We start from the raw sequence: 226,199 nt of genomic DNA, 5'->3' as shown, positions 1-226,199 counted from the left end.
CACGTCGCTGCCGATCGTGATGGGCGCGACGTCCAGCGCGGTCAGGCCGAAGTTGGCGAACGTGCCGGAACCGACGGTGATGGAGGAGCCGTAGTCGACGTGCAGGGGCGGACGTATATGGGCGTCCGGCGCGATCGAGCCGAGGAGGTCCTCCAGGATGGGGCGGGCCGCGTCCGGGTCGGTGGCGTAGACCTCGCCGTACCGGTGGGCCAGGGCGACGGCGCGTCTGGACGCCGCCTCCAGGTCGGGGTCGTCGGCGATGTAGAGGTCACCGGCCAGCATCCGCTCGCGGTTGCCGCGCGGGTCCCCGGCGAAGAAGTCGGTCACCGGCGCGAGCCTAGCCGGGCGCGTGCGGCAGGTTTGGCGCGGATCAGGCGTGGGAGCACTCCGGCCAAGATCGTGACCGGCGTACTTACCGCATCATGGCGCGAACCCGTAGTCTCGTGGGACGGACGTCCGGCGGCTGGCGGAGCGCCAGAGAGCAGGCCCTCGGGGGCCGGAAGTAGGGAGTGCACCGTGGAACCCGGTGGTCAGTTGAACATGCAGGAGCTTCTGCAGCAGGCGCAGGCCATGCAGCAGCAGCTCTTCACCGCGCAGCGCGAGCTCGCGGAGGCCGAGGTGCAGGGCACCGCGGGCGGCGGGCTCGTCACGGCGACGGTCAACGGGCAGGGCGAGGTCACGGGCCTGGCGATCGACCCGAAGGCGATCGACGCCGACGACCCGGCCGACACGGCGGAGACGATCGCCGATCTCGTCCTGGCCGCGATCCGCGACGCCGGGCGCGCGGTGCAGGAGCTCCAGCAGGAGAAGATGGGACCGCTCGCGCAGGGGCTCGGCGGCGGCATGCCCGGCGGGCTGCCCGGCGGCGGGCTGCCCGGCGGCTTCCCGGGTCTCGGCGGCGGCCAGGGCTCCTGAGCGGGACGACTAGGAAAGGAGGGTCCGTTGTACGAAGGGGTGGTCCAGAACCTCATCGACGAGCTGGGCAGGCTGCCCGGCGTCGGCCCCAAGAGCGCGCAGCGGATCGCCTTCCACCTGCTCGCCGCCGACCCGGCCGACGTCGAACGGCTCGGGAAGGCGCTCAAGGAGGTCAAGGACAAGGTCCGCTTCTGCCGGACGTGCGGGAACGTCGCGGAGGAGGAGGAGTGCCGGATCTGCCGGGACGCCCGCCGCGACCCGCACGTCATCTGCGTGGTGGAGGAGTCCAAGGACGTCGTCGCGATCGAGAAGACCCGCGAGTTCCGCGGCACCTACCACGTGCTCGGCGGCGCGATCAGCCCGATCGAGGGCGTCGGCCCGGACGACCTGCGCATCCGCGAGCTGATGCAGCGGCTCGCGGACGGGACGGTCACCGAGCTGATCCTCGCCACCGACCCCAACCTGGAGGGCGAGGCGACCGCGACGTACCTCGCCCGGCTCGTCAAGCCCATGGGCCTTACCGTCACCCGTCTGGCCAGCGGCCTGCCGGTGGGTGGCGACCTCGAGTACGCGGACGAGGTGACGCTGGGCCGCGCATTCGAAGGACGGAGGCTGCTCGATGTCTGACACCAACAGCCCGCAGGACTGGAACGCCCTCGCCGAGCGCGTGGCGTGCCATGTCGACAACTACCTGAACGGACTGGAGGCGGTCGCCCGCGGCGACGGCGGCAGGCGCACGATCCCGCTGCTCCTCCTGGAGGTGTCACAGGTCATCCTGGCCGGCGCGCAGCTCGGCGCCAGCGCCGACGTCATCCTCCCGGACAACTGGGAGCCCGAGGTCGGCGACGACCCGGACCTGGACGCCGTCCGGCAGGGGCTGTCCGAGCGCCTCGTCGCGCTGGACGAGTACGCCGAGGTCTTCGACCCGTACAAGGACACCGAGACCACCGCGTACCGCCTGTCGGACGACCTGGTCGACGTCGCCAGCGACCTCGTCCACGGGCTGCGCCACTACAACCAGGACCGGCCCCTGGAGGCCCTGTGGTGGTGGCAGTACTCCTACTTCAACCACTGGGGCAACCACGCCGGCGCCGCCCTGCGTGCCCTGCACGCCTTCGTGGCCAACGCCCGCCTGGACGTCGCCCCGGAGGCCGAAGCGGAGACGGAGGCCGCGCCCGCCTAGCCGCGCCCGCCAGCCGTGCCTGCCTGACCGCGCTCGCCTAGCCGGACGCGCCGGGGCTCACCGGCGCGTCCAGCGACGCCGCCACCGCTTCGGCGGCCTTCTCGACGTCGGGTCCGATGTGCTCGCCGTCGGGCGCGTCCCAGGCGAACACCCCGAGGTCGCCGTCCCAGACGACCTGGGCGGTGCGGCCCCGGTAGCCGACGTTCAGGACGCCGCCGTCCGGACGCGCCGCGGACATCTGCGGCGCGCGCCGCCGCAGTGCCGCGTACAGCGAGTGCAGCGGTCCCCTGCGCACCCTCGGCAGCTCGTCGAACGCGCCCATCGGCTCTCCCATCAGCTCGGACACCACGGCGCGCGCCCGCGCCCGGCCCAGGGCCGCGGACGCGCCGGATCACCGGCGGGCGGCACGAACCGGGCGCACCGACCACACCCCGCCGCTACATAGACGCTTTGCCCCGTCTTGTGGTGGTCCGCCGGGAACGTTTGGCCGCTCGGGGTCAGAGGGACGGGTCCAGGAGCCGGACCGTCTCCGTCGCGTCCGCCAGCAGATCGGCGAGCGACTCGGCGTCGTGGTGGCCGCCGGGGTCGGCGCGGTCCGCCCAGCCGGTCTCCGCCAGCCGGGCGAACGCCGCGGTGAAGTCCCGGTGGAGCCGGCGGGGAAGCGTGTCGACGTCGGCCAGCAGGTACTCGAAGACGCCGACGATCTCCCAGGGGACGCCGGGGTCGCGGACCTCGCGCAGCAGCCGCTCCAGCGCGTCGGCTCGTCCCATCCGGGCGCCCCAGCGCAGCGCGTGCGCGCGGATGCCGGGGTCGGGGTCGTCGAAGTGGCGGGGGAGGGCCTCGGCGAGCAGGTCCTCGTGGCCGGGGGCCAGGTCCCGGTCCGCGAGGCCGGCGGCGGCGTTCGCCCGGACGGCCGCGTCCGGGTCCCGGTCGAGCGCCTGGACGACCCGCCGCACGGCCCGCTCGCCGCCGATGATGGGCCATACCGCGTCGGCCCTGACCCGCGGGTCCGGATGTTCGAGGAGTTCCAGGACGAACCGGTCGAGCTCGTCGGCGGCCTGGTCGAGGAGGCCCCTGCTGAGGAGACCGCTGTAGGTGCGCAGCATCGCCGCCAGGAGAACCGGGTCGTCCGGGCCGGCGGCGCGTAGGTCGGCGAGCGCGGCGCGGATCCGGCTCGGTCCGGGTGCGCCACCGAGGGCCGTCAGGAACGCCAGCACCTGGACGCCCAGGGTCGTGCCGTCGTCGGCGGGCGGGCGGCAGAGGGCGAGGGCCTCGTCGATCGCGACGCCGATGGGGCGGCGGTCGTTCCAGGTCCGTGGCGGAACCGGGAGCAGCCGGACGACGTGCTCCGCACGCTCCTCGCTCTCCGCGGGGAGCCGCCGAGCGCTGTCGAGGGCGTCCCGTACCGCCGCCCGCCGGGCCGCCTCGTCCCAGTCCGGGGCGGGAGCGTGCCGCCGCGCCGCCGCGTTGACCTCTTCGATGAACGCGCTGAGGTTCACCGCACGGTCCTGCGCCGACGGCCAGTCCAGCCGGCGAAGCCCGGTGATCACCTCCGTGAGGTCGTCCAGCAGGTCGGGGTCGGTCGCGTCGGGCGCGGCGTCCGGCTGCGGTTCGTCGAGCAGGGCGGCTCTCACGCGCCGCCACGCGTGCGACGCCCGGGCGGGGTCGTCGAGGCCGGCGACGAACAGCGCGGTGACGTCGGGTTCCATGGACGGGATGCGGACGATGATCGCGCCGAGGCCGGCGGCGGCGCTGTCCGCGACGTCCGGCAGGGGATCGGCGTCGAGGAGCGAGACCAGGCCGGGGAGCAGGGGCCGGGGTTCGTCCAGTATCGGGACCGTCAGGGCGGCGGCTGAGCGGACGCGCCCGTCCGGGTGCCGCAGCGTCTCCGCCAGGAAGGCGGCGGAATCCTGTGGATCCTCCCGGTGGAGCGCGCGGGCGTGGGCGGTGAGCGCGGCGGCGAGGATCCCGGCGTCCCGCTGCTCCGGGCCGCACAGAACCCGGGTGACCTCCCCGATCCGCCGCCACAGCGCGCGGGAGGGCCCGTCCAGTTGCAGGCGCCCCAGTGCCTCGGCGCCGACCAGCACGTCCTCGGGACGGCCGGAGCCGCACAGCGCGAGCGCCTGCTCTGCGACCACCGCCACGTCGTGCTCGGTGAGGCTTTCCAGCGCCGTGAAGCGCTGCGTCGAGTCCGGGGGATGCGCGCGAGCCTGGTCGAGGAGTGCGGTGACCTCCGCTTCGCGCCTGCTCCTGCGTCCGAACACGCGCGGCTCCTCCGGCGTCGTCGTCCCGGGCGATTCCAGGTCGATCTTGACATGTCCGGCGCCGCCCGCGCGGCAGGACGCAGTTACCTGGTCGTGATCCATCGGGGCGGGCTCGGTAGACTCGTCGTTCGGTACGCCTGACCCCGATCCGAGGAGCGCCCACTCGTGGCTCTTGTCGTGCAGAAGTACGGTGGCTCCTCCGTCGCCGACGCCGAAGGCGTCAAGCGGGTCGCCCAGCGCATCGTCGCAACGAAGAAGGCGGGCAACGACGTGGTCGTCGTGGTCTCCGCCATGGGCGACACGACGGATGATCTCATCGATATGGCCAAGCAGGTCAGCCCCCTGCCGCCGGGCCGTGAGCTGGACATGCTGCTCACCGCCGGCGAGCGGATCTCGATGGCGCTGCTGGCCATGGCCATCGCGAACCTGGGCCACGAGGCCCGCTCGTTCACCGGCTCCCAGGCCGGCGTGATCACCGACGGCTCGCATGGCAAAGCGAAGATCATCGACGTGACGCCGGGCCGGATACGCACCGCGCTGGACGAGGGCTCGATCTGCATCGTGGCCGGCTTCCAGGGCGTCTCGCAGGGCACCAAGGACATCACCACGCTCGGCCGCGGCGGTTCCGACACCACCGCGGTGGCGCTCGCCGCCGCGCTGGACGCCGACGTCTGCGAGATCTACTCCGACGTCGACGGCGTCTTCACCGCCGACCCGCGCATCGTGCCCGCCGCCCGCAAGATCCCGAAGATCTCCTACGAGGAGATGCTGGAGATGGCGGCAAGCGGTGCGAAGATCCTGCACCTGCGCTGCGTGGAGTACGCGCGCCGCTACAACATCCCGATCCATGTGCGGTCCTCGTTCAGTCAGAAGGAGGGCACGTGGGTCGTCGACAGCAGCGAGATCGAAGGACAGGACATGGAGCAGGCGATCATCTCCGGCGTCGCGCACGACCGGAGCGAAGCCAAGATCACCGTGGTCGGGGTGCCCGACAAGGTCGGTGAGGCCGCCGCGATCTTCTCGGTGCTGTCCGAGGCCGAGATCAACATCGACATGATCGTGCAGAACGTGTCGGCGGCGTCCACCGGGCGCACCGACATCTCGTTCACGCTGCCGTCCACCGACGGGCAGAGCGCGCTGACCGCGCTGAACAAGCTGAAGGAGCGGATCGGCTTCGAGTCGCTGCGCTACGACGACCGGATCGGCAAGGTGTCGCTGATCGGCGCCGGGATGCGCTCGCACCCGGGCGTGACCGCGAACCTGTTCAGCGCGATCGCCGACGCCGGGGTGAACATCGAGATGATCTCCACCTCGGAGATCCGGATCTCGGTCGTGGTCGCTCAGGACGACATCGACACCGCCGTCGCCGCCGCGCACCACGCCTTCGACCTGGACTCCGACCAGGTCGAGGCCGTCGTCTACGGAGGCACCGGCCGCTGACGCCGCGCGCGGGCCGCGCCGTCCCACCCCGGGGCGGCGCGGCCTTTCGCATGTCCGCAGGCTGGACGATTTCGCCGTGATTCCAGGTGGTGTGGGCCGTTTTGGGAACCAGGGGTGGACGGCGGTAGTTCTGTGGTTGTGAGTGCGACGACGGGCTCCGCCTCCGGGCTGCCGACCCTCGCGGTCGCCGGCGCCACCGGGACGGTCGGTGCGGTGCTGCTCGACCTGCTGTCCATCCGCCGGGACGTCTACGGGGAGATCCGCCTCGCCGGGTCGGCGCGGTCCGCCGGGCGCGTGCTCCAGGTGCGGGGCGCGCCGGCCGAGGTCGTGCCGCTCGCGCCCGAGGTCTTCGCGGGCGCCGACGTCGCGATGTTCGCCGTGCCGGACGCGGTGGCCGCCGAATGGGCGCCGGTCGCGGCCGCGCACGGCGCCGTGGCGGTCGACGGGTCGCGCGCGTTCCGGACCGCCGCGGACGTCCCGCTCGTCGTCGCGGAGGTGAACCCCGAGCGGGTCCGGGACCGGCCGCGCGGCATCGTCGCGGGCCCCGGCTGCGCGACCCTCACCATGATCGCCGCGGTCGGCGCGCTGCACGCCCGCTACGGGCTCCGGGAGCTGGTGATCGCGTCCTACCAGGCGGCCTCCGGCGCCGGGCAGGACGGCGTCGACACCCTGTACGCGCAGCTGGACAAGGTCGGCGGCGACCGCACGCTCGGCCATCGCCCCGGCGCGATGCGCGGCGCGGTCGGCGACCTCGGCCCGTTCCCGGCGCCGCTCGCGCTGAACGTCGTGCCCTGGGCGGGGACGGGCGAGGACGGCGGCTGGACGTCCGACGAGATCGCCCTGCGCGACGAGACCCGCCGGGTCCTCGGCCTGCCCGAGCTGCGGGTGTCGGCGACGTGCGTCCGCGTCCCCGTGGTCATCGGGCACTCGATGGCCGTGCACGCCGTCTTCGAGGAGCGCACCGACCAGCGGGAGGCGCAGGGGATCCTCGCCCGCTCGCCCGGCGTCGTGCTGTGCGACAACCCGGAGACGCACGAGTTCCCGACGCCGTCCGACGCCGCCGGCACCGATCCGGTCTGGGCGGGCCGCGTCCGCCGCTCGCTCGACGACCCGCACGCGCTCGACCTGTTCCTCTCCGGGGACAACCTCCGGAAAGGGGCCGCGCTCAACACCGTCCAGACGGCCGAACTCGTCGCCGCCGAACTCACCGCCTGACCCCGGCGGGCGAGGCGCCGGCCGCGCCGGGCGGCTCCCGGGCATGAGCGGACGCCGCGGCAGGGACTTAAGGTGGCATGCGTGACCGAGACGAAGGCCGTGAAGTCCGAGCAGACGCGGGCCGCGATCGTCCAGACGGCGCTGCGCCTGTTCCGGGAGCGCGGATACGAGGCGACGACGATGCGGGCGATCGCCAAGGAGGCGGGCGTCTCGGTCGGCAACGCCTACTACTACTTCGGGTCCAAGGAAGAGCTGATCCAGGCCTACTACGACGAGCTGCAGGACGAGCACGTCGCGGCCTGCCGGGCCGTCCTCGACACCGAGCCGCAGTTCGCGGCCCGGCTGCTGGGCGTGCTGCGGGCCCGGGTCGACACGATGGTCCCCTACCACGAGTTCGCCGGGAAGTTCTTCAAGTTCGCCGCCGAGCCGACCAGCCCGCTCAACCCGTTCAGCGCCGAGTCGGGCCCGGCCCGCGACTCGGCGGTCGCGATCTACCGCGAGGTCGTGGAGGGCTCCGATCTGAAGATCGACAGGGAGTTCCGGGCCGAGCTGCCCGAACTGCTGTGGATCTACTCGATGGGCATCGTCCTGTACTGGGTGCACGACAGCTCCCCCGGCTGCCGCAAGACCTACCTCCTCGTCGAGCGGACGGTCCCGCTCGTCAACCGCATGGTGTCGATGTCCCGGCTGCCGGGGTTCAAGTCGGTGACGCGGGAGCTGGTGGGCATCATCCGCGAAGTCCGCGCCTGACCCTTTTGTACGGGGTCAGCGGAAGGTGATGTCCCAGTGGTCCTTCTCGCGGGCGAAGAGCGTGCCGTCCGGTGAGCGGTAGAGGCGGGCGCCGTCGCTCCGCCGGCCGGCGGACGGATGGCGCTTGATCGCGGCGTCCACGCAGCGGGTGGGGGAGATGTCCAGCTTGTAGCCGTTCGCATGGCTGTAGGTGCCGCTCGCGTGGCCGTGCTCGGTGCCGCCGGTCACGGTGATCTTGCAGCCGCTCGACCTCGCGAAGCGGATCAGGCCCTTGACCGTCCCCCACCGGACGCCCTCGAAGGAGGTGCACGTCCGGACCGTCCGGTCGGAGCAGCCCCCGGTCGAGCGCCACCGGATGCCGTTGCCGCGCAGCGCGTACTCGGCGAACCGCTGCTCCAGCCGCAACGACTCGGGCAACTCGGGCAGGGCGTTCTGCTCCGGCAGGGCGTTCTGCTCCGGCAGGGCGTTCTGCTCCGGCAGGGCGTTCTGCTCCGGCTGCCGTGGGACGTCCTGCTTCGGTGCCTTCGGGACGTTCACCTGTGGGACGTCCTGCGCGGACAGCAATGTCGCGGGCTCGTCCGCCGCCGTGGTGGTCGGGGGTGGTGGCTCGGGGGACTTGCGTGCGTTTGTGGGGACGCGACCTGGAACCCGCTGGGGTGCCGGTGCGGACAGCAGTGTCGCGCGCGGGGGAGCGTCGGCCGGTGCGGCGGGCCGGGCGCGAGGCGGGTCGTCGCTCGCGGACGCGGCGGCGGCGGACGGGGCGGGGACGAGGGCCGTAGCGGCGGCGCCCAAGGCCATGACCAGTGCGGTCAGGCGGAAGGCGGGGCCGTGCGGCCTCGGTATTCGTTCACCGAAGGCGTGCCGGACGAGCGTATGGGCGTGCCGAAGTCGTGTCACTGGGATCCCCCCGATCGGTGTTCTCCTGTATCGGGGGGCGGCCGGGGCCTGCCTGATGGCCGCCGAACCGCTCGGAGGGATGCCCGGGGTTCGATCTTGTAAACCGGGGGACGGGCGGCCGTGTCGCCCGTCCCCCGGGATAGATCACGACATACCGAGATGCTTCCGGGCGAAGCCGATCTCGGCGGCCATCTGGGTGATCCGCTCCTCGACGACCAGGGAGCCGTGCCCCGCGTCGTACCGGTACACCTCGTGCGGGAGGCCCAGCTCGGCGAGGCGGCCGAGGTAGTTGTCGATCTGCCGGATCGGGCAGCGCGGGTCGTTCTCCCCCGCCAGCACCAGCACCGGCGCCTTGACCGCGTCGGCGTAGGTGATCGGGGACGACTCGCGGTAGCGGTCCGGCACCTCGTCGGGCGAGCCGCCGAACAGGGAGCGGTCGAACGCCTGGAGGCCCTCCATCTCGTCCTCGTACGCGGCGACGTAGTCGGCGACGGGGACGGCGGCGACGGCCACGCTCCAGTCGTCGGGCTGCGTGCCGATGCCGAGCAGGGTGAGGAAGCCGCCCCACGAGCCGCCCGTCAGGACGAGCCGGGACGGGTCCGCGAGGCCCGACTCGACCGCCCAGTCGCGGACGGCCTTGATGTCCTCCAGCTCGGTGAGCCCGACGCGGCCCTCGATCGCGTCCCGCCACTGCGAGCCGTACCCGGTGGAGCCCCGGTAGTTGACGCGGACGACCGCGAACCCGTGGTCGACCCAGGCGGCGGCGGTCGGCACGAACGAGTCGTCGTCCTGCGCCGTCGGCCCGCCGTGGACGTCGAACACCGTCGGGTACGGGCGGTCGCCGTCCGGCCTGCTGACCAGCGCGTGGATGCGGCCGCCCGGGCCGTCCACCCACACGTCCTCGACCGGGACGGACGGCGGCGCAGCCGGTCCGGGCGGGGTGAGCACGACCGCGCCGGACGTGGAGCGGATCACCGGCGGCTCGGCGGCCGACGACCAGGAGAACTCGACCGTCCCGTCCGGCCGGACGGCGGCGCCGCCGATCACGCCGCGCGGGGTGTCGATCCTGGTCAGCGCGCCGCCGTCCAGGTCGTAGCGGTACAGCTCGTCGCGCGCCTCGTGCGAGTGGGAGACCAGCAGCGCGGTGCCGTCGGGGTACCAGTCGGCGCCGATCTCGCCGGGCAGGTCGAGGACGATCTCCCGCTCGGTGCCGGCGACCGGGTCCCAGATGAGCATCTCGTCGCGGCCGCGCCGCTCATGGTTGACCAGCAGCCGCGAATCGCCATCGACCGGGGCGAATCCGGCGCCGTAGACGCCCTTGCCGGGGCCGTCCCAGAGGTCGGCGACCACGGACCCGTCGGGGCGCAGCACGCGCAGCGCCATGTGCCGGCTGTCGCCGTGCTCGCTGTGCCCGATCGCGATGAGTGCTTCATCCCGGGACAGAGCGGCGATGTGCGCGTCCTCCGCATGGTGGTAGAGCACCTCGGGCTCCGCGTCGGGACGGCACAGGTGGACGGTGTTGCCGTCCTCGGTCGTCCGTCCGATGACGGCGAGACCGCTGCGGCCCAGGGACAGCCCGGACGGGTACGACGGCTCCAGCCCCGGAACGGCCGGAGCGCTGTCCGCCTCCCCGAACCGCGCGCGGTTCCAGACGCCGAACTCGTCGCCGTCGGTGTCGGCGAACCACCACACCCAGTCGCCGGTCGGGTCGATGGTGGCCATCCACGTGCCGTTCGGGCGGTCGGTCACCTGGCGCTGCGCGCCGGTGTCCCGGTCCCAGGTGTAGATCTCCCACGTCCCGGTCGCGTTCGACCGGTAGATACTGCGGTCCGCGGCGTCGCGCGCCCAGCGGGGCAGGCTCATCCGGGCGGCGCGGAAACGCGCCTTCCATCGCTCGTCATCGACCATGCCACCAGTATCGCCGCCGATCACCGGCACCGGGCCGCGCGACGGCACGTGACGGCACGCGACGGCACCGGGCGGTCAGGAGCCGGACAGCCGGCCGAGCAGCTGGTCGAGAGCGGCGCGGACCTGCCGGTCCATCGCCCGCGCGAACCCCGCCTCGACCGACACCTGCGCGCCCGGGCGCAGCTGGGCGAGGGTCTCGGTGAGCTCGCCGAGGTCCTGGTCGTCGACGCTCTTGACGACGTGCGCGGCGATCAGCCCGACGAACATCGCGGCGAGGTCGTCCATGCTGCGCTGGAGCTCCTTGGCCACCGACAGCACCGCGTCCAGCGGCACCCCGGCCCGGACGAGCGCGACCGTCGCGTCCAGCTGGCGGCGGCTCCAGTGGGTGACGCGGTCGCCGTCCACCTCGATGTGGCCGAGCGCGACGGCCCGCTCGACGGCGTCGGGCCCGACGGCCTCGCCGGGGAACAGCGCCGCCAGCTCCGCCAGCGTCATCGTGACCGGGACCTCGTTCGACCACGGCGTCGTGACGGCCTTCTCCACGCCGAGGACGGTGCCGATGTCGCGGCCCTGCTCCCACGCCGACAGCAGCTCGCGGATGCCCTCCAGGGTGTGCCCGCGTTCGAGCAGGTTCCCGATCATGCGGAGGCGGGCCAGATGGTCCTCGCAGTAAAGGCCGATGCGCCCCTCCCGGCGGGGCGGCGGCAGCAGCTTGCGCTCCTGGTAGTAGCGCAGCGTCCGCACGGGGACGCCGGCCGCCGCCGCGAGTTCGCCGATGCGGTACTCGCGGACGCCGTCGCCGGGATGCTCGTCCGTCGCCTCTTCGTTCACGGGCGTCAGCATAGTTCGCGGCCGGAGACGGACAATCCGGTGCCGTCCGGCGGCGGAACGCGATCCCCGCCGCCCGCGTCTGACCTGCGTTTCACTCAGGCAGAGAAAGGCCGACCATGCCGAAGAGCCGTTCCGCCGCACTCGCGCTGACCGTCCTGGTCGCCGCCTTCGGGCTGACCGCGTGCGGCCAGAACCGGTGGTGCGAGCATGACGCGACCGACACCAAGGTCAGCGACAGCTACTGCAAGAAGAACACGCCCGGCTACGAGTGGGAGTCGGGCAGCGGCTCCAAGCACAAGTCCAAGCACAAGAAGACGAGCAAGACCCGGCACTGAGAGCCGGGCACGCACCGGCCCTGTCGCGGGTCACGGGGCCCGGCGGGCGGTCCTGACCTTGCGCTGCCGGTGCCGCCGCCTCTCGTCCGCGACCTGGGCGCCCGCCTCGGCGGCGATCAGGTCGCGCAGCGAGCGCGGCAGGATGTCCGATCGGGGAAGGGTGTCCTTGCGCCGGTCGATGAGCGGTGAACGCATCGGATTCTCCCTGATGAGCGATGGCCGTCCGGGATCAGGCGGCGGTGGTGCCGAGCCCCCGGTACGCCCGGGACACGGTGCTGAGCGCCCAGCGCATCCGGGGGCGGTAGGTCTCGGGGTGGTCGCCCGCCTCCTGCGCGACGAGGGCGACGCAGCCGGAGCGGTCCCCGCCGCAGGCGCCGATCCGGTCGCGGATCGCCGCGCGGACCTGCTCGGCGGTGGGATGGTCGGACTCCTGCAGCCCGCAGCAGAACAGGACTTCGGCCAGGTCGGAAGTGGTCATCGGGGTGAGGGTCGGCGTGTTCGACATCGTGTGCCTTCTTCCCGGGGAGGAGCCGCTGTCCCCTGCTGCCGGATACGACTCTGCCCGCAGCGCGAAGTAATCGCCATAGGGGAAAACCCCTAACCGCGGTGGGGTCATCCCCCGATCCGGGCATTCCGGGCCGCGAATCCGCGGCCGAGCGCCGTCCGGAACGCCCGCACGGCCGGATGGCCGCCGCCGCCCCGCCGGGACGCGGTGAACAGCCGCCGGGTCCGCTGCCGCGCCGGCAGCCGGACGACCGGCACCGCGGGCGGGCGGCCCGCCCACACCAGGCCGGGCAGCAGCGCGGCCGCGTGGCCGTGCTCCACCAGCCGCAGGTGGAGGAGCAGGTCGGTGGACTCGAACCGCACGTCCGGGTCGAACCCGGCCTCCCGGCACAGCCGCGTCGCCCACTGCCGCGACGCCGTCCCCGGCGGCTCCAGCACCCACGGCACTCCCGCCGCCTCCCGCAACCCGCCGCCGCTCTCTCCGGGGAGGGCGAGGTGGATCTCGTCCTCGCCGAGTTCCTCGTACTCGACGCCCGCCGGGCGCGGCCCCGGCTCCCCCGGGTACTCCTCGGTGAGCACGAGGTCGAAGTCCCGCGCGAGCAGGGCGGGGAGCGCGCTCTCCGGCTCCCGCTGGGTGATCTCGATGCGCAGCCGCGGGTGCGCGGTGCGGAGCAGGGTCAGCGCGTCCGGGACGAGCGCGAGCGCCGCGGTCTGGAACGCGGCGACCCGCAGCACGCCCGTGATGCCCTCCAGCGACGCCGCGAGGTCGGCCTCCGCGCGTTCGAGCCGCTCCAGCACCGCCTCGGTGTGCGCGACGAGGATCTCCGCCTGCGCGGTCAGCCGGACCCGGCGTCCCACCGGCTCCAGCAGCCGCACCCCCGCCTCCCGCTCCAGGACGGAGAGTTGCTGCGAGATCGACGACGGACTGTACGACAGGGCCTCCGCCACCGCGGCGAGCGTCCCCCGGTGCTTCAGCTCGCGCAGCAGGCGCAGCCGGTGCAGATCCAGCAAGGCAGGGCCTCTATTCATCGGCTCGACTGACGAATATCGCTCGGAAACATTCGCTGGACCGACCATAGACCGCTGCGGAACCGTGGTCCCATGGTCACCGCTCCCGCCACGGCCCGCCCGTTCACCCGCCCGTTCACCCGTCCCGCCGCCCGCGCCTGGACCTGCCCGCCCGCGCCGCACGGCGTCGCCGCCTTCCACTGGACGCTCCCCGGCCATGCCCCGACGCCGCTCGTGGAACTGCCGTCGCTGGCCGCCGACCTGGGCGTCCGCCGACTCTTCGTGAAGGACGAGTCGTCCCGCCTCGGCCTCCCCGCCTTCAAGATCCTCGGCGCCTCGTGGGGGATCGCCCGGGCGCTCCGCGACAGGTACCGCCTGCCGGACGCCCCGCTGGAGCGGCTGCGCGAGGAGGGCCCGGTCCGGCTCGTCACGGCGACGGACGGCAACCACGGCCGCGCGGTCGCCGAGATGGCCCGCCTCCTCGGCGCGCCGGCCGACGTCTACGTCCCGTACGGCGTGCACCCCGCGGCGATGGCCGCGATCAAGGAGGCGGGCGCGGGCCTGACCGAGGTCCCCGGACCCTACGACGAGGCGGTGCGGACCGCCGCGAAGGAGGCCGCCGCCGACCCGCCGGCCCTGCTCGTCCAGGACACGGCCTGGCCGGGCTACGAGCGCGTGCCCCAGTGGATCGTCGAGGGCTACTCCACCCTCTTCACCGAGATCGACGAGCAACTGGCCGAGGCGGGCGCCGCGCCGGCGGGCCTGGTGGCCGTTCCGGTGGGCGTGGGCTCGCTGGCCCAGGCGGCCGTGACGCACTACAGGTCGGGCCTGGCCCGTCCTACTGTCCTCTCGGTGGAGCCTGATGCCGCGCCCTGCGTCTTGACGAGCCTCCACCACGGTGGGCCGCTGACTATCGAGACGGGCTCGACCACCATGGCTGGCCTCAACTGCGCCACACCGTCCAGCCTGGCCTGGCCCGTCCTACAGTCCGGCTTGGACGCGGCCGTGACCGTCACCGACCCCGATACGGCCCGCGCCGCACAGGACCTCGCAGCCCTCGGCCTGTCTGCGGGCCCATGCGGCGCCGCGTCCCTAGCCGGAATCCGGGCAGCTCTAGCCTCGTCCCACCGCCGCGACCTGGCGACCGAACACACCGAGACGGTCGTCCTGCTGAACACCGAAGGCAGAGCAGCAAACCCTGCCCTGCCGTAGGCGGGCATGGGGCGAGCGTCGTGTCAGCGCCGCTTCAGTAGGTCGACAACGAGGGCTCGGCTGTCCTCTGGGGAGAGGGACGCTGCGCGGAGGCGGTCCCAGGTGTTGTAGTACGCGGCGGTCTCTACGGCCCTGCTGAGGTAGAGGGCTGTCGTCAGGAATTCGATGTAGACGACGTCCGGGATCTCCGCCTTCTCGAACCGCAGCATGGTGAAGGGCTGGTGGACGATCGGCGCCGACGGGCGGCCGAGGGGAATGACCCTCAGCTCGCTCCCCGCCGTTTCGTTCGCCCCCGCGAGGCGTTCCAGTTGGCCGCGCACGATGTGCCGGTCGCCCGTCAGGCGCAGCAGCGCCGCCTCGTCGACCACGGCCGTGAACGTCCGGTGGGCGGCGCGGTGGAACCGGCGGTGCATGAGGCGGACGTAGAGCCTCTCGTCGATCTCGGACGCGCCGGCCTGCCGGCTCCCGCTGTGGAGGCAGGCGCGGGCGTACTCCTCGGTCAGCAGTGCCTCGGGGATGCCGCCGCAGGTGTACGTCCGGATGTGGTCGGCGTCCTCCTCCAAGTCCAGGTACCGGTGCCGCCAGGACGGGACCATGTCGCCGTAGCGCCGCCACGACGCGCGCTCGGCGGCCTCCCGGGCGAGCCGGAGGAGGGGTTCGCGCTCGTTCTCGGCGACGCCGTAGAGGGCCAGCAGGTCGGCGACGTCCCGCTCCTTGACCGCCGCGCGCCCGAGCTCCATCCGGCTGATCTTCGAGGCGCTGCCCCGGATGAGGTATCCGGCGTCCTCACGGGTGACTCCGCTCAGCACGCGCAGCCTGCGCAGCTCCGTGCCGAGGAGCAGGCGCCGCGCCATCGGCCCCCGGACGAGGCCGGTTCGCGGCTCCTTGCCCTGCCCTGCGGACACTGCGGCTCCAAGCTCTCGGACGGACTTCTGCCAGGGCGGACGCGGGCGCCGCGCATCGAGCATCCTACGCCGGAAACCGGCTCACGCGTGCAGATGCACGTGCATTTGAACAGTCGGGCAATCTATGCACGTGCAGAGTGCCTTGCGGATGCACGAACGATGCAGGAGGATTGCGGCGGTTCGACGGCCCCGACCCAAGGGCCCTCCAGACAGAAGCAGGCGGCCTCCTGTGGTTGAGACAGAAGGCCGCCCTGGCCCGTCCTAGCAGTCGACGCAAAGAGAAGGGCGTAGTTCATGAGGCTATCTCGGCATGGTCGCAAGCAGCACGAACCCCCCGACGAGCCGGCGCCGTCGCCCGTGCGGTGGAGGCTGGTCCTGGCGCTCGTGCTCGTCCTCGGGCTGGTCGCCGCCGCGGCGTCCCGTCGGCAGCGCGGCCGGCGCCACCGCGGGGCGCACCGTCACCGCCCCGCCGCACACGATCACCGACTGGTGCCCAGGCGGGCGCGACGCCTGACCCGAGCCTGACCCGAGCCTGACCCGCGCCTGGCCGTCGTCCAGCCGGTGTCCGGAGTCGGCCTGGAGTGCCGGCCTGGAGCCTCGCCTTGGACCTTTGCGGCATGCTCTCTCGTTGATCGGTTGGTAAGCGGGCATGCGTATGCATCCGTACGGCGCCCGGCCGTTTCAGGGACGAAGCAGAGCCCATGGGGCGGCCGGGGCGACGGATGCGGCGGCATCCGATCGAGGCGATCGGTCGCCGTGCGCCGGCCCGTGCCGACGAGAGACGTTCTCCCCTGAGCGGCTCCCGACGCTGACAGTGCCGATCGTTACAGTGCGGATTGTTAAGGTGAGCGCGACATGGGCGAGGACGGGCGCGGCCGTGCGAACGGGCGCGGGCGCGAGTACCGGGTCGGGGAGCTGGCGGCCGAGGCGGGCGTGCCGGTCCGGACGCTGCGCTACTACCAGGAGCGGCGGCTGCTGCCCATGCCGCGCAGGCAGGGCCGGATCGCCCTCTACGACGACTCCCACCTGGAGCGGCTGCGGCTGATCGCGGAACTGCTCGACCGCGGGCACCGGCTGGACGGCATCGGGGAGCTGCTCGCCGCGGCGGACGCGGGGCGCGGCGTCACCGAGCTGCTCGGCTTCGCGTGGGCGGCCGCCACCCCCTGGGCCGACCGGACGCGGGCCGAGGTCGGCATGGACGAGCTGACCGCGGCCTTCGAGGGCCGGCTGACCCCGGAGCACGTCGCGGAGGCGGTCGAGCTGGGGCACCTCACGGTCGCCGGCGACCGGGTCGTGATCAACAGCCCGCGGCTGTTCGACGCGGCCGTCCAGCTGGTGCGCACCGGGATCCCGCTGCCCGCGATCCTCGCGATGAGCTGGGAGCTGGAGGCGGCGTTCGACCGGATGGCGTTCGGTTTCGTCCAGCTTGTCCGGGGGCATCTCCTGGACCGGCGGGACGGCGATCCGTCCCCGGCGGACCTGGACAAGCTCGCCGAGCTCGTCGAGCGGCTGCGCCCGATCGCCAGGACCGTCGCCGACGAGCATTTCGCCCGCGCGATGGACCGCCGCCTCACGAAGGACATTTCGGAAATCGGGCAGCGAATCCGGCCTACGCGCCGGTAACATACCCCTACCGCAGCCCCGCGGGATTGGTTACTCTCGGCCAACAGTCCCAGTCAGAACTGGGAACGAGTCGCGAGGGGGTACGCACGGTGTCAGGGACGAACGACGGTCGGGCGGCGCTGCACCGCTTCCTCGCCGACCGGGCCGACGAGATCACCGCCGAGGTCGCCGGCGAGGTCGCCGCCCGCGTCCCCGCCTACACCCACCTGGGCCCGGACGAGATCGCGAACCTCGTCACCGAGGCCATCGCGGTCTACTCCGGCACCCGCGAGGCGCGCGCCGTGCTGCCGGTGTTCCGCGCGCTGGGCGCCGGCGAGGCCTGCGCCGGGCACGACGTCCGCCACTTCGAGTCGGCGCTGCGCACCGCCGCCCGCGTGCTCGTCCGCCGGACGGCCGGCGCGGCGTCCCGCCTCTACCCGCCGACCGCCGAGTTCATCGCCGTCATGCGGACCGCGTTCACCGCCGAGATCGCGATCGTCGAGGCCGCGATCGACGGCCACCGTCGCGCGACGCGCCCCGCCGTGGCGCGCCGCCTCTACCCGCTGCTCAGCGACAACTAGCCGCGCGAAGACCTCCCGGCACCGGCCGGGAGGTCCTCGGTCGCGCCGTCGCGGCTAGCGGTGGACGACGGCCCGCTCGTTCGGCACGCAGTGGGTCATCTTCAGGCCGCTGACGTCGCGAGACCCGTTCCTGCCGAGGTTCGCGAGCCGCTGCCCGTCCTCGTCGGTGAGGGTCTGGCCGGGCAGCGGGTCCAGGTGCTCGACGTCCTCCGGCTTGATGCCGAGGCCCTCGCCGACGCGCAGCCCGAGGTCGTCCTCGACGAGCAGGAAATGCCACACCATCCGCTCCTGGACGGGCCGCGCGCACTCCGAGATGAGCTCGACGAAATTGCGGACGAGGTCGTCGCGCTCCCATTCCTCCATCAGGCAGTAGCGCTGGCCGGCCTGCTTGTAGTCGTTCGCCCGCGCGATGCGCATGCGCGTCAGCCGACCCCGGATCTCCGGGCCCTGCTCGTCATGGGTCGGGTACTGGGCCTCGCGCAGCCCGCCCGTGATGGACGGCTCGTAGTTCACGTGCGGGTTCTCCCCGCCGCCGTCCACGTCGTACGCCATCTGGCCGTCGCGCTGGTTCGTCCGCACATTCGCGCCCTTGGCGCGGTTGACGGGCAGTTGCAGATAGTTCGGCCCGACCCGGTACCGCTGGGTGTCGCTGTAGGAGAACGTCCGCCCGACGAGCATCTTGTCGTCGGAGAAGTCGAGGCCGTCCACCAGGACGCCGGTGCCGAAGGAGATCTGCTCGTTCTCGGCGAAGTTGTCGTCGACGTTCCGGTCCAGGACGATCCGGCCGACCGGCTGCGGCGGGAAGTCGTTCTCCGGCCACACCTTGGTGTCGTCGAGCGGGTCGAAGTCGAGTTCCGGATGGTCGTGGTCGTCCATCATCTGCACGACCAGCTCCCATTCCGGGAAGTCGCCGCGGTCGATGGCGTCGCGCAGGTCCTTGGTGGCGTGGCCGAGGTCGCCGGCCTGCACGTTGGCCGCGTCCTCCCCCGTCATGCTCCGCACGCCCTGCTTCGGGATCCAGTGGTATTTGACGAGCTTGGTCTCACCGGTCGCGTTCACCCACTTGTAGGTGTTCACGCCGAACCCCTGCATGTGCCGGTAGTCGGCGGGGATGCCGCGCGGGCTGAACACGTTGACGAGCATGTGCATCGACTCGGGCGTCTGCGACATGAAGTCGAAGATGCGCGCCGGCTCCTGCCGGAACGTCACCGGGTCCGGCTTGAGGGAGTGGATGACGTCGGGGAACTTGATGGCGTCCCGGATGAAGAACACCGCCAGGTTGTTGCCGACGAGGTCCCAGTTGCCGTCCTCCGTGTAGAACTTGATGGCGAATCCGCGCGGGTCGCGGGCGGTTTCCGAGGAGTCCCGGCCGCCGATGACCGTGGAGAAGCGCAGCGCGACGGGGGTGCGCTTCCCGGCGCCCTGGAACAGCTTCGCGCGGGTGTAGGTCTCGATGGGCTCGTCGCCCCATTTCCCGTACGACTCGAAGAAGCCGTAGGACGTCGCGCCGCGCGCGTGGACGACCCTTTCCGGGATCCGCTCCCGGTCGAAGTGGCTGATCTTCTCCAGGAACTGGTAGTTCTCCAGCGTGGCCGGCCCCCGCGACCCGACCGTCCGCTGGTTCTGGTTGTCGTAGACCGGGTGCCCCTGCCGGTTGGTCAGTACCGGACGATCGTCCCCCGGCTGCGGCCCCATGCTCGATACGTCCGTCACGACGCGCTCTCTCCTCTCCACCACTGCTTCGGGTGCGCACCTACCCGAAAAGAAGCAAGTGAACGGCCCGAAACAGGTAAACCCCGGGATCGCGCCTCACCTCCCGGCGGCGCGCCCGAGGTCGTCCAGGTGGCGGGAGACCGGGCCGAGGGTGAGGACGCCGCTGCCCGCGCCCGCCAGTTCGCCGGCGGCCGGGGCGAGCGCGTCGCGGGCGCGCCGCATCGTCTCGCGGTCGTCCACGGCGAGGGCGGCGGTGGCGGTCAGGCACCACAGGGCCTCGAACAGCAGGTCGTGCGGCGGCTCCGGGACGTCCCGCAGCGCCGCCGCGGACTCGTCCGGACGGCCGTGCGCCAGCAGCACCAGGGGACGGGCCCACGGCTCGTACGGCCCCCAGTCGGCCGGGTCGGTCTGGGCGGGCTGCCGGTGCTGGACGCGCAGGCAGAGGAGGGCCAGCGCAAGAAGCCCGTCTTCCAGGCCGGGCATGCCGGAGCCCCGCATGCGTTCGGCCGCGTCGCGGTAGGCGGCCTCGGCCTCGGCCATGGGGGCACCGGACGCGGCGAGCCGCATCGCCCGGTACCAGGTGGTGAACACGCCGACCAGCGGACGTTCGTGGTGCTCGGCCAGCCGTTCGGCGGCGGCCGCGTGCTCGTCGGCGCCGGCGAAGTCGGCGAGCGCGCCGCGCGCCTGGAGCCGGATGAGGTGCCCGAGCACCTCGTAGGTCGCCAGGTCGTGCCGGACGGACAGCTCGACCAGTTCGGCGCCGATCGCGTCCCGCCGGGGAGCCAGGCCGGCGTGCTCGAAGGCCTGCATGTAGACGCCGTTCAGCGCGAAGGCGAGCAGCGCCGGGTCGTCCAGGCCGCGCGCGATCGCCTCCGCCTCCCCGGCCGCCTCGCGCGCCCGCGGCGCGCCGGTGCCGCGCGACTCCAGCGCGATCGTGGCCAGCAGCCGGGCCCGCGCGGCGGCGCGTCCCGGCGGGAGCGCGGCGAGGGTCCGCTCCGCCGCCGCCGCGACCTGGGCGGCCTGGCGCGGGTCGTCCGACCGGGTCCAGTTCGCCGGGACGTCGTAGGCGCCGATGACCCGCGCGGTGAGGTCGGCGTCGCCGAGCTCCTCCGCCGCCAGGATCGCCGGCAGGCGCTGCTCGCGGGCCGCCTCCAGGCCCCCGCCCCCGGTCATCGCGAGGTTGCGCAGGATGCCCACGGTCGACTCCAGCCGGGACCGGGCCCCCGACGCGACCGTGCGGTCGTACGTCTCGGCCGCCCTCGCCCATACCCGCGTCGCCGCGTCCTGGGCGGCGTCCAAGCGGTCGGCCTGGCGGAGGATGTCCTCCTCTAGGCGACGCAACTCCGGACCCGGGTCGACACCCAACTGCTCTACGAGAAGGCCACGCGCTCGGCGAAGAACGGCCAGCGCGTCGCCCTGACGGCCTGTGCGGTAGAGGGCGAGCGCGAGCAGGCGCCACGCGTCCTCGCGCCACGGGTGCTCGGCGACGTGCGCGTCAAGGTCCGGGACGGCGTCGGCGGCGAGGCCCAGGGCCAGCAGCGCCTCGGCCCGCCGCTCGACCGCGCGCAGCCGCAGCTCCGCCAGCCGGGACCGCTCCGCGCGCGCCCACGGCTCGTCGGCGAACTCGGCGTAGGCGGGCCCGCGCCACCGGCCGAGCGCCTCGTCCAGCGCGGTGAGCAGCTCGGACGGCGGACGGCCGTTCGCGGTCACGGCGCTCTCGAAGCGCCAGGCGTCCACCCCGTCCGGGCCGGGGTGCAGGGCGTAGCCGGGGCCTTCGGTGACCAGCAGCCGGGACGGCGTCCGGGGCGGACGGTCGGGTTCCAGGACGCGCCGCAGCGCCGCCACGAAGGTGCGGACCGCTCCGACCCCGTCCGAAGGGGGATCGATCCACAGATCGTCCACCAGAAGGGACACCGGGACGACGCGCCCGCGCGCGATGATCAGCCGGGCCAGGACGGCGCGGTGCCGCGGCCCCTTCAACGCGATGGGGTTCCCGCCGCCGTCCCAGGCCGTGACCGGCCCCAGCACCCCGAACAGGACGTCCACCCAAGCCACCGTATAGCGCGCTCATTGGATGCTCATTGGCGCCGGGCAACCTGAGGTCATGGCAGACATCAACGGATTCGAATACAAGCGCGTCCCCGTCGCCGAGGGCGTTTCCCTGAACGTGGCCGTCGGCGGATCGGGCTCGCCGATCGTCCTTCTGCACGGCTTCCCGCAGACCCACCTGATGTGGCGGCACGTCGCCGGAGACCTTGCCGCCGACCACACCGTCATCGTCCCCGACCTCCGCGGATACGGGGACAGCGACAAGCCGGACGGCGCCGGCGCCGACTACTCCAAGCGGACCATGGCCGCCGACATCGTCGCCCTGGCCCGCGCCCTAGGGCACGAGCGGTTCGCGCTGGCCGGGCACGACCGCGGCGCCCTCGTCGCCTTCCGCGCCGGCCTCGACCACCCCGACACCATCACCCACCTGGCCATCCTGGACGTCCTGCCCACCCTGGACATGTGGGACGTCATGCACGGCACCACCGCCGCCGTCGGCTTCCACCTCTACCTGATGGCCCAGCCGCCCGGCCTCCCCGAGCAGCTGATCGCCGGCGCCCCGGACGCGTTCTTCGGCCACTTCCTCGACCTGTGGGCGAACGACCCGGCCGCGATCCCGGCGGACGTCCGCGCCGCCTACCTGGACGCCTGCCGCGCCGCGATCCCGTCGATCGTCGCCGACTACCGCGCGTCCGCCACGATCGACGTCGACCACGACACGGTCGACCGCGACGCCGGGAACCGGCTGCGGATGCCCGTCACCGTCCTCCAGCAGGACTGGGGCGCCGCGCTCGGCTACGACGCCGTGGCCCTGTGGCGCGCCTGGGCGTCCGACCTCGACCACGGCACCGTGACCTGCGGCCACTTCATGGCCGAGGAGGACCCCGCGCAGATCGCGAAGGCACTCCGCGCGCTGGTGGCCCGCTAGGAGACGGTGGGGCGGGCGGCGCGCGGCGCGGCGTCGCCCGTCACCGCGGCGTCGCCCGTCACCAGGGCGGGCCGCCCTGCGTTGCCGCCCACACCCACACATAGAGGATGAATCCGAACGCCACCAGTCCCAGGAGCATCTCCCAGTTGAGCGGTGCGCCGTGTGTCCGTCTACGGGCCATGGTCATCGTCCGTTCGTCCGGCGTCGGTGTCGGTGTGGTCCCCGTCGCTGCACGTATAGCCGGACAACCAGCCCTATAAGCCCAGTGAACGGCAAACAGCGCCCTTGTCACTGGAAGTACGCATCGAAGCCCTTGGCCAGAGAGTCGGCCATGCGCTGCCGGAACGAGGCACTGGACATCTTGGCCGCGTCACCCGGGTTCGCCATGTTGCCGCACTCGATGAACGCGGCCGGGACCGTGGACAGGTTCAGCCCGCCCAGGTCGTCGCGCCGGTCCAGGCCGTCCTTGCCGATGTAGGTGGCGAAGGGGAGGCCCGTCCCGGCGCGGAAGGCGTCGCGGATGTCCAGGCCCAGCCGGCGGGACGCGTCCACGATGCCCTTGTTCTCGCCGACCGGCGCCGGAACGATCACATGGAACCCGTGCCCGGAGGCGGCGGCGCCGTCGGCGTGGATCGACAGCGCCGCGTCCGCGTGCAACCGGTTGCCGGTCGCCGCCCGCTCCGTGACGCACGGCCCGACGCCCGTGTCGTTCTCGCGGGTCAGCGTGACCTTCGCGCCCTCGTCGCGCAGCCTGCGCGCGAGCCGGTTCGCCACGTCCCAGGTGAAGGCGTGCTCGGCATAGCCCTCCGGCGTGCTCGTCCCGACCGTGTTGCACGGCTTGCGGCCGTTCCCGACGAAGACCTGCTTGTTGATCACCTCCGGGTGGTCCGCGTTGCCGCCGTTGTGACCGGGGTCGAGCACGATCACCTTCCCGCTCACCGGCGAGGCGCCGCCGGTGCCGGACGCACTGGTCTCCGGCGTCCCGCCCCTCGGCGTGCCGTTCCCCGGCGTCCCATCACCGGACGTCCCGTCGCCCGACCCTCCGCCGCACCCGGCCAGTGCCAAGCCGAGGCACAGGACCATCCCGGCCTTGAGGCCACTTCCGAACCACCGCACAAGCCCGCCTCCCCCGAAGACCCGCTCGCCCTGATTCACTCAGAGTAACCGTGTGGGTTCGTTCTGGATTGGGCAGGTCGGGTCGGTGTCGGGGCTGGTGTCGGCGTCGGCTTGCGTGCTCGGGACGTCAAAGCGGGACGTCCCCCCGAGGACGTCCCGCACGGTGTGTTCTGTCGTGGTTCGGGTCAGCTCTTGGTGAACTGAGCGATGGCACCGAGGACGATCGCGTCCGCGAGGTAGCCGAGGTGGGTCTGGCAGGGGATGTAGTGGTTGTTCGCGCCGCTCAGGCGGGTGCTGGTGTAGGGGATGATGATGCCGTCGCACGGCGAGTACCAGGTGGCGTACCGCGTGCTGCCGGGCGTCTCGTCCCCCGCGCTGATCTGCAGGATGAACGACGAGCCGGGGAGCATCTGGCGGCACGTCTCGAAGATGGTGCAGGCGGCGGCGTACGTCGTCCCGTGGTTGGCGCCCGCGATCGACGCCAGGTGCGCCACGTTCGGGTTGCCGTTCAGGACCTTCAGGTAGTACTGGCTGACCAGGCCGCCCATGGAGTGGTTGACGATGTCGACCTGCGACGCGCCCGTCCGCGACTTGACCTGGTTCACGTACGACGCCAGCCCGGCGGCGTTCTGCCTGTTGTCGCCGTAGGAGTTGTACTCGTAGGCGAACAGCTGGTCGCTGCTGTAGCCGGCGGCGCGGAACACCGACATGGCCGTGACCCAGTTGGACGCGCTGCCGGTGTAGCCGTGCACGAAGACGACGGGCCGCGGTCCGGCGGCGTTGGCCGGTGCCGCGAGGCCGAGCCCGAACGTCGCCAGCGCCGCGCAGAGCGCGACGAGCGACCCGAGGACCCGTTTCATGAAGCCTCCAGGGGTGGGGGGAACCGAACCCCTGAACTGTGACCCGCCCCTGCGCCGCACGCATCGGCGAAATCACCGGCCTCGACCGGTCAGATCGACCAGATGAGCCCCTTGGCGGTGCCTCCGGTGACCCGTCCCGTCCCGGTGCCGTGCTGGATGACCTGGAACCGGACCCGGCGGCCGTTGCCCACGACGTCCGCCGCCACGTCGTGATGCAGGAACGTCGCACCGTCGAACGCGACGTGCTCGGAGGTCGCCCCGACTTCGACGCTGCCGTCGGAGTCGGCGCGCTCGACCACGCGCGCCTGGAGCCGCGTGCCCTGCGCCAGCCCCTCGACGCGGACGTTCGCGAAGAGCGCGTACTGGGCGGGCCCTTCGACGAAGGACGGACCGCCCGCGTTCCGGTGGTGGTGCGCCGAGTCGGAGTACTCGTCGTCCCAGCGGACCGTGACCCACTCGCCGGGCGGCAGGTCCTGCGCCGCGGCCATCCCGACGGACACGTAGTCGGGCGTGTCGCCGCCGCCGGAGCCGCCGCCGGAGGCGGGCATCCCGGCCCGCACCCACGCGTACAGCTGGTCGCCGGGGCAGCTCGTGGCGTACACGTCCCGGTGGCCGAGCTTCTTCAGGCCGCCGCCCTTGCGCCGCACGGCCTCGTCGTAGACGGCCCGGATGGACCGCTTGGCCGCCGCGGTCGCGTCGCCGTCCCGTCCGATCATGCAGACGCCGATGCCGGAGGAGTTGTGGCCCGGCGCGTGCGCGCCGACCGTCAGCCAGCCGCGCCCCTCGTAGATCCGGCCCTGGACGTCGACCAGGAAGTTGTAGCCGATGTCGGCCCAGCCGTTGCCGTCCATGTGGAAGTCCTGGATGGACCGCACGGTCTGCGTGGTGGGGCCTTCGGAGTAATGGACGACGAACTCGGTTCGGGTTCCCCACGACACCGTCGAGCGGGACCGCGGAGCGCGGGCTCCCCACTCCTTCCGGCTGATGATGTCCACGGTCGGCCTCCATACGGATTCAGAACGTGACACGAGAGCCTAGGGCCCTCGTCACCGGCTTTCACCTGGAACGGCTGGATAGGCCCGTGGAGCGGGCGTGGAGGGCGGTCGCCCGACCTGAACGCGGATGGTGAACGGATGGTTACGGAGAGCCTCGGGTGGGCACAGGGGAAGGCGGGGCGGCCTGCCTTGGCGACGGCGGGCCGCCGGTTTCGGGGAGGCGCCACATGGCCGGACGGTCGGAGAAGGCAACGCCAAGGACTCGCGTGCTCCGGGTACTGCTCTGGTGGCCGCCCCTCTTCGCCCTCTGGATGCTGTTCGTTGGTGAATGGTCCTGGCTGACCGCCGTCTGGGGAGCGGCCATGGCGCTCGCAGCGGCGGTGAGCGCCTCGCTGGTCATCGAGGAAGGGCTCCTGGACGCGCGCGGACGCTGGTCCTGGTGCCGCGAACTAGGCGCGGCCACCACCGCGATGGTCGTGGACTTCGTCATCGTCATGCGCGTACTGACCGCCTCCATCGCCACTGGACGGCGCAGAGTGGGCACCTTCCGGGAGGACACGAGCGCGGCCGGCCACGGCCCCGTGCCCTCGGGACGCCGGGCCTGGGTGGCGTTGGTGGCCACCTGGTCGCCGAACTGCTACGTCCTCGACATCTCGCCCGAAACGGGACGGCGACTGCTTCACGACCTGCGACCGGACCGGCGATCGGAGCGTCCGTCGTGACCGCGACCCGGCCCCTGTTCCTCCTCGCGGCGGCCGTGCTCCTCGCCGGCTGGCTGCCGCTGCTGGTCGTCGGCCTCCGCGCGAAGGCGGCCGACGGCGTGGCCGCCCTCCAGACGGTCGGCGTGCAGGCGACGCTCGTACTGATCTGCCTCACCACCGGGTTGCAGCAGTCGTCCTTCGCGTCCCTCGCGCTGATCACCGCCGTCTGCGTCGTCGTCAGCGGCCTGGTCTTCGCCCGCTTCCTGGACCGGCCGCCGTGAGCGCCGCCGAACTCGCCGCGCAGGTGCTGCTCTGGGCCGGGGTGGCCGCCCAGCTCGCGTCCTGCGTCGGCGTCTGGTGGATGCGCGACGTCTTCGACCGGCTGCACTACACCGCCGCGTCCGCGACCGTCGGACCGGCGCTCATCGGCACGTCGGTGGTGGTGACCGGCGGCGCGGGATCGGTGTCCGGCACGGTCGAGGTGGTCGCGGCGGCCGCCGTGCTCCTGCTGCTCAGCCCCGTGGTCACCCACGCGGTCGGACGAGCGGTGCGGCGCATGGCGCACGACCGCGAGGGCGGCCCATGACCGCCGCGACGCTGACGACCGTCCTGCAGGCGATCGCGCTGACCCTCGCCGGAGTCCTGGCGGTGGGGACGGTGCTGGTCCGCGACCCGCTGCGCCAGGTCGTCGTGTTCAGCCTGTTCGGGCTGTCGCTCGTCATCGTGTTCGCGCTGCTCATGGCGCCGGACGTGGCGATCGCGGAGGTCGCGGTGTCGTCGATCGGCGTCCCGATGGTGCTGCTGCCCGTCATCTACAAGACCCATGGCGGGGGAAGGGGATGAAAGCGGGGTGGCGGCGGGCGCTGGTGCTGCCCCCGCTCGCGGCCATCCTCAGCGTCCTCATCTGGGGCTATACCGGCCTTCCGGACTTCGGTACCCGAATCGGCGAGTACGGCCGTCTCATCAACCACAACGCGCAGGGGCAGCGCCACATCACCAATTTCGTGACCGCCGTGATGTTCGACTACCGCGGCCTGGACACGATGATCGAAGAGTTCATCCTCTTCACGGCCGTGATGGGCCTCGTCCTGCTGCTGCGGTCGAGCCGGGAGGCCGCCACCGGACGTCCGCCCCCGGACAGCGTCACCAGCGACGCCGTCCGCACCGCCGGCGGCGTGCTCGCTCCCGTGCTGCTCCTGTTCGGCCTGTGGGTGATCAGCTTCGGATACATCACGCCGGGCGGCGGCTTCCAGGGCGGCGTGCTCGCGTCCGGCGGCGCGCTGCTGCTGTGGCTGGCAGGCGGCCACCGCCATTTCCGCCGCCTCGCGCCGACCACTCTGCTTGACGCGACCGAGGGGCTGGGTGCCGCCGCCTACGTGGCGCTGGGTTTCCTGGGGCTGACCGCAGGCGCCGCCTTCCTGACGAACACCCTCCCCCTGGGATCGGCGGGGACGCTCGCCTCCGGCGGTACGACCGCAGCGCTCAACTGGGCCGCCGGTGTCGAAGTCACTGCCGCCTTCGTCCTCATCTACCGCGAGTTCATCGAGGAGTACATGCAGCCGTCCGACGCACGGGCGGACCAGTGACCTACTACCCGTATGCGGTCGCCGGTGTGCTGTTCGTCGCCGGGCTGTACGGAGTGGCGACCAGCCGCAGCTACATCCACCTTGGCGTGTGCCTGAACATCATGCAGTCGTCCACATACCTGCTGCTGCTGGCGGTCGGCTACCGGAACGAGGCGTCGCCACCCGTCACCAAGGGGCAGGCACCGGGCACGCCGCTCACCGACCCGGTGGTCCAGGCGCTCACCCTCACCGACATCGTGGTCAGCCTGGTCGTCCTGGCGCTCGTCCTGTCCCTGGCCCTGCAAGCGCACCGCCACGCCGGGACGGTGGACCCGGAAGAGATGCGTCCGACCCGCGGATGAACCAGCTCGTTCCCCTCGTCGTCGCACTGCCGCTGATCTGCGCGGCGCTGCTGGCCGCCGTGGGCCAGCACCTGCCCCGCCTGCTCCCGGACGCGATCGCCATCGCCTGCGCCGCCGCTGTGACCGGCATGAGCCTGGCCCTCACCCTGCACTCGACCGACGACACGATCGTCTACTGGTTCGGAGACTGGTCGCCGGTCCAAGGCGGGTTCCCATGGGGGATCGGCTTCATCGTCGACCCACTGGCCGCCGCGGAGGCGACCCTGGCAGCGGTGGCCGTGCTCGGTGCGCTGGTGTTCTCGTGGGGGCATTTCGAGAACATCCGCCACCTTTTCTACTCGCTGATGTTGGCCTTCCTCGCCGGCATGGTGGGGTTCGTCCTGTCCGGGGACCTGTTCAACATCTTCGTGTTCCTGGAGCTGATGAGCGTCGCCGCGTACGCGCTCAGCGGCTACCACGTGAAACGTCCGGAAGTGCTGCAGGGCGCACTGGACTTCGCGGTCCTCAACACCATCGGCACGCTCACACTGCTGATGGGCATCGGCGTCCTCTACGGGCGGACCGGCAACCTCAACCTGGTCGGCATCGGCACGGCGCTGGAGAACCACCACCCGTCTGGGCTGCTGGTGCTTGCCCTCACCTTCATCACGGTCGGCTTCCTGGTGAAGGCGGGCACGGCCCCCTTCCACTTCTGGCTGACGGACGCCTACAGCGTGGCGACCGCCCCTGCCGCCGCCATCTTCACCGCCGTGATGAGCGACCTGGCGTACGACGTGTACTCCCGCGTCCACGCCACAGTCTTCGCCCCGACACTCGGCGACGACGACGCCGTACGCCACGCGCTGCTGGGCTTGGCGCTGCTCAGCGCGCTCTTGGGCGCCGTCATGTGCTTCCTGGAAGCAGACCTGAAACGCCAGTTGGCCTTCATGACCGTCAGCAATGGGGGTGTGGTCCTGGCGGGCATTGCGACCCTGACACCTGCTGGCCTGGCGGGGTCGGTCATGTACATCATCACGGCCGGGCTGCTGCGGGGCGCGCTGATGCTGTGCCTGGGAATGCTGATCGTGCGGTTGGGCTCAGCGGACGAGACGGTCTTGCATGGCCGTGGCCGACGCCGGAGCCACTTCGCCTTGGCCGCATTGCTGACCATATGCGCCGCCGGCCTGGCAACCCCTCCCGGCTTCGGCCCTTTCCAATCCGCGACCCTCGTCTACAACGCGCTGGCAACCGCCGGCTACGCGTGGATAGCGCCCGTTCTGGCCGTCTGCATAGCCCTCAGCGCTGCGGCGGTACTGCGTGCGGCGGCCCGCATCTTCCTGGGTTGGGGCCCCGGACACGACCCGACCCTGACCAGCCAAGAGACCGAACCCCACCGCGTGGACGGCCACCACCGCCTATGGCCCCTGACCGCCCCCTTGGCCCTAGCCGCCACCGGCTACTTCCTGGCCTTCGCCCCCGACCTCCCAGCCCACGCGATAAAGGCAGCAGCAGACCTGCACGACCACACGTCCCACGCCCGCCTGGTAACCCAAGGAATCACCCCGCCACCACGCCCCCTCCCCGCGCACGACATCCCCTTGCGCGACTGGCTCTACGGGGCACTCTCCTTCACAGGGGCCTTCGTATTCGCAGCGATGGGCCTCTGGTGGCAACGCCTGCCAACCCGCCTCCAAAAGCCTCTACGCGCATGCATCAGACCGCCGATAATCGCGGTCAAAACCATCCACAGCGGCAGCATCGGCGACTACACGACCTGGCTGATAGCGGCGACCGCAACCCTCGCTCTGGCCTGGGCGGCCACCCTCTGACCGCCGCATGTCGTGCGCCGGCCGGGCGTCAGCGGTAGTCGGGGCGGTCGGTGAAGTGGCCGGGCGGCTCGCCGGGGAGGGCGCCGGGATCAGGGGTGCGCAGGCCGTCCAGGACGATCCGGAGGTTGCGGTCCCACTGGCGGGCGCCCGCTTGGAGCCCCAGGGTGTGGGGCCCGGTGGAGGACGCGGCGACCATGAGGAACGCCACGTCCTGCCAGGTCACGTCCGGACGCATCACTCCGGAGTGCTGGGCTCGCTCCACTAGTTGCCGGATACGGTCGCGCAGCTCGGCTCTGGAGTGGTCTAGAAGGTCACCAAGGCGCTTGTTGACGTCGCACAGCTCGTTGCGAAGGTGGATGTAGGACAGGGCGAACGCGGTGAAGCCCGCCCAGGGGTCCGGGTCGGCCAGCCCTTCGTCGCCCTTGGCGACGATCTCTCCCAGCACCTCGTCGAGGACCGCCTCGAGAAGGGCCTCAAGGGAGCCGACCCGGCGGTAGAACGTGCCAATGCCCACCCCGGCGCGGCGCGCGATCTCGTGGGCGGTGATCTCACCGCCCCCGGCGGCGGTCTGACGGGCGGCGGCGGCGGTCTGACGGGCGGCGGCGACGAGGCGTTCCACGTTGCGCCGGGCGTCGGCGCGCGGGCGCCGGCCCGAGCCGTCGTCCAGGAGCCGGTCCACCGCGGGTACCGCTGACGTCATGTGGCCAGCCTAGCAATAACTGGACGGATCTAGTCCGGTTTAAGTGGACGCCATGCGTCCGCTTGTATTAGCGTCTTGATCCGGACGCAGAGCGTCCGCTTCGTTCGGAGAACGCGAGGTCGATCATGTCCAAGATTCCGTCCGGCGCGATGAAGATCACGGCGCTGGCCGCCGGGTTCGTCATGGCCAGCCTGGATACCACCGTGATGCAGGTCGCCGGGGCCACCATCCAGGAACGCCTCGGCGCCAGCTTCTCCCAGCTCACCTGGGCCGTGGACGGCTACGTCCTCACCTTCGCCGCCCTGCTGATGCTGGCCGGCGGCCTGGCCGGCCGGGTGGGCGCCAGACGGGTCTACATGTGGGGCATGGCGATCTTCGGTGTCGCGTCGCTGGCCGCCGCACTGGCACCGGGCATCGAGGTCCTGATCGGGGCGCGGCTCCTGCAAGGGGCCGGGGCGGCGCTGTTCATGCCGAGCTCGCTCGCGCTGCTGGTGCGGGCCTTCCCCGACGCGCGCGAACGCACCAAGGTGCTGGGCGTCTGGTCGGCGATCGTCTCCACGTCCATGGCGCTGGGCCCGACGATCGGCGGCATCATGGTCGACGCGTTCGGCTGGCCGAGCATCTTCCTGATCAACCTGCCCATCGGCATCGCGGGCATGCTCCTCACCCGCCGGCACATCGCCATGACCGAGGGCGGCGCCCAGCCACTGGCGGTTCCCGGGCACGCCGCGGTCATCGTCGGGCTGGCCGCCATCAGCTTCGCGCTGATCGAGGGACCGCAGCTCGGCTGGACCGCGCCCCCGGTGCTCGCCGCCGTCGCCGCCGCCACGCTCGCCGCCGTCCTGCTCATCGGCCGCGAGCGCCGCACCGACAACCAGGTGATGCCCTGGACCCTGTTCCGCGGCGCCCGCTTCGCCGGCGCCAACGCCGTGGGCTTCCTGTTCAACGCCGCGTTCTACGGCTCGCTGTTCACGATCGGCCTGTACGTCCAGCACGCCCACGGCGCGAGCCCACTCCAGGCCGGGCTGGAGATCCTGCCGCTGACGGTCTTCATCCCGGTCAGCAACATCGCCTTCGCCCGCATCTCGGGACGCGTCGCGGCCGGACCGGTGCTGGCCGTCTCCTTCCTGGTCGCGGGGGCGGCCTCGCTGGCCCTGGTCACCCTCTCGCCCTCGACCCCGTACTGGATGCTGGCCGTCGCCCTCGGCCTGGCCGGCATCGCGGGCGGCTTCATCTCCCCCGCCATGACGGCGGCCACGGTGAACGCGGCGGGCACCCGGCACGCCAACACCGCCGGTTCGGTCCTCAACGCCAACAGGCAGATCGGCTCCCTTGTCGGCATCGCCTCCACCGGCGCCGTCCTGGCCGTCGCCCCCGGCTGGACCGCCGGAGCGGCCCTGTCGTTCCTCCTCGTCGGCGCCGCCTACATCGCCGGGGCCCTGATCGCCTGGCGTCTCATCCACCTGCCCGAACGCCGCGAGGCCACCGCCGCGACCGCAGCCGCCGTAGCTGCCGCGACCGCAGCCACCGGGGCCGGGCAAGCCCCTGACCTGCGACCTTGCCACGCCCGGCCCGCCTGACGGACGGACCACACGACCTGGCTGATCGCGGCGACCTCGACGCTTGCGCTCGGGTGGGCCTCAGCGGTAGTCGTTCTCCTTCAGTTCGATGACCCAGGCGCGGCGTTCGGCGATCTTGCCGGCGCGCATGACGAAGACCTCCGCCATGGACATGCGCATCTCGCCGCCCGCGGCGCGCTTCACCGTCCCGGTCATCTCCGCCATGATGACGTCGTCCTGCTCGACCATCCGCACGATCTCCAGGTGCGGAGGGTTGAGGAACTCGGGCGGCCCGTCGATGGCCTTGTCGTAGGCGTCCTTACCGGTCAGGTGGAAGCCGCCGAAGACCGTCCACTCGATGTCGTCGGTCAGGCAGGACAGGATCTGCTCGTGATCGTTCTTGCGGAAGCCGTCGATGTACCTGGTGACGGTGTCGGTGTTCCGTGACATGTCGCTCCTTCCGATTCGGGTGCGTCCGTAGGTGGCCGCCGGCCGGATCCGGCGGCGCCCTCCCGAGTAGGTCGGAGCGCCCGAGACATCCTCGACATCACTCCGGCGATCAGCGGCCGGTCTTCGCGCGCTCGTAATGGCGGGCGGCCTTGGCGCGGTTGCCGCAGATGGCCATCGAGCACCAGCGGCGGGTGCCGCTCTTGGTCGCGTCGAAGAAGTGCAGCACGCAGTCGGGGTGCGCGCAGTGTTTGACGCGTGCGGGGGCGTCGGCCATGAGCCGGAGGTAGTCGGCGGCGGCCAGCCAGGACGGGAACCACGCGGGGTCGTCGGTCCGCGAGTGCTCTTCCCGGCCGTTGGGGCCTAGCCGGTAGTGCAGTGCTCCGTGATCGAGGACGCGGTTGAACGCGTCCAAGGTTTGGGGGGACGGGCCCTGGGCGAGGAGCGCGCGAAGAATCTCCCGCGTCTCCAGCGTGGCGTCGAGCGTCGCCTGGTCGGCTACGGCCCGATCGTCGAGTCCTGCTGAACGCAGCCAGACGGCCAGGCCCTCGGTGGAGTCGAGCAGGTCGCGATGGGCGCGATCGTCCACCCATCGGGTGTTGACCAGGTCCAAGCTGAGCGGCTCCCCGACCAGCAGCCGAGGATCCGCGCTCTGCCGCCGCTGCGAACCGTGTTCTTCCTGCACGGCGCTGATTCTACCCGTCTATCGCAACTTAGCCGGTTGACGATCAATCTCTAACCATCTATCTTTCGATAGACAGTTAGCCGAGCCTGGGTGAGACAGCCCGGGGGTTTGCGAGGTGCGTCATGCAGACAGCCGCCATCAAGGCACTGCGAACGGGACACGTCGGGTTGAACGTGAACGACCTGGACCGGTCGCTGCCCTTCTACCTGCGCGTCTTCGGGTTCGAGGTCCAGGCGGAAGGCAAGGAGCCCGGCAGCCGCTGGGCTTTCCTGGGACGGGACGGCCAGCTGGTGCTGACCCTGTGGGAGCAGAGCGACACCACGTTCGCGACCCGCTCGGCGGGCCTGCACCACCTGTCGTTCCAGGTCGAAACGATCGACGAGGTGAAGGCCGCCGAACGGGTGCTGCGCGAACTGGGCGCCGAACTCGTCCACGACGGCGTCGTCCCGCACGGCGAGGGCGCCGCGTCCGGCGGGATCTTCTTCACCGACCCCGACGGGACGCGCCTGGAGATCTACGCGCCGACCGGCGCCGACACCGCGCCAGCGCCCAGCGGGGCCGCCCCGACCTGCGGTTTCTTCTAACCACTCAGCCGGAAGGAGGCCGCTGTGGCGGTCGACGTCTACCACCGGGGCGAACGAGCCGCCCAGCGGCGCGCCGGTCTGCTCGACCAGGGCGGGTTCTCCGCACGCGCCATCCGTGCAGAGATCCCTGAAGTGGCGCGCAAGTTCCTTCTCCAGCAGCCGATGCTGGTGCTCGGCGCCGCCGACACAGACGGTCGGCTATGGGCGACGCTGCTCACTGGTCAGCCCGGCTTCCTGCACGGCGAGGACGCCGGCACGCTCACCATCGATGCCCGTCCCGGCGTTGGCGACCCGCTTCACGAGCGACTTCGCACCCCTGCGCCGGTCGGGATGCTCGCGATCGAACCGTCCCGGCATCGCCGGATGCGGCTGAACGGGCAGGCCGTCCCCACCGAGCACGGCCTGCACGTCAAGCTCGATCAGGTGTACTCGAACTGCCCCAAGTACATCCAGAAACGCGAATACGAGTGGGAGCCGGCCGCCGTCTCGGGGCGTCCTCAACGTTCCGGAACTCTGACCAGCCACCAGCAGCAGTGGATCGGCGGTGCGGACACGTTCTTCATCGCTACCGCTGATGGCGAGGGCAACGCCGATGCCTCCCACCGCGGGGGCAACCCGGGATTCGTCGAGGTGGTGTCGCCGACGGTGCTGCGCTGGCCCGACTACGTCGGCAACGCCATGTTCAACACGCTCGGCAACCTGGAGGTGAACCCCCATGCCGGGCTGCTGCTCCCCGACTGGCGGTCGGGCGCCGTCCTGCACCTGACCGGCACCGCCCGCACCGACTGGGATCCGGCGAACGCCGCCGCCGTGCCGGGCGCCGAACGACTGGTCGAATTCACCATCACCGACGTCATCGAAATCGCCGGCGCCGTCCCCCTCCGCTGGAGCGACGCCGTTTCTTCCCGCTTCAACCCGCCCATCCGCCGGCGTTGAGGCGGCTCGTGATCCGTTGCCGCAGGGATTACGAGCCGCCCCAAGCCGAGCAGCCTTCGCGCGACGTCCCTACCCGCGGATGGCGTAGGCCCGGATCACGGTCTGGTCGAGGACACCCGGGACGGCCGTCCGCAGGGAGACGAAGCCCGCCTTCGGATTGGTCACGGTCGCGACCCACGCATCGCCCCTGCGGGTGACCCTCGCGGCCTTCCAGGTCTTGCCGTCATCGGACGAAGCCCAGAGCCTCGGCCTGGCGCTGCCCGTGCGGTCGGTCGTCATGGTGATCCGCTGGCGAGCCCCCGCCTTACCCCTCGACTGGGCGTCGAGCGGAGTGCGGTAATTGAGGGACGGCAGGGCGATGACCTTGTCGTCCCGGACGGTGAAGTGCCATTCCGCGTGCTGGCGTACGGCCAGCGGAGAAAGGGGGAAGGCGCGCTTCTCGTCCACCGTGAGGCTGTACTCGCCCGGCTCGGGCACGGGCCATGCCCAAGCGGCGCCGGGCTGGTCGTAGGAGTAGACGACCTTCCCGTCGGCGTTCCGCAGGATGGAGGTGCCGGACGCCCCGACGTACGGCGCCATGAAGCTCTTGCCCGCACTCGTCGAATGCATCCCTATCGTCAGGGCCGGTTCCCCGCCCTGGTACTCGCCCCAGATGAGGCGTCCGCCACGGGGACTGAACGGGGCGGGAATGAGGCGACGCTTGTACGAGCCCGGCTTCGCGAAACGGTCTACGCGACTTCAGATCTCCGTCGTGCCGTACTCGAAGTTGCAGCCCGGCTCGGTGTTCATCCAGTCGATGTCCCAGGCGATGCCAGGCGAGTAGTACTCGGTACGAGTGCCGGGCACCGAACCCACCCCGGTGAAGTAGCCCGTGGAGATGCCGCCGTCCGGCCAGAGGGGAAGGGCATGGCCTCCGACGCATGCCGGACGCCCTTCGGTGCCGTACGCGGTCTTCGCCGCGGCCATGTCCCCGGTGCGTACGTTCAGCTGCGGCTTCTGCGGCACGCCGCCTGAGATCCGGGTCGCCACGTTGTAGACGTACGGGCTGCCCATCTCGGCGGCCTCGCGGGTGAAGACGGCTTGGAGATCGAGCGCCAGGCCCGGCGTGTCGCCGGTGGGAGTGATGTAGGCGTTCTTGAGCGACAACATGTCCGAAGTGACGACGGGCTGCCCCGCGATCTCCTGTACGACGCGTACCCCTCCATTGAGGAGCCCGGCATCGGCGCGATCGACCACCGCCGACGTGATGGGCACGGCGCTTCGCGCGTCGAGCAGAAGCCCAGTGGCCTCATTGATCGCCACTTCGGGCCGATAGACGAGGGCCCACGACGTCTCGCCATTCCCTTCGACCGTGCCGACATGAGTCAGCACCGCGTACTTCCCCGCCGGCACCTCACCCTCGGCGTGGCCGTCCACCAGATCGGCGTAGAACGGCATGTCCCCGTTCAGCGGGTACAACACGACACTCGTCTCGCTCGCCGGCTTGCCATGCCGATCAACTACATCAAGGGTGAGCCGCACTCCCGCCTCGGCACTCAGCCGCCGCGCCTTCGCCGGACGAGGCGTCCCCTTGTGCACGGCCTTACCGCGCAGCCCGTGCGGATACCGCTCTTGAACCCCCTGCGAGGCCTGCGACGCCACCCGTGCCGTGGCCGCGACCTGCCCCGCGCTCACCCGCTCCGGACCGCTCAGCAGCCCCGTGCTCAGCGTCCCCGCCATGACGGCCGCGACTGCCGTTGCGCTGACGATCAGACTCTTCTTCCTGGCCAACGCATCTCCCTCCACAAGGCCAAACCCGCACACCACACGGGCTTCAGAGAGGAGATGTCCGCCTCGGCAAGATCATTTCAGATCGCTGTTTCCACGCTCCCGCCTTCACTGCTCACCGCCCTCCGTCTGTTGGTAGTGACGGCTCATCGCGGCCACAGTTTCGGCCATTCGAGAGCGGAGCTCGGCCGGAGCGAGGACCTGGACGTCAGCGCCCAGGCGCAGTAGTTCCTGGATCGTCTGCTCGTCCGACTCGATCGGCACGGTGACGCGCGTCCAGCCGTCCGATTCGATGACGGTGGTCTTTCGGGCCGCACTCACGACCGCCGGCTCGGCCAGGTGCGGCAGTCGTTGCATGCCGTCTGGCGACAGGCGCAGCACTGCCCGGCCCTGGTGCCGCCGGGCGTCATAGTCGTCGAGGTAGTCCTGCCAGTAACCGCTCAAGTCGAAGTCGGCCGCGCGCTCGAAGGCCTGGTCGAGGACGTCCGCAGCGATGATCCGCGAGACCCGATAGGTGCGGAACCGCCCCACCCAGCGAGCCACGAGGTACCACCGGCCGCCTTTCAGCACGACGCCGTATGGTTCGACCGTCCGCGTGACCTCATGCGGGGCCTCCCAGCGCAGATAGCGCAGGCGCACACGACGCTGATGCCACGCCGCGTCGGCGACCACCGCCAGATGCGGTGCGGCGTCGGCGTCCTGATACCAGGCCCGCGCGTCGAGGTGGACTCGCTCCCTCAGCCGAGCCGCCCGCTCACGCGACTCGGGCGGAAGCGCGGCCATCAGCTTCAACTGCGCCTCGGCCATCGCCTCGCCGAGACCGAGATCGGCAGCGGCGACGGGCAGTCCGGTGAGGAAGAGCGACTCGGCCTCGGCGGCGGTCAGCCCGGTCAGCCGGGTGCGGTAGCCGCGACCAGCCGATATCCGCCCTCATGACCGGCCTCGCCGTACACCGGGATGCCGGCCGCGCTCAGCGACTGGACGTCGCGGTAGACCGTCCGCTCCGAGACCTCCAACCGTGCGGCCAGTTCCCGTGCGGTCATCCGTTCACGGGTCTGCAGGAGCAGCAGGATCGACACCAGCCGGCTCGCGCGCATGCCGGAAAGCCTGCCAGGGTCCACTGACAGTCGGTGTCAGTGGACCGCCCCTACCGTCCCGGCATGGACTTCGACTTCGACATCGCCGAGTTCGTCGACCGCTACATCGCCGTGTGGAACGAGCCGGACTCCGGCGTCCGCCACAACCTAATCACCGCCCTCTGGGACGACGAGGCCGTGGAGTTCACCGACTCCGCCGAATATCGCGGCCTCTCAGCCATCGAGGCCCGGGTCACCGAAGCTCACGAGCAGTTGGTGAAGCAGGGCGGATTCACGTTCCGGGCCGCTGAGGACGCCGTAGGGCACCACGGCGCCGTCCGCTTCACCACCTACATGACCCCCGCCGGGGGTGGCGAGGCAGCCTGGACCGGCTTCGTCTTCGCCAGCCTCGGTCGTGACGGGCGAATCCATCAGGACTACCAGTTCGGAAACCCGCCGCCTCCCGTAGTGTCCGAGAAGCCCCAACCGACGACCCGAGCCATCGTCCACGAGTTCCTGCGCAGGAGCCGGCAAGGCGACCCCGACCACATCGCGGACCTCTACGCGTCCGAGGTCTCCTGGCGAGTGAACTGGCCGGTCGAGCACCACCCGGCAGTGCCGTGGATCCTCCCACGCTCCACCCGGGCCGACGTCGCCGACCACTTCCGCACATTCGCCGAGCACTGCCTACCCGCCGAAGGCAACGTATCGATCGACGACGTACTGATCGACGGATCCAACGCCATCCTGTTCGGCACGAGCACCCAACGCCTGAAGGACACCGGCAACCGCTTCACCATGACCTTCGCGCTACGCCTCACCATCGAAGACGGCCGCATCACACGCCACCACATGTACGAGGACAGCCTCGCGGTCGCCGAAGCATTCCCAACGAACTGACCACGTGAGTCGGTTAGGTGGGGTCGGACGGCGCCGACTGTCCGACCCCCTCGACGGGCCACTCGGAGCAGGTTTCCGGGGTGCAGGTGGAGGCGTGAAGGATGAGGTTCCCGAGCTGGCCGTACCAGGGCTCGATCGTGGCCCGACGCCCCGGGAACGCGCGCTCGGCCGCCTCAGCGTCGGCCTTATTGAACGAGCCGTAGAACAGGGGATGCCCGGAGAGGAGTTCAATCTTCTCCGACCCCATGGGCCAAATAGCCCGGTACATGTCGCCATCAAAGAACTGGTCGGGAGCTGGCCGGTTAGTCACGATACCCAACTCTATGACGGACGGTAATCGCCTGATGGCGGAACGGTGAAATGAACGCACACTGCCTGACTGCTCACCGCCGCCACCCCCTCATCCGCTGGTCAGCCAGATGGCCGCGGCCGAGGCCGGGTGCAATTGGGACCAACAACTTCTTCGCCCCAGACCCCAAACAGTCGGGCAGTTCGGATATGGCACGACGCCACCTGCTGCGCGATATGACCGCCGCACACTTCACGAACTACCCTGCGCGCGTGACCAGCGCACCGGGCATCGACGTCCTGCAGTTGCACAACGACGCCGAACGCGACGGCATCACCAAGCTCGCATCCGGTGCCATCGTCCATGCCGAGGGTGAAGTGCTCATCCTGCGCCGCTGCGCCGAGGACGACTTCATGGCCGGCATCGAAGAACTCCCCTCAGGTGGCGTCGAACCGAGCGAGAACCTGCTCACCGCTCTGCAACGCGAACTCACCGAAGAAATCGGCTGGACCGGAGCGCTCACCCTTGATCCCGGCTTCGTTGCACACTTCGACTACATCTCCGGATCCAGCCGCAAAACCCGCCAATACACCTTCGCCGTGCCCCACCAAGGCCAGCCCATCGTCCTGAGCAGAGAACACACCGCCTACAGATGGCTCCACCCCACCGACTTGCCCGACTCCGACCTCACCCCCGAGACCGCCCAAGCGATCAGAGCTTGGGCCGCCTCCTGAGCCCGGCCACAAGCGGTGCCCGAAGAAGCGCACTGAGCCGGTCGACCCGCACCACACGTGCGCTGCTCTCGCTAATGCCCTTCATCCCGGACGACACTGGCACCCGGCAGCGGCACGCCCGCGCGAGGTGAAGCCCTTAACTCACTGGAGGACCCGCAAGGGAGCGCCAGCAGCTCGCGAAGAAGACGTAGCGGGAGCAGTTCGCCGCACTCCTCCGCGAGCCCCGATCAGCCCTGCTCAGAGCACGCCTAATCCCTGAGTGCCTGGACGGCGGCGATGATCCCCTTCTTGTCGTATCCACTGGTGGGCATAGTGGCGACATTGGAGTGGCGTATGACGCCCTGGCGATCGAAGAGGACGCTGCCCGACTGCTGCATCGAGCCGAAGACCTTCCTGCTCAGCCCGAGCATCTCGTGCGGGGTGCCCTCACGTCCCACCAGGACGGGGAACGGGACCCGGCGCTTGTCCTTCCATGCGACGGCTTCCTCCCGAGCGGCCGGAAGCGCGACGAGCACCTGCACATCGGCACCCGCGACCTCATCCCAAGACCGAACCAGGTCTTGGACGTGCCTGTTGCAGACGGGGCATGAGGTCGACCGCATGAAATAGATCAGCACGGCACTGCGCCCCTGGTAGTCAGAGAGGCGAACATCCCGACCGTCGGTGTCCTCCAACAGGACATCGGGCATGGTCGACCCAATTTCGAGCATGACAAAGACTCCTCTTCAGTCTCAACGAGGAAAGCAGGACTACGCGGATCAGCTGATCGACGAAGAACGAGGGCCCTCAGCGGAGCCGGCCCCGTCGCTCAGCCCGACCCGCACCTTGCTGCGGGCCCGGTGCAGGTGGGACTTCATCGCCGCGTTGCTCAAACCGAGCGCGTCCGCGACCGTCCGCCCCGGGTACCCCAAGATGTCTCGCATGATCAGCACCCTGCGCTGAACCTCCGGCAACTCCTGGATCGCCTGCGCGACCAGCGAAGCTTCGAGACGCCGGATGGCCTCATCCTCAGCGGACGCCGCCAGATCATGTTCGACCCCGTCATGACGCTCGACCAGCAGCCGGGCGCGGCGCAGACACTCGTGCCGGACGATCCGGAACATCCACGATGCCAACGCGCCGGTCGCCCGCAGTGTGCCGATCTTCCGGTACAGGATGATCAGCGCTTCCTGAGCAGCGTCTTCGGCATCCTGCGGCGACGCGCAGAGCCGCTCGGCGAACCGCCGTACATGCGAATGAGCGCCATAGACCACCGCGGTGATCGACTCGCGATCACCCGCCTGCGCCGCCTCGATGACCTGCGCACTCACCCAAGGCCGCCCGGTCACGTCGCGTCCCTCACCAGCACTACCGGCATCCCGCCGCCCATCCACATCTCCTCCGCAGGGTGACCCCGACACCCATAAGAGACCCCCACCCCCGAAAGGATTCACCCCACCCTCGACCCCCATCGTCCGCTGCTCGGCCAATGCCAGGAGTAGGCAAGACGAGGCCGGACAGCGCCGAAGGCCAGACTCCATCCGAGGACTACTCGGGGCAGGTAACCCAGGTGCAAGATGAGGGGATCGCGGCTCGACGACCTGAGAACCTCACCCCGAGACCGCAAAAGCCATCCAGCACTGGACCGTCTCACGAGCCGGAGACGTCCATGCCTCAGCCGAAGGGCATGGCCTGATGGACAGTGATCACCGCGCTGACCGGTGGCGTCGCAGATGTGTGCGCCGGCAACGAGAAGCCGGAGCGCCGCCTCGGACTCCATGGGTCGGACTCCGGAATTGGAGGTCCAGGCCTCACCTGCGCCGGATCGTCTCAACTCGGATCGAAAGCGCCGGCCTTGATCTGACGGCTGAACCTTCGCCAGGCCTGACCTGTGAACACGAGCTTGAAACCATCCGGATCCTTGGAGTCCCGTACGGCCACGTAGCCACTGGCACCAGCCAGCTCGACGCACTGGTCCGTCGTCTGCTGGCTGCGTGTGCTCTTGGTCCAAGAAGCTTGGCAAAAGTCCGGAATCATGCCTACTTGTCTACCCGGTCCGGTGGCGGCGGGCCATGTCTTCGATCAGGTCGACGGATGCCGCAGGGCTGAGCGCGGTCGCGCTGAGATGCTGGAATGCGGTGCTCGTAGCCTGAACATCGGCCGCACGTTCTAGAAAGAGAGTGCCCGGGACGGTGTCGACATAGGCGACGTCCGGGTCCTGACCGGGAAAGCTGAAGACGCCGATCATGCCGCTTAGCGAAGCATGCGGTCCGGCACTGAACGGCATGACCTGGATGTCGACCCCCGGGTTGTGAGCCATCTCCACCAGGTGCATAAGTTGCTCGTGCATGACATCGAGGCCACCGATCTCGCGGTGGAGCGCCGCCTCGTCCAGCACGGCCCAGAGCCGGAGACTGCCCGCCTCGGTGACGACGGCTTGCCGCTTCATGCGGAGGCTGAGCCGGCGTTCGATCTCGTCCTCTCCCAAGGTCAACGGACCAGCGCGCATGATGATCGCTCGCGCGTACTCGGCGGTTTGGAGCAGCCCTGGAACCGAAGACGGCTGGTACGTCCGGAGCGACTCGGCCGCCGACTCCAGGCCGATGTAGGTCCGGGCGTTCTTGCTCAGCATGTCGCTGTACGGCTGCCACCACTCCTTCTGCCTCGCCGCCTTGGCCAACTGGACGAGCGCCGCACGAGCGGCGGGATCGCCCACCCCGTAGAGATCGAGGAGATCTACGACGTCCGACCACGGGACGGAGATCCGCCCGTTCTCGATCCGCGAGACCTTCGCTCCGTACCAGCCCAGGCGCTCCGTGACCTGGTCACCCGTGAGTCCCGCCGCCTCGCGCAACTGACGGAGTTCCATACCGAGCTGTCGGCGTCGGACTGTCGGAGAAGTCACCGCTGCACCTCTTCCTTCTCAAGAGAAATTTCACGAGAGCAGTTGCACGCGAGTATGTCACCCAGCACACTGACGGTGTGCGGCGAGTCACAGATTGTGGCGGAAGTTGTCGGCGGGGCGTTGATCTCGCCCGACGCTGCATCACGTCGCCGATCAGACCAGAGAGACTGCCGCGCGGCGGGGCTATGGATTGGTGCCCCTCGCCCTGCCGCGCGGCCTCACCCTCCAAGGGAGGTATGCATGAGAATAGCTTCGAGGGCGCTGTCAGCACCCCAACTCCAAAGCCCCCAAGGAACCGGGACACCCAGGACGACAGGTGGCGACACCCTGGCGATCGTGCCGAGCCTGGCTGGCGCTGCGGTCGACCCCACACACCCCGGGAAAGCTCCCGCCGACGGTGCGAGCACCGAAGGCAACAGAGACGATCAACTCTGGCTCGTTGACGTCCCTGGCGTCACCAACGCGGTGTCCCTGCTGCGTCGTTGGATCCGACTGCTCCTTACTGACGACACGGCACTGACCGAGGCGTTCGAGTTGATCCTCAGCGAATACGCCACGAACGCGCTGTGGCACTCGGCCAGTGGCGCGCCCGGCGGCCGGATCAGGGCTGAACTCTGCGTCAGCGGCCGGCAGACGTGCCTCACCGTGCTGGACGACGGTCCCGCCCCTAGCCGCATCGACCAGGAGACGGATCCCGTCGAACACGGCCGCGGGCTGATCCTCGCGGAGGCGTACGCCGACGAGACCGGTCACTACGACAGCGTCGACGGCCACGCCGCCTGGGCGCTGATCAACCGCTGAGACCAGGACGCGCACCACACCCCCAGAGGTGCACGTCCTCTGCCGGCCGTTCCGGCCGGTGTGTCGTGCGGTCGGTGACTGTTCCCCGGTTTCACCGGCCGCACGACTCCTCAATGGGCCAACTTGGCCCTCCATCACCTGACGATCGTGCTCAGCGCGTTCGCTCTAGAGGTGACACTGTGACTTCCCAAGAGCACGCCACCAGACCTATCGCCACCACTCGAAGCCTGCCCACCGAGTCGCCCCTCGGTCTGGCGGCAGAAAACGATCTCGACCAGGCGGTTGCCGAACTTGAGCGACGCTACCCGGACCTTTGTTGCTGGTGGGGCGAGTACACCGGCTCGCTCTGGACCCTGCTGCCCGGTCAGCTAGTCGAGGCGAAGAATGTCCCTGAACTGGTTCGACGCATCGACGCGATACTCGAACGCTCTTCCCTCCCGGACGCCACGACCCGCCCCGCTGGTCGTCAGGCGCCTCCGCCTCGAACGTCCGAAGGCACCTGGGACGTCCCGAGGCATCGAACGCCCTCCCCACCGAACCGGCTGCGGCTCACCAACCCGACGGAGAGAGTTCGGCAGCACGGCTTCCCGAGCCGTCTTGCAGCAGCTTGTCGACGCATCCTCCTGGGAGGAGCACGAGCACTAGCTCACGCTCGATGAGCGATGTCGGCTGCGCCCGTCTAATGGCATCTGCGCGAGACGAGCCTGTAAGACCCGTGGCGTGCGACGAACTGTGCACTGCAAGCCAGCCATTGCTGACGAGACGCCGTGGTGAACAACAGGAAGTCAGGCTTGCCCGACCCAAGTAAGGTGCCTCGCCCGAGCCTCCTTCAGGAGGAGGTGCCGCAGCTGCTCGCCAGTCCGCCCCCTTGTCTTGATGGCGTGGCAGTTGGGGCAGAGAGCGATCATCTGAATCGGGTGGTCACGGCCCCACTGTGCGCGATCCTGAACATGGTCGACCTCAAGGATCGGATCGCCGTTCGTGGTCACATCGTTGGGCTCACCGGTGCACAGAGGGTTCTCGCAGCGCCCTGCGCTTCGGATAAGCACGGCTTCGACGGCGGCTGCTGAGCGCACCGGCTGCTCACGCATGGTAGTCGAGGTGCGCTCGTGGGCACCGCGCGTTTCGGCGGCTTCGATCCTCCAGCAGAGACGCCGATAGAGCTCCAGCGGACTTGATTCGGCAGACGCCGCCGTAGCCGCGGGTCCAGGGGTCTGCAGACCGACCTCTACCAGCAACTCCTCCGGAGTAACGCCTCCGAAGAATCGCGTGCCGAGTGTCGCGACGGCCTCAGACCGCACCTCATCGCTACACACGATGAGTTCATACGCCCAAGCCATGAGGCCGCAGTGAGGCTCTTGCTCTTCAAGCCAAGCGATCGGCTTGCCATGCGCTGCCGGGACGGCTCCACCATGCCCAGCCAATTCCCAAAGATCGGTATGTGCGAGCGCGACAATGGGAAACTCGGGCGTCGGTCTGGAACTGGGTTGCCCGTACTCACGCATGAGGCCGCGCAACTCTGCATGGGCTGCTCGCCAGTGCACGAGTCGTGGACGGCGTTGCGCTGCCCGCCCGAACGCCCAGAGCAGAGTGATGGGTTGATGCCGCGCGGGCCCATCACGGGTACTGGCGATACGCAGTGACTCGAGGACCTCGATCAGAAGTCGCTGAGGCGAGGCCGGCTCATCGTTGACCACCTCGAACCCCAAGCGTGTGAGAAGCCGTCCGACGGTCTGACGACCGCCAGAGAACTGATCGGCGGTCAGCGGCCGCCCTGCCACGTAACGGTAGGCCACGCCCACGATGGCCTTGGAGTCGTAGTAGACGCCATCGTGGTGAATGAAGTACTGGCGGGCGGGCTCGAAACCGTAGAGCTCGAGGAAACGGTGACGCCCGATCTCATCGCACTCGGCAAGCGCGCTCAGGACGGCCTCGCGCGTGATCACCGATAGATCCATGTGGGCATGCTATGCCCGATATGAGGAGAGATCAGTGTCTGTTGGCCACTGGGAGGCCCTCGCCACGAGAACCGAGTCCCGGCCTGCCTGTAGACGTCGTCCCTGCGACCTCGGCCGAACCGACGCGAGTTGTCGGCACACATACCTCGGCCAAGGAGCGCGAAGGATGTGTGCCACGGGTAAGTCGTCAGCATCGGACGTGATCCGTGAACCGACCTTCTTCTTGCTCCCATCGTGAGCGATAGCGTGATCCGTGTGGATGCGCTTGAGGATCGGCTGTCCGACGAGGAGTTTCAAGGCATGCTGCGCCTGCTGCGACGCTTCGCTGACACCGAGATGGACCAGTTCGCACTCTGGCAACTCCGGAAAGGAGAGGACGAACCGGTCTACGTTTCGGTCAGCCTGAAACCCGTCGGCGCCGCAGAGTCCTCCTTCATCCGGTTCGAAATCCCTGCGGAGAATCGCTAGGTCCCTCGGCGGTCACGCTGCATGCCGCTCCCATAGCGGCAGGCGAGTTGGCCGAGTTCGATGCGAGCTCTTACGCCGGCGAAGCCTGCGAGACCCTGACGGCGTCGTTGCTGGTAGGAGCTGCGCGCGCATGGGTACTGTGCGATCGGGGGGTCGGGGAGATGCTTGATCGGAGGCCAAGGTGATGGCTCGGCGTTCACGGCTTTCTCCGTGCGGTGACGTGCGGCCGGCCGATTGGGTGGTCGCAGGTGTCGGACCGTTCGGGTCCGGGGTGGGCGGTCTGGTACCGCACGGCTTCGAGGCCTACGCCCGAATTCTGCATCCGGCCTACGCGGCCGACCGTAGCCCCGTGACGTGGGCACAGGTGGCCGCGTGGTCGGGCGGGTCGGTGCACCCGCGCGTGCAGTTCCAGGCACTGGCCGGCCCCATACCACGTTCGGACACCGTACGGCCATGGGTGGAGGAGCCCGACCCAGGGACACTGACTCCGGCGCTCTTGACCGCACTGTGCGACGTCCTCGCCAGGCACACCAGATCACCTGGTCACTGCTGGTTCTGCGTCTCGGACGTGTACGAACCGGCTGAGGAAGGGGCGACCGCCACATTCACGGCGGACTCAGACCCGGACCTAAGCGCGGAGTGGGAGCCCGACGTGCTTCCGCCGGAGATCCCGCCAGAGATCGCCGAAGGCCCTCGAGTGGAGTTGTCGGAACGCGCATACCTCCTACTCGAGGGCCCTCTAGACGCTGCCGGGGAACTCGCGATGCCGCTCTTTCCGCAGTCACCCGACCTGTTCTGGCCCGACGACCGAGCCTGGTGCGTCACCTCGGAAACGGATCTGGACTCCACCTACCTCGGAGGGACCGCGGCGCTCATCACCGAGATACTGGCGGACGAGCGCCTGGAAGCCGTCCCGGTGGATGTGACCGACCCGGTGTGGGCGGACACCGACGAAGTCAACCGGTGATTCGCGTCAGCAGTGGATGGAAACCGTCGGGGTCTTCTTCCCGACGGTGACGACCCTGGGGGAGTATCCGGGCGGCGCGTAGAGCGTGGCGACCGCTTCGCCGTGGTACCTGCCGGTCCTGCAGACGAGCGCCGCGTTGCCCTTGGCCGTACGTGCCCCGGTGCTGCCGAACGCCTTGATCTTGCTCCCCCGGTTGCTGAAGAGGCCGACCTTCCCGCGGATCATCCGGATCGGCTGACTGCAGGTCACGCCCGTCCGGACGTTGATGGTGCCGTGCACGTGACCGGACTTGTGCGGGATGCCCCCATGGGCCCCGATGAACCGAATCTCGCAGTGGATGACCCTGGCGCTCTGAGCCTTGGAATGGGTCGAGAAGTCGACGCTGGACTTACCCGGTACCGGGTCGGCGGGCGTCGCCGCCGCCTCCGCCACCGCCGCGTTGCCGGCGACACCCATGACGGCGACGGCCCCCACGACGACCAGCTTCCGCCGCAGACCCGCGACGGCCCCCCGATGCTGCTGTCCCATGCACTACCTCCAAGCAATTGCCGAACCAAGACCCCCGTCAAGAACAGCAATGCTCGCAGCGCAAGCGAATTGCTGTCAATGAATTTCCCCTGATCGAAAGCGACCATGATTCACCATTTTTAAGCATATGGCGAACATCTACTTCGGGTAGAACGAAGATGTAACCAGCGCGTCCCGCACGACGAAGCGCCGACTGCTCGACAACACCCGCGCCGAGGCACCGGCACGACAACGTCGCGTACATCTTCGGCCTGCGAGGGTTTCGACAACTTTGTGTGCTGGCCATGGCCATCGGGTCGGAAGTAGCGACTTGCAGTGTGGTCCTGCAGTCCACGCGTTGCCGACGGCGTCATCGTTCGGGAGCTCGCACACCGGGACTGTCTTATCCCCAACCGGCCGGTCACAGGTAGTCCGCAACCTCTTGCGCGAGCGCGCCCTATGGCGGTCGAGAGGATCTCGCGCCTGGAGCATCCCTGTTCCGGGCCAGTTGGGGGCGCTGGAGTTCGTTCTGGAAAGGGGATCTCCGAGACGGATCAGCCCGCCTGGCGTCAGGGGCGCGCAACTCAAAATGGACGGCTTGGGTGGATAGATCCCGCAGAGGTGGCCAGGAGCGCGGAGCGTTGAAACGTGTTGCCGGAGACCAGGAGGTTTTTCACGAAGGTGCGGACGGCGAGGCGGAGTGCGCTCTTGAAGTATGCCGGATTGGGGGAATTTCGATAACCGGTCTTCTTAATTAAGGCTTAGTCTCCGGGCTTTGGAAGTGTTGCCGGACTAGCTGATTCTGAACCCACGACTTTCTCGTCCCGAACCGATGATCACGCAAATACCTGGACGCGTGATCAACGTCGTTTCACGGTAAAGTCCCAGGTAGATGGCCTGCCTCGTTGTCAGTGAGTGATGGCTAGGATCCCGCCGTCATTCATAGTCCGGGGTCAAATGAGGGTCAGATGATCAAGCCTGGGAGGTGGGGAGCCCATGGGGCAGACACGCAAGAGAGTGGGCAAGGACGGTAAGCCTCGCTACACGGCCTACTATGACGACATCCGGGGCCAGCGGAGATCGGCCGGAACCTACGCGAGCAAGAAGGAAGCAGAAAAAGCATGGCAACGCGCCGAAGTGAAGGTCTCCGAAGGCAGAACCGGAGAACCCGCACGCGGAAGGCAGCGCTTCAAAGACTACGTCGAGGACACCTGGCTCCCGAACCATGAAATGGAGGCCAGCACCCGATCGGGGTACACCTACACAATCTACAAGCACATCATGCCGGAGTTCGGCCGTATGCGGATGGTCGACATCCTTCCCGAGCATGTCCGCGCCTGGATCGCCAAGCTCAAGAAGCAGGGCATGACGCCCGTGACCATCCGCTGCACCAAAATCATCCTCAGTGCCATCTTCACCACGGCGCTCGAGGACCAGGCCACGTTCCTCCACCCTTGCCGCGGCGTGAAGGCCCCGCCCGTCGTCCGCAAGCCGCTCAAGATCGTCACGCCCGAGCAGTTCGACGACATCTACCACGCGCTCCCCGAGGGGACCTTCCGTCTCCTCACCGAAACCGAGATCGAGAGCGGCCTCCGCTGGGGCGAACTCAGCGAGTTGCGTCCCAAGGACCTCAACCTCAGAACCCGCATCCTCACGGTCAGCCGCACGGTCGTGGAGCTCAACCCGAAGTTCCACCCGGACGGCGGCCACTTTCTGGTCAAGGACTATCCGAAGGACAAGGAGTACCGCCGCTTCAAGCTCAGCGCCCAGATGGCCGAGAAGCTCGAAGACCACATCAGGACGGCGCGCCTTACCCAGGACGACCTCCTCTTCCACATGCCGCCCCAAGACAAGCCCCGGGCCCGCATCACCGAGATCCCTGACCCGGCCACCCTCGGCCGCACCGAACCCAACGACAAGGGCCGTACCTACAACCATGGCACCCTCAGCGCCTACACCGCCGGCAGATGCCGCTGCGACTACTGCCGCGGAGCCTTCGCTCTCTACCGAGCCGCCCGCCGCTCCAAAGGCAAGGACAACCCGCGTCCCCTCCGCACGCGCATGACGGACGGCCACATCCCCAACGACTGGTTCCGCCGCAATATCTGGTACCCGGCCATCGCCGCCGCCGGACTCGACTTCAGACCGACCATGCGCGACCTACGCCACGCCCACGCCTCCTGGCTCCTCAACGGCGGCGCCGACCTCCAGATAGTCAAAGAACGCCTCGGCCACGCCTCCATCGCCACCACCGAGCGCTACCTACACACCCTCCCCGACGCCGACGAAACGGCCCTGGAGGCCCTCGCCAGAACCCGGAGCAGGTCAAGTCCTCGATAGCCGCGACAGTCGCCCCGGCAAGGCATGGTGCGTAGCACCGATCACGCGTGCTGTGCATCAATGCACTGACATGCCGACGAGCGGACGCTTGCGGCTACAGACAGCGCCGAGTAGTCGAGCCCAGATTGTGGAGAAGTACTCGATGTGCAGGGTTCGGGTACTGGTAGCGATCAACGCTGCCACGCGCCGATCACCATCGGACATCCAGGCCGCTGGTGACAACGCGGGAAGACATGTGCGCTCCTTACCACGCCAACCCGTTCCTTCTGGCAAGCGGACTGCCTCCAAGTGATGACACAAGCCCAAACGAAGGCGACAAAGCTCCTTAGGAGAGCAGGAAATCGACAGTACAGTTGATGCGATTGGCAAGGTCTTTATGTGTGTAGGGAGCACTTGCATTCAGCGTGCGCAAGTTACCTTCGAGGCCGTATTGAACGCGCCGGTGGTGAGCGCCGATTCCCTGAAACACTATCGGTACCATCTTGACGACATGGAGATCGGTCCATCCGGGGGTGACGAACCAGTCGCCCTGTCCTGGAAAGAAACGGTCGAACGCTTCAAGTGCCGTCGGTATCTCCTCGATAGGAATGCCCGAGTATTTCGACATCCATGCAAACTCCTCGTTCTGTCTGTCCTTTAGGTAGAATCCTCCCCATCCCCATAGAAATTGCTGCCAGAAGGTTGCGTAGCGTCTAAAATTGGGCTGCTCCCGTAGCCAGTCGATGCCCTCATGGAGCGAAGCCGGAAGTGTGTGATAGGTCAAACCCCGGAATATCCATTTTCCGTCATCGTGTATCAGTGGCGGTGGGCCATCCGGGTTGGCGAGTGCGTAGTCTACAGAGGCCTTAAGGATCGTGAGCCGGGCACGATGCTCGAAGTACATGCACGCCTGCAACTCTGGGTATCTCCCCTCCCGCAGAGCCGCCCTGTAACTGACGCTCTCGGTCGACGGCGTATGCGGGTCGAAGGCCCCGCCGTCGAGTTCGAGCGCATAGCCCAGCGTTAGCTTTGGATGGTCCCGGTATGCCTCATAAAGCATTGCCAGGGATTCTTCTGGCGCCCTGGCGAAAAAGGTTCCGCCATTGACTAGGCGATAGTACTTCTTCGCCTCCACGGCCCCTTCAGCTCCAGCCTTAGCATGAGCAATGATGGTCTTGACTAGCTTGCGCTCAACACTATACGAGTGCCGCCAGAGCCCAATGAGGTCAGGTTCGATAAAGGACCCGAAGCCATTGCTCTCAAAATGCTGTGGCGCAGAGCTGAAGTCGTCAAAACAGACGACATCCAGACCGAGAGGCGCCATACGTCTCGGCGCGGTCTCACGATCGCCCCACTTGGTGACAAAGAAGGCGCCGCGCTTGAGCTCCAAATATCTCATCCAGCCGATCACCTTAAATAGATCGTTGTACCCCCAATTACCGCCCTTAACTTCGATGAGCCGATGCAAGAGCTCATCCGAACTATAATCAGTAGTGAAGATGTCGAGCTCAAGGACGTCAGCCGGATCGGACTCCACAATCTGCTTCTCTACAAAATGACCCGATGCTTGAAATAGTGCAGCAATATAGTCTTCCAGTTCGTTGCCCGCTCCCGGTATGTTCGGCAGCGTTACGACCTTTCTGTCCATCAGCAATCCCTTCCTGACCTTACCGATTCTCAGATGATGTCAATTGAGGTTCGGATCGGACAGCATTAGGCCTAGGCGCATGCCGGGGGCGGTTCTGGTTTCCAGGCGTACACGTAGGGACGGGCCCGACTGTGGGCTGACCACGCCAGTGCATGCTCAAAGTCGGCTTCTGAGTGGAACACCGGCCTACGCCGCCGCAGATGCTCGACCCAGGTGCGATATCGCCGGTCCAACCGCTCCTCTCACACAAGCTATGGCCCCCTGATCGAGCGGTCCGGCGAACGCAGACATTCGCCGCGGTGGGGCCTGTTGTGGTCACGGTGTACTGAGGGACTTGGTGCCCTCCAGCGCTTCGGCCAGGCTGGGGCTGGTGAGTAGTTGATCTAGAAGGACCCAGAGCCGGCTGGCACGGTACTGCTTGCCGGTTGGAATGGGCATGCCCGGCAGTGCGGGGCCGAGTCGGTAGATAGCCACGGGTTGGGTGGTGTCCGGTGTGGCGGGAATATCGGGCCAGTGGGTTTGCAGGTTCGGTGCGATCTCGTAGTGCTGGACCCGGTTGACCTGCTGTACGTGCGCGTCCCACCGGAATGCCAGGAAGTTCGGTGCCGTCTTGGGCCAACCGCTGCCCCACCCGTAGGGATGGAAGTAGACGCCTTCGTCGACGACGAAGTCTCGGTAGGTGCGCAGCCCGCCATCGCCTGGGCGGCTGGTGCTGATAGCCACGCAGTAGGTCCAGGCGTCGGCAGGGTCAAGCACTTTGATCGCTCTCCTAAGGAAGCTGTGAAGTTCGTCCAACCACAGCCGCTGATGGCCGTGCGCCTCGTGGCGTGCCGCATCAAGGTCCTCGCGGATCAGTGCCCATGGCAAGTGCAGGAGCGGAACGCCTTCGATCGTGTCCGGAAGTATCTGTTTCGCCCAGGTCACGCTCGCGTCCGACAGGCTTACGAGCATTCCGCCGCCACGTTCGATGACTCGCGGCGCGTAGGCGCTCAGCTGTGTCTGATCGGGCAGTAGCCAACCTCGTTTGGCTTCAAAGACGATCAGTTCTGAGCCACAGTCGATCTCCAGATCGGTCCGGCCGAGCTCGTGTCTTGCTTCTAGCCGCAGCGAGGCGACGTTCGCGCCGACTCCGGGCCGTATCCGTAGCACCAGCCGGTGGAGCAAGCCCGGGCAACGCGCAAGTGCGAAGGCCAGAGCCGACGTCAAGTCGTTCTCGCTTAGGCCCAGCAGGTCGAAGACGGACACCACTCCATGGCCGTGGCGCGTCAACACTGGTGAGTCGTCTGTCACGTATCAGAGTGTTTCATCGCGAACCCGACCAAGCCGCCCTTACGGACGTTCTGTCTAAACCAGGCGTCAAAGTCCGCTCGTGCCGCCAGTCGGATGATTGCCAGCGATCTTGAAACCCCATCTCAGGACCAAACGCCGCCCTCCTGCCGATGAGCGCGTGTCGCGGGGTTGGTCAGGAGCGAAGCGAGCCGGCGATGCCGATGACGCATGCGAGCCAGCGAGGGGCGGCCCGATCACCGGGCGACCACATTCGCCGTCGACGACAAGCGCTCGGGCTGCTCGCGAAAAGTGGCCCCATGTTCGCGCGCTGGCAGCAGGCTCGCAGTGAGCGGGAGCCCCCTCTCCGCGGACCGGCCACGAGCCAGCCGGCGGATCATCAGCATGACCGCGGCCCAGACGATGTGCGACGTGGCGGTCTGGGCCAATCGGCGCGGGCCACGGCAGTACGCAACGCCGAGACCGAGCAACGCCAGCGGCTGCGGGATTCGGTTGGGGGCGGGAGACGCAGCCAAGGCGGACCGCGGGCAGGCGCCAGTTGGTGGTAGGACCCAATCCAGCCATGCTGACCTGGCCAATTTGGCGGGCATCGCCCGCGAGACCCTGCCCGCCGCGGTCCCGGGCGACTGCGGGGAGTGACCCACCGCCATCGCGCCGGGCGGCACGAGGTCGGTCGCGTTCTGGCCACCGGCGAAGCGCATGCAGGTCCGGCCCGTCATAAGAAGGGGACCGGACGAACGCAGTCCTTGTGGGGGACGCGTGTCTGGATGTGGATTCTCACGGGGCGGTGACGTTGCGGGCGTGGAGGGCGCATGCTCGTGGCAGCGCGGTCTTCGCCTCGGCCCAAGGAGCGTCGCCGTTCACACGTTCTTGTCCTGACCGCGCTGACCGCTCCAGCTGGTTGTCCCGCCGACCCATCGGTGCGGATCTGTGGTGGGAAATACCTTTTGGAGAAACTGTGGTCGAGGATATCGCAAGCCGCATCTCGCGACATCAGGACTTCCAGCGGCTCGTGGCCGCGGCGATGGAGCTTGCCGCCGCTCAGGCCGGCATCGTCAGAAACATGGATGCCGCTCAGCGCCAGGAGTACGCCGACAAGGCCGCCGCGCTGCGAGCCAGGTTGACGCGCGACCCCGAGTCGCGGCAGGAGACCCCTTTTCCGGGAGCTGGGCGAGCTTGTCGGTATCACCGACGCTCAGACACAGGCCCTGGTACAAAAGGCCGGGGCCGCGGCCAGGGCGTTCGTTCCCGCCTTTCCAGAGCTCAGGTCCATGGACGAACGCACCAAGCTGGACACGCTGACCACCGCGATCAAAGGCGACCCCGTCCTGGCCCGCACGGCAGAACAACTGGTGGCCACCCCAGTCGGCGCCGCAGAAGAGTCACCTGAGGCCTGCCAGACGATGTGCCAGGCGCTGCTCGTCCTTTTCATGTCCGCCGCCACCGCCATGCTGGCCGTCGGACTGCTCGGATGTGTTTGGCTGGGCTGGATCCCGCCTTTCATGGCGTTGTGCATCATGGGAGCGATCACCGCCTACACCGCGTTCAGGCGATCGTCTGGACCGTCTGCAACGGCTGTATGGCCAATTGAGGGCAAGCCGACATCGCCCGGTGACCACCCGGCGGGCGCGGCCTGCCCCGTACAGCGAATCAAGATTCGGCGAAGGCCCTCGCGTATCGCGGCCGATTCCCTAGACTCGATGGCATGTCGAGTACAGGCGAGGGTGCGTCCGGTGTCGGTGAAGGTTCTTCCGATGACGGGGTAGCGTCGTCGCTGGATTCGTCCGTGGTGCGCCTGCCTGAAGAGCGCACGAGCGACGAGTTGGACGGGATTGAGCCTGACCAGATCGTCGTTCGGATTACTGATGACCGTGCAGTCGTATTCGCTACTCAGAACGAGGCGCCGTACGCACGATGGGGGCGGAGACTCACCAACATCACTACTAGCGAGATGCAGTCTCTGCTGCAGAAGATGGACCCGGTGGCTCGTGCTGTCATCGAGACCAAGCGCTTGACCGGTGCTCTTGTTGAACTCCACCCCGAAGATCGCGAGATGTTCAAGCGCGGCTTCACAGCAATCAGCGAAGAGGGAGGTTGGCTTCAGGCGAACCTCCGCGACCGGGGTCAGGTCGCCCGGTTGATGCGGATCCGTCCAAGCACGGGCGTCGCCGTCATGTCGGGTGGAGCCTTGGTTCTCGCTGCTGTGGCGGCTCAGGCTCAGGCCGCCGAGATGGCCCAGGATATCAAGGCAATCGGGCAGCAAGTTGATCTGATCTACAAACACCAAAAGGACGACCAGATAGGCGCGGTCAACCATGCGGTCGAACAGGTCGAGGATCTAGTGGAGCTGCTTCGTGCCCATGCTAAGGACGGTATCCGCAAGAGTGATATTTCGGTGGCTCGAGACACCCTAGGTGATGCGAGGCACAAGTGCATGCAGCATCTGAAGACGGCGGTGCAGACCTTGGAGGACCAGATTCAAGGTTCCGTACGCCAGGCAGAGCAGGTCCTGAGTACGGACGCCGTAAAGGACGTCGTGCTCTATCTCCATCTTGCAGGAAGGCTCGATTCGGCAACCGTTCAGTTCGGTTACGCTCAGGTCGCCTTCGACTGCCACGAGGAGAAACCCGACGTTGCTGCGACCCGGGCCGCGCAGGTCACCAGGACCATTGACAGGTTTCGGGCCGAGATCGAGGACGTGCTGAAGCAACTCGGTCGGCTTGACGAAGACATTCGCGCGCAGTTCTTGCCGCTTTGGAAGCACGCCGGAAAGGAGATCGGCGCGAAGGTCGGCCTTGGGACAGTCGCCGGCGCAGGCAGCGGCGCCGCTCTGGCAGCCACGCCTGTCGCCGCCGAGGCAATCAAAGACAGCGTCGATGGAGCCGAGGGCGAGGGTGACGACACGAGCGCCGAGGGACAGCCGATTGCAAAATTTGCCGTTTACGGCGCTGTGGTCGGGTTCGTGGGCGGGTTCGTCTTGGGTACCAGAGACACTGTCCGTGAAGTCCGAGCGAGGAAGCCCCTGGAGGAACGACTTGGGCAGCTCGCAACTGCCAGCAGTCGAAGCCAGGAGATCACCGGCAAGGCGACGCCAAGTCTCGACTGGTTGCGCGCTTTGACCAGAGAGCTTGCTGAACCAGGTGGTTTGACCGACCCGATGATGTTGCCCGTCAGCGCAGAAGCGTCACCTGCCCTTGCCGAAGACGACAACTGAGAACGCTCGGCCAGGTGCTCCCGTTCCGGATTCAAAGCGCACGCACCTGGAACTCCTCCGCTGCCACTGTCAGTACAAGAACGGCCTGAAGTCGAAGTTCACAGGCAGACGTCCTCAGGGACAACGCACAGGCTCGTATCAGGGAGTCGTGGACCGATCTCGCGTTGCCTCTGCTAACGTCACCGAACGAGCCGCTCAGGTTCGCGGTCGAAACTGTGCGGCCTAGCGTGACGCAGGGGAGGGTTGAGGAGCTCCGGTTCAGGTTCTGGCCACCCGGTTCGAGACGTCGACCACGACGACTACGAGTGCGGTTGCGGTAGGCCCGGTGGTGAGCTGATGGACGGTCCCGGGCATTGGGAGCATCGGGTGAAAGCCACCCACGATGACCCGGTAAACGGCGTTTTGTAAAGGCCTGCGGGGTCTACTCGTCTCGTTCTCTGCGTCTTAGCTCGGCGAGCATCTTCTGCGTCTCGTTCGGCTCGCCCTTAGCCCGAAACGCCCTTTGTGCAGCTTCGACAGTCCGGGTTAGGTCGGTGGAGTCGGCGTCTTGGAGTTCAAGGGTGAGCTTCGCCAACTCCCTAATCCAATGGTCGCGCTTCGCAACCAGCGGGGATTCGATGTACTCGAACCCGGTGATCTGGAGCAGGGTCCATAGGTCTAGGTTTAGGTGTTCCTTCTCGGCTGCAAGACCGAGGGTGACGACCTCGTGGTGTCTGGGTTCGCCCTGGGCGCGCCCGTTGTCCCAGTCGGTGCGCGCTGGTAGGTGACGCCGGCCCATTCGGCGATCTGGGTGTTGGTGATCCCAGGACCTGCTCGCGAAGGTAGATGACGAGAGCTCGTCCGTTAGCTGGCGTGCCCGGACTGTAGAAGCATGAGCGTACGCAGCGGCTGGACAGCGGGGATGTGGCCTGAGACGGCCACCCGCACCACAGCGGGCGTGGGCCTTCTCACTGGCTTGAGATGCTCAGCCGCCTTGCCGCATAGGCGCCAGATTGCCTGAGCATGCAGATCCTGTTCGGGCATCAGTCCACTGTCTCCTCAGGGATAGCGGCATCTCCGGTCGTGATGGCGGGTAGCGACTTAAAAGCTTGGATCGGTACGGTTGGCCAAGCGGCCGGTGCTCCGAGTAACTCAGAGCCTCTTGCTGCGCCTCCCCGGTGGGGGGAGCGAGCACGTCGTACGGTTGGCGGTATGGGGTCGAACCTGCCCGCTGGGTGCGATCTGGTCGCGTATGGCGGGAACGCCGAGGACGTTGTGCTGATGCGGGCCTTCGGCGACCGGTCTGGTGGGTTCTTCGTGGATGTTGGGGCCGGAAACCCGGTTCAGGGATCGCTGACCAAGAACTTGGTGGATCGGCTCGGATGGCGCGGGGTCAACATTGAGCCGCTGCCCGAGCGTTTCGAGAGCTTGCGGACTGCCCGGCCGGGTGATGTGACGCTGGACGTGGCGATCGGGGAGCGGCCCGGTCCGGCGAGCTTCTTCCGGATCGTTCCAGGGCCGGGGAAGACCGGTGGCGGTGGCCTGAGCACGCTGGAGCGGGATGTGCTGGCGTTGCACCTTGCCGATGGATGGCGGTGTGAGGAGCTGCGCGTCGAGGTGACGCGGCTGGAAACGGTGCTGTCGGAGTATGCGCAGCCAGGGTTCGATCTGTTGAAGGTGGATGTCGAGGGGGCTGAGGCGTCGGTATTGGCCTCGGCGGATCTGGCGGCGTGGCGGCCGCGGGCGATCGTGATCGAGGCGACGGTGCCCTTGACCTCGCGTCCCAGCCATCATGAATGGGAGCCGGGCGTGCTGGCGGCGGGGTATGAGTTGACGCTGTTCGACGGTCTGAACCGCTTCTACGCGCGTGACGACGAGCCTGAGCTTCGTGAGCGGTTGTCGGTGCCGGCCAACGTGCTGGACAACTACATCCCGTATCGATGGGCGGTGCGGCTGGGCCTGGCGGTTTAGAGGCTCAGCTCGTCTTCCACTAGTGCCAGTAGGTCCGGATGGTTGTTGCGCAGATGACGGGCTATCCACTGGCCGTCTGTATCGAATAGTCCCAGGGGTACGGTGTCGACGAGGCGGCGCAACAGCATGAGCGGAAGTAGAGCGTTCAGGGCCGCGCGATCGACTTCGCCGTAGCCCTCCAGGAGTGGCTCGGTCGACCCGCCGTGTGGAAGGTCTACGGCAAGGGCCCAGGCCAGGTCGAGCATCGGCGGGCCCTGTTCGACGGCGCCGGGGTCCAGGACGCCGGTGAGGGTGTCGCCATCGAACAGCGCGTTATGGCCGACGGCAACATCCCCGTGGATCGGCGTCATTGGCATCGCTTCGCAGGCGTCGCTGAGATGTTGGGCGAGAACGGGGTAGGCGCGGGGGACGGCGCGACGTGCCCAGCCGAGTAAGACGCCAAGCGCGCCGGGGTCGTCCAGCCGCAAGCCGGCGGCCGGGCTGTGCGAGTGCCACGAGCGCAGCATGCTTCCCAGCGCGCGCTGCTGCTCGAATGTCGGGTGGTCGTTGTGTGTTCCAGGTAGCCGTTCGAGGACAGCCCACCAGGTGCCGCCAGGGGCGGTGCCGTAGTCGAGGAGCTGCGGGGCCGGGATGCCGGTCGCGGTGCGGAGTTGCTCCAGGTGCAGAGCGGTCTCCAGTCGCTCGTGGGCGCGGCGCTGGAGTTTGATGATGGTGCGTTCCCCGTTGATGATCCCGTCGTCGTCGGCTTGCTGGACGGGCGGCCCATCGAATGCCGGAGAGGCGGACGCCGACCGCACAGTGCGATCGAGGACATCGCCGGGTAGCCGGTTGGTGGGGATGAACGCCTCTTGGTCAGCCACGTCGAGCGGTGCGCACACACTACGGTGCTGGCGCCGAAGCCGGTCTAGGGGCTCCTTCCAACGCTGTAGGGCGGTGTCGGTGCTGTCCAGCCATTGCAAGGCCGCATCCCGTGGGGCAGGGATGCTGGCCCACCAACTGGTCACTTGGACCCAGACGGGTAGGCACTCGGGTTGCAGGCCTTGGGAGGATGCGGCGAGTCGCGTGGCGATGGCCGTGGCTTGGTCGATGCGTCCGTCGGCGGCGTATTGCAGTACCCGGATGGCTTCCGCGGGGGTGAGTTCCCCGGTGGCGCCGAGGTCTTCGTACTGGCGGGCTGCGCTTTCCAGGAGGTCTGTGGCCTGAGCATGCTCGCTGCGCAGGGCGTGAGCCATGGAGGCGGCCAGGTCGCACTGGGCCACACCGATCAGTTCCCCGACGGAGGAGTTGAGGTCGCGGGCGCGGGGGACGAGGGCGAGGGTGCGGTCGGGGTCGTACCACATCAGTGCGAGGGCCAGGTGGCGCAGGGCGCGGGCTTCCCACAGAGGCGTTCCCGCAGCTTGGGCGGCTTCCAGCGTGGTCTCGAAGAGACGGGCGGCGTCGGCGAAGCGGGCGTTGTGGATATAGGTGTGGCCGAGCATGTCGGCGACGCGGATGCGGTCGAGGCCCTCGTCGGTGGCCTTGTCCATCAGTTCGGCGACCTGCCGGTAGTCACCGCGGCGAAGGGCGTTGTCGGCCAGGCCGAACAGAGCGCTCGCGCCGATCAGCGAGCCGTCGGGCGTGATCGCCGACAGGTGACCGATCGCTTCGTTGAGGTGTCCGGCGACGTGGGCGCGGGTGCCCAGCTCCCAGCGGTAGTAGTCGGCGAATGGGTCGGTGGACTCGGGCGTTGCGTGCTCACCGACCAGCCTCTGCATCGCTTGGTAGCGGTCCTCGGCGTTGAGGTCGCCGCGGGTGGTCAGCCGGGCGACGGCGGACAGGCGCGTCAGCTCGGGTATCGCTTCCGGTGCGGGTAGGGACGCCAGGACCTGCCAGTGGCCGGCGACGCTCAGGCTATAGGCGAGGTCGGCCAGCACTGGCGGCAGTACGTCGTGCTCGATCGCGGCACGCAACAGCAGTAAGAACGCGGCGACGGTCCGGCGGCTCCGCTCAGCCAGCGAGGCCGACTCATCCTCGTCCCAGATCGACAGCGCGACCTTCGCGAGGTGGCTGATGGCGCGCTGCAGGTGTTCGCGGCGCTCGCCGAGTGTCCATCCGTCGGGGGTGTGGGCGTCGCAGTCCAGGACACTGCGGCGCAGGTTGTCATGCAGCCGATAGGCAGGCCACACCGACTCCTCGCGCCGGACGAACGGGCGGGAGGTGAAGGCCTCGATGCGCCGGCGGCGTATGCCCGGGAGCATCGCCTGCAGCAGGTCGGCATCGAACGCTTCGAGCAGCGCGGCGGCACGCAGGAGGTCACGATCGGTCTCCGACAGGTCCCTCATCGTCCGCAGCACCAGCTCGGGGAATCCGAGTCCGAACATCTCCGGGGGTGGCGTCTGGCCGCGCGCGAGGTATTGCCCGTACAGGCTCGCCGACAGGTCCAGATACAACGGTGACCCGCCGGATCCGGCGATCATCCGGTTCCGCACCCCCTCGTCGATCGCGGGGCGGTCGTCCACGGTCAGCCGGGTCGTCAGATACTCGTCCGCGGACACCGGATCGAAGCCGTCCAGCCTGAGCTGGACCGGTCCGGCGAGATCGGGCCAGCGGTGCGCGCCGCCGTAGGTCAGTCCAAGGGCACGGACCGGGTCGTGCCAGCCCAGCGGCAACCGGCTGGCCGCCAGGAACGCCACGTTCGGCATCAGGTAGACCAACCGCGACACCAGGTCCTCCAGGCCGCCGCGCTCGGACGGCAGCCCTTGGACGATCTCCAGGGTGTCGAGAACGCACACCGCGAGTACGGGCCTCTTGGTGCGGGCGCGTTCCAGGTCGGCCGACAGCAGAACGGGCATGTAGCCGAGCATCCGGTCGGGGTCGGGCTCATCAAGGATCGGGTCGAGCGCGGGCAGCTCGTTACGCAGTGACTTCAGCTTGGCCTTCTGCGCAACGGTGCGTCCGAGCTTGTCCAAGACCTGATAGGTGACGCTGATCGCGCCGAACCCGCCGAGGAGCTGGTCGACGGTCCCGCTCACCTGATCCGCTGCCCGCCGTCCGTCCACCGATCCCTTGCCGAGGAAGGCGGCGAGCGACTCACCCGGATGCTTGCGCTCCCAATAGAGGGCCAACGCGACGTCGAACGCCGGCCAGCTACGCGCCAGCGGTCCCAACCCAGCCCGGACGCGCAACAGCAGAGACTCGAAGCTGGAGGTGTCGGGGTCCGCGAAATCCAGGACGGCGCACGCCCGGTTCTTCGGAAGCCCGTCCAACTTTCCCTGAACCGCGAGGTCGGCGACGTGACGCGTCAGCGTGGACTTGCCGATGCCGCCCTCTCCAGCCAGCGCGAGGATGTTGGCCGCGGGCCGCTGGAAGTCCATCAGCGCCGGGACAGGCCACTCACGTGCGGAGTGCTCGATCAGCCAGCGATGACATCGACCGATCTGCTCTTCCCGGTTGGTGAACACCTCATTGGTGGCGAACGGCGCCTCAGGCCCGTAGCCGAAGAACTGATCGATGCTCACCGGAACACCCGATCACATGCGACCACCGATGACAACGCCGCCTGCAGCCCGTCTGGTTCGGCAGTCTCCTCACCCTTGAGGGCCTTCTATGAGGCAACTGCGCGCTATGTCGACGATTTCGCCGCCCACGCACGCCGGTGCCCTCTGTGTCAGGCTCAGATGGGACACGAGGGGATGAAGTTCCCTAGCTGATGTAGACAGGGCGAGAACGGGTACTGAGCAGAGTGACGATGACCAGCCACGATCTTCCTTCCGGTGACGGGCCGCGGACCGGCCGGCCCAAGCGGCGGACCTTCAGTGCCGCCTACAAGTTGCGGATGGTCGAGGAGTACGACGCGGCCGAGCATGGCGACAAGGGCGCACTGCTGCGCCGTGAGGGACTTTATGAGTCCAGCGTTCAACTGTGGCGCCGGCAGCGCGACGCCGGTGAACTGACCGCTGCGGGAACGAGCCGCCCGGCCGCCAAGAAGGAGAAGACGCCGGAGCAGGCCGAGTTGGAGCAGTTGCGCAAGGAGAAGGCGCGGCTGGAGCGGCAGAACGCCGCCATGGCCAGAAAACTCAAGCAGACCGAGGCCGCCCTGGACATCATGGGAAAAGGTATCGCGCTCTTGGAAACAATGTCCGAGAGCGCGGACACCGAGAATTCGTGACCCGCTGCCGCCACGAAACCCTTTCCCTGCTGGTCGAGCATCTGCCGATTCGCTTCGCGTGCGCATTGTCGGGTGTGCCGCGCAGCAGTTTCTACCGACGGCGGAACCCGGCGCCGGGAAACAGTGAGCCGGCGGAGCGGCCGGCGCCGCCGAACGCGCTGAGCGAGAGCGAACGGGCCGAACTGGTCGAGATGCTCAACAGCGACCGGTTCGCCGACAAGGCACCCCGACAGGTGTGGGCTGCGCTGCTGGACGAGGGGGTGTACCTGGCGTCGGTGTCGACGATGTACCGGGAACTACGCAGGCGTGACCAGGTCCGGGAGCGGCGCGCCCACGCCCGGCACCAGGCGCGCACCAAACCGTATCTGGCCGCGCACGCCCCCAACCAGATATGGAGTTGGGATATCACGAAACTGCCAGGTCCGGGGCCACGCCAGTTCTATGACCTGTATGTGATGCTCGACATCTTCTCCCGCTACGTCGTGCACTGGGAGATCCACCTGCGCGAGTCAGGTGAGCTGGCCGAGCAGTTCATGCAGAACTCGTTCGCCGCCAACGGCGGGATCGTGCCCGGCACCATCCATTCCGACAACGGGACCTCGATGACCTCCAAGCCGGTGACGGCACTACTGGCAGACCTGGACATCATCAAGTCCCACTCCCGCCCGAAGGTGAGCAACGACAACCCCTACAGCGAGGCGCAGTTCAAAACCTTGAAGTACTGCCCGGTGTTCCCTGCCAGGTTCACCTCGCTCGACGAGGCCGAGACGTTCTGCCACCATTTCTTCGACTACTACAATCACCGGCATTACCACGCCGGGATCGGGCTCCACACGCCGTTCACCATGCATATCGGCACCGCACAGGCGATCCAGCACAACCGAGCCGCCACGATCGCAGCGTTCCGCGCGGCCAACCCGCGACGGTTCACCCAGCCGCCCACGCTGCCCAAGATCCCCACAGTCGCGCAGATCAACCGACCCGACGAAGACCCCACCGACCCGAGCAGCTCTGACCAGGAGAAACAGGCCGCCTAACGATCACTGGCCCCTGTCCCGTTTGACTTGACACCTACCGGTGGGCCGATGCATGAGTCGCCGAGGAGGCATCTAGCGTCATCGACCGCGTGACCACCGTTGAGCGTGACCTCGCGTACGAGGAAGCGCCCATGCACTGCGACGTCTGCAAGAAGGCCAGCACCGCCCTCCTCTACCTGGACGAGTAACAGTCCGCATGGTCCCTCCGCTGCTGCAGGGGAAGGACCCCAAGTGCTTGCGGGAGCTCGGAAGCGGCCCTCTGCGCCGGCTCACCTCCGGTCGAAAGTCCCAGCCTTGATCTGATTCCGGAGATTCCGCCAGGTTCGACCTTCGAGGACGAGCTTGGGACCTTCCGGATCTTTGGAGTCGCGTACGGCCGCGTAGCCGCTGACACCGGCCAGCTCGACGCACTGATCCGTCGTCTGCTGGCTGCGCGTGCTCTTGATCCAAGAAGCTTGGCTGAAATCCGGAATCATGCTTACTTGTCTACCCGGTCTGGTGGCGACGGGCGATGGCTTTGATCAGGTCGACAGATGCCGCAGGGCTGAGGGCGGTCGCGCTGAGGTGCTGGAATGCAGTGGTTGTGGCCTGGACATCGGCCGCACGTTCCAGAAAGAGGGTGCCCGAGACGCTGTCGACATAGGCGACGTCGGGATCCAGGCCGGGGAAGGTGAAGACTCCGATCATGCCGCTCAGTGAGGCGTGTGGACCTGCGCTGAACGGCATGACCTGGATGTCGACCCCCGGGTGGTGCGCCATCTCCACCAGGTGCATGAGCTGCTCGTGCATGACGTCGAGTCCTCCGATCTCGCGGTAGAGCGCGGCCTCGTCCAGCACTGCCCAGAGCCGAAGGCCGCCTGCCTCAGTGATGACGGCTTGTCTCTTCAGCCGAAGGCTGAGGCGGCGTCCGATCTCGTCCTCTCCCAGCGTCAGCGGGCCAGCACGGGTGATGATCGCTCGCGCGTAGTCGGGGGTCTGCAGGAGACCCGGGACGGAGGAGGGCTGGTACGTCCGTAGCGACTCGGCCGCTGACTCCAGGCCGATGTAGGTCCGGGCGTTCTTGCTCAGCATGTCGCTGTAGGGCTGCCACCACTCCTTCTGCCGCGCCGCCTTGGCCAACTGGACGAGTGCCTCACGAGTGGCGGGATCGTGAACCTCGTAGAGATCAAGGAGGTCCATGACGTCCGACCAAGGGACGGAAATCCGCCCCTTCTCGATCCGAGAGACCTTCGCTCCATACCAGCCCAGCCGCTCGGTGACCTGGTCACCCGTGAGCCCTACCGCCTCACGCAACTGACGGAGTTCCATGCCGAGTTGTCGGCGTCGGACCGTCGGAGAGGTCACCGCGCCACCTCTTCCATCTCAAGAGAAATTTCACGAGAGCAGTTGCACACGAGTATGCCACCCAGCACACTGACGGTGTGCGGCGAGTCACAGTATGTGGCGGACGTTGCTTCAGCAGACGTTGATCTTGTCGACGCAGAGGCTGTCGTCGCTGATCAGAGACCGCCGCGCGGCCGGGCTATGGATTGGAGCCCTCGCCCGGTCGCGCGGCCTCACTCCCAAGGGAGGTATGGATGAGGATAGCTTCGAGGGCGCTGGCAGCGCCCCATCTCCAGAGCCCCGAGAGATCTTCCAAGACACTCGGCACTACGGGTGGCAGCACCCTTTCCGTCATGCCGGACCTGGACGGCGCATCGGTTGCCTCAACGGCACCAACGCTGTGCCAGGCCACCGCCGACGGAGGGAACAGCGAAGCTGACAGGGATGGTCACTTCTGGCGCGTTGACGTCCCGGGCGTGACCGATGCGGTGCCCTTGCTGCGTCGTTGGGTTCGCCTGCTCCTGGCCGACGACGCGGAACTGACCGAGGCGTTCGAACTGATCGTCAGCGAGTACGGCACCAACGCGCTGTGGCACTCGGCCAGTGGAGGGCCCGGCGGCCGGATCGGGGCCGAACTCTGCATCAGCCGCCGACAGACGCGCCTCACGGTGTTGGATGACGGCCCTGTCCCCGCTCGGACCGACGAGGAAGTCGATCCCGCCGAGCACGGACGCGGACTGATCCTTGCGAATGCCTACGCCGACGAGACAGGCCAGTACGACTGTGCCGACGGCCACGCCGCCTGGGCCTTGATCAACCGCTGAGACCGGGACGCGCGCCGCACCCCCATGGTGCGCGTCCTTTGCCGGCCGTCCCCCCGGCCGGCCCGTCGTGCGGTCGGTGGCTGATTCCCCCCGGAATTCACCGGCCGCACGACACCCATGAGCCATCCATCACCTGACGAGCGCGCTTGCCGCGTTCGCTCTGGAGGTGACGTCATGACGTGCCGCGAAAACGCCCTCCGTCCCAGCGGCTTCTCTGTGGCGCCTGCCGCTGCGTGGAACCGTGCACTGGCAGAAGAAACCGATCTCGACCAGGCCGTGGAGCTCCTACGGCGGCGTTACCCCGGCCTGTGCATCTATTGGGGCGAGTACACCGGCTCCCTTTGGGTCTTGCTGCCTGATCAGCTGGTCGAGGCGAAGACCGCCTTTGACCTCGCGCGACGCCTCGATGCGATCCTTGAGCGCTCCAATACCGCGAGTGTCGGAGACCGCCATGTCCAGCGCGAGAGTCCGGCCTCTCGGGCAGCGGACGGGACCTGGGCCATGCCGGAGAGGAAGGCGCCTTCCACGGCAGGTCAGCCCCGACGCATCGTCTCGGCATCACGCCGTCGGCGTAGCAGCCTCCTCCGTCGCGTCCTGGTCAGTTGCCATCGCATCCTGACGGGACATTCGAAGGCGGCGCCTCACCCCTGTTGAAGCGCCGCCACGAGGCGGCGGCTTCTTGGCCCTCGGAGCCGTGACCAGACCTACGGCTGACACGCCGTGGGTGAGGTAGAGGGCCGTGACCATGAGGAACAGCCATATCGGCTAAGAGGAACCCGGCCTCCTCAGGGTTTGCGTGACTCGATCGCCTCGGGCTTGAGGTTGAGGGCAACGCAGGTAGCACCCTCCAACTCCCCTGGCCTCCATCGGGTACCAGAACCCGTACTGCTCGGCGTCTCCGTCGACCGTTCTGGCGATGAGGTATACCGCATCCGGGGGACGCAATGCACGCTTGCTGTTCACCAGAGAACAAACGTCGGCAAGTTGAACGGCGCTTTGTATTCGAGGAGAGTTAGCCTGTTGGCGGCCTCAAGGAGAGCCGAATTAGCCATAACTCTGTGGTCCGCCCCGACCCGCCGCAACAGCATAAGATATCGAGAATCACGCGCTGGCACATTTGGCAGCTCCGGTGGTTAGAGGCTGCAAGGTAGGACTGTGTCGCGACACGTTGTGGATTAATAGAAATCCATCGCGCACACTCATGTGGTGCGGACCGGGCGCGGTCCTGAACGAGTCGATCGGAGGTGGAGCGACGAGCGACGAGAAGCTCAACCAGTCACGCAAGCTGCAGCGACGTTCTCAGCTTGGCGGAGGGCGCCGACGGGACCGGGAGATGAGGTTTCGAGTCAGCGACCAGGAGTACTCGGAAATACGCGCAGCCGCCCAACGAGCAGGAACCGCCTACGGAACATTCATCGTCCACACTGTACAGGCTGCCACCCGGCAGAACAGATTGGGACAGCAGTCGACGGAAGAATTGTGTGAAGAACTACGCGGCATCGCGCGACAATTGAACCGAATCGGAGTGAACCTCAATCAGCTGACGCGCATCGCGAACGCGACAGGACAGGCGCCTGGCGAACTGACTGCCGCATTGTCGTATCTGGAGATCGTCCTCCGCAGAGTGGACGCCTCATCTGTCGAGATCGGTCGGCTCCTACGTTGATCGGCAAGGTGACCCGCGGCCAGGGCGTCGCAAGGCTGCTGTCCTACCTCTACGGCCCCGGCCGCCGCAACGAGCACATCGATCCCCACATCGTCGCGGGTTTCCGACTCCCCATGGCTCTGGAACCCGGCACCGACGCCAGAGGAGACTGGGACTTCCGCCACCTGGTCGGTGTCCTGACCTCCCCGCTCGACACCCTCCGGCACACGCCCCTGGCGTTGCCGATCTGGCAGTGCTCGATCAGAGCGGCCCTCACAGACCGAACCCTGTCGGACGACGAATGGGCCGACATCGCCGAGGAGGTGATGCACCAGACCGGGTTCGCGCCGCGGGGCGATGACGAAGCATGCCGCTGGATCGCAGTGCGGCATGCCGACGACCACATCCACCTCGTCGCCGTCCTGGCGCGCGAGGACGGACGCAACCCCAACGTCCACCGCGACTACTACAAGGTCGCCGACGCCTGCCACATCGCCGAGGAACGCTACGGCCTCACCCGAACCGCGCCCGCCGACCGCACAGCAGCGCCCCGACCGACCCGAGCCGAGAGAGAACTCGCCGACCGCCAGAACTGGCCAGAGCCGCCTCGCACCACCCTCCGCCGGCACGTAGCCACCGCAGCCGCCGGAGCCGAAACCGAGGGCGACTTCTTCGCCGCGCTCGAGCATGCAGGAGTGCTGGTGAAGGTACGCCATAGTGCTCGTACACCCGGGGAGATCACTGGTTACGCCGTTGCGCTCCCGCATCACCACAATGGACAGAATCAGCCAGTCTGGTTCTCCGGCGGACGGCTCGCCGCCAACCTCACGCTCCCCAAACTCCGCAAGCGCTGGTCGGTGCCGCAGGAAGGCAACCGCTTCGACCGCCGGCCCTTCGGCGGGGTGGAGCTGACCCACGAGGAGCGATCCGCTGCCTACCAGCAGGCCGCCCGAGCCACCGCGACTGCCACGTGGCAGATGCGCCATATCCAGGACCCGGCCGTCCGCGCCGACGTGGCCGCTGCGACCTCCGACGTCCTACACGTGACCGCGGCCGTCACCGGCAACCAGGAACTCGCCCGTGCCGCCGACTTCTATGACCGCGCAGCTCGCGAACCTTACGGACGCCAACCACCCCTGACTCCCTACGGCACGAACCTCCGCACGGCTGCCAGAGCACTGGCCCTATCCGGTATCCGAGGACAACGCGGTACCCGTCCCAGCCTCGCCGGCGTCCTATTCCACCTGGTCGTGCAGCTCGCCGCCCTGATCGAGGCGATCGCGGAGCACCGGCAGTTGCAACAACGCGCTGCCCAGGCAGCTGCTGCCCGCAAGGCCGCCGCTCAGCTCAGCAGACTCAGCCGACCAACTCCGCGGCCACCTTCTCCAACGCTGCCACGGACACCATCGAACTACACGGCGGAGCAGAACGCGGCGCGCCTCGCTGCGACGGGCTTTCCAATACCCCTCAGCCACCAGCTCGCAGACAGCCCGTACCGGATCAGCGCTCCCACACCAACGCCCCCTGGCCCTCACCGCCGCAGTGGCCCATCGCCGTAACCCGATCACGCAAACCCCGGCGCCACGCCGTCATGGTCGTAGCGCGAAGATCAGCGCCTCTGCATACTAACGGAGCGTAAACGACGCCAACGATGCGCAAGCAGTGCATCGGTGCAGCGTCCGCACAGGTAGAGCTGCACCACCTCACGACCAACACGCAAGAGAGGCGAAGCCATGACCGACCACAGCCCCCAAGCGGGCCTCGTATCTACAAGGACACATTCACATGACCGACTACAGGCGGGCTCCCGCTGCCGCTCGTAACGACGACCAAACGGCGGACCTCGCGAGCAACCTCTACGAACACGTCCGCCAGCTCAACTACGCCACGGCTGGCCCTCCGAGTCTCACCCTCCCCGGCACCGCGTACACCATCCTCGGCAACCTCAGCGCAGCCACCTATGGCCTCGATCAGGTGCTCGACCAGATCAACCACTTCTTCCTCCGGGAGCTGCAAGCCGACCGTCTCGGCCACGACCAGGCCGAAGACCTCGCTGACGTCCTGAGCCGTCACGTCCAAGCTCTAGCCGAAGCCAGGCAGCACGCCCGAGCTCTTTGCGCGGCCCTCAGCGATGCCCAATCGGCCATCAACGCCGTCCACTCCCGCGCCACCCGCGGACGAGAAGCGCCCCCCACCATCGAGACCAAACCCCATGTGGACGACGCTGGAGTGGCGGCGGCGGCCAACGACTTCCCCAGACCGATCACCGATCCGACGCTCCTCGCACCGCCTCCTGCCGGCGCACAAAACCGTTTCCTCCGCACCCGCCGCGCGAACACTCCGGAGGCCTGAGCATGGAGCCGATGACCCACGAGGAGCTCGCAGCCCTCCCCACCACAACGACCATCGAGGCCGCCGCCCGAGCCCTCGGCCTCGGCCGAACACGCGCTTACCAGCTCGCCCGCGAGAACCGCTTCCCCTGCAAGGTCATCCGCATAGGCACCACCTACCGAGTCGTCACCGCCGACCTCCTGCGCCTCATGTCGAGCAACGACGACGCCCCAAGGAGTGTCTAATAGACGGCGGATCGGTGATCAAGGAGACACCAGGTGACCGACGCCGTCATTGAGGATGAGTCTGAATAGTCGGTCCAGGGGCCTTCGAGCGTGGCCTCGGACGAGCAGTTGATCTCGATGCAGGTGGAGGTGCTCGGGCGCAGGGGCTGTAGCTGACCGGAGAGGGCGAGCTGCTGCATAAGCTGACCAAGCGGGGTGCTTGAGTCCGCCCTGGAGGGCGAGATCACCGACCACGTCCGCGGCTTCGCGGCCATGATGACCGAGCTCGGAGGCGACCGCCTCCTGGATTGGATCAGCACGGTCGAGAACGACTCACTGGCCGCGCTCGCTGCCTTTAGTTTAGCCTGCAACCTACGCCGTGACGTGGAAGTTGTGCGCAACAGTCTGCCCCTGCCCTACAGCTCCGGCGCGGTCGAAGGCCACGTTAACCGGTCTGCCACGTCGAAGGTCATATCCATTCCTGGCTCCGCGGTGTTCTTGACCTCATCTTGCCTGGTGACGGCTGTTGAGTCCTCAATAATTATTCTGCAGAATACCCTGCCTTCTCAAAGAGAGAATGTGGGCTCGAATTGAAGCCGGATGGTTGCCGCCACGGATGAGCATGCCGCATTCTAGATTGATTTCCATGGCGCGCTGAGTAAAATTGGCGCTGCCGACCAGGGCGATGTCAGAGTCGATCAGCAGAATCTTCGCGTGGAGGGCTGCGCCGGACTCCCTCTGTGTCGCAGGCCATGTCAGACGCTGAGCGTCGAGGTTGGGAAATGGCGCCGAATAGTTAGTGTAGTTGGGGTTTTCTGCGTTGCTTTCCAAGAGGAGAAGTATCTCAACGCCTCGTCTAGCCGCTGCCGTCAGCGCATCCGTAAGTGTTTTGTCTGAGTGCGTCGCGTAACTGACGAGGATGATCTCCTCGTGCGCCTCAGCGAGGAGAGATACCACGACCGCTGAGGTAAGCCTGCTAGTGGTGACGGCGGAATGCGGACCCGTCCATACAACGTCGAGATTTGGGCCACGGTCGGCGCTCTGACGTGCCGCCGCTGCTCCGGCGAGTGCCCCTGCGAAGAACTCACCTGAACCGCTGCCGATGCAGGTCAAAACTTCGGTGCAGGCACGTTGCATCGCGATGGAGCCGCTACTGGCACGTAGGGAACGGACGTCCTCGGAGCCGCTAAACGCCGCCCGGACGAGAGTTTCGATATCGGCCGCGGGGAGTTTGGACACTAGCCTGCGGGCGACGTCCACGGAATCCGCGCGAGTCATGGGAAAGCGTAACCATCGGCCGTGAGGTCCACGAGAACGGCTCGATCAAGCCACCGGTTGTTGATTTCGCAGCTGGTCTCGGAGGCGAAGAGACAAGCGTGGCAAGCGGCAGCGTGCAGTGTGTCCGAGGCGTCCGTGGGGACGTGCTCGGCGCAGAGCGGGTCGGAGGAGCAGTGGCGGGCTTGTTCGAATGCCTGGTCGAGTAGCGGCTTGAGGTGGGCGGCGTTTCCGAGGGAGACGAGGCCGCCTAGTGTGCCTTCGCTGTCACTGGCCGCAGTGGATAGCAAGATCCCCGCCATCGGGCTACTGGGGGTGCCGTAATAGATACGTTCTTGCAGGCTTGCTGAGGAGTATCCGCATTCGAGCGCCATCTGTCGCATCAGAAGGTGGCTGAGCGTGTGCAGAAGGGTATAGCGGGCGATCGGGAAGTACCTGTCCGGTGCGAGGCCCCTCTTGTGTCGCCACTGCGCGTAGGCACCACCCAGTGCGGCGATGCGCTCGTGTCCGGAGACGCGCCCTGCCCAGGCTCGTATGGCCTGTTCGTTGAGTTCGAGGAAAATGCCCTCACCACGTTTTTCTGACGCGGGGACCCACGTGGTGTTCCGGGCGAGCGGGACGATCGGGACCGCGTTGGGAGATTCGGGGTCGGGGGCGGAGATGCGAGTGAAACCGAGTAGAGCGCTGACCTCCCGCAGCCGGGGCACCTGTACCACCTGAATCAGCATCGGTTCGTACCCTGCTGGCGTGCTAGTCGGGACTGCCTTGAAGTCGTCATCCTGTTTGTCGGTGGTGGGATGGCACAGCAGGTCCCATTCGGCATCTTGAAGACTGTCGGCATCCCCGCCCTGCTGCGGGCCACCTGCGGCACGAAGTTGCTCGATGGCGGCCCAGACGTCAGCCAAGTCCTTCTCTCGTAGGGCCTTAAGGCCGTCCATTCGGTCGATGAGGAGCTGGACGACGGTGGCGTCAGGCTGGACACCGAGGATGTCCCAGTTCGCGGCGACGAGCTCGGTGATGGTCTGGCCCTGTGGTAGGTGCAGTGCGCTGGCACTGACGTTGAACCACAGGTTGCTGGCACCGAGGACCATCAGTTTGAGGTTCCGGCCGCAACGGGAGAATCGCTGTAGGTGCGGGTGACGACCTCGGCAACTGGGGAGATGCTCCCACCCATCAGAGCCTGCGGTCTCCTGAATGTTGCGGTTCGCACCGCACTCGACGCACTCGACGAAAACCCGCGGGCCGAGGGTACTCGCCGCGTCCCTCATGGTCAGCTTCGGGCCCATGCACGGGGTGGCCCTGCCCGCGTGGACAAAGTCGACGTAGGGGAAATCGTCGAGATGGCCGTTCTCGCAAGCGACGACGAAACGTGCGGGCACGCAGGCACGCTTGTTCTTGTCACGGGTCTTGACCTGCTGCAGGCACGTCTTGTGGATGATCTTCGCGAGGTCCGGGCGGTGACCGGTGGTGTGGATCAGTTCGAACTGGCCAGCTGGGTAGAGAGAGCCGAGACGGTGGCAGCGAGGGCAGCGAACCCAACCGGGGAACGGCGTGACCGGCACACCAGTCCGGGTCCACGGATCGTCGGACTCTTTGGGATCCCATGGTGCGGCCCGTAGCGACCGAATCTGCGGGCCCAGGCGTCGCTGCACGTCGGCCAGTAGCCGGGGCTCTTCGATGGTGGCCTGGTGTTCGGGGCTCCACGCGTCCAGCCCGCGTACAACGACGCTCATCGATGGCAGGTCCGCGATTGCGCCGACGCCGGTGGTCACCATGAGATGGCTCGGCCGTACCTGGCCGATCCGGGTAGGCGCGGTGCCGTTCTTTCGGGTCCGGCCGGCGGACGTGGGCAGGCTGGTCATGACGAGCTCCCTGGACGGCGGTCGTAGTCCCAGCCGGGAGCGTCCATGAGGCTCCGGTCGGTCCAGTCGAGTTGAAGGAGGATCTCGGGTTCTACTTCCCGCAGGCTCATAGGAGCCGACCATAGGTCCCAGGTTCCTTCGTCGGGTTTGCGGAGTAGCCCGGTCACATCTGCGGCCTCCCGGTAGCCGAGACTGCCCGTCGGCAGCTTCTTACGGCGTAGTTGCCATCGGTCGAGACGGTGCTGGGCTTGCGCGACGGTCACTGCGGCGGTGTCGTTGTCGTGAGTGACCCTCTCAGCGCGAGATCGGAGCAACCCGGCGAGGGCGTCAGCAACGGGGCCGTTCAGCGGCACCGCAGCGTTGTCGTGGGCCCCAACGTTCGGGAGGGACGCCATTCCGGCTTGGCGCAGCGCGGCGACGACTACGGCGGTCAGACCGCGATCGAGCGCCCGGTCGCTGAACGGCGTGGTGGTAAGGCCTTCGACACGCATGCCGAAAGTAGCGTGGTCATAGCAGAACGTCTCGTAGTGGGCCAGGTCACGCGGCCGGGTCCACTGGTAGATCGTGACGATTAGACCCGGCTTCGCAGGTTTACGGCCGACACGAGAGGTCGCCTGGATGTACTCGGCGGTGTTCTTCGGCTGACCAGTGACCAGCATCAAACCGAGACGGGGCACGTCCACTCCGACCTGCAGCATGCTTGTCGCCAGCAGCACATCAAGGGGGCGGGGCCGACCAGCCAGAAGCTCACGGGCCTTATCCCGATCAGCGCGGGCCATCTGCGCGAACGTCTGTATAGCCGTGGTCGAGTCGTGCGCGGGATCGAAGCGGTTTTCCAGGTCGGCGAGGGTAGTAGAAATCCGGTCGCTGGGCATCCGGCTGGTTAGCTCGCTGACCGTTGGGCGGCGCCGGCGCGTACGCACCTGCCGGCTTGCGAGCCTGTCGGAGATATCGTCATCGACTAGCCGGCGCATCCCGGCAAGCTCACGCGTTGAAGTGAAGTAGTCGACCAGGGTCATATAGGGATCAGCCGCTTCCCCGTGCCTGTCGAACAGGTACTGGGCGTGCTCAAGAAGCGCCGCTCCAACCCTGATCTCGACGGCCTTCAGCCTCTCGCCGGGTGCCATGATGCCGCGGTAACGGCGGCCGGGTGTGCGGGGGCTGGGCGTGGTGACGGTGGAGAAGAACGTCTCGTTCGCGTCCAGAACCTGAGTCGGGAAGACCGCGAGGTCGCGCGCGAACACCTGCTCCACCTGTGAGCGCGCCCGCCGGACGGTCGCGGTGGAGGCGACGAGGACCGGGCGGATGGTCTTGCCGTTGACAGTGCGGGAGGCCAGTTTATCGACGACGGTCTCATACAAACCGACCATGGAGCCGAGCGCGTCGCTGATGAGATGCAGTTCGTCTTGGATGATCAGATCGGGTGGACGGAGCCGCATTGCCGGCTCGGCCCTGACTGCGGGCAAGGTCGGTCCGGCGGCAGGGTGATGGCTGCGGCAAAAACCGGTGAAGTCGGGGTTCTGCCAGCCGTGCCGTGGGCAGCGCGAGTCGACCGTGCCGAAGAGCGTGGCGGTCGCGGCCTTCCAGGGAAGCTGAGCGAACTTGTCAACGGTGCTGATGACAAGCGCCGGTGTCAGCCGGTAGACCTCCTCGTCCACGGTCAGTACCGGGATCCCCTCTCGAGGGGAGTGACGGGGGGTGAATTGGCACTCGCCATTCGGATCACTGCAATGCAGCAGGATCCGACGCGCCCCCTCGACGGCCTTCATGTCACGCGATCGGGACAGAGCGGAGCCGCACCATGGGCACGCGACCAGTTGCAGGGGTCCACCGACCTTGCTCTCGTCGTCGCGATTGCTGTTGTTGACGACCGTCCGGGCGTCCTCATAGGTGTTCGGAGTGACCTTGCTCCCCACCCAGAGACCAAGCCGGAACGGCACGGTGCCCCACCGGGTGTCACCGTTGTCGATTCGCTCCTGCCGCAAGACCTCGCACGCGCACACCAGCGCGGCGGCTCGCTGGAACTGCTGCGCCGTCAACAACCGCAGCGTGTACCGCATCAGTACCGCGACACCATCGGAGCCATCACGGGCCTCTGCGTCGACCCCGACCACGCCCTGCAGTCTGCGGATCGCGAACGTGTACGCCGTCAACCCCAGGTACGCCTCGGTCTTACCACCACCAGTAGGGAAGAACAGGAGTTGCGCCTGGCCGTCATCGAGACCGCGGTGTGCGTCGCGATGGTTCGGATCGGTAAGGCCAGGCAGGCACAGGAGCACGAACGCGAGTTGGAACGGCCGCCACGTCCGGTTCTCGGGCACCTCCAGCTCATGCAGGAGCGCACTGACAGTATCGTCCGGCCGGTTGCGGCGCTCGCGAACGAGTTCGCTACGGACCCGCTGACGAGCCATCGCCTGGTTGGCGAATCTGAACGCCTCCCGCGCTACCCCGTTCTCGTTGAGCAGCTTGATCGCCCGGTCCAGCCGATCCGCCATATCCTTCGCATCTTTCAGCGCCCTTTCGGCGGCGTCGGCGTACCGGGCGATCTCCGGGTCCTGCGCAAGACGTGTGGCCTGGGTGGTCAACCAGGTACGGTACCCGGCTGCCAGCGGCCGAAGCTTCCGGATCAGATCGTTACGGGCCAACTCCGTGCTGCCGAGCTGGGTCATGTCCAGCTCCACACCCGGCATCGCGGCTGCTGTTACGGCCTCCACGAGCGGCACCTCGGCCTCGGGGAAGCTCGTTGTACTCAGCCGCCAGGCCCGCAACTCACCCGCCCGAACCTCAGCGTCCACCGCGCACTGTCGACCATGTGCGTACTGACGGTGCTCTCGGTACAGCATCTTCAGGTACAGCAGTTCGGGATCTTCATACTGCGGTGGCGGCGCGGACAGTTCGGGATCGTTGTGACCGACGAACACCGCGGCATGGCCATCGAACGCGGTCACGGTCATGCCCGCCTGATAGAGACGGGCCTCGTCCGCCGTGCGCTGTGGAGGCGCTTGCTCGTTCACGAGCATCACATCGACGATCCGGGTCCGGTCCCGATGCCGCACCGTATATCGAACAACGACGCCGTCCTGCCGACCGTCTGGAACCAGATAGTCCTTGGCTTCCTTCCCCAACGGGATCTCTACGGTTCCGCCAGCGGGGTGGCGCTTCCAGACTGTCCGAGGGTTGCCCTGCTCCGTCACCTGAGTCTCGGACTTTACCCTCCGGTACCAGCCCCACTTTGCTTCGACCAACACCGCGTCGATGTCATCGGGAACGGTGAAGGACAGCCCTAGAGCCGAGGCCGCCATTGAGCCGGAGCGCACTGCGGCGGTGCTGTCGGTGTCGCCGTCCCCGTCCTCCCCGAGGCCGGCCTGTTCAGCCAAGTCCGGATCGTCGGAGAACCTCAATGGGTCCTCGTCATCGGCAAGCTGCCCAGCTGAGGCGGGAGGGACGATTGGAGTATCGCGAGGCACCAAGCGCCCAAGGAGGTAGCGCTCCGCAGGAGTGGTACCAGCTTCCAACTCCTCGTCGTGTTCACCCCACGGACCAAGCAGATCCCGCTCCAGCAGCCGTTCGAGCTTGCCCCGTACATCGACCGAAGAGACCTTGGCTTCGCCTTCTGACCCCATAGGGACGACCTTACGCTGGACTACGGACAACCCGAGTGAACATCAACGGCTCAGCCCTGTGTCGCCTGGAACCGCTCCTCATTCAGGACTCGGAGCCGGTCCAGCATCTCGAACCGGGTATCGCGATCTACAGTCCATCGCATCCCGATCTTGGTCCGGTGGAACCCGACGTCGGGTTGCAGATCAGACCAACTGTACGCATCGAGGACCGCCAGGTCGATCTCCGCGTGCAGATCCCGTAGTGCCCGCACCTCCGGGTCTCTGACCGTCGAATTGTTCACGTTGTTGTACGTAGTAGTCAGGCCCCAGCTGCGGCTCAGCATGAGGGCGCGCCGTTTTTCGTCCAACTGCTCCCCAAGCTCTTCAAGCCTCTGAGTCATGGCCGGTCGGGGCAACGTTTCAAAGACGTTGGATGGCGCATACCGGATATCTGTCCGCATGAACGATGTCCATCGGATGACCCAAGAACTATGCAAACTTGACGAAAGAAACGCCAGACTCGCAAAGTCTTCAAGTGCGAAAACAACACATGCTTCGGAAAAGACGGGACCTGTAGGGACTCTCGCGGGAATCAAAGTGTTCCCTACTCGCGAGAGCGCAAGGACATTTTCCAGATTACTGATAGCCTCATAGAGTTCCGGTGCCAACCGTGTGAATCTCCACCAGATTTCGCGGCGCTGCCTGTCCTTCTTCTTGTCCCGCTCCGGCTTTACCTTGCGGCGTACTATCTCAATTAGGTCCGGGTATTGCTCTGCCCGTTCGAGGGGCCAGTTCCGAAAATTAATAACTTGCCTGCTGGCATCACAGCGTGGCCGTTGAGTGAGATCCTTGCCAATTATATATGGCTGTATGATTTCCGCATTGCGTGGATTGAGGGCGACAAGATCGTTTCGTTCTTCGTCGGTCAACGTGAACCCGAGGCCCAGAATGTTCGATCCCTGGAAGGCTAGGCCCGTGTTTTCGTACAGTGGGTGCGGACGCCCGGCGACTGTACCAACTACCTCAAGGTCTGGGCCGAGAGAAGGAACTTCCTCACCATCACGCCAGAGCGTACCTTCCGCCGAGGGGCTGGTTCGGCTCATCCACACTTCGACAATCTGTAGGCTTGCGCTCTTAGTCGGCCACGGATGTGTGGTGCGCGCTCGCCAGAGGCGCAGTTGCTTGCTGACCTGTTCGATGCCCACCTTCGCGGTGGCCCCTTCGACCAAAGTTTTCGTGGTGACGAATCCGAGTTGCCCGCGATTGTTGAGCAGTTTTTCTGCACGCAGCAAGAACCTGGCTGCCAGGTCGGCGCTGCCGGCCACCGCGTTGCCGTCCCAGCGTTGCAGCCACTTAAGGTAGTCGTCTCCCATTGGGCGACTGATCTTCTGTCCTCCCAGGAACGGGGGGTTCCCGACGATGGCGTCGAATCCTGGTTGGGGGGCGTCCACGAAGATCTCGGGGAACTCCAGCGGCCAGTGCAGGGGTACGCGTGATGCTGCTCCGGCGGGCTGCCCCCGTTGAAGATCAGCATCTGCCTCCGCTCGGAGTTTGGCCATGGCCTCACCATCGCTGGCCACAGCGAGGGCGAGATTGATAAACGGCGGATCCTGGTGCTTGCCCTTCGCACTCGCAGAGGTAAGACCGACACCAGTGATGGCGTCGGCGATTGTTGCAAGGTCCTGCTGCGCCCCCTGGGCTCGCTCGAGCAGCCTGGTTTTGTGTTCAATGTCGCGGATGGTGACCGCTGGCGTTGCAGTGATCGAGCGCCTGAGATCGGCGGTTTCTCTGAGTTGGGTCCGCCATTCTTCGGCGAGGTCGACCGTGCCATCGTTAAGCTTGCGACCTTTGGCCGGGTCGATGTGGAGCGCCTCAAGTTGTGCTAGGGAGGTGAGTCCGAGAAGGGAGTCTCCGCACGCGATCCGGTCGTCGAGGAATCCGAACGGTCGTTCTCTGTCCATGGTGATCAGCCACAGCGACAGTTTGGCCATGGAGACAGCAAGCGGGTTGATGTCGACCCCGTACAGGCAGTTCTCGGTCACCAAGCGGCGTGCGCCGAGGAGCACCGCATCGACCTCACTGTCGGCAGCGACACGTTGACCCGCCCGTTGCTGGGCGGCGCGGATCGCGTCCTCGCGGCCCTCATATTCCCAGGCCAGGACAAGTTTCTCCGCGAGGTATCGGCATGCTGCGACGAGGAACGCGCCCGACCCCATCGCGATGTCGGCAACCCGCAGGTTACGGATCTCAGGCGATGGGCGAAGCCGCCATGCTGTCGTATCAGCCGTTTCAAGCGGACCTGGCCGGTGAACGAGCGGATCCAAAGCGTGCCTGACGACCTCCTCCGCCAACCGTCGCGGAGTGTAGTGGGTACCCGAACTGGCCCGGCGAGAACTGCGCGCGACGTATCGGCCGCCCGCAAAGGTGACAGCGGGCAGACCGAGCTGATTGGTGCGGATGATCGGCAATAGCGGTTCAAGTGCCTGGTAATCGGAACCTTCTCCGACGAGGCGCTTCAGCGCCTCCCTCTGGTCTGGGGTCGGTCCGGCGGCGAGCGCCTTGCCCAATGCTTTCGCGTCCCAACCGGATCGTTCGGCGAGCCACACGGAGAAGCCTGTCTCAGTCAGAGTCTCGCGTTGCCTGGTTACTTCGCTGAGGCTGGCCTCGCAGACATCGGATTTAAACTTCTCACGCGCGCTCTTCCCTTGCCTCGGCCAAGTGCTGGGTCTAGGCAGAGAGAGGATTGTCTCCTGAGCGGTCTGCGCTTGGAGTTCGAGGAGTCCCTCGTAGACATATCCGATCTGTTCGACGTCGAGGGCCCGAAAGGTCAGGCGTCGGCGTTCACCGTCAATTTCAATGTACTGAACGGCTCGGAGGACCTTCAGGACGGTCTGGTCATCGATGGCGGGCGGCTCCGCCATCGAGAGAGCGTCACCGGGGCGGCGGCCTTCAAGCCACGGGTAGGCATCGGGGTCGAACATCTCACCGCCGTAGGCGGGGAGCCGAAGGTCCTCGTGTGCAATGCCTCCGAACAGCGCACGGCTGACAGCCAGGAGTCGATGCCAGGCCGCGGTCCGGTTGGCGAGGGCTTGCTCGCCAGAGACAGCAGCGCGCTTCTCGAGCTGGTCGACGAGGTACCCGACACTGTAAGCGGTGACGTAGGCATCCTCGTCGCTGGGCAGGAGCTGGCGTTCCTCAGCGAACAGTAGGAACACCACGCGCATCATGAAGGTGACGACGCCGGAGTAGAGGGCTTCGTCGTCGACCTCGCGCAGGAGGTTGCCGCCGCTGTCGCGGTCGAGTTGGTCGAGTCTTGCGGTGAGCATCTCGACGGCGTCGCGAACCTGAGCGCCAAGAGTCTCGGTGACCTCTTCTTGCCGGTTAAGGCTTTCCCGGAGGAGGTGCGGGAGAGCGTCGCCTGGCTCAACGGCCAGGAATTGGAAGCGACGCAGGAAGGCGACGAACGCGTCCAGTGTGCTCGGTTCGGTGCTGAACAGGTCAGCGTCCCAAACCGCGGCGCCGGTGGTGCCGCCGGTCGGCGCCCACACCAGGCCCCACCAGCGGCCGTCGGTGAGCAACCCAATCGGGACGTCACGGGCGCGTAGGAGCGCCGCGAGCCGGTCGACGGCGGTGCCGGCCCCGCTGCCCGTCACGCGCTCAAGTGGATGGGTCCCCCACGGAAGGACCATTCCGAGGAGCCGCCATTCCGATTCCTCTGCGTCCTGCAATCCGTCAGACTCCTCCGACGCGTCGGAGGAGTCCTCATCTGATTCGTCTTCGTCGTCGGAGGTGTCGTCCTCGATACTGAGGTCAGCTCGGAAGGCGAAGTCGGGGCGCAGCGGGGTGCCATGGCCGGGGAGTGCCTCAGCAAGGTGGACGGGGACGTCCGCGTCGATCAGCAGGTGGTGCTGCCAGTCCAGAATATCTCGCAGCATCGTCTCGATGACCTTGTGGCGGGAGACCCCGTGGGTGTTGAGCATGTCCTCGACGAGGAGCCTGAGGTCGGCGCGATGCTGATTGGGGACCGGTGGCAACCCACTGGGGAACACTCGATGCACGACGGGTAGGGCAAGGAACGGTCCAGACACTGTCAGGAGGTCCAGCCACGCATGCCGTCTGCGGATCTCCTCCGACACTCCCCCGGATGCCTTACGGCGACGCTTCACTGGCCGGTCCATCCCTGGGGAACGCACAAGGCGACGGCGAAGGGGAACACCAGGTCCTTGACGCCCTGGTAGCGACGTTCGACCGCCTGCAACTCGCGCTCCGTTTCTGTTCCTAGCCCGTCGATGCGGGCTTGCCAGGCGGCCCGGTCGCGCTCCACGCGGGTCCGTTCCTCCGTGAGGAGGTCCTCGATGCTCAGCTGAGCGTAGGTCGGGCTAGCCAGTGCGGACCTCAAGGTCGCCTCAAGTTGACTAAAGGTATCGCGGACACGGGCCTGCTCTTCGGTCTTACGGCGACCGAGTTCCTTGTCCAGGTCGGTGAGCCGTTCCTGCCCAGCGTCCTGAACGTCACGTGCAAGAAGGCGTTCGACGTTGCCCCACGCACGCAAGAACTGCTCTTTGGCCGCCTCGGGCGCTGGGAAGCACGCCTTGGGTCCGAAGCCGTCCTCGATGGCCCGGCGCAGCCGTTCTTTCGAGTCGTCTTCTTTGGGATCTTGTTTGCGAAGCTGCCCCAGGTCGATGCGCCGGGATCGGCCCGTGGCCGGGATGGCGCGGGCGACCGGCAAGACCTCCTCGTGGAGGCGATGCCCGTCGGCGCCGACGACGACGAGGCGGGCAAACGCCACGGCGAGTAGATCGGTGATGCCACTGTCGTCTGGCAGGGTGACCCGTACGGCAGCAACCCGGTGTAGGCGAGTCGGGCTGCCCCAGATGGCGCTGCGCAGCAGGCTGCTGCTGTGCGAGACGAGCGGGTACTCCAGGTGTGCTTGGACGACGTCGTCTCGGCTCTCGGCTACCGAACCGTTGAAGGTCAGCGGCAGTGTCTCCCCTGACAACGGATCGGTGAGGCCGATGAGAGTGCGTTCCCAACCGTGGCGTAGTTCGGGGACCTCGACAAGGTCTGGCCCGACATCGACGAGGGCGGGCTGATCGGCCAGCGTCAGTGCAGTGTCGACGACGCGCCGGATGTTATCCGGAGCAACGTGCAGTTTGCGTTCGCTTCGGTTGAGCTGCTCGCGCAGTCTCTGGGCGTGGGCGCGCATGTCCTGCTCAGCGGCCATTAGCCCGGTCTCGACACCCGGCATGGGTTCGAGGACGAGCGGGTCGTCGTACACCTTTCGTCCGAGCATCCGCGCCTCGACACCGGCCGCGAGGACGGGGTTCACGCTGCCCAGGTCCCGCCGCTCGATCGCGATCTTCTTAGCGACGCGACTCAGATACTCCAGGTCGTTCTTGTACGACTCGGGTTCGGCGGTCTCCCAGCCAGCCCCGACGAAATGGACAACGTCGACGGGGTGGCGCTGGCCGAGCCGGTCGACCCGCCCGATGCGTTGCTCGAGCCGGTTGGGGTTGAACGGGATGTCGTAGTGGATGATCCGGTGGCAGTGATTCTGTAGGTCAATGCCTTCGCTAGCCATATCTGTGGCCAGCAGGATCCGCAACGGATCCCGGTGCGGCGCGGCCTGGAATGCCGCCTTCAGATGCTCGCGGCGTTTCGGGTCCATCCCGCCGTGCAGCAGGCCGAGCCGCTCGCCTCCGAGTCCGCGTGAGGTGAGGATCTCCGCCAGCCATGTCTGGGTGGCCGTATACTCAGTGAAGATGATCACGCGGTCTGCGGGGTCCGTGCTGAGGATCCGCTCGATCTCGGCGACCAGCGCCTGGGCCTTGCTGTCGGATCGGTCGGCGAACCTCTCACACCAGACCCGCATCTCCTCCAGCAGCAGGTGGCCGTCCTCGCCGACCGGGTTGGCCGTATGGACCAGGCGCAGCAACAACTCCTGTTCGACGACGCTGCCGGGCTCGTCATCAGGGGTCTCAGCATCCCACTCTGCGGCTTCCTCGAGCCAGTCGAGGGCGCCATCATCGGTGACCGCCTGTCGGCCCGAGCCGAGCACGGTGGCCGTATGCGCGGTCAATGTGCGGTGGAACGCCGCGGGGGAAGAGAACAGCCGCTTCTTCAACAGCAGTGTGAGCAGGTCGTTCGTCTGGATGCTCCGGCCGGAATGACTGATCCGTGCGTGTCGGTACCGCTCCAGTAGGTTGTGGATCTGTTCCTCATCCTGTGAGTAGTGCACGTCGATCGCACGGGGCACCCGAGGCTGGAACACCGGCTTGTTGCCCTCGTCCATGATTTCGGTCTTGAGCCGGCGGACCATCACCTCCTCCAGGACGCTGCGCTCCGGGGCGACACCAGGCATGAAACGTTGCGGCTCGAGCATGGCCAGAAGGGCTCGCCAGGCGTCCTCGTAGCCGTTATGTGGGGTAGCGCTGAGGAACAGGCGATGCTGGCTATACTCGGCGACCTTTCGGACCGCTTGTGTCTGCTTACTGTCCACCGCGAGCCGAGCACCGCCTCGCGGCACCGCAGGCGTGCAGTGATGCACCTCATCGACCACGAGCAGGTCAAAGAACCCTGTATGCCGGTCCTTAGGCTTCAGGACGGCTTCGAGGAGCCGGTTGACGCGGGGTGTGCGCAGCCACTGAAGGCTGATGATCGTACGAGGGAAGACCGTGAAGGGATTCGCCTCTGGGCCATGAGTACGGCGCAGGTCCCGGAGGGCCTCAGCGTCTAGGACAGTGAAGTCGAGGCCGAACTTCGATCCCATCTCCTCACGCCACTTGCCCGTCAGCGGGGCCGGGCACACGACCAAGATCCGCCGGGCACGGTGGCGCAGCAGCATCTCCTGAATCACTAGGCCCGCCTCGATGGTCTTCCCGAGGCCAACATCATCGGCGATCAGGAGATTCACCCTCGGCATGCTCAAAGCTTTGGCCACTGGAGCCAGTTGATGGGTGTGCAGGGAGATCCCAGCCCGGAACGGCGCCTGCAAAGTAGTGGTGTCCGCGCTGGCCACGGTGCCCCAACGGACGGCGTCCAAGAACGCTCCTAGTCGCTGCGGATCATCCCACCCCTGCTCGGTCACCTCCGGAAGCTGATCGCTCGCAACCACTCGGTGCCCCGGCTCGATCTCCCAGATGAGGCGAAGCTCCTCACCGACGTCGTCGCCGCTCACATTCATCAAACTGACGAGGGTTCGGCCAGGTAGCCGGACCGACGCCAGCTCATCGATCGGCTGCCTGCTCCGCTTAACATCGACGACGACCCAGTGCTCACCGCGCACGCGCACGAGCTCGCCCTGCTCAGGGGCCACATCCAGAGAAGTCATCGCCGTCCGCTCCCATGCCCATCCGAACAGTCTCAGCAGAAACCTCGGCACTATGGCCGCACCCTCAGAAACAACAGGACTCTTACTTCTACCAGGACCGACTGACGCAATGTGACGCAGTGGGGCGCATTGGACATTTTCGGCCGTGATCATTTTGTCGGGTCGAGAGGCCCATCGACGTAGGACAGAGTGGGCCGTCGGCATCCACGCGGGGCCCAGCCGGCGCTTACACCCCGTGCCTCACAGCAAGGGGGCACAGTGACTAAACGACGCTCCTATCGTGCAACTGGTGCGGCGATTGCCGTTGCGCGGGCGAGGACCTGGTAGATCTCACGGGCGACGTAGCGTTTGAGGCACCGGATGATCTCCTTTTTGGTCTTGCCCTGGGCGGTGCGGCGAGCGAGGTGGTCCTTGGTGCGCTGGTCCATGCGGACCGGACCAGGACGATCGTCCAGAGGGCGTTGTTGCCGCCGCGATATTGAGACGGTGACGGCCGCCGGTGAGGCCGCGCTGCCGGTGGGCAGGGGCGCGGCGCCGGCCATGTGGGCGAAGTCGACTTCACTGCGCAGCCGGTGCGGATTGTCGCCCGCCGCGACCAGCAGTGTCGCGGCGACGCCCGGCCCGACACCGGCCAGTTCCAGGAGCGCCGGTGCGCAGCGGCGGACGAGCGCCTCGATCTCGGCGTCGACATCGGCCAGTTCCTCGTTGAGTATCTTGCAGCGGCGGGCGAGCCAGCGCGTATCGCTCTTGCCGTCGTTGCGCTGGGCCATGCGGTCGCGGCGGGGCCGGCTGGCCTCCAGGCCGAACTGGCCGTGTGCTTGGAGGCGACGGGTCTGGCCGGCGCCGTAGCTTCCGGTTCCCTCGACGGCGAAGCCGCGCAGCTCGTCCCCGAGCGAGCATGCCCAGAGTCCAGCAGGGTGACTCTGCCGTCGCGGGTGGTCGGGACCGTTATGTCCCCGAGCTAGCGGCCGCGCTCGTCCAGAGCGACTGCCACGTTAACGTCCCGGTGGGTGTCGACGCCGACCCAGACCTCCAGTGGGGCGTCTAGTGCGATGACCGCGAACGTTCACCGGGTTGGGTGACACGCCGGGCAGGGTCCGGGACGGGCAGGTTGATCGGCTTCACCCTCGATGAGGACAGGTCGTTGTCGAGAGGGGAGTCGGGTTGGTGGCAGAACCGGTCAGAGCACGGCAGTTGACCGAGGACGAGGGGCGCCGGCTGCAGCAGATCATCCGGCGGGGCGGGCACGAGTCGATCCGGGTCCGCCGGGCGATGATCATCCAGGCGTCGACGGCAGGGACACCGGCCCCGGCGATCGCCCGGCTGGTCGCCGCCCACGAGGACACCGTCCGGGACGTGATCCACGACTTCAATCAGCGGGGACTGGCCTGCCTGGACCCTAACTGGGCGGGAGGCCGCCCCCGCCGCATCTCGGGCGATGACATCGCGTTCATCATCCAGACGGCCACCACGCGCCCGACCAAGCTCGGCCGCCCGTTCACCCGCTGGAGCGTCCGCAAACTCGCCGACCACCTCACCGGCCACAGCGACCGGAAGATCCGGATCGGACGCGAGCGGCTGCGGCAGATCCTGCATGAGCATGGGGTCACCTTCCAGCGCACCCGCACCTGGAAGACCTCCAACGACCCCGACTTCGACACCAAGCTCGACCGCATCGAGGAGGTCACGACCCGGTTCGCGGACCGGTGCTTCGCCTTCGACCAGTTCGGGCCACTGTCGATCCGGCCCTGCCACGGCACCGGCTGGGCCGAGCAGGGGCGCCCGGACCGGCTGCCGGGGACCTACCGGCGCACCCACGGCGTCCGCTACTTCCACGGCTGCTACTCACTCGGCGATGACACCCTGTGGGGCGTCACCCGCCGCGGCAAGAGCGGCGCCAACACCCTGGCCGCGCTGAAGTCCATCCGCGCCGCCCGCCCCGACGGCGCCCCGGTCTACGTCATCCTGGACAACCTGTCTGCGAACAAGACACCACAGATCAGAGCCTGGGCGGCCCGCAACAACGTCGAACTGTGCCTCACACCGACCTACGCCTCGCGGGCCAACCCGATCGAGGCCCAATTCGGGCCGCTGCGCACCTTCGTGATCGGTAACTCCAGCCATCCCAACCACACCGTGCTCGCTTGGGAGATACAGGCCTACCTGCGCTGGCGCAACGCCAACGCCCGCCATCCCGACGTGCTGGCCGCCCAGCGCCGCGAACGCGCCCGGGTCCGCAGCGAACGCCGGCAACGCCGGGGACGACCCCGCCCCAAGGCCGCCTAATGGGAGCTGCGGGGTCGTAGAGACTCGGTAGCCGTAGCCGCCAGCAGGTGAGCACTCTCGCCGCCGGAAGCGTCCGACTTCTGTGGTCAGACCGTGCCCCTGCTGGCCGGCCGGGAGGCCAGACCGTTGATGGGGTGGCGTGCCCGCCGATCGGGGCGTGAGCACTAGATCCATTAGGCCGCGTGCCGCGCCTTCCGCAGGCTGCAAGGAGCGAAGTACCTGACCAGGAGGACGAGTTGCTGCTGATCGGCGATGACTGGGCCGAAGACCACCATGATGTCGAGATCCAGGACGAGGCCGGCCGGAAACTGGCCGCCGCGAGGCTGCCTGAGGGTGTGGAGGGGATCGCCAAGCTGCACGAGCTCGTCGCCAAGCACGGCGGCGGGGACCTTGACGCCGCCGAGGTCGTGGTCGGGATCGAGACCGACCGCGGCTCGTGGGTGCAGGCCCTGATCGCCTCCGGCTACCGCGTCTATGCGATCAATCCCCGGCAGGTGGCCCGGTTCAAGGAGCGGTACGCCTCCTCCGGCGCCAAGAGCGACAAGGGCGACGCACACGCACTGGCCGACATGGTCCGCATCGACCGGGCCCAACTGCGGCCGGTGGCCGGGGACAGCGCCCAGGCCCAGGCCGTCAAGGTCGTCGCCCGCGCCCACCAGACCCTGATCTGGGAACGCACCCGCACCTTCCAGCGGCTGCGCAGCATGCTGCGGGAGTACTTCCCCGCCGCCCTGAACGCCTACGCCGGCCTGGCCCTGACCAGCACGGACGCACTGGAACTGCTGATCAAGGCACCCACACCGGCAGCCGGGGCCAAGCTGACCCGCACCCAGATCACCGGTGTCCTGGCCCGCGCCCGCCGACGCGACCGGGACACCAAAGCGGCCGCGATCCAGACCGCGCTGCGCCAACGACAGCTCGGCCTGCCCGAGCCGGTCACCGCCGCCTACGCGGCCACCGCCACCGCGCACGCCCATCTGATCATCGCGCTGAACGCGCAGATAGCCGCGATCGAGGAGCAGGTGAAGGCCCATTTTCGAACGCACCCGGACGCTGAGATCTACCTCTCGATGCCCGGCATCGCGGAGATCACCGGCGCCCGGGTGCTCGCCGAGTTCGGAGACGACCCCACCCGCTACGCCTCCGCCAAAGCGCGCAAGAACTACGCCGGCACCAGCCCGATCACCCGGGCATCCGGCAAGAGCCACACCGTCCAGGCCCGCTACGTCCGCAACAACCGCCTCGCCGACGCCCTGCAGACCCAGGCGTTCTCCGCCCTGCGCGCCTCCCCGGGCGCCCGCCGTTACTACGACAAGCAACGGGCCCGCGAGACCGGCTACAACCCCGCCCTGCGCCAGCTCGGCAACCGCCTCGTCGGCATCCTCCACGGATGCCTCAAGACCCGCACCCTCTACGACGAAGCAACCGCCTGGTCACACCACACCCAATCCCACGCCGCTTGACACCCAAACGACATGGGGTGTCTGACCAGACCCGGTAAAGGTTCGTGGTCACCGCACTAGCAGGTGGCGATCATCTCCCGGGAGAGGCAGGGGCCCCGGTTCAGATGGGGGCTGGAGGGAGCTGCAATGTGGCCAGTGGGGTGATGGTGCGTGACCCTGGATGTTGTGAGGTCGCGTTCGGGGGCGGGGTCAAATGGGGGTCAGACGATCAAGAGGCCGGTTCCCCTGGTGGTGGGAACCGGCCTCTGACCTGCATCTTTGTGTCGGGGTGGCGGGATTTGAACCCACGACCTCTTCGTCCCGAACGAAGCGCGCTGCCAAGCTGCGCTACACCCCGGTTGGTGGCTGCCCGGGAGTCGTACGTTCTCCCGGCGCCTAGTCCACCTTAGCGGATGTCTGGGGGTGCTGCGTCCCTATTTACGGGCTGTGAAGGCGGTCACTGCGCCGGTGGGGGTGAGCTCTATGTCTCTGAGGCCGGCGGCCGTCAGCCAGGTTCGGAGGTCTTGGGTGGTGCCTGGGGTGCCGAAGACGCCCAGGCGTTGGAAGGCGGTGATCAAGGGGTCGCGGTTGGTGCCTCGGACCAGGGTTGTGCCGCTCAGGGTGCCGCCTGGGCGTAGGACGCGGGTCAGTTCGGCTAGGGCTGCTGGTGGGTCGTCCAGGCAGTGGAGGCCGTTGTAGGTGACGCAGGCGTCGAAGGTGGCGGGGTGGAAGGGGAGGGCGTAGATGTTGGTCTGGACGAGGGTGTTCGTCTTGCGGCGGGCCCGGTGGAGCATGGTCGGGGAGAGGTCGGCGGCTACATGGCGGGAGCCGCGGACGGCCAGACCTCCGCCGCAGGGGATGTCCAGGGTCAGGGCCGTTGGGTCTTGGGTGGATATGGCCCTGCGGAGGTTGGCTATGTCGTAGTTCCAGAGGATCCGTGCACCGAGGTGGGAGAGTGCGCGGTTCTGGACGGCGTAGTCGTAGAGGGTGGAGAGGGCGGTGGCGGTCTTCCAGTTCACGTCCGGGGGACGAGGGTGAGGAGGGTGGCCTCGGGCGGGCAGCAGAAGCGCATGGGGGCCTTCGGGGACGTGCCCAGGCCAGCGGAGACGTGCAGCCAGGAGCCCTGGTGGCGGTGCAGGCCCTTCACGCGGGGGCGGTCGATGCCGCAGTTGGTGGCCAGGGCGCCGTAGAAGGGGACGCAGACCTGGCCGCCGTGGGTGTGGCCGGCGAGGAGGAGGTCGTAGCCGTCGGCGGCGAAGCGGTCGAGGTTGCGGGGCTCGGGGCTGTGCATGACGCCGAGGTGGACGTCGGCCTGCGGGTCGACCGGGCCGGCGATCTTGTCGTAGCGGGCGCGGTCGATGTGGGAGTCGTCGATGCCGCCGAACTCGACGTCGAGTTCGCCGACCTTGAGGCGGCCGATGCGGTTGTTGAGGTCGAGCCAGCCGGCGGCCTGGAGGGACGAGCCGAGTTCGCGGTACGGGAGGTCGGGTTCGCGGCGGCGGCCCTCGTAGTCGGACTTGCTCGTGCGCCAGACGTAGCGCAGGGGGTTCTTCAGGACCGGGGAGTACAGGTCGTTGGAGCCGTAGACGAAGACGCCTGGGCGGTCCAGGAGGGGGCCCAGGGCGTCCAGGAAGGGGCCTATGGCGTCGCGGTGGGAGAGGGTGTCGCCGGTGTTGACGACGAGGTCGGGCTCCAGGGCGTCCAGCGAGCGGACCCAGTGGATGAGGCGCGTCCTGCCGGGGGTGAGGTGCGCGTCGGAGATGTGCAGGATCTTCACCGAGGGACGCCCCGGCGGCAGCACGGGGACGTCGACGCGGCGCAGCCGGAACCAGTTCCGCTCGATCACCGATGCGTACCCGAAGGTCGCGGCTCCCGCGCCCAGGAGGCCCAGGGGCACGGCGTAGATCTTTCGCACGACTCTCCCTTCTCAGGGTCCCATGCTTTCAGACATGGGCACCGCGCGGTAATCCTGATGAGGCAGAAGGTACGGGACGGGCATGATGTTGGCATGACCCTGAAGGAGAAGCTGGAGACCGATCTCGCGTCCGCGATGAAGGCGCGCGACGAGGTGCGCACGCGCACGCTGCGCATGGCGCTCACCGCGGTGAAGAACGAGGAGGTCGCCGGCAAGCAGTCGCGCGAGCTGTCGGACGACGACGTCGTCAAGGTGCTCGGCCGGGAGGCGAAGAAGCGGCGCGAGGCGGCGACGGCGTTCGGTGACGCGGGGCGTGAGGCGCAGGCGCAGGCCGAGCGGGACGAGGGCGCGGTGCTGGAGGAGTACCTTCCGGCGCAGCTGGGCGACGCGGAGCTGGCCGCGCTGGTCGCGGACGCCATCGCCGAGACGGGTGCGGCGGGGCCGCGCGCGATGGGGCAGGTCATGAAGGTCGTGAACCCGAAGGTCGCCGGGCGGGCCGAGGGCGGCCGCGTCGCGGCCGAGGTCAAACGGCAACTGGCGGAATGACGAAGGGCCCGGCATCGCGCCGGGCCCTTTCGCTTCTAGTCGGGTTTCTTGCCGCTGCTCACGTAGAGGATGACGGTCGTGCCGGGCGGGACTTCGGTGCCCGCGTCCGGTGAGGTCGAGACGACTGTTCCGCGTGGCTTGTCCGAGTCGACGGAGCCGGAGGCGACCTGGACCTTCAGGTCGGCCGCGGTGAGCTTGGTCTTGGCGGCGGCGACCGTCTGGTTCTTGACGTCCGGGACGCGGGTGGTGTCGCCGAAGTCGCGGGACGGGGTCTGGAAGCCGGGGGCGGGCTCGCCCGCCAGGGCGCGCTGCATGGACGTCCGCCAGAGCGGGCCGGGGATGGTCGCGCCGTAGATGCCGTACACCTTGTACTGCCAGGGGCCGCGGTAGTCCCAGTAGGCGACGGCGGACGCGAGGTTCGGCGTGAAGCCGGCGAACACGGCGCAGGTGAACTCTTCACAGGTGCCGGTCTTGCCGGCGGCGGGGCGGCCGAGGCCGAGCCCGGCCGCGGTGCCCTTGGTGAGGACGCCCTGGAGGATGGAGTTCACCTTGTCGGCGACGTCCTGGTCGAGGGCCTGGTGGCAGTCCTGCTCGGGCAGCTTCAGCTTCTTGCCCTGCGGGTCGACGACCTCGGTGACGGAGATGGGCGAGCAGTACTTGCCGCGGGCGGCGAACCCGGCGTAGGCGGCGGCGAGGTGCACCATGTCGACGTCGTTGACGCCGAGGACCTGGGACGGGGTCGGCAGCAGCGGGTTGCCGTTGCCCTGCTTCATCCCGAACTTCTCGGCCATCTTCACGGCGTTGCAGACGCCGACGCGCTTCTCCAGGTACGCGTAGAAGGTGTTGACCGAGTGCCAGGTGCCGGTCTTGAGGTTGAAGTTGCCCTTCTCGCTGTCGCCGGCGTTGGACACCGTCCAGGGCGCGCCGCCGCCGACGAGGTCGTTCTCGTACTTCTTGCCCTGCCATGTCCCGGTGTAGCGGCACGGCTGGAAGCCGCCGACCGTCGCGGTCTGCGGCGAGTTGATGGTCGTGCTGACCGGGATGCCCTGGTTGATGGCGGCGGCGAGCGTGAAGACCTTGAAGGTCGAGCCCGCCGACACGCCGTTGCCGCCGCCGTGGTGGGAGTCGGCGGGGAGGTTGATGGTCGTCCGGCCCTTGCCGGGGCCGAACCGCTTGCTCACGCCGATCGCCTTGATCTTGCCGGTGCCGGGCTCGACCATCGCCTGGGCGGCGACGCGGTTGCCGCCGGGCCGGACGGAGCCGCGCAGGGTCTTGTCGACGGCGTTCTGGTCCTGCATGTCGAGCGTGGTGCGGATGGTGTAGCCGCCGCGGTTCAGCTCGTTGACGATGCTCTGCTGCTCCTTCGGCTTCAGCTGCCAGTACTTGCCGTCCGACAGGATGTTGAGCATGTCGTACTTCACGTACTCGCAGAAGTACGGCGCCTTGCTGGACTGGCAGCCGCCAACCGGGTCGGTGCGGTTCAGCTGGATGGGCTTGGCGGCCTCTTGGTCAGCCTGTGCCTTGGTGATGTGCTGCAGCTGGGCCATCCGGTAGAGGACGACGTCACGCCGGTGCCGCGCGTCCTTGGGGTTGCGGATGGGGTCGTAGGCGGTCGGGTTCTGCGTGATGCCGGCCAAGAGGGCGGCCTGGCCGAGGGTCAGTTTGGACGCCGGGACGCTGAAGTAGCGCTTGGCGGCGGCCTGCACCCCGTACGCGCCTGCGCCGAAGTAGGCGATGTTCAGGTAGCCCTCAAGGATCTGGTCCTTGGTGAGGCGCTGCTCGATGTCGAGCGCGTAGCGCAGCTCGCGCAGCTTGCGTCCGACCGTGGGGGCCGTGGCCTCCTTGTACTCCTCCTGCGTGCGGGCACTGTCGACCAGGAGGTTCTTCACGTACTGCTGCGTGAGCGTGGACCCGCCCTGGGTCTGCTCCGACTCGACGTTGGACGCCAGTGCGCGGATGGTGCCCTTCAGGTCGAGCGCGCCGTGCTCGTAGAAGCGCGAGTCCTCGATGTCGATCATGGCCTTGCGCATGATCGGGGCGACCTGGTCCAGCCGGACGGACTCGCGGTACTTGTCGAAGAACGTCGCGACCTGCTTGCCGTTCGCGTCGTACATCACCGTCTTCTCGGACGGCGGCGACGTCTTGAGCTGGCTGTCCATGTCGTCGAAGTTGTTCGCGGCGTCGCGCGCGGTGAGCCCCGCGCTGCCGACGGCCGGCAGTGCGATGAGGGCGACGATGAGACCCGCCACCACCCCGGCTCCGAGCAGCCTGAACAGCGTGGAAGCGGACTTGACCCGATCGGTTTTCGCAACGCGCACGTGGTCTAGGGTACGCGGGACGAGCAGTGCATTAGGGACAGGTCCCCTGCGTCACCACGTTCCGGTCTCGGCTGCGCCGGAGGATCGTCCGTTATGCCCTCATGATGACAACCTGCGCTGTGTCTGGCGCGTCAACTACAGGTAACTAGTCCGTTCCGGCGGTATGGCCCCGGTGGGCTATATCGAGAATGGGCCCATCGGGGGCTGTTGAAACGTCCCTCGCTTCCGTAAGTTCTTCCCCACGGCTTTCGTTTGGCGGCCTGACGTCCGCGCCCGTCCGGCCAAGGAGCGCAAATCGACACAGACCCTAGGGGAGTGGGGCCAAGATGTGGATCACGGATTGGACCGCCCGCGCCGCCTGCCGTAACGCGGATCCGGATGCCCTGTTCGTGCAGGGAGCGGCGCAGAACCGGGCCAAGCTCATCTGCCGCGGCTGCCCAGTGCGCACGGAGTGTCTCGCTGACGCCCTCGACAACCGGATCGAGTTCGGTGTCTGGGGCGGGATGACCGAGCGGGAGCGCAGGGCACTGCTGCGGCGGCGACCGGATGTGCGGTCGTGGCGCGATCTGCTGGAGACCGCGAAGGAAGAGTACGAGCGGTCGGTCGAGGCGGACGAGCAGGAGCTCGTCGCCAGCTGACCTCGGCGGGCCGCGAGCGGCCCGTCCAGGCGTCCGGCAGAGGTTGGTTCTAGGGACCGGCACGGTCCAATGAGAGCGTGGCCGCGGGCCCGCACCGTTTCGCGGTGCGGGCCGCGGCCACGTGCTCTGCCCTCTCACTGATCGTCCACCTGCATCGACGGATGCCGTCTGCGGGTGGCGTCTGCGCTGCTTCGGGCGCTGGTCGGTGGCAATGGGGCGATCAGCTCGCGAGGGACGCTTTTCCGCGCGTCGAGTCGACGTCGGCCTGTGCGTACGCCCTGGTCGGTGGTCATCTGCGCCCGAATGCGCGCCCCGGCGGCGTGTGCATCGTCGTCGGCCGCGTCGCTGATGGGCTTGGTCAGCACCGTCGCTTCGCAACGGAGTTGCCTCTCCTGGGCGGCGAAGTGAAGCATGAACATCACATCACGCGGCGATTTCGCCTTTTAGGACCGACAGTGCAGTCATTTTGTGCGCGCCGGTACTGATCGTCGCGGTATCGCCATTGGCCCTCGCGGTCACGCCATCGGACGGGGGCCGGCGGCCCGGGCGACAGCCGGGCAGCCGGGCGCAGCCGTCACGCGGTCGGCAGTGACAAGGCTCACCAGAGCGACGGCGCTCGCGCGATCGGATGGAGGGCGGCGGGCCGGTCGGCTTGGAGTTGGCCAAGGGGCGGCCAAGAAGCGGTGGCCGGGAGCGCATCGTCCCAGCTCGGAGCGCTGATCATCGTAGGGTCCGTGCGGGCGCGCCGCGCGGACGGACGCGGACGCGCCGCCGTTCACCGGAGCGAGGGGGCACGTTGTGACGGGACGTTGGAGGATCACCGCGGCGGTCACCGGGGCGACCGCCATGGCGGCCTTGTCCGCCGGTTTGCCGGCCGCCGGAAGCGCGTCCGAGCGCACGGGGCCGTGGGTCCTGATGGCGCAGGAGAACTTCGACCGGCCGCTGCGCGTCGACGGCGAGCCGTGGCGCCTGGACCCGCAGGGGCCGCGCAGCCCCTGGCACGTCGACGCGTTCGACGACGACGGCGAGGCCTGGACGAAGATCAGCGGGCCGCTGTTCAAGAAGCAGCTCGACACCCTCAACGTGTTCCGCAAGCGCGTCGCGTTCGGCCGGGACGGGTGGCTGACCGCCGAGGTCGCCGCCGTCGACAAGGACCGCGACGGCCGTCCGGACTCGCGCCCCGGCCTGTCCAACGCGTCCCTCCCGGGCGGGCACAAGGTCGCGCGGATCTCCGAGCCGAGCTGGGACGCCGGCGTGCTGATCCGGCCCACCCGCCCGCTGCCGCCGCGCTACCGCGTGGAGATGACGCTGCGCGGCATCGACTTCGGCGGCAAGCGGCACGGCACGTGGGACTACAACGGCAGGCACAACGGCTACACGCGCGAGCCGTGCAAGACCCGGTACCCGTGGACGTTCCAGGGCGCGCTGCCCGGCAAGACGCGCTGCCAGTACCCGGACGTGACGAAGGAGAACGGGTTCTACTACCTGACGATCCTCGACTACGCGAACCCGGCGCCGCACGGCAACCCCGGCATCCACTACCGGCGCAAGGTCATCATGGACGGCTACTACAGCGACGACGAGCGCTGGAAGAACGCCGGGACCTGCAACCCGAAGACCGGCAAGATCTACCGGACGTTCGACGGCACCTTCAACGGGGTCAACGCGCTGTTCGTGCGCGGCGACATGTTCCGGGAGGCCGCCAACAACAACATCAGCAACGAGTACTACATCAAGACGGCCTGCGGGAACGTGTCCATGGACAAGCCCTACGGGCCCGGTGGACGGTTCAAGCAGCACCTCACGAGCGCCGAACTCCAGCCGCAGCTGCTGCCCAAGGCGTCCTACCGGTTCGCCGTGGAACGCGACTCCACCGGGTACACGCTGGAGATGAGCGGCCCGTTCCTGCACACCGGGCAGACGACGCTGCGCGTCCACCATGACTTCGTGGAGGACGGCCGTCCCATCTGGCACTACAACCAGACGCCCGGCGAGTACGACGGCCGCTTCGACCGCAGGCTCGTCCACAAGGGGCCTGCTGGGACGTACATCACCAAGCACAGCTGGCCCAAGGGGTCGGCCTATCCCGACTCGTTCATCATCGGCGACCCGCACCTGAACTACTACGAGGGCCAGGCATACGTCGACGACATCCGTCTGTACGTCCCGAGCAACGCCAGGTAGACGCTGCTGGCAAGAAGGCGTCGGCTCGGCGTCGCGTCCGTTGGGAGACGCACGGCCAAGTGCCCGCCGACCGCGGAACGGGCGGCGGGCGGCCGGGTCAGGCGGCGGCGGTCGGGGTCGAGGTGGGGGCGGCGAGGTCCTCGCCCACCTGGCGCAGGCCGTCCAGGTCGTGGACGTCCTCGGCCTGGGCGGGGACCGCCGTGACCGGGACCGTCGGGTGCGTGGACGCGAAATGGTCGCGGAGGCGCTCCTCGCGCGCGGCCAGCTGCATGCGGTCGGTGTGCAGGCGCAGCAGCGCCGCGGTCAGCGCGTGCTCGCCGCGCTCCTCCAGCGTCTCGGCGGCGGCCTGGCTGCGCGCCGCCGACAGGCCGTCCGCCGCGGACTCGTGGACGCGGTTCACGACGAGCCCGGCCAGCGGCATCCGCTCCTCGGCGAGCCGCTCGACGAAGTAGGACGCCTCGCGCAGCGCGTCCGGCTCGGGCGCGGCGACGACGAGGAACGCGGTCCCGGGGGTCTGCAGCAGCTTGAACGTCTTCTCGGCGCGCTCCCGGAACCCGCCGAACATCGTGTCGAACGCGGCGACGAACGTCTGCACGTCGCGGAGCAGCTGGACGCCGAGGACCTTGTTGATGGCCCCGGTGAACATGCCGAACCCGGCGCTGATCACCTTGACGCCGAAACGGCCGCCGGTCTTGGCCGGGGCGGCGAGGATCTTCATGAAGCGGCCGTCGAGGAAGCGGCCCATGCGCTCGGGGGCGTCCAGGAAGTCCAGGGCGTTCCGGGACGGCGGCGTGTCCACGATGATGAGGTCCCAGGCGCCGGAGCGGTGCAGCTGCCCGAGCTTCTCCATCGCCATGTACTCCTGCGTGCCCGACAGGCTGGACGACAGCGACTGGTAGAAGGGGTTCGCGAGGATCTGCTTCGCCCGGTCCGGGTCGGAGTGCGCCTCGACGATCTCGTCGAAGGTGCGCTTCATGTCGAGCATCATGGCGTGCAGCTCACCGCCGCCGTCGCCGTCGATCTCGATCTTGCGCGGGTTGTTGTCGAGCTCCGACAGGCCCATCGACTGGGCGAGCCGGCGCGCCGGGTCCACGGTGAGGACGACGACGTCCCGCCCCCGCTCGGCGGCCCGGACCCCGAGCGCGGCGGCCGTGGTCGTCTTCCCGACCCCGCCGGACCCGCAGCACACGATGATCTTCGTGCGCGGGTCGTCGAGCAGCGCGTCGACGTCCAGGGCGGGGGGAGTCTTGCTGATCGGGCTCATCGCTTCACCTCTGCCGTCCGGCCTCCGGCACTCCGCCGGGCTCGCTCCACACACCCCGCAACGCCGCTCCGCGAGCGAACCCAGGACACTCCAGGCACGGCCCCCGCAACCACGACCGGCCGCTCACCATCCCCCGGCACCGCCACCATGCGGGTGCCTTGTGGGGAACAGCCCCTTGCAAATGACCGCAGCGTGCCGTCTTTGCGCTGGGTCATGCCTGTTGCTTGTGGGGGGTGACCGCTCACGCCCCCCACGAGAGACCGCAGCATGCCCTCGCTGCGCTCGGTCATGCTGCGCCCTGGGCGCGTAGGGCGGCGGCCAGGTCGTAGAGACCGGCGAGGTCCATGCCGTCCGACAGCAGCGGGAGGGTGTAGCGGGGGCGGTCGATCGAGTCGAGGCGTTCCTTCTCGCGGCGCTGGAGGGCGGTGCGGCGGGCGTGGTCGCCGGCCTCGGCGGCGAGGACGGCGGCGATCGACTCGGCGTCGTGCTCCAGGCCCGCGGCCTTGACGCCGCGCAGGATCTCGTCGGTGTCGAGGGTGCCGGCGCCGGCTGTGGCGAGGTCGTCCTCGGTGAGGACGGGCTCGTGCTCCATGTTGACGATGACGCCGCCGACCGGAAGCCCGACGTCGGTCAGGTCGCGGATGCCGTCCATCGTCTCCTGGACGGGCATTTCCTCAAGCAGGGTCACGAAGTGGACGGCGGTCTCCGGGCTGCGCACGACCTTCATCACCGTGTCGGCGTGGTTGCGCACAGGCCCGACCTTGGCGAGGCCGGAGACCTCCTCGTTCACGTTCAGGAACTTGGTGATGCGGCCGGTGGGCGGGGCGTCCATCACGACGGCGTCGTAGATGAAGGAGCCGTCCTTCTTCTTGCGGCGCACCGACTCGGAGGTCTTGCCGGTGAGGATGACGTCGCGCAGGCCGGGGGCGATGGTGGTGACGAAGTCGACGATGCCGAGCTTGGTCATCGCCTTCCCGGCGCGCTTGAGGTTGTAGAACATCTCGAGGTACTCGATGAGCGCCTCTTCGGTGTCGATCGCGAGCGCGTACACGTCGCCGCCGTCCGGGGCGACCGCGACGCGGCGCTCCTCGTACGGGAGGGGCGGGCAGTCGAAGAGCTGGGCGATGCCCTGCCGGCCCTCGACCTCGACGAGCAGGACCTTGCGGCCGCCGGCGGCCAGGGCAAGGGCGAGGGCGGCCGCGACGGTCGTCTTCCCCGTGCCGCCCTTACCGGTGACCACATGGAGGCGTACGCCGTCCCAGTCGGTGTCTCTCGCGCTCACCCGATCGACCATATCGTTCACTCGGCAAACACTTCAGAGGCCGCCCACCCGTATGCAAGTGATCCCTGACACGGTCCCCCGCGAGATCATCTGGATGGACGTTGTAAACCGGCGTGCCCGCGCGGTTAGCTGGGAAACGTGGGGCCGTCCCGGACGGTTCCGTCTGGATCTTCACGGGTCCGGAGTTCTGCCGGCGTGCAGGCGCCGGCCGGCCACGTGAGAAAGGTGCCCGTGATGGAAGCGGTGGCACTCATCATCCTGCTCATCGTCGTCGTCGGGGGGCTGCTCGCCCTGGCGTCGTCGATCCGCATCGTCCAGCAGTACGAGCACGGCATCGTGTTCCGGTTCGGCCAGGTCCAGCGGGGCGGGGACCTGCGTCCCGGCGCGGTGCGGACTCCCGGCCTGACGGCGATCGTGCCGGTCGTCGAACGCATGCAGAAGGTCAGCCGGCAGACGATCACCATGGGGGTCCCCGGCCAGGACGGCATCACGCAGGACAACGTCAGCGTCCGCGTCGACGCGGTCGTCTACTTCCGGGTGATCGATCCGGTGAAGGCGATCGTGAACGTCCACAACTACGGTTACGCGGTCTCGCAGGTGGCGCAGACGTCGCTGCGGTCGGTCATCGGCCAGGCCGACATGCAGGAGCTGCTCGGCGAGCGCGAGAAGATCAACATGCGGCTGCGCGCGATCATCGACGAGATCACCGAGGGGCCGTGGGGCATCCTGATCGAGCGGGTCGAGATCAAGGACGTCTCGCTGCCCGAGGGCATGAAGCGGTCGATGGCGCGGCAGGCGGAGGCGGAGCGGGAGCGCCGCGCCCGCATCATCACCGCGGACGGCGAGTTCCAGGCGTCCAAGCGCCTCGCCGCCGCGGCCGAGATCATGTCGCAGGACCCGGCGGCCTTGCAGCTGCGCCTGCTGCAGACGGTCGTGGAGGTCTCCGCGGAGAAGAACAGCACGCTGGTCATGCCGCTGCCGGTCGAGATCCTGCGGTTCTTCGAGCGTGCCGCGGGCGGCCCGGCGCGCACCGATGAGGAGGAGGGCGAGGGCAGCAAGCTCGACCTCGGCCAGCGGCTCGCGAAGGCGGAGGAGGAGCTGGCCAAGGCGGCGGAGCAGCCCTCGACGCTGGAGTCGGCCGAGGACGTCCCGCCGGTCATCGGGCTGGACGAGCCGAAGCGCGAAACGGCTCAGGGCGAGAACCGCGGCATCACGAGCGGCACCCCCGCCCCGGAGGAGCGGCCGGACGAGTCGCGCTGACGAACGGGCCGCCCCCACAGAAGGGGGCGGCCCGCAAGCCCGGTCAGGTGGTCGGCTGAAGGGGATGGTCAGGCGCCGGACGGCCCGCTTCCACCGGCGGACGCGGGTCAGGGCATCAGGACGAGACGTCCGCGCAGGCCCCCGGTCTCCAGGCGGATGTGGGCCTTGGGCGCGTCCGCCAACGGCAGCGTGTCGGCCACCCGGAGGGTGAGGTGGCCCTGGTCCGCAAGGTCGGCCAGGTGCGCCAGCTGTGCGGCGTCGGCGTGGACCCACTCGTTGCGGACGGTGATCCCCCGCAGCGGGACCGGGATGGCCGGGCCGCCGTTGACGGTGGCGAACACCCCGCCGTTGCGGACGGCGTCGAGCGCCGGGGCCGCGAGCAGGGCGGCGTCGACGGCACCGTCCACCCCGCCGGGGACGAGCGCCCGCACCGCGTCGGCGAGGTGGGCGCCGCGCGGGACGAACATCTCCGCGCCGAGCCCGCGCACCAGCGGCTCGTCAGCCGCGCCGGCGGAGGCGACCACGCGGAGCCCGCGCCGCGCGGCGAGCTCGACGGCGTACCCGCCGACCGCGCCCGCCGCGCCCGTGACCAGCAGCGTCGCCCCGGACGGCAGGCCGAGCAGGTCGAGCGCCTGCAGTGCGGTCAGGCCGTTCAGCGGCAGCGTCGCCGCCTCGGCCGGGGACGCCGAGCGGGGCGCGCGGGCGACGGCGGAGGCGTCGAGGACGATCAGCTCCGCGTAGCCGGCCAGCGGCACGTCCAGCCGGTCCTGGAGCCCGATGACCTCGTCGCCGGGCGCGAGATGGTCGACGCCCGGCCCGGTGGCGTCGACCACGCCGGCGATGTCCATGCCGATGCCGAACGCGGGACGCGAGCCGAAGGACATGAGGCCGGCGGCGGCCAGGGCGCCCGAGCGGACCGCCGCGTCCACCGGGTTGACCGCCGCCGCGGCCACCCGGACGCGGACCTGGCCCGAACCTGGATCGGGCGCGGGGACGTCGGCCTCCTCCAGCGCCTCCGGGCCGCCGGGTGCCTTCACGACGAAAGCGCGCATGCCAGAACTCCTTGCGTGACGTGGGATGACGCGGAGGGAACCCCCGCACGGACCACTGTCGCCGGAACAGCCCGCCGCCGGAAGGAGTTACTTCCGAGTGCGTTCCCCACCCGGAGGTGAGCCCGCAGCATGGCCACGATGACGGCGGCGCAGCGCCGCGAGCAGGAGAGGGCGGCGTTCGGCGCCTTCATGGAGGCGTGCCCGATGAACCAGCTGCTGGGCGTCGTCGGCAGGCAGTGGAGCACGATGGTCCTCTGGGAGCTGGCCCGCGGCCCGCGCCGGTACGCCGAGATCGGCCGCGCGATGCCGGGCGTCAGCGCGAAGATGCTCACCCAGACGCTGCGCTCGCTCGAACGGGACGGCTTCGTCGGCCGCACCGTCACGCCGTCCGTCCCGGTGCAGGTCGAATACGCGCTCACGCCGCTCGGCGACCGCATCGTCCCGCTGATCGCCACGATGGTCGACTGGGCGAACGAGCACATGGGCGAGGTCCACGCCGCCCGCGCCCACCACGACGCGGCCTCCGCCCAAGCGGCCTCTGCCTGAGCGGCCACCGCCTGAGCGGCCACCGCCTGAGCAGCCACCGCCTGAGCGGCCACCGCCTGAGCAGCCACCGCCTGAGTGGCCACCGCCTGAGCAGCCACCGCCTGAGTGGCCTCCGTGCGCCAGGGGCTTGCAGGGCCGACACCTGAGGGTGTCCGCAGTGGTCACCGCTAGGGTGAACGCCATGAAGAAGTGGGAGTACGCGACCGTTCCGCTGCTGGTGCACGCGACCAAGCAGATCCTTGACAACTGGGGCCAGGACGGGTGGGAGCTCGTGACCGTCCTGCCGGGGCCGAACCCGGAGAACCTGGTGGCCTACTTCAAGCGCGAAGTGCAGTCGTAGGCGCCCGATTCCAGTCAGCAGCACCTCAACGAGGAGGAGTGGCCATGAGCACGCCCGAAGAGCGGATCCGCGAGCTGGGGATCGAGCTGCCGGAGGTCGTCCCGCCGGTGGCTTCGTACGTGCCGACGGCGCGGACGGGCTCGCTGGTCTACACGGCGGGCCAGGTGCCGATGGTGAAGGGCAAGCTGGGCGTCACCGGGAAGGTGGGCGCCGAGGTCGACCCGGAGGAGGCCGCCCGGCAGGCGCGGATCTGCGCGCTGAACGCGATCGCGGCGCTCAAGGCCGAGGTCGGCGAGCTGTCGCGGGTGGTGCGGATCGTGAAGGTCGTCGGGTTCGTCGCGAGCGCCCCGGACTTCCACGGGCAGCCGCAGGTGGTCAACGGGGCGAGCGACCTGCTGGCCGAGGTGTTCGGGGACGCGGGCAAGCACGCGCGCAGCGCGGTGGGCGTCGCGGTCCTGCCGCACGACGTGCCGGTCGAGGTGGAGCTCATCGCCGAGGTCCAGTAGGACCAGGCTTGACGGAATGCCATTCGGTATGTCCGAATGACTCGCCATGGGCACTGTGAACGGGTTGAAGCTGCCGGCGAGTTTCCGGGATCGGATCGAGGACATCCGGGCGGGCCGGGCCGAGCCCGTTCCCGCCCGGGACGCGGCCACGGTCGTGGTGCTCCGGGACCATGACAAGCACGGGCTCCAGGCGTTCATGCTGCGGCGCGTCCGGTCGATGGCGTTCGCGCCGGGCGCGTACGTGTTCCCCGGCGGGTCGGTCGATCCGCGCGACGGCGAGGCCGAGCTCGCGTGGTGCGGGCCGCCCCCCGCCGAGTGGGGCGGGGCGTTCAAGGCGGGCGAGACGCTCGCCCGCGAGCTGGTGTGCGCGGCGGTCCGCGAGACGTTCGAGGAGACGCTCGTCCTGCTGGCCGGGCCGACGAGCGGCACGGTCGTGGACGACACGCGCGGCGACGACTGGGAGGCCGACCGCCAGGCGCTGCTGGACCGTTCCCAGTCGTTCGGCGGCTTCCTCGACCGGCGCGGCCTGGTGCTGCGCGCCGACCTGCTGCGCCCGTGGGCGCACTGGATCACCCCGGCGATCGAGCCGAAGCGCTACGACACCCGGTTCTTCGTCGCCGCGATGCCGGACGGGCAGCGGGCCAGGGACGTCAGCACCGAGGCCGACCAGGTCGCCTGGGTACGTCCGGCGGAGGCGGCCGAGCGGGCGGTGAAGGGCGAGTGGATGATGCTGCCGCCGACGATCGCGACGCTGGCGGAGCTGGCCGAGTTCGACACGGTCGCGGACGTGCTGGCCGCGCCGCGCGAGATCGTCGTCCACGAGCCCACGGCGGAGATCATCGACGGTGAGGCGTACCTCGTGCTGCCCGCGGGCACCGAGCGGCACTACACGCAGGGCTGACGATGGGCCGCGGAATGCCCCGTTCGCAGGCCGTCATGTGGCGGCTGGCCGGGACGTCGGCGCTGCGGCACCTCGACCGCCTCGGCTGGAACCCGGTCCGCCACCCCGATCGGGCCTCGGGCAGGATGGGAGATATGACGGAGATCGACGGGATGGGTACCGAACGGGCGGTCTGCGTGCTCGCCCCGAACCCGTCCGCCATGACCCTGGACGGCACGAACACCTGGATCATCGCCGAGCCCGGGTCGGACGAGGCCGTCGTCGTCGATCCCGGGCCGAAGGACGGCAAGCACCTCAAGCGCGTCCTGGACATCGTCGAGGCCCAGGGCCGGCGCGTCGGGCTCGTCCTGCTCACGCACGGCCACCCCGACCACTCGGCCGGGGCGGGGAAGTTCGCGAAGCTGGCCGGCGGATCCGTCAAGGTGCGGGCGCTGGACCCGAAGCACCGGCTCGGCGACGAGGGGCTCGGGGAGGGCGATGTCGTCACCACGGGCGGCCTGGAGCTGCGGATCATGGAGACGCCGGGCCACAGCGACGACTCGCTGACGTTCTGGCTGCCGGCGGACGGCGCCGTCCTCACCGGCGACACCGTCCTCGGGTACGGGACGACCGTGCTGGAGGGGAGTCTCGGCGACTACCTCGGCTCGCTGGACCGGCTCCGCAGGTTCGCCGCCGACGTCGAGGCCGCCACGATCCTCCCCGGTCACGGGCCCAGGCTGGACGACCCGATCGCCGTCCTCGACCACTACATCGACCATCGCCGCGAGCGCCTCGCGCAGGTCGAGGCGGCCGTCGCGGCGGGCGCCCGCACGGCTCGGGAGGTCGTCGAACGCGTGTACGCCGACGTCGACAAGGCGCTCTGGCCCGCCGCCGAATGGTCGGTCCAGTCGCAGCTCGACTACCTCGACTCCCGCTGAGCGCCGCCGCCCGCCCCGCCCGGGCGGGCTACTTGGAGCGCTTGCGGAGGCGTTCGATGTCGAGGATGACGACGGCACGCGCCTCGATGCGCAGCCAGTTGCGCTGGGCGAAGTCGGCGAGCGCCTTGTTCACGGTCTCGCGGGAGGCGCCGACGAGCTGCGCCAGTTCCTCCTGGGTGAGGTCGTGGTGGACGTGCAGCCCGGCCTCCGACGGCTGGCCGAACCGCTCGGCCAGGTCGAGCAGCGCCTTGGCGACGCGCCCGGGGACGTCGGTGAAGACCAGGTCGGCCATCACGTCGTTGGTCTTGCGGAGCCGCTGCGCCAGGGCGCGGAGCAGCTGGACGGCGACCTCGGGGTGCCCGGTGAGCCAGGGCCGCAGGTCGTCGTGGCCGAGCCCGGCGAGGCGGCACTCGGTGACCGCGATCGCGCTGGCGGTGCGCGGGCGCGGGTCGAACAGCGACAGCTCGCCGAACATCTCGCTCGGGCCGAGCACGCTCAGCAGGTTCTCCCGGCCGTCCGGCGCCGTCCGGGTCAGCTTGATCTTGCCTTCGAGGACGACGTACAGCCGGTCTCCCGTCTCGCCCTCGTTGAACAGTGTCTGACCGCGCGCGAGACGCACCTCGGTCACGTTGGCGCGCAGCGCCTTGGCGCCCTGCTCGTCGAGGGCCTCGAAGAGCGGGGCTCTGCTCAGAACGTCCACGTCGCGATCGGTCACGCTTCTCCTCCTCGAAACACCTACATGCCTAGTGTGACGTACGTCCCACCGCGGACGTGAAGGCAGGGTCACGGCGCGCCGAAACGCGGGACCGTGCTTCTTGCGTCCCGCGGCGTGCCACGGTCCCGTTCGCCCAGTGTACGGACCACTGGGTGAATGCCATCACACCGGTCTCATCACCTGTTAACGGACGACCCGGGCAAGGGGTGCGGGTGCCTTAACCTGAGCGGATGCAGAGCTCCGGGTCCGGTCCCGCACCGCGCCGGCTGCCGCGGGGCCGTCACGCGCTGTCCCGTTCGGAGGTCGAGCGGGTGCACCGTGACCGCCTCTGCGCGGCCATGGCCGCGGCGATGCTGGATAAAGGGTACGTCGCTACATCGGTTGAGGATGTCCTCAAACGGGCGCGAGTGTCGCGGCAGAGCTTCTACGGGCTGTTCTCGTCCAAGCTCGACTGCTTCATGGCGGCCTTCGACAAGGCGGGCGAGGTGCTCATGCACCGCCTGGAGGGCGCCGTGGGCGCCGCCGCCGCGGCGGGCGGGGGCGAAGGCGACGCGGCGACCCGGTTCGAGCGCGCCGTCACCGCGTACCTGGAGGCGCTGTCGTCAGAGCCGGGGTACGCGCGCCTGTTCCTGGTGGAGGTGTACGCGGCCGGTCCGGAGGCCATCCAGCGGCGTGCCGACATACAGGGCGCCCTTGTCGGCGCCTTGACCGGGCTCATGGGCGTCACCACTCCGGCGGGCGAGTTCGCGTGCAGGGTCATCGTGGCGGCGGTGAGCTCGATGGTGACGCCGGCGATCGCGAGCGGCGACATGGAGGCGCTGAAGGCGATCGGCCCCCCGATCACCGAGCACGTGCGCCTCCTCGTCCGGTCGGGCGTCCTGGAGGTCTGACCTCGCCGGACGCCCTATCCGGCCGTCTGAGGTGTGGTGATGCTCACGCGCGTGGTGGCGACGCCGTGTGCGCGCGGGAGCGTGATGGTGAGCCGCCCGCGCGGCCCGGCGGTCGTCTTGATGACGCGGTGCGTCCACCCCTGTGTCACGCGGATGGTGACGCGTGTACCCGGACGGTAAGCCGCGGGTGTCGTGACCGTGGCGGCCCCGGCGGCGCGCAAGGTGAAGCCCGTCTTGGACGCGTCGGAGAGCGCGCTGAACTCCCGCGCCTTGCGCCGGTCGAGGGCGACCGTCCAGCCCCATTGCGTCCAGCTCCGGTCGATCGACCGGTAGGAGGTCTTCGCGGGCGGCGGGGGCGGGGCGGCGAACGTCCGCATCAGCGGGCCGATGTGCTGCCGCAGGTCGCGCGCCCAGTACGGGAAGATGTGGGTGCCGAACACGTAGTCGGTGTACCGGCTGGGGATCTTCAGCCCCTCCAGCCGCTGGTGGAAGCTGACCGTCGAGGCGTGCGTGAGGGCCTCGATGCCGATCGCGGCGGGGTCCGGCGCCGGCGGGTCGAGCGGCCCCGGCAGGCCGGTGGCGGTGTAGAGCGCGAGCCGCATGCCGCGCAGGTTGGACGCGAGACCGGCGGGGTCGTGGCCGCGCCAGTTGATGTCGTCGGTGAGCCGGGAGCCGAAGATCGCGTCCGGGCCCACCCCGTTGAGGGCGACCGCGATGTAGGAGACGACGGCGGTCGCGCCGGCCGCCGTCACGGGGTTGGAGGAGATGTCGGGCGCGCCGGAGAACGACGCGGCGGACACGAACAGCTCGGGATGCCGGGCGGCGTAGCTCATCGCGCCGAACCCGCCCTGCGACAGGCCCGCGACGGCCCGCCCGTCGCGGCGGGCGACGGTGCGCAGGTTGCGGTCGATCCACGGGATCAGCTGGCCGACATGGAAGGTCTCCCACTTGGACGGCCCGAGCTTCGTGCCCGGATCGGCCCAGTCGGTGAACCAGCCGCCGCCGTTGCCGTCGAAGCCCGCGTCCGGCATGACGGTGATGAGCGGCCGTCCGGCGGTGGTCTTCGCGGCATCGCCCCTCTCGACCCAGTCGGCGGCCCGTCCGGACGTCCCGTGGAACAGGTAGAGGACGGGGTAGCGTGCGCTCGCCCGGCTCTCGTAGCCGTCCGGCAGCAGGATGCGGACGTCCACGGCCCGTCCCAGCGCGGCCGTGCGGACCTTGACCGCGTACTGCCGGTCGTCGACGCGCCGCACGTTCACGACCTGGATGCCGCCGCCGTCGGAGAACCGGACGCCGCTCTCCGCAGCCCGCGCCGGGACGGTCAGCCCGGCCGAGGCCGTCACGACCGCCAGCACGACCGCGGTGAGGCGGCTTGCCCTAAAACGAGTGGATTCCGAGGGACGGGCGGCAGGGGCGGGGGCTGGGGGCATGGCGGTGACCTCCTGGGGGGCGGTTCCGGGTCAGCGGCCTCCGGGGCGGCGGGGGCGCGGGCCTCGGCGGGGCACGTCGGGCTGGACGCGGAGGGCGGTGATCGCGGTGGCGAGCATCTCGTAGTGGCCGGCGAGCATGGTCAGCTCGACGCACTCCCCCTCGGTGAGGTGGGTGCGGAGCCGCGTCCAGGTCTCGTCGTCCAGGTCCCGCTCGGTGTGCAGCCGGTCGGCGGCGGTGAGGATCGCCTGCTCGCGGGGCGTCCAGCCGGCGGCGGACGGCCCGGCCTTGACGCGCTCGACGTCCGGCGCGCGGACGCCGGTGCGGCGCCCCAGGCGGACGTGGTGGTCGAACTCGTAGCGGCAGTCGCGCAGGTGCGCGACGCGGAGGATCACCAGTTCGGTCTCGCGGCGGGGCAGGGTGCCGCCGGGCATGAGCCGTCCGGCGAACCCCAGCCAGCCGCGGAACAGGCCGCGGCGGCGCGCGAGGGTCAGGAAGAGGTTGGGCGGGTTCGTCCCGGCGACGAGACCCGCGGCCTGGCAGAAGGCCCAGTTCAGTGCGCCGACGTCGCGGAGCCCGCCGGGCGTGGCGCGCGGCGCGGTCACCGTCTGGAGTCCGGTTGCGGCGTGGTCAGTTCGACCTGCTCCTTGCGCGCGACGTCCAGGATGCGGCGCAGGTCGTGCTGGACGGCGCGGTCGACCAGGGGCTGCGCGAGCATCCGGACCGGCAGGACGCCGCCGACCCACCAGGGGGCCACGACGCGCTTGGAACGGCGCGCGATCCCGCGCTCCAGCGCGTCGATGCCGACCCGCAGCGGCGTGACCTTCGAGACGAAGCTGGTCGACGACCTCGCGCTCGTCAGGGCGGACGCGGCCTCGGTGCTGAAGCCCCGCTGCGTCATGTCGGTGTCGAGTTCGGCGAAGTAGGCCACGCCTGCCTTCGCACCCCACGGCTTCAGTTCGGACCTGAGCGTGTTGCCCATCGCCTCCACCGCCGCCTTGGACGCGCTATACGCACCCAGCAAAGGCGCCTGGACGGCTGCGGCAAGGGACGCCACGGCCAGCGCGTAGCCACGCTCGTGGCTGATGTGGGGTCCGGCAGCACGAAGGGTGTTGTAGACGCCGAGCACGTTCACCCTAAGGCTCTGCTCCAGGACGGACGGGTCGCCGCCGATGATGGGCATCTGCGCGGCCACACCGGCGTTGGCGACGACCACGTCGAGGCCGCCCAGCTCTTGCACCGCGCTGTTCACGACCTCCTCGACCCTGCCGCGGTCGGTCACGTCGCACGTCCACCAGGGGGCGTCCCCGCAGTCGGCGGCGACGGAGGCGAGCAGGTCGGGTTCGAGTCCGGCGAGCGCTACGCGCGCGCCACGTCCGTGCAGCCTGGCGGCGAGGGCCGCGCCGATGCCCCGCGCCGCGCCGGTGATCAGCACGCGCCGTCCGGCGAGGGTCGCCGGCCACGGGGACCTGTCCCACCGGGAGGAATCAAGGATCATACCGCGACTCTAACATTAAAGAACACGCTCGTCTTTTTAAGGTTGGCCGCGAATTTCCGTAATGGCGGTACAGAACCGGCGTCTCCCCGTGCGGTGACAGGCGACCTATGAGGGTTGTGGTGACATGCGGGCCACAGGTTGGATGGCGTGGTGGTAGCGGGCGTGGAGGCGCGGCCGGACGCCGACCTTCTGGCGGCAGCCGCGGACGGTGACGAGCACGCGTCTGAGGAGCTGTTCCGGCGGCACCACACGGCCGTGCTGAGGTACGCGCGGGGGTTAGTCAGGGACCAGCACCTCGCGGAGGACCTCACCAGCGAGGCGTTCACCCGCACGTTCGCGGCGATGCGCCAGGGGCACGGGCCGCGTGACGCCTGTAGGCCCTACCTCTACACGGTGGTCCGGAACACGGCCACCGACTGGGCACGCGGTGACCGCCGCACCGTCGTGACCGACGAGGTCGCCGACTGGGCCTCCGTCCCCGAAGACGACCCTCCGCCGGACGTCGACGAGCTGGACGCGCTCGTGCGCGCCTTCCGCTCCCTGCCCGAGCGGTGGCAGACCGTCCTCTGGTACACGGTCATCGAGGACGAGCCCATCGCGCAGGTCGCGGACCTGCTCGGCATGGAGAAGGGAGCGGTCTCCCAACTGTCGTTCCGCGCGCGCGAGGGGCTTCGCCAGGCGTTCCTCGCCGCGAGCGCGGGAGGACGTCCCGAATGCGCGGAGTTCACCGCCCAGCTCGCCGCGAACGTCCGCCGCCCAGGTCGGCGCCGTACACGTGCGCTGCGCCGGCACCTGGAGTCGTGCGATGAATGCAGGCGCGCGTCCAAGGAGATGACCGATCTCAACGGGCGGCTGCGGCGCGCTCTGCCCATCGGTGCCGTGCTGTTGGGCGCGCCTTCGGCACCGTTCAGCCCGCTCGCTCCATTCGGCTCGGCGGCGTCCGGGGCGGGGTGGGCACTGCCCGCCGCCGTGGCGGGCGGCATCGCGACCGGGCTCGCGATCATCCTGTTCAGTACGGGAGGGGACGGCGCCCAGGCGCCCCCAGAGGTCGTCCGGTCGTCCACTGCGCCTGCCCCGCAGACTCCTGTGGCGCCGCAGGACGTCCAGAGTTCCGACTACGCCGCCGCAACACGAACCCCTGGACGGAGCGGCACCGCCCCTGGCGCAGGCGCTACCCCCGGTGCGGCAACGGGTGCGGGCCCTTACCGGGTGCGCAACACGACGCTGCAATCGTGCCTGGCGCCGAGCGGCACGGCGGTGGTGCAGCGTTCCTGCTCCGACTCCACCACCGGCTGGAAGCGCCAGAACAGCGGGGGCGGTTTCACGCTGACGAGCTCCTCCACCGGGCAGTGCATGGCCCGGGGCGAGGCGTCGGCGGGCGTCCCCTGGGAGGGCGGCAGCGAGTACTCGGTGGTCATGGCGCCCTGCGGCGGCGCGCACCAGGTCTGGACGATGGCGCGCACCGCGCCGTCGGTCTACCGGCTCAGCAACGGTGAGGGCTACTACCTCCAGGCAAGTTGGTCCGGGCTGAAACCGGTGTCGCTGAAGCCCTCCTCCTACGCGGGTATGGCCGCCCAGGGGTGGGCCATCGAGGGCACTGGCTGACCACATCGGCGTTACCCGTAGCTGAGGTCGTCCCGCGCGGCGGCGGGTTCGGCGTTGAGGGCGAGCCATGCACGCAGCGCCATGTGCAGTTCCAGACGGTCCGACGTGGTGTGGAGCGCGTCGCCGAACAGGTCCTCCAGCTGCCGCAGCCGGTACCGGACGGTCTGCGGGTGCAGATGCAGGTGACCCGACACCTCCGTGGCGTTGAAGCCGCACTCCAGGCAGGTCAGCAGCGTCTCGGCCAGCCGGTAGCGCTGCGCCGGGCGGGCGCGCAGCAGCGGCGCGAGCCGCCGGTCCATCACCTTCTCGACCAGCACCCGCTCCCGCATCATCACGATGATCGGCATGTGCCGCTCGGCGACCACCGGCGAGGGGGCGGTGATCAGCCCCTGGCAGGCCAGCCCCAGTGCCTCGCGCGCCGGCCGCAGCGACGTGCCCGCGTCGGCCGGCGCGACCGCCGGGCCGATCGCCGCCGTCCAGCCGTGCAGGTGCCGCTCCAGCATCCGGGCACGGCCGGGGCCCTCCGGGTCGGGGACGATCAGGCACGGCTCCGCCAGGTGCAGGCCCAGCAGGACGTCCGGCGGCAGCGCCGGATGCCGCGCGTCGGACCCGTGCTCGCGGAGCGCGACGGCGGCGACGGTGCGGGGCAGCGCCCAGTCCGCCTCCCGCGCCGGACCGCGCAGCTCCTGCGCGGACGCCTCGCCCAGCAGCAGCTCCAGCAGCCGCCGCCGGTGCTCCTGGCGCGCCCCCGCGGCGCGGGCGGCGGCGTCCGCGTGGCCCTCGGCGACGATCGCCGCCACCTGGTTCAGGTAGTCGAGGGCCGCGTTGGCGATGGCCGCGATGTTGGCCGGGCTCGTCCGGTGCCCGAGCCGCTCGGCGCACTCGGTGAGCTGCTCCACCGCGAGGCCCGTCCCGATCCGCGTCGCCGCCTGCCACGCGTCCAGCGTCCGCCCCTCGCTGGCCTCCCCGACGCCGATCTGCCGCCAGAACTCGACCACCTCCGCCGACGACGCCCCGGGATCGGCCATCAGCTCCAGGAAATGGCCGATGGCGCACTCGACGCCCAGCACCATCGCCTTGGCGTACCGGGGGTCGTGCGGCCGCACGAACTCCGGCAGCCGCTGCTCGATCCGCCGCACCGCCTCGGCGGCGATGCCCGGCACATGGTCACGGAGATCCTCGGCGATCCGGGCGGCCCCCTCGAACGACAGGTCGAGCTCGATCCGGCGCACCGGCAGCAGGACCACCTGGCTGAGGTCGGACATGAGATCTCCTTCGGGGACGACGTGTCAGGAGAGACGACGTGCAGGAGAGACGGCGCGCGCGCGGACCGATTACGCGCCTCGGCCGAAAACCCAGGTACGGCCGGATCCGGCCGCCGACGCCTTAGGCTGGCCGGTATGGCGACGGAGGCGACCCCGAAGGCGCGTGCTCGGAAGTGGAAGGACGAGACGAGGCTCGGGCTCGTCCGGCGGGCGCGCCGGATCAACCGGATCCTGGCCGAGACCTACCCGGACGCGCACTGCGAGCTGAACTTCGGCAGCCCGTTCCAGCTCCTCGTGGCAACCGTCCTGTCCGCGCAGACCACCGATATGCGGGTCAACCTGACGACGCCGGAACTGTTCGCCAAGTACCCCACCCCGGAAGACCTCGCCGCGGCCGACCCGGAGGACGTCGAGGCGATCCTGAAGCCCACCGGGTTCTTCCGCGCCAAGACCAAGTCGGTGATGGGGCTGTCCGCGGCACTGCGCGACCAGTTCGACGGCGAGGTCCCAGGGCGGCTCGAAGACCTCGTCAAGCTGCCCGGTGTCGGACGCAAGACGGCCAACGTCGTCCTGGGGAACGCGTTCGACGTCCCCGGAATCACCGTCGACACCCACTTCGGCCGCCTCGCACGGCGGTTCCGCTGGACGGCCGAAGACGACCCTGTGAAGGTCGAGCAGGAGATCGGCGAACTGATCCCGCGCAAGGACTGGACGATGCTGTCCCACAGGCTCATCTGGCACGGCCGCAGGATCTGCCATGCCCGCCGTCCGGCCTGTGGTGCGTGCCCGCTCGCGCGGCTCTGCCCGTCCTTCGGCGAAGGGCCGACCGACGAGGAGACCGCCCGCAAGCTCGTCAAGCCCGGCCCGTTCTCATGACGCCTCGGCACGGCGGGAACAGGCACGGCGGGGACGGGCACGGCGGGGACGGGCACGGCGGGAAGGAACGCGGGCGTTCCGCGGTTGGGACGGATGTGACCGAGACCGCCCCCAACACTCCCGACTGGCTCGCCCGCTTCCGCGCGGAAGGCCCCCGGGTGCCGGTGCCGCCGATGTTCCGGCCCGCGCCGGGCGCCCGCGCCGCCGCCGTCCTGATCCTGTTCGGCGACGGCCCCGACGGCCCCGACGTGCTGCTCACCGAGCGCGCCGCCACGCTGAACAAGCACGCCGGGCAGCCCGCGTTCCCCGGCGGCCGCATCGACCCCGAGGACGACGGCCCGGTCGCGGCCGCGCTGCGCGAGGCGTGGGAGGAGGCGGGCGTCGAACCGTCCGGCGTGGACGTCCTGTGCACGCTGCCCGAGCTGTACCTGCCCCACAGCGAGCACCGCGTCACGCCCGTCGCCGGCTGGTGGCGCGAGCCGTCGGAGATCGCCCCCGGCCACCCCGGCGAGGTCGCGCTGGTCGCGCGCGTCCCGATCGGCGAGCTGGTCGACCCGGCGAACCGGCTGATGATCCGGCACCCGTCCGGGACCAGGCTCGGGCCCGCGTTCCGCGTCCGCGACATGCTCGTCTGGGGTTTCACGGCCGCGCTGCTCATCCAGGTGCTGGACGCCGGGGGCTGGAACCGGCCGTGGGACATGTCTCATGTCGAGGACCTGCCGCCCCGGGACGTGGACCTCGCCGCGCGCGAGTGAGAATCTCCAATATTGCGATCAAATCGACATCTTGCGTCCTGCGGGCAAGATCCGCAGGTCACAGCCCCGTATCCGGAGGGCATGGCCATGGTCACGGCCGCGTGTCACCCCTGACGGCTACCCGGCGCACCCCAATCTGGTACATCGAGGGGACGTGCTGCGGCGGCGCGGCACTATACGGTTGAGCGGTGCTGCACGACCACGTTCTCGACCTGATCCTGCTCGTGCTCGTCGTGCTGTTCGGAGTCTCGGGCTACCGGCAGGGCTTCATCGTGAGCCTGCTCAGCTTCGCCGGCTTCGTCGGCGGCGGCGTCATCGGAGTGCTGATCGCCCCGCCGATCGCCGAGTCCGCGGTCGACGGCGCCGCGCAGCAGGCCCTGCTCGCCATCGTGATCGCGTTCCTGGCCGCCACCCTCGGGCAGCTGATCGCCTCCTCGGTCGGCGCCGTCCTGCGCAACCGGGTGACCGGCATGAACGCCCGCACCGCGGACGCGGTCGGCGGCACCTTCGTCAGCGCGATGTCGCTGCTGATCGTCGCCTGGTTCTTCGGCAGCCTGGTCGCCAACTCTGAGTTCAAGCCCGTCCGGACGCAGGTCAAGGGCTCCTCGATCATCAACGGCATCAACGACGTGATGCCCGGGCAGGCGCAGACCTGGTTCACCTCGTTCCAGGGGTTCGTGAAGAGCAGCGAGTTCCCGCAGGTCTTCAACGGCCTCGGCGGGGAGTCGGTGGTGCAGGTGCCGCCGCCGGACGAGTCCGTGCTGAGCACGCGGGGGCTGAAGGCCGCCAAGAACAGCATCGTGAAGGTGGTCAGCACCGCGCCGCAGTGCCAGCGGCGCATCGAAGGCACCGGGTTCGTCTTCGCGCCGCAGCACGTCATGACCAACGCGCACGTCGTCGCCGGGGCGCGCGGCTCCTCGAAGGTGTCGCTGATCAACGGCGAGAGCGAGCGCGGGCGGGTCGTCCTGTACGACCCCAAGCGGGACATCGCCGTGCTGTACGTGCCGGGGCTGCGGGCGCCCGCGCTGCAGTTCGCCAAGGAGGCCCGCGTCCGCGACGACGCGATCATCGCGGGGTTCCCGAAGAACCAGCCGTTCACGCCGGGCGCCGCCCGGATCCGCGCCCGGCAGACGGCGCGCGGCCCGGACATCTACCACTCCGGGCAGGTCAGCCGCGAGATCTACGCCATCCGCGGCAAGGTCGAGCCGGGGAACTCCGGCGGGCCGCTGCTGTCCACGGACGGGCGCGTCTACGGCGTCATCTTCGCGGCGGCGCTCGACACGCCGTCCACCGGCTACGCGCTCACCGCCGGGGAGGTCGAGGCCGACGCGCGCGCGGGCGCCCAGGCGACCACCCCGGTCTCCACCCAGAACTGCTCCGACTGACGGGGTCGGCTCAGGCCGTGGTGGTGAGGCGGAGGGTTATGGGGCCGTGCTCAGGGCTTGCGGCCAGCTCCCGTGCCTGCTTGACGACTCCCCGTACGTCGATGTTGTGCGGGGCATCGGTTTCGTAGGGAACGAGACGTTCGGCGGCGCGGCTCAGGAGCGCTTCGGCACCGCGTGCGTTTCCCCGGCGAAGGTGGGTTATCCCTACGGCGACCTGTGCCAGACCCCGCCATAGCTCCCGTTCGGGCTCAGGGGCGGCCTTCCACACTGCTTCCAGTACCTCGTGGGCATGGAACGGACGGTCGGCGTCCAGCAGGCTCTGCGCCTCGACCAGCGCGTCCGCCGGCGGCATGTCGAGGTCGTCCGGCATGGTGGGGATGCCTGTGGCGCCATGGGGCAGTGGACGTCCGTAGGCGTCCCGCGGGCGTGCGTTGCGTGGGCGTCCAGACTCGTCCCGATCGCGCATGGCTCCACCGTACGCCCGGGGTTCAGCGTTCCGGCTCCGGGTCGGCCAGCCAGCCGAGGAGCTGCGCGTCGAACGCGCGAGAACGTTCCTGATGGGGGAAGTGACCGGCGCCTTCGATGAGCTTCCACCGGTAGGGGGCCGACACGTAGCGGCCTGAGCCCTGTGCACTGGCCGGGAGGGTGCAGGTGTCGAGCGCGCCGTGCAGTTGGAGCGTGGGCACCTGAATGGGGGCGCGCATACGGTGCGCGTAGCGGATGCCGTCTGGACGGGCCTGCGACCGGATCAGCCAACGATGGTACTCCAGCGCGCTGTGGGCCGCCCCAGGGATCTGCACTGCCTTCCGTACGAGCCGCTCTGTGCGCTCGTCCGGCCAGCCTGGCCCGGACCAGTCGTGCAGGAGCTTGCCCACCAGCGCCGCATCGTCGCGGACAAGGCGCCGCTCAGGCCACAGCGGCACCTGGAAACCGAACGTGTGCCGCGTCGCCCAGCCCTGGCCGCGCGGGTCCCCGGCGACGGCCTGCCGCAGCCGCAGCGGATGCGGGGCGCTCACCACCGCCAGCCGCTGGACGGTCTTCGGGTGGTAGACGGCCGTCGTCCACGCGAGCAGCCCGCCCCAGTCGTGCCCGACGATGATCGCGTTGGCCTCGCCCAGCGCGCGGACCAGCCCGGCGGCGTCCCGGGCCAGCGTCACCAGGTCGTAGCCGCGCGGCGGCTTGTCGCTGCCGCCGTACCCGCGCAGGTCGACGGCGGCGGCCCGGTAGCCGGCCGCGGACAGCGAGACCAGCTGGTTGTGCCACGACCACCAGAACTCCGGGAAGCCGTGCAGCAGCAGGACGAGCGGGCCCTCGCCGGCCTCGGCGACGTGGAACCGCGTCCCCCCGGCGCTGACCTGCCGGTGGACCCATGGCCCGTCGACCTCGATCAGCGACGCGTCGTGCCCGGACATGGCGTCGGTCAGCCCGTCGGCTCGAGCGTGCCGGCGTCCTTGCCGCCGGCCTCGATCTCGTCGGAGTCGCCGCGGCGGCGCAGTGCGGTGAAGTCGTCCTTCAGCGTCTTGCGGGTGCGCTTCGCGCCCTCGATCCGCTTGATGTAGTGCTTGGCGAGGAGCATCAGCCCGCCGGCGAGCCCCACGTAGACGATGGACACGATGAGGAACGCCAGCCACGGCCAGATGCCCAGTTCCGCAAGCCCCAGCGCGAACGAGATCGACAGCAGGATGACGACGAGTCCGCCCATCACCGCGGCGATGGTGACCATCACGCTGCTCAGCGCCGCCTTCTTGGCGTCGGCCTTCAGCTCCATCTTGGCCAGGGACATCTCGGCCCTGACAAGGTCGGAGACGTTGCTCGACGCCAGCGCGACCAGCTCGCCGACGGACTTGTCCTCCACGCGCTCGCCCGGTAGTGCCTCGGACATATCGCTTTACTCCTTAGTCCGGGCGCGCGCGCACACGCACCCTTCTCCGGAAGACGACGGCCGCGGCCGCCGAGGCGAGAACGCTCGCGATCAGGACCGCAGTCGTCACTCTCTCGAATTGTGACGGGTCGGTATAGGCCAAACCGCCGATCAGCAGCGAAACGGTGAAACCCACCCCGGCGAGGAGCGCGACCCCCGCGATCTCATGCCAGTGCAGGTCCTCCCCGAGCGTCGCCAGGTTGAGCTTGACCGCCGCCCAGGCGCCGCCGAAGACCCCCAAGAACTTACCGATCACCAGTCCGGCGATGACGCCGAGGGCCACCCGGTCGGTGAACACGGCGCCCAGCTGGGACGCGCCGAGCCCGACACCGGCCGATACGAAGGCGAACACGGGCACGCACACGCCGGCCGAGAACGGCCGTAGGAAGTGGTCGGCGCGCTCTGCGTTCGTAGCCCGTCCGTCAGGGGTCTCCTTGGGGCTGGTGAGCATCCCCAGGGCGACGGCGGCGACCGTTGCGTGGATCCCGCTCCGCTGAAGGAAGTACCAGGCCAGGACGGCGATGGGCACGTACACCCACGGCGAGCGGAAGTTCTTGTTCTGCAGCACCCCGTAGACGGCCACGAGGACCACCGAGAGGCCCAGGAACGTCCAGTGCAAGGTGTCCGTGTAGAAGAGCGCGATGATGGCGATGGCTATCAGGTCGTCCACCACGGCGAGCGTCAGCAGGAACGCGCGCAGGGGCGCGGGGCATGAGGTGAATGTCACGGCGAGCACGGCCAGCGCGAACGCGATGTCCGTCGCCGTCGGTACGGCCCAGCCCCGCAGCGCACCCGGCTCCCCGGCGCTCACCATGACGAAGATGAGCGCGGGCATCACCACACCGGCCGCCGCCGCTATCACCGGCAGGGCCGCGTCCCGCGGATTACGCAGCTCGCCGTGCGTCAGTTCCTCGCGCAGTTCAAGCCCGGCGATGAAGAAGAACACCGCCAGCAGACCGCTCGACGCCCAGTGCTGCACGTCCATGTGCCCGAGGTGCAGCCAGTGCGGGCTGATCTCGAACGTACGGAGGCTCTCGTAGGCGTCCGCCCAGGGCGTGTTGGCCCACACCAGCGCGGCGATCGCCGCCAGCAGCATGACGACCCCGCCGATCGTCTCCATGCGCAGCGCGCTGGCGACCTGCGTGCTGTAGCGGACGGTCGGACGGACGGGCCACGTCGTGGCGACGCGGCGCCTCATGGTCGGGCGCGGCATGCGGAGAACCCCCGGGAAGGTGACGGACGGTCGGTCAAGGACCGTCCCGTACACCACTACGGGACGTCCCTGCCGACCAGACTTCCCGGCGCACCAGAGGACATTTTACCTGCTCGATCTCCCTGCCGTCCGCCCAGGGCCCGCCCACAGCACGGAACGGCCCACCTACAGCCCGGAACGGCCCGCGCCCAGGGCGGGCACGGGCCGTTCTTGCGGGGCCGGTCGTAGGTCAGTCGTCGGACTTGGCCGCGGGCAGCTTCTCCGAGATCAGGTCCATGACCGTGCTGTCGGCCAGCGTCGTGACGTCACCGATGCTGCGGTTCTCGGCGACGTCCCGGAGCAGCCGGCGCATGATCTTGCCGGAGCGGGTCTTCGGCAGCTCCGGGACGATCATGATCTGGCGCGGCTTGGCGATCGGGCCGAGCGTCTTGGACACGTGCTCGCGGAGCTCGCGCAGGAAGTCCTCGCCCTCCACGTCGCCGCCGGCGTCGCCGCGCGGGATGACGAACGCGACGATCGCCTGCCCGGTCACCGGGTCGGTCGCGCCGACGACCGCCGACTCGGCGACCTTCGGGTGCGCGACCAGCGCCGACTCCACCTCCGTCGTGGAGATGTTGTGCCCGGACACGAGCATGACGTCGTCCACGCGGCCGAGGAGCCACATGTCGCCGTCCTCGTCCCTCTTGGCGCCGTCACCGGCGAAGTAGAGGCCCTCGAAGCGCGACCAGTACGTCTTGACGTACCGCTCGTCGTCGCCCCAGATCGTGCGGAGCATGCCCGGCCACGGCTCCCGGACCACCATGAACCCGCCGCCGCCGTTCGGCACCGACTGGCCCTGGTCGTCCACCACGTCCGCGGCGATGCCGGGCAGCGGGCGCATCGCCGCGCCGGGCTTCGCCGACGTGACGCCCGGCAGCGGGCTGATCATGATGGCGCCGGTCTCCGTCTGCCACCACGTGTCGACCACCGGCGTCCGGTCGGCGCCGATGTTCTTGCGGTACCAGATGTAGGCCTCCGGGTTGATCGGCTCGCCGACCGACCCGAGGACGCGCAGGGACGACAGGTCGTACTGCGCGGGGATGTCGTCGCCCCACTTCATGAACGTGCGGATCGCCGTGGGGGCGGTGTAGAAGATGGACACCTTGTACTTCTGGATGACGTCCCACCAGCGCCCCTTGTTGGGCGTGTCAGGGGTCCCCTCGTAGATGACGCTGGTCGACCCGTTGGCGAGCGGCCCGTACACGATGTAGGAGTGCCCGGTCACCCAGCCGATGTCGGCCGAGCACCAGTAGACGTCCGTTTCGGGCTTGAGGTCGAACACGGCCCAGTGCGTGTAGGCGCACTGCGTCAGGTAGCCGCCCGTGGTGTGCAGGATGCCCTTCGGCTTACCCGTAGTCCCCGACGTGTACAGAATGTACAGCGGGTGCTCCGAGTCCATGGGCTCGGCGGTGTGCTCCTCGCTCTGCCGTTCGACGACGTCGTGCCACCACAGGTCGCGGTCGTGCTCGGTGACCTGCTCGCCGGTGCGGCGCACCACGAGGACGTGCTCGATCGTCGGCGTCTGCGCGACGGCCTCGTCCACGATGCCCTTGAGGTCGGACGGCTTGCCGCGCCGGAACCCGCCGTCCGCGGTGATGACGAGCTTGGCCTGCGCGTCGTCGATGCGGGTCCGGAGGGCCTCGGACGAGAAGCCGCCGAACACCACCGAGTGGGTCGCGCCGATGCGCGCGCACGCCAGCATCGAGATCGGCAGCTCGGGAATCATCGGCAGGTAGATCGCCACCCGGTCGCCCTTGCGCACGCCCAGTTCGAGCAGGGCGTTGGCGGCCTTGTTCACCTCACGCTGTAGGTCGGCATAGGTGAGCGTACGGGTGTCCCCGGGCTCGCCCTCCCAGTGGTAGGCGACCTTCGCTCCCCGTCCCGCCTCCACATGACGGTCTACGCAGTTGTAGGCGACGTTCAGCTCGCCGCCCACGTACCACTTGGCGAACGGGGGATTGCTCCAGTCCAGGACCTCGTCCCACCGCTTGGTCCAGGTGAGGAGGCGCTCGGCCTGCTCGGCCCAGAAGCCCAGGCGATCCTCCGCGGCCTGCTCGTAGGCGTCGGCCTTGACGTTGGCGGAGGCGGCGAGATCGGCGGGCGGGGCGAAGCGGCGCGTCTCCTGCAGAAGGTTCGACAATGTCTCTTGGCTCTGGCTCAACGCGAACTCCTTGCTAGGTGATGCGGGGTCGCCCGGTATCCCCACTCCACCAGGAAGGTCCCGGTCTTCACAAGGCCGGGCCCCCTGAAGTGGGGGACGAACGCGACCGGCTCCCACGGATCGGGCGTGCTGTGATCCCCGACACGACTGGCCTTCCCAGGTCCGCTATCCGGGAACCGTCTCCGTTCTACGACTCCACGGCGCGTTATGCGAGCGCCCAGGCAGCGATGTGGGGTGTGGGCCGTTTCGCGGGCGCAGGTGGGGACCGCATAAAGTCGGGCCGTGACCGATGCCCTTGCTGATGTAGCGCAACTGCCCGGGGTGGCCGGCGCCGTCGATGACGCGCGCAAGGCCGTTGACCGGCTGCTCGGCCATCGCATCCTGCGGCGGCGCAGTGCCGAGGTGTCCACGGAGTCCGCGCTGCGCGGCGCCAGGGCCTCGGCCGTCCTCGACGGTGCGCCGGTCACGCTGGACGAGCTCCGCACCACCGAGAGCCCGTCCGACCCCGTCGTGCAGGGCTCGCTTCGCGTGTCGGCCGAGCTGGGAACGCTGACGGACGTCTGGCGGAACGCTCCCCGGCAGGCACTCGCGCGGCTCCACGTCCTGGCGGCGGCGGACGCGGTGGACAACGCCGACCTCGGACGCCCCCGCACAACCGACGCCGCCGTGAAGGACGTTCTCGGCCTTGGCGAGCCGCCGTCGCCGTCCGAGGTGGCCGCGCGCCTGGACGCGCTCAGCGGGCTGCTGACCTCCACCACGAAAGCCCCCGCGCTCGTGGTCGCGGCCATCGTGCACGGTGAACTGCTGACCCTGCGCCCCTTCGGCTGGGGGGACGGGCTGGTCGCACGCGCTGCCCAGCGGCTCACACTGGTCTCCCGTGGGCTCGACCCCAAATCCCTGGTCGCACCCGAGGTCGGGCACCTGGAACTGGTGGACGACTACGCGCCCGCCCTACGGGACTACTCATCCGGCACGTCCGAGGGCGTCGCGCGGTGGGTCGTCCACTGCTCGTCGGCCGTGGCCGCCGCCGCACGGGACTCGCAGGCCATCTGCGAAGCGTTCATGCGGGGCTGAGTTCTGTCGGTGGGTTCGGCCATGCTGGCCTGTATGGCCGAACGCATGCACGGACGACCGGCGGCGCCCACCGATACCAAGATCGCCTCAGTGAACTGGGACTCGCGCGACCTGACGGGCGAGAGCCACGAGAACGCCCTGTTCGTGGACGTGGACATGACCGAGGCCACCGGTACCGGCGCCGTCTTCACCGACTGCACGTTCCGCGGAGTGCGTTTCAACGCCTCCACCCACACGGACGCCGCGTTCGTGAACTGCACCTTCGTGCGGTGCGGTTTCTTCGACGCGACCTTCGCGGGCTGCAAGCTCGTGGGCAGCATGTTCGATTCGTGCACATACGACCTGTTGAAGGTGAAGGGCGGCGACTGGTCGTTCACCGGCCTGCCGGGCGCCGACCTGCGGCGCACGTCGTTCACCGACGTGCGCATGCGCGAGGCCGACCTCACCGGCGCGCGATGCGTCGAAGCCGAGATGCGGCGAGTCGACCTTTCAGGGGCATACCTTCACCAAGCCGACTTCTCGGGCTGTGATCTGCGCGGCAGCGACCTCTCGTCCGTGGACCCGTTCGCCACCCCGCTGAAGGGCGCGGTGATCGACCCGCACCAGGCGATCGTGCTGGCGATGGCTCTGGGGCTGGAAGTCCGCGACTAGCGCCGGCCGGACATGAAGCGGGCGGCGCTCCGCTCGGGAGCGCCGCCGCCGAACACGTCACACCGGGTTACCAAGCGTGCACCTCAAATCCGTCGGATCGGGTCAAGCCCGTCTCGACGCGCCTCCCGCGGCTGGTCGCGCGTGGGTGCCCGGCTGCCGTGCCAGGACCGTGGTCCTTAGGACCTGTCTACGCCTCATTCACCCTGTTGACAAGCCCCTATTCGCAAAGTGCCGGCCGCGGCCGCGGGCGGCACCGAACGGGACGCCGGTGACCGGCGAGGCTGCTGTGGGATATTCCGGACTATCCGTAACTGCCATGATGGTCAGAGAATTGATCACACACTGTGATCGTTTCCATTTGGCGACCGATCGGCGATGTGGCCGGAAGGATCTTTAGTTCTGCTGTACGCTCCCACTTCCGTCCCGCTGCGCGCGGGGCGGGACGCCCTGCCGTGGAGGGGAAGGGGCGCCGTGCGGGCGCCCCGGCGAGCGCGTCGTCCCGGCGGATGAGAAAATCGCCATGAGCCGGGTGAGTTTGTGTCTCGACGGAACTCTCGACGATCGGGCAGCATATGTTGTACTGCCTAGACTGGAGTCAGTGAGTTTGCCTCTCCCATAGGGCGGACTTACGCACGGCTCGGCCCGAACTCCACTGAGACTTTCCTGGAAAGCGGACCGGCTCTACCCCCCCGGAGCCGGACCGCCCGGCGACCCCCGCTCTCCCCCCCCGGCGGGGGTCGCCCAGTCGTCGAGCGGCCGGGCGGTGGCGGTCCCCCCGCCACCGCCCGCCCGCCGGCGAAGTTATCCACAGTTCGCGGAACCTCGTCGCGGGGGTTCCCCGGCTCCGCAAGGTGGATGTCTCCGAAACATCGAGGGAGCATCCGATGAACCTTGCGGCACTGATCGTCACGAGCGACCCCGCCCTCGCCGACGGCCTGCTCCGCCTCGCGGCCGCCGCCGACGCCCACGCCGAGGTCGCCTACGGTGCCGACGAGGCCAGACCCGCCTGGACCTGGCCCGCCCTGATCCTCGTGGGCGCCGACCTGGCCGCGGAGGTGGCGTCCGCCGGCCTCCCGCGCCGCCAGGGCATCGTCCTCGTCACCGACGGCGACACATCGGAGGCGTACCGCCTCGCGGTCGAGGCCGGCGCGCAGGACGTCGCCGTGCTCCCCGACCACGAGGACTGGCTGATCAACGCGTTCGCCGCCGCCTGCGAACCCGAGGGCGGCTGGGCCACCACCGTCTGCGTCGGCGGCTCCCGGGGCGGCGTCGGCGCCAGCGTCCTCGCCGCCGCGCTCGCCCTCACCGCCGCGGGCCAGGGCCTGCGCACCCTCCTCCTCGACGCCGACCCGCTCGGCGGCGGCATCGACCTCATGCTGGGCCTGGAGGGCCACGAGGGCGTCCGCTGGCCCGACCTCGCCGAACGGCGCGGCCGCCTGAACACCGCCGCCCTCCGCGAGACCCTCCCCGGCTCGGGCGACCTGTCCGTGCTGTCCTGGCGGCGCGGCGAACCCGTCCCGATCCCCGACGAGGCCGTGCGCGCCCTGCTCGACGCCGCCGCCCGCGGCTTCGACCTCGTCATCGCCGACGTCCCCCGCTACCCCGGCGACATCGGCCGCGCCGCGCTCAGCGCCGCCACCGCCACCTTCCTGCTCGTCCCCGCCGAGGTCCGCGCCACCGTCGCCGCCGCCGGGATCGCCGCGAACTTCCGCCGCCACACCTCCGACCTGCGCCTCGTCATCCAGGGCCCGGCCCCCGGCGGCCTCACCCCCGACGCGATCGCCCGCGCCCTGGACATCCCGTCCGCCGGCACCTACGACCGCGACCGCCGCCTCCCCGCCGCCGTAGAAGAGGGCGACCTGGAACGCGCCTGCCGCCGCGGCCCCCTGGCCGACTTCTGCACCAAAACCCTCGCCGACCTGGCCCTCCAGCCCTACGCCTACCGAGAAGCCGCCTAACCCGACCGACCCGCAAGAAGCCACCGGGGGACACGCACCGAGCCCTCCCCACCCAGACCAGCACCCGACCACCCCCGCGCACCGCGTCCCCAGGGGCACCACGTAGAAGGCGCGGCGAGCGCTCCGACCCCGCGCGGCGTACCCACAAGTCCCACACAGAACGTGCGACGAGACCTCCGCCCGAGGCCAACGAGACGACCAGCGCCGCGTGGGGTGCACCTACAAGCAGCGATCCAGAGGAGGCGCCGAGTGCTCCCCGCCCAGAGCAGCAACCCGATCAGCCCGCGCGCTGTACCTGCAAAACACGAAGCGGAAGGCGCGATGAACGTCCCCACCAAGAGGCCGGCACCACGCGGCCTACCCACATGGCGGCACACGCGGGGGCGTTGCTGTGCGGCGCATCCGCAAGGCAGGTGAGGAGGGCGATGGGCCTCCGAGCCAAAGCGGCACGCCGGTCGGCACCGCGCGCCGTACCTGCAAGACACAGCCAGAAGGCGCGATGAGGCCGCCCAAGGCCAACAGAATGATCAGCGCCGCGCGGTGGGCAGCCACAGGCGCCACTGGATCCGACCGGAGCGGACGGCTGGTCCGCCCCGGTCGCGGGGCACTCCTACTCCGTCAGCAACATCCCGGCCGCTGGGGCGGGCGTGCGCAAGCGACGCAGTCGGGGCTTCGATGCGGCCGGCTGACGTCAACTGGCACGCCCGCAGAGAACGCCGGTGTGCACCCACAGGGACACGGCAGAGAGACCAGGAGGCGGTATGACCAAGTTGTCGGACGCGGTGCGGGATCGGCTCGCCGGCAGTGGCGGGGAGGCGACGACCGGCCGGGTCGCCGTGGCGCTGCGGGCGGAGGGGCGCCTCCTCGGCGACCGTGAGGTACTGACACTGGCGGACGAGTTATGCGCCGAGTTCGTCGGCGCCGGTCCGCTGGAACCGTTGCTGCGCTCCCCGGATGTCACCGACGTCCTCGTCAACGGCCCGGACGAGGTTTGGGCCGACACGGGTGCCGGTCTCGTCCGCACGCCGGTCCGCTTCACGGACGAAGCGTCCCTGCGGCGCCTGGCACAGCGCCTCACGGCCGCCGCCGGCCGCCGACTCGACGACGCGGCCCCCTACGCCGACGCCCGCCTGCCGGGCGGTGTCCGGCTCCACGCCGTCCTGCCGCCGGTGTCCGCGAGCGGCACCTGCCTGTCGCTCCGGCTGCCCAGGCGCCGCGCCTTCACCCTGGACGAACTGGTCGCGGCGCGCACCATCCCGCCCGAGGGCGCCGAGATCCTCGCCGCCCTGATCGAATCCCGCGCCGCCTTCTTGATCACCGGCGGTACCGGAACGGGCAAGACCACTCTCCTGAGCAGCGTGTTGTCGCTGGTGAACCCGGCCGAACGACTCCTCCTCGTCGAGGACTCCGCCGAGCTGAAACCGTCCCATCCGCACGTCGTGAGGTTGGAGGCTCGCCCACCGAACATGGAGGGCGCCGGAGGGGTGACGCTGAACGACCTCGTCCGTCAGGCGCTCCGCATGCGCCCCGACCGCCTCGTCGTCGGCGAGGTGAGAGGCCCAGAGGTAGTGGTTCTCCTACAGGCGCTCAATACGGGCCATGAAGGCGGCTGCGGCACCCTTCACGCCAATACCGCTGCGGACGTGCCAGCCCGGCTGGAAGCCCTTGGCTGCGCGGCGGGATTGAGCCGGGAGGCGGTCCACAGCCAGCTGGCCGCCGCGCTGGACATCGTCGTCCACCTGGCGCGCGACCCTGGCGGGGGACGGCGGCGCGTGGCCGAGATCTGCATCTTGCGCCGAGCGCCCGACGGGCTGGTAGGCGTGATCCCCGCAGTCTCGTTCACCACGTCCGGCGAGGTCGTCCCTGCCGACGGCGCCCCCGCACTGCACGCCCGCCTGCGGGGTGACCATTGATCACCGCGCTCGCCGTCCTCTGCGCGGCCGCCGCCGTCTGGACGGCCCTCACACCCTCCACGGCCCGACGCCGCCTCGACCGCCTCACAATGCCTCGCCCAACCCACCCCCTCCACCTCCTGCGAGCCAGAGTCGACGCACTGAGAGAACGCAGAGCCCAACCGCAGCGATGGCGGACATCCGTGATCGAACTCTGCGATGCCATGGCCGCCGAACTCGCCGCCGGCCGGACCCCGGACGAGGCGTTCACGGCTGCCGCATCTGTCCTTGACCCGCAGGTATCCGCAGAACTCCTCCGCACCCCTCGGGCGCCGCCTGAGCACCTGGACGACCTGGCAGCACGTCCAGGGGCGGAAGGCCTTCGCCTCCTGGCGGCCTGCTGGCGCATCGGCGCGGAACGCGGTGGCACCCTCGCCACCGTCCTGGACGGCCTGGCGGGTGCCCTGCGTGACGAAGAAGCGCAACGCCAAGACGTGGCCGTCCAACTGGCCAGCCCCCGCGCCACGGCCCGCCTGCTAGCCGCACTCCCGCTCCTGGGCATGGGCATGGCGGCCGCCCTGGGCGCCCACCCGGTTCCCTTTCTCTGCGGCACCCTCCCCGGCCTGGCGTGCCTGATCACAGGCACGACCCTCAACCTGCTCGGCCTCCACTGGACCCGCCGCCTGGCCAGATCCGCCGAATCCCCCCACTAACCCGCAACACGCCCCAAGGAAGTCGACGCACAGCCACCCAACTCGACCACTGCCACCAACACGACCACCGCGCCAACGCGGCCTGGGCGTAGGACGCGTCGTCGGGGGCGGGCGGTGGCGTGCCTTGTGACCGCGGAGGCGACCCTCTCCGATTGGGCAGCTGGGTCGCTTTGGCCAGGCGTGCGTGGAACTCCTGTTGCGGGCGACGGCTGAGTTCTCATCCCCGTCTGCTGTTGAAGGCCGACGCGGGCGGATGAGCCGCAGGCGGATCGATGCGGCGGGATGAGCCGGAGGTAGGCCCAGAGGTGAAAGGAAGTAGGTGAGGTGATGATCGCCTTGACGGCCGTGCTGTGTGCAGCGCTGTCGGCGTTCCTTCTCCCCAGAGGGACGAACGTTGCCGAGGAGAGGCTGGCGGGCCAGTTCCGAAGACCTCGTCCAAGAAAAGGCGTTGCAGGTGACCGGGTCCTGCCGCACCGGGGCTCTCGGCACGATGGCGTCGGCGATACCGACGCTGAGAGAGAAGGCTCCTCGCAGGGGAGACGACGGCGGGACGCACTGCTACGGCGTGCAACTGCGGGTTCCGCAGGCGTGTTGTGCCTAGTGCTGTTGGGCGGCCTGCCCGGTGCGGTCGTCGGAGCGCTCACCGCCGGGGGCGTCTGGTTTTGGTTCGGCCGCATGGGGAGTGCGGAGGACCGACACAGACGTGCGCGCCTCATCGCCGACCTTCCCATCGCGGTCGACCTCCTCGCTGCATGCCTGCGCGGCGGTGCTCCCTGGCATGGCGCGGTCGCTGCGGTCGCGGACGCGGTGGGAGGTCCGTTAGGGGACGAACTTCGGGACGTCTCTGTTCAGATCAGCCTCGGCGCGGACCCGGCGGACGCCTGGCTCGCGCTTACGCGGGAACCGATGCTCGCGCCGCTTGCTCGGACGGCCGTCCGAGCGACGTCCACGGGTGCGGCGCTGGCGCCGTCCCTCAGCCGCCTGGCGCGAGACCAGCGTCGCGTGGCCAGGACGGCGGCCGCCACCAGGGCCCGCGCGGCGGGGATCCGGGCGCTCGCCCCGCTCGGCCTGTGCTTCCTGCCGGCCTTCGTGCTGCTCGGCGTCGTGCCGGCCGTCGCGGGGATCGCCGCGACGATCCTCCTGCCCAGGTGAGCCGGGTTTTCCACAGAACTCGGTTCGGTCACCTGCCGGTGCGTCCGCCCGGCAGCCTGAAGGCGAATCACGAGCGAAAGGAGCCCGGATGCGGGCGATGAAGATGGTGATGCGGCAATGGTCCAGAATGTGCGCGGACCGGGGAATGTCCACCGCGGAGTACGCGGTCGGCACCATCGCCGCGGCGGCCTTCGCCGGCCTGCTGTTCAAGATCGTGACGAGTTCGCAGGTGAAGTCGCTGCTCTTACAGATCATCGAGAAGGCCCTCAAGATCGCGAGCTGAGCGACCGCGGGATGGCCACGGCGGAGATCGCCGTGGCACTTCCCGCCCTCGTGCTGATCACCGCGGCCGCGCTGTGGGGCTTGATGGCGGTGTCCGTGCAGCTCACCTGTACGGACGCCGCCCGGACCGGGGCCCGCGCGGCGGCCCGGGGAGAGTCACTGACCGCAGTTCGCGAACTGGTGGTGAAGATGGTCCCGGCGGGTGCGGCAGTGCGGGTGCACCGAGACGAGGCCACCGTCCATGTGGACGTCTCGGTCCCGGTGCGCCCGCCGGCCGCCATCGGTCTCCCGCCCCTGACAGCCCATGCCCATGTGGCCGCCGCGACCGAACCCGGTGTAGGCCGCGACACGGATTCCCGCCCTGCCCATCAGCCAGGCCGGGCTTCCGCTCCCACGCCGCCGCCGGGGTAACGCGGACCACCAGGGCTGAGCCGGGCCGGGCCAGCGCCAGGCCAGGCCGGCACCGCGCCCGCGCCGGGCCGGACCAGTGCCGCGCCAGGCCGGACCAGTGCCGGGTCAGTGCCGCGCCGTGCCGGGCTGGGCCAGTGCCGCGCTGGGCCGGACCAACGCCGGACCAATGCCGGGTTAGTGCCGCGCCGCGCCACGTCGGGCTGGGCCAGTGCCGCGCCAGGCCGGGCCAACGCCGCGTCGGGCCAGGCCCGTGCTGGGCTGGGCCTAACCAACGCTGGGCTGGGCCAGCGCCGTGCCTCGCCGTGCCGGGCCCACGCCAGCCGGGCCCGCGCCGGGCCCGCGCCGTGCCGAGGCCGGGCCCGCGCCGTGCCGAGGCCGGGCCCGTGCCGTGCCGGGGCGAGGTTGGGGCGGCGCCGCGTCGGGCTGGGCCAGTGCCGGGCCAGCGCCGGCAGTGCTGGGCTGGGCCTACGAAACGCTGGGCTGGGCCAGCGCCGTGCCGCGTCGGGCCCGCGCCGTGCCGAGGTCGGGCGCGTGCCGTGTCGGGGCGAGGTTGGGGCGGCGCCGCGTCGGGCTGGGCCAGTGCCGGGCCAGCGCCGGCAGTGCTGGGCTGGGCCTACGAAACGCTGGGCTGGGCCAGCGCCGTGCCGCGTCGGGCCCGCGCCGTGCCGAGGTCGGGCGCGTGCCGTGTCGGGGCGAGGTTGGGGCGGCGCCGCGTCGGGCTGGGCCAGTGCCGGGCCAGCGCCAGTGCCGGGCCAGCGCCGGCAGTGCTGGGCTGGGCCTAACAACGCTGGGCTGGGCCAGCGCCGTGCCGCGTCGGGCCCAGGCCGGGCTCGCGCCGTGCCGAGGTCGGGCCCGTGCCGTGTCGGGGCGAGGTTGGGGCGGCGCCGCGTCGGGCCAGGCCAGCGCTGGGGCAGCGTCGGGCTGGGCCAGTGCCGGGCCAGTGCCGGGCCAGCGCCAGCAGTGCTGGGCTGGGCCAGCGTCGGGCCCCAGCCGCGCCGAGGTCGGGCGCGTGCCGTGTCGGGGCGAGGTTGGGGCGGCGCCGCGTTGGGCCGGGGCGGGGGCGAGGCGGCGGCGTGCCGTTGGGTGGGGTGGTGAGTCGTGGTGATCGGCGATGTTGGCTTGTCGGTGTCGCTGCGGGGCCAGGGCCTCGGTGCGCTCGATTGCGCCCGTTCTGCGTTGAGCGGCTGCTGCGCGCGCCTTGCTTAGCGAGGGAGATCGGTCGGATGTGTTCGCAAGCGGATTGGGGGGTGAACATCGGATGCGTCGTGTGGATGGGAGGCGGCGGCGATGGAGTGGGGGTGGGGTGTGGAGCGAGGAGTGGTGATGAGCCGGGTTTGGGGTGGCGATCGAGGGTCGGGGACGGTTTGGGTGGTGGCGTTTGCTGCTGTCGTGTGGGTTGCCGGGGTGGCGGCGATCGCGGTGGGCGGGGTGCGGGGAGCGCGGCACCGGGGTGATGCGGCCGCCGACATGGCGGCGTTGGCCGCGGCGGCGCGGGTCGCGGACGGCGGTCGGTCGGCCTGCGCGCGGGCTCGGGAGATCGCGGCCGACTCCGGTGCGCGCCTCGCGCAGTGCCGGGTCAGGGGTGGCGACGTGGAGGTCTCGGTGACCGTCCGGCTGAAGGTGCCGATGGGGATCGGGGACTTGCGGGTCGTTTCTCGGGCCAGGGCTGGTCCTGTGGGACGGGACGGCGTACCCTGACGCGACACGATTCGTTGCACTGAATGTCAATAGCTTGGGGTGAGTCGCGGAGGATGCCAACACGTTTCGCTTTGTCATCGTCCTGTGACTTCTGCTACCCAGTGGTACGTTACGCTGCTGTAAGCGCATAGTTATCACCAGAAACGGTGCGCCCCCGCGAGGCCCCGGCGGGATGGGACGAGCAGGACGCTGTCGAAGGGACTGAGGCGTGACCATCATTCGCAGGATCGGTGCGATCGCGCTCGCGGCGCCCCTTGCGATGAGCTTCCCGATCCTCGGCGCCCTGCCCGCGCAGGCCGCCACGACGGAAGTGATCTCTCCGGCGAACGACACGGTGATCAAGAGCGGCTCCCAGGTGACGGCCAAGGCCCACTTCGACTTCGCGATCACGATGCAACTGCGGGTGAGCGGTCCCGGGATCGGGGACACCTTCCTCGCGGAGCGCGGCCTCTCCGGCGACATGTCAGGGACCTTCCCGATCACCCAGAACGGGGATTACAAGATCGTTCTGCGGGGCAAGCAGACCGGTCACATCTACGACTCCAGCATCATCCATGTGCGGATCCCCCCGGCCGCTCCAGGCGGCGTCAGCGCGAACGTGTCGGGCCGCAAGCTCGTCGTGAAGTGGAGCCGGGGCGTTGAGGACGACCTCACCGGCTACGCGCTCTCGGGTACCGGCGTGAAGTCCAAGTCCGGCTCCCTGGCTTCCCTGTGCCAGGGGACGAGCTGCTCCACCACCCTGTCGCTGACCAGGTCGAGCGGCGCGGTCTCCGTGGGCGTCCGGGCGAAGCGGTCGAACGGGGACGGGGGATCGCTGTACTCCTCCACCTCCACGGCAACGGCGATGGCGGGCGGGTCCGCCTCGACGGTCCCGGGCGGGGCTGTTCCGTCCCTCCCGTCGAGTTCCGGCGTGCCCAGCGCCAACACGCCGCTGACGCCGTTCAACAACGAGTCGCCGATCACGCTCCCGTCCGTCCGGCCGGAAGGCGCGACGCCCGGCTTCGCCTACCCGGCGCCGCAGATCGCCACCGACACGCCGAAGGCACAGAACGTCGCGGCGACCGACCGGCTCCAGTGGGGCAAGAGCGTCGGCATCGCGCTGGTGCTCCTGATCGTCGCCGCACACCTCGGCACCTGGACGCGCCGCCTGCGCGTCGCCCAGGCGGGTGCGAGCAGCAACGGCATGGCGGCCCGCATCGCCCGCGGCGGGACGGGCCGCAAGCGGGTCAAGAAGGCCCGCGAGCAGATCGCCCGCGCCGAGGCCCGCGCCAAGACGGGCCCCGTCATGTCCGCTGTCGCGCCGGCCAAGCCCGCCGGAGCGAAGGATGCCGGACGCCCGGCGTCCAAGACCAAGCCCGCCCGCCGCCATGCGACTCCGGGCAAGGGACCCAGCGGTGTGAACGTCCGGATCGCCGCCCAGGAGAGCAAGCCCAAGCACGGCGGCCGCCGCCGCAAATGACCCGACCGGCTGCCCGCAGAGCCTGAAGATGCGCCGCAGCCAGGTCGGTCGAGGCGCAAGGCCGCCGGGTACGGGTTCGTCCAAGCCCGGTCAGCCGTGCTTGCGGGCTCCAACGGTGCTTGCGAGCCCCTGCGGTGTTTGCGGGCTCCAGCGGTGCTTGTGAGTTGGCGTGATCTCGCTGGCCGTGTGGCCTGATAGCCCTTGTGGGTCTACGCGCGTGTCGGCGACGGCCGCCCACCTCTGGACAGACCCGGTCATGCCGACTCAATGCAGTGGACCCGGGCAACCAGCGGGCATGCCGACTCAATGCAGTGGACCCGGGCAACCAGCGGGCATGCCGACTCAATGCAGCGGGCCGGGGGTAACCAGCGGTGTCGGCCACGAGTGACTGCCACTGCCGACCACTGGGCCCTGAAGGGGCTTGGTCTGCGGGGCGTTGCTTGAGGGGGTCGGGTGGAGTGTTGGTTGAGTGGTGGTGGGTTTGTCTTCGGAGATTTGCTGTGGGGGCTTGTGCGTGGGTGGGGTGGGTTAGGTGAAGGCGCCGGACTGGGCGGCGAGGGTGGTGGTTTTGGCTGCGTGGGCGGGGAGGTTCGGGTCGGGGGGTGTGCGGAGGAGGACCAGGTGGTGGTACAGGGGAGCGGTGGCGGAGATCAGTAGGCGGCGGGCGTTGGTGCCGGGTGGGGTTTCGCCGCGTTCGATGGCTCGGGTGACGACGATCTCGCAGCGGGTGTAGCGGTCCTCCCAGAGGCGTTGCTGGGCGCGGGCGGCCTTCTCGGAGCGGAACGAGGCGGCGATCAGGGCCGCCATGATCGGGGGCCGGGCGGCCATGGCGTCCTGGATCTCGTGGTTGAGGGACGCCAGGTCGCCTTCCAGGGTGCCGGTGTCCGGCGGGCGCCAGTCGTCGTCGCCCGCCGCGTCGAGGACGTCGGCGAGGAGGCCGCCGATGTCGCTCCAGCGCCGGTAGACGGTGGCGCGGTGGACGCCGGCGCGGGCGGCGACGGCGTCCATGGTGAGTCCGTCGTAGCCGTGCTCGCCGAGTTCCGCGCGGACCGCGTCGAGTACCTGGGCGCGGATGCGGGCGGTACGGCCGCCGGGGCGGCGGCCGGTTGTCGCGGAGGTCATCGCCGGTTGTCCGATTGCTTGGAGGGATGGGCTGTGACACCATCTTAATGCATCAGTTGTCGTATTAGTGGAGTCGTCGGTGCTCATCCGAAGCGTTCGCCCCGTCCCGTCCTCGAATGCTTTGGAGTGCTCGCTTGCCCGTACAGATCACCGCGCTCGCCGTCGGCAAGTCCTATGACGGCAGGGTCGTCCTTGACTCCGTGACCTGCTCGCTCGCCGCCGGCGGGCGTACCGGGATCATCGGTGAGAACGGCTCCGGCAAGACCACACTGCTACGGCTGCTCGCCGGACGTGAACGCCCCGATCGGGGCGAGGTCGTCGTCCAGGCCGACGGCGGCGTCGGCTATCTGGCCCAGGACGAGCGGCTGCGGCCGGACGAGACCGTCCAGCAGGTCATCGACCGGGCGCTGCACGATCTCCGGCAGGTCGAGCGGCGGATGCGCCGTCTGGAGGCGGCGATGGCGGCCGGCGACGAGTCGGGGCTGGCCGAGTACGGCGAGCTGCTGACCGTCTTCGAGCTGCGCGGCGGCTACGACGCCGATGCCCGCGTGGAGCGTGCGCTGCACGGGCTCGGGCTGGGGCTGGTGGGCCGCGACCGTACTGCGGGAAGCCTGTCCGGTGGCGAGCAGGTCCGGTTGCGGCTGGCGGCCGTCCTGGCGTCCGCGCCCGAGGTGCTGCTCCTGGACGAACCGACCAACCATCTCGACGAGAGCGCGCTGGGGTGGCTGGAGGAGCACCTGCGCACCCGGCGCGGGACGACAGTGGCGGTCTCACATGACCGGGCCTTCCTCGAGCGCGTCGCCACCGACCTGCTGGAGGTGGACGCCGACCGGCGCCGCGTCGTGCGGTACGGGAACGGCTACGCCGGCTACCTCGCGGAGAAGGCGGCGGCCCGGCAGCGCTGGGCGCAGGAGCATGAGCAGTGGCGGGCCGATGTCGACCGGTTCCGCGAGGCCGCGGCGACCACCGCCCGGCAGGTGGCTCCGGGCCGTCCGATGAAGGACGGCAACAAGATGGCCTACGACCGGGCGGGCGGCCGCGTGCAGCAGTCGCTGGCCAGCCGCGTGCGCAACGCCGAGGAACGGCTGCGCCGCCTTCTCGACGATCCCGTTCCGGCACCGCCGGAGCCGCTGCACTTCTCCCCTGTGCTGGGCGCCCGTTCGGTGCGGGGTGTTGTGCTTGAGGCGGACGGTGTTGCCGTTGCCAAGCGGCTCGAGCGGATGAGCCTCACCGTCTCCGCTGGTGAGCATTTGCTGGTCACTGGGCCGAATGGGGTGGGTAAGAGTACGTTGCTCCGCGTTCTGGCGGGTGAGCTTGAGCCGGACGAGGGACGGGTCCTCCGGCGCGGCCGCGTCGGCTACCTGCCGCAGGAACCGGCATTCGAGGATCTGGACGCATCGGTGCTGGCCGCCTTCGCCCGTGGCCGCGAGGGGGAGCCGGACGAGCACGCCGAACTGCTGCTGTCCCTCGGCCTGTTCGACTCGGACCGGCTCACGGTGCCGGTCGGCCGGCTGTCGACCGGCGGTCGGCAGCGGCTCGCGCTGGCGCGCCTGCTCAGCGAGCCGGCGGACGTCCTGCTGCTCGACGAACCCACCAACCATCTGTCGCCCGCCCTCATCGAGGAGCTGGAAACCGCTCTGACCGGGTACGACGGCGCCGTCGTCATGGTCAGCCATGATCGTCGGCTGAGTCGGCGCTGGTGGGGTGCCCGGCTGGACATGCGGACGGACCGGACGTCCGGCGTCCAGGCCTGACGTCTGCTGCCCGCAAACTTAGAGAAAGGACGTGATCTTTCATGCCGCCCGTCCCCGCCGACCCGACCGTGCTGCATCCGATGCCCGGCCAGCCGCGCGTGGTGCTGCTGAAACCCTTGGTCACCTCGCCGCTGATCGAGGTCGGAGAGTTCTCCTACTACGACGATCCGGACGATCCGACGGCGTTCGAGACCCGCAACGTCCTGTACCACTACGGGCCGGAGAAGCTGGTCATCGGGCGGTTCTGCGCGCTCGGCGAGGGCGTGCGGTTCATCATGAACGGCGCCAACCACCGCATGGACGGCCCGTCGACGTTCCCCTTCCCGATCATGGGCGGCTCCTGGGCCGAGCACATGGACCTGATCACCGGCCTGCCCGGACGCGGCGACACGGTGCTCGGCAACGACGTCTGGCTCGGCTACCGCGCCATGGTCATGCCCGGCGTCCGCATCGGGCATGGCGCGATCATCGCCTCCGGGTCCGTGGTGGTGGACGACGTCCCCGACTACGGCATCGCCGGCGGCAACCCCGCCGGGCTTCTGCGCCGCCGCTACAGCGAGGACGACATCCGGCGACTCCTGGCCCTGGCCTGGTGGGACTGGCCGCTCCAGCACATCACCGAGCACCTCCGCACGATCATGTCCGGCGGCATCGAGGACCTGGAACGCGTGGCACCGGCCGGGTAGGGAGGCGGCGGGCTCTCGGACGTCTTTGGCGTGACCCGGGCGCCGCGACGAGAGGCGGTGGGCGAGACGGCTGCTGATCAGGTGGGCTGGCGGGGCGTATGGGCAGGGTCTAGGCTGCCTTGCCAGTCGGATCGCCCGGATCGTCCGGCAATGCGTCCCTGTCGTCCGAGACCTCGGCCCTGTCCCCGGCGGGCCTGATGGAGAGGAGACCCCGCATGATCTTTCTGGGGCTGATCGTCGCGCTCGCCGCCGCCGCGGCCGGTGTCGCCGTCGTGCTGGACAACGCCGGTGATGCCCGGTTGGCGGTGTTCGGTGACGAGATTCCCGGGATCACGCAGCAGTGGCACATCTTCATGGCCGGCGCCGTGGTCGCGATCGTGTTCATGGCCGGGGTGATGGTCGCGACGCTGGGGTTCCGGCGGGCGATGAACGTGCGGCGGGAACTGCGTGATCTGCGGGACGAGCACGAGGAGTCCCTGCAGACGCTCGAACTGGAGCGGCGGAAGCTACAGCAGGCGCTCGCCCAGGCGCGCCGTGGCATGGACGACTCACCATCGGTCCCGGCCCAGCGCGTCGCACCGAACTGACGGCCCAGCGCAGCGCTGGCGGCATGGCCCGGCGCTGGACGGCCGCGTCGGGCGGTCCGGCGCAGCGCTACTCGGGGGCCTTGGCCAGGAGGACGTCGAGCAGAGTGAGCGCGCCGTGCTTGTCCAAGGGGTCGTTGCCGTTGCCGCACTTCGGTGACTGGATGCAGGACGGGCAACCCGATTCGCACTCGCAGGACGCGATCGCGTCGCGAGTGGCGCGCAGCCAGGAGGCGGCGTCCGCGTAGCCGCGTTCGGCGAACCCCGCACCGCCCTCATGGCCGTCGTATACGAAGACGGTAAGAAGCTCTGTGTCGGGGTGGACAGCCGTGGACACGCCACCGATGTCCCAGCGGTCGCATGTGGCGAACAGCGGAAGCAGGCCGATCGAAGCGTGTTCCGCAGCGTGGGCAGAGCCCGCCAGGTCGAGGTCGTCGTCCAGGGCGGAGATCTGCTTCTCGGAGAGCGTCCACCAGACGGCGCGGGTGCGGAGGGTGCGGGGCGGTAGGTCCAGAGGCTTCTCGCCGAGCATCTCACCCGTCTGCAGACGGCGCATCTGGTAGGCGACCACCTGGCGGGTGACTTCGACGGTTCCGAAGTTGAGCGTGGCCTCGCCCCAGGAAGTAGAGCGCAGCCGTTCGACGATGCTGATGTCGGTTACGTCGCGTGCGGTCGTCGAGTAGTCGGGGTCAGCCGCTTCTACGAGCGCGACAGAGTCGTCCAGGTCCAGGGTCTGGACGATGTAGGACTCGCCTTGGTGGATGTAGACCGCGCCCTCATGGACGGTGGTGTGCGCCGAGGCCTCGTCCACGGTGCCGAGAAGGCGTCCCGTCGACAGTTCCACGACCTGGATGGGGGCGCCGCCCGCCCCGCGGATGTCGGCCAGGTCGGCGGCCTTGTCGCGGCGCGTCCAGTACCAACCCGCCGGGCGGCGCCGGAGGAGGCCCCGGCGGACGAGGTCGGGCAGCAGGTCGGCGGTCGCCGGGCCGAACAGCGGGAGGTCGTCCTCGGTAAGCGGCATCTCGGACGCGGCGGAGCAGAGGTGGGGTTCCAGGACGTACGGGTTGTCCGGATCCAGAACGGTCGCCTCGACCGGCGTCCCGAAGATCGCCTCGGGATGGTGGACGAGGAACGTGTCGAGCGGGTCGTCCCGGGCGACCAGGACGGAGAGGGCGGCCTGCCCGGACCGTCCGGCGCGTCCGGCCTGCTGCCAGAGGGACGCGCGAGTGCCCGGCCAGCCGCAGACGAGGACGGCGTCGAGCCCGGAGACGTCCACACCGAGTTCCAGCGCGTTCGTGCTGGCCAAGCCGATGATCGAGCGGGAGCGGAGGGCGGCCTCCAGCGCACGCCGTTCCTCTGGCAGATAACCCGCGCGGTATGCGGCGACCTGGTCGGCCAGGTCAGGGCTTACCTCGTGCAGCGCGCGCTTGGCGCTGAGCGCCACCGACTCTGCCCCGCGCCTGGAGCGGACGAACGCAAGCGTCTGAACGCCCTCGACAACAAGGTCGGCCAGAAGGTCGCCTGCCTCGGCCGTAGCTGTGCGTCGGACGGGTGCACCGCGCTCACCGCGCAGCTCCGTCAGCGGCGGTTCCCATAGCGCGAACGTCGCGGGGCCGCGCGGCGACGCATCGTCGTCCACCGCGACCACGTCCACCCCAGTGAGACGGGACGCGGCCCACGCCGGCGATGACGTCGTCGCCGACGCGAGTATGAACGTGGGGGACGCGTGATACCGCTTGCATATCCGGCGCAGACGGCGCAGGACCTGCGCGACATGCGACCCGAAGACACCGCGGTATCCATGGGCCTCGTCGATGACCACGTACTTGAGGCGGCGCAGGAAGGCCGACCACCGTGCGTGCCCCGGCAGCATCGACCGGTGCAGCATGTCGGGGTTGGTCAGCACGTAGTTCGCGTGCTGGCGGACCCACGTCCGCTCGTCCTGCGGAGTGTCGCCGTCGTAGGTCGCCGCGCGCACACGCGTGAGGTGCAGGGAGCGGAGCGCGCGGAGCTGGTCGGCGGCGAGGGCCTTGGTGGGCGACAGGTAAAGGACGGTCCCTTCCCGGCGCGGATTCTCCTCCCCTGCATAGATGGCATCGATGCAGGGCAGCAGGTAGGCGAGGGATTTCCCGGACGCGGTCCCTGTGGCGATGATCACAGACCGGCCGGCGTGGGCGTGCTCGGCGGCGGCGGCCTGGTGCTCCCAGGGCGCCTCGATGCCCGCCGCGGCCAGCCGCTCCACAAGGAGCGGCGGTGCCCAGGACGGCCACCCGGCACGGCGGCCCTGACGTGCGGGAACGCTCTCCACATGGGTGATGCGATCGCGCCGCGAAGGGTCGGCGAGGAGCCGGTCGAGGGGAGTTGAAGATCTTTGGACGCCCATCAGGTTTTCAGTTTGCCAGCCGGGGCACAACTACGGGAACGCCCCGGCGCCGGTATGCCCGTCCCCCCGACCTGGCCGATAGATCAGCAGGTCAGACGGGATGGCGCGAACTTTCGCCCGAGTGGGCGATTACGTGCGTGTACGACGCCGGAGCGTGGTTGAATCACGGCGAAGTCTCGATGACCGGCCACCGTCCGGCGGTTCGGACGTCGGGATCGGATAGTGCTGCACGGCGCGTGGAGGATCTGTGGACCTGAAGGTGAACGACTACACCACCGACGATGGCCTCACCGTCATCAACGTGGAGGGCGAGATCGACGTCTACACGGCGCCGAAGCTTCGCGAGAAGCTCATCGACCTGGTCAACAAGGGCAAGTTCCACCTGCTCGTGGACATGGAGAAGGTGGAGTTCCTGGACTCCACCGGCCTCGGCGTCCTCGTGGGCGGGCTCAAGCGGGTCCGCGCGCACGACGGCTCGCTGGAACTGGTCTGCACCCAGGAGCGCATCCTCAAGATCTTCCGGATCACGGGGCTGACCAAGGTCTTCGGCATCCACGACTCGATCGCCGAGGCCGAGGAGAAGCGCAAGGGCGCCAAGTAGGCGGCCCGCGGCTCGAAGATGTCGACCGTTGAACTGTCCTTCAGCGCGCTGCCCGTCCATGTGCGGACCGCCCGCCTGATCGTGACCGCCGTGGCCCGCCGCAGTGGCGTCGCCGAGCCGCTGCTGGACGAGGTCAGGCTCGCGGTCGGCGAGGCGTGCTCGCGCGCCGTGGAGGCGCACCGCCGGCACTGCCCGGACGAGCCCGTCCGCCTCGAACTGAACGGCGCCGACCGCCGCTTCGAGGTGACCGTCAGCGACACCGTCCCCGGCGACGACACGCCGGGCGACCTCTCGGCGGCCCTGGACGAGGGCGAGTTCGATTCCGGCTGGGGCGAGGGCACCGCCGAGCTGGGCCTGGCGGTCATCGCCGGCCTCGCCGACGACGTGGAGATCGCCGCCACGCCCAAGGGAGTCCAGATCCGGATGAGCTGGCCGGCCGAGGCCGAGGCGACCATCTAAAGCACGCGCGCCCCTACCGACGACTCAAGGCCCCGCCACCGCGGCGGGGCCTCAGTCGTCCCCACCCACCCCACGCTCACCCACCGACGCCCCGCTGCCCCCCATCACCGGCCTGCTCCCCAAGGTCCGCTTCCGCCCGCCGGGACGCTTCTCGCGCTGCTCTGCGCGTCGGCCGTGAAGCCGGAGGCCGCCCCCCTCCGCCCGCCGGCCGCGCTCCGCGCTCACCCTGCCGACCCGTGCCCGGCGGGCGGCACATCTGCTGCACCCGCACCTGTGCCTGCCCTCGCCTACCGTCCGCCGTCGAGCCCGGTGGCCGTTGCCGTCCGCCGTGAGTGCCTCGGGGCCGCCGCTGCTCAGGCGGTGCGGCGTCGGTTGGTGGGTGGCTTCTGTGTGTTGGCGGCTGTGCCTGTGCGGTGGGGGCGTGGGTTGGCCGGTTGTGGATTTGGGGGTGGTGGGGCTGGTGTTGCCGGGGTTGTGAGATTCTCTTCGAGTTGATCTCGGTTCGGCCGATTTGGGTCTGGACATATTCCGTGTTAATGCCTAGCTTGAATGCGACGCCGGGCGTCGGGCCGGTGCGTCCAATGCCGTATGCCCCGATCGGGGTCACGGCGAGGTAAGGGGCAGGTTACCCCGGCTGACCTGGGGTGATGACGCCTGTGTGGGCGTATTGGTCAAATCCCGGCGTATTGCTCGTTGCATTTCGGCGACATCTCTGTGAAGGGCCGTGCGGCCTTAACATTCGACTTGCGCGTGCGTAGACTCCCGGCACCCGCGTTGCCGTGCGAGGTGTTCGAAATCATGACTCGCGGGGTACGCGGTAAAGATCGTCTTCTTTGTGACGATCGAGTCGCAACGCCCCTGTCGAGGAGGACGGATGTCCGGGTTTTCCCTGTCAAGCCCGGCCAGCGCAGAAGTGGATCTCGGCGGCGGCGACCTCTCCCTGGTCGTCGTCGTAGCCGTGATCGCGCTGCTCGCACTGGCCGTCGCCGCGGGTCTCGTCCGCGATGTCCTGGCCGCGGGCCAGGGCACCGCCAAGATGCAAGAGATCGCGCGGGCCGTACAGGTGGGCGCCAGTGCCTACCTGAAACGCCAGTTCCGAACGGTCGCGGTCTTCGTCGTACTGATCCCGCTCGTTCTGCTGCTGCTCCCCGCCGACTCGACGAGCGAGCGGATCGGACGTTCGATCTTCTTCGTCATCGGCGCGCTGTTCTCCGCCGTCACCGGGTTCACCGGCATGTGGCTCGCGGTGCGCGGCAACGTCCGGGTCGCGGCCGCCGCCCGCGAGGCGGACGGCGAGAAGACCGCGATGCGGATCGCGTTCCGCACCGGCGGCGTCGCCGGCATGTTCACCGTGGGCCTCGGCCTGTTCGGCGCGGCGGTCGTCGTGCTCGCCTACCAGGGCGACGCGCCGAAGGTGCTGGAGGGCTTCGGCTTCGGTGCCGCGCTGCTCGCCATGTTCATGCGGGTCGGCGGCGGCATCTTCACCAAGGCCGCCGACGTCGGCGCCGACCTCGTCGGCAAGGTCGAGCAGGGCATCCCGGAGGACGACCCGCGCAACGCCGCGACGATCGCCGACAATGTGGGCGACAACGTCGGCGACTGCGCCGGGATGGCCGCCGACCTGTTCGAGTCGTACGCGGTGACGCTGGTCGCCGCGCTCATCCTCGGCACCGCGGCGTTCGGCACCGAGGGCCTGGTGTTCCCGCTGATCGTCCCGATGATCGGCGTGATCACGGCGGTGATCGGCATCTTCGCGGTGGCGCCCCGCGCCGGGGACCGCTCCGGCATGTCGGCGATCAACCGCGGGTTCTTCATCTCGGCGGGCATCTCGGCGGTCCTCGTGGCGATCGCCGCGTTCGTGTACCTGCCGTCGTCGTTCGCCGACCTGAAGGGCGTCACCGACGAGTCGATCCGCGGGCTGGACGCCGACCCGCGCTGGGTCGCGCTCGGCTCGGTGATCATCGGCATCGTGTTGGCGAGCATCATCCAGCTGCTCACCGGCTACTTCACCGAGACCAACCGCAAGCCGGTCAAGGAGGTCACCGACAGCGCCCGGACGGGCCCGGCGACCGTCATCCTCTCGGGCATCTCGCTCGGCCTGGAATCGGCCGTCTACACCGCGCTCGTCATCGGCGGCGCCGTGTACGGGGCGTTCCTGCTCGGCTTCGGCAACACCACCGTCGCGCTGTTCGCGGTGGCGATGGCCGGCACCGGGCTGCTGACCACGGTCGGCGTCATCGTCTCGATGGACACCTTCGGGCCGGTGTCGGACAATGCCCAGGGCATCGCCGAGATGTCCGGGGACGTGCAGGGCGAGGCCGCGTCCGTCCTGGAGCGGTTGGACGCCGTCGGCAACACCACCAAGGCCATCACCAAGGGCATCGCGATCGCGACGGCGGTGCTCGCCGCGACCGCGCTGTTCGGCTCGTTCCGGACGACGGTGATCGCGGCGCTCAACGACGCGTCCAGCAGCGCGAAGGACGCGATCGGCGCCGAGTTCCTCGACTTCAACCTGTCGATCGCGAGCCCGAACGTGCTGATCGGGCTGATCATCGGTGCGGCCGTGGTGTTCATGTTCTCCGGCGTGGCGATCATGGCGGTGGGCCGGGCGGCCGGCCGGGTGGTCGTGGAGGTGCGCGAGCAGTTCCGCACCAAGCCCGGGATCATGGACTACACCGAGAAGCCCGACTACGACCGGGTCGTGGACATCTGCACCCGGGACGCGCAGCGCGAGCTGGCCACCCCCGGGCTGCTGGCGATCATGACGCCGATCGCGGTGGGCTTCGCGCTCGGGTACGCGCCGCTCGGCGCGTTCCTCGGCGGCGCCATCGCGGCGGGCGTGCTGATGGCGGTGTTCCTCGCCAACTCCGGCGGCGCCTGGGACAACGCCAAGAAGCTCGTCGAGGAGGGCCACCTCGGCGGCAAGGGCAGCGAGGCGCACGAGGCGACGATCATCGGCGACACGGTCGGCGACCCGTTCAAGGACACCGCCGGCCCCGCGATCAACCCGCTGATCAAGGTGATGAACCTGGTCGCGCTGCTGGTCGCGGACGCGGTGGTGACCTACGCGGGCAACACCGCGCTGCGCGTCGGCGTGACCGTGCTGTCCGTCGGGGTCGTCGTCGCCGCGATCGTGATCTCCAAGCGGCGCGCTGACCCGATCGCCGAGTCGGCGCCCGCCGGCCCGCCGGTCGAGGGCGGCACGTCCGGCAAGGAGCCGGTGGACGGTGGCAAGGCCGAGGCCATCGAGGAGGCCGCTCCCGAGGAGGCGGCGGTCGGCGCCGACTCCAACGGCGCCGCCACCGCCGAGGAGGAGTCCGCCAAGAACGGCTAGAACGCATCACCCCTGGGAGGGCCGGCGGCGCAGCCACCGCCGGCCCTTCCGCATGTCCGGACGGGGACGGAGTGGGACGAAGCGCGACGGAGCGGGACGGCCGGTGGTCTCCCCTTCTCGATCGGACGGAACCCGCGTGTTCGCTGGTCGCCGGGTTGGGCGGGGGCGGGTTCGGAGCATGGGCGGGCGCCCGTACGCTTGGGGGGAGGGCCGGACGTCTCCGGCTCCGGACGGGACCATCGGGAGGCGCTGTGGCGAGCGGCGGCGGGAAGCCGGCGATGTCGGGGCCCAAGGGGTTCGCCCTCGTGATCTGCGGGATGCTCGGCATCCTCCTCGTGCTGTGGGGGCTGGCGGCGCTCGCCGCGCCGTGACCACCCGCCCTAATGTGGCGGTCATGCCCACGCTCATCGTGCTCCGGCACGCGAAGGCCGTCGCCGGGTTCGGCACGGCCGACATCGACCGCGTCCTCAACGACCGCGGCCGCCGCGACGCCGCGGCGGCCGGGGAATGGCTGCGCGCGAACGGCCTCGTCCCCGCCCGGGTGCTCTGCTCGCCGGCGGCCCGCACCCGGGAGACGCTCGACCTGCTGGCGGTGGACGCGCCGGCGGACTACGAGCCGGTGATCTACGCCAACGACCCCGACGAACTGCTCGCGCTCGCCTCGGAGGCCCCGCAGGACACCGGGACACTGCTGCTCGTCGGCCACAACCCGTCCGTGCACCAGCTCGTCCACGACCTGACCGGCGAGGCACCGGACGCGTTCCCCACCTGCGCGCTCGCCGTGGTCGACCTGGAGGGCGCCTGGAGCGAGCTGCGGCCCGGCCTCGGGACGCTCCGCACCGTCCGCACCCCGAAGGACTGACCTACGGGCGGGGCGCCGCGGCGGTGAGGGACGACTCGACGACGGTCCCGGCGTCCCGGCGCAGCGACCTGATCGTGTAGCGGGTGCCGGACACCTGCAGCAGCGCCTGCCGGAGCGGGGTGACCTCGTCCCGGTCGACGCCCGCCTTGATCTCGGCGCGCCGCCGCCGGGTGAGCGTGGACAGGTGCGAGTCGAGGTCGGCGAGCTCCTCGCCCAGCTCCTCGACCGGCGGGACGTGCTTCGGGTCGAGCTCCTCGGGCTCCTCCAGCAGCACGGCGGTCTCCTCGAACTCGTCGGCGAGCCGGTCGAGGATCTCGGGGACGGGCCCGGAGTCGACGGCCTTCTCCCGGGACAGCCGGGCGACCGCGATGAGGTGGTCGCGGGTGCGGTGCGCGGCGTCCACGGCGGTCCGCAGCTGGTTGATCAGCTCGGTGTCGGGCCGCCGCTCGTGGCCGAGCCGGGTGCGGGTCTCGGCGACGGCCTCCGCCGCCCGCTCGGCCGCGACGATCGTGTCGTGCGGCAGCCGGACCTGCTCGCCCGCGAGGACGTCCGCCGTCGCCCGGACGAGGCCGGCGTGCGTGCGCAGCAGCCGGTTCAGCTGCGTCGGCAGCCGCTCCAGGTGCCCGGCGGGCCACAGCAGCCGGACGGCGAGGTACGACAGCGCGGTCCCGGCGATGGTCAGCGCGATCCGCTCCCCCGCGGTGACCCAGCCGGCGGGGGTGGAGAAGTCGAGCAGCATCATCGCGAGCGGCGTGCCGAACAGCGCCCAGTAGGCGAAGTTCACCGACCGCATCGCGAACCCGGCCATCGCGAAGGCGAAGGCGATCACGGCGACGGTGAGCTGCCCCGGCGCCAGGGTGAGGATGACCGCGGCGACGGCGGACCCGGCCGCGGTGCCGCCGACGCGCTGCACGAGCCGGTCGACGGTCTCGCCGTAGGTGGCGCGCAGGCTCAGCATCGCGGTGATCGTCATCCAGTGCCCGTGCGAGAGGCCGAGCGCGGCGGCCAGCGCCATCGACACGACCGCCGTGACGAACACCCGCGACACCTGCCGGAACACCGGCGACCGGGTGCGGACGGCGCGCCGCGTCCGGTCCCAGACCGGCATCGGGTCGAGGGTGCCGGGCAGGCGCGGCGGCCCGAACCCGATCCGCAGGCCGCTCGCGACGATCCGGCGGGTGGAGGCGACCTCGCCGGCGATGCGGTCGATGGAGCGGCGCACCTGGCCGATCAGCGCGACCGCGACGAGGTCCTCGTCGCCGGCGAGCCCGGCGCGCCGGATCTGCTCGGCCGCCCGCCCCATCCGCCGGACGGCCGCGGACTCCTCGCGGCCGAGCGGCGCCTCGCCCGCCGTCGCGACGGCCCCGGCGAGCAGCCGCAGCCGCGCTGCGAGCGCGGAGATCGCGGTCTGCGTCTCCAGGCGCCACTCGCGGTCGGGCGGGTAGTTCTTCGCCGCCTCCAGGACGGCCTGCAGCGTCACCGTCTCGTGCAGGACGCGGCCGAGCGCGTCGATGAGCCGTTCGGGACGGGTGGGGTCGCTGCGGCCGCGTCCCGTCCGGTAGAGGCGGTAGGTCGCGCGGGCGTCGGTGAGCGCCTCGGACGCGGCCCGCCGCTTGGCCTCCCAGTCCGGGACGCGGGTGACGGCGCGCAGGTCCGGGTTGGTGATCTCGACGGCGTCGAGCGGGCCGGCGTCGTGCGCGGCGACGTCCTCGGCGACCGCGTCGAGCGCCTCGGCGACCGCGTCGGCGCACTCGCTGAGCGACGCGCGCAGCGGGCGCAGCCGCCGCGCGGGCCACGGCGCGAGCAGCAGCCCGGCGGTCAGCAGCCCGCCGATCAACTCCAGCAGCCCGATGTCGATCACGTTGGCGGACGGCGGCCGGACCGCGCTGAGCAGCACCGCCAGCCCGGCCGTGGACCCGATCCGCGGCACCGCGACGCCGAGCGCGATCAGCGGCGGCACCACGATCACGGTCGGCCACAGGTGCCCGCTGAGCAGCCCGCCGACCGCGGACCCGACCGCGACGACCAGCACCCCCACGGTGAGGCTGCGGGCCTGCGCCCCGTACGGCCCCTCAGGCGCCCGCAGCGCCACCAGGTACGCGCCGAGCGCGATCATGGAGCCCTGCGCGGCGTGCCCGGTCAGCGCCCCGGCGAGCAGCGGCACCGCCACCGCGACGGCCGCCGCGACCCCGTACATGGGCGTCGCCTGCCCGTTCGCCTGAACGTACGCCTCCCGCGCACGCTGCAGCACCGCCGGTCCCTCCGCCTTCAGTCGCCCGCCCGCGGAGAGCCCTCTCCCCGCGCCTCACCCGTACCCCGATGATCACTGCCTAAGGCCCGGATCGGCCGGATGGTCGCGGCCGTCCCAGGCGGCGAGCACGTCCGCGAGGACGGCCAGCTGCTCCAGGTCGCCGGGGACGAGGGTGTCGAGGGAGGTCGGCGGGAGGGTGTTGCGGTCGCTGGCGGCCTGCCGGCGCAGGCCCGGGACCAGGGGTTCGAGCGCGTCGCCCAGTTCGCGGGCGGCGTCGGCGAGCCAGTGGCCCGCGCCGTGCTCCAGGAGCCGGCGGGCGACGGCGTCGACCAGCGGGCCGGGGTCGCCGGTGATCTCCTTGATCGCCAGGGCGGCCGGGTAGTGGGACGTGACGTCGTCGTCCATCGCGCGCAGCGCGGGCACGAGAGCGGCGGCCTCTGCGCCGAGCCGTCCGGCGAGCCGGGCGGCCCGGATCGCGGGCGCGCGGCCGTCCGCCAGCACCGCCTCGGCGGCGCGCAGCGCGGTGGCGGTGTCGCCGGTGAGGTCCAGGACGATCTCGGCCGCGCCGATCCGCCGCTCGCAGCCGTCGAAGTCCGCGGTGTCGGCCGCGGCGAGGTCCCGCAGGGCGGGGAGGAGGCCGTCCAGCGGGAGCCCGTGCGCCCGCGCGAGCCGTGCCGCCAGGACGGTCTCGCCGGCGTCGGCCGCGTCCCGCACGAACCGGGCGAGGTGTTCAGCGTCGCCGGTGATGGCGGTCAGCGCCTCGGCGCACGCTTCGCGGAAATCCCAGGGGCCGGAACCGGTCGCGGCTTCGGCGAGGGCCGGCACGGCGGCGGAGGCGCCCGGCCCGATCGCCCGCAGCGTGGTGACGGCGGCCAGCCGCCCATGGGGGACGAGGCCGGCCAGCTCGGGCGTCGCGGCGGCGGCGTCCGGCCCCCAGGCGGTCAGGAGCGCGGGGATGGCGACGTCCGGCTCGTGGGCCATGAGCGTCTCCATCCCGGCGGACGCCAGGTGCGGGCGCAGGACGTCCAGCAGCGGCGGGTCGGGCGGCAGCCCGCGCTCCGCGAGCAGGCCGACGGTCTCGCCGTCGAACCACCCGGCGCCGAAGGCGCCGAGGACGGCGGGCCGCCAGTCCGGGTGGTCCGCCATGACCAGCAGGCGGAGCGCGGCGGCGAGGAGGCGTCCCTCGGGCGTGCGCAGGCCGTGCAGCCAGTGCCGGCGGTCGGCGAGCGCGGTCTCCGGCGGCGCCTTCGCGTGGTCCGCGAGCGCGGCGACGGCGGCGGGGACGGCCTGCCGGATCTCCACGAGCAGCTCAGCCGCCGCCGCCCGCACCTGCATGTCCGGATGGGAGACGGCCTCGGCGAGCACGTCCCCGAAGCCCGTCCGGGCCGACCGGAAGAACAGGCAGCGCCACCGCATCCCGCTCACGACCTGCGAGGCGTTCTCCCCCGGCTCGCCCCGCAGGAAGGCGCCGGCCAGCTCGACGGCGTCCTCCAGGGGAGCGGAGGAGATGATCTCGCTGAGCGAGCTGTCCGACCACGGGCTGTCGCGCAACGGGTCGTACGTGGCCCAGCACTCCCGGACGGCGGCCACGGCGGCCGGGCCGAACGACTCGCCGTACACCGCCAGCGACCAGGCGGCGGCGGCCCGGGTGAGGACGGGACGTCCCGCCGCGAGCTCGTCCGCCAGCCAGGACGCCGCCTCCTTCGGGTGCAGCGCCCCGGCGGCCAGCAGCAGCTCGGCCGCGGCCTCGGCGTCGCCTTCGGCATCCCGCATCTGCCGCAGCCGCGCGAAGGGCACGCTGTCGGCGGGGAGCCGCCCCACGGTGTAGGAGGCCATCCGCCGCACCTGGACGTCGGTATCGGAGTGCAGCTTCAGCAGCCGGTGCGCGCCCGCGCGCAGCGCCGTCTGGATCTCCTCCACCAGTTCGGGTGCGGCGCCGGTGCTCTCGGCGATGACGGCGAGCTGCCACAGCAACTCCGGCCGCCGCCGCGTCCGCCGCGCGGCGGCCAGCTCGACCAGGACGGGCACCGCCGCCGCCGTGGCGGGGTACGGGGTGCCCTGGTGGGTGAGGCGGGCGGCCAGCTCGCCCAGCGCCGTTCGCGCGGCGCCGTCATCGCGCCCGACGGCGGTGCGCAGCAGCCGAGGCACGTCGTCCGCCGGACCGCAGGCGTGCCGGAGCGAGGCCCAGTCGGTCGCCCCGGCGCCGCCCGTACGCCGAAAGATCATGACCCGCGACCCTAGCGGGGGCGGTGGGTCTAGGAGGCGGGGTTCGGGCGGTCGGCCGCGGCGTCGGCGGCGTCGGCGGCCTCGACTTCGTCGCGGGAGATGCCGAGGAGGAAGACGATCGTGTCGAGGTAGGGGACGTTGACGGCGGTGTCGGCGGCCTCGCGGACGACCGGCTTGGCGTTGTAGGCGATGCCGAGCCCGGCGGCCTGGAGCATGTCGAGGTCGTTGGCGCCGTCGCCGATCGCGACCGTCTGGCTGATCGGGACGCCGGCCTCGCGGGCGAAGCGCTCCAGCGCGGTGGCCTTGCCTGCGCGGTCGATGACGCGGCCGGTGACGCGGCCGGTGAGCTTGCCGTCGACGATCTCCAGCGTGTTCGCGGCGGAGTAGTCGATGCCGAGGTCGTCGACGAGGGCGTCGGTGACCTGGGTGAAGCCGCCGGAGACGATCGCGAACTTGTAGTCGAGGCGCTTCAGCGTGCGGACCATCGTGCGGGCGCCGGCGGCGAGCCGCAGCTTGCCCCGGACGTCGTCGATGGCGGCGGCGTCGAGCCCGGCGAGCAGCGCCACGCGCTCGCGGAGGGAGCCCTCGAAGTCGAGCTCGCCGCGCATCGCGGCCTCGGTGACCTTGGCGACCTCGTCGAGGCAGCCGGCGTGCTCGGCGAGCAGCTCGATGACCTCGCCCTGGATGAGGGTGGAGTCGACGTCCATGACGATCAGCCGCTTGGCGCGCCGGCTCAGCCCGCTCTGCTGGACGGCGACGTCGACCTGCTGCTCGGCGGCCTCGGCGGTGAGCGCGGCGCGCAGCGCGTCGGGATCGGCGCCGGAGACGTCCATCTCGATGCAGGTCACGGGGTTCTGCGCGAGCCGCTCGATGCGGTCGATGTTGGCGCCGTGCGCGGAGATCCGCCCGGAGATCCCGGCCATGGCGGCGGGCTTCAGCGGGGCGCCGAGGACGGTGACGTGCAGCCGCCCGGTGCGCTTCGGCATCCGCCGGTTGCGGCCCGTGGAGAGCTCGATCTCCATGTCGAGGTCGTTGGCGACGTGCTCGGCGGCGTTCCAGACGCGGCCGATGTCGGCGCCCTCGCTGTAGGCGAGCAGGACGCCGAGGACGAGCCGGCCGCGGATGACGACCTGCTCCACGTCGGCGACCGTGAGCGGGAACTCGGCGAGTGTCCGGAACAGACGCGAGGTCACGCCGGGGCGGTCGCGTCCGGTGAGTGTGATGAGGAGCGTGCGCTGTGCTGACCCGTCCATAACTGTTTTCCACGGTACCGGCCGTGACGTGGGAGGCGCGCGGCAGGTCCGGCATGCGAGACGGCTACATGATCAGGTTGAGGTCGCCGAACTCGTGCCACAGGTACCGCTCGGCCAGTGCGGCCGCGTAGGTGGCGGCCAGCAGGTCGCGGCCCGCGATGGCCGTGAGCATCCGCAGGTGGGACGACGCGGGCTCGTGCAGGCCGGTGAGGAGCCCGTCCACGGCCCGGACGCCGCTCTCCGGCGTCACGACGTGCTCCGTCCAGCCGGAGGACGGGCGGACGCGTCCGGAGGCGTCCACGGCCGTCTCCAGGGCGCGGACGGCGGTCGTGCCGACGGCGATCACCCGCCGGCCCCGCGCGCGGACGTGCTCGACCAGCGCCGCGGTCGGCTCCGGGACGCGGTAGCGCTCGGCGTACGGCGGCTCGTGCGCCTCGGGGGACGCGACGCCCGTGTGCAGCGTGATCGGGGCGATCAGGACGCCGCGCGAGACCAGCTCCGTCACCAGTTCCGGCGTGAACGGGCGGCCCGCGCTCGGCATCTCGGCGCTGCCGGTCGACCGGTCGTGGGCGAACGCGGTCTGGTAGGCGGCGGCCGGCCAGTCGCGGCGGACGTACCCGTACCTGATCGGCGTCCCGTGGCGCCGCAGGTAGGGGACGACGTCGGTGCTGAGGCGCGCCCGCCACAACCGGGCGGTGTGCCGTTCGACGAGGGTGAGGGTGGTGCCGCCGGGCAGCGGGATCCACTCGCCGGGGCAGCCGCCCGTGTAGGGATGGCTGGCCTTCCCGGCGATGCGGCGCAGCTCGACGAGCCACAGCCGGTCGTCCTCGCCGGGCACCGGGGTGGAGAAGTGCACGCTGATCCGGTCGAGCCGGACGGCGGCGGGCAGCGTGGCCGAGGTGTTGACGACCAGCAGGTCGCCGGGGTCGAGCAGCGTCGGCAGGTCGCGGAACTCGTGGTGGGAGACGGCGCCGCCGGCGCGCCGCGACACCAGGAGGCGGACGCCGTCCCGGGTCCGGCCGCGCGCCTCCGGCGGCTCGTGGGCTTCCAGGGCGGACGGCAGGGTGAAGTCGACGGTCATTTCGGGACCTCCAGCCGGAGAGCGGCGACGACCCCGAGGAGGGCGATCGCGGCGAACAGCACGCCGGCGACGACGAGGCCGGTGCCGAGCCGGTCGACGCCGAAGCCGGTGACGAGCGCGCCCGCGACGCCGACCACGAGGGAGGAGCCGAGGGTGTCGCTGATCTGCAGCGCGGACGAGTTGACGCCCTGCTCGTCCTCCGGGGACAGGTCGAGGAGCAGGACGGACAGGCTGCCGATCGCGAAGCCCATCCCGGCGCCGCCGATGATCCACGCGGGGGCGGCGAGCCAGCCGGACAGCTGCAGCGCGACGGCGGTGAGGACGATCCCGGCGGTGACGAACACGGCGCCGAGGAGCGCGTAGAACTCGCGGGGGCGCCGCGAGCGCCCCTGGATCTGCGACGCGGCCGACCAGCCGAGCGCGCCGACCGTGAGGACGACCCCCGCCTGCGTCGGGCTGAAGTGGTGCAGCTTCGTCAGCGCCAGCGGGATGAAGACGTCGGTGCCGACGAACGCGCCCGACAGCAGGCCCCGGACGAGGACGACGCTGGGCAGCCCGCGGCGCAGCCGGAGCGTCCCGGCGGGCAGCAGCCGGGGAAGGCCGAACGCCAGCCCCGCGAGCCCGGCCGCGGCGGCGGGGAGCATCGCCCAGCCCGCGCCGTCGAGGCCGTAGAGGAGGACGCCGGCGCCGCCCGCGACGGCCACGGCGGCGACGTACCGCGCCCTGCCGGCCCCCGCGCCGGCCCCAGGGCCCGCGTCCACCGGCTTGATGCCGCGGATCGCGGGCACCAGCAGCAGCGCGGGCGGGATCACCAGCGGGATCAGCCCGAGGAACACCCACCGCCAGCCGGCGTGCTCGGCCACCGCGCCGCCGACCGCCGGGCCGATCAGCGACGGCAGCACCCAGGCCGCCGACAGCGCCGCGAACACGCGCGGCCGCAGCGCCTCCGGGTACACGCGGGCGATCACGACGTAGATCGCGACGAGCGAGACGCCGGTGCCGAGGCCCTGCACGGCGCGGCCGGCGACGAAGACGCCCATGGCCGGTGCCGCGCCCGCGACCACGAGCCCGGCGACGAACGTGCTCAGCCCGATCATGAGCGGCCGCGCCGGGCCGGACCGGTCCACCCAGCCGCCCGCCAGCACCGTGGACAGCAGGCTGCTGATCAGCGTGGCGCTGAACCCCCACGCGTACAGCGCCAGGCCGTCCAGGTCGGACGCGACCACCGGCATGACGGTGCCGACGGCCATGCTCTCGAACGCCAGCAGCGTGACGACCAGCACGATCCCGAACGTCGGACCACGAAAACCTACAGAAAGGACACTCCGCCCCGAATCAACCACGTGATCATGGTCCAGGACGGCTGTCATCGCGCCCTCACCAGGTGGGACGCCTCGTATCGGCCGCTCGGGAGGCGGTCGGTGATCAGCCGGTGCAGGGCGGCGGCGGCCTCGGAGGGCGGGGGCGCGGCGTCCGCGTCCTCGCCGGCGGCGCGCAGCATGTCCGTGTTCATCTCGCCGGGGTCCGCCCACCACACGGCCACGTCGGGCTCCTCGGCCGCCAGGACGTTCGACAGCTGCTCCAGCGCCGCTTTGGACGTCCCGTAGCCGCCCCACGTCTCGTAGCCCTCCACGGCCGCGTCGGACGTGATGTTGAGGATCGCGCCGCGCCGCTCCCGCAGGCTCGGCAGGAACTCCTGGATCAGGGCGAGCGGCGCCAGCACGTTGGTCGCGAGCGTGTCCGCGAGGTCGGTCACCGGCAGCGCGTCCAGCCGGGGCATCGGCGTGGGCCCGAGGGTGCTCGCGTTGTTGACGAGCAGGTCGAGCCCGCCGGACACGGCCTGGACGAGGGCCGCCCGGTGCGCGGGGTCGGCGACGTCCCCGGCGATGCCGGTCGCGCCGGTCTCCGCCGCGGCGGCCGCCAGCGCGGCGGGGTCGCGGCCGTCGATGACGAGCGTCCAGCCGTCCCGCGCGAGCCCGGCGGCGAGCGCCCGCCCGAGGCCCCGGGAGCCTCCTGTGATCAGTGCCGTCTTCATGCCCTCGACGCTAGGAATCCGGGGCGCCCGGAGGCATCGGCCGCCGGTTCCCGGACGGCTCGTCTGATGGTCGTAGGACCCGGGTCCCGCTCGGAGGGCGGGGATACTCGTCCAGGCTGATTCGGGAAGACCCGCCCAGAGAGTACGGTCTTCACCAGTGAGCACCGCGGGGCGCTCATCCGGGGCGCTCGCGAGGGGCGGGCCCGGGGAGGACGAGAGGCCGGGATGCAGACCGACGACGGGTGCCGCGGCGAGCAGGGCGCGACCCTGCACGCCGTCAGCTCCGCCGTGCTCGCGGTGACCCGGCACCTGTCCGTGCACGAGGTGCTGCAGGTGATCGTGCGGGCGGCGGCGCAGCTGCTGGACGCCCGCTACGCCGCGCTCGGCGTGCCCGACGACGAGGGGTCGTTCGCCGAGTTCGTCGTCGAGGGCGTGTCGGAGGAGGAGTGGGAGCGGATCGGCCCGCTGCCCCGCCAGCACGGCATGCTCGCCGCGATGCTGAAGGGCGACGTGCCGAAGCGGCTCGGCGACATCCGCCGGGAGCCGGAGTTCGAGGGCTGGCCGGTCGCGCACCCCGTCCTGAAGGACTTCCTCGGCGTGCCGATACGCGACGGCGAGGACGTGCTCGGCATCATCTTCCTGGCCAACAAGCGCACCCCCGGCGGCTTCAGCGAGGGCGACGAGGAACTGCTCACCCTGTTCGCCGCGCACGCCGCGATCGCGATGGCGAACGCCCGCCTCTACGAGCACAACCGCGAGCTGACCGTCGTCGCGGAGCGCAACCGGCTGGCCCGCGAGCTGCACGACGCCGTCGCGCAGAAGCTGTTCTCGCTGCGGCTGACGGCGCGCACGGCGTCCGCGCTGGCCGAGCGCGACCCGGCGCGGACCGTCCAGGAGCTGGCGCAGGTCGAGCGGCTCGCCGCCGAGGCCCTCGCCGAGCTGCGCGCCGTGATCTTCGAGCTGCGCCCCGCCGACCTCGCGGACGGCCTGGTCGCGTCGCTGCGCAAGCACGTCGAGGTCCTCGACCGGGCGCACGAGACCGACGTGCGCTTCTCCGCCGACGAGGCCGTCGTCCTGCCGGAGGAGCACGAGGCCGTCGCGTTCCGCATCACCCAGGAGGCGCTCTACAACGCGTTGCGACACGCCCGCGCGCGCACAGTGGAGGTACGGCTGGCCACAGCGGACGGCCAGGCCGTGCTGGAGGTCGCCGACGACGGGTCCGGTTTCGACGCGTCCGACACCGAGCCCCAAGGCGGGCTCGGGCTCGCCTCCATGCGCGCCAGGGCGCACTCCATCGGCGGTGAGCTCACGATTGACGCCGTGCCCGGCAGAGGCACGACCGTCCGGCTGGAGGTGGCGCTGTGACGGCGGGCCCGGGCGTCATCAAGGTGCTCATCGCCGACGACCATCCGGTCGTCCGGCAGGGGCTGCGCACGTTCCTCGGCATCCAGGACGACATCGAGGTCGTCGGCGAGGCCGAGGACGGCGCGTCGGCCGTGACACTGGCCGAATCGCTGGAGCCCGATATCGTGCTCATGGACCTCAAGATGCCGGGCGCCGACGGTCTGGCCGCGCTGACGGAGCTGCGGGCTCGTGGGGTGAAGGCACGGGTCCTGGTCCTCACCAGCGTCACGGAGCGTGGCCACGTGCTGCCGGCCGTGCAGGCGGGTGCGGCCGGGTACCTGTACAAGGACGTCGACCCGCAGGCGCTCGTCCAGGCGATCCGGGCGGTGAACGACGGGCACGTCCTGTTCGCGCCGGACGCGGCCGAGGCGATGCTGCGGGACGGGACGGCGGAGCGGGACGACGACCGCGGCATGGCCGCGCTGACCGAACGGGAACGGGAGGTGCTCGTGCACATCGCGCGGGGCAGGTCCAACCGGGAGATCGCGCGCGCGCTCGTGGTGTCCGAGAAGACGGTCAAGACGCACGTCAGTAATCTGCTCATGAAACTGGGAGTCCAGGATCGGACGCAGGCGGCGCTGTACGCGGTCCGGCACGGTGTCGGATCGTCCGGCTCCGCCGGGGAAACCGGGGAATCCACTGTCCGCTACTGATACAACTCCTCTGACAGGATCGTCATCGAAATTGGTATGAACGTAGCAATCAGGTACGCAGCAGGCAGCGACATCGGGTGCAACCGCGAGAACAACGAGGACTCGGGGTACGCCGGTGCGTGGTTGGTCGCGGTCGCGGACGGCATGGGCGGGTACGCCGGCGGCGAGGTCGCGAGCTCGACCGTCATCGGCTCACTGCGCTCGCTGGACACCGCCGCCCCCAAGGACGATCTTGTTGACATGCTGGGCCGCGCGGTGGCCGAGGCCAACGAGAAGCTCCGCATCGTCCGCGAGGAACGTCCCGACCTCAGCCGGATGGGCACCACGCTCACCGCGATGCTCTGGTCCGGGGAGTCCGTGGCACTGGCGCACGTCGGCGACTCGCGCGGCTATCTGCTCCGCGACGGCGAGCTGTTCCAGATGACCCAGGACCACACGATGGACGAGTTGCTGAAGGCGGAGGCGGAGCAGGCCGGCCAGCAGGCCGACCCCGCCGAGACGTCGCGGCTCTCCCACGTGCTGTACCGGGTGCTGGACGGCCGTGAGGACCGCGAGCCCGACCTGCGCCTGCGCGAGGCCCGGCTCGGCGACCGCTACCTGCTGTGCTCGGACGGCCTCAGCGGCCCGGTCGACGCGCAGGCGATCTACGAGGTCGTGTCGGCGGAGGCCGATCCGCAGCGCGCGGTCGACCGGCTGATCGAGCTGGCCCGCGAGAACGGCGGCCCCGACAACATCACCGCGGTCATCGCCGACGTCGTCGAGGCCGAGCACCTGCCCGCCGCCGGCGGCCCCCTGGTCGTCGGCGCCGCCGCGCAGAGCTGACGCCCCCGGGGCCTTGGCGGTATGCCGGGGCCCTGCCGGCATGCCGGGCCCTGCCGGTATGTCGAGGTCTTGGCGGTTGAGTTGGGGGTTCCTCTGCGCGGCAGCGGCTTACTTCGGTCCCGTGATCGCGGCCGGTGCTTTGCGTGCGTCCTCCCCACGTTCATGCTTTCCGACGCGTGCGCCGCCGGCAATTCATCGGATATCTGAGCGTGGAGACCCCGTCTTTCAGGGCGGGGAGGGGACGCGGCACGATGCGGTGCTGTGGTCTCCTGGTTTTGTCGGTGGTGGTCGGTAGGTTGCGGAGCGTGTCCCGGTACCGGCTGTGCCCGACCCCTGCCCAGGAGGCGGGGCTGCTGGAGCACTGCTCGCACGCCCGGTACGTCTGGAACCTGGCCGTTGAACAGCACTCCTGGTGGACGCCGCGACGCGGCTCCGCTCCGGGGTATGTCGCCCAAGCACGCCAACTGACCGAGGCCCGCGCCGCGAATCCGTGGCTGGCGGCCGGTTCGCAGACAGTGCAGCAGCAGGCGCTCAAGGACTTCGCGCAGGCGATGGCGAACTTCTTCGCCGGTACGCACCGCCGCCCTACGTGGCGTAAGGCGGGGGTGCATGAGGGGTTCCGGATTGTCGGTGCCCGGGGTCGGGCGTGGGATGTGCGGCGGTTGTCGCGCCGCATGGGCGAGGTGCGGGTGCCGAAGGTGGGGTGGGTGCGGTTCCGCTGGTCCCGCCCCGTGCCGGACGCCAGGTCGTTCCGGGTGACCCGTGACCGCGCGGGCCGTTGGCATGTCGCGTTCGCCGCCATCCCCGACCCCGTTCCCGTACCGGGCAATGGTGCGGCGGTCGGTGTCGATCGGGGTGTGGCGGTGTCGGCTGCGCTGTCCACCGGCGAGACCAGCAGCGTGCCGGGTTTGACGCCGGGGGAGGCCGAGCGGTTGAAGCGGCTGCTGCGGCGCTTGACCCGCGCGAAAGCGGGGTCGAACCGGCGTGCCCGTGTCAAGGCCGCCGTCGCGCGGCTCAAGGCGCGTGAGGCCGACCGCCGCAAGGACTGGGTGGAGAAGACCTCGACGGATCTGGCCCGCCGGTTCGACGTCATCGCCGTCGAGGACCTCGATGTGGCCGGGATGACCCGGTCGGCGCGCGGCACCATCGAGGCACCCGGCACCGGGGTTCGGGCCAAGGCCGGGCTCAACCGGGGCATCCTGGCCAACGGCTGGGGGCAATTGGTGACCCGCCTGGAGCAGAAGGCACCGGGGCGGGTGGTCCGGGTCGACCCGGTGTACACGTCGCAGACCTGCAACGCGTGCGGGCACCGCGCCCGGGACAACCGCGAGAGCCAAGCGGTGTTCCGATGCGTCGCCTGCGGGCACCGGGCCAACGCCGACGTCAACGCCGCACGCAACATCAAAGACACCGCACGCAACATCAAAGACACCGCCTGCAACATCGGAGACACCGCCGTGGGGCGCACGGTGGCCGCGCGGGGAGGCACGCCGTCAGGCGGGCCGGTGAACCGCGAACCTCAACCCGCTCTCCTCTCCGTATAGGGGACGGGGTTGGAATCCCCCGCCTTCAGGCAGGGGAGGACGTCAAGAAACTCTTAGCAAGAAAGAGTGCCCACGTACCTGCCCATTTGTCTTACTCTTACCCCTGGGGTGGAGTCGCCGTGCACTCCGTAACGGTCCTGTCGCGGATCGTTGCCCGCACTTGACCTGCCTCCGGGTGCACCCGTATACGGGTCACTCACCTGTATGTCATCGAGGCGGAGGATTCGTTGGGGGGAGCGCCCGGGGCGGCGGCCACCGGTGCACCGGACGGTGTGCTCGGCGGGATCGTCAGCCGGACCCTCACCGCAGCGCGGCACGGCCCCCTGGGGACCGCGCTGCGCGTTGCGGCGATGGCCGTCGCGGCCATCGGCGCGTCATGGATCCACCGCGTCAACGACCCCGGCGTGCTCTGTCCCCTACGGGCGCTCACCGGAATCCCGTGTCCCATGTGCGGGGGCACGACCGTGTTCATCGAGCTCGGCTCGGGCCGTCCAGGCCAGGCCGTCCTCGCGAACCCGGTCGCCCTGACCGGCGCGATCGCCGTCGCCGCCGCACCGCTGGGCCTGGGACGACGGTGGTGGGCACTCCAGCCGAAGACCCGTGCCTGGATGCTCGGCACCGCCCTCGTGGGGTCGGAGCTGTGGCAGCTCGTCCGGTTGGGAATCCTGCGGGTTTGAGCCGAAGTCGATACTCGGTCAGACTTGCGGAGCCCACCGGGTCCGGCGGGCGTCACATAACCACAGGGTCAATCAATAAGGAGCAAGTGTGGGTAACCCCTACGACCCGTACGGTCAGCAGCCGGGCTACGGGCAGCAGCAGCCCGGGTACGGCCAGCAGCCCCCGGCCCAGCCCGGTTACGGCCAGCCCCCGGCGCAGCCCGGTTACGGCCAGCCGCCCGCGCAGCCGGGCTACGGCCAGCCTCCGGCGCAGCCCGGGTACGGCCAGCAGCCTCCCGCCCAGCCGGGCTACGGCGCCCCCGCGGCGCCCGCGCAGCCGGGCTACCAGGAGGTCCACCACCACCACTACGGCTCGACCGGCCAGCTGGCCGAGTGGGGCTCGCGTGCCGGTGGCTACATCATCGACTACCTGATCTTCGCCGGTCCGGTCTTCGTCCTCTACCTGCTCAGCCTCCTGCTGACCAGCTCCGGCAGCGGCGGCGCCGCCGTGCTCGGCCTGCTGTTCATGCTGGTCGGCCTCGCGCTGTCCGTCGCGGGCGGCCTGTGGATCTGCTACCAGGAGGGCACCACCGGCCAGTCCATCGGCAAGCGCCAGATGGGCATCCGCCTGGTGAGCGCGCAGACCGGCCAGCCCATCGGCTTCGGCATGGCGTTCGTCCGCAAGATCGCCCACATCGCCGACAGCTTCCTGTGCTACATCGGCTTCCTCTGGCCGCTGTGGGACGACCGCAAGCAGACCTTCGCCGACAAGATCTGCAACACCATCGTCGTAAGGGGTTGATGTGGGGGGGCGAGCCCTCCTGATGTGGGGGGCGACCCCCACACCCCCCGGGTGGCGGGGGTGAGGGTGTCTTCCGCTCCGCTGGAGCTTCGCGGAAGACACCCTCACCCCCGGTGGGGGCCAGCCCCCCACGCCCCCGGTGGGGGTTCCCCCCACACCCCCTTTGTGTGGTTCCCCCTACGCCCCCTTGTCTGGGCCCTGCTAGCGGTCTGTTCCTGGTACTGGGTCGAATGCGCTGTTGCAGGCCGCCACTAGGGCTCTGCGGACCGCCGCGTCCAGGAGACGTAGGGCCTCGCCTCGGCGGGTCATCTGGTCCGCGCTGAGGCCGCGGTCGTCCATCTGGCGGGCCAGGTCGACTACCAGGGAAAGCCGGCCGGCCAGTGCGGCTACGCGGTGGGCGCGCTGTGGGTAGCCGGGGGCCAGTGGGTGGTCGCCGCGGTCGGGGTCGCGTAGGTCGACCAGCGCGTCCGCGATCTCGGGCGGGACGCCCGCGAAGTCGTCGACCGTCAGCAGTGCCTCTGTGGCGTCCCGCATCGCGAGTGTGAGGCTCCGGTCGGCCTCGGCGAGGGACGGGACGTCCGGGAGCGCCGCCGACGCCTCGTGGGGCGTCCAGCGGACGCCGACGTAGGACGAGCCGCGCCGGTCCTCGGCGGGGACCAGGCCCATCGCCCGGCCGTCCAGGACGGCTACCACGGCGGCGCCCGCGTCGATCGCCGCGGCGTTGAACGCGGGCGGGCCGGTCAGGCCGAGCGGGTCGCCGGGCTCGGGCAGCGCCAGCCGCAGCGCCGACAGACCGCCGACGCGCAGGTCGCCCAGGCCGCGGCGCAGCGTCACCTCGGCGGGCTCGCCGCCGAGGATCTGCGGGCCGGCGTTCTTCTCGACGGCGTCGACCGCCTCGTCCAGCCCGACGTGCCCCGTGAGCCAGGCGTTGCCCCAGGCGACCAGCGCGGTGGCGACGGCCCCGCTCATGCGTTCGGGCTCATTCCCAGACAGTTCGCAATGGGCATGCGATCCACGATAAGCGCTCGGATCGCCGGTTCCACCGGACGTAAGGGACCTATCGCGGCGGAGGAGCACCGTGGGGCCGCCGTTTCCGCCGGGGATCCGGCGGCCCGCGGCGACCCCGGATCGCATAGGTTCTTTCCTGAGAAGGATCACGGGCGACCGGATGGGAGACGAAGGCGCGCGATGGCCGGCGAGGTGCTTCAGCTCCGCGGAGTCGGGGTCAGGCGCGGCGGGGCGACCCTGCTGCGCGATGTCAACTGGACGGTGGACGAGGGCGACCGGTGGGTCGTCCTGGGTCCGAACGGGGCCGGCAAGACGACGCTGCTCCAGGTCGCCGCCGCGATGCTGCATCCCACCGAGGGCGGAGTCGAGATCCTGGAGGAGGAGCTCGGCCGCACCGACGTGTTCGAGCTGCGGCCCCGCATCGGCCTCGCCAGCTCGTCCGTCGCGGAGAAGGTCCCGGCCGAGGAGACGGTCATCGACCTGGTGCTGACCGCCTCGTACGCGATCATCGGCCGGTGGCGCGAGGAGTACGACACGACGGACGTGGGCCGCGCCGTCGCGCTGCTGGAGGCGCTCGGCTGCGCCGACCTCGTCCGGCGGACGTTCAGCACGCTGTCGGAGGGCGAGCGCAAGCGCGTGCAGATCGCCCGCGCCCTCATGCCCGACCCCGAGCTTCTGCTCCTGGACGAGCCCGCGGCGGGCCTCGACCTCGGCGGTAGGGAAGACCTCGTCGCCCGCCTCGCGGCGCTGGCCGGCGACCCCGCCGCCCCCACGATGGCGATGGTCACGCACCATGTGGAGGAGGTCCCGGAGGGGTTCACGCACGCGCTGCTGCTGCGCCGCGGCGAGGTCGTCGCGCAGGGCAAGGTGGACGAGGTGTTCACCCCGGAGCACCTCTCGAACACGTTCGGGCTGCCGCTGACGGTCGACCGGCAGAACGGCCGCTGGTACGCCCGCTCGCTCCGCTGATATCGGGCGAAACCGCCCGAAGTACCCCCCGATCGACGGTGCCGGGCACCGGTGTCCCTACGATGTGCGCACCGTCGTGAACTCGCTGGGATGGGACGCACGTGAACCTGCTGGACGCGGTCGCCGTCTTCGCGGCCGGGGTGGCCGCCGGAAGCATCAACACGGTCGTCGGGTCCGGCTCCCTCATCACCTTCCCCACGCTGCTCGCGCTCGGCTACCCGCCCGTCGTGGCGAACGTCTCCAACAACATCGGGCTCGTCCCCGGCGGTGTGACCGGTGCCTACGGGTACCGCGAGGAGTTGAAGGGCCAGCGCGGGCGGCTGGTGCGGCTGGCCAGCGCGTCCTTCATCGGCGCGGTGATCGGCGGCCTGCTGCTGCTCGGCCTGCCCGCCGAGGCGTTCAACGTCATCGTCATCGCGCTGATCGTCATCGCGCTGGTGCTGGTCGTCGTGCAGCCGCGGCTCCAGCGGTGGATGATGCACCGCCGGGAGGGCGAGCACCATCCGCACGGCGGGCCGGTGCTGTGGGCGGGCGTGCTGTTCGCGGGCATGTACGGAGGCTACTTCGGCGCCGCTCAGGGCATCATCCTCATCGCCCTGCTCGGCATCATGCTGGACGACGACCTGCAGCGCATCAACGCGGGCAAGAACGTCCTGTCGGCCGTCGTGAACGGCACCGCGGCCGTCCTGTTCACGCTCATGTGGCTGTTCGCCGACACGAAGGTCAGCTGGTCGGCGGTGCTGATGATCGCGGCGGGCTCGACCTGCGGCGGCATGATCGGCGCACGGGTCGGCAGGAAGATACCGCCGCTGGTGCTGCGCGGTGTCATCGTCGCCGTGGGCGTTGCGGCGATCGTGAACCTGCTGCTGGGCTGACCAGCGTTTTTCGGCGCTCGGACGGGGTTCGCTGACCGGCATTCCGGGTATAAGTCGAATATACGTTCGACTGCTGGAGGTTCGCGCGGATGAAGGGCGACAGGGTCGAGATCGTGGTCGACGCCGGGGGCGACGGAACGCGGACGTACGAGGTCACGGCCAGCCGCGCCGGCCGCCGCGTGGAGATCGCGACCAGGCGCGGCGTCGTGGAGGTCACCGAGGTCACCCGGACGGGAACCCCCGTCCGGACGGCGCGCTTCATGTCCAGTCGGGTGCTGGCCCTGGTGGAGCACCCCGTCAGTACCGAGCGCGGCGAGTCCGCTTAGGCGGGCTCTAGACAGGCCGTACCTGGAGCATGCCCTCTTCGGTGACGCGGGTCTCGAAGGCGGGCTGGCGGGCCGTGGCGGGGCCGTGCACCACCGAGCCGTCCGCGACGCGGAACGTGCTGCCGTGCCAGGGGCAGACGACGCAGATGTCGGCGTCGTCGTCGGTGACGATGCGGCCCTGGTGGAGCGGCCCGGCGAGGTGGCTGCAGCGGTCGGCGAGGACGTGGACCTCGTCGCCGGTCCGCAGCACGAACAGCCGGATGTAGCCGAGCCTGCGGGTGACGGGCCAGCCGTCCGGCAGCTCCTCGGCGGCGCACAGGTCGTGCCAGCCGAGCGGGACGAGATGGGCGACCTGGTCGGCGTGGCTGGCGCCGGCGGCCTGCCGGAACGCCAGGTGCCCGCCCAGGTAGGCGCCCGCGACGAGCGTGGACAGCCCGGCGAAGCCGAGTGCCCGGCCGGCGCCGTCCCGGCCCTGGTGGCGGGCGATGAGCGACGCCGAGTACAGCATGCTCGTCGTGGCCATCCCGGCGGCGTGGACGAGCCCGACGCGCTGCTGCTCGCGGTGCAGCGAGCCCCAGTCGGCGATGCCGGTGAGCACGGTCGGGACGGCTCCGGCGAGGCCGGCGGCGACGAGGGCCTGCGCGGCGCGGCGCGTCCCCGGCATGAGGTCGAGGACGGCGGCGGAGACCCACAGGCCGACGGGCACGTCGGTGAGCGGCGGGTGGGCGGGCTGGCCGAGTGGGACGCCGTGCAGGGCGTCCTTGGCGGGGCCGGGCCGCAGCGTCCGCCGCACGGCCGTCGACAGCACCCGGATGGTACGGTCCAACCCGCTCGCCTGCTCCAGTGCCTCGGTGGCGTCCGCGAACCCCGGAGCCGCCTGCGGCCGGGACCCGCGCCGGAATATGTTCACCCGTCGGTGCATGTCCCTCCTCCGCGGCTATGAGACGCCTGATGCGACATTAGTCTTCCGCGTTCTCCTGCGGCCAGTCATACCTACCTGCGGCCGGGAGGGGCTAAACAACGGGGTCAGGGCACCGGTGCGGGCGAGACCGCCTCCAGTGTGACGGGGACGCCGTTGAAGACCGCGTTGCCCGACAGGGGGTCGATCTCCTGCTCGTCGGTGACGGCGTTGACGTTGACGCCCGCGTGCTCGCGCGCGACGGCGGTGCGCGTCCCGGGGCGGTCGTGGCCCCATCCGTGCGGCAGGCTGACGACGCCGGGCATGACGGTGTCGGTGGGTTCTGCCACGGCCTCCACAGTGCCCGTGCGGGAGGCGACGCGAACGGTGTCGCCCGCAGTGACGCCTATACGTTCGGCATCAGCGGGGTTGAGCTGGAGCGTGCAGGTGTTGGAGCCGCGCACCAGTTCGGGGACGTTGTGCAGCCAGCTGTTGTTGGAGCGCAGGTGGCGGCGGCCGATCAGTACGGTGCCGCCGTTCTGCGGGGCGCTCAAAGCGGCGTGCAGCCGGTCGACGTCCGCGGCGAACGTGGACGGGCACAGCTCGACCCGTCCGGACGTCGTGCAGAGCACCTCCTCCAGGCGCGGCTTGAGCGCTCCTAGGTCGAGGCCGTGCGGGTGGTCCGTGCGCAGCTTCGTCAGGGTGAGGCCGGACGGGTCGGTGCCGAATGCGTCGCCGTAGGGGCCCAGGCGCAGCATCATGTCCAGCCGCTGCTCCGTGGACGTGCCGCCGTCGAGCATCTTGCGCAGCTCGTCCGGTTCGCGGCCGTGCACGGGGGAGCCCTTGAGCGCGGTGGCCTTCGCCAGCGTCGACTTGATGATCATCTCGTCGAGGGCGGCGGGGTCGCCGTCCGTGCCGGACGCGGCCATCGCGAGCCGCGCGAGGAGCACGGCCTCGCTGGGGCGCCCGACCGGCAGCGGGACGACGGGCGGCGAGTAGCGCGCGTAGTCGCGGACGGCGAGCCCCGTCAGCGCGATGTCGTAGTGCGGCGTCTGCGCCGGGCGCGGCGGCGGCAGGACCACGTGCGCGTGCCGGGTCGTCTCGTTCAGGTACGGGTCGACGCTCACCATGAACTCCAGCCCGGCGAGCGCGCGGTCCAGCCGGGCGGCGTTCGGGGCCGACAGCGCCGGGTTCCCGCCGATCGTGACCAGCGCCTTGACCTGGCCCTCGCCGGGGGTCTCCAGTTCGTCCGCGAGCGTGGCGACCGGCAACTCGCCGTTGACCTCCGGCAGTGCGCGGGCGCGGCTGCGCCACCGGCCGGTCGTGAACGGCTTCTTGCGCCGGTACACGGGCATGTGGGCGGGACGCGGGAACATCGCGCCGCCCTCCCGGTCGAGGTTCCCGGTGAGGACGTTCAGGGCGTCCACCAGCCAGCTGTTGAGCGTCCCGTACGCCTGCGTGCAGGTCCCGATGCGGCCGTAGACGGCGGCGCGGCCGGCTCCGGCCAGCTCGCGGGCCGTTCGCCGGATCACGTCCGCCGGGATGCCCGTGAGGGGCGTGACGCGCTCGGGCGCGAAGTCGACGGCGAGGGCGCGCAGGTCGTCCAGGCCGTTGACGCGTCCGGCCAGGTGCTCGGGGGACGCGACGAGGTCCTCGGCGAACAGGGTGTGGACGAGCGCCATGAGGAAGAACGCGTCCGTCCCCGGGCGGATGAACAGGTGCTCGTCGGCGAGCGCGGCCGTCCGCGTGCGGCGCGGGTCGACGACCGTGACCTTGCCCCCGCGCGCCTGGATCGACTTGAGCCGTCCGGGGAAGTCGGGGGCCGAGGCCAGGCTCCCGTTCGACTCCAGCGGGTTCGCGCCCAGCATGAGCAGGTGGTCGGTGCGGTCGAGGTCGGGGACGGGGATCGCCAGCGGGTCGCCGAACATGTGCCCGCACGCGACGTGCTTCGGCATCTGGTCGGCGGTGCTGGCCGTGAACAGGTTCCTGGTGCCGAGCGCCTTCACGATGGCGGCGACGTACAGCGGTCCTGCGATGGAGTGCGCGGTCGGGTTGCCGATGTAGACGGCGACGGCGTCGCGCCCGTGCCGCTCGATGACGTCCGCCAAGCCTTGCCGGACGGCCGCGAACGCCTCGTCCCATCCGGTGGCCTCGCCGTTGACGAGGGGTTCCGCAAGGCGGTCGGGGTCTCCGTCCAGGCTGCCGAGGGTCGCGCCCTTGGGGCAGATGAAGCCTTTGCTGAACGGGTCCTTCTCGTCGCCGCGTACGCGGGTCACCGCTCCCGTGTCGTCCAGGGTCAGTTCCAGCCCGCACAGGGCTTCGCAAAGAGGACAGGTGCGGAACGCCGTGCGGTCGCCCATCGAGACACTCCTTGTCAAACGGGACCGTTGCCCCATGATGACCGGTAGGTCTGTACCGCGCCATGGCCGCCCCCGCAGGCATGGCCGTAGCGCGGTTTTGAGAGTTACTTTTAATACGAGGACTTTCGGCAGCCGCTAGGGAGCTGCTATGGATCCGTGGGTCGCCTGGTTGCTGGTCGCCGCGCTGCTCGGAATCGCCGAGCTGCTCACCCTCACGCTGGCCCTCGGAATCCTCGCCGTCGCCGCGCTCGCCGCCGGGCTGACCGGGGCGCTCGGCCTGCCGCTCGCCGCGCAGGCCGCCGTGTTCGGCGTGGGGGCGGTCGCGGGCCTCGCCTTCGTCCGGCCCGTCGCGACCCGGCACATCAGGCAGCCGCCGCCGCTGCGCTCCGGCACCGCCGCGCTGGTCGGCCGCGAGGCGTACACGCTCACCGAGGTGAACCGGCGCGGCGGGCGCGCCCGCATCGGCGGCGAGGAGTGGACGGCCCGCCCCTACGACCCCGACCTCGTCATCCCGGCCGGCGCGACCGCCGACGTCCTCGCCATCGAAGGGGCCACGGCCCTGCTGTATCCGGTCTCGGCCGAGGAGCCACCATGACCGACATCGCCATCGCCCTGCTCGTCGTCGTGCTCGCCGGGGTGTTCGTCCTGGCCACCGCGGTGATGCGGGCGGTCTGGATCATCCCGCAGGCCCGCGCCCGCAACGTCGAGCGCCTCGGCCGCTACCACCGCACCCTGGAACCCGGCATCAGCTTCGTCGTCCCGTTCGTGGACCGGGTGAAGCCCCTCCTCGACCTGCGCGAGCAGGTGGTCTCGTTCAAGGCGCAGCCCGTCATCACCGAGGACAACGTCGTCGTGCACATCGACACGGTGCTGTTCTTCCAGGTCACCGACCCGCGCGCCGCCGACTACGAGATCGTGAACTACATCAAGGCGATCGAGCAGCTCACCGCGACGACCCTCCGCAACGTCATCGGCACCCTCGACCTGGAGGCCACGCTGACGTCCCGCGACCGGATCAACACGGCGCTGCGCGGCGTGCTGGACGACGCGTCCGGCAAATGGGGCATCCGGGTGACCCGCGTGGAGATCAAGGCGATCGAGCCGCCGCCGTCCATCAAGGACGCGATGGAGAAGCAGATGCGCGCCGAGCGGGAGAAGCGCGCCGCGATCCTCACCGCCGAGGGCGCCCGCGCGTCGGCGATCCTCACCGCGGAGGGCGAGCGGCAGTCGACGATCCTGAAGGCGGAGGGCGCCCGGCAGGCCGCGATCCTGGAGGCCGAGGGGCAGTCCGCGGCGATCGAGCAGGTCTTCAACTCGATCCACACCGCCGACCCCGACCCGAAGCTCCTCGCCTACCAGTACCTCCAGACCCTCCCCAAGCTGGCCGAGGGCCAGGGCAACACCTTCTGGGTCATCCCGAGCGAGGTCACGGCCGCTCTGCAGGCGGTCAGCGGCGCCTTCGGCGGCACTCTGAACGGGGCCCAGGCGGTATCCGAAGAGCGCGACTGATCGCCGGGCGGACGCAGGGAAGCGGCCGGGCGGGGGAGGCCACCCGGCCGCTTCAGGGGTGAGAGGCGGCTCGAGGCCGTGCCGTCCCTCTGGAGGCGGGCTGCGGGACCGCGTCGCGGTCGGCTCAATCTAACGTTACGGACACGACCTGTTCAAGATAATGATCGGTTTGCCTTTGGTGGGCTTGGCCGCCCGCTCGTGGCATGCTTGGCCGACCCAGGAGGTCCACTGGGGCCGGACGGAGGCGAAGCGATGAGCAGGCGGGGGAAGGCGGCCGTGGCCGCGGTCCTGGTCGGGACGGCCATGACCGGCGCGGCGTGCGGCGGCTCGGGCGGCTCCGAGGCGGAGGGCGCGGCACCGCCGGCCGCGACGTCCGGTGCGGGCGGAGGCGGGAAGACCAGCAAGCCCGCGGCGCCGGCGAAGGAGCCGATCATCATCGCGTTCGGCGGCGACACCCACTTCGAGGGGCAGCTCCGTTCCCGGCTCGGCAACCCGTCCACGGCGCTCGGCCCGGTGGCCAAGCAGCTGCGCGCCGCCGACTTCACCATGCTCAACCTCGAAACGGCCATCACGACCGGTGGTACGCCCGCGCCCGGCAAGCAGTTCACCTTCCGGGCCCCGGCGACCGCGTTCAAGGCGCTGAAGGCCGCCGGCGTCGACGTCGTCTCCATGGCCAACAACCACGGCATGGACTACATGGAAGGCGGCCTGCGCGACTCCCTGGCCGCCGCCAAGCGGACGGGCTTCCCGGTCGTCGGCATCGGCAAGGACGCGGACGACGCCTTCAAGCCGTACCGAGTCACGGTGAAGGGCAACAAGCTCGCCGTCGTCGGCGCCACGCAGGTGCTGGACGACAACCTGATCCAGGCGTGGACGGCCACTGACGCCAAGGGCGGTCTTGCCTCGGCCAAGAACGTCCCACGGATGGTCCAGGCGGTGAAGGAGGCGCGCAAGGGGTCGGACGTCGTCATCGTCCACCTGCATTGGGGCGCCGAACTCCAGCCGTGCCCGCTGCCGCGCCAGAAGGAACTCGCCCAGCAGCTCGTCGAGGCCGGTGCCGACATCATCGTGGGAGGCCACGCGCACATCCCGCTGGGCGGCGGCTACATGGACAACGCCTACGTCCACTACGGCATGGGCAACTTCGTGTTCTACTCCGCCAACGGCCAGACGGCGAAGTCCGGTGTGCTGTTCCTGAAGGTGCAGGACGGCAAGGTCACCAAGGACAAGTGGAGCCCGGCCCTCATCAGCGGCGGCATCCCCATCCCGATGAAGGGCGCCGCCGCGCGGACGGAACTCAAGCGGTGGAACGGGCTGCGCGGCTGCACGGGGCTCTCGGCGCGTCCGGCGCCCTGAGGTCCCTAGGGGTGCTCAGCCGATGCGCCTGAGGGTGCGCGTCGGGGTCTCGCCGAAGCGCTGCCTGTAGTGGGCGGCGAACCGGCTCATGTGGAAGTACCCGGCGGCTTTGGCGACGTCCGTGACGGTGCCGGGGCCGCGCTGCGCCACGCTGAGCGCCGCGCGCGCGTGGTCGAGCCTGACCCCGCGCAACAGCTGGGTGGGGGTGAGGCCCCACTGGTCTTGGCAGATGGCTTGGAGTTGGCGGACGCTGATGCCCACCGCCGCCGCGATGTCGGTGACGCCGATGGGGCGGTGGTGGTGGTGCTCCACCCATTCGCGGATGGTGCCGGCGAGATGGTGCGGGGACCGCGCGGGCGGCTCGGCGAGGCACTCGGTGGCCGTGTGCGGCAGGCCGAGCAGGAGGGCGGTGAGCAGCGACTCCTCCAGGGTGCGCGCCGCCAGCGGGTGCAGCCCGCCCCGGCCCGTCGCGTGGTCGAGGACGTCGCACACGTGCCGCCAGGTGCGCTCCACGATCGACGCGGGCGCGATCGCGGGCCTGCCGACCCGGTGGAAGCGCAGCGGCGCGGTGTAGTCGCGCCCGAGGTGGCAGGCGAGGTGGTCGGCGAGCCGCCCGGTGCTCGTGGCGATGACGAGGCAGCCCAGCGCCGGATGCGGCGTCATCCGCATCGCCTCGTCATGGGACAGCACCAGGCTTCCGCCGGCGATGTCGTTGTTGTGCGTGGACCGGTACTCGACGCCCATGGGTGCCATGGGCGCGCACATGGCGAAGTGCCCTTCCGTCGGTGGCGTGTCGACGACGACCCCGCCGCCCCCGTACCGCACCCAGACCAGGTTGACCGCGCCCAGGGCGAGGGCGTTGACGGCACCGTCCAGGGGGTCGTCCGATGCGCGGGCCTGGAGGTCGTGGCCCACGGCGAACGGTTCGACCGAGTCGTGCAGGACGTCGATGTCCGAGCTGACGACCCGCTGGTACGCGGACAGCGGCGGCGAGGTATCGGTAAGGGTCATGTGCGTGTGAGGGTCATGTGCGTGTGAGGGTCACGGTCTGGTGAGGGTCATGGTCGTGTGGTGGGAGCCGCTTCCGGACGGTCGATGGACAGGACACCACGGGCCCGCAGCCGAGGCATGACCTCGGCGGCGAAGTAGCCCAGTTCATCAGCGTAATTGAGGAACGACAGAGCGATACCGTCAAAGCCCGCACGCGCGAACTCCGCGAGGCCGTCCGCCACGTCGTCGGGGTCGCCGACGATGGGGCAGCTGCCGTGGCCGGCGGCGAACCTGTCCCGGTAGATCTGGAGCATCTCCGGCGTGAACGACTGCGCGTGCAGGCCCTGCAGCCGCATCACCTCGTCCACGGCGGGCCAGTCGGCCTGCTCGTCGGCGTAGTAGCGCAGGAAGTCCTCCGCCTCGGTCCTGGACGGCCGGCACACGACGTGCCCGAGCGTGAAGAGGCCGACCGTCCGGCCGTGGGACGCGGCCTCCGCGCGGATGGCCTTCACGATCTCCGCGCCGTCCTCGGGCCCGGCGACGACGGTGAACGCCCGGTCGGCGTTGCGCGCGGCGAACGAGCGCCCCTGCCTGGACGACCCCGCGTTGATGACCGGCAGGCTGTGCCCGTTGAACGGCTTGGGGCGCCCGACGACGTGCTGGAGCTGGAAGAACCGCCCGTCGTGGTCGAACGGCTCGTCGGTCGACCAGATGCGCTTGACGACGTCCCACCACTCCTGGGCCAGCGCGTACCGGGTGTCGTGGTCGTCGGGCAGCGTGAGGCCGAACATCTCGTACTCGGGGGCGTGCCAGCCCGCGACGATGTTCAGCCCGATCCGGCCCTGGCTGAGGTGGTCGGCGGTCGCGAGCTGCTTGGCGGCGACCACGGGATGGTGGAACGCGGTGTGGACGGTGCTGAACACCCGGAGCCGCGTGGTGCTGGCGAGGAGCCCGGACGCCCATACGAGCGGATCGAGCGCGCTCCGGTGGAAGTCGGTGCCCGGGCCCCAGTCGGTCCAGCGGGCGACGGGGAGCAGGAAGTCGATGCCGCTCTCGTCCGCGATCCGGGCGAGCCGCAGATTGTTCTCCCAGGTCGCGTGCCACCTTTCCGGAGCCTTCGTGATCGCCAGTCCCGATTCGGTGTTGGGGGAGAACAAGCCAAGCTGGAAACCCATGCCGACCTCTTTCCGTCCGGCGCCGTTCGGCATTGCCCGCCCAGTATCGGAAGCCGGGCGGCTCCGGGCAATGGCCGGCGGCGGCCGGGGTTCACACCGGGATCGTGCCGAGCGCGAGCCGGTCGAAAGGACCGGGCTCATTCGTCCGCCGGCGGTCGCCCGTGGCGTACACGACGACACGGGCCGGCTGTTTGCGCCGCTCGCGGGCGCGCAGCGCCAATTCCTGCACGACTTCGGCGAGATGGGCGCCGCAGGAATCGCGTCCGGCCTCCGTCCGGGCGGCCGCCTCCAGCCGGACGTGGAAACACGACAGGCGACCACAGTGCGGCATCGAGCAGGATTGTTCGCCATGGAGGGGATTGGGGTGCATCAAGAGGCGCTTTCGATGTCGCGGGTTCGGGTGGGCAAACGTGCGGCACCCTCCATCATGGACCAGCGCCCGGCGGGCTTCAACGCGAACGGGATAGTCCACTGCGGCATCTGGCTAGCGACAAATTACGCAAAATACGCATTTCCCTGATTAAATCGGCCCGCCGCCGGAGCGCGCCTGAGCGCGGGCGGGGCAGGGGCGGGGCGCGGGCGGGCTCGGCGACCCGGCGGCGCGGGCACGGCGTAGGGTGGCGGTATGGCGATGCCGGACGACGCGCGGCGCATCCGCGTCCTCACCTTCAACACGCTGTTCCGGGGCCGTGTCCGGGCCCGCATGGACGCGCTGGCCCGGCTCGTCGACGAATCGGACTACGACATCGTCTGCCTGCAGGAAGTGATATCGCCGCCGGTCCTGGCGCGGTTTTGCAGCGAGACGCCGTCCTTCCCGTACATGGCGCGGGCCGGCGGATTCCCGCTCGTCCGCGGTGGCCTGGTCACGCTCTCCCGGTGGCCGATAGTGAAGAGCCACTTCCATCCTTTCGCGCTCGCCGGCCCGGCCCGTCCGGAATGGCTGCTCAACAAAGGCGCGCTGTTCACCCGCATACGGCTGGCGGGCGGCTGGCTGACGGCGGTGAACACGCACCTTTCCGCGAACATGGACATGGACTGGTCGCCGTCCAATGCCTATACGAAGGTGGAGCAGTCCGAACTGGCGCGGCTCGCCGCCGCCATCAAAAGGATCGACCCGGCGGAACCGCTGATCGCCATGGGCGACTTCAACGTGCCCCGCGACTCGCGCTATCTCACGGAGTTCGCGTCCGCCGCCGGCCTCCGGGACGCCCTCGCCGGACGCACCGAGCCCACCTACCGCCCCGAGTGCGCCGACATCGGGGCGATCGACCAGTTCCTCCACAGGCCGGGCCTGGAGGCGGAGGCCCGTCTGGTGTTCACCGACGTGGTCCGCCTCCCCGACGGCACCACCGCCCACCTCTCCGACCACTACGGCCTCGCGGCCACGGTGACGCTCTAGGGCCGCGGCCTCACGCGCGCTTCAGCGGGTGGCCCGTGGTGGCGTCCACCGACTCGGGCACGGACTCGTGGCGGTCGCCCACGCTCAGGGTGCCGGTCGGCTCGAACAACAGGATCGAGGCGCCGCCGGGCGCGGACGGCTTGTGCTCCACGCCGCGCGGGACGACGAACACCGCTCCCTTGGGGAGAGCGACTGTCCGTTCGCCGCCGTCAGGTGCGTCGCGCAGGGCGATGGTGAGTTCGCCGTCAAGGACGAGGAAGAACTCGTCGGTGTCGTCATGGGCGTGCCAGACGTGGTCGCCCTCGACCTTGGCGACGCGGACGTCATAGTCGTTCACACTGGCGACGATGCGCGGGCTCCACAGCTCGGTGAAGGAGGCCAGCGCCGCCGCGAGTTCGATGGGTTCGCTGTTCACCTCACCACCCTGCTGGGACGCGGCACACCGCCGTGAGTGCTAGAAATCGCCTATGGCGCAAGGATTCTCGCACCGCGTGGTGATGATCGTCGACACCGGCTCCAACCCGTTCGAGATGGGCGTGGCCACCGAGCTGTTCGGCCTGCGCCGCCCTGAGCTGGACCGCCCCTGGTACGACTTCGCGCTCTGCGCCGCGGGCGGCGAGGCCGTCATGCACGCGGGGCTGTTCACCATGTCCGGCATCGCCGACCTGTCCGCCGTCGAACGTGCGGACACGGTGATCGTGCCGAACCGCCCGGACCCGGACGAGGACCCCGCACCCGAGGTCCTGGCCGCCGTCCGGGCCGCCGCCGCGCGCGGCGCCCGGCTGGTCGGCCTCTGCACCGGCGCGTTCACGCTGGCGGCGGCGGGCGTCCTCGACGGCCGCCGCGCGACCATGCACTGGCGTTGGGCCGAGACGTTCCGGGCGCGCTTCCCCCGCGTCCACCTGGAACCGGACGTGCTGTTCGTCGACGACGGCGACGTCCTGACCTCCGCCGGAAGCGCCGCCGCGCTCGACCTCGGCCTGCATCTCGTCCGCCGCGACCACGGCGCGGAGATCGCGAACGCGGTCGGCCGCCGGCTGGTGTTCGCCGTGCACCGCGACGGCGGCCAGCGGCAGTTCATCGAGCGCCCGATGCCGCAGATCCCGGACGCCTCGCTCGCGGCCCTGCTCGACTGGGCGCGGGAGCGCCTGGACGAGCCGCTGACCGTGCCCGCCCTCGCGGCCCGCGCCGCCGTCAGCCCGGCCACGCTGCACCGCCGCTTCCAGGCCGAACTCGGGACCACCCCGCTCGGCTGGCTCACCGCCGAGCGCGTCGAGCTGGCCTGCCGGATCATCGAGCGCGGCGAGGCCCGGCTGGACGCGGTGGCACGCGCGAGCGGCCTCGGCACCGCCGCCAACCTGCGCGCCCAGCTGCGCCGCCGCACCGGCCTCAGCCCGTCCGCGTACCGGCAGCGGTTCGCCGCAGGGGAGAGCGCGGCGGAGCGCCGCGGTTAGGCTTGCGAACATGTGCGAGACAGGTGGCGGTCAGGCCGAGGCGCTGGCGTCCATGCCGCGTCCGGCGACGGGCGCGGCGGTCGATCCGATCGCGCTGGAGCCGGTCGACGAGGTCGAGATCGTCACCCTGGTGGACAACGTCTACGACGCCCTGCTGACCGGCGGTGAGCGCACCCGGCGAGCGGGGTCCGGCGCGGGCGCGGTGACGGCGCCGCAGTTCGAGGAAGGCCGGACCTTCGCCGGGATGGTCGCCGAGCACGGCTTCTCCGCGCTGGTCACGGTGCGCCGAGGCGATCGCTCCACCACCCTGCTGTTCGACACCGGCCTGTCGCCCGACGCGATGGTCACCAACGCCGACCGGCTCGGCCTCGACCTCGGCGGCATCCAGGCCGTCGTGCTCAGCCACGGACATTTCGACCACGCCGGCGGCCTCGCCGGGCTGGCGGGCAGGCGCGGCGTCCGGTCGCTGCCGATGGTGGTGCACCCCCTCGCCTGGACGCGGCGGCGCCTCGCGGTGCCCGGCCGCGAGCCGGAGGAGCTGCCGACGCTGAGCCCCCGCGCCCTGGCCGGGGAGGGCTTCGAGGTCATCGAGCGCCGCGAGCCCTCGCTCCTACTGGACGGCAGCGTGCTGATCACCGGCGAGGTCGACCGCACCACCGAGTTCGAGCGCGGCATGCCCCCGCCGCACCAGGCGTGGACCGGGTCCGGCTGGGTGCACGACCCGCTGGTGACCGACGACCAGGCGCTCGTCGTGCACGTCCGCGACCGGGGCCTGGTCGTGCTGACGGGCTGCGGGCACGCGGGCGCGGTCAACATCGTCCGGCACGCGCGGCGGCTGACCGGCGTGGACCGGCTGCACGCGCTCGTCGGCGGCCTGCATCTCGGCGGCCCGGCCTTCGAACCGGTCATCCCGCCGACCGTCGCCGCGCTGACCGACCTCGCGCCGACCCTCGTCGTCCCGGGGCACTGCACCGGCTGGCGCGCTCAGCACGCCCTGGCCGCCGCGCTGCCCGACGCCTGGGTGCAGAGCAGCAGCGGCACGACGTACCGCCTGTCCGCCTGACCCTTCCGGCAGCGGGCCAGTAGGGAGGAACGGCCGCGCGGTCAGCCCTCCAGCAGGGACTCGATCGCCTTGTTCAGGCGGGCCGTGCGCCCGGCCGGGGTGCGGGCCTTCAGGAGCGGGAGCATGAGCAGGTAGCGGTCGGTCTTGCCGAGCTTCTCGAAGCGGGCGGCGGCCTCGGGGTTTTCGGCGAGCGCGGCGGCCAGGTCGGGCGGGACGGCGGCGTCGCGCTGGCCGGCGTAGGCCGCCGTCCAGCGGCCGTCCGCGCGGGCGGCGTCGATCTCCGCCAGGCCCGCCGGGCGCATCCGGCCGTCCGCGATCAGGGCCTCCGCCCGCTCCGCGTTGGCCCGCGACCACGGGCTGCCCGCGCGGCGCCGCGAGTAGCGCTGCAGGAAGAAATGCTCGTCGAGGCCCTTGCGCTGGCTGTCGATCCAGCCATGGCAGAGCGCGACGTCCAGCGCGTCACCGATCCTCAGCGAGTCGACGGGCGCGTTCTTCTTCGCGATCTTCAACCAGACGCCGTCCTCGGTGTCGTGGTGCGCGGCCAGCCACGCGTCCCATTCGGCGGCGTCCTGGAAGTGCATCATGAGCGGCCCCCATGCTCGGCGTGACCAGCGGGATCAGAGAATCGCACGGCCCTCCGACAGTCCCGCCGGCCGGGTCAGCCGGGTTTGCGCGCCTCGATGAGGACGCGGGACGAGTGGGCGACGAAGGGCCCGTCGCGGCGGATCCGGTCGTCCAGGGCGCGGAGGCGGTCGCGGTGCCCGGCGACGCTGAAGCCGGGGACGATCCAGACGACCTTGCGCAGGAAGTGGACGACCGCGCCGATGTCGGAGAACTCCATCCGGAGGCGCTCGTGCCGCAGGTCGGCGATGTCGAGCCCGGCGGCGCGGGCGTCGGCGCTCTCGACGTCGGGATGGCGCGCGCGGCGCGCCTCCGGCTGCGGGCCGAGGAAGTACTCCGTGAGCTCGAAGACGCTCGCGGGGCCCACGTGCTGCGCGAAGTACGTCCCGCCGGGGGCGAGGACGCGGGCGATCTCCGGCCACCGGACCGCGGCGGGGTGGCGGCTCACGACGAGGTCGAACGCCTCGTCCGCGAACGGCAGGGCTCCGGTGTCGGCGACCACGACCGCGCCCCGGGGATGCAGGAGGCGGGTGGCCTTGGCGAGGTTCGGCGGCCAGGACTCGGTGGCGGCCATGGTCGGCGGGAACGAGTCGGCACCCGCCAGCACCTCCCCGCCGCCGGTCTCGATGTCGAGCGCGGCGGCGGCGCGGGCCAGGCGCTCGCTCATGAGGCGCTGGTAGCCCCAGGAGGGGCGCTGCTCGGTGGCGCGGCCCTCGAACCAGGAGAAGTCCCAGCCTTCGACGGGTGCCGATTCGGCTTCGTCCAAGAGCTCTTCGAAGGTGCGGTTCATCGGAGGGTTCATCGGTCGGTGACTCCGAACATGGGAAGGCAGGGGGCGAGGCCCTCGACGGTGACGGGAACGGTGGCGTGCTTCTCCCAGCCCGCGCGGGTGAGGCGCACGTGGTGCTCGATGGCCGCCGCGCCGCGAATGACCTGGCGCCCGATGCCGTTGTCGGTATAGCCGAGCTTGCGCGATACCGCGCGCGACGCGTGGCTGTCGGCGAAGGCGCTGGAAAGGGCCTCGTCGGCGCCGAGCCCGGCGAAGGCCAGATGCAGGACGGCGGCTCTCATCTCCGTGCCGATTCCCTGCCCGTGGTGCCGCATGCCGAGCCACGAGCCGCTGTGCACCTGGCGCAGGACGGCCAGGTCGCGGGCCCTGAGATCCTGCTGGCCGACGATCTCACCGGCGTGGAAGACGCTGAGGTTGAGCTGCCAGTTCCCGGGCGACCAGCGTCCGAGCGTCTCCCAGTGGTGCTGGACGACGCCCCGGGCGATCTCGGCGGGCGCCCGGTCCGTCCACGGGACCATGAACGGCATCGTGTCCGGTGCGTGGACGCCTTCCGCCGCGACGTCCGCCAGCGCGCCGAGTTCCTCCGGGGACGGCAGCCGCAGTTCGAGCCGCGGTGTCCGCAACCGGAGCCCGAGCAGCGGGAAATGGTCGACCAGCATCCCCTCACGATGGCGGGTCCGCGCAGCCGGCCGCATCCCGTTTTTGCCGACGGGTCAGTGGCCGAGGAGGACGAAGACGATGCCGCCGACGACGTGGGCGAGCACGGTGATGATCAGGACGGCGATGAAGACGTTCTTCGCCGTCGGGTGGTCGAAGTGGGAGCCGGGGCGGCCGCGGTCGGCCGAGCGTGCCTCGGCCTGCCGTTCGAGTTCGTCCAGCGACGGCAGGAAGGACGGTCGCTTCAGGGCCATCGGTCAATGTCCTTCCTGGTCAGGGGGCGATGCTCGCTCTCTTCTCCAACGCCCGGGGAACCCGGTTCTCATCCCGCCGCGATAGGGCCGGGGACGCTCCTTGGGTAGCGTGGGCGCCATGTCCTCCTCTCTCCTGTCGGGTGTCACCGGCCCCGCGCGGCAGGCGGCGCAGCCGACGCGGCGGCGCAACGCCGGCGCCGTGCTGCGGGAGGTGCACCGGGACGGGGCGGTGTCGCGCACCGAGCTGGCCGAGCGGATGGGCGTCAACCGGAGCACGATCCTCACGCTGATCGCGAAGCTGGCCGCCACGGGGCTGGTGCGGGAGGAGCCCGCGGCGGCGACGGGCCGCGCGGGCCGGCCGTCGCTGGTCGTCCGCGCGCAGAGCGCGCGGGCGTACGTGCTGGCCTTCGACGTCGCCGTGGACCGGCTCGTCGCCGCCAGGGTCGGCCTCGGCGGGACGCTGCTGGAGCGCCGGGAGGCGCCGCGCCGCCGCGGCCAGGACGACCTCGACGAGGTGGTCGGCGCCCTCGCCGGGTTCGGCGACGCCCTCGTGGCCGCCGCGCCCGGCGGAGCCGAGTGCGTCGGCGTCGGCGTGTCGTACTGCGGCATGATCAGGGCCGTCGACGGCAAGGTGCGGCTGGCGCCCACCATGGGCTGGACCGACCTCGACGTCGGCCCGGAACTCGGCCGCCGGCTGGGGCTCGGGCTGCCCGTGGTGGTCGGCAACGAGGCCCACCTCGGCGCGCTGGCCGAGTACGTGCGCGGCGCGGGCGTCGGCAGCCGCAACCTCGTCTACCTGCACGGGGACGTCGGGGTGGGCGGCGGCATCATCGTCGGCGGCCGGCTGCTGGACGGCGACGAGGGCTACGCCGCCGAACTCGGCCACATGATCGTCAACCCGTACGACGGGCGGCCCTGCAACTGCGGTTCGCGCGGCTGCCTGGAGGCGGAGGTCGGCGAACCGGCGCTGCTGGAGGCCGCCGGACGCGCCGGCGGGCCGCTCGGCCGGGACGGCGTGCGCGCGGTCGTCGCGGCGGCCGAGCAGGGGGACCCGGCGGCCCGCGAGGCCCTGGACCGGGTCGGCGGCTGGCTCGGCATCGGCGTCGTCAACCTGATCAACCTGTTCAATCCCGGCGTCGTCGTCTTCGGCGGCATGCTGAGCGAGATCTACCGGGGCGCGGCGCCGCGGGTCCGGGCCCGCGTCCGGACGAGCGGCCTGCCGGTGTCGCGGGAGCGCGTCGCGCTCCGCACCGCCGCCCTCGGCTACGACGCGACGCTGGCGGGCGCCGCCGAACTGGGCTTCGCGGCGCTGCTGGCCGACCCCCTGGGCGTCCTCGGCGCCGAGCGCGCGAACGCGTAGCGGCCGCAGGGTCCGCTTCCCCGCCGGGCGGTCCGTTTCCCCCGGGCGGGGGAAGATCACGGTTCTCGCGGGGGACGTGGCGGAGGAGCGGCCCCGACGAGCATGAAGTCCTGCCGATCAAAGGAGGACTTCATGACCGCCACCGCCCGTCCGGTGCCCGCGTGGGCCGACCGGGTCGCCCACCTCATCCCGCTCACCGTCCTGCCGTCCGGGCTGTGGCGGATCGCCCTCGGCCTCGGCGTGCCGATGGGGTTCGCCGAGGGCGGCGAGATGACCGACTTCCCGCATCCGATCGGCACCCCGTACGTCTTCTCGCTGAGCATCCTCTCGGAGCTCTTCGCGCTGCTCGCGTTCGGGCTGGTCCGGCCCTGGGGCGAGGTGTTCCCGCGCTGGTTCCCGCTCGTCGGCGGGCGGCGCGTGCCCGTGCCGTTCGCCGTGGGCGCGGCGTCGCTCGGGGCGGCTGCGGTCACGGCCCTGGGCCTGGTGGGCGCCTCCGGCTGGACGGACGCGATGTCCGACAGCGGCAGCCCGCACGGCTTCGCCGGGGCCGTGATGACGCTCGCCTACGCGCCCTTCCTCGCCTGGGGGCCGCTGCTGGCGGTGCTGACCGTCCACTACTACCGCCGCCGGACGGGACCGGTCGCGGCGCGGCTCTCGGGTCAGCTCGGGCGCTGAGCGGCGTGCTCCGCCAGCTCCAGGTCGATGAACGCGGCGATCATCGCCCGCCAGACGGCCTCCGCGACCTCGGGCGCGAGGCCCGCGTCCGCCGCCCGCCGCCGCGCCAGCGCGACGACCCGCTCCACGCGGTCCGGCGCGCGGACGGCCCGCTCGTCGGTCTTGAAGGCGGCGGCGGCGCGCACCAGGCCCTGCCGCTCGGCCAGCAGGCGGACGAGCTCGCCGTCGATGCCGTCGATCCGGGCCCGCACCTCGTCCAGCGAATCCATGCCGCGATCATTCCAGTCGGGGGGCGGCCTCGGGGAGGCCGCCCCCGGCCCGGGGTCAGCCGTTGCCGCCCCAGCGCGGGCCCGCATACCGCATGAGGACGCCTTCGAGCTCGCGCCGGGAGCCCTTGATCCGGTGGACGGGCATGACGACGATCCAGCCCGTCTTCCTCTCCAGGTAGCACAGCATCGTGCGCGGCCCCCTGGGCGGCGGCTGGCCGGTGCCGACCGCGGGGGATACGCAGAGCGACCATCCGGCGGGCGATTCCGCGCGGCGGACCACCACGCGGCCGATCCCGTGCCACGGGTAGCGGACGAGCCGGCCGGCGAACCGGACCTGGATGCCGTTGTGGCTGACCTCCAGGTCGCACGGGGTCAGCAGGTCCCTGATGAGCGGGACGAGCCAGATCACGGGAACACGGACGAGCGCGATCGCCATCACGAAGAGCACCGCGAGGATCAGCGTGAGGAAGGCGTCACCGTCGGATGCCGCCATGCTGACCACGCCTTTCAAGGCCAAGAGGCCGAGAACGAGGCCGAGCAGGAAGCGAAGGGAATGCCCCACGAGCGCCAGCGCGACGGGCGTCCTCCTGCCCTTGAACAGTACGGGCGGAAGCCGCGTGGCGGCATGTGGGCCGGACTGAAGAGGGGAGTCGGAGCCGCGGGTCTCAGGGGCGACGGCCGTCCAACCGAGCCCGGCTCCGGGATTGGTTCCGGCCCCGGGGCCGGTCCCGGTGGTGGGATAGCGGGTCAGCATCTCCTGGACGGGCTGCGGAAGCCAGGCACCGGTCCGGCCGGCCGGGGACAGCGCCCCCAGCAGTTCCGGCGGCTTCGGACGCGCCGCCGGGTCCTTGGCGAGGCAGCTCGCGACGATTCCCCGGATCGGATCGGGCAGGCCGTCCAGCTGAGGTTCCTTGTGGACGACCCGGTAGACCAGGGCCTCCGACGGTCCTTCGCCGAAGGGCCGCACACCCATGACGTGCGCGAGGACGGCGCCGAGGGCGAAGACGTCGCAGGCGGGCGTGACCGACCCCTCGGACAGCAGTTCGGGCGCCATGAAGCCGGGCGTCCCGGCGTGCGCGGTGACGCCGGACGCGTCCACGGCGCGCGCGATGCCGAAGTCGATGACGCGCGGGCCGTCCGCGGCGAGCAGGACGTTCGAGGGCTTGAGGTCGCGGTGCACGACGCCTGCCTCGTGGATGGCCTCCAGAGCCTCCGCCAGCCCGGCGCCCAGCACGAGCGCCGACTCCAGCGGGAGCGGCCCGTGCTCGGCGACGGCGGCGGCGAGCGACGGCCCGGGGACATAGGCCGTGACCAGCCACGGAACGGGGGCGTCCAGATCCGCGTCCACGACCGGCGCGGTGTGGAAGCCGCCGACCTGGCGCGCCGCCTCGACCTCGCGTTTGAAGCGCCGCCGGAACTCGGCGTCGGAGGCCAGCCCCGGATGGACGAGCTTGACCGCCACGGGGCGCCCGCCCGGTGACGAGCCGAGGAACACCTGCCCCATCCCGCCCGCGCCCAGCCGGGCCGACAGCGCGTATCGGCCGACCGTGCGAGGGTCTTCAGGTCGCAGGTCCTCCACTGCGGATCCCCGTCCTCCGGTGTTCAGGTATGCGCTCGCCGGGGCGAGTCGATCGCATTAAAGCCGACCGGTACGACGGGTGATAGGTCAGGAGACGCAGAAGCGCCGAATACGAGAACCCATGAGAAGCGGGCGCGCTACGCCGCGGAGGTGGTGAACTCGTTGATCGTGACCTTCTGCCGGGGCGGGCCGTCGTCCTCACCGCTCGCCGTGCCCTTCTCGGCGACCCGGTCGAGCACGTTCAGGCCGGAGGTGACCTGCCCGAAGACCGAATAGGAGTGCTCGATGGCCGGTGCGTCCCCGTAGAGGATGAAGAACTGGCTGCTGTTGGTGCCGGGGCCCGCGTTGGCCATGGCCACGGTGCCTCTGTTGTAGGGCGCGGACGTGTTCTCGTTGGCGAACACGTACGACGCGCCTCCGGCTCCGGTCCCGTTCGGGTCACCGCATTGCAGGACCTTCAGGCTCGGGCTCGTGGTCAGGCGGTGGCACGACGTGCCCTTGTAGAAGTTCTGTTTCACGAGAAACGCCAGCGAGTTCACCGTGCAGGGGGCCGCCGGGTCCAGTTCCAGTTCCAGGACGCCCACGTTGGTCTTGATGGTGGCCTTGGTGGGTAGTCGGGACGGGCTGACCGGGGGTGTCCCGACGAACTTGACCTGGCTGCTGGACGAGGGCGGGTAGTTGCATTTGGCTCCGGCCGGCGTCGTCTGCGCGACCGGCTCGCCGCTGTTGGGGGCGCCGGTGTTCTTCGCGCCGGGATCGTCGTCGCCGTTCAGCAGGATCGCGGTGGTGAGCCCGCCCACCACCAGCAGCACACCGGCCGCCGCACCGGCGACCAGCAGCGGACGCTTGCTCCGTCCTTCCGCCGGACGCGTCGTCCCTGCGGCGGGGAACCCGGGCGGCAGCCCGACGGGGCCCGCACCGGGAGCCGTGCCCCCGCCGAAGGGCGGCGCGGGAGCGGTGGGCGGCGTCCACGGAGTGGCGGGCGGCGGAGGTGCGCTCGGGGCGGCGCCGGTCGGGCGGGTGGCGGCGGAGGTGCCCTCGGCGAGGAGGTTCGCGTCCGGTCCGATGCCGAGGAGCCGCTGGAGCACCTGCGTGGCGGTGAGCCGGTCCGCCGGGTCCTTGGCCAGGCAGGACGCCGCCAGCTCGCGCAGCCGCCCGGTCAGCGCGCCGAGCTCCGGCTCCCCGTACAGGATGCGCTGCATGATCGCCGGGACGGAGTCGCTGCCGAACGGCGGCACCCCGTTGGCGGCGAACGCCATCGTGCAGGCCCACGCGAACATGTCCACCGGCGCGCCGCCGGACGAGCCCGACACCTGCTCGGGCGCCATGTAGGCGGGCGTGCCGACGGCGCCGGTCATGGTGGCGGACGTGGCGTCGAGCGGCCGCGCGATGCCGAAGTCGATGACCTTCGGGCCGTCCGGGCCGAGCAGCACGTTGGCCGGCTTGAAGTCGCGGTGGACGACGCCCGCCTCGTGGATCGCGGCCAGCGCGGTCGCGGTGCCGATCGCCAGCCGGACCTGCTCGTCGGGGGACGCGGCGCCGCGCTCGGCGATCAGGTCCTTCAGCGACGGGCCGTCGACGTACTCGGTGATGATGTGCGGGAGGTCGTCGTCGGCGGTGGCGGCGAGGACGCGCGCGGTGCAGAACGGGGCGACGCGCCGGGCGGCGGCGAGCTCCCGCTCGAACGCGGTGCGGGCCCGCGGGTCGCGGCCGAAGTCGGCGTGCAGCAGCTTCACGGCGACGCGCTGCCCGGTCTCGTCCGACTCGCCCAGGTAGACGGTGCCCTGGGCGCCCTCGCCGATCCTGGCCGTGAGCCGGAATCCGCCCACCTCGCGGGGGTCGTTGGTGCGCAACGGACGGCTTTCCGGCATCCACTACCTCCCCGGCGAAAGCGGAGAGAGAAGACTATCCGGGAGGGCCGCCGGGGCGCGCGGGGTCAGTCCGCCCGGCCGACCCGCAGGAGCAGGGCGAGGAGGGCGGCCCGGTCGTCCTCCGGCAGCGGGGCGAAGAGCTCGGCGAGGGCCTCGTCGGCGACGGCGTGCCCGGCCGCCAGGGTCTTCTCGCCGGCGGGCGTGAGGTGGTGCTCGATGCTGCGGCCCGCGCCCGGGCGCCGGTCGATGAGGCCCTGCGCGGCGAGGCGCCCGGCGAGCGTCCCGAACGCCTGCTCGCTCTGGAACGTCTCCGCGGCGAGCGCGCGGGCGGACGCGCCCGGGGAGCGGCTGATCGCCCGCAGCGCGTCCCACTGCGCCAGCGTCGTGCCGACGCCGGCGAGCCTGCCGTCAAGGGCCCTGTGGTGCCGGTACTGGGCCTGCCTGAGGGCTCTACCGAGGACTTGTCCTTCGACGGGCATACGCCCAGCGTAGAACCGGTCAGGACGACGCTATGAGATCCCGGTACCAGCTGTAGGACTTCTTTGGGGTGCGCTTCTGCGTCTCGTAGTCGACGTGGACCAGGCCGAAGCGCGGGTGGTACCCCTCGGACCATTCGAAGTTGTCCAGCAGGGACCACGCGAAGTAGCCGCGGATGTCGACGCCCTCGGCGACGGCGGTACGCATGGCCTTGATGTGGGCGTCCATGAACGCGATGCGGGACGAGTCGTCCACCGTGCCGTCCGCGCCGACCTCGTCGGGGAACGAGCACCCGTTCTCCGTGATGTAGAGCGGCGGCAGGTCGTAGCGGGCGTCGAGCGTGCGGAGCAGCGACAGGAACGCGTCCGGGACGATGGGCCAGCCCATCCCGGTCGTGGGGTACTCGGTGATGTCGGCCATCTCGAACGGCAGCGGGCCCTCGGACGGCGTCGCCAGCCGCGTCGGCTGGTAGTAGTTCACGCCGAGGAAGTCGATGGGCGAGGCGATGACCGACATGTCCGCCGAGCGGATGTACGGGGCGTCCCCCATCAGGTCGGGGTAGCGGCCGAGCAGCACGGGGTCGGTGAACAGCCGGTTCATGAACGCGTCGAACGCGTCGGCGGCGGGCTGGTCGGCGGGGGACGCGGCCCACGCCGGCGAGTAGTGGTTCGCCAGGCCGACGGCGCGGGCGTTGCGGCTGCGCAGCGCGGTGACGGCGAGGCCGTGCGCGAGGAGCTGGTGGTGCGCGGTGGGGAGCGCGTCCAGCATCAGGGCCCGGCCGGGCGCGTAGACGCCGAACGCGTAGCCGTAGGCCGTCACGACCACGGGCTCGTTCAGGGTTATCCACAAGTCCACGCGGTCCGCGAGCCGCTCGGCGGCCAGGTAGGAGAATTCGGCGAACCGGTAGGCCGTGTCACGTTCCAGCCAGCCGCCGGCGTCTTCGAGCGGTTGCGGGAGGTCCCAGTGGTAGAGGGTGGCGGCGGGGGAGATGCCGGCGGCGAGCAGCCCGTCCACGAGCCGGTCGTAGAAGTCGAGGCCCTTGGCGTTGACCGGCCCGCTCCCGGACGGCTGGACGCGCGGCCACGCGATCGAGAACCGGTAGGCGCCGACGCCGAGGCCCGACATCAGCGCGACGTCCTCCGGCCACCGGTGGTAGTGGTCGCAGGCGACGTCGCCGGTGTGCCCGTCCCGGACGCGTCCCGGCGTGTGCGCGAAGGTGTCCCAGGTGGACGGTCCCCTCCCGTCCTCGTCCACCGCGCCCTCGATCTGGTAGGCGGCGGTGGCGACGCCCCAGCGGAAGCCTTCCGGAAGCCCCATCGCGATCCCCTCCCGAAAATGCGAATAGCCTTCGGATATTAGTGGCGGGGTGGTGCGGGCGGAAGACTCCGGTGGCTCCGGGGTGGGGAACGGCTAGGCGGTCCATGCGGGGCACCCCCGCGGTCGGGGACAATGGCCTGGTGACCGAGATCCGGACCCCGCTCCGCCGCCGTCCCGCCCAGCGCCGCAGCGCCGAACGCGTCCAGCGGATGCTCGACGCCTGCGCGGACATCCTCGACGAGGACGGCTACGACGGCCTCACCACGACGCGCATCGCCCAGCGCGCCGAGGTGGCGATCGGCTCGGTGTACCAGTTCTTCCCCGACAAGCGCGCCGTCGCGCAGGCCCTCGCCCTGCGCAACCTGGAGGAGTTCGGCGACCGCATCTCCGCGCGGCTGACCGCGGGCGGGTTCGGCGACTGGTCCGACACGGTCGGCGCCATCATCGAGATCTTCGTCGAGATGCACCGCACCGTCCCCGGCTTCCGGGTGCTGCGCTTCGGCGACGTCGCCGACGTCAACCTGCTCGACTCCGACGCCGACAACAACGCCGTCGTCGCCGACCGGCTGCGCCGCATGATCGTGGACACCTTCGACGTCCAGGACACCCCCGGCCTCGCCACCGCGCTCGCCATCGCGGTCGAGGCGGGCGACGCCGTGCTGAAGATGGCCTTCCGCCGCAGCCCCGAGGGCGACCCCGAGATCGTCGCCGAGGCGGAGCGCATGATCCACGCCTATCTCGCCTCCCATATCCGGCACTCCTGACCGCCGGCCCCCCGTCGCGCCAAAGGCGCCGGCCTCCCCCACTCCCGGAAAAACCGGGATGTGGGGGACTCGCTGTGGCAGACTCCCACCGCACAACGCGACAGAACGGGTGAGTCCGCTGGACGAAGAGAGACTGCAGGCGCAGAACAGGCTGCTGATCCGGCAGCGGGTACGCCTGATGGTGAACCAGTACGAGGTGCACGCCGAGGCCCCCGGCGGCGGGGAGGGCGAGCTGCTCGCCTTCGCGCAGCAGAAGCGGCTGGCGTTCAAGGAGCAGGTCACCCTGTACTCGGACGACACCAAGACGCGTCCGATCCTCGGCTTCAAGGCGCGCAAGCGGATCGACCTCGCGTCCGCCTACGACATCACGGACGCGCACGGGCAGCCGATCGGCGTCTTCCGCAAGGACTTCAAGAAGTCGCTGCTGGCCTCGACCTGGCACATGGAGCAGCCGGGGCTCGGCGTGACCACCGGCAGCGAGCGCAACAAGTTCGTGGCGGTGCTGCGGCGCGTCTGGCAGATCATCCCGTACGTGGACAGCCTGCCCTTCGCCTGGCCGTACCACTTCGACTTCTACGCGGGCGACCAGGTCGTCTTCTCGGTGGAGAAGAAGTTCGGGTTCCGCGACCGCTACACCGTCGACATCCAGGACCCGCGCCTCGACCGCCGGCTCGTCATCGCGCAGGCCGTCGGCCTGGACGCCCTCCAGTCCCGCTGACCGGCGCCCGGCCGCGCCGGTCCCACCGACTCCCGTCGCCCGCATCTCCCCCCGGGGAGGTGCGGGCGACGGCTTTGCGGCACGTTCCCGCAGGGGCCCTGGTTTCGCCGGGCTTTACATGTTACGAAGGTATGTAAAGCCGTGGGCGGTGCGGACCGGCGTCGCGATGGCGCGGCGCAACGCCTCGAGGAGGATCCCCCCGTGAGTTCCTTTGACCTCTACTCCACCCCGGTCCCGACCGAGACGTGGAACGTCCCCATGGCGGGAGAGGCCCGCTTCACCTGGGAGTACGACGACGGGCGCGACCGGCTGCTGAACCTGTACCAGAAGGGCAAGGACAAGCAGTGGGACGCGCAGAAGCGCATCGACTGGGACCTTGAGGTGGACCCGCTCAACGTCGCCGGGCTGCCGGAGAACTTCAACCCCCTCTTCGGGTCCGACATCTGGGAGAAGATGTCGCAGAAGGAGCGGGACGAGTTCGGCCGGCACCAGGGGTCGTGGCTGTTCAGCCAGTTCCTGCACGGCGAGCAGGGCGCGCTGAACGTGTCGGCGCGGATCGTCCAGTCCGTCCCCGACCTGGACTCGAAGTTCTACGCCGCGACCCAGACGATGGACGAGGCGCGGCACGTCGAGCTGTACACCAAGTTCCTGCACGAGAAGATCGGGATGTACTACCCGATCAACCAGGACCTGGCGAAGCTGCTCGCCGAGTCGCTGGAGGACAGCCGCTGGGACCTGCCCTACCTCGGCATGCAGGTCCTCATCGAGGGCCTCGCGCTCGCCGCGTTCGGGCTGTACCGCGACATGTCGACGAACCCGCTGGTCAAGCAGCTGCTCGCGTACGTCATGCAGGACGAGGCGCGGCACGTCGCGTTCGGTCGGCTCGCGCTCAAGGACTACTACGCCGAGCTCACCGAGAAGGAGCGGGCCGAGCGCGAGGAGTTCGTCGTCGAGGGCTGCTACCTGATGCGCGACCGGTTCAAGGGGCGCGAGATCTTCGAGACGCTCGACATGCCCGTCGAGAAGTGCATGGAGTTCGTCGACAACTCCGACATGTACACCCTCTATCAGTCGCTGCTGTTCAGCCGGATCGTGCCGTGTGTCCGGGACGTGGGCCTCTGGGGCGACAAGGTGCAGGCCGCCTACCGGGACATGGGCGTTCTCGACAACGCCAAGGCCGACCTGGAGGCGCTGATGCGGCAGGACGAGGAGATCGCCGAGAAGGTCGACGAGGAGCGCTACGAGGCGGAGGTCGCGGCGCGCAAGGACGAGGTCGACGCGGCCATCTCGCTCGGCGCGGCCGAGTAGCACGGACCCGGCGAAGGCGGGGGCGCCCGGCACGGCGCCCCCGCCTTCTCTCATGTCGGAAATTGTCGTCCATCAGCGGATAGGGCAACGGCCGACGACCAATTCCGGGGAGATCTTTCCGCCGTTCACCAATTGATTCTCGAATCGGCCGTGCGCGCCTCCCGGTTGTACTAACGTCCCCGCTCGACGGTGCGCCGAATTCGCCGGTCCGGCGGGCGCACATCACACGTGCAGGGTCAAGCCGGAAAAACCGGGGGGAAACAATGAACCGATCTGCCAAGGGCCTGCTGGGCGCCGCCGTCGTCGCTCCGTTCGCCGCCGTGCTCGCGGTCGCGTCCGCGCCCGCCAACGCCGCGCACACGCCGGCGGAGGCCGTGCCGGGCCCGTCCACCCAGCTCCTCTACGACGCGGCCGCCGCCGCCCACCCGATCAGCGAGACCGTCCCGGCCCCCGTCGTGCGGACCGGCGGCCAGGCCGCCGAGCGCGCGACCGGCGCCGTGGACGGCGCGCTCCGCAGCGCTCCGGGCGCCACCGGCGCCGCCTACCGGACGGCCGCGGTGCCCGCTCCGCCGAAGTCCGGCGGGGCGGACGGCGGCGGGGCGGACGGCGGCGCGCTCCTGAAGAAGCTCGGCGACACGGTCGGCCAGAACGCCATCGGCGACCTGCCGGGCGCGCAGCCCGCACTCCCGGGCGCGCGACACGCCGGCATGCCGGTGAGCATGGCGGCGCCGGGCGGGCCGCAGGAGGCGCTGCCCGCGGACGTCACGAACGTGCCGGCCGCGCTCGGCGCGGTGGAGGCCGCCGGGGTGCCGATCGGCTCCGTGCTCTTCCCGCCGCGCGAGCGCCGCGCCACGCCGGTGCCGTCCGACGACGTCCTCGGCCAGACCAACGACGCCGTGAACAAGGCCGGCGTGAAGCTCGACGAGACCCAGCAGGGCGTCGGCAACGTCGTGGACGTGCTGAAGGCCAAGGGCGCCGCCGAGCGCCGGGCGGACGGCCCGGCGCCGCGCCCGGCGGCCGGCCCGCTGGAGGGCGGCCCGCTGGACAACGGTCCGCTCGCGGGCCCGGTGTCCATGGTGACCTCGACCGCGCTCGGGCAGGGGGCGGTGCCCGGGATCGGGTGAGGCACACCCTTTCGTCCGACCTGCTCGGGGCGTTCCGCGGATGCGATCGGCATCCATGGGACGCCCCGTCGCGTTGTCCGGAACGGTTGTTATCTGCCCGAGATCGCGTGGTCTATGGGGAGTAAAGACGATCTACATGCACAGTGACCGCATGAAGTTGATCGACTCCGCAGCGCAAAGAGTCGGGTGACAAACCCCACAAACCAGGGCCCTACGTCTTGATTCACACGAGACACAACGTACGGTCAAGGACTTGTGCGGCGCTTTAGTGATCAAAAGTGAAGAAGCATTTCCCGCCGCACCTGCCGGACGCCGGACCGCGAAGACGCGGCCGCGCCTGAGAGCGGCGCGGAGACGGGACGGGCGAGCATGCCCGCCGGCGGCGGAGGACTCGGGGGACGGGAGGTCGCCTGAGCGCGCCGTGAGATGAGCCGGGCGTCCGGGGCCCTGTCCCCTAACAAAGGACTCCTCTGTGAGCAGCCCTGTTAGACGTCTGCTTCGCGCGCGCCTGCGCACCGTCCTGATCGTTTCCGGCGCCGCCGTCGCCGTCCTCGCCGCCGGGGCGTTCGCCCTGGTCAACGGTGACGGGTCGGCGAAATCCGCGCAGGCCGCCCAGACCGCCGAGCCACCCGCCGACCCGCTCGCCGACCGTCCGGACGGCGACTCGCCGCGGGTGAGCCGCGGCGGGACCCGCGCACCGGAGCCGTCGCCGACGGCGTCGAAGAAGCCGGAGCGCAAGCCGCCGAAGGAGCGGGAGAAGGCGCCGCGGCCGGACGCCGCCGCCGCGCACCTGGCGAAGCCGAAGCAGAAGACCGCCAAGAAGCACAAGGTCATCGCGTCGGGATCATGCGAGGCCTCCTACTACTGGGAGGGCCAGATGACCGCGAGCGGTGAGCGCTTCGACCCCGACGAGCTGACGGCCGCGCACAAGACGCTGCCGATGGGCTCCAAGGTCCGGGTCACGAACAAGAACAACGACCGTTCGGTCACCGTCCGCATCAACGACCGGGGCCCGTACGCGGGCGGCCGCTGCCTGGACCTGTCCAGGGCGGCGATGAAGAAGGTCGGCGGCACCGGGTCGGGTGTGATCCCCGTCCGCTACGAGGTCCTGTCCCGCGGCTGAGCCGCGTCACGACCCGCCCCGCCCGGGGCGGGCGCTCGAACGCGCCCGCACCCGGGCGGGGCGGCCGTGTCCCGCCTACGAGTGGCGGCCGGCGACCGCTCCCGGCCGCGCGGCCGGGGCGGTGTCCGCCTGGCCGTCCGCCGACCAGGCGCCGTGCCTGCCGTCCTCCGCCGCCCCGGTGCCGGTGTCGCCGTCGGTGTCGGCCAGGTGGTCGCGGAACCAGTCGGTGAGGGCCGTGTCCACCTGGACGGCCTCGGTGATGGGCGGACGCGGCTCGGTGCCGGGCTCGGCGGCCAGCGCGTGCCCCATCCGGAACGTGGTGGACTCGACCGCTCCGGTGCCGTGCCGGCGCAGCAGGTCGCGCAGGGCCGTGATCTCCCGGGGCGGGACGACGCGGTCCTTGGCGCCGCCGATGAGCAGCGTCGGGACGTCCCGTCCGGCGAGGCCGGGGGCGAGCGCGCCGAGGTCGAGGCGGTCGGCGCGGGCGGCGGCGTGGGGCGTCCAGTCCCGCTCGCGGCCGGACCGCTGCTCCACCGCCCGCGCGGCCCGCGCCGGGGCGGCCACGGGTGCGACGAGCGCCGCGGTGCGCACCGGGACGGCATCGCTCAGGACGGCCAGCAGCGCGGCGGCGGCGCCCGTGCTGAACCCGGCCAGCGCGACGGGGCCGTCCGGGAGCGCGAGGTCGCGGCGGATGTCGGCGAGCGCGGCGGGCAGCCGCTCCACGGCGTCCTCGACCGCCGCGCAGTACGCCTCGATGGCCTCGGTCTCCAGGATCGCGCCCGAGCCGAGCCCGCCCGCCGAGCGGCCCGGCAGGTCGAGGAAGACCCGCCACACCGGCACGCCGGTCATCGGGACGGCGGCCGCGAGCGCCGCGGCCGTGCGCGGCGGGTCGAACCCGGGCCAGGCCACGATCAGCCGGACCGGCCCGGAGGCTTCGGCGTCGACGGCGGTCGGGGGCAGCGCGACGTAGGGGTCGCCTGCCGCGGTGCCGTGGACGGGACGGTTCGTATGGTCGCCGCTCATGTCGGTTCGTCACTCCTGCGCTGCTCGACGGGCCGTGCCGGTCGTGCTGGGGGAGCCGCCCGTAGGGACATGCTGGCAGCGGACGCCGGGCAACACGCCGCGAATCGCCGCACCTCGACCGCGGGAGTGATGAAGAACTCACCACGGGTGGCCTCGAACGGCGCCGCGCGATCCGACAAGGGGGAACATTTCCGGCGATCGTCGCGTCGTAGTTAAGCGTGGGCGCCGCGGGGGCGCGCCCTCCACGACCCCGTTGGACGAGGAGTGCTCGTGAACAGGAAGCGCAGCGCGGCCGCAGCCGGCCAGGCGTGGCAGATCTACAGCGAGACCCTGAAGCCCGACGCGCCGGGGTTCTGGGAGCGGGTGCGCGCCGTTCCGCGGATGCTCAAGTCGGTCCTGCGCGGGCAGTACAAGGGCATGTCCTTCGGGACGCTCGGCCTGCTCGCCCTCGGCCTGGTCTACATCGTCTCCCCGATCGACGCCGTCCCCGACGTGATCCCGGTCGTGGGCATCGCCGACGACACCGGCCTGGCCCTGTGGCTCGCGGCCGTGCTCGTCCGGTCCGCCGGCGACTTCGTCACCTGGGAGCGCGGCGGCCGCCCGACCGTCATCGTCGGCGAGCCCGTCGACTGACGACCGCGCGGCGGCGGAAGGTCGACGGCCCGCACGCGTCAGGGTGTTGTGGGGCTCAGTTCCTTCGCGAAGCGTTCGGCGGCGTCGCGCATGATGGGCACGACGTCCGGGACGGCCTCGCTCGTCATGCGCCCGGACGGGCCGGACACCGAGATCGCCGTCAGCGTCGGCGTCCCCGGCAGCGGCACCGCGACGCAGCGGACGCCGATCTCCTGCTCCTCGTCGTCCAGCGCGTAGCCCTGCTCGCGGATCCGGTCCAGCTCGGCCAATAGGGCGTCCGGGTCGGTGAAGGTCTTCGGGGTGTGCGCGTCCATACCGGTGCGCGCCAGGATCTCCCGCACCCGCTGGTCGGACAGCTGCGACAGCAGCGCCTTGCCCACGCCGGTGCAGTGCGGCTGGACGCGCCGTCCCACCTCGGTGAACATGCGCATCGAGTGCTTGGACGGCACCTGCGCGATGTAGACGGCCTCGTCGCCCTCCAGCACCGCCATGTTGGCGGTCTCCCCGACCTCGTCCACCAGGCGGGCCAGGACGGGCCGCGCCCACGTGCCGAGCAGCCGGCTCGCGCCCTCGCCGAGCCTGATGAGCCGCGGCCCGAGCGCGTACCGCTTGGACGGCTCCTGCCGGACGTAGCCCTTGTTCACCAGCGTGCGCATCAGCCGGTAGATCGTGGGCATCGGCAGCCCGGAGACCTCCGTCAGCTCCGACAGCGCCATCTCGCCGCCCGCGTCCGCCAGATGCTCCAGCAGGTCGAACGCGCGCTCCAGCGACCGAACGGCCTCCGCCACCCCGGGTCTCCTCTCCTCGCCGCAGCCCACCCGATTCTACGGAGAACCGTTTTCGCTCTGTGAAAGAGGGGTCGCCGGCGGAGTGATGCACGTTACTAGCCCCGGCGATTTGGCAATAACTGTCTGTGCCCGGCGCCGCGGCGCCGCCCCCCTGGCAGCCATGAAGGAGACCGCTAGGGGGAACGGTGCGCCGAAGGACATGCTGGGGTGCGATCACTGCCACCGGCACGCTGGCCGTACCTCTCGTGCTGATGAGCCCGGCCGCCGAGGCCGTACCGGACGGACGCCCGGCGGATGTCCGTTTACTCATGAGCCAGGAGTTCTCCAGCGTCACCACGTCCGGGCCCGACTACGCCCTGGTGTACACGGTCCGTGTCCACGCGGAAGGCGGCATCGCGCGGGGCGCGACCCTGAGCCTCACCGCAGAGAGCCCCCTTGCCTGGACGAGCCAGCCCGAAGACTGCACCGGGGCCGGGCCAAGGCGACTCGACTGCGCCTTGGGCGACGTTGGCGAGAAGCCACGCGTAAGGACGGCCACGCTGAGGCTGCCTGCGTCAACGATGTCGGCGCCGTCGGCGAAGCCGTTGAGCATTCGCGCAGTAGCGGACGCCCCGAACGCCACCGGCCGATCGTTGCAGGCGGTGTTCGGCTTCTCCGACGCCACCTCGGCCTCGTCCACGCCCTCGCCCACACCGTCGTCTTGTGACGGCACACCGTGCTCTACGAAACCGTCCGGCCCGAAGCCCGACCCCAGCCCGTCCGCCAAGCCGCCGTCGCCCACGGCCAGTTCAACGTCCGATCCGAAGCCGACCTCAAGCGGACACTCCGGTTCCGCGCCCACGGCCGGTCACTGCGCCGCCGGCAAGGCCAGTGCTGGGGGAAGGCCGTGCCCGTCCAGTCCGAAGCCCAGTGCGAGTGGCAGTCACCTGCCGACGAGCACGCCGTGTGGCACCGGCAAGCCGCGCAAGAGCGCGAAACCCTGTGCCGCTTCGAAGAGCCCAAAGGTGGCTCCTAGCCCGTCCAAGCCAAAGCTGAGTACAAGCGGCAGTCACACGCCGAGGACGTCCAGCCCGAAGACGTCCACCCCGAAGACGTCCAGCCCGAAGACGGCTACGCCAAAGGTGGCTGCACCGAAGCCGTCTGCGCCGAAGGTGTCCGGGCCCAAGCCCAGTGCGAGTGGTCACTCGACCAAGGAGCCTGCGGAACTGCCCGGTTTCAGTGGCCAGAGCAGCCAATCGCCGGCGGACGGTCACTGCGGCGAGGGCGAACCCTGTGTCGCGGTGGGGCCTCCTGGCGGCGGCGGTGGTCCGAGCGGGGGCGCGCTTCCGGGATCCGGGTTCGCCGTGCCGGAACTGCCCGTCGTGGCGCCGCCGAAGAACGTCGTGCTGCCGCCCGCCAACGCGCCCGCAGCGCCGCAGGTCGCGCCCGGGGCGAGCCGGATGACGCTGATGGCGCCGGTCGGGCTGGAGGAGGGCGACGAGATGGACTGGGCGGTCGTCATCGGTGTCGCGCTCATCGCGGAGATCGGGCTGCTGTGGGGAGCCGCCTGCATCGGCCTCTACCGGCGGCGCCTGGCGCTGCGCCAGGCCGCTGCCGCTGACGCCGCCGCCGGGTGACGCGCCTGCCGGGTGACGCGGCCGGGCGGCCGAATGGCGACGCGAACGGGGGCGCGCCGCCTTCGGGCAGCCGGATCGAATGGCGGACCATACCGAAACGGGCGCCGTGTCAGTAGGCTGACCGCTTGACAGTAAAGCCGTCGTTACGGACAGGGGATCCGGTATGTCAGAGACGACGCTGCAGTGTCCGAAGTGCGAGTCGAAGCTCGACACCCATGAACGCCACGGCGTGGTGATCGAGGAATGTCCCGGATGCAAGGGCGTGTTCCTCGACCGCGGCGAACTGGAGCAGTTGATCGACGCCGAGAGCCGGTATCTCGCGGAGCTTCCGGACGAGGTCAACCCGGAGACGACGTACCAGGGGCGGCACCGCAGGGGCATCGTGGAGCGGATCTTTTCCGGCGAGGCGTAGCCGCGGGCACGGTCGGTGACCGGGCGAACGCCCAGGTGTGAAAGGGGTTTTCCGCTTGTCACGGGGGTGACAAACCCGGCTTCGGCGAATGTGGCCGGGAGCTAATATCGCGTGCTGACTACCATCCGGTAGCTTGACGATCATCGCCGGTCGCCGGGGGGCGCGCCCCGGCCGACGCACCTCCGCCGATGGCGCCCGCCCGTCCGCACGAGGGCCCCGTCCGGCCCGTCCCCCCGGGAGAATGATCAATGGCATTGGGCTCGCTGCTTCCCGAACTGCTGCCCGGCGGCTCCGGCCGCACCCCGCTGATCGAACGGGTCGCGCGGTGGGCGAGGGAGAAGCCGGACGCGCCGGCCTTCACCTTCGTCGACTACTCGGCCGACCCGGCGGGCGCGCACGTCACGGTGGGCTGGGCCGAGACGGACCGCCGGGCGCGCGCGATGGCGGCGACGCTGCGGCAGGTCACCGGGCCGGGCGAGCGGGCCGCGCTGCTGCTGCCGCAGACCCTCGAGTACATGATGACGATGCTCGGCGCGATGTACGCGCACGTCATCGCGGTGCCGCTGTTCTCGCCCGACCTCCCCGGGCACGCCGACCGGCTGATCGGCGCCTACGCCGACGCCGAGCCCGCGGTCATCGTCACGACGCGCAACGCGCTGCCGCACGTGGAGAAGTTCCTCGCCGACCACGACGTCCCGCGGCCCAAGGAGATCGTGTTCGCCGAGGAGGTCGACCTCGCGCTGGCCGACCGGTGGGAGGACGAGCCCATCGGCTTCGACGACCTCGCGTACCTGCAGTACACGTCCGGGTCGACGCGGCGCCCGGCCGGGGTCGAGATCACGCACGGGAACGTGACGGCGAACGCGGCGCAGCTGTGGTCCGGGTGGGCGCCCGAGAAGCCCGACCCCGAGCTGGTGAGCTGGCTGCCCCTGTTCCACGACATGGGCCTCATCGCGACGATGGCGCTGCCGCTGGTGCACGGCGACCACGCCATCTACACCGACCCGGTGTCGTTCATCATGAACCCGATGCGCTGGCTGCAGCTGATCGCGTCGCGGCCGGGCAAGAACGTCTACACGGCGGGGCCGAACTTCGCGTTCGAGTACGTCGCGACGGCGGCGCGGCCGGAGAAGATCGCCGGGCTGGACCTGTCCGGGCTGACGACCTGCCTGAACGGCGCCGAGCCGATCCGCCCGTCCACGCTGTCGATGTTCGCGGACGCGCTGGCGCCGGCCGGGCTGCGGCCGGGCGCGCAGGCCCCCGGCTACGGGCTCGCCGAGGCGACGGTGTTCGTCACCGCGGCGGCCGAGGACGTCCCGCCGAAGGTCATCTCGGTGGACCGGGACGCGCTCACGCAGGGCGAGCTGCGGCTGCGCGAGGGCGGGTCCGAGCTGGTGTCGTGCGGCGGCCCCTCCGGGCAGCTCGTCGCGATCGTCGATCCGGAGACGCGGATCGAGCAGCCGGACGGCAGGGTCGGCGAGATCTGGGTGCACGGCCCGAACACCGCCCTCGGCTACTGGCGCAACTCCGAGCGGAGCCAGGACACCTTCGGCGGCGAGCTGAGCGAGCCAGGCGGCCTCCCGGCCGGGCCCTGGATGAAGACCGGCGACTACGGTGTCGTCCACGAGGGCGAGCTGTACGTCACCGGCCGCATCAAGGACCTCATCATCGTGGACGGCCGCAACCACTACCCGCAGGACATCGAGGTCACCACGCAGGAGGCGCACGCCGCGGTCCGCCCCGACCACGTCGCCGCGTTCGCGCTCACCGGCGAGGAGACCGAGCGGCTCGTCGTCGTCGCCGAGCGCAACCGCCGCGTCCCGCTCGGCCGGCTCGACCTGGACGAGGTCGAGGCGGCGGTGCGCGGCGCCGTCAACATCGAGCACGAGATGGGCGTGCACGACTTCGTGTTGGTCGAACCGGGTGGCGTGTCGCGCACGTCGAGCGGAAAGATCGCACGTGCGGCGACGCGGCAGCGCTACCTGGACGGCGCGCTGCCGACGACGGCGGCGCGGCTGGCGTCCCGCAAGTAGCTTCGACCCGGGCGGCCCGCCGGCCGCGGTGACACAGGAGGATCATGCTTTCGGGGCTGGGGCGGCTCATCCACCGGCGACGGTGGACCAGCCTCGTGCTGATCCTGGTGACGACCGTGGTCGCGGGCGGCTGGGGCCTCGGCGTGTTCGCCAAGTTCAAGGAGGGCGGCTTCGAGGACCCGGACGCGTCCTCGACGCTCGTCGCCAAGCTCGGCGCGACCTACTTCGGCAGCACCAACCCCGACGTGCTCGTGCTCTACACGAGCGACACGATGACGGTGGACGACCCGCGCTACGAGGCGAGCGTCATCGGCACGGTGGCGCGGCTGCCGAAGGCGAACGTCGAGGAGATCATCTCCTACTGGTCGTTCGACGGCGACGCGGCGAAGTCCTTCGCGTCCCACGACCGGCGCTCGACGTTCGTCGCGGTGAAGATCCGCGGCAAGACCGGCGCCGTGAAGTCGGAGAACTACCACGCGGTCAAGGACCGGCTGGCGGCGGCGCCGGGGCTGGACGTCCAGCTCGGCGGCAGCATCCCGCTCGGCGAGGAGTTCGGCCAGCAGGTCGTCACCGACATCGTCCGGGCCGAGATGATCACGGCGCTGCCGCTGCTGATCCTGCTGATGATCCTGTTCGGCGCCCTCGTCGCCGCGCTCCAGCCGATCGTCATCGCGGTCTTCTCGACCGTCGGCGGCCTGGCCGTCCTGCATGTGGTGACGTACGCGGCGGACGTGACGTCGTTCGCCCTGGAAGTCGTGACGATGATGGGCGTCGGCCTGTCGATCGACTACTCGCTGTTCATCATCAGCCGGTTCCGTGAGGAACTCGAGAGAGGCATGTCCGCGCAAGGGCTGCCTCCGGGCAAGCCGTGGAAGCGGGAGCGGGACAAGGCCGCGCGCAAGGCCGTGAAGACGGCCTACAAGGCGGAACTGAAGCCGATCCGGGAGTCGGCCTTGGCCGCCACCATGGCGACCGCCGGCCGCACCATCATGGTCAGCGGCATCACCGTGTCGGCTGCGCTCGCGGGCCTGCTGCTCTTCCCGCAGATGTTCCTCCGGACGATCGGCCTCGCCGGCATAGCCACCGTCATGGTCGCCGTATTCGGCGCCACGGTCCTCCTCCCGACGCTCCTGGCACTCCTGGGGACGCGTGTCGAAGGCGGGCGGATGCCGTGGCGGCGGCCCACGGCCAAGCGCGCGCAGCGCGACCCGGAGAGCGGCTTCTGGTACCGCCTGGGCCACAGCGTGATGAAGCATCCGCTGCCGTACTTCGCGGTCGTGCTCGTCATACTCGGCGTGATGTTCGTGCCGTTCCTGAACGTCCAGTTCGGCAGCGTGGACGCGCGCGTCCTGCCCAAGGACAGCCCCACCCGCGCCGTCGTCGAGACGGTCAAGCGGCAGTTCCCGAACGGGTCGGCCGAGCCGATCGACGTGGTCGTCTCCGGCGACCTCATCCCGCGCGACTGGAAGCCCGCCAAGAAGGGCGACCCCATCCCGCCCTACCTGGAGGAGTTCCGGCAGAGCCTGGGCAAGCTCCCCGGCGTCACCGAGGCCCAGTTCACCGGCTACTCGGGCGCGTACGGCGGTGTGCGCATCTCCGTCACGCACAAGTACGAGCCGATGGACCAGCACGCCCAGGACCTCGTCAAGGACATCCGTGCGATGAGCCTGTCCAAGGACGGCTACCCGATGCACATCGACGTCGGCGGCAGCACTGCCTCGCAGATGGACCTGATGTCGAGCCTGATGCGCACGCTGCCGAAGATGGCGCTGTTCGTCGGGGTCGCCACGTTCATCCTGCTCTTCATGTTCTTCGGGTCGATCGTGCTGCCGCTGAAGGCGATCGTGATGAACGTCCTGTCGATCGGCGCCTCGTTCGGCGCGATCGTGTGGGGCTTCCAGTACGGGCATCTCGCCGGCGTCCTGGACTTCACCCCGACGGGCGGCGTCGAGGCCACCAGCATGATCCTCATCCTCGCGGTCGTGTTCGGCCTGTCGATGGACTACGAGGTCTTCCTGCTCAGCCGCATCCGCGAGGAATGGGACCTCACGCACGACAACCGCGTCGCCGTCGCGTCCGGCATGCAGCACACCGGCGGCATCATCACCAGCGCCGCGCTGCTGTTCCTGGTCGTGGTCGCCGCGTTCAGCATGGCGGGCATCACGGTCGTGAAGCTGATCGGCGTCGGCATGTTCGTCGCGGTCGTGGTGGACGCGGCGCTCGTCCGGTCGCTGCTCGTCCCGGCGACGATGCGGTTCATGGGCGCGGCGAACTGGTGGCTGCCGCCGTTCCTCGCCGGGCTGCACGCCCGCATGGACCTGCGCGAGCACACCGCCGCCGTGCCGGTGGGCGCGACCGCCGCGCCGCCCCGCATGCCGGACGAGCAGCCCTTCCCCTACGCCATGAACTGGGCGGAGGCGAAGGCCGAACCCGCACCCGCACCCGCACCCGCATCCGTACCCGCGCCCGCACCCGCACCGGCGCCCGTGCCGAACGGGGCGCCGTGGCGGCCCTGGGCGGACGGCCCGCCGCAGCCGAGGCCGCCCTACCGGCCGCGCGCGAGGCGCGCGATCGCTCCCGCCCCGGACGGGTCGGGCTGGCGCTGGAGCGACACCGCCGACGACCGCTGAAACAGTGGGCCAGGGCTCAGCGCAGCAGCGTGTCGATGATCTCGCGGGCGCGGCCGACGCCGTCCTCGGCGCGGATGCGCCGCCCGAGGTCGTCCGCGCGGTCGGCGATGTCCGGGTCCTGGACGGCCCGGCGGATCTTGGCCGCGAGCCGCGGCACCGTCATCGCCCGGAACGGCAGCGGCCGGGGCCCGGCGCCGAGCGCGGCGACGCGCTCGCCCCAGTAGGGCTGGTCGCCGAAGAACGGGCACACCACGGTCGGCACGCCGGCCCGCAGCCCCGCCGCGGTCGTCCCGGCGCCGCCGTGGTGCACGACCGCCGCCATGCGCGGGAACAGCCACGCGTGCGGGACGTCCCGGACGGCCAGGACGTGCTCGTCCGAACTGGCCGGGTCGCCCTGCACGATGCCGCGCACCCCGGCGAGCTTCAGTGCCGTCCGCACGGTCAGGTCGGTCATCGCGGCGTCCTTCGGCACCATGCTCCCGAACCCGGCGTAGACGGGCGCCGGGCCGGCCGCGAGGAACTCCGCCAGCTCCGCCGGCGGCTCCCACTCGGGCTCGTCGAGGAACCAGTACCCGGTGAGGTGCACGCCGGGGCCCCAGTCGGCGGGCCGCGGCACGACCGCCGGGCTGAAGCACGCCAGCACCGGGCCGTCCGGGCGCCGCCCGCGCAGCGGCAGCCTCGGCAGGCCGAGCGAGGCGTCCCGCCACGGGTTGATGAACGGCCGCGACAGCTGCCAGGCGATCTCGTCGACCGCCCGGAAACTCGCGCGCCGCCCCCACGGCCCGAGCATTCGCGCCTGCGGCACGAACGGATGCGGGAACGCGCCGGTCGGTTCGCTCGGCTGGAAATGAATCAGCGCCCATGGCACGCCGAGATGCTCGCCGATATGGCGGGGAAGGAATCCGAGAGTGGGCCCGAGGATGAGGTCCGCGTCCTTACAGGCGTCCGAACACTCGGCCAGCAGCCGTTCCGCCATCGGGCCGAGGATGCGCCGGAACCCGCCGAGGAACTTCACCGGATTCCGGCCGCCGGCGAGCAGTTCCTGGCCGGCGTCCGATTCCAGGATCTCGGTCGGATCGGCGGTCAGCGGCGCGAGTTCCAGGCCCGCCGCGACGGCCATCGGGGCGTACCGCGCGCTCGCCACGAGCCGCACCTCGTCGCCGCGCGCCCGCAGCGCCCGGCCGAGCGCGACGCACGGCTGGATGTCCCCGCGCGACCCGGCCGCGAAGATCACGATTCTGCTCACGGTGCCTCCTACCAGGCGTCGCTGCGCGGGACGGCCTGCGGATCCTCCGCCGGGCCCTCCTCCTCCGGGACGTACGGTTCGTACCAGCCCTCGGGCGGCGCCGGGCGCTCCTCGGCGTCCACGGCCTCGGCGGTTTCGCCGGTTTCGGCGGCGGGCTCGGCCGGGCCGCCGCCGCGCACCCGCCACACCGCCGGTGCCGCGCCGAGGTCGGCGGACGCGGACGCCCCCTCGCCGGCCTGCGGCGGGACCGCCGGGATGGGGGCGGTGGGACGGGCGGCCTCCCCGCCCGGCCAGTCCTCCCACGCGTTCGCCGCCGCGGCGGACGCGGGCGGCGGGACGGGAGAGGGGGGCGGCGTCGCGGCGGCCGGCGGGGCCTCGCCGGGCGGTGCGGGCCAGGGCGTCGGAATGTCGGGCCGGTCGTCCTCCCGGGCGTCGCCGAGGGGCTCGGAGGCGGCGTCGGTCCACCAGTGGGGGCCGGGCGTCGGGGTGGGGGCGGGGACGGGATCGTCCGGCATGGGATCGTCCGGCATGGGGTCGTCCTCCCAGGTGAGGGGTAGCGGGAGGGGCGCGCCGGGCGGCGCGGCGGTCGCGACGGCCACGGGCTCCGCGAGGGGCTCGGCGAGGGGCGCCGCGAGCGGGTCGGGCGGGTCGGGCGCGGGCCCGACCAGGGCCGGGATCGGGTCGCGCGGCGTCGCGGACGGGTCGAACTTCGGGGTGTCGGGGATGACCGGCGAGGTCTTGCCGTGCTTCGGGCCGAGCCAGCCGTGCCGGCTGGGCAGCGTGATCCCGCTGATCAGGCCGCCGATGAGGACGAGCACGGCGCCGAGGATGAGCCCGGAGGAGGTGCCCGCGCGGAACGTCTCCAGCTCGGCGGCGCTCGCGCCCGGGTCCGGGACGTGGTGGACGAGCAGCCCGACGATCGCGATGCCGAACGCGCCGGACGCCTCGCGGATCACGTTGATGACGCCGCTCGCGACCCCGGCCCGCTTCTCCGGGACGGCCTTGAGCACGTACATCACCAGCGGCATGCCGAGCGCGGCGCCGACGCCGACGAGCATGACGCCGGGCATCAGGTCGGCGTAGCCGTCGCCGACCCGGAGCATGGAGAACAGCACCATGCCGAGGCCCATCAGGGCCATCCCGACGCCGATCGCCGGGCGCGGGCCGACCTTGGCGGCCATCAGGAACGCCAGCGGGGTCAGCAGGATGATCGCGATGGCGGGCGGCAGCATGACCAGGCCCGCCTCGGGCGGCGAGAAGCCGAGGAAGCGCTGCAGGAACGGCTGCGAGTAGAACATCATGCCGTTGAAGCCGATGCCGTAGAGCATCTGCGACAGCAGCCCGCCGGTGAACACCCGGTTGCGGAAGAACCGCAGGTCGATCATCGGGTCGGGGGCCCAGTTCTCCACCACGACGAAGCAGACCAGCGCGATCACGCCGAGGGCGAAGACGCTGAGCACGGACGGGTCGCCCCAGCCGCGCTTGTTGCCGACCTCCAGCGCGTAGATGAAGGCGAACAGCATCGTCGCGGAGATCAGCACGCCGGGCAGGTCGATCCGGGAGTGCGTGTTCTCGCCCTTGCCGGTGAGGGTGACGAGGCCGAGCAGGATCACCAGGATGCCGGGCACGATGTTGATCAGGAAGATCCAGCCCCAGTGCCAGTGCTGGACGATGATCCCGCCGATGGTGGGGCCGAGCGCGGTGGCGCCGGACGCGGCGCCGATGAAGATGATGTTGCCGATCGAGCGCTGCTTGTCGGTACGCCCGACGGTGACCATGACCTGCGTGGCGGGCAGCGCGAGCGCGGCCCCGGCGCCCTGCACGATGCGGGCGAGGATCAGCACCTCGGACGTCTGCGCCAGGCCGCACACGGCGGACGCGGCGGTGAACACGACCATGCCGGTGGTGAACGTCAGCCGGCAGCCGAAGACGTCGGTGAGCCGCCCGCCCGTGATCATCAGGCAGGAGAACATCAGGATGTACCCGGTGGCGACCCAGTCCTTGGCCGAGGACGACATGTCGAGGTCGTCCATGATGGTGGGCAGCGCCGTGAAGACCACCGTGTTGTCCATGGTGGTCATGAACGCGCTGACGGCCACCACCGCCAGCGCCCATCGGTACCGGCCCCGGGTCAAGAGTCCGTACGGCGGGGGTCCCCGGACCGCCGGGAAATCCGCCGCTTCCCCCTAAAAGCAGTCGTCGCTATTGTTACTATTGGTTGGCGCTCCGTTACTCAGCCCTGACATCTACCGGGCGATCTCAACTATCCCATCAGGCCACATTGGTTACTGCCGAGTCTTGTCATCACCGTGACAAGACGTCGGTGAGAAAAGTGGTCTGGGTGCGCATCGTGAGCCGGTCAGTGTGGGACAAAGTGGTCCCTCCGCTTCGATGAACGATCCCGGTTTCATGGGGGGACCCCACCGCATGCAGAGCAACGATCGTTCCGGAGCCGCGCGGGAGACCCCGCAGGACGAGACTCGGATCACTGAGGATTCGGTTCGCCGGCATCTGATCGAGCAGATCGCGCGCCGCTCCCGGACCACCGCCGCCGACATCGACCCCGACCGCCCGCTGGAGGAGTTCGGACTGGCGTCCCGGGACGCGGTCGCGATCGCCGGCGAGCTGGAGCAGATGCTGGGCCGGTCCCTGCCGGCGACCCTCGTCTGGGAGCACCCCACGATCAACAAGCTCTCCGTCGCGCTGGCGGGCGGCGGCGCCCCCGCCGAGGCCGCCGCGCCGGCGCCGGCGCCCGTCCGGGAGACCGCGAGCGACGAGCCGATCGCCGTCGTCGGCATCGGCTGCCGCTTCCCCGGCGGCGACCGCGACCTGACCGGCCCCGCCGACTACTGGCGCTTCCTGACCGGGCGCGGCGACGCGGTCCGCGAGGTGCCGGACGGCCGCTGGGACCCGTTCGACGACGGCTCCCCCGAGGTCGGCGACCTCCTCGGCAGGACGACGCGGCTCGGCGGGTTCCTCGACGACCTCGCCGGGTTCGACGCGCAGTTCTTCGGCATCACGCCCCGCGAGGCCGCCGTCATGGACCCGCAGCAGCGGCTCGTCCTCGAAGTGGCGTGGGAGGCGTTCGAGCACGCGGGCATCGGCCCGGCGTCGCTGCGCGGCAGCCGCACCGGCGTGTTCGTCGGGGTGTCGGCGCCGGAGTACGCGGCGTTCACCGCCTCCGACCTGGCGTCGCTGGAGCCGTTCACCGCGACCGGCGCCGCGCTCAGCATCATCGCGAACCGGCTGTCGTACCTGCTCGACCTGCGCGGCCCCAGCATGATCGTCGACACGGCGTGCTCGTCGTCGCTGGTCTCCACCCACCTCGCCGTCCAGGCGCTGCGCAGCGGCGAGGCCGACGTGGCGCTCGCGGGCGGGGTGAACCTGCTGCTGTCGCCGACCGTCACGATGACGTTCGACCTCGCCGGCGGGACGGCGGCGGACGGGCACTGCAAGGCGTTCGACGCGTCCGCCGACGGCATGGTCCGCGCGGAGGGCTGCGGCGCCGTCGTGCTGAAGCGGCTGTCGGACGCGCAGCGCGACGGCGACCGGATCCTCGCCGTCGTGCGCGGTTCCGGCGTCAACTCCGACGGCCGCTCGAACGGCCTCGTCGCGCCGAACTCCGACGCGCAGCGCGCCCTGCTCCGCGACGTCTACGCGAGCGCGGGCATCGACACGCGCGAGGTCGACTACGTCGAGGCGCACGGGACGGGCACGTTCCTCGGCGACCCGATCGAGGCGAAGGCGGTCGGCGAGGTCCTCGGCGCGGGACGCGACGCCGCCGCGCCGCTGCTGCTCGGCTCCGCGAAGTCGAACCTCGGCCACATGGAGTCGGCGGCGGGCATCGCCGGGCTCATCAAGGCCGTCCTCGCGCTGCACCACCGGGTCATCCCGGCCAGCGCGCACTACAAGGAGCCCAACCCGCACATCCCGTTCGACGAACTGCGCCTCTCCGTCGTCGCTGACGAGACGCCGTGGCCCGACAGGGGCCACCCCGCGCGGGCGGGCGTGTCCGGTTTCGGCTTCGGCGGGACGAACGCGCACGTCGTCCTGGAAGAGGCTCCCGCGCAGGAGACGACCGTCCAGCCGGCCGTTGTCCGTACGTTCCCGCTGTCGGACACGAGCGACGACCGCGTCCGCGACCACGCGGCCCTTCTCGCCGAGTGGCTCCCTGCTCGCGACGACGTGAAGCTCGCCGACGTCGCCCGCACCTTGCACCGGCGCGCCGGCCGTGGCCGGGCCCGCGCCGCCGTCTCCGCCAGGGACCGCGCCGGGTTCGTCGAAGGGCTGACCGCCCTTGCTGAGGGACGTCCCCACCCCGGTGTCGTCACGGGCTCAGCGCTCGGTGTGCCCGGCCGTCCGGTGTGGGTCTTCTCCGGGTACGGCGCGCAGCGCGCGGGCATGGCGCAGCGGCTCCTTGAGGAGGAGCCCGCGTTCGCCGAGGCGATCGACGACCTCGACGGCCTCTTCGCAGAGGAAGGCGGCCCCGACCTGTGGTCGCTGCTCGAAGAGGGCCGCAAGCCGGACGGCCCGGCCGACACCATGCCGGTGCTGTTCGCCATCCAGATCGGCCTGGCCCGCATGTGGAAGGCGTACGGCGTCACGCCGGGCGCGGTCGTCGGCCACTCGATGGGCGAGGTCGCGGCGGCCGTCGTCGCCGGGGCGCTCACGCCCGAGGACGGCGTCCGCGTCATCTGCCGTCGGTCCCGCCTGCTGACGCGGCTCGTCGGCGGCGGCGCGATGGCGGTGCTCGGCGCGTCCGCCGAGGAGGTCGCGCGGCTCGCGGACGGCCTGCCCGAGGTGTACGCGGCCGTCCACTCGTCCCCGAAGCAGACCGTCGTGACCGGTGACGCCGGCCAGGTCGCCGAGGTCGTGAAGCGCGCCGAGGCCGAGGGGCGGCTCGCCCGGATGGTGCAGGCCGAGGGCGCGGGGCACTCCCCGCAGGTCGACCCGCTGCTGCCCGAGCTGCGCGAACTCCTCGCCGACGTCGGCGCGGAGCGCGGCACCCCCCTCGCCGACGGCATCAAGCTCTACACCACCGCCCTCGACGACCCGCGCGCCCACCTCGGCTCCGACGCGGCGCTCGGCGTCGACCACTGGGCCGCGAACCTGCGCAACGCGGTGCGGCTCACCGACGCCGTGTCCGCCGCCGCCGAGGACGGCTTCCGGACGTTCGTCGAGGTCAACGCGCACCCCATCCTCGCCCACGCGGTCGGCGAGACCCTGGAGGGGACGGGCGCGCTCGTCACCCACACGCTCAAGCGCGCGCGCAAGGGCGAGGAGACCGACGACACGCTGACCTTCCACGCGCAGCTCGCGACCCTCGCCGCCCACGGCCTCAAGACCGCCGTCCCCTCGGACGGGCGCGTGGTCGACGTTCCGCAGTCGCCGTGGCGGCACGAGCGGCACTGGGTCGACCTGTCGTCCCGCGCGTCCGGCGGGAGCGACGAGCACCCGCTGCTCGGCGCGCACGTCGAACTGCCCGGTGAGGACCGGCACGCCTGGCGCGCCGACGTCGGCACCGCCGCGCAGCCCTGGCTGGGCGGCCTCGCCGTCCACGGCCTGCCCGCGCTGCCGGTCGCCGCGTTCGCGGAGATGGCGCTCGCCGCCGGCGCGACGGCGCTCGGCACCGAGGACGTCCGCGTCAACAGCCTGTGGATGGAGCGACCGCTCGCGCTCGCCGACCACACCACCGTCACCACCACGTTCACCGAGGACGAGCAGCGGGTGGAGATCCACGCGCTGACGCCGGCTGGCACCTGGGCGCGGCTGGCCAGCGCGGACGTCGGCGACGACCGCCGCGCCCCCCGGGCGCCCGAGCCGGGCCCGGCCACCGAGGTCGCGGGCGCCGAGCGCGGCAGCCGCCACTACCGGCTGCACCCCGAGGTCTTCGACCGCTGCCTGTCCGTCCTGTCGGACGAGGCCGCGAACGGCGGCGGCGGCGTCTGGCTGGCCGAGACGATCGGCAGCCTCCGCGTGCACGGTCCGACGCACCGCGGCGGCCACGTGCGGGCGAGCGTCGTCCGCGACGAGGAGGGCGTGACCGGCTCGGTCAGGCTCCTGTCGGCGGACGGCGACCTGCTCGCCGAGGCGACCGGCATCGCCCTGCGCCGCGTCGACCGCGCCGACGTCCCGGTGCCGCTCGAACACAAGCTGGTCGAACTGGTCTGGGACGAGTCGCCCCTGCCCGGCGACGCCGAGGCGGCGGGCGGCGGCACCTGGCTGGTGCTGTCCGACGAGGACGACGCGCTCGCCGCCGCGACGGCCACCGGCCTGGAGGAGCGCGGCAAGCGGGTCATCCGGCACCGCGTGACGAACCGCCCGCCGGACGACCACCCCGCCATGGCGGAGCCGGTCGAGGGCGTCGTGCTCGTCCCGTCCGCCGACCTGCTCGATGAGGACCTGGTGCTCGCCACCGTCGGGGTGAGCCGCTCGCTGCCGGACGGCCCGCGCCTCTACGTCGCGACCCGCAACGCCCTCCCCTTGCACGACGAGGAGGGGCTGCCCGGCCACGGCTTCATCAGCGCGATCACCCGCGTCCTGGCGTTCGAGCGGACCGTCCAGCGCGCCACCCACGTGGACGTCGACCGTCCCCAGGACCTGGTCGCGGAGCTGCTCGCCGCCGCCGACGCCCGCGAGGTCGCCTGGCGCGGCGGCACCCGGTACGCGGCGCGCCTCGGGCAGGCCGCGCTTCCGGCCGCCCCGGCGAAGCGCAAGCGGATCGTCCGGCGCGGCGGCGCCTACATCATCACCGGCGGCTACGGCGGGATCGGCCTGGTCACCGCGCGGCTGCTGGCCGAGCGCGGCGCCGGGCGGATCGTCCTGTCCGGGCGGAGCGGGCCCGACGCCGACGCCGAGAAGGTGATCGCGCGGCTGCGCGAGGACGGCGTGGACGTCGGCGTCGTGCTCGGCGACATCGCGGCCCCCGGCACCGCCGATCGCCTGGTCAGGGTCGCGCGGGAGGGCGGCAAGCGGCTGTGCGGCATCGTGCACGGCGCGGGCGCCATCGACGACCGGCTGATCGCCGACCTGGGTCCGGACGATCTCCACAGGGTGTGGACGGCGAAGGTCGAGGGCGCGCGCCGGCTCAGCGAGGCGGTCTGGGACATCGACCTCGACTGGCTCGTCATGCACTCGTCGGCCGCCGCGCTGCTCGGCTCGCCCGGCCAGGGCGCCTACGCCGCCGCGAACGCCGCGATCGACGCGCTGATGGCCCACCGGCGCGCCCACGGGCTGCCCGGCACCACCGTCAACTGGGGCACCTGGTCGCAGGTCGGCGGCGCCGCCGACGCGGCGGTCACGGTCATCGACCCGATCAGCCCGGCGGAGGGGGCGGAGGCGCTCGAAGCGGTGCTCGTCCACGACCTCCCGGCGACGGGCGTGCTGCGTTTCGACCCGGCGACGGCCGTGGGGCTGTTCCCCGAGATCCGCAACATGCCCTACTTCGCCGCGCTCACGGCGGCGGCGGACGAGGCCGGGGCCGATGCCGTCGGCGACTGGCCCGGCGTCGACGCGCTCAAGGACCTCGACCCCGCCACCGCCCGCGCGCTGATCGCCGCGCAGGTCAGGCACCGGATCGCGGCCGTCCTCGGGTTCGACCCGCAGCGCCTCGACCCGGCCGTCCCGCTGACCGACCTCGGCCTGGACTCGCTCGTCGCCGTCCGGATCAAGAGCGGCGTCGAGCACGACCTCGGGCTGACCGTCCCGGCGTCGGTGCTGCTCCAGGGCGCCAGCGTCAACGTGTTCGAGGAGTGGGCGGCGGGCGAGCTGGGCCTCGGCGGCGCGCCGGCCCCCGCCACCGCCGTGTCGAACGCCGAGTCCGGCTACGTCATGCCGCGCGACGCCGCCGAGCGGCTCGCGGTCCGCATCATCGAGGACGTCCTCGGCCTCGACCGCGTCGGCGTCACCGCCGACTTCTTCGCCGACCTCGGCGGCCGGGACCACCAGGCCGACCAGCTCGTGGCCCGCGTCTCCGCCGAACTCGGCGCCGAGGTGACGCGCGGCGAGCTGTTCGAGGTCCCGACCGCCGAGAACGTCGCCGAGTTCATCCGGGCCGCCGACGAGGAGGCCGCGCGGCAGACCGTCCGGCCATTGAAGACCTCGGGCGGCCGGCGGCCGATCTTCATCGCGCACCCGGCGGGCGGCACCACCGCCTGCTACCGCCAGCTCATCGACCTGCTCGGCGACGACCAGCCGGTGTACGGGCTGGAGCGGTTCGAGGACGCGCCGTCCGTCGAGGAGCGCGCCGCCCGCTACGTCCAGCACCTCCTCGAAGCGCAGCCCGAGGGCGCGTTCCGGCTCGGCGGCTGGTCGTTCGGCGGCGTCCTCGCCTACGAGACGGCCCGGCAGCTCACCGCGGCCGGACGCGAGGTCGAGTTCGTCGCGCTGTTCGACGCGGGCCTGCCGCTGCGGGTGGACGACGAGTCCGACACCCTCGCCCGCCGCTTCGCCGCCTTCGCCGACTACATCAACGAGACGTACGGTCTGGAGGTCACCCTCACCTACGAGGAGCTGTCCGGCCTGGACGAGGAGGCCCAGTTCGCGCTCGTGATGGAGCGCGCGGCCCCGCTCGTCGACCACATCCCCCCGGCGGCCCTCACCCACCAGCTCACGTCGCACCAGGACACCCGCTCCCTGGAGGCGTACCAGCCCGAGCCGTACGACGGCCGGGTCATCCTGTACCACGCGCCAGAGGAGACCCCCTGGGCCGTCCGGGATGCCCGCTACGTGCTCGACGGGACCAACGGTTTCGGCGGGCTCTGCTCCGACCTGGAGATCGTCACGATCCCCGGGGTGCACCACCTCAACCTGCTGGACCCGCCCGGTGTGGAGGTTCTCGCCGCGCACCTGGAGGGCAGGCTGGCCGGACGGCGGGAGCGCGACGCCGTCCTCACGTCCACAACGGCCCGCTGAGGGCCGGCTCACCCCCCTGAACCCCGTCGTTCCACGGAGGACACCCATGGCCCAGTCCGGCTCGTCCCACGCCCTGCTCGACGCCGTCCGCTCCGGCGCGAGCGGCCCCGAGCTGCAGGAGATCGACCTGCCGACCCGGTTCCGCGCCGCGTTCACCCGCAAGGACGAGGTGGGGATCTTCGAGGGCCAGACCGACAAGGACGTCCGCCGCTCGCTGCACGTCGGCGAGGTCGAGATGCCCGAGCTGGCGCCCGACGAGTGCGTGGTCGCGGTGATGTCCGCCGCGATCAACTTCAACACCGTCTGGTCGGCGATCTTCGAGCCGGTGCCGACGTTCGCGTTCCTGGAGAAGTTCGGCCGGCAGGGCTGGTACGGCGCCCGGCACGACCTGCCGTACCACATCCTCGGCTCGGACGGCTCCGGCGTCGTCGTCCGCACCGGCGCGGGCGTGAAGCACTGGAAGGTCGGCGACAAGGTCGTGCTGTCCCCGTCCTACGTGGACGAGGAGGACCACGGCTCCTACGACGACGGCATGATGTCGGAGACCCAGCTCGCCTGGGGCTTCGAGACGAACTTCGGGTCGCTCGGCGAGTACTGCGTCGTCAAGGCGAACCAGCTGATCCGCAAGCCCGCGCACCTCACCTGGGAGGAGGCGGGCTCGAACACGCTGTGCGCCGCCACCGCCTACCGGATGCTCGTCGGCACGCACGGCGCCCGGATGAAGCAGGGCGACGTCGTGCTGATCTGGGGCGCGACCGGCGGGCTCGGCTCGTTCGCGACGCAGCTCGTCAAGAACGGCGGCGGCATCCCGGTCGGCGTCGTGTCGTCGGACGAGAAGGCCGACATCGTCCGGGCGCAGGGCTGCGAGCACGTCATCAACCGCAACGAGCTGAACCTCGGCGAGCAGGGCCTGCGGCACCCGAAGGCCGGCCGCGTCCTCGGCGAGGCGATCCGCGGGCTCGTCGGCGAGGACCCCGGCATCGTGTTCGAGTACCTCGGCCGCGAGACGTTCGGCGCGTCCGTCTACGTCGCCAAGCGCGGCGGCAAGATCGTCACCTGCGGCTCGTCCACCGGCTACAAGCACGAGTACGACAACCGGTTCCTGTGGATGCGGCTGAAGAGCATCATCGGCTCGCACGGCTTCAACTACCACGAGGCCGTCGAGATGAACCGGCTGATCGGCCTCGGCATGATCCACCCGACGCTGTCGAGGTCGTTCCCGCTGGAGGAGGCCGGGGAGGCGACCCGCGCCGTCCAGACCAACCAGCACATCGGCAAGGTCGCCGTCCTGTGCGGCGCCGAGAAGGAGGGCCAGGGCGTGGACGACCCGATCCTCCGCGAGAGGATCGGCGAGGAGAAGCTGAACCTCTACCGCCGCTGACGTTCGCTCGAAAGGGACGGGCCCGGATCGCCGGGCCCGTCCCTTTCGCATGTCGTCGGTGAGGTCATGTCGGCGTGCCGAGCTCCTCGGCGGCGTCCTGGTAGGCGCGGGCGGCGCGGGCGAAGTAGTCGAACAGCACCGCGCGCTGCTCGGGCGGGTAGCCGCCGATGATCTCGCCGATCTTCCGCCGCGCGGGGGCGAGGACCTCGTCGAGCCGGGCGGGCTGGGCGATCGGCTCGACGATGACCTTGCGGCGGTCGTCGGGGGAGGGCAGCCGGCGGACGTAGCCGGCCTGTTCCAGGCGGTCGATCAGGCGGGTGGTGGGCCCGGTGGTCAGCCCGGTGCGCGCGCCCAGCTCCCCCGGGGTCATGGCGCCCGACAGCTCCAGCACGTTCAGGGCGTACAGGTCGGTCGCCCCCATGTCGCAGGCCTTGGCGCCCGCGTGCCCGTGCAGCATGACCGCGCTCAGGTAGCGCCGGTAGATCCGGCTCGCGTCCTCGGGTGTTGACACGGGATCCTCCCTTCCCTAATCTCTTCCTCAAGGAAGAGAAATCTTCAAAGAAGAAACTTCGTCTACGAAGTTATCATGGGAAGGGCATCGCCGTGGGTACCCACACCACCACCAACTCCACCAGCGCCATCGACACCGAGCAGGTCACCGACGTCCCGGCCGCGCCCCGGCGGTCCAGGCGGCGGCTGGTCAAGCGGATCCTGGGCATCGGCGCGCTGTCGGCCGGGCTGGCCGCGGGAGGCGCCTACCTGTGGCTCAACAGCACCTCGGACGTGCGCCAGGCCGGCAACCCCGACTGCGCCGCCGTCACCCCGACCGGCGCGCCCGCCGCCGACGCGCACCGGCAGGTCTGCGCGACGCTCAGCACGATGACCGACGCCTGGGGCCGCGGTGACGCCGACGCCTACGGCGCGGCCTTCACCGAGGACGCCACCTACACCACGTTCGTGGGCAGCCACTACCAGGGCCGCCGCGACATCGTCGAAGGCCACCGCGCCCTGTTCGACGGGTTCCTCAAGGACACCCGTCTGGCCGACTCCTACCTGGGAATCCGCTTCTACGGGCCCACCACCGCGATCGTCACCACCCGCGGCGACACCTACAAGGGCGAGCCGAAGAAGCCCGGCGAGCTGTCCAAGGTGCAGACCTACACGCTGATCCGCCAGGACGACGGCCAATGGCGCATCGCCGCCTTCCACAACACCAAGCGGCAGCGGGTCATGGAACGCATCTCGTTCCTGTTCGACGCCGACACCCGGCCCGAAGCCGAGAAGTGATCCGAGAAGTGATCCGAGAAGGGACCTCACTGATGAACGCGCACGACACCGCCGCGATCACCGCCGTCCTGGACCGTCTGACCGCCGCCTGGGCGGCCGGCGACGGCGCCGCCTACGGCGCGGAGTTCACCGAGGACGCCACCTACATCACCTACGTGGGCACCCTGTACAGGGGAGCCCAGGAGATCGGCAGCGCGCACCAGGCCCTGTTCGACGGCTTCCTGAAGGGCACCCGGCTCGCCCACGAGGTCGTCAGCGTCCGCTTCACCGGCCCCGGCACCGCCCTGGTCGTCACCCGCGGTGACGTCCACAAGGGCAAGCCGGGCGGGCTCCACAAGATCCAGACCTACACGCTCGCCCGCCGGCCTGATGGCACGTGGAAGGTCGCCGCCTTCCAGAACACCAAGCACAGGGCCGTCATGGAGGCGATCTCCTTCAAGTTCCAGCCCACCACCAGGCCCGCCGCGACCTGAGTGGCCGGCCATGCAGGACGGTGCCGCCGCTCAGTCCTCTTCCAACGGGATGTCGCCGAGGCCGAGCAGGAGAGTCCGCAGCAGACCGGCGAGGGCCTCCTGCTCGTCCGTGCCGAGCGAGGCGAGGATCCGCCGCTCGTTCTCCAGGTGGGCGGTGACGGCCCGGTCGATCAGCTCGCGGCCCTCAGGCGTGAGCGCGACGACGACCGTGCGCCGGTTGGCGGGGTCGACGTCCCGCGTGACGTACCCCTTGGCCACGAGCCGGTCGAGCCGGTTGGTGACGGCCCCGGACGTCACCATCGAGGAGCGGGCCAGCGCACCGGCGGTCATGCCGCCGGGCGCGCCCGCGCGCCGCAGCGTGGCGAGGACATCGAACTCGCCGCGCTCCAGGCCGAACTCGGCGAACAGCTCCTTGAGCTCGCGTTCGGCGATCCGCGTCACCCGGGACAGGCGGCCGAGCACGCCCATGGGGGACGCGTCCAGGTCCGGGCGGGCGCCGGCCCACTGCGCTAGGACGAGGTCGAGGGCGTCACGCGTCACCTGAACTCCTCAACGTTGAAGTGTTTGACGCCAAGCTATCACCTCGCCTACAGTCCTTAGCGTTGAAGATTTCAACGTTAAAAGGTCACTGAAGGAGGCCGCGATGCACGTCAAGGCCATCGACCACCTGGTGCTCAACGTGGCGGACGTCGAGCGGGCGCTGGAGTTCTACACGGGCCCGCTCGGGCTGCGAGCCGAGCGCGTCGACGAGTGGCGGGCCGGGAAGGTGGGCTTCCCGACCGTCCGGATCAACGAGTCCACGATCATCGACCTGCTGGACGCCCCCCGCGACGGGTTGAACGTCCACCACTTCTGCCTCGCCATCGAGCCCCTGGACTGGCAGGAGCTGATCGAGTCCGGCGAGTTCACCGTCATCAAGGGCCCGGTCGACCGGTTCGGCGCACGCGGCATGGCGCGCTCGGTCTACGTCGAGGACCCGGACGGCAACGTCATCGAGCTGCGCTGGTACCCCGAGGACGCCGACCGATGAGCGCCACGACCGAGCAGTCCCCCGTCCCGGCCGCGCGGGCCTGGCTGGGCGTCGCCGCCATCACGGCGAGCCTCTTCGTCTTCCTCACCACGGAGTTGATGCCCGTCGGCCTGCTCACCCCGCTGAGCGAGAGCCTGGACATCTCCGTCGGGGTCGCCGGCCTGATGGTGACCCTCTACGGCGTCTCGGCCGGCCTCGCCGTGACGTTCATCGTGGCGTGGACGCGGCGCGTCAACCGGCGCGTCCTCCTGTCCGCCCTGCTGGTCGTGCTCGCGCTCGGCAACCTGATCACGGCCATCGCGCCGAACTACCCGGCGGTGCTGGCGACGCGGCTCGTCATGGGCTTCGCGAGCGGCGTGTTCTGGGCGATCGGCGTGAGCATGGCGATGCGCCTCGTCCCGGAACGGCACGCGCCCCGCGCGGCGGCCGTCGTGATGTCCGGCATCTCGATCGCCACGGTCGTCGGCGTCCCGCTCGGGACGATCCTGGAGGACCTCACCAGCTGGCGGACGACGTTCCTCATCTGGTCGGGCCTCAGCCTGCTCGTCCTCCTGGCCGTGGCCGCCGTCCTGCCGTCGCTGCCGTCGGCGAACGCGGTGTCGGTCCGGGAGGTCTTCGGCCTGCCGCGCCACAACAAGCGGCTGCGCCTCGTCCTGACCGCCGTGGTGCTGTTCGTCCTCGGCCACTTCGGCGCCTACACCTTCGTGCGGCCCTTCCTGGAGGACACCGCGTCCGCCTCGGCCATCTTCATCACCGTCGTGCTGATGCTCTTCGGCCTCGGCGGCGCGGTCGGCAACTTCGTCGCCGGCTACACGGTGAACAAGAGCCTGCGGGGCAGCTTCATCGTCGGCTCCATCGGCCTCGTGACGTCCCTTCTCCTCCTGCTGGCGATCGGCGGAGGCAAGACGGGCGCCGTCATCGCACTGATCCTCTGGGGCGTCTCGTTCGGCGTCGTGCAGCTCTCCCAGGTCAACATGACCCTGGCCGCCGCACCGGAGACCTTCGAGGCCGCGATGTCGCTCAACACGATGGCCTACAACACGTCCATCGCCCTGGGCGCCCTCTTCGGCGGCCTCTTCGCCGACCACCTGGGCGTCACGAACATCGCCTGGTTCGGCGTGATCCTGACCGGCGCCGCCCTACTCCTCATGGCCACCACCGGAGGCCGCACCTCCAACCCGTCCCCGACGACCGACCACCCCACCCCCGAACTGATCAAGGAGTAGCCACCCCAAAGCCCCCTGACCACCAACCGGTGATCAGGGGGCTTTTCTTAGCGGGTCTGGGCCGTCCACCCGCCCCGCCGCAGTCGCCAGGCGCCAGAGGGAACGGCACGGCCGGTGGGCCCGGGGGGAACCCGCCCGGCCGCGCCGCCTCCCTCCCCGGGGCCGTCCGGGGGGTGGACGGCCCGCTCCGGCGCCGAGCTCACCGGAGGTATCGGTGGGAGCCGCGCGCCCGCGCGGCCTCCCGCATCAGCTCGGCCCGCAACTCCACCGGGTCCGGCCGCATGACGGTGGCGTCCACCCCGGCCGAGGGGTCGATGAGCGTGGCGACGTACTCGCCGAGCCGCCCGTCCCACCGTCGCGACCGCCAGATGTGATGCCCGGGGAAGTCCTTGCGCAGCCGATCGAGTGCGGGGTTATCGAACGCAATTGTGTCTTCCATGGAAGGTCCCGTAGCCGTTTTCGCCGCCTGTGAATGTGTTATAAGAATCACAGCGCGCAAGACTTCTGACCAGGAAGAAGTCAAGAGCGGCGTACAACCCCCCGGAAGATCGAAGAAACCCGGACATGGGTTTCAGTAGGGAGCCCCCCATGGGAACAAGGAGTGAACCATATGAAGCTCCGGCAATTCAGACATTCGCCACGGAATTGGTGGCGTGGCGAATGGACGCGGACCTCACCCAGACCGCCCTTGCCGAGGCTCTCGGCTACACGCCCCAGTGGATCAGCCAGATCGAGTCCGCCAAGAGCATCCCGTCCAAGGAGTTCGCGGAGAACCTCGACACGTTCTTCAAGACGAACGGCCTGTTCCACCGGCTGTGGAAGCGCATCATCGACACCCGCCACCAGGCCATCCTCCCGCCCGGCTTCACCGAGTACATGGAACGCGAGACCGAGGCCAGCCAGGTGAAGGGCTTCGATCTGACGCTGATCCGTGGACTGCTCCAGACCGAAAACTACATTCGGGCGGTTGTCGGCCACGATCAGGACCCGGACACCGCCGAACAACTCGTCGCCGATCGACTCAGGCGGCAGGAAATCCTGACCCGCGAGGACGCGCCGAGTGCGTGGTTCACCCTCGACGAGGCAGCGCTCCGGCGCGACATCGCCGGCCCCGAGATCATGCGCGAGCAACTCGAGCACCTGCTCGTCCTGAGCAGACGCCCCAACATCTCGATCGATGTTGTCCCGATAGACACGAGGTACTACCTCGGCCTCACGGGAAGCTTCACCATCCTCAGCTTCGCTGATGCGCCGGATATCGTCTATGGCGAGATTGCCGGACAGGGGATGCTCATCACCGACTCGCGAATCGTCGCGAGCTTCGCAGTAAGGTACAACTCGCTGCGAGGTGACGCGCTTCGCGTCGAGGAATCGCGGACTCTGATCAAGAGCGTCCTGGAGGAGTACGGATGACCCCCTCAACCGATCTGTCGGCAGTGAAGTGGCGCAAGGCGAGCCGTAGCGGTCACGAAGGCGGCGAATGCGTCGAGGTCGCGGGTGTCGCGCGAGCGGTCGCGGTCCGGGATTCCAAGAACCCGGACGGCCCGAGGCTCGCGTTCACGTCCGCCGAGTGGCGTGCGTTCGCCCGCCGCGTCACGTCCGGCGCCCACGACCTGCCCTGATGACCGACCGACGAGCCCCTGCCCTTCCGGGTGGGGGCTCGCTCCCACACCTCCATCGCGGAGTCGCAAGTCGTTGCTGATCTCGCAGTAACGTCCGGCTCACTGCCGGGCGAGGCGCTTCGCATACAGAAATCGTGGATGCTGCTCAAGCAGCGTCTTGGAGGTGCCCAGATGATCCCCTCACTGGATCTGTCAGCCGTGAAGTGGCGCAAGGCAAGCCGTAGCGGTCACGAGGGCGGCAATTGCGTCGAGGTTGCGAGTGTCGCGCGGGTGGTCGCGGTTCGGGATTCCAAGGATCCGGACGGCCCGAAGCTGGCCTTCACGTCCGCCGAGTGGCGTGCGTTCGCCCACCGCGTCACGTCCGGCACCCACGACCTGCCCTGACCACCCACCGACGAGCGGTGCCGGGAATTGATCTTCGTCGCTGCCCGCCGAGATCAAACGCGAGCTGGAGCTCGGCGAGGGGGAACTGGGCCTGGCCCTGCTGGGCGCGCCGGTCGGGATCGTCCTGTCGATCCGGTTCGCGAGTTGGGCGGTGGCACGCATCGGCAGCCGCACCACCACGCAGGTGACCGTCGCGGCCGGGGCGCCGTCCGCTGGTACCGCTCGGCCTGGCCCGTGGCCGCGTGTCAGCCGCCGCCGTCGCCGGGTGCGGCTCCGGTGATGGCCCGCGTCTGCTGTCCGGTGATCTCCTGCAGCGGTATGTCGTCGTAGTTGCCGAGGATGACGCCGATCCACCCGCTGTCCGGGTAGATGCTGTAGTAGGTGGAGCTGCCGGGGTGGAGGCCGCCGCGCCCGAGCTCCCACTGGCCTTCGACGATGTGGGCCGTCGGCCCGTAGGTGGCGAACCCTGGGGAGCCTCGGAAGTTGGGGGCCTTGACCGAGGTGTACACGTCGGCCCAGGCCGGGGCGAGCACGGTGCCGTCGTACAACGCCCGCGCGAACCGGACCATGTCCGGTGCGGTGACGAACCCGCCGTCCGGGACGAAGTTGCGGGCGTTGTTCATGCCCGCCATACCCGGATGAGGGCTGTCCTTGTCCAGGTTGCGGACGGCGTCCACCCGGTTGCCCTCGGCCTGTTTCATGTACGAGTGCGCGACATGGTCGTCGGCCAGCCACTGCGGCCTGGTGTAGTACCCCGAGCCGGTCATGCCGCAGCGCTCGAAGATGTGCTTTTGCACGTAGTCCCAGAACGTCATGCCGGACACCGCCTCGACGATCTGGACGACGACTTCCGATCCCCAGCCCGGTTTCTCCGAACCCGCACCGGGGGCCGCGACCAGCGTGGCCTGCCGGGCGTACTGCTGGTCGTACTCGTGCTGCTCTTCCTCGCTGTGGAAGATGCGCTGGTGGTCACGCTCCGGAAAGGACAACCCCGAGGTGCCCACGAGCAGGTGATGGACGCGCACCTGCTCAGCGATCTCCTTGGCGAAACCGGTCAGGTAGGTGCCCACCGTGTTCCACAGCTTCACTTTGCCCCGCTGCGCCAACTGCACGATGGCCAGGCCGACGAACGGCCCGCCGTACTGGTTGAACGCGACACCTTCGTGGTTGCGGATCCCCTTTTCCTTGTCGGCCATGCCGTAACTGCGCGACAGGACCGTCCGGCCCCGGTGCGACAGCAGCACCACCCCGGAGAACCGGTCCTCGGCGGCCAGCTTCGCGATGTACCGGTCATAGGCGCCGCCGGGACGGGTGTCCGGAGGGATCGGGCCGAGTTGTGCACCTCCGTCGGTTCGTGCCGTGGCGGCCCCGCCCAGCAGCGGCGTCGCCGCGCCGGCACCGGCCGCCACGGCGGCGCCCCGCAATATCGAACGCCGATCCCATGCTCCGTCGCTCGCACTGGCCATGGCGGTTTCCTTCTCCCTCTTCCGCGGTGGACTCCGAAGCCGCGGCACCGGGCCCCCGACCCACGCCGCTGTGGTCCGTGCACCATCGAAAACCGGAGACTGTTGCGGTGGCGTCTGCGTTTATCGATACGCCCGCAATACACCCGGACCTGTACGCATCAGGAGACGCCAGAGCACCAGGCTCCGATCGCCGGCGTGACCCGGCCTTTTCTGTTCCTGCTGACGGCGCCGATCGTCTTCAGTGCCGCGGGCGCCCTGCCGGGCGTCCCGGCCGCGCCGGGCCGGACGGCCGCGGGGCCGTCCGGCGGCTGTCATCAGGCGGGGCGGACGCCGGACTCGTCTCGGTGAAGACCGGCGGCAGGCGCGGACCCGGCGTCTGGCCGGACGCTCGCTCGACGGGCCCCGGGCCAGAGCCGTTCGCCGAGGGCGGCCATCGCGGCCGGGAGGAGAACACCCCTGACCAGGGTGGCGTCGATGAGGATGGCGACCGCGAGACCGACGCCCATCATCTTGTACTCGATGGCGGACAGGACGGCGAAGACGCTGAACGCCGCGATCATGATCGTGGCGGCGCTGGTGACGACGCCGGAGCTGGTGCCGATTCCGGTGACGATCGCCTCGGCGGCGGTGGCGCCGGCCGCGCGGCGCTCGCGGATCCGGCTGAGGATGAAGATGTGGTAGTCCATGCTGAGCCCGAAGAGGATCACGAACATGAACAGCGGTAGCCAGCTGACGATCGCGCCGTAGGAGGCGAAGTCGAGCGCCCAGCCCAGTCGACCGTCCTGGAAACCCCAGGTGAGGACGCCGTAGGCGGCGCCGATCGACAGCAGGTTGAGCAGGATCGAGATCAGCGGAACGGCCACCGAGCGGAACGCGGCCGCCAGCAGCAGGAAGGCCAGGACCAGCACGAACCCGTACACCAGCGGGGCTCGGTCCCCGATCACCTGGGCGAAGTCGTGGGCGACGGCGGTCTTGCCCGCGACCGCGTGGCCGACGCCGTCGAGTTCGAGGGCGTCCACGGTGCGGCGCAGTTCGAGGAGGGAGCGGTTGGCCTGCTCGCCCCGGTCGAAGTGGGCGAGCGGGACTCGGGCGATCATGATGTCGCCCGAGCGGGCGGTGGTGGTCGGATGGAGGCTTTCGACCGCGGTTCGGACGGCGGGGGCGTCCAAGGCTCCGGGCTCCTTCTCCCACAGCACCACCTGGGCGGGCGACGGGCTGCCGGGGAACGCCTCCTGCATGCGCAGGGCCGCGTCGACCACGGGAACGTCACGGGGGAGGCTGTCGGTGACCGCCGCGTCCTGGAGCCGCATCCCGAAGGCGGGGAGCGTCATCACGATCAGGGCGAGCGCGGCGGCCCCGCCCCACAGCAGGGGGCGGCGGACGACGCGGAGCGCCACCGCGGTCCAGACGCGGGACGTGGTGCGGCCACGGGACCTGACGCGGTGGCCGAGCACGGACAGCATCGCGGGCAGCACGGTCACCGACGCGGTCACCGCCAGGCCGACGACGATGAACGTCCCGGCGGTGAGGCCCTTGAAGTTGTCCAGTCCGGTGAACAGCAGGCCGGCCACGCACAGCATCACGGTCAGGCCGGAGACGGCGACCACGTGCCCGGAAGTGCGGGAGGCCGTCCGCAGCGCATCGGCGACCGAGTGGCCCGCGGCGAGTTCCTCGCGTTGCCTGCGCAGGTAGAACAGCGCGTAGTCGATGGAGACGGCGATGCCGATCAGGAGCACGATGGAGGAGCCGGCGCTGTTGAACGGAACCCAGTGCCCGACGATGCCCAGCACACCGAACGTGCCCGCGACGGTGGTCGCCGCCAGCAGCACCGGAATGCCGGCGGTGAGCAGGGAGCCGAACACCACGAGCAGGATGACCAGGGTGAGGGGTACCGAGAAGAACTCGGCCCGTTTCATGTCGTCCTTGATGCCTTCGTCCACCGCCTTGGACAGGCTCAAGTCGCCGGCGTGCGCCAGGCGGACACCCGGGTGGCGCTCCTTGACGTCGTCGATGCCCTGGACGATCGCGCGGTAGTGCTCCGGAACGGACTCCAGCGGGCCGGAGATCTCGATGACGGCCAGGGACGAGCGTCCGTCGGCGGAGACGAGGTCGGTGCGGCCCGGCTCCAGGGGCGAGTGCACGGTTCCGTGACCGCGCAGGGTGCCGACGAGGTCCTGGACGGCCGCACGGCGCGCGGGGGCGTCGCCTTGGACCAGGACGTTCTCGATCGGCGGGATGTACCCGGCCTGGGAGGTCCGGACCTGGTCGGCCCGCCCGGACTCCCCGGGGTCGGTGCTGTTCTCGCCGTCCAGGCCGAGCAGGCCGGAGAACACCACCATGACGACCACCAGCGCGAACCAGCCTGTGATCGCCAGAGCACGGTGCCGGACGGACCAGCCCGCGATCCGCTCGGTGATCGGTTTGCTTTCAGGCAGCATGCACTGCTGTCCTTTCTCTGAAGGGGTGTTCCAGTGAGAGCCCGCCCTCGCGGGCGGGTGGGCGCTTCTTCATCGCCGGGCCGTCGAGTTGCAGCTCGACGGCCCGGCCCCTCCGATCACTCCACGGTCTGCAGGATCTTCTCGAGGGACTCCATGCGCTTCTCCATGGCGGCGAGGTGCTGCCCGTTCTCGGTGAGCCGCCGCTCGATGCCCTCCTGCGTCTTGGCGCCGTCCTCGGCGAGGCGGCGGTACTCGGCCTCGCGGGTCAGGGCGGCGCGGGCGCGCATGGTGGCGCCCACCTGGACGGCCACCACGATGATCAGCGTCGTGATGATGGCGAAGATGCCTATGGCGCCGACCACTTCCGTCATGTCCTGCGCGTCCATCATTCGGCTCCTTTCTTGTCGTCCGGCATGGTCAGCGTCCGCACGGCCGCCGCGATCTCCTGCGGCGTCAGCTCGATCCGGAACGGGTTGACCGTGTAGTACTTCATCGCCTTTCCGTCCTCCGACAGTTCGGCCTGGGCCGTCACCAGGCCGGCCGCCTCCAGCTTGCGCAGATGCACCTGCAGAAGGGGCCGGCTGATGCCGAGCTCGCGGGCGAGGCGGCTCACGTACTCGCGCTCGTCCGACAGTGCCGCCAGGATCCGCAGGCGATGCGGGTTGGCCAGTGTGGCCAGCACCCGCAGCAGCTCGTCCCCGCTCATGCAAAGAAAAGTTAGCAGGTGCCTAGTCCGGTTTGCCAACCTTGGCGGTGTACGCCCGTCCCGGCGATGCGGAAACAGCGACAGTGCTGTGCGGCTGGTCGGCGATGTGTTCGGTGTTCGGTCACGACCGAACACCGAACACTGCGGAGCGCCAGGGGCTTAGCTGGCCGTCCGGTAGACGAACCCCTCGATCGAGGTCACTGTCTCGGCGCGGTTGTGGCGGTGCCGCATGCAGTACCGCGTGGGGTACCAGCCCGAGCGCTCGTACGCTTGCGGCAGCTTGATCGGAACGCAGCGGTCGTCGATGGTGCCGTTGCGCAGCCCGTTGTACTGCGCGAGGTTCACCATCGGCTCGTAGAAGGTGACCTTGCCGTTCCAGATGCCGTAGATGAACGAGGACGTGAACTTCTCCCCATGGAATTCGGGGGCGGTCGTGTCGACGAGATGGTTGCCCATTCCCGGCTCGACCGCGTCCATGTCCTTGTAGTCAGGGTGCCGGTACTTCGCGGGCGGGAGAATTTTGCCCTTGGGATAGTCGTCGCAATTGGTGAGCTGCGGACACGGTCCGGGGCGGATCGCCAGCCGCTCCGCTTCGGGATTCATGTAGAAGTGGACGTCGAAGTGCGGTACGTCCCATATGTGGGCAGGTATGTGCCCCATCGGGTTCCAATTGGCCAGGACGTAGGTGAACGGCGAGTCGACCCTCTTCTTGAACTTCGGGCTCAACTGGAGGGATCTCACTCGAGCCGGCGGCCCCCATGGCGGGATCCGCGCCGAATACGACCGGCAACCCCGCGAGCAACAGAAACCCGGTCGCGGTCCGCGCGACTACCTGCCGACTCCAGAACGACATACCCGCTCCCGGTGATCACCATGGGAAATCTTCAGCCGAAGTTAAGAATGAGAAGGGCTGATCATCCCTGTCAAGGGCACCGACGGAGACAAGTCCCTGCCAACGAAAGACCTTTACCCGAGTCGGCCACAGGCCGGACGGCTTCACCTTGTCGCTGTCGACTACCCCGACCACCGACGAGCCCCTCCTCGAACCCGTCCCTGGGGTGTTCGGTGTTCGGTCATGACCGAACACCGAACACCACGTGCGGCCGGGGTCAGCCCAAGGACGAGACGAAGGCGAGGGTGACCACCGCCAGGGCGCCGAGGCCGAACTGGGTCGCCGAGCGGGGGGTGGGGCGGGGGCCGTTGGTGAGCACCGCGAGTCCGAGGGGGACGAGTGCGATGCACAGGCCCGCCGTGGCGACGATCGACAGTGGTGTGGTGCCCTTCAGGACTCCGAGCGGAAGCAGCGCCATGAGCGCCAGCGCCAGGGAGCGCACTGGGCCCAGGATGCCGGAGCGCCAGGTTCCGATCGCCAGCACGATCCAGCCGAGCATGATCGCGAACGAGGCGTACTGGAAGATGTGGAAGGACTGGTAGGAGTCGCCCACGGCCGTCGTGGCCGACCGTGCTCCTCCGGCGTCGACGAGCCGGAAGGCCATGTGGTCGGCTCCGGCGTGGAACGTGCGGGCGAACAGCCCGAGCAGGGTGAGGCCGCCGCCGAGTCCCGCCAGGGTCGGGTGGACGGTGCCGATGCGAGCGGTCAGGGCGCTGACGGCCGGCCACAGGGCGACGGTTCCGGCCGCGAAGCAGCTGTAGGACGCCGTCATCAGCGCCGGGTGTCCTTCGTAGGCGGCCAACTGGTCGGGGAAGAAGAAGGGGAACCGCGCCCGCAGCACCACTCCGGCCAGCAGCAGGACGGGCCCGAGCAGCAGTGAGGCGCTGGTGAGCCACCGTCCCGGAAACGCGAAGACGGCCTGTGCCGGAGGCTGCGGAGAAGTCATGCCCACAGGCTGCACGGGCGGGCCTCTCCGGCGAATCGGCCCCAGACATGCATTCGCCGTTCAGCCTCGCGTGGACACCGTCCGCCGACAGGTCGGCACTTGTCTCCCCTGGGATGATCCACTCTGGTCCGATGCGGCCGATGACCTCGGCGGATAATCTGCGCCCCGTGGACGAAGCCGACTTCGAGGCCGATCAGGCGCACCTGCTGCGCCGGGGCCGCCTCCGCGCCCTCGACGTGCTCCTGGCGGTCGTGCTGGTCGCGGTGATCGTGGTCGTCGCCGGGAACATGCTCAAGGATCGGCCGGACTTCACGCTGCCCTTCCTGGCGTCCTGCCTGGTAGGGGTCGGGTTGGGGGTGCTGGTCGCGGTGCGGCGGCTGTGGCCCCGGCGTGCGCTGACGGCCGCCGTGGCGCTCTCGTGCGTCGCGACCGTGGCCGGTGTGCTGTGGGATCCGTTCGCGGCGCCCGCGCTCGTGCTGTGCACCGTCGCGTCCGTCGAGCATCCGAGGCGGTCGGCCCGCGCGCTCGGCGGGTGCGTGGCCGCCGTGACCGCCGCCGCAGTGCTCGGTGAGGTCGTCCACTCCCGGTACGGCCTCGCGGTCGCCGCCGGCTGGACGGCGGCGGCCTGGGTGCTGCTCGGCTGCGGCTGGCTGGTCGGCCACCTGCTGCGGCGCCGCAGGTGGAACGCGGCGTGCCTGGCCGAGCAGCGGGGGCACCGGATCCTGGCGGACGAACGGCTCCGGATCGCCCGCGAACTCCACGACGTGGTCACGCACGGCATGGGGATGATCGCCGTCAAGGCGGGGGTCGCCAACCACATCGCCGAGACGCGTCCCGACGAGGCCCGCGAGGCGCTTCAGGTGATCGAGACGACCAGCCGCGACGCCCTGGCCGAGATGCGGCGCCTGCTCGACATGCTCCGCCACGACGTGCCGGGCACCGACCTCACCCAGCCGGGCATCGACGGTCTCCAGGATCTGGCCCAGCAGGTCCGGGCCGCTGGGGTCGAGGTCGAGCTTGCGGTGTCCGCCAAGCACGCTCTTCCCGAGGCGCTCCAGCTCACCGTCTACCGGATCGTCCAGGAAGCGCTCACCAACGTGGTCAAGCACGCGGCCCCCACCCGCTGCCAGGCCGCGGTGGACGTCACGGCACGCCAGGTGAGCATCCAGGTGGCCGACGACGGCACGGGCCGCCCGCCCCTGAAACCGGCGCCCGGCGGGCACGGGCTGGTCGGGATGCGCGAACGTGTCGCCATGTACGGCGGGACCTTCAGCGCCGGGCCCCGCGCCGGGGGCGGCTTCGCGGTCGCCGCCACCCTCCCGCACGGCGGCGACCGGTGACCGCACCGATCCGCGTCCTGGTGGCCGACGACCAAGCCTTGCTGCGCGGTAGCTTCAGCGCGCTCATCGAGGCCACCCCCGACCTCACGGTGGTCGGCGAGGCCGCCACCGGGGCCGAGGCCGTCGACCTGGCCCGCGTCCACCGGCCCGACGTCGTCCTGATGGACGTGCGGATGCCCCACATGGACGGCATCGAGGCCACCCGCCTGATCAACCAGGACGCCGACACCGCGGGCGTCCGGGTGCTCATGCTGACCATGTTCGACCTGGACGCGCACGTCTTCTCGGCCCTGCGCGCCGGCGCCGCCGGCTTCCTCCTCAAGGACACCCCGCCGGCCGACCTCCTGAACGCCGTCCGCGTCGTCGCCGCGGGCGAGGCGCTGCTGGCGCCCACCGTGACCCGCCGCCTCATCGCCGAGTTCGCCCGCCTGCCCCAGCCCGAACGCCCGCTCCCGCGCACCCTCGACGGCGTCACCGACCGGGAACGCGAAGTCCTCATCCTGGTCGCCCGCGGCCTGTCCAACACCGAGATCGCCGGGCACCTGCACCTGAGCCTCGCCACGGTGAAGACCTACATCGGCCGCCTGCTCACCAAACTGGGCGCCCGCGACCGCGCCCAACTAGTGATCATCGCCTACGAGTCCGGCCTCATCACCACCCGCTGACCACCCGGCGTTCCCCAGCTCGAACGCCAGGCGGGCCTCCTCGCGCCCTGCCCGGACCTCGTCATTGTCGCGTCCCGCTCCAGGCACCCACCGCTCGTGCGGGCTGTGCTTCTCCGTCACCATCGAACGCTGTCGGGGGGCGGAGACGGGAACGCCCGCCGGTGCGTCCACCGGCGGGCGTTCCTCGTTCTTCGGGTCAGGAGCTGATCAGCTTGGCGTAGACGATCAGGTTGTCCTTGTAGTGGCCGATCTTCTTGTCGAAGGCGCCGCCGCAGGTGACCAGTCGGAGGGACGCGTGGTCGAGCGCCTCACCGAACACCTTCTCGTGCGGGAAGGCGTCCTTGTCGACGCGCTGGGCCTGCTGGACGGCGAACGTCGCGGTGGACCCGTCCTTGCGGGACACCGAGATCTTGTCGCCGGGCTTCAGGTCCTTCAGCCGGGCGAACACCGCCGGCTTGCCGTTGGCGTCGACGTGGCCGAGGATCACCGACGGGCCGACCTCGCCCGGGGTGACGCCCTCGTCGTACCAGCCCGTGAGGTTCGGCTTGCTCAGCGGCGGCTCCTCGACGCGCCCGTCGGGCCGCAGCCCGATCGAGCCCACCGGGGCCGTCACGCCGATCTTCGGGATGGAGATCTTCGTCGGCAGGGACTGGGTCAGCGGGTGGACGTTCGACGCGGGCGTGGTCGCGCCCGTCGACTGCGTCGCCGCGGGCTCCGGGGTGCCGGGCGACGCGGTGTCGCCGTCCCCGCCGCCGCAGCCGCTGAGCAGCAGTCCGATGAGCAGCGCACCGGTCGCCGCGCCGGCGGCGCGGCGACCGATGGCCGAAGCAGGCAGTTCCGGCAACGTTACGACCGCTCCCCGGCCGTCCGGCGGCGCAGCGCGACGGCGCCGAGGCCGAGGGCCATGACCGCGCCCCACCCGGCGGCCAGCAGGCCGGCCGGCGAGCCCTCGTTCTGCACGTAGGTGCTGCCGTCACCGGTGTCGATGCGGCCGGTCGGGATCTTCGGCGTCTTCGGCTTCATCGCGCCGGGCTTGCCGGGCTTGCCGGGCTTGGTCTCGCCCTTCTCCGGCTGGGTGCTGTACTTGACCGAGCCGTAGTCCGCGCAGACCACCGTGGCGATCGTCGGGTTCGGCAGGTTCTTGCGGAACGTGCCGGTGGCGGTCCAGGTGTTCTCGCCGGTCTTCTTCACGGGCAGCGACTTCTGCGTGTAGCCGTTGCCGGTGATGGTCACCGAGGTCGGGCAGGTCACCGTGAAGGTGGTCTTGTAGCCGGGCGCGACGCGCGTGCTGGACAGCTTCACCTTGTCGTAGCCGAACTTGAAGGTCGGCTTCGGGTTCTCGTTGCCCGGGTTCTCGCCGCCGGGGTTCTCGTTGCCCGGCTCCGCCGCGACCCAGCGCAGCTTCCCGTCCTTGGCGGTCTTGCACACCATGGCCGTGCCCTTGTCGGTCTTGCCGGTGTCGCCGGCCTTGTCGCAGAAGGAGCCCGGGGTGACGGTCTCCGGGGTGGCGAAGGCCGGGGCGGCCATTCCGAGCATCATGGAGCCCGCAGCGATTCCCACCGCAGCCAGCCGACTTGCGCGCATTGGTTTTCTCCTCTGTTGGGGGCTTCTCCGTGTCCCGGGCGAAGCGAGATTCGCGCCATGCAATGGCGGGGGGATGTGCCGCGGGCCGGCGGCTGGCAATGCAGGGCACTCGCAGGACGGTGCCAGGGAGACGAAGGAGAATGTTGAGCCCGTAGCTTAGCGATGTCCGGCCGCTCCACCAGGGGATATGGACGGTCCACCCGCTCGATGGCCGGACATGGACATCCCTACCGGGCGGGTAAACCACCGCTCGCCGCTGCGCGACTTATGGCCCCTTTAGCCGGGTTGATCAGCGGAAATAACGCAGTGTGATGCCATCGATGCGACCGGCGGCGTGTGATTGGGATCACACTTTTGTGTGGTGAAGATCAGGATAGTGAACTTCGCCTCACCGCGGGGCGGGCTGTGCGGCACGTTTTTTCAGGGCGTACCGGACGGTGGTTGAAAAACGACTCGTTGACAGTAGGGGAACGCGGGACGGATTCTTTGTGACGGCGTGATCCACCCAATTCACGCCACGGTCAGCGCGCGCTTGCAGACTGCTCCCCGCCCCGACAAGGAGTTGCGTGATGCAGCGTCGCACCTTGCTCGCCTGCGCCGTCCTCGCCGCCTTCACCGCCGTTCCGGCCGCCGCCGGCGCCGCCGCCTCCACCGTGAAACCGCCCGCAGCGCCGAACCCGGACGCGCCGAAGCGCGGCGTGGTGGCGGGTGCGCGGCCGGTCGTCCCGTCCGCCCGCAATGCCGAGGCCGCCGAGAGGTTCCGCGGTCTGCACCGCGCCCGGCTGCGCCGCGAGCAGATCCATCATTTCTGGGGCGTCGAGCCCGCCGCCGGGACGCACGACGGGTTCATGGCCAGCCAGAGCGTCGACACGAGCTACCGGGTGTCGAACGGCGCCGACTTCACCTACACGCCCACCATCAAGGCCGCCGGGTCGTGCATGGAGATCACGACGGTGTATTCACAGGCCGTCGGGAACGAGATCTGGGCGTGGGACTGGTGCGGCGGCAACGGGCCCCGCAAGGAGGTCGCGATGGACGCCGACTTCCTCCAGACCTACACCCGGCCCGTGAACGGCCACCCGGCCTACAGCGTCCAGCTCGTCCGGACGAACGCGGCCACCAATGCCTGGTCGGCCTATCTCTACAACCAGACGACCGGCAGCTGGAATCTCTTCTACAGCAAGGCCGGCACCGATACGAGCAGTCTCACCTACGGCTGGGACATCTTCGAGATTTACGCGTCCCGTGACCCGCGTACCGGCAACGCCTACTACTGCGCCGACGCGAAGGGCGTCGTCTTCGAGAGCAGTGGCATCCAGCTCCGCCAGAATGGCGTGTGGCGGCTGGCCTCGCCGTCCGACTCGCCCTGGCAGCCGACGGCGACTCCCGATCCGGACGACTACCTGTGCCCGTCCTTGCAATTCGTGCGGGCCGGCGCGAACGACCACTGGATCGTCCGCCAGTAGAGGCCGCTCAGGTGGGCAGCGGCCGTTCGTCCACGACGTGCTTCATGACGAGCGTGGAGTTCAGCCGCTGCACGCCGGGCAGCGCGGACAGCACGTCGTCCTCCAGCTCCTGGTAGGCGGTCAGGTCGGCCGTGACGATCCGCAGCAGGTAGTCGGGATCGCCGAACAGCCGCTGCGCCTGCACGACCTCCGGTACCTGTGCCACTGCGGCCTCGAAGCCGAGCAGCGTTTCCCTGTCCTCCTGCCGCATGGTGACGAACACGAGCGCCTGGAACGTCAACCCGAGGGCGGTGGCGTCGACGACCGCCCGGTAGCCGCGAATGGTTCCGTTGCGTTCCAGTTCCCGCAGCCGCCGGTGGCAGGGCGAGACGCTCAATCCGACCCGTGCGGCCAGATCCGTGATCGTGAGCCTGCCGTCTTCCTGGAGCACGGCAAGGATCTTCCGGTCGATCGCGTCCATGTAGAAGATCCTTCCACTGAAGGGCGGCTTTCGCGAGAAATTCGGGAACACCTTTCGGGCGTTTCTGATTAGCCTTCCCGCATTGACGGCCATTCGGGAGGGGAAATCATGGCGGCCGGTTCCGTACTCGCCTTCTGGACGATCGCCTTACTGCTCATCGCCGTGCCGGGCCCGGACTGGGCGTTCACCATCGGCGCGGGCCTGCGCGGCCGCTCCGTCCTCCCGGCGGTGGGCGGCCTGGTCGCCGGCTACGCCGCCATCACCCTCGTCGTCGCGGCGGGCGTCGGCGCCCTGGTCGCGAGCTCGTCGGCCGCGCTGACCGCCCTGACCCTCGTCGGCGGCGCCTACCTCGTCTGGCATGGCGCGACGACCTTCGCCCGCCCGGCCGTGGCCGGTGCCGACTCCGAGGCCGGCACCGGGCGGCGCGCGTTCCTGCGCGGCATGGGCGTCAGCGGGCTCAACCCCAAGGGGCTGCTCATCTTCCTGGCCCTCCTGCCCCAGTTCACCGATCCCGACGACAGTTGGCCCATCGCCGCGCAGATCGGCGTTCTCGGGCTCACTTTCATGGCCACCTGCTGGGTCTGGTACCTCTGCCTGGGCACCCTCACCCGGACCGTCCTGAAAGGGGCGCCCGGCAAGACCCGCCTGATCAGCCGCCTGTCCGGCGCCGCCATGGTCGGGCTGGGGGCTTACCTCGTCCTAGACCGCGTCCTGGCTTGAGCCGCGTTCGACGCAGGAGTCGAGGAAGGGGCCCAGTTCGCGGGCGACGGTCGTCAGGGGACGGACGCTCTGCTCGGCCCTCGCCATCAGGATCGCGCCCTCCAGCGCGCTGACCATGAGCGTCGCGAGCCCGGCGGCCTTGCGGGACGGCACCCCCATCGCCGTCAGCTCCCGGGCGATGGGGCGGCGCCACTCGGCGAACGCGGCGGCTGTCGCGGTCCGGGCGGACGCGACCGAGTCCGCGCAGTCGACCGTCGCCGCCGCGACCGGGCAGCCGCCCATGGAGCCCTGCGCCCGGAACTCGTCCGTCCACTGGCGCACCATCGCCGCGAACAGCCCGCCGGGGGTGGGCCGGGACATCGACGCCACGAACCGGTCGACGCGCGCGGCGGCGTACCGGCCGGCCCACTCGACGGCCTCGTTGACGAGTTGCTCCTTGCCGCCCGGAAAGTAGTGCTGCAGCGAGCCGCGCGGCGCGCCGGCGCGGGCGGCGACCTCGCGCATCCCGGTGGCGGCGACGCCGTCCCGGCGGATGAGCTGCGCGGCGCTGAAGACCATCCGCTCGCGAGGGCCTCGATCGTCCATTTCGGGCTTCACCTGGACCATAATCATGACCGCTGTCATAATCGGCAAGGTCGGCAGGTCCCCGCGAG

General features: G+C 70.3%; 210 protein-coding genes and 1 tRNA gene (1 of these 211 cut by a window edge). 111 read left to right on the top strand and 100 right to left on the bottom strand.

The annotated features are described in order from the left end of the window. On the bottom strand, positions 1 to 282 hold the 5' portion of the coding sequence (locus HUT06_RS43115) for a sugar O-acetyltransferase (protein ID WP_176201985.1). It extends 252 nt beyond the left edge of the window; only the first 282 of its 534 coding nucleotides appear in the window; its start codon is at positions 280 to 282; its stop codon lies beyond the left edge, outside the window. 234 nt (positions 283 to 516) lie between these two features. Here HUT06_RS43115 and HUT06_RS43110 point away from each other — a divergent pair, with 234 nt between their 5' ends. The 3 genes from HUT06_RS43110 to HUT06_RS43100 are packed head-to-tail and all read left to right on the top strand — an operon-like array spanning position 517 to position 2,098. Beyond that, positions 517 to 915, top strand: a complete 399-nt coding sequence (locus HUT06_RS43110; protein ID WP_176200967.1) for a YbaB/EbfC family nucleoid-associated protein — start codon at positions 517 to 519, stop codon at positions 913 to 915. Between the two features lie 27 nt (positions 916 to 942). After that, positions 943 to 1,542: a recombination mediator RecR gene (recR, locus tag HUT06_RS43105; protein WP_089330008.1), complete on the top strand. Its 600-nt coding sequence runs from the start codon at positions 943 to 945 to the stop codon at positions 1,540 to 1,542. After that, positions 1,535 to 2,098: a DUF5063 domain-containing protein gene (locus HUT06_RS43100; RefSeq protein ID WP_176200966.1), complete on the top strand. Its 564-nt coding sequence runs from the start codon at positions 1,535 to 1,537 to the stop codon at positions 2,096 to 2,098. Before recR ends, HUT06_RS43100 begins: the two co-directional genes overlap by 8 nt. A 37-nt stretch (positions 2,099 to 2,135) precedes the next feature. Here HUT06_RS43100 and HUT06_RS43095 read toward each other — a convergent pair whose 3' ends face one another. Together HUT06_RS43095 and HUT06_RS43090 are read right to left on the bottom strand one after the other, a co-directional pair. Next, entirely contained in the window at positions 2,136 to 2,432 is a 297-nt protein-coding gene (locus HUT06_RS43095) for a hypothetical protein (RefSeq protein ID WP_176200965.1), read from the bottom strand. A gap of 163 nt (positions 2,433 to 2,595) precedes the next feature. Next, positions 2,596 to 4,464, bottom strand: coding sequence for a hypothetical protein (locus tag HUT06_RS43090; RefSeq protein ID WP_176200964.1), 1,869 nt, complete (start codon positions 4,462 to 4,464; stop codon positions 2,596 to 2,598). Between the two features lie 63 nt (positions 4,465 to 4,527). Here HUT06_RS43090 and HUT06_RS43085 point away from each other — a divergent pair, with 63 nt between their 5' ends. The 3 genes from HUT06_RS43085 (at position 4,528) to HUT06_RS43075 (ending at position 7,767) form a co-directional block, all read left to right on the top strand. Beyond that, the gene (locus HUT06_RS43085) at positions 4,528 to 5,802 is read left to right on the top strand and encodes an aspartate kinase (RefSeq protein ID WP_176200963.1); all 1,275 of its coding nucleotides are present in this window, start codon (positions 4,528 to 4,530) and stop codon (positions 5,800 to 5,802) included. Between the two features lie 138 nt (positions 5,803 to 5,940). Continuing rightward, positions 5,941 to 7,017: an aspartate-semialdehyde dehydrogenase gene (locus tag HUT06_RS43080; protein ID WP_176200962.1), complete on the top strand. Its 1,077-nt coding sequence runs from the start codon at positions 5,941 to 5,943 to the stop codon at positions 7,015 to 7,017. Between the two features lie 81 nt (positions 7,018 to 7,098). Next, positions 7,099 to 7,767 (top strand): TetR/AcrR family transcriptional regulator, encoded by a 669-nt coding sequence (locus tag HUT06_RS43075; RefSeq protein WP_176200961.1) that lies wholly within the window; start codon positions 7,099 to 7,101, stop codon positions 7,765 to 7,767. 15 nt (positions 7,768 to 7,782) lie between these two features. Here the strand turns inward: HUT06_RS43075 and HUT06_RS44235 are convergent, their stop codons facing one another. The 3 genes from HUT06_RS44235 to HUT06_RS43060 form a co-directional block, all read right to left on the bottom strand. Next, complete coding sequence (locus tag HUT06_RS44235) at positions 7,783 to 8,664, bottom strand: hypothetical protein (RefSeq protein ID WP_217711670.1); 882 nt, start codon at positions 8,662 to 8,664, stop codon at positions 7,783 to 7,785. 144 nt (positions 8,665 to 8,808) lie between these two features. After that, on the bottom strand, positions 8,809 to 10,572 hold the full coding sequence (locus tag HUT06_RS43065) for a prolyl oligopeptidase family serine peptidase (protein WP_176200960.1): 1,764 nt from the start codon (positions 10,570 to 10,572) through the stop codon (positions 8,809 to 8,811). 75 nt (positions 10,573 to 10,647) lie between these two features. Beyond that, a complete protein-coding gene (locus tag HUT06_RS43060; protein ID WP_254715700.1) occupies positions 10,648 to 11,403 on the bottom strand; it encodes a MerR family transcriptional regulator in 756 nt (251 codons plus the stop codon). Positions 11,404 to 11,519: 116 nt separating this feature from the next. On the opposite strand from HUT06_RS43060, the gene HUT06_RS43055 reads away from it, so the two are divergent. Continuing rightward, positions 11,520 to 11,738 carry a hypothetical protein gene (locus HUT06_RS43055; RefSeq protein ID WP_176200958.1) on the top strand — a complete coding sequence of 73 codons (219 nt, stop codon included), beginning with the start codon at positions 11,520 to 11,522 and terminating at the stop codon, positions 11,736 to 11,738. Positions 11,739 to 11,768: 30 nt separating this feature from the next. Here HUT06_RS43055 and HUT06_RS43050 read toward each other — a convergent pair whose 3' ends face one another. The 3 genes from HUT06_RS43050 to HUT06_RS43040 form a co-directional block, all read right to left on the bottom strand. Next, entirely contained in the window at positions 11,769 to 11,933 is a 165-nt protein-coding gene (locus HUT06_RS43050; protein WP_176200957.1) for a hypothetical protein, read from the bottom strand. A gap of 34 nt (positions 11,934 to 11,967) precedes the next feature. Continuing rightward, a complete protein-coding gene (locus HUT06_RS43045) occupies positions 11,968 to 12,216 on the bottom strand; it encodes a hypothetical protein (protein WP_176200956.1) in 249 nt (82 codons plus the stop codon). A 134-nt stretch (positions 12,217 to 12,350) separates the two neighbouring features. After that, complete coding sequence (locus HUT06_RS43040) at positions 12,351 to 13,253, bottom strand: LysR family transcriptional regulator (protein WP_176200955.1); 903 nt, start codon at positions 13,251 to 13,253, stop codon at positions 12,351 to 12,353. A 90-nt stretch (positions 13,254 to 13,343) separates the two neighbouring features. Between HUT06_RS43040 and HUT06_RS43035 the strand changes: the two genes are divergently transcribed. After that, positions 13,344 to 14,462 carry a diaminopropionate ammonia-lyase gene (locus HUT06_RS43035; protein ID WP_176200954.1) on the top strand — a complete coding sequence of 373 codons (1,119 nt, stop codon included), beginning with the start codon at positions 13,344 to 13,346 and terminating at the stop codon, positions 14,460 to 14,462. 23 nt (positions 14,463 to 14,485) lie between these two features. Here HUT06_RS43035 and HUT06_RS43030 read toward each other — a convergent pair whose 3' ends face one another. Then, complete coding sequence (locus HUT06_RS43030) at positions 14,486 to 15,367, bottom strand: helix-turn-helix transcriptional regulator (RefSeq protein ID WP_176200953.1); 882 nt, start codon at positions 15,365 to 15,367, stop codon at positions 14,486 to 14,488. Positions 15,368 to 16,222: 855 nt separating this feature from the next. Here HUT06_RS43030 and HUT06_RS43025 point away from each other — a divergent pair. After that, positions 16,223 to 16,990: a MerR family transcriptional regulator gene (locus HUT06_RS43025; protein WP_176200952.1), complete on the top strand. Its 768-nt coding sequence runs from the start codon at positions 16,223 to 16,225 to the stop codon at positions 16,988 to 16,990. A gap of 89 nt (positions 16,991 to 17,079) precedes the next feature. Continuing rightward, positions 17,080 to 17,550: a hypothetical protein gene (locus HUT06_RS43020; RefSeq protein WP_176200951.1), complete on the top strand. Its 471-nt coding sequence runs from the start codon at positions 17,080 to 17,082 to the stop codon at positions 17,548 to 17,550. Positions 17,551 to 17,604: 54 nt separating this feature from the next. Here the strand turns inward: HUT06_RS43020 and HUT06_RS43015 are convergent, their stop codons facing one another. Both HUT06_RS43015 and HUT06_RS43010 read right to left on the bottom strand, forming a co-directional pair. Beyond that, complete coding sequence (locus tag HUT06_RS43015; protein ID WP_176200950.1) at positions 17,605 to 19,263, bottom strand: catalase; 1,659 nt, start codon at positions 19,261 to 19,263, stop codon at positions 17,605 to 17,607. A gap of 96 nt (positions 19,264 to 19,359) precedes the next feature. Next, positions 19,360 to 21,309 carry a BTAD domain-containing putative transcriptional regulator gene (locus tag HUT06_RS43010; protein WP_176200949.1) on the bottom strand — a complete coding sequence of 650 codons (1,950 nt, stop codon included), beginning with the start codon at positions 21,307 to 21,309 and terminating at the stop codon, positions 19,360 to 19,362. A 58-nt stretch (positions 21,310 to 21,367) separates the two neighbouring features. Between HUT06_RS43010 and HUT06_RS43005 the strand changes: the two genes are divergently transcribed. Continuing rightward, positions 21,368 to 22,240, top strand: a complete 873-nt coding sequence (locus HUT06_RS43005) for an alpha/beta fold hydrolase (RefSeq protein ID WP_176200948.1) — start codon at positions 21,368 to 21,370, stop codon at positions 22,238 to 22,240. 288 nt (positions 22,241 to 22,528) lie between these two features. Here HUT06_RS43005 and HUT06_RS43000 read toward each other — a convergent pair whose 3' ends face one another. The 3 genes from HUT06_RS43000 to HUT06_RS45775 all read right to left on the bottom strand — a co-directional run bounded on the left by HUT06_RS43000 (position 22,529) and on the right by HUT06_RS45775 (position 25,211). Continuing rightward, positions 22,529 to 23,356: an N-acetylmuramoyl-L-alanine amidase gene (locus tag HUT06_RS43000; protein WP_254715699.1), complete on the bottom strand. Its 828-nt coding sequence runs from the start codon at positions 23,354 to 23,356 to the stop codon at positions 22,529 to 22,531. Positions 23,357 to 23,541: 185 nt separating this feature from the next. Next, a complete protein-coding gene (locus HUT06_RS42995) occupies positions 23,542 to 24,216 on the bottom strand; it encodes a triacylglycerol lipase (RefSeq protein WP_176200947.1) in 675 nt (224 codons plus the stop codon). An 89-nt stretch (positions 24,217 to 24,305) separates the two neighbouring features. Beyond that, the gene (locus HUT06_RS45775) at positions 24,306 to 25,211 is read right to left on the bottom strand and encodes an N-acetylmuramoyl-L-alanine amidase (RefSeq protein ID WP_217711669.1); all 906 of its coding nucleotides are present in this window, start codon (positions 25,209 to 25,211) and stop codon (positions 24,306 to 24,308) included. Between the two features lie 266 nt (positions 25,212 to 25,477). Here HUT06_RS45775 and HUT06_RS42985 point away from each other — a divergent pair, with 266 nt between their 5' ends. The 7 genes from HUT06_RS42985 to HUT06_RS42955 are packed head-to-tail and all read left to right on the top strand — an operon-like array spanning position 25,478 to position 29,647. Continuing rightward, complete coding sequence (locus tag HUT06_RS42985) at positions 25,478 to 25,933, top strand: hypothetical protein (RefSeq protein ID WP_176200946.1); 456 nt, start codon at positions 25,478 to 25,480, stop codon at positions 25,931 to 25,933. Continuing rightward, the gene (locus HUT06_RS42980) at positions 25,930 to 26,193 is read left to right on the top strand and encodes a monovalent cation/H+ antiporter complex subunit F (protein ID WP_176200945.1); all 264 of its coding nucleotides are present in this window, start codon (positions 25,930 to 25,932) and stop codon (positions 26,191 to 26,193) included. Before HUT06_RS42985 ends, HUT06_RS42980 begins: the two co-directional genes overlap by 4 nt. Continuing rightward, positions 26,190 to 26,498: a monovalent cation/H(+) antiporter subunit G gene (locus HUT06_RS42975; RefSeq protein ID WP_176200944.1), complete on the top strand. Its 309-nt coding sequence runs from the start codon at positions 26,190 to 26,192 to the stop codon at positions 26,496 to 26,498. Before HUT06_RS42980 ends, HUT06_RS42975 begins: the two co-directional genes overlap by 4 nt. Then, the gene (locus HUT06_RS42970; protein ID WP_176200943.1) at positions 26,495 to 26,755 is read left to right on the top strand and encodes a DUF4040 domain-containing protein; all 261 of its coding nucleotides are present in this window, start codon (positions 26,495 to 26,497) and stop codon (positions 26,753 to 26,755) included. Before HUT06_RS42975 ends, HUT06_RS42970 begins: the two co-directional genes overlap by 4 nt. A gap of 23 nt (positions 26,756 to 26,778) precedes the next feature. Continuing rightward, positions 26,779 to 27,498 (top strand): MnhB domain-containing protein, encoded by a 720-nt coding sequence (locus tag HUT06_RS42965; protein ID WP_176200942.1) that lies wholly within the window; start codon positions 26,779 to 26,781, stop codon positions 27,496 to 27,498. Further along, entirely contained in the window at positions 27,495 to 27,839 is a 345-nt protein-coding gene (locus HUT06_RS42960) for a sodium:proton antiporter (RefSeq protein ID WP_176200941.1), read from the top strand. The genes HUT06_RS42965 and HUT06_RS42960 overlap by 4 nt, the downstream gene beginning before the upstream one ends. Continuing rightward, positions 27,836 to 29,647 (top strand): complex I subunit 5 family protein, encoded by a 1,812-nt coding sequence (locus HUT06_RS42955; RefSeq protein WP_176200940.1) that lies wholly within the window; start codon positions 27,836 to 27,838, stop codon positions 29,645 to 29,647. Before HUT06_RS42960 ends, HUT06_RS42955 begins: the two co-directional genes overlap by 4 nt. A 28-nt stretch (positions 29,648 to 29,675) precedes the next feature. On the opposite strand, the gene HUT06_RS42950 is transcribed toward HUT06_RS42955, so the two are convergent. Beyond that, positions 29,676 to 30,347: a TetR/AcrR family transcriptional regulator gene (locus tag HUT06_RS42950; RefSeq protein ID WP_176200939.1), complete on the bottom strand. Its 672-nt coding sequence runs from the start codon at positions 30,345 to 30,347 to the stop codon at positions 29,676 to 29,678. Positions 30,348 to 30,472: 125 nt separating this feature from the next. Between HUT06_RS42950 and HUT06_RS42945 the strand changes: the two genes are divergently transcribed. Beyond that, positions 30,473 to 31,927, top strand: a complete 1,455-nt coding sequence (locus HUT06_RS42945) for an MFS transporter (protein ID WP_176200938.1) — start codon at positions 30,473 to 30,475, stop codon at positions 31,925 to 31,927. A 60-nt stretch (positions 31,928 to 31,987) separates the two neighbouring features. Here HUT06_RS42945 and HUT06_RS42940 read toward each other — a convergent pair whose 3' ends face one another. Both HUT06_RS42940 and HUT06_RS42935 read right to left on the bottom strand, forming a co-directional pair. After that, the gene (locus HUT06_RS42940; RefSeq protein ID WP_176200937.1) at positions 31,988 to 32,356 is read right to left on the bottom strand and encodes a nuclear transport factor 2 family protein; all 369 of its coding nucleotides are present in this window, start codon (positions 32,354 to 32,356) and stop codon (positions 31,988 to 31,990) included. A 109-nt stretch (positions 32,357 to 32,465) separates the two neighbouring features. Continuing rightward, positions 32,466 to 33,038 carry a CGNR zinc finger domain-containing protein gene (locus HUT06_RS42935; protein ID WP_176200936.1) on the bottom strand — a complete coding sequence of 191 codons (573 nt, stop codon included), beginning with the start codon at positions 33,036 to 33,038 and terminating at the stop codon, positions 32,466 to 32,468. Between the two features lie 122 nt (positions 33,039 to 33,160). Here HUT06_RS42935 and HUT06_RS42930 point away from each other — a divergent pair, with 122 nt between their 5' ends. Both HUT06_RS42930 and HUT06_RS42925 read left to right on the top strand, forming a co-directional pair. Beyond that, positions 33,161 to 33,622 (top strand): VOC family protein, encoded by a 462-nt coding sequence (locus HUT06_RS42930; protein ID WP_176200935.1) that lies wholly within the window; start codon positions 33,161 to 33,163, stop codon positions 33,620 to 33,622. Between the two features lie 24 nt (positions 33,623 to 33,646). After that, positions 33,647 to 34,558 (top strand): pyridoxamine 5'-phosphate oxidase family protein, encoded by a 912-nt coding sequence (locus tag HUT06_RS42925; protein ID WP_176200934.1) that lies wholly within the window; start codon positions 33,647 to 33,649, stop codon positions 34,556 to 34,558. Positions 34,559 to 34,627: 69 nt separating this feature from the next. Here the strand turns inward: HUT06_RS42925 and HUT06_RS42920 are convergent, their stop codons facing one another. The 4 genes from HUT06_RS42920 to HUT06_RS45770 all read right to left on the bottom strand — a co-directional run bounded on the left by HUT06_RS42920 (position 34,628) and on the right by HUT06_RS45770 (position 37,422). After that, entirely contained in the window at positions 34,628 to 35,167 is a 540-nt protein-coding gene (locus HUT06_RS42920; RefSeq protein WP_176200933.1) for a hypothetical protein, read from the bottom strand. A 129-nt stretch (positions 35,168 to 35,296) separates the two neighbouring features. Then, a complete protein-coding gene (locus tag HUT06_RS42915) occupies positions 35,297 to 36,328 on the bottom strand; it encodes a hypothetical protein (protein ID WP_176200932.1) in 1,032 nt (343 codons plus the stop codon). Between the two features lie 105 nt (positions 36,329 to 36,433). Continuing rightward, the gene (locus tag HUT06_RS42910) at positions 36,434 to 37,132 is read right to left on the bottom strand and encodes a helix-turn-helix transcriptional regulator (RefSeq protein ID WP_368407016.1); all 699 of its coding nucleotides are present in this window, start codon (positions 37,130 to 37,132) and stop codon (positions 36,434 to 36,436) included. Between the two features lie 83 nt (positions 37,133 to 37,215). After that, positions 37,216 to 37,422, bottom strand: a complete 207-nt coding sequence (locus tag HUT06_RS45770) for a helix-turn-helix transcriptional regulator (protein ID WP_368407015.1) — start codon at positions 37,420 to 37,422, stop codon at positions 37,216 to 37,218. A gap of 63 nt (positions 37,423 to 37,485) precedes the next feature. On the opposite strand from HUT06_RS45770, the gene HUT06_RS45075 reads away from it, so the two are divergent. Next, positions 37,486 to 38,301, top strand: coding sequence for a nuclear transport factor 2 family protein (locus HUT06_RS45075; RefSeq protein ID WP_254715698.1), 816 nt, complete (start codon positions 37,486 to 37,488; stop codon positions 38,299 to 38,301). 13 nt (positions 38,302 to 38,314) lie between these two features. Here HUT06_RS45075 and HUT06_RS42900 read toward each other — a convergent pair whose 3' ends face one another. After that, positions 38,315 to 38,611: a hypothetical protein gene (locus HUT06_RS42900; RefSeq protein WP_176200931.1), complete on the bottom strand. Its 297-nt coding sequence runs from the start codon at positions 38,609 to 38,611 to the stop codon at positions 38,315 to 38,317. Between the two features lie 251 nt (positions 38,612 to 38,862). Between HUT06_RS42900 and HUT06_RS42895 the strand changes: the two genes are divergently transcribed. Next, on the top strand, positions 38,863 to 39,324 hold the full coding sequence (locus HUT06_RS42895; protein WP_254715697.1) for an NUDIX hydrolase: 462 nt from the start codon (positions 38,863 to 38,865) through the stop codon (positions 39,322 to 39,324). A gap of 248 nt (positions 39,325 to 39,572) precedes the next feature. Here the strand turns inward: HUT06_RS42895 and HUT06_RS42890 are convergent, their stop codons facing one another. The 4 genes from HUT06_RS42890 to HUT06_RS42875 form a co-directional block, all read right to left on the bottom strand. Next, positions 39,573 to 40,034: a peroxiredoxin gene (locus tag HUT06_RS42890; protein ID WP_176200930.1), complete on the bottom strand. Its 462-nt coding sequence runs from the start codon at positions 40,032 to 40,034 to the stop codon at positions 39,573 to 39,575. Between the two features lie 48 nt (positions 40,035 to 40,082). Beyond that, positions 40,083 to 40,634, bottom strand: coding sequence for an RNA polymerase sigma factor (locus HUT06_RS42885; RefSeq protein ID WP_254715696.1), 552 nt, complete (start codon positions 40,632 to 40,634; stop codon positions 40,083 to 40,085). A gap of 499 nt (positions 40,635 to 41,133) precedes the next feature. Next, entirely contained in the window at positions 41,134 to 41,340 is a 207-nt protein-coding gene (locus HUT06_RS42880) for a DUF397 domain-containing protein (RefSeq protein WP_176200929.1), read from the bottom strand. 10 nt (positions 41,341 to 41,350) lie between these two features. Next, positions 41,351 to 42,172, bottom strand: coding sequence for a helix-turn-helix transcriptional regulator (locus HUT06_RS42875; RefSeq protein WP_176200928.1), 822 nt, complete (start codon positions 42,170 to 42,172; stop codon positions 41,351 to 41,353). Positions 42,173 to 42,544: 372 nt separating this feature from the next. Here HUT06_RS42875 and HUT06_RS42870 point away from each other — a divergent pair, with 372 nt between their 5' ends. Continuing rightward, positions 42,545 to 43,009 carry an ATP-binding protein gene (locus tag HUT06_RS42870; protein ID WP_176200927.1) on the top strand — a complete coding sequence of 155 codons (465 nt, stop codon included), beginning with the start codon at positions 42,545 to 42,547 and terminating at the stop codon, positions 43,007 to 43,009. A gap of 785 nt (positions 43,010 to 43,794) precedes the next feature. Here the strand turns inward: HUT06_RS42870 and HUT06_RS42865 are convergent. Beyond that, on the bottom strand, positions 43,795 to 44,967 hold the full coding sequence (locus HUT06_RS42865) for an HNH endonuclease signature motif containing protein (RefSeq protein WP_176200926.1): 1,173 nt from the start codon (positions 44,965 to 44,967) through the stop codon (positions 43,795 to 43,797). Between the two features lie 234 nt (positions 44,968 to 45,201). On the opposite strand from HUT06_RS42865, the gene HUT06_RS42860 reads away from it, so the two are divergent. Beyond that, positions 45,202 to 45,435 (top strand): hypothetical protein, encoded by a 234-nt coding sequence (locus HUT06_RS42860; RefSeq protein WP_176200925.1) that lies wholly within the window; start codon positions 45,202 to 45,204, stop codon positions 45,433 to 45,435. A 457-nt stretch (positions 45,436 to 45,892) separates the two neighbouring features. After that, complete coding sequence (locus HUT06_RS42855) at positions 45,893 to 46,402, top strand: hypothetical protein (protein ID WP_217711668.1); 510 nt, start codon at positions 45,893 to 45,895, stop codon at positions 46,400 to 46,402. A 6-nt stretch (positions 46,403 to 46,408) separates the two neighbouring features. Here HUT06_RS42855 and HUT06_RS42850 read toward each other — a convergent pair whose 3' ends face one another. Further along, positions 46,409 to 46,930 carry a hypothetical protein gene (locus tag HUT06_RS42850; RefSeq protein ID WP_176200923.1) on the bottom strand — a complete coding sequence of 174 codons (522 nt, stop codon included), beginning with the start codon at positions 46,928 to 46,930 and terminating at the stop codon, positions 46,409 to 46,411. 975 nt (positions 46,931 to 47,905) lie between these two features. Here HUT06_RS42850 and HUT06_RS42845 point away from each other — a divergent pair. Further along, positions 47,906 to 49,249: a site-specific integrase gene (locus HUT06_RS42845; protein ID WP_176200922.1), complete on the top strand. Its 1,344-nt coding sequence runs from the start codon at positions 47,906 to 47,908 to the stop codon at positions 49,247 to 49,249. Positions 49,250 to 49,574: 325 nt separating this feature from the next. Here the strand turns inward: HUT06_RS42845 and HUT06_RS42840 are convergent, their stop codons facing one another. Beyond that, a complete protein-coding gene (locus HUT06_RS42840; RefSeq protein WP_176200921.1) occupies positions 49,575 to 50,876 on the bottom strand; it encodes a hypothetical protein in 1,302 nt (433 codons plus the stop codon). A gap of 315 nt (positions 50,877 to 51,191) precedes the next feature. Beyond that, on the bottom strand, positions 51,192 to 52,121 hold the full coding sequence (locus HUT06_RS42835) for a hypothetical protein (protein ID WP_176200920.1): 930 nt from the start codon (positions 52,119 to 52,121) through the stop codon (positions 51,192 to 51,194). Positions 52,122 to 53,434: 1,313 nt separating this feature from the next. Between HUT06_RS42835 and HUT06_RS42830 the strand changes: the two genes are divergently transcribed. Together HUT06_RS42830 and HUT06_RS42825 are read left to right on the top strand one after the other, a co-directional pair. Beyond that, positions 53,435 to 53,929 carry a hypothetical protein gene (locus tag HUT06_RS42830; protein WP_176200919.1) on the top strand — a complete coding sequence of 165 codons (495 nt, stop codon included), beginning with the start codon at positions 53,435 to 53,437 and terminating at the stop codon, positions 53,927 to 53,929. After that, positions 53,869 to 55,377, top strand: a complete 1,509-nt coding sequence (locus HUT06_RS42825; protein ID WP_176200918.1) for a hypothetical protein — start codon at positions 53,869 to 53,871, stop codon at positions 55,375 to 55,377. Before HUT06_RS42830 ends, HUT06_RS42825 begins: the two co-directional genes overlap by 61 nt. A 421-nt stretch (positions 55,378 to 55,798) precedes the next feature. Here HUT06_RS42825 and HUT06_RS42820 read toward each other — a convergent pair whose 3' ends face one another. Further along, positions 55,799 to 56,155, bottom strand: coding sequence for a hypothetical protein (locus HUT06_RS42820; protein WP_176200917.1), 357 nt, complete (start codon positions 56,153 to 56,155; stop codon positions 55,799 to 55,801). Positions 56,156 to 56,568: 413 nt separating this feature from the next. On the opposite strand from HUT06_RS42820, the gene HUT06_RS42815 reads away from it, so the two are divergent. Further along, positions 56,569 to 57,327 carry an FkbM family methyltransferase gene (locus tag HUT06_RS42815; protein WP_176200916.1) on the top strand — a complete coding sequence of 253 codons (759 nt, stop codon included), beginning with the start codon at positions 56,569 to 56,571 and terminating at the stop codon, positions 57,325 to 57,327. Here HUT06_RS42815 and HUT06_RS42810 read toward each other — a convergent pair. Next, on the bottom strand, positions 57,324 to 60,824 hold the full coding sequence (locus HUT06_RS42810; protein WP_176200915.1) for an aminoglycoside phosphotransferase family protein: 3,501 nt from the start codon (positions 60,822 to 60,824) through the stop codon (positions 57,324 to 57,326). The two genes, HUT06_RS42815 and HUT06_RS42810, sit on opposite strands and share 4 nt — an antisense overlap. Positions 60,825 to 61,054: 230 nt before the next feature. Between HUT06_RS42810 and HUT06_RS44225 the strand changes: the two genes are divergently transcribed. Together HUT06_RS44225 and HUT06_RS42800 are read left to right on the top strand one after the other, a co-directional pair. Beyond that, positions 61,055 to 61,474 (top strand): transposase, encoded by a 420-nt coding sequence (locus tag HUT06_RS44225; protein ID WP_217711149.1) that lies wholly within the window; start codon positions 61,055 to 61,057, stop codon positions 61,472 to 61,474. After that, positions 61,471 to 62,511: an IS3 family transposase gene (locus tag HUT06_RS42800; protein ID WP_176195100.1), complete on the top strand. Its 1,041-nt coding sequence runs from the start codon at positions 61,471 to 61,473 to the stop codon at positions 62,509 to 62,511. Before HUT06_RS44225 ends, HUT06_RS42800 begins: the two co-directional genes overlap by 4 nt. A gap of 269 nt (positions 62,512 to 62,780) precedes the next feature. On the opposite strand, the gene HUT06_RS42795 is transcribed toward HUT06_RS42800, so the two are convergent. Then, on the bottom strand, positions 62,781 to 62,987 hold the full coding sequence (locus tag HUT06_RS42795) for a DUF397 domain-containing protein (RefSeq protein ID WP_176200914.1): 207 nt from the start codon (positions 62,985 to 62,987) through the stop codon (positions 62,781 to 62,783). Between the two features lie 10 nt (positions 62,988 to 62,997). Further along, positions 62,998 to 63,855 carry a helix-turn-helix transcriptional regulator gene (locus HUT06_RS42790; protein WP_176200913.1) on the bottom strand — a complete coding sequence of 286 codons (858 nt, stop codon included), beginning with the start codon at positions 63,853 to 63,855 and terminating at the stop codon, positions 62,998 to 63,000. 332 nt (positions 63,856 to 64,187) lie between these two features. Between HUT06_RS42790 and HUT06_RS42785 the strand changes: the two genes are divergently transcribed. The 5 genes from HUT06_RS42785 to HUT06_RS42765 all read left to right on the top strand — a co-directional run bounded on the left by HUT06_RS42785 (position 64,188) and on the right by HUT06_RS42765 (position 68,879). Next, the gene (locus tag HUT06_RS42785) at positions 64,188 to 64,658 is read left to right on the top strand and encodes an ATP-binding protein (protein WP_176200912.1); all 471 of its coding nucleotides are present in this window, start codon (positions 64,188 to 64,190) and stop codon (positions 64,656 to 64,658) included. Between the two features lie 1,201 nt (positions 64,659 to 65,859). Next, complete coding sequence (gene mobC, locus HUT06_RS45765) at positions 65,860 to 66,324, top strand: plasmid mobilization relaxosome protein MobC (protein ID WP_368407014.1); 465 nt, start codon at positions 65,860 to 65,862, stop codon at positions 66,322 to 66,324. Next, positions 66,321 to 67,862, top strand: coding sequence for a hypothetical protein (locus tag HUT06_RS42775; RefSeq protein ID WP_176200910.1), 1,542 nt, complete (start codon positions 66,321 to 66,323; stop codon positions 67,860 to 67,862). The genes mobC and HUT06_RS42775 overlap by 4 nt, the downstream gene beginning before the upstream one ends. Before the next feature lie 226 nt (positions 67,863 to 68,088). After that, positions 68,089 to 68,655, top strand: coding sequence for a hypothetical protein (locus tag HUT06_RS42770; RefSeq protein WP_176200909.1), 567 nt, complete (start codon positions 68,089 to 68,091; stop codon positions 68,653 to 68,655). Positions 68,656 to 68,666: 11 nt separating this feature from the next. Then, complete coding sequence (locus HUT06_RS42765; protein WP_176200908.1) at positions 68,667 to 68,879, top strand: helix-turn-helix domain-containing protein; 213 nt, start codon at positions 68,667 to 68,669, stop codon at positions 68,877 to 68,879. A 513-nt stretch (positions 68,880 to 69,392) separates the two neighbouring features. Here the strand turns inward: HUT06_RS42765 and drmC are convergent. From drmC to HUT06_RS44220, 6 genes are all read right to left on the bottom strand, one after another. Next, the gene (drmC, locus tag HUT06_RS42760) at positions 69,393 to 70,118 is read right to left on the bottom strand and encodes a DISARM system phospholipase D-like protein DrmC (protein WP_176200907.1); all 726 of its coding nucleotides are present in this window, start codon (positions 70,116 to 70,118) and stop codon (positions 69,393 to 69,395) included. A 14-nt stretch (positions 70,119 to 70,132) separates the two neighbouring features. Beyond that, positions 70,133 to 71,995, bottom strand: coding sequence for a DUF1998 domain-containing protein (gene drmB, locus HUT06_RS42755; RefSeq protein WP_176200906.1), 1,863 nt, complete (start codon positions 71,993 to 71,995; stop codon positions 70,133 to 70,135). Further along, complete coding sequence (drmA, locus tag HUT06_RS42750; protein ID WP_176200905.1) at positions 71,992 to 75,618, bottom strand: DISARM system helicase DrmA; 3,627 nt, start codon at positions 75,616 to 75,618, stop codon at positions 71,992 to 71,994. The genes drmB and drmA overlap by 4 nt, the downstream gene beginning before the upstream one ends. A 50-nt stretch (positions 75,619 to 75,668) precedes the next feature. Beyond that, the gene (locus tag HUT06_RS42745) at positions 75,669 to 79,655 is read right to left on the bottom strand and encodes a type IIL restriction-modification enzyme MmeI (protein ID WP_176200904.1); all 3,987 of its coding nucleotides are present in this window, start codon (positions 79,653 to 79,655) and stop codon (positions 75,669 to 75,671) included. Positions 79,656 to 79,759: 104 nt separating this feature from the next. After that, positions 79,760 to 82,927, bottom strand: a complete 3,168-nt coding sequence (gene drmD, locus HUT06_RS42740; protein WP_176200903.1) for a DISARM system SNF2-like helicase DrmD — start codon at positions 82,925 to 82,927, stop codon at positions 79,760 to 79,762. 275 nt (positions 82,928 to 83,202) lie between these two features. Continuing rightward, the gene (locus tag HUT06_RS44220) at positions 83,203 to 83,697 is read right to left on the bottom strand and encodes a transposase (RefSeq protein WP_217711666.1); all 495 of its coding nucleotides are present in this window, start codon (positions 83,695 to 83,697) and stop codon (positions 83,203 to 83,205) included. A gap of 397 nt (positions 83,698 to 84,094) precedes the next feature. On the opposite strand from HUT06_RS44220, the gene HUT06_RS42730 reads away from it, so the two are divergent. Next, positions 84,095 to 85,213 (top strand): IS630 family transposase, encoded by a 1,119-nt coding sequence (locus HUT06_RS42730; protein WP_176200902.1) that lies wholly within the window; start codon positions 84,095 to 84,097, stop codon positions 85,211 to 85,213. 236 nt (positions 85,214 to 85,449) lie between these two features. Beyond that, on the top strand, positions 85,450 to 86,676 hold the full coding sequence (locus HUT06_RS42725) for an IS110 family transposase (RefSeq protein WP_176201096.1): 1,227 nt from the start codon (positions 85,450 to 85,452) through the stop codon (positions 86,674 to 86,676). Positions 86,677 to 86,939: 263 nt separating this feature from the next. Here the strand turns inward: HUT06_RS42725 and HUT06_RS42720 are convergent. The 3 genes from HUT06_RS42720 to HUT06_RS42710 form a co-directional block, all read right to left on the bottom strand. Beyond that, positions 86,940 to 87,013 (bottom strand) — tRNA-Pro (locus HUT06_RS42720). Positions 87,014 to 87,089: 76 nt separating this feature from the next. Next, a complete protein-coding gene (locus HUT06_RS42715) occupies positions 87,090 to 87,674 on the bottom strand; it encodes a class I SAM-dependent methyltransferase (protein WP_176200901.1) in 585 nt (194 codons plus the stop codon). Further along, a complete protein-coding gene (locus HUT06_RS42710; protein WP_176200900.1) occupies positions 87,671 to 88,570 on the bottom strand; it encodes a metallophosphoesterase in 900 nt (299 codons plus the stop codon). Before HUT06_RS42710 ends, HUT06_RS42715 begins: the two co-directional genes overlap by 4 nt. A 93-nt stretch (positions 88,571 to 88,663) precedes the next feature. Between HUT06_RS42710 and HUT06_RS42705 the strand changes: the two genes are divergently transcribed. Beyond that, positions 88,664 to 89,116: a GatB/YqeY domain-containing protein gene (locus HUT06_RS42705; protein WP_176200899.1), complete on the top strand. Its 453-nt coding sequence runs from the start codon at positions 88,664 to 88,666 to the stop codon at positions 89,114 to 89,116. A 35-nt stretch (positions 89,117 to 89,151) separates the two neighbouring features. Here the strand turns inward: HUT06_RS42705 and HUT06_RS42700 are convergent, their stop codons facing one another. Further along, positions 89,152 to 91,434, bottom strand: a complete 2,283-nt coding sequence (locus HUT06_RS42700; RefSeq protein WP_176200898.1) for a transglycosylase domain-containing protein — start codon at positions 91,432 to 91,434, stop codon at positions 89,152 to 89,154. A 326-nt stretch (positions 91,435 to 91,760) separates the two neighbouring features. Between HUT06_RS42700 and HUT06_RS42695 the strand changes: the two genes are divergently transcribed. Beyond that, positions 91,761 to 92,072, top strand: coding sequence for a WhiB family transcriptional regulator (locus HUT06_RS42695; protein ID WP_089329881.1), 312 nt, complete (start codon positions 91,761 to 91,763; stop codon positions 92,070 to 92,072). A gap of 134 nt (positions 92,073 to 92,206) precedes the next feature. Here HUT06_RS42695 and HUT06_RS42690 read toward each other — a convergent pair whose 3' ends face one another. Continuing rightward, entirely contained in the window at positions 92,207 to 92,485 is a 279-nt protein-coding gene (locus HUT06_RS42690; RefSeq protein ID WP_176200897.1) for a hypothetical protein, read from the bottom strand. Positions 92,486 to 92,927: 442 nt separating this feature from the next. Between HUT06_RS42690 and HUT06_RS42685 the strand changes: the two genes are divergently transcribed. Then, positions 92,928 to 94,256: a hypothetical protein gene (locus HUT06_RS42685; protein ID WP_176200896.1), complete on the top strand. Its 1,329-nt coding sequence runs from the start codon at positions 92,928 to 92,930 to the stop codon at positions 94,254 to 94,256. Positions 94,257 to 94,353: 97 nt separating this feature from the next. On the opposite strand, the gene HUT06_RS42680 is transcribed toward HUT06_RS42685, so the two are convergent. Then, a complete protein-coding gene (locus tag HUT06_RS42680; RefSeq protein ID WP_176200895.1) occupies positions 94,354 to 95,520 on the bottom strand; it encodes an ArsA family ATPase in 1,167 nt (388 codons plus the stop codon). A 286-nt stretch (positions 95,521 to 95,806) separates the two neighbouring features. Further along, entirely contained in the window at positions 95,807 to 96,802 is a 996-nt protein-coding gene (locus HUT06_RS42675; RefSeq protein WP_254715695.1) for an ArsA-related P-loop ATPase, read from the bottom strand. 234 nt (positions 96,803 to 97,036) lie between these two features. Here HUT06_RS42675 and HUT06_RS42670 point away from each other — a divergent pair, with 234 nt between their 5' ends. Next, a complete protein-coding gene (locus tag HUT06_RS42670) occupies positions 97,037 to 98,062 on the top strand; it encodes a slipin family protein (protein ID WP_176200894.1) in 1,026 nt (341 codons plus the stop codon). 107 nt (positions 98,063 to 98,169) lie between these two features. Here HUT06_RS42670 and HUT06_RS42665 read toward each other — a convergent pair whose 3' ends face one another. Next, positions 98,170 to 99,114: an NADP-dependent oxidoreductase gene (locus tag HUT06_RS42665; RefSeq protein ID WP_176200893.1), complete on the bottom strand. Its 945-nt coding sequence runs from the start codon at positions 99,112 to 99,114 to the stop codon at positions 98,170 to 98,172. A gap of 129 nt (positions 99,115 to 99,243) precedes the next feature. Between HUT06_RS42665 and HUT06_RS42660 the strand changes: the two genes are divergently transcribed. The 5 genes from HUT06_RS42660 to HUT06_RS42640 all read left to right on the top strand — a co-directional run bounded on the left by HUT06_RS42660 (position 99,244) and on the right by HUT06_RS42640 (position 102,324). After that, on the top strand, positions 99,244 to 99,660 hold the full coding sequence (locus tag HUT06_RS42660) for a helix-turn-helix domain-containing protein (RefSeq protein WP_176200892.1): 417 nt from the start codon (positions 99,244 to 99,246) through the stop codon (positions 99,658 to 99,660). A gap of 181 nt (positions 99,661 to 99,841) precedes the next feature. Continuing rightward, positions 99,842 to 100,000 (top strand): DUF4177 domain-containing protein, encoded by a 159-nt coding sequence (locus tag HUT06_RS42655; RefSeq protein WP_021591512.1) that lies wholly within the window; start codon positions 99,842 to 99,844, stop codon positions 99,998 to 100,000. Positions 100,001 to 100,044: 44 nt separating this feature from the next. Next, the gene (locus HUT06_RS42650; protein WP_138636950.1) at positions 100,045 to 100,506 is read left to right on the top strand and encodes a RidA family protein; all 462 of its coding nucleotides are present in this window, start codon (positions 100,045 to 100,047) and stop codon (positions 100,504 to 100,506) included. 46 nt (positions 100,507 to 100,552) lie between these two features. Further along, a complete protein-coding gene (locus tag HUT06_RS42645; protein WP_176200891.1) occupies positions 100,553 to 101,407 on the top strand; it encodes an NUDIX hydrolase in 855 nt (284 codons plus the stop codon). Positions 101,408 to 101,421: 14 nt separating this feature from the next. Then, on the top strand, positions 101,422 to 102,324 hold the full coding sequence (locus HUT06_RS42640; RefSeq protein ID WP_254715694.1) for an MBL fold metallo-hydrolase: 903 nt from the start codon (positions 101,422 to 101,424) through the stop codon (positions 102,322 to 102,324). Positions 102,325 to 102,352: 28 nt separating this feature from the next. On the opposite strand, the gene HUT06_RS42635 is transcribed toward HUT06_RS42640, so the two are convergent. After that, complete coding sequence (locus HUT06_RS42635) at positions 102,353 to 103,039, bottom strand: Crp/Fnr family transcriptional regulator (RefSeq protein ID WP_067483689.1); 687 nt, start codon at positions 103,037 to 103,039, stop codon at positions 102,353 to 102,355. A gap of 338 nt (positions 103,040 to 103,377) precedes the next feature. On the opposite strand from HUT06_RS42635, the gene HUT06_RS42630 reads away from it, so the two are divergent. Next, a complete protein-coding gene (locus HUT06_RS42630) occupies positions 103,378 to 103,929 on the top strand; it encodes a TetR/AcrR family transcriptional regulator (RefSeq protein ID WP_254715855.1) in 552 nt (183 codons plus the stop codon). Positions 103,930 to 103,943: 14 nt separating this feature from the next. Here the strand turns inward: HUT06_RS42630 and HUT06_RS42625 are convergent, their stop codons facing one another. The 3 genes from HUT06_RS42625 to HUT06_RS42615 all read right to left on the bottom strand — a co-directional run bounded on the left by HUT06_RS42625 (position 103,944) and on the right by HUT06_RS42615 (position 106,855). Beyond that, positions 103,944 to 105,272 carry an alpha/beta hydrolase family protein gene (locus HUT06_RS42625; protein ID WP_176200888.1) on the bottom strand — a complete coding sequence of 443 codons (1,329 nt, stop codon included), beginning with the start codon at positions 105,270 to 105,272 and terminating at the stop codon, positions 103,944 to 103,946. Between the two features lie 117 nt (positions 105,273 to 105,389). Beyond that, complete coding sequence (locus HUT06_RS42620) at positions 105,390 to 105,962, bottom strand: carboxymuconolactone decarboxylase family protein (protein WP_176200887.1); 573 nt, start codon at positions 105,960 to 105,962, stop codon at positions 105,390 to 105,392. Continuing rightward, entirely contained in the window at positions 105,959 to 106,855 is an 897-nt protein-coding gene (locus tag HUT06_RS42615) for an SDR family NAD(P)-dependent oxidoreductase (RefSeq protein WP_176200886.1), read from the bottom strand. Before HUT06_RS42615 ends, HUT06_RS42620 begins: the two co-directional genes overlap by 4 nt. A 147-nt stretch (positions 106,856 to 107,002) precedes the next feature. Between HUT06_RS42615 and HUT06_RS42610 the strand changes: the two genes are divergently transcribed. After that, complete coding sequence (locus HUT06_RS42610; RefSeq protein ID WP_176200885.1) at positions 107,003 to 108,460, top strand: sigma-70 family RNA polymerase sigma factor; 1,458 nt, start codon at positions 107,003 to 107,005, stop codon at positions 108,458 to 108,460. An 11-nt stretch (positions 108,461 to 108,471) separates the two neighbouring features. On the opposite strand, the gene HUT06_RS42605 is transcribed toward HUT06_RS42610, so the two are convergent. Beyond that, positions 108,472 to 109,725 carry a CdaR family transcriptional regulator gene (locus HUT06_RS42605; RefSeq protein ID WP_176200884.1) on the bottom strand — a complete coding sequence of 418 codons (1,254 nt, stop codon included), beginning with the start codon at positions 109,723 to 109,725 and terminating at the stop codon, positions 108,472 to 108,474. A gap of 135 nt (positions 109,726 to 109,860) precedes the next feature. Here HUT06_RS42605 and nth point away from each other — a divergent pair, with 135 nt between their 5' ends. From nth to HUT06_RS42590, 3 genes are all read left to right on the top strand, one after another. Beyond that, positions 109,861 to 110,601, top strand: coding sequence for an endonuclease III (gene nth, locus HUT06_RS42600; RefSeq protein WP_176200883.1), 741 nt, complete (start codon positions 109,861 to 109,863; stop codon positions 110,599 to 110,601). A gap of 95 nt (positions 110,602 to 110,696) precedes the next feature. Continuing rightward, on the top strand, positions 110,697 to 111,356 hold the full coding sequence (locus HUT06_RS42595; RefSeq protein WP_254715693.1) for a CoA pyrophosphatase: 660 nt from the start codon (positions 110,697 to 110,699) through the stop codon (positions 111,354 to 111,356). Between the two features lie 188 nt (positions 111,357 to 111,544). After that, entirely contained in the window at positions 111,545 to 112,741 is a 1,197-nt protein-coding gene (locus HUT06_RS42590; RefSeq protein ID WP_176200881.1) for a MarP family serine protease, read from the top strand. A gap of 10 nt (positions 112,742 to 112,751) precedes the next feature. Here the strand turns inward: HUT06_RS42590 and HUT06_RS42585 are convergent, their stop codons facing one another. The 5 genes from HUT06_RS42585 to acs form a co-directional block, all read right to left on the bottom strand. Beyond that, complete coding sequence (locus tag HUT06_RS42585) at positions 112,752 to 113,111, bottom strand: DUF309 domain-containing protein (protein ID WP_254715692.1); 360 nt, start codon at positions 113,109 to 113,111, stop codon at positions 112,752 to 112,754. Between the two features lie 118 nt (positions 113,112 to 113,229). Beyond that, positions 113,230 to 114,153, bottom strand: coding sequence for an alpha/beta fold hydrolase (locus HUT06_RS42580; RefSeq protein ID WP_176200879.1), 924 nt, complete (start codon positions 114,151 to 114,153; stop codon positions 113,230 to 113,232). A gap of 8 nt (positions 114,154 to 114,161) precedes the next feature. Beyond that, positions 114,162 to 114,623 carry a phage holin family protein gene (locus tag HUT06_RS42575; protein WP_176200878.1) on the bottom strand — a complete coding sequence of 154 codons (462 nt, stop codon included), beginning with the start codon at positions 114,621 to 114,623 and terminating at the stop codon, positions 114,162 to 114,164. A gap of 13 nt (positions 114,624 to 114,636) precedes the next feature. Further along, a complete protein-coding gene (gene nhaA, locus HUT06_RS42570; protein WP_254715691.1) occupies positions 114,637 to 115,875 on the bottom strand; it encodes a Na+/H+ antiporter NhaA in 1,239 nt (412 codons plus the stop codon). A 229-nt stretch (positions 115,876 to 116,104) separates the two neighbouring features. Beyond that, a complete protein-coding gene (gene acs, locus HUT06_RS42565; RefSeq protein WP_176200877.1) occupies positions 116,105 to 118,075 on the bottom strand; it encodes an acetate--CoA ligase in 1,971 nt (656 codons plus the stop codon). Positions 118,076 to 118,357: 282 nt separating this feature from the next. Between acs and HUT06_RS42560 the strand changes: the two genes are divergently transcribed. From HUT06_RS42560 to HUT06_RS42515, 10 genes are all read left to right on the top strand, one after another. Then, positions 118,358 to 119,149, top strand: a complete 792-nt coding sequence (locus HUT06_RS42560; protein WP_176200876.1) for a Fic family protein — start codon at positions 118,358 to 118,360, stop codon at positions 119,147 to 119,149. Positions 119,150 to 119,182: 33 nt separating this feature from the next. After that, positions 119,183 to 119,800: a pentapeptide repeat-containing protein gene (locus tag HUT06_RS42555; protein ID WP_176200875.1), complete on the top strand. Its 618-nt coding sequence runs from the start codon at positions 119,183 to 119,185 to the stop codon at positions 119,798 to 119,800. A gap of 884 nt (positions 119,801 to 120,684) precedes the next feature. Continuing rightward, positions 120,685 to 121,758 (top strand): septum site-determining protein Ssd, encoded by a 1,074-nt coding sequence (gene ssd / locus HUT06_RS42550; protein ID WP_176200874.1) that lies wholly within the window; start codon positions 120,685 to 120,687, stop codon positions 121,756 to 121,758. Between the two features lie 761 nt (positions 121,759 to 122,519). Further along, the gene (locus tag HUT06_RS42545) at positions 122,520 to 123,671 is read left to right on the top strand and encodes a TadA family conjugal transfer-associated ATPase (protein WP_176200873.1); all 1,152 of its coding nucleotides are present in this window, start codon (positions 122,520 to 122,522) and stop codon (positions 123,669 to 123,671) included. A 182-nt stretch (positions 123,672 to 123,853) separates the two neighbouring features. Continuing rightward, positions 123,854 to 124,363, top strand: coding sequence for a type II secretion system F family protein (locus HUT06_RS42540; RefSeq protein ID WP_254715690.1), 510 nt, complete (start codon positions 123,854 to 123,856; stop codon positions 124,361 to 124,363). 327 nt (positions 124,364 to 124,690) lie between these two features. Then, positions 124,691 to 125,515, top strand: coding sequence for a type II secretion system F family protein (locus HUT06_RS45760; RefSeq protein WP_176200872.1), 825 nt, complete (start codon positions 124,691 to 124,693; stop codon positions 125,513 to 125,515). Positions 125,516 to 125,603: 88 nt separating this feature from the next. Beyond that, on the top strand, positions 125,604 to 125,798 hold the full coding sequence (locus HUT06_RS42530) for a DUF4244 domain-containing protein (RefSeq protein WP_176200871.1): 195 nt from the start codon (positions 125,604 to 125,606) through the stop codon (positions 125,796 to 125,798). Between the two features lie 11 nt (positions 125,799 to 125,809). Then, positions 125,810 to 126,208 (top strand): TadE family type IV pilus minor pilin, encoded by a 399-nt coding sequence (locus HUT06_RS42525; protein ID WP_176200870.1) that lies wholly within the window; start codon positions 125,810 to 125,812, stop codon positions 126,206 to 126,208. Between the two features lie 1,287 nt (positions 126,209 to 127,495). Next, positions 127,496 to 127,906: an Rv3654c family TadE-like protein gene (locus tag HUT06_RS42520; RefSeq protein WP_217711665.1), complete on the top strand. Its 411-nt coding sequence runs from the start codon at positions 127,496 to 127,498 to the stop codon at positions 127,904 to 127,906. 208 nt (positions 127,907 to 128,114) lie between these two features. Next, the gene (locus HUT06_RS42515; protein WP_176200868.1) at positions 128,115 to 129,365 is read left to right on the top strand and encodes a hypothetical protein; all 1,251 of its coding nucleotides are present in this window, start codon (positions 128,115 to 128,117) and stop codon (positions 129,363 to 129,365) included. 528 nt (positions 129,366 to 129,893) lie between these two features. On the opposite strand, the gene HUT06_RS45470 is transcribed toward HUT06_RS42515, so the two are convergent. After that, the gene (locus HUT06_RS45470; protein ID WP_176200867.1) at positions 129,894 to 130,487 is read right to left on the bottom strand and encodes a TetR/AcrR family transcriptional regulator; all 594 of its coding nucleotides are present in this window, start codon (positions 130,485 to 130,487) and stop codon (positions 129,894 to 129,896) included. Between the two features lie 134 nt (positions 130,488 to 130,621). On the opposite strand from HUT06_RS45470, the gene abc-f reads away from it, so the two are divergent. The 3 genes from abc-f to HUT06_RS42495 all read left to right on the top strand — a co-directional run bounded on the left by abc-f (position 130,622) and on the right by HUT06_RS42495 (position 133,514). After that, a complete protein-coding gene (abc-f, locus tag HUT06_RS42505; RefSeq protein WP_176200866.1) occupies positions 130,622 to 132,241 on the top strand; it encodes a ribosomal protection-like ABC-F family protein in 1,620 nt (539 codons plus the stop codon). A gap of 41 nt (positions 132,242 to 132,282) precedes the next feature. After that, entirely contained in the window at positions 132,283 to 132,927 is a 645-nt protein-coding gene (locus HUT06_RS42500; RefSeq protein WP_176200865.1) for a CatB-related O-acetyltransferase, read from the top strand. Positions 132,928 to 133,142: 215 nt separating this feature from the next. Then, positions 133,143 to 133,514, top strand: a complete 372-nt coding sequence (locus HUT06_RS42495) for a hypothetical protein (protein WP_176200864.1) — start codon at positions 133,143 to 133,145, stop codon at positions 133,512 to 133,514. A gap of 67 nt (positions 133,515 to 133,581) precedes the next feature. Here HUT06_RS42495 and HUT06_RS42490 read toward each other — a convergent pair whose 3' ends face one another. Beyond that, positions 133,582 to 135,894, bottom strand: coding sequence for a DEAD/DEAH box helicase (locus HUT06_RS42490; RefSeq protein ID WP_176200863.1), 2,313 nt, complete (start codon positions 135,892 to 135,894; stop codon positions 133,582 to 133,584). Between the two features lie 247 nt (positions 135,895 to 136,141). Between HUT06_RS42490 and HUT06_RS42485 the strand changes: the two genes are divergently transcribed. The 4 genes from HUT06_RS42485 (at position 136,142) to HUT06_RS42470 (ending at position 141,150) form a co-directional block, all read left to right on the top strand. Continuing rightward, positions 136,142 to 136,495: an STAS domain-containing protein gene (locus HUT06_RS42485; protein WP_021597910.1), complete on the top strand. Its 354-nt coding sequence runs from the start codon at positions 136,142 to 136,144 to the stop codon at positions 136,493 to 136,495. A gap of 18 nt (positions 136,496 to 136,513) precedes the next feature. Further along, positions 136,514 to 136,954, top strand: a complete 441-nt coding sequence (locus tag HUT06_RS42480) for an ATP-binding protein (protein WP_138642076.1) — start codon at positions 136,514 to 136,516, stop codon at positions 136,952 to 136,954. Positions 136,955 to 137,828: 874 nt separating this feature from the next. Next, positions 137,829 to 140,288 carry a sodium-translocating pyrophosphatase gene (locus HUT06_RS42475; protein WP_176200862.1) on the top strand — a complete coding sequence of 820 codons (2,460 nt, stop codon included), beginning with the start codon at positions 137,829 to 137,831 and terminating at the stop codon, positions 140,286 to 140,288. 394 nt (positions 140,289 to 140,682) lie between these two features. Then, on the top strand, positions 140,683 to 141,150 hold the full coding sequence (locus HUT06_RS42470; protein WP_176200861.1) for a histidine phosphatase family protein: 468 nt from the start codon (positions 140,683 to 140,685) through the stop codon (positions 141,148 to 141,150). 1 nt (position 141,151) lies between these two features. Here the strand turns inward: HUT06_RS42470 and HUT06_RS42465 are convergent, their stop codons facing one another. From HUT06_RS42465 to HUT06_RS42440, 6 genes are all read right to left on the bottom strand, one after another. After that, positions 141,152 to 143,401 (bottom strand): FUSC family protein, encoded by a 2,250-nt coding sequence (locus HUT06_RS42465; protein WP_176200860.1) that lies wholly within the window; start codon positions 143,399 to 143,401, stop codon positions 141,152 to 141,154. A gap of 72 nt (positions 143,402 to 143,473) precedes the next feature. Then, positions 143,474 to 145,627, bottom strand: coding sequence for a hypothetical protein (locus HUT06_RS42460; RefSeq protein ID WP_176200859.1), 2,154 nt, complete (start codon positions 145,625 to 145,627; stop codon positions 143,474 to 143,476). A gap of 29 nt (positions 145,628 to 145,656) precedes the next feature. Next, on the bottom strand, positions 145,657 to 146,880 hold the full coding sequence (gene serB, locus HUT06_RS42455) for a phosphoserine phosphatase SerB (RefSeq protein ID WP_176200858.1): 1,224 nt from the start codon (positions 146,878 to 146,880) through the stop codon (positions 145,657 to 145,659). A 64-nt stretch (positions 146,881 to 146,944) separates the two neighbouring features. After that, the gene (locus tag HUT06_RS42450; protein ID WP_176200857.1) at positions 146,945 to 147,961 is read right to left on the bottom strand and encodes an S-adenosylmethionine:tRNA ribosyltransferase-isomerase; all 1,017 of its coding nucleotides are present in this window, start codon (positions 147,959 to 147,961) and stop codon (positions 146,945 to 146,947) included. Further along, the gene (locus HUT06_RS42445; protein ID WP_254715688.1) at positions 147,958 to 149,244 is read right to left on the bottom strand and encodes an MFS transporter; all 1,287 of its coding nucleotides are present in this window, start codon (positions 149,242 to 149,244) and stop codon (positions 147,958 to 147,960) included. Before HUT06_RS42445 ends, HUT06_RS42450 begins: the two co-directional genes overlap by 4 nt. Before the next feature lie 83 nt (positions 149,245 to 149,327). Then, entirely contained in the window at positions 149,328 to 149,996 is a 669-nt protein-coding gene (locus HUT06_RS42440) for an SDR family oxidoreductase (protein ID WP_176200855.1), read from the bottom strand. A gap of 225 nt (positions 149,997 to 150,221) precedes the next feature. Between HUT06_RS42440 and HUT06_RS42435 the strand changes: the two genes are divergently transcribed. The 6 genes from HUT06_RS42435 (at position 150,222) to HUT06_RS42410 (ending at position 155,877) form a co-directional block, all read left to right on the top strand. After that, entirely contained in the window at positions 150,222 to 151,361 is a 1,140-nt protein-coding gene (locus HUT06_RS42435; protein WP_176200854.1) for a GAF domain-containing sensor histidine kinase, read from the top strand. Then, positions 151,358 to 152,053, top strand: coding sequence for a response regulator transcription factor (locus HUT06_RS42430; RefSeq protein WP_176200853.1), 696 nt, complete (start codon positions 151,358 to 151,360; stop codon positions 152,051 to 152,053). Before HUT06_RS42435 ends, HUT06_RS42430 begins: the two co-directional genes overlap by 4 nt. 36 nt (positions 152,054 to 152,089) lie before the next feature. Continuing rightward, on the top strand, positions 152,090 to 152,875 hold the full coding sequence (locus tag HUT06_RS42425; protein ID WP_176200852.1) for a PP2C family serine/threonine-protein phosphatase: 786 nt from the start codon (positions 152,090 to 152,092) through the stop codon (positions 152,873 to 152,875). A 305-nt stretch (positions 152,876 to 153,180) separates the two neighbouring features. After that, complete coding sequence (locus HUT06_RS42420) at positions 153,181 to 154,419, top strand: RNA-guided endonuclease TnpB family protein (protein WP_176200851.1); 1,239 nt, start codon at positions 153,181 to 153,183, stop codon at positions 154,417 to 154,419. A gap of 227 nt (positions 154,420 to 154,646) precedes the next feature. Then, on the top strand, positions 154,647 to 155,096 hold the full coding sequence (locus tag HUT06_RS42415; protein ID WP_254715687.1) for a DUF2752 domain-containing protein: 450 nt from the start codon (positions 154,647 to 154,649) through the stop codon (positions 155,094 to 155,096). Positions 155,097 to 155,184: 88 nt separating this feature from the next. Beyond that, entirely contained in the window at positions 155,185 to 155,877 is a 693-nt protein-coding gene (locus HUT06_RS42410) for an RDD family protein (RefSeq protein WP_176200850.1), read from the top strand. A 201-nt stretch (positions 155,878 to 156,078) separates the two neighbouring features. Here HUT06_RS42410 and HUT06_RS42405 read toward each other — a convergent pair whose 3' ends face one another. Next, positions 156,079 to 156,846, bottom strand: a complete 768-nt coding sequence (locus HUT06_RS42405) for a hypothetical protein (RefSeq protein WP_176200849.1) — start codon at positions 156,844 to 156,846, stop codon at positions 156,079 to 156,081. Between the two features lie 219 nt (positions 156,847 to 157,065). Here HUT06_RS42405 and HUT06_RS42400 point away from each other — a divergent pair, with 219 nt between their 5' ends. The 3 genes from HUT06_RS42400 (at position 157,066) to HUT06_RS42390 (ending at position 159,055) form a co-directional block, all read left to right on the top strand. Further along, entirely contained in the window at positions 157,066 to 157,854 is a 789-nt protein-coding gene (locus HUT06_RS42400) for an ABC transporter ATP-binding protein (protein WP_176200848.1), read from the top strand. A 101-nt stretch (positions 157,855 to 157,955) separates the two neighbouring features. Beyond that, positions 157,956 to 158,729, top strand: a complete 774-nt coding sequence (locus tag HUT06_RS42395) for a sulfite exporter TauE/SafE family protein (protein WP_176200847.1) — start codon at positions 157,956 to 157,958, stop codon at positions 158,727 to 158,729. 89 nt (positions 158,730 to 158,818) lie between these two features. Next, positions 158,819 to 159,055: a hypothetical protein gene (locus HUT06_RS42390; protein WP_176200846.1), complete on the top strand. Its 237-nt coding sequence runs from the start codon at positions 158,819 to 158,821 to the stop codon at positions 159,053 to 159,055. A 7-nt stretch (positions 159,056 to 159,062) separates the two neighbouring features. Here the strand turns inward: HUT06_RS42390 and HUT06_RS42385 are convergent, their stop codons facing one another. After that, entirely contained in the window at positions 159,063 to 159,977 is a 915-nt protein-coding gene (locus HUT06_RS42385; RefSeq protein ID WP_176200845.1) for a Rieske (2Fe-2S) protein, read from the bottom strand. 104 nt (positions 159,978 to 160,081) lie between these two features. Then, positions 160,082 to 162,313, bottom strand: a complete 2,232-nt coding sequence (locus HUT06_RS42380; RefSeq protein ID WP_176200844.1) for a molybdopterin oxidoreductase family protein — start codon at positions 162,311 to 162,313, stop codon at positions 160,082 to 160,084. Between the two features lie 148 nt (positions 162,314 to 162,461). Here HUT06_RS42380 and HUT06_RS42375 point away from each other — a divergent pair, with 148 nt between their 5' ends. The 3 genes from HUT06_RS42375 (at position 162,462) to HUT06_RS42365 (ending at position 165,178) form a co-directional block, all read left to right on the top strand. Next, entirely contained in the window at positions 162,462 to 162,908 is a 447-nt protein-coding gene (locus tag HUT06_RS42375) for an NfeD family protein (protein WP_176200843.1), read from the top strand. Beyond that, positions 162,905 to 163,822, top strand: a complete 918-nt coding sequence (locus HUT06_RS42370; RefSeq protein ID WP_176200842.1) for an SPFH domain-containing protein — start codon at positions 162,905 to 162,907, stop codon at positions 163,820 to 163,822. Before HUT06_RS42375 ends, HUT06_RS42370 begins: the two co-directional genes overlap by 4 nt. 252 nt (positions 163,823 to 164,074) lie before the next feature. Then, the gene (locus HUT06_RS42365; RefSeq protein ID WP_176200841.1) at positions 164,075 to 165,178 is read left to right on the top strand and encodes a CapA family protein; all 1,104 of its coding nucleotides are present in this window, start codon (positions 164,075 to 164,077) and stop codon (positions 165,176 to 165,178) included. Positions 165,179 to 165,193: 15 nt separating this feature from the next. Here the strand turns inward: HUT06_RS42365 and HUT06_RS42360 are convergent, their stop codons facing one another. Both HUT06_RS42360 and HUT06_RS42355 read right to left on the bottom strand, forming a co-directional pair. Further along, positions 165,194 to 166,189, bottom strand: a complete 996-nt coding sequence (locus HUT06_RS42360; protein WP_176200840.1) for a helix-turn-helix domain-containing protein — start codon at positions 166,187 to 166,189, stop codon at positions 165,194 to 165,196. A 47-nt stretch (positions 166,190 to 166,236) separates the two neighbouring features. Next, the gene (locus HUT06_RS42355) at positions 166,237 to 167,343 is read right to left on the bottom strand and encodes an LLM class flavin-dependent oxidoreductase (protein WP_176200839.1); all 1,107 of its coding nucleotides are present in this window, start codon (positions 167,341 to 167,343) and stop codon (positions 166,237 to 166,239) included. Here HUT06_RS42355 and HUT06_RS42350 point away from each other — a divergent pair. Together HUT06_RS42350 and HUT06_RS42345 are read left to right on the top strand one after the other, a co-directional pair. Beyond that, positions 167,342 to 167,863 (top strand): hypothetical protein, encoded by a 522-nt coding sequence (locus HUT06_RS42350; protein ID WP_176200838.1) that lies wholly within the window; start codon positions 167,342 to 167,344, stop codon positions 167,861 to 167,863. The genes HUT06_RS42355 and HUT06_RS42350 overlap by 2 nt on opposite strands. A 105-nt stretch (positions 167,864 to 167,968) precedes the next feature. Then, positions 167,969 to 168,742, top strand: coding sequence for an endonuclease/exonuclease/phosphatase family protein (locus HUT06_RS42345; protein WP_176200837.1), 774 nt, complete (start codon positions 167,969 to 167,971; stop codon positions 168,740 to 168,742). Between the two features lie 10 nt (positions 168,743 to 168,752). Here the strand turns inward: HUT06_RS42345 and HUT06_RS42340 are convergent, their stop codons facing one another. Next, a complete protein-coding gene (locus tag HUT06_RS42340; RefSeq protein WP_176200836.1) occupies positions 168,753 to 169,157 on the bottom strand; it encodes a cupin domain-containing protein in 405 nt (134 codons plus the stop codon). 52 nt (positions 169,158 to 169,209) lie between these two features. On the opposite strand from HUT06_RS42340, the gene HUT06_RS42335 reads away from it, so the two are divergent. Together HUT06_RS42335 and HUT06_RS42330 are read left to right on the top strand one after the other, a co-directional pair. After that, on the top strand, positions 169,210 to 170,196 hold the full coding sequence (locus HUT06_RS42335) for a helix-turn-helix domain-containing protein (RefSeq protein WP_176200835.1): 987 nt from the start codon (positions 169,210 to 169,212) through the stop codon (positions 170,194 to 170,196). Between the two features lie 10 nt (positions 170,197 to 170,206). Next, the gene (locus HUT06_RS42330; RefSeq protein WP_176200834.1) at positions 170,207 to 171,259 is read left to right on the top strand and encodes an MBL fold metallo-hydrolase; all 1,053 of its coding nucleotides are present in this window, start codon (positions 170,207 to 170,209) and stop codon (positions 171,257 to 171,259) included. A 41-nt stretch (positions 171,260 to 171,300) separates the two neighbouring features. Here the strand turns inward: HUT06_RS42330 and HUT06_RS42325 are convergent, their stop codons facing one another. The 4 genes from HUT06_RS42325 to HUT06_RS42310 all read right to left on the bottom strand — a co-directional run bounded on the left by HUT06_RS42325 (position 171,301) and on the right by HUT06_RS42310 (position 173,581). After that, a complete protein-coding gene (locus HUT06_RS42325) occupies positions 171,301 to 171,843 on the bottom strand; it encodes a YdeI family protein (protein WP_176200833.1) in 543 nt (180 codons plus the stop codon). Between the two features lie 74 nt (positions 171,844 to 171,917). Further along, on the bottom strand, positions 171,918 to 172,670 hold the full coding sequence (locus tag HUT06_RS42320) for a class I SAM-dependent methyltransferase (RefSeq protein ID WP_176200832.1): 753 nt from the start codon (positions 172,668 to 172,670) through the stop codon (positions 171,918 to 171,920). Between the two features lie 8 nt (positions 172,671 to 172,678). Continuing rightward, positions 172,679 to 173,329: a GNAT family N-acetyltransferase gene (locus HUT06_RS42315; RefSeq protein WP_176200831.1), complete on the bottom strand. Its 651-nt coding sequence runs from the start codon at positions 173,327 to 173,329 to the stop codon at positions 172,679 to 172,681. A gap of 54 nt (positions 173,330 to 173,383) precedes the next feature. Then, positions 173,384 to 173,581, bottom strand: coding sequence for a hypothetical protein (locus tag HUT06_RS42310; protein ID WP_176200830.1), 198 nt, complete (start codon positions 173,579 to 173,581; stop codon positions 173,384 to 173,386). A 118-nt stretch (positions 173,582 to 173,699) separates the two neighbouring features. Between HUT06_RS42310 and HUT06_RS42305 the strand changes: the two genes are divergently transcribed. After that, positions 173,700 to 174,941 carry an ROK family transcriptional regulator gene (locus HUT06_RS42305; RefSeq protein ID WP_176200829.1) on the top strand — a complete coding sequence of 414 codons (1,242 nt, stop codon included), beginning with the start codon at positions 173,700 to 173,702 and terminating at the stop codon, positions 174,939 to 174,941. 132 nt (positions 174,942 to 175,073) lie between these two features. Continuing rightward, a complete protein-coding gene (locus HUT06_RS42300; RefSeq protein WP_176200828.1) occupies positions 175,074 to 175,616 on the top strand; it encodes a hypothetical protein in 543 nt (180 codons plus the stop codon). Here the strand turns inward: HUT06_RS42300 and HUT06_RS42295 are convergent. The 5 genes from HUT06_RS42295 to HUT06_RS42275 form a co-directional block, all read right to left on the bottom strand. Beyond that, on the bottom strand, positions 175,601 to 175,885 hold the full coding sequence (locus HUT06_RS42295; protein WP_176200827.1) for a chorismate mutase: 285 nt from the start codon (positions 175,883 to 175,885) through the stop codon (positions 175,601 to 175,603). The genes HUT06_RS42300 and HUT06_RS42295 overlap by 16 nt on opposite strands. A 55-nt stretch (positions 175,886 to 175,940) precedes the next feature. Beyond that, on the bottom strand, positions 175,941 to 177,464 hold the full coding sequence (locus HUT06_RS44215; RefSeq protein ID WP_254715686.1) for a serine/threonine-protein kinase: 1,524 nt from the start codon (positions 177,462 to 177,464) through the stop codon (positions 175,941 to 175,943). A 137-nt stretch (positions 177,465 to 177,601) separates the two neighbouring features. Next, positions 177,602 to 179,335 carry a peptidylprolyl isomerase gene (locus HUT06_RS42285; RefSeq protein ID WP_176200826.1) on the bottom strand — a complete coding sequence of 578 codons (1,734 nt, stop codon included), beginning with the start codon at positions 179,333 to 179,335 and terminating at the stop codon, positions 177,602 to 177,604. Between the two features lie 65 nt (positions 179,336 to 179,400). Then, a complete protein-coding gene (locus HUT06_RS42280) occupies positions 179,401 to 179,814 on the bottom strand; it encodes a MarR family winged helix-turn-helix transcriptional regulator (RefSeq protein WP_176200825.1) in 414 nt (137 codons plus the stop codon). 19 nt (positions 179,815 to 179,833) lie between these two features. Further along, positions 179,834 to 181,129 carry a GH1 family beta-glucosidase gene (locus HUT06_RS42275; protein WP_176200824.1) on the bottom strand — a complete coding sequence of 432 codons (1,296 nt, stop codon included), beginning with the start codon at positions 181,127 to 181,129 and terminating at the stop codon, positions 179,834 to 179,836. Between the two features lie 140 nt (positions 181,130 to 181,269). Here HUT06_RS42275 and HUT06_RS42270 point away from each other — a divergent pair, with 140 nt between their 5' ends. The 5 genes from HUT06_RS42270 (at position 181,270) to HUT06_RS42250 (ending at position 186,166) form a co-directional block, all read left to right on the top strand. After that, complete coding sequence (locus HUT06_RS42270) at positions 181,270 to 181,893, top strand: TetR/AcrR family transcriptional regulator (RefSeq protein WP_254715685.1); 624 nt, start codon at positions 181,270 to 181,272, stop codon at positions 181,891 to 181,893. Between the two features lie 109 nt (positions 181,894 to 182,002). Beyond that, positions 182,003 to 182,611, top strand: coding sequence for a hypothetical protein (locus tag HUT06_RS42265; RefSeq protein ID WP_254715684.1), 609 nt, complete (start codon positions 182,003 to 182,005; stop codon positions 182,609 to 182,611). Positions 182,612 to 182,812: 201 nt separating this feature from the next. Then, positions 182,813 to 183,919, top strand: a complete 1,107-nt coding sequence (locus tag HUT06_RS42260) for a ferritin-like domain-containing protein (RefSeq protein WP_176200822.1) — start codon at positions 182,813 to 182,815, stop codon at positions 183,917 to 183,919. A gap of 263 nt (positions 183,920 to 184,182) precedes the next feature. Beyond that, positions 184,183 to 185,043 (top strand): hypothetical protein, encoded by an 861-nt coding sequence (locus HUT06_RS42255; protein ID WP_176200821.1) that lies wholly within the window; start codon positions 184,183 to 184,185, stop codon positions 185,041 to 185,043. Between the two features lie 472 nt (positions 185,044 to 185,515). Further along, positions 185,516 to 186,166 (top strand): septal ring lytic transglycosylase RlpA family protein, encoded by a 651-nt coding sequence (locus HUT06_RS42250; protein ID WP_254715683.1) that lies wholly within the window; start codon positions 185,516 to 185,518, stop codon positions 186,164 to 186,166. A gap of 75 nt (positions 186,167 to 186,241) precedes the next feature. On the opposite strand, the gene HUT06_RS42245 is transcribed toward HUT06_RS42250, so the two are convergent. Further along, positions 186,242 to 187,189: a hypothetical protein gene (locus HUT06_RS42245; RefSeq protein WP_176200820.1), complete on the bottom strand. Its 948-nt coding sequence runs from the start codon at positions 187,187 to 187,189 to the stop codon at positions 186,242 to 186,244. Between the two features lie 270 nt (positions 187,190 to 187,459). On the opposite strand from HUT06_RS42245, the gene HUT06_RS42240 reads away from it, so the two are divergent. Further along, positions 187,460 to 187,822: a YkvA family protein gene (locus HUT06_RS42240; RefSeq protein ID WP_176200819.1), complete on the top strand. Its 363-nt coding sequence runs from the start codon at positions 187,460 to 187,462 to the stop codon at positions 187,820 to 187,822. A gap of 38 nt (positions 187,823 to 187,860) precedes the next feature. Here HUT06_RS42240 and HUT06_RS42235 read toward each other — a convergent pair whose 3' ends face one another. Further along, complete coding sequence (locus HUT06_RS42235) at positions 187,861 to 188,610, bottom strand: IclR family transcriptional regulator (protein WP_302931872.1); 750 nt, start codon at positions 188,608 to 188,610, stop codon at positions 187,861 to 187,863. Between the two features lie 349 nt (positions 188,611 to 188,959). Further along, entirely contained in the window at positions 188,960 to 189,451 is a 492-nt protein-coding gene (locus HUT06_RS42230; protein WP_176200818.1) for a hypothetical protein, read from the bottom strand. Positions 189,452 to 189,953: 502 nt separating this feature from the next. On the opposite strand from HUT06_RS42230, the gene HUT06_RS42225 reads away from it, so the two are divergent. From HUT06_RS42225 to HUT06_RS42210, 4 genes are all read left to right on the top strand, one after another. Then, positions 189,954 to 190,226, top strand: a complete 273-nt coding sequence (locus tag HUT06_RS42225) for a hypothetical protein (RefSeq protein WP_176200817.1) — start codon at positions 189,954 to 189,956, stop codon at positions 190,224 to 190,226. Between the two features lie 163 nt (positions 190,227 to 190,389). After that, entirely contained in the window at positions 190,390 to 190,638 is a 249-nt protein-coding gene (locus HUT06_RS42220) for a zf-TFIIB domain-containing protein (RefSeq protein ID WP_171068862.1), read from the top strand. A 248-nt stretch (positions 190,639 to 190,886) separates the two neighbouring features. Further along, positions 190,887 to 192,671 carry a fatty acyl-AMP ligase gene (locus HUT06_RS42215; RefSeq protein WP_176200816.1) on the top strand — a complete coding sequence of 595 codons (1,785 nt, stop codon included), beginning with the start codon at positions 190,887 to 190,889 and terminating at the stop codon, positions 192,669 to 192,671. A 44-nt stretch (positions 192,672 to 192,715) separates the two neighbouring features. Next, complete coding sequence (locus tag HUT06_RS42210; RefSeq protein WP_176200815.1) at positions 192,716 to 195,301, top strand: MMPL family transporter; 2,586 nt, start codon at positions 192,716 to 192,718, stop codon at positions 195,299 to 195,301. Positions 195,302 to 195,317: 16 nt separating this feature from the next. On the opposite strand, the gene HUT06_RS42205 is transcribed toward HUT06_RS42210, so the two are convergent. Together HUT06_RS42205 and HUT06_RS45465 are read right to left on the bottom strand one after the other, a co-directional pair. Continuing rightward, positions 195,318 to 196,547 carry a glycosyltransferase gene (locus HUT06_RS42205; RefSeq protein WP_176200814.1) on the bottom strand — a complete coding sequence of 410 codons (1,230 nt, stop codon included), beginning with the start codon at positions 196,545 to 196,547 and terminating at the stop codon, positions 195,318 to 195,320. Between the two features lie 8 nt (positions 196,548 to 196,555). Next, positions 196,556 to 198,682, bottom strand: a complete 2,127-nt coding sequence (locus HUT06_RS45465; protein ID WP_176200813.1) for an MFS transporter — start codon at positions 198,680 to 198,682, stop codon at positions 196,556 to 196,558. A gap of 292 nt (positions 198,683 to 198,974) precedes the next feature. Between HUT06_RS45465 and HUT06_RS42195 the strand changes: the two genes are divergently transcribed. Both HUT06_RS42195 and ccrA read left to right on the top strand, forming a co-directional pair. Beyond that, entirely contained in the window at positions 198,975 to 205,460 is a 6,486-nt protein-coding gene (locus HUT06_RS42195; RefSeq protein ID WP_176200812.1) for a type I polyketide synthase, read from the top strand. Positions 205,461 to 205,506: 46 nt separating this feature from the next. Further along, positions 205,507 to 206,841 (top strand): crotonyl-CoA carboxylase/reductase, encoded by a 1,335-nt coding sequence (gene ccrA, locus HUT06_RS42190; RefSeq protein WP_176200811.1) that lies wholly within the window; start codon positions 205,507 to 205,509, stop codon positions 206,839 to 206,841. Between the two features lie 64 nt (positions 206,842 to 206,905). On the opposite strand, the gene HUT06_RS42185 is transcribed toward ccrA, so the two are convergent. Then, positions 206,906 to 207,352: a MarR family winged helix-turn-helix transcriptional regulator gene (locus HUT06_RS42185; RefSeq protein WP_254715682.1), complete on the bottom strand. Its 447-nt coding sequence runs from the start codon at positions 207,350 to 207,352 to the stop codon at positions 206,906 to 206,908. Positions 207,353 to 207,444: 92 nt separating this feature from the next. Between HUT06_RS42185 and HUT06_RS42180 the strand changes: the two genes are divergently transcribed. Together HUT06_RS42180 and HUT06_RS42175 are read left to right on the top strand one after the other, a co-directional pair. Next, positions 207,445 to 208,128: an SgcJ/EcaC family oxidoreductase gene (locus tag HUT06_RS42180; RefSeq protein WP_217711663.1), complete on the top strand. Its 684-nt coding sequence runs from the start codon at positions 207,445 to 207,447 to the stop codon at positions 208,126 to 208,128. Positions 208,129 to 208,160: 32 nt separating this feature from the next. Continuing rightward, complete coding sequence (locus HUT06_RS42175) at positions 208,161 to 208,601, top strand: SgcJ/EcaC family oxidoreductase (protein ID WP_176200810.1); 441 nt, start codon at positions 208,161 to 208,163, stop codon at positions 208,599 to 208,601. 30 nt (positions 208,602 to 208,631) lie between these two features. On the opposite strand, the gene HUT06_RS42170 is transcribed toward HUT06_RS42175, so the two are convergent. Beyond that, the gene (locus HUT06_RS42170; RefSeq protein WP_254715681.1) at positions 208,632 to 209,141 is read right to left on the bottom strand and encodes a MarR family winged helix-turn-helix transcriptional regulator; all 510 of its coding nucleotides are present in this window, start codon (positions 209,139 to 209,141) and stop codon (positions 208,632 to 208,634) included. A 103-nt stretch (positions 209,142 to 209,244) separates the two neighbouring features. Between HUT06_RS42170 and HUT06_RS42165 the strand changes: the two genes are divergently transcribed. Next, positions 209,245 to 209,631: a VOC family protein gene (locus HUT06_RS42165; protein WP_176200809.1), complete on the top strand. Its 387-nt coding sequence runs from the start codon at positions 209,245 to 209,247 to the stop codon at positions 209,629 to 209,631. Further along, positions 209,628 to 210,857, top strand: a complete 1,230-nt coding sequence (locus HUT06_RS42160) for an MFS transporter (RefSeq protein ID WP_176200808.1) — start codon at positions 209,628 to 209,630, stop codon at positions 210,855 to 210,857. The genes HUT06_RS42165 and HUT06_RS42160 overlap by 4 nt, the downstream gene beginning before the upstream one ends. Before the next feature lie 199 nt (positions 210,858 to 211,056). Here the strand turns inward: HUT06_RS42160 and HUT06_RS42155 are convergent, their stop codons facing one another. Beyond that, positions 211,057 to 211,296 carry a hypothetical protein gene (locus tag HUT06_RS42155; protein WP_176200807.1) on the bottom strand — a complete coding sequence of 80 codons (240 nt, stop codon included), beginning with the start codon at positions 211,294 to 211,296 and terminating at the stop codon, positions 211,057 to 211,059. Between the two features lie 125 nt (positions 211,297 to 211,421). Here HUT06_RS42155 and HUT06_RS42150 point away from each other — a divergent pair, with 125 nt between their 5' ends. The 3 genes from HUT06_RS42150 to HUT06_RS42140 all read left to right on the top strand — a co-directional run bounded on the left by HUT06_RS42150 (position 211,422) and on the right by HUT06_RS42140 (position 212,863). Beyond that, positions 211,422 to 212,270: a helix-turn-helix domain-containing protein gene (locus tag HUT06_RS42150; protein WP_368407013.1), complete on the top strand. Its 849-nt coding sequence runs from the start codon at positions 211,422 to 211,424 to the stop codon at positions 212,268 to 212,270. Next, the gene (locus tag HUT06_RS42145; protein ID WP_176200805.1) at positions 212,267 to 212,479 is read left to right on the top strand and encodes a DUF397 domain-containing protein; all 213 of its coding nucleotides are present in this window, start codon (positions 212,267 to 212,269) and stop codon (positions 212,477 to 212,479) included. The genes HUT06_RS42150 and HUT06_RS42145 overlap by 4 nt, the downstream gene beginning before the upstream one ends. 138 nt (positions 212,480 to 212,617) lie before the next feature. Continuing rightward, positions 212,618 to 212,863 (top strand): DUF397 domain-containing protein, encoded by a 246-nt coding sequence (locus HUT06_RS42140; RefSeq protein WP_254715680.1) that lies wholly within the window; start codon positions 212,618 to 212,620, stop codon positions 212,861 to 212,863. A 245-nt stretch (positions 212,864 to 213,108) separates the two neighbouring features. Here HUT06_RS42140 and HUT06_RS42135 read toward each other — a convergent pair whose 3' ends face one another. From HUT06_RS42135 to HUT06_RS42110, 6 genes are all read right to left on the bottom strand, one after another. Continuing rightward, entirely contained in the window at positions 213,109 to 214,329 is a 1,221-nt protein-coding gene (locus tag HUT06_RS42135; protein ID WP_176200804.1) for a serine hydrolase, read from the bottom strand. A gap of 314 nt (positions 214,330 to 214,643) precedes the next feature. Continuing rightward, positions 214,644 to 216,767, bottom strand: a complete 2,124-nt coding sequence (locus HUT06_RS42130) for an MMPL family transporter (protein ID WP_176200803.1) — start codon at positions 216,765 to 216,767, stop codon at positions 214,644 to 214,646. A gap of 116 nt (positions 216,768 to 216,883) precedes the next feature. Beyond that, positions 216,884 to 217,156: a hypothetical protein gene (locus tag HUT06_RS42125; protein ID WP_217711662.1), complete on the bottom strand. Its 273-nt coding sequence runs from the start codon at positions 217,154 to 217,156 to the stop codon at positions 216,884 to 216,886. After that, on the bottom strand, positions 217,153 to 217,473 hold the full coding sequence (locus HUT06_RS42120) for a winged helix-turn-helix domain-containing protein (RefSeq protein ID WP_176200802.1): 321 nt from the start codon (positions 217,471 to 217,473) through the stop codon (positions 217,153 to 217,155). The genes HUT06_RS42125 and HUT06_RS42120 overlap by 4 nt, the downstream gene beginning before the upstream one ends. 159 nt (positions 217,474 to 217,632) lie before the next feature. After that, positions 217,633 to 218,199: a hypothetical protein gene (locus tag HUT06_RS42115; protein WP_176200801.1), complete on the bottom strand. Its 567-nt coding sequence runs from the start codon at positions 218,197 to 218,199 to the stop codon at positions 217,633 to 217,635. A 383-nt stretch (positions 218,200 to 218,582) separates the two neighbouring features. After that, positions 218,583 to 219,311 (bottom strand): hypothetical protein, encoded by a 729-nt coding sequence (locus HUT06_RS42110; RefSeq protein ID WP_176200800.1) that lies wholly within the window; start codon positions 219,309 to 219,311, stop codon positions 218,583 to 218,585. 167 nt (positions 219,312 to 219,478) lie between these two features. On the opposite strand from HUT06_RS42110, the gene HUT06_RS42105 reads away from it, so the two are divergent. Together HUT06_RS42105 and HUT06_RS42100 are read left to right on the top strand one after the other, a co-directional pair. Continuing rightward, on the top strand, positions 219,479 to 220,651 hold the full coding sequence (locus HUT06_RS42105; protein WP_176200799.1) for a sensor histidine kinase: 1,173 nt from the start codon (positions 219,479 to 219,481) through the stop codon (positions 220,649 to 220,651). Further along, complete coding sequence (locus HUT06_RS42100) at positions 220,648 to 221,316, top strand: response regulator transcription factor (protein WP_176200798.1); 669 nt, start codon at positions 220,648 to 220,650, stop codon at positions 221,314 to 221,316. Before HUT06_RS42105 ends, HUT06_RS42100 begins: the two co-directional genes overlap by 4 nt. Before the next feature lie 196 nt (positions 221,317 to 221,512). Here the strand turns inward: HUT06_RS42100 and HUT06_RS42095 are convergent, their stop codons facing one another. Together HUT06_RS42095 and HUT06_RS42090 are read right to left on the bottom strand one after the other, a co-directional pair. Continuing rightward, positions 221,513 to 222,160 (bottom strand): class F sortase, encoded by a 648-nt coding sequence (locus HUT06_RS42095; RefSeq protein ID WP_176200797.1) that lies wholly within the window; start codon positions 222,158 to 222,160, stop codon positions 221,513 to 221,515. Between the two features lie 2 nt (positions 222,161 to 222,162). Continuing rightward, positions 222,163 to 222,843: a hypothetical protein gene (locus tag HUT06_RS42090; protein ID WP_176200796.1), complete on the bottom strand. Its 681-nt coding sequence runs from the start codon at positions 222,841 to 222,843 to the stop codon at positions 222,163 to 222,165. 626 nt (positions 222,844 to 223,469) lie between these two features. Between HUT06_RS42090 and HUT06_RS42085 the strand changes: the two genes are divergently transcribed. Beyond that, complete coding sequence (locus tag HUT06_RS42085) at positions 223,470 to 224,366, top strand: carbohydrate-binding protein (protein ID WP_176200795.1); 897 nt, start codon at positions 223,470 to 223,472, stop codon at positions 224,364 to 224,366. A 7-nt stretch (positions 224,367 to 224,373) separates the two neighbouring features. On the opposite strand, the gene HUT06_RS42080 is transcribed toward HUT06_RS42085, so the two are convergent. Further along, positions 224,374 to 224,826 (bottom strand): Lrp/AsnC family transcriptional regulator, encoded by a 453-nt coding sequence (locus tag HUT06_RS42080; RefSeq protein ID WP_176200794.1) that lies wholly within the window; start codon positions 224,824 to 224,826, stop codon positions 224,374 to 224,376. A gap of 108 nt (positions 224,827 to 224,934) precedes the next feature. Between HUT06_RS42080 and HUT06_RS42075 the strand changes: the two genes are divergently transcribed. Continuing rightward, entirely contained in the window at positions 224,935 to 225,546 is a 612-nt protein-coding gene (locus HUT06_RS42075) for a LysE family translocator (RefSeq protein ID WP_176200793.1), read from the top strand. Here HUT06_RS42075 and HUT06_RS42070 read toward each other — a convergent pair. Continuing rightward, on the bottom strand, positions 225,526 to 226,131 hold the full coding sequence (locus tag HUT06_RS42070; protein ID WP_217711661.1) for a TetR/AcrR family transcriptional regulator: 606 nt from the start codon (positions 226,129 to 226,131) through the stop codon (positions 225,526 to 225,528). The genes HUT06_RS42075 and HUT06_RS42070 overlap by 21 nt on opposite strands. Between the last annotated feature and the right edge of the window lie 68 nt (positions 226,132 to 226,199).

Origin of the sequence: Actinomadura sp. NAK00032 (assembly GCF_013364275.1) — a bacterium.
Lineage (GTDB): Bacteria > Actinomycetota > Actinomycetes > Streptosporangiales > Streptosporangiaceae > Spirillospora.
This window is presented reverse-complemented; position numbering and strand designations above follow the sequence as displayed.

What these genes read in the sequence shown, in the direction of transcription:
- HUT06_RS42500 (WP_176200865.1), top strand. Translation starts at nt 132,283, where the DNA reads ATGCCGCCCGTCCCCGCCGACCCGACCGTGCTGCATCCGATGCCCGGC.
- HUT06_RS42255 (WP_176200821.1), top strand. Translation starts at nt 184,183, where the DNA reads ATGAACCGATCTGCCAAGGGCCTGCTGGGCGCCGCCGTCGTCGCTCCG.
- HUT06_RS42315 (WP_176200831.1), bottom strand. Translation starts at nt 173,329, where the DNA reads ATGCTGGTCGACCATTTCCCGCTGCTCGGGCTCCGGTTGCGGACACCG.
- ccrA (WP_176200811.1), top strand. Translation starts at nt 205,507, where the DNA reads ATGGCCCAGTCCGGCTCGTCCCACGCCCTGCTCGACGCCGTCCGCTCC.
- HUT06_RS42825 (WP_176200918.1), top strand. Translation starts at nt 53,869, where the DNA reads ATGTCGAGTACAGGCGAGGGTGCGTCCGGTGTCGGTGAAGGTTCTTCC.
- HUT06_RS42210 (WP_176200815.1), top strand. Translation starts at nt 192,716, where the DNA reads ATGCTTTCGGGGCTGGGGCGGCTCATCCACCGGCGACGGTGGACCAGC.
- HUT06_RS45760 (WP_176200872.1), top strand. Translation starts at nt 124,691, where the DNA reads ATGATCGCCTTGACGGCCGTGCTGTGTGCAGCGCTGTCGGCGTTCCTT.
- HUT06_RS42350 (WP_176200838.1), top strand. Translation starts at nt 167,342, where the DNA reads ATGCCGACCTCTTTCCGTCCGGCGCCGTTCGGCATTGCCCGCCCAGTA.
- HUT06_RS42650 (WP_138636950.1), top strand. Translation starts at nt 100,045, where the DNA reads ATGAGCACGCCCGAAGAGCGGATCCGCGAGCTGGGGATCGAGCTGCCG.
- HUT06_RS42090 (WP_176200796.1), bottom strand. Translation starts at nt 222,843, where the DNA reads ATGGCCGCCCCGGCCTTCGCCACCCCGGAGACCGTCACCCCGGGCTCC.
- HUT06_RS42545 (WP_176200873.1), top strand. Translation starts at nt 122,520, where the DNA reads ATGACCAAGTTGTCGGACGCGGTGCGGGATCGGCTCGCCGGCAGTGGC.
- HUT06_RS42475 (WP_176200862.1), top strand. Translation starts at nt 137,829, where the DNA reads ATGTCCGGGTTTTCCCTGTCAAGCCCGGCCAGCGCAGAAGTGGATCTC.
- HUT06_RS42150 (WP_368407013.1), top strand. Translation starts at nt 211,422, where the DNA reads ATGGGTTTCAGTAGGGAGCCCCCCATGGGAACAAGGAGTGAACCATAT.
- HUT06_RS42405 (WP_176200849.1), bottom strand. Translation starts at nt 156,846, where the DNA reads ATGAGCGGGGCCGTCGCCACCGCGCTGGTCGCCTGGGGCAACGCCTGG.
- HUT06_RS42330 (WP_176200834.1), top strand. Translation starts at nt 170,207, where the DNA reads ATGTGCGAGACAGGTGGCGGTCAGGCCGAGGCGCTGGCGTCCATGCCG.
- HUT06_RS42845 (WP_176200922.1), top strand. Translation starts at nt 47,906, where the DNA reads ATGGGGCAGACACGCAAGAGAGTGGGCAAGGACGGTAAGCCTCGCTAC.
- HUT06_RS43055 (WP_176200958.1), top strand. Translation starts at nt 11,520, where the DNA reads ATGCCGAAGAGCCGTTCCGCCGCACTCGCGCTGACCGTCCTGGTCGCC.
- HUT06_RS42655 (WP_021591512.1), top strand. Translation starts at nt 99,842, where the DNA reads ATGAAGAAGTGGGAGTACGCGACCGTTCCGCTGCTGGTGCACGCGACC.
- HUT06_RS42345 (WP_176200837.1), top strand. Translation starts at nt 167,969, where the DNA reads ATGGCGATGCCGGACGACGCGCGGCGCATCCGCGTCCTCACCTTCAAC.
- HUT06_RS42070 (WP_217711661.1), bottom strand. Translation starts at nt 226,131, where the DNA reads ATGGACGATCGAGGCCCTCGCGAGCGGATGGTCTTCAGCGCCGCGCAG.
- HUT06_RS42645 (WP_176200891.1), top strand. Translation starts at nt 100,553, where the DNA reads ATGGGCACTGTGAACGGGTTGAAGCTGCCGGCGAGTTTCCGGGATCGG.
- HUT06_RS42940 (WP_176200937.1), bottom strand. Translation starts at nt 32,356, where the DNA reads ATGTCACGGAACACCGACACCGTCACCAGGTACATCGACGGCTTCCGC.
- HUT06_RS42525 (WP_176200870.1), top strand. Translation starts at nt 125,810, where the DNA reads ATGGCCACGGCGGAGATCGCCGTGGCACTTCCCGCCCTCGTGCTGATC.
- HUT06_RS42175 (WP_176200810.1), top strand. Translation starts at nt 208,161, where the DNA reads ATGAACGCGCACGACACCGCCGCGATCACCGCCGTCCTGGACCGTCTG.
- HUT06_RS42370 (WP_176200842.1), top strand. Translation starts at nt 162,905, where the DNA reads ATGACCGACATCGCCATCGCCCTGCTCGTCGTCGTGCTCGCCGGGGTG.
- HUT06_RS42690 (WP_176200897.1), bottom strand. Translation starts at nt 92,485, where the DNA reads ATGCTTCACTTCGCCGCCCAGGAGAGGCAACTCCGTTGCGAAGCGACG.
- HUT06_RS42450 (WP_176200857.1), bottom strand. Translation starts at nt 147,961, where the DNA reads ATGACCGTCGACTTCACCCTGCCGTCCGCCCTGGAAGCCCACGAGCCG.
- HUT06_RS42490 (WP_176200863.1), bottom strand. Translation starts at nt 135,894, where the DNA reads ATGGGCGTCCAAAGATCTTCAACTCCCCTCGACCGGCTCCTCGCCGAC.
- HUT06_RS42325 (WP_176200833.1), bottom strand. Translation starts at nt 171,843, where the DNA reads ATGATGCACTTCCAGGACGCCGCCGAATGGGACGCGTGGCTGGCCGCG.
- HUT06_RS42425 (WP_176200852.1), top strand. Translation starts at nt 152,090, where the DNA reads ATGAACGTAGCAATCAGGTACGCAGCAGGCAGCGACATCGGGTGCAAC.
- HUT06_RS42890 (WP_176200930.1), bottom strand. Translation starts at nt 40,034, where the DNA reads ATGCTCGAAATTGGGTCGACCATGCCCGATGTCCTGTTGGAGGACACC.
- HUT06_RS42955 (WP_176200940.1), top strand. Translation starts at nt 27,836, where the DNA reads ATGAACCAGCTCGTTCCCCTCGTCGTCGCACTGCCGCTGATCTGCGCG.
- HUT06_RS42460 (WP_176200859.1), bottom strand. Translation starts at nt 145,627, where the DNA reads ATGATCTTTCGGCGTACGGGCGGCGCCGGGGCGACCGACTGGGCCTCG.
- HUT06_RS42840 (WP_176200921.1), bottom strand. Translation starts at nt 50,876, where the DNA reads ATGGACAGAAAGGTCGTAACGCTGCCGAACATACCGGGAGCGGGCAAC.
- HUT06_RS42820 (WP_176200917.1), bottom strand. Translation starts at nt 56,155, where the DNA reads ATGGGCCGGCGTCACCTACCAGCGCGCACCGACTGGGACAACGGGCGC.
- HUT06_RS42215 (WP_176200816.1), top strand. Translation starts at nt 190,887, where the DNA reads ATGGCATTGGGCTCGCTGCTTCCCGAACTGCTGCCCGGCGGCTCCGGC.
- HUT06_RS42630 (WP_254715855.1), top strand. Translation starts at nt 103,378, where the DNA reads ATGGCCGCGGCGATGCTGGATAAAGGGTACGTCGCTACATCGGTTGAG.
- HUT06_RS42865 (WP_176200926.1), bottom strand. Translation starts at nt 44,967, where the DNA reads ATGGATCTATCGGTGATCACGCGCGAGGCCGTCCTGAGCGCGCTTGCC.
- nth (WP_176200883.1), top strand. Translation starts at nt 109,861, where the DNA reads ATGGCGACGGAGGCGACCCCGAAGGCGCGTGCTCGGAAGTGGAAGGAC.
- HUT06_RS42380 (WP_176200844.1), bottom strand. Translation starts at nt 162,313, where the DNA reads ATGGGCGACCGCACGGCGTTCCGCACCTGTCCTCTTTGCGAAGCCCTG.
- HUT06_RS42495 (WP_176200864.1), top strand. Translation starts at nt 133,143, where the DNA reads ATGATCTTTCTGGGGCTGATCGTCGCGCTCGCCGCCGCCGCGGCCGGT.
- HUT06_RS42605 (WP_176200884.1), bottom strand. Translation starts at nt 109,725, where the DNA reads ATGTCCGACCTCAGCCAGGTGGTCCTGCTGCCGGTGCGCCGGATCGAG.
- HUT06_RS42920 (WP_176200933.1), bottom strand. Translation starts at nt 35,167, where the DNA reads ATGCATTCGACGAGTGCGGGCAAGAGCTTCATGGCGCCGTACGTCGGG.
- HUT06_RS43065 (WP_176200960.1), bottom strand. Translation starts at nt 10,572, where the DNA reads ATGGTCGATGACGAGCGATGGAAGGCGCGTTTCCGCGCCGCCCGGATG.
- HUT06_RS42245 (WP_176200820.1), bottom strand. Translation starts at nt 187,189, where the DNA reads ATGAGCGGCGACCATACGAACCGTCCCGTCCACGGCACCGCGGCAGGC.
- HUT06_RS42160 (WP_176200808.1), top strand. Translation starts at nt 209,628, where the DNA reads ATGAGCGCCACGACCGAGCAGTCCCCCGTCCCGGCCGCGCGGGCCTGG.
- HUT06_RS44220 (WP_217711666.1), bottom strand. Translation starts at nt 83,697, where the DNA reads ATGGCCCAGCGCAACGACGGCAAGAGCGATACGCGCTGGCTCGCCCGC.
- HUT06_RS43025 (WP_176200952.1), top strand. Translation starts at nt 16,223, where the DNA reads ATGGGCGAGGACGGGCGCGGCCGTGCGAACGGGCGCGGGCGCGAGTAC.
- HUT06_RS42125 (WP_217711662.1), bottom strand. Translation starts at nt 217,156, where the DNA reads ATGATGGACGCGCAGGACATGACGGAAGTGGTCGGCGCCATAGGCATC.
- HUT06_RS42435 (WP_176200854.1), top strand. Translation starts at nt 150,222, where the DNA reads ATGCAGACCGACGACGGGTGCCGCGGCGAGCAGGGCGCGACCCTGCAC.
- HUT06_RS42390 (WP_176200846.1), top strand. Translation starts at nt 158,819, where the DNA reads ATGAAGGGCGACAGGGTCGAGATCGTGGTCGACGCCGGGGGCGACGGA.
- HUT06_RS43035 (WP_176200954.1), top strand. Translation starts at nt 13,344, where the DNA reads ATGGTCACCGCTCCCGCCACGGCCCGCCCGTTCACCCGCCCGTTCACC.
- HUT06_RS42580 (WP_176200879.1), bottom strand. Translation starts at nt 114,153, where the DNA reads ATGTCCGGGCACGACGCGTCGCTGATCGAGGTCGACGGGCCATGGGTC.
- HUT06_RS42670 (WP_176200894.1), top strand. Translation starts at nt 97,037, where the DNA reads ATGGAAGCGGTGGCACTCATCATCCTGCTCATCGTCGTCGTCGGGGGG.
- HUT06_RS42155 (WP_176200807.1), bottom strand. Translation starts at nt 211,296, where the DNA reads ATGGAAGACACAATTGCGTTCGATAACCCCGCACTCGATCGGCTGCGC.
- HUT06_RS42310 (WP_176200830.1), bottom strand. Translation starts at nt 173,581, where the DNA reads ATGGCCCTGAAGCGACCGTCCTTCCTGCCGTCGCTGGACGAACTCGAA.
- HUT06_RS42930 (WP_176200935.1), top strand. Translation starts at nt 33,161, where the DNA reads ATGCAGACAGCCGCCATCAAGGCACTGCGAACGGGACACGTCGGGTTG.
- HUT06_RS42555 (WP_176200875.1), top strand. Translation starts at nt 119,183, where the DNA reads ATGGCCGAACGCATGCACGGACGACCGGCGGCGCCCACCGATACCAAG.
- HUT06_RS42165 (WP_176200809.1), top strand. Translation starts at nt 209,245, where the DNA reads ATGCACGTCAAGGCCATCGACCACCTGGTGCTCAACGTGGCGGACGTC.
- HUT06_RS42375 (WP_176200843.1), top strand. Translation starts at nt 162,462, where the DNA reads ATGGATCCGTGGGTCGCCTGGTTGCTGGTCGCCGCGCTGCTCGGAATC.
- HUT06_RS42950 (WP_176200939.1), bottom strand. Translation starts at nt 30,347, where the DNA reads ATGACGTCAGCGGTACCCGCGGTGGACCGGCTCCTGGACGACGGCTCG.
- HUT06_RS42910 (WP_368407016.1), bottom strand. Translation starts at nt 37,132, where the DNA reads ATGGCCGAGGCGCAGTTGAAGCTGATGGCCGCGCTTCCGCCCGAGTCG.
- HUT06_RS42360 (WP_176200840.1), bottom strand. Translation starts at nt 166,189, where the DNA reads ATGACCCTTACCGATACCTCGCCGCCGCTGTCCGCGTACCAGCGGGTC.
- HUT06_RS42615 (WP_176200886.1), bottom strand. Translation starts at nt 106,855, where the DNA reads ATGATCCTTGATTCCTCCCGGTGGGACAGGTCCCCGTGGCCGGCGACC.
- mobC (WP_368407014.1), top strand. Translation starts at nt 65,860, where the DNA reads ATGTGGTGCGGACCGGGCGCGGTCCTGAACGAGTCGATCGGAGGTGGA.
- HUT06_RS42365 (WP_176200841.1), top strand. Translation starts at nt 164,075, where the DNA reads ATGAGCAGGCGGGGGAAGGCGGCCGTGGCCGCGGTCCTGGTCGGGACG.
- HUT06_RS42145 (WP_176200805.1), top strand. Translation starts at nt 212,267, where the DNA reads ATGACCCCCTCAACCGATCTGTCGGCAGTGAAGTGGCGCAAGGCGAGC.
- HUT06_RS42705 (WP_176200899.1), top strand. Translation starts at nt 88,664, where the DNA reads ATGACCCTGAAGGAGAAGCTGGAGACCGATCTCGCGTCCGCGATGAAG.
- HUT06_RS42440 (WP_176200855.1), bottom strand. Translation starts at nt 149,996, where the DNA reads ATGAAGACGGCACTGATCACAGGAGGCTCCCGGGGCCTCGGGCGGGCG.
- drmB (WP_176200906.1), bottom strand. Translation starts at nt 71,995, where the DNA reads ATGACCAGCCTGCCCACGTCCGCCGGCCGGACCCGAAAGAACGGCACC.
- HUT06_RS43005 (WP_176200948.1), top strand. Translation starts at nt 21,368, where the DNA reads ATGGCAGACATCAACGGATTCGAATACAAGCGCGTCCCCGTCGCCGAG.
- HUT06_RS42665 (WP_176200893.1), bottom strand. Translation starts at nt 99,114, where the DNA reads ATGCGCGCTTTCGTCGTGAAGGCACCCGGCGGCCCGGAGGCGCTGGAG.
- HUT06_RS42140 (WP_254715680.1), top strand. Translation starts at nt 212,618, where the DNA reads ATGCTGCTCAAGCAGCGTCTTGGAGGTGCCCAGATGATCCCCTCACTG.
- HUT06_RS42770 (WP_176200909.1), top strand. Translation starts at nt 68,089, where the DNA reads ATGACCGACTACAGGCGGGCTCCCGCTGCCGCTCGTAACGACGACCAA.
- HUT06_RS43090 (WP_176200964.1), bottom strand. Translation starts at nt 4,464, where the DNA reads ATGGATCACGACCAGGTAACTGCGTCCTGCCGCGCGGGCGGCGCCGGA.
- HUT06_RS43095 (WP_176200965.1), bottom strand. Translation starts at nt 2,432, where the DNA reads ATGGGAGAGCCGATGGGCGCGTTCGACGAGCTGCCGAGGGTGCGCAGG.
- HUT06_RS42795 (WP_176200914.1), bottom strand. Translation starts at nt 62,987, where the DNA reads ATGATTCCGGATTTCAGCCAAGCTTCTTGGATCAAGAGCACGCGCAGC.
- HUT06_RS42275 (WP_176200824.1), bottom strand. Translation starts at nt 181,129, where the DNA reads ATGGGGCTTCCGGAAGGCTTCCGCTGGGGCGTCGCCACCGCCGCCTAC.
- HUT06_RS45770 (WP_368407015.1), bottom strand. Translation starts at nt 37,422, where the DNA reads ATGCGCGCGAGCCGGCTGGTGTCGATCCTGCTGCTCCTGCAGACCCGT.
- HUT06_RS42830 (WP_176200919.1), top strand. Translation starts at nt 53,435, where the DNA reads ATGGACGAACGCACCAAGCTGGACACGCTGACCACCGCGATCAAAGGC.
- HUT06_RS43100 (WP_176200966.1), top strand. Translation starts at nt 1,535, where the DNA reads ATGTCTGACACCAACAGCCCGCAGGACTGGAACGCCCTCGCCGAGCGC.
- HUT06_RS43050 (WP_176200957.1), bottom strand. Translation starts at nt 11,933, where the DNA reads ATGCGTTCACCGCTCATCGACCGGCGCAAGGACACCCTTCCCCGATCG.
- ssd (WP_176200874.1), top strand. Translation starts at nt 120,685, where the DNA reads ATGAACCTTGCGGCACTGATCGTCACGAGCGACCCCGCCCTCGCCGAC.
- HUT06_RS42880 (WP_176200929.1), bottom strand. Translation starts at nt 41,340, where the DNA reads ATGATTCCGGACTTTTGCCAAGCTTCTTGGACCAAGAGCACACGCAGC.
- HUT06_RS42085 (WP_176200795.1), top strand. Translation starts at nt 223,470, where the DNA reads ATGCAGCGTCGCACCTTGCTCGCCTGCGCCGTCCTCGCCGCCTTCACC.
- HUT06_RS42355 (WP_176200839.1), bottom strand. Translation starts at nt 167,343, where the DNA reads ATGGGTTTCCAGCTTGGCTTGTTCTCCCCCAACACCGAATCGGGACTG.
- HUT06_RS42075 (WP_176200793.1), top strand. Translation starts at nt 224,935, where the DNA reads ATGGCGGCCGGTTCCGTACTCGCCTTCTGGACGATCGCCTTACTGCTC.
- HUT06_RS42295 (WP_176200827.1), bottom strand. Translation starts at nt 175,885, where the DNA reads ATGGATTCGCTGGACGAGGTGCGGGCCCGGATCGACGGCATCGACGGC.
- HUT06_RS42470 (WP_176200861.1), top strand. Translation starts at nt 140,683, where the DNA reads ATGCCCACGCTCATCGTGCTCCGGCACGCGAAGGCCGTCGCCGGGTTC.
- HUT06_RS42385 (WP_176200845.1), bottom strand. Translation starts at nt 159,977, where the DNA reads ATGCACCGACGGGTGAACATATTCCGGCGCGGGTCCCGGCCGCAGGCG.
- nhaA (WP_254715691.1), bottom strand. Translation starts at nt 115,875, where the DNA reads ATGCCGCGCCCGACCATGAGGCGCCGCGTCGCCACGACGTGGCCCGTC.
- HUT06_RS42080 (WP_176200794.1), bottom strand. Translation starts at nt 224,826, where the DNA reads ATGGACGCGATCGACCGGAAGATCCTTGCCGTGCTCCAGGAAGACGGC.
- HUT06_RS42280 (WP_176200825.1), bottom strand. Translation starts at nt 179,814, where the DNA reads ATGCCCGTCGAAGGACAAGTCCTCGGTAGAGCCCTCAGGCAGGCCCAG.
- HUT06_RS42640 (WP_254715694.1), top strand. Translation starts at nt 101,422, where the DNA reads ATGCCCCGTTCGCAGGCCGTCATGTGGCGGCTGGCCGGGACGTCGGCG.
- HUT06_RS42480 (WP_138642076.1), top strand. Translation starts at nt 136,514, where the DNA reads ATGTCGACCGTTGAACTGTCCTTCAGCGCGCTGCCCGTCCATGTGCGG.
- HUT06_RS42520 (WP_217711665.1), top strand. Translation starts at nt 127,496, where the DNA reads ATGGAGTGGGGGTGGGGTGTGGAGCGAGGAGTGGTGATGAGCCGGGTT.
- HUT06_RS42585 (WP_254715692.1), bottom strand. Translation starts at nt 113,111, where the DNA reads ATGCCGGACGACCTCGACATGCCGCCGGCGGACGCGCTGGTCGAGGCG.
- HUT06_RS42815 (WP_176200916.1), top strand. Translation starts at nt 56,569, where the DNA reads ATGGGGTCGAACCTGCCCGCTGGGTGCGATCTGGTCGCGTATGGCGGG.
- drmA (WP_176200905.1), bottom strand. Translation starts at nt 75,618, where the DNA reads ATGGGGTCAGAAGGCGAAGCCAAGGTCTCTTCGGTCGATGTACGGGGC.
- HUT06_RS42695 (WP_089329881.1), top strand. Translation starts at nt 91,761, where the DNA reads ATGTGGATCACGGATTGGACCGCCCGCGCCGCCTGCCGTAACGCGGAT.
- HUT06_RS42945 (WP_176200938.1), top strand. Translation starts at nt 30,473, where the DNA reads ATGTCCAAGATTCCGTCCGGCGCGATGAAGATCACGGCGCTGGCCGCC.
- HUT06_RS42305 (WP_176200829.1), top strand. Translation starts at nt 173,700, where the DNA reads ATGTCCTCCTCTCTCCTGTCGGGTGTCACCGGCCCCGCGCGGCAGGCG.
- HUT06_RS42660 (WP_176200892.1), top strand. Translation starts at nt 99,244, where the DNA reads ATGGCCACGATGACGGCGGCGCAGCGCCGCGAGCAGGAGAGGGCGGCG.
- HUT06_RS42970 (WP_176200943.1), top strand. Translation starts at nt 26,495, where the DNA reads ATGACCGCCGCGACGCTGACGACCGTCCTGCAGGCGATCGCGCTGACC.
- HUT06_RS42220 (WP_171068862.1), top strand. Translation starts at nt 190,390, where the DNA reads ATGTCAGAGACGACGCTGCAGTGTCCGAAGTGCGAGTCGAAGCTCGAC.
- serB (WP_176200858.1), bottom strand. Translation starts at nt 146,880, where the DNA reads ATGGACGGGTCAGCACAGCGCACGCTCCTCATCACACTCACCGGACGC.
- HUT06_RS42575 (WP_176200878.1), bottom strand. Translation starts at nt 114,623, where the DNA reads ATGTCCGAGGCACTACCGGGCGAGCGCGTGGAGGACAAGTCCGTCGGC.
- HUT06_RS42110 (WP_176200800.1), bottom strand. Translation starts at nt 219,311, where the DNA reads ATGACTTCTCCGCAGCCTCCGGCACAGGCCGTCTTCGCGTTTCCGGGA.
- HUT06_RS44225 (WP_217711149.1), top strand. Translation starts at nt 61,055, where the DNA reads ATGACCAGCCACGATCTTCCTTCCGGTGACGGGCCGCGGACCGGCCGG.
- HUT06_RS42320 (WP_176200832.1), bottom strand. Translation starts at nt 172,670, where the DNA reads ATGAACCGCACCTTCGAAGAGCTCTTGGACGAAGCCGAATCGGCACCC.
- HUT06_RS42300 (WP_176200828.1), top strand. Translation starts at nt 175,074, where the DNA reads ATGACCGCCACCGCCCGTCCGGTGCCCGCGTGGGCCGACCGGGTCGCC.
- HUT06_RS45075 (WP_254715698.1), top strand. Translation starts at nt 37,486, where the DNA reads ATGGACTTCGACTTCGACATCGCCGAGTTCGTCGACCGCTACATCGCC.
- drmD (WP_176200903.1), bottom strand. Translation starts at nt 82,927, where the DNA reads ATGACTTCTCTGGATGTGGCCCCTGAGCAGGGCGAGCTCGTGCGCGTG.
- HUT06_RS42195 (WP_176200812.1), top strand. Translation starts at nt 198,975, where the DNA reads ATGCAGAGCAACGATCGTTCCGGAGCCGCGCGGGAGACCCCGCAGGAC.
- HUT06_RS42135 (WP_176200804.1), bottom strand. Translation starts at nt 214,329, where the DNA reads ATGGCCAGTGCGAGCGACGGAGCATGGGATCGGCGTTCGATATTGCGG.
- HUT06_RS42130 (WP_176200803.1), bottom strand. Translation starts at nt 216,767, where the DNA reads ATGCTGCCTGAAAGCAAACCGATCACCGAGCGGATCGCGGGCTGGTCC.
- HUT06_RS42530 (WP_176200871.1), top strand. Translation starts at nt 125,604, where the DNA reads ATGCGGGCGATGAAGATGGTGATGCGGCAATGGTCCAGAATGTGCGCG.
- HUT06_RS42335 (WP_176200835.1), top strand. Translation starts at nt 169,210, where the DNA reads ATGGCGCAAGGATTCTCGCACCGCGTGGTGATGATCGTCGACACCGGC.
- HUT06_RS42120 (WP_176200802.1), bottom strand. Translation starts at nt 217,473, where the DNA reads ATGAGCGGGGACGAGCTGCTGCGGGTGCTGGCCACACTGGCCAACCCG.
- HUT06_RS42850 (WP_176200923.1), bottom strand. Translation starts at nt 46,930, where the DNA reads ATGGGACAGCAGCATCGGGGGGCCGTCGCGGGTCTGCGGCGGAAGCTG.
- HUT06_RS42875 (WP_176200928.1), bottom strand. Translation starts at nt 42,172, where the DNA reads ATGGAACTCCGTCAGTTGCGCGAGGCGGCGGGACTCACGGGTGACCAG.
- HUT06_RS42765 (WP_176200908.1), top strand. Translation starts at nt 68,667, where the DNA reads ATGACCCACGAGGAGCTCGCAGCCCTCCCCACCACAACGACCATCGAG.
- HUT06_RS42785 (WP_176200912.1), top strand. Translation starts at nt 64,188, where the DNA reads ATGCCGGACCTGGACGGCGCATCGGTTGCCTCAACGGCACCAACGCTG.
- HUT06_RS42680 (WP_176200895.1), bottom strand. Translation starts at nt 95,520, where the DNA reads ATGAGCCCGATCAGCAAGACTCCCCCCGCCCTGGACGTCGACGCGCTG.
- HUT06_RS45470 (WP_176200867.1), bottom strand. Translation starts at nt 130,487, where the DNA reads ATGACCTCCGCGACAACCGGCCGCCGCCCCGGCGGCCGTACCGCCCGC.
- HUT06_RS42285 (WP_176200826.1), bottom strand. Translation starts at nt 179,335, where the DNA reads ATGCCGGAAAGCCGTCCGTTGCGCACCAACGACCCCCGCGAGGTGGGC.
- HUT06_RS42995 (WP_176200947.1), bottom strand. Translation starts at nt 24,216, where the DNA reads ATGAAACGGGTCCTCGGGTCGCTCGTCGCGCTCTGCGCGGCGCTGGCG.
- HUT06_RS43045 (WP_176200956.1), bottom strand. Translation starts at nt 12,216, where the DNA reads ATGACCACTTCCGACCTGGCCGAAGTCCTGTTCTGCTGCGGGCTGCAG.
- HUT06_RS42400 (WP_176200848.1), top strand. Translation starts at nt 157,066, where the DNA reads ATGGCCGGCGAGGTGCTTCAGCTCCGCGGAGTCGGGGTCAGGCGCGGC.